This window comes from Bradyrhizobium sp. CCBAU 11386 (assembly GCF_028128955.1).
In the GTDB taxonomy this organism is placed as follows: Bacteria; Pseudomonadota; Alphaproteobacteria; order Rhizobiales; family Xanthobacteraceae; genus Bradyrhizobium.
Map to the genome: position 1 here is coordinate 1 of NZ_LBKA01000252.1, position 164,790 is coordinate 164,790.

150 protein-coding genes, 1 tRNA gene and 1 pseudogene are annotated in these 164,790 nt (G+C 65.0%); 84 read left to right on the plus strand and 68 right to left on the minus strand.

Features of this window, described 5'->3' with window-relative positions:
• From XI09_RS33705 to XI09_RS33720, 4 genes are all read left to right on the plus strand, one after another.
• The coding region (locus XI09_RS33705) for a chemotaxis protein CheW (RefSeq protein WP_271570712.1) at positions 1-333 on the plus strand (333 nt) is incomplete at its 5' end.
• 73 nt (positions 334-406) lie between these two features.
• Positions 407-772, plus strand: a complete 366-nt coding sequence (locus XI09_RS33710) for a response regulator (RefSeq protein ID WP_007600538.1) — start codon at positions 407-409, stop codon at positions 770-772.
• Positions 773-847: 75 nt separating this feature from the next.
• Positions 848-2,050 carry a protein-glutamate methylesterase/protein-glutamine glutaminase gene (locus tag XI09_RS33715; RefSeq protein ID WP_271570713.1) on the plus strand — a complete coding sequence of 401 codons (1,203 nt, stop codon included), beginning with the start codon at positions 848-850 and terminating at the stop codon, positions 2,048-2,050.
• The gene (locus XI09_RS33720; protein ID WP_271570714.1) at positions 2,047-2,919 is read left to right on the plus strand and encodes a CheR family methyltransferase; all 873 of its coding nucleotides are present in this window, start codon (positions 2,047-2,049) and stop codon (positions 2,917-2,919) included. Before XI09_RS33715 ends, XI09_RS33720 begins: the two co-directional genes overlap by 4 nt.
• 163 nt (positions 2,920-3,082) lie before the next feature.
• Here XI09_RS33720 and XI09_RS33725 read toward each other — a convergent pair whose 3' ends face one another.
• The 4 genes from XI09_RS33725 to ctrA form a co-directional block, all read right to left on the minus strand.
• Positions 3,083-4,243 (minus strand): glutathionylspermidine synthase family protein, encoded by a 1,161-nt coding sequence (locus XI09_RS33725; RefSeq protein ID WP_271570715.1) that lies wholly within the window; start codon positions 4,241-4,243, stop codon positions 3,083-3,085.
• A 3-nt stretch (positions 4,244-4,246) separates the two neighbouring features.
• Positions 4,247-4,636 (minus strand): hypothetical protein, encoded by a 390-nt coding sequence (locus XI09_RS33730; RefSeq protein ID WP_271570716.1) that lies wholly within the window; start codon positions 4,634-4,636, stop codon positions 4,247-4,249.
• A 1-nt stretch (position 4,637) separates the two neighbouring features.
• Positions 4,638-5,042, minus strand: a complete 405-nt coding sequence (locus XI09_RS33735; RefSeq protein ID WP_271570717.1) for a DUF350 domain-containing protein — start codon at positions 5,040-5,042, stop codon at positions 4,638-4,640.
• Positions 5,043-5,211: 169 nt separating this feature from the next.
• Positions 5,212-5,913, minus strand: coding sequence for a response regulator transcription factor CtrA (ctrA, locus tag XI09_RS33740; RefSeq protein WP_008138878.1), 702 nt, complete (start codon positions 5,911-5,913; stop codon positions 5,212-5,214).
• 449 nt (positions 5,914-6,362) lie between these two features.
• Here ctrA and fliI point away from each other — a divergent pair, with 449 nt between their 5' ends.
• From fliI to XI09_RS33770, 6 genes are all read left to right on the plus strand, one after another.
• Positions 6,363-7,688 (plus strand): flagellar protein export ATPase FliI, encoded by a 1,326-nt coding sequence (fliI, locus tag XI09_RS33745; protein WP_271570718.1) that lies wholly within the window; start codon positions 6,363-6,365, stop codon positions 7,686-7,688.
• A 121-nt stretch (positions 7,689-7,809) separates the two neighbouring features.
• Complete coding sequence (gene fliJ / locus XI09_RS33750; protein ID WP_011084990.1) at positions 7,810-8,229, plus strand: flagellar export protein FliJ; 420 nt, start codon at positions 7,810-7,812, stop codon at positions 8,227-8,229.
• Between the two features lie 318 nt (positions 8,230-8,547).
• Positions 8,548-9,093: a sigma-70 family RNA polymerase sigma factor gene (locus tag XI09_RS33755; RefSeq protein ID WP_027549540.1), complete on the plus strand. Its 546-nt coding sequence runs from the start codon at positions 8,548-8,550 to the stop codon at positions 9,091-9,093.
• Between the two features lie 52 nt (positions 9,094-9,145).
• Positions 9,146-10,213, plus strand: a complete 1,068-nt coding sequence (locus XI09_RS33760; protein ID WP_271570719.1) for an anti-sigma factor — start codon at positions 9,146-9,148, stop codon at positions 10,211-10,213.
• 300 nt (positions 10,214-10,513) lie between these two features.
• Positions 10,514-11,473 carry a helix-turn-helix transcriptional regulator gene (locus XI09_RS33765; protein WP_271570720.1) on the plus strand — a complete coding sequence of 320 codons (960 nt, stop codon included), beginning with the start codon at positions 10,514-10,516 and terminating at the stop codon, positions 11,471-11,473.
• Positions 11,474-11,588: 115 nt separating this feature from the next.
• Positions 11,589-12,809, plus strand: a complete 1,221-nt coding sequence (locus tag XI09_RS33770) for an NAD(P)/FAD-dependent oxidoreductase (protein WP_271570721.1) — start codon at positions 11,589-11,591, stop codon at positions 12,807-12,809.
• A gap of 268 nt (positions 12,810-13,077) precedes the next feature.
• Here XI09_RS33770 and XI09_RS33775 read toward each other — a convergent pair whose 3' ends face one another.
• The 8 genes from XI09_RS33775 to XI09_RS33810 form a co-directional block, all read right to left on the minus strand.
• Positions 13,078-13,278, minus strand: coding sequence for a hypothetical protein (locus tag XI09_RS33775; RefSeq protein WP_092193413.1), 201 nt, complete (start codon positions 13,276-13,278; stop codon positions 13,078-13,080).
• Positions 13,279-13,572: 294 nt separating this feature from the next.
• Positions 13,573-15,714, minus strand: a complete 2,142-nt coding sequence (gene flhA / locus XI09_RS33780) for a flagellar biosynthesis protein FlhA (RefSeq protein ID WP_271570722.1) — start codon at positions 15,712-15,714, stop codon at positions 13,573-13,575.
• 355 nt (positions 15,715-16,069) lie between these two features.
• Positions 16,070-16,372, minus strand: a complete 303-nt coding sequence (locus XI09_RS33785) for a copper-binding protein (RefSeq protein WP_271570723.1) — start codon at positions 16,370-16,372, stop codon at positions 16,070-16,072.
• Positions 16,373-16,388: 16 nt separating this feature from the next.
• The gene (locus XI09_RS33790; protein WP_271570724.1) at positions 16,389-16,844 is read right to left on the minus strand and encodes a cupredoxin domain-containing protein; all 456 of its coding nucleotides are present in this window, start codon (positions 16,842-16,844) and stop codon (positions 16,389-16,391) included.
• Positions 16,845-16,879: 35 nt separating this feature from the next.
• A complete protein-coding gene (locus tag XI09_RS33795; protein ID WP_271570725.1) occupies positions 16,880-18,217 on the minus strand; it encodes a multicopper oxidase family protein in 1,338 nt (445 codons plus the stop codon).
• A gap of 13 nt (positions 18,218-18,230) precedes the next feature.
• The gene (locus XI09_RS33800; RefSeq protein ID WP_271570726.1) at positions 18,231-19,655 is read right to left on the minus strand and encodes a TolC family protein; all 1,425 of its coding nucleotides are present in this window, start codon (positions 19,653-19,655) and stop codon (positions 18,231-18,233) included.
• A 9-nt stretch (positions 19,656-19,664) separates the two neighbouring features.
• A complete protein-coding gene (locus XI09_RS33805) occupies positions 19,665-19,949 on the minus strand; it encodes a hypothetical protein (RefSeq protein ID WP_271570727.1) in 285 nt (94 codons plus the stop codon).
• A 77-nt stretch (positions 19,950-20,026) separates the two neighbouring features.
• Positions 20,027-20,545: a hypothetical protein gene (locus XI09_RS33810; protein WP_271570728.1), complete on the minus strand. Its 519-nt coding sequence runs from the start codon at positions 20,543-20,545 to the stop codon at positions 20,027-20,029.
• Between the two features lie 76 nt (positions 20,546-20,621).
• Here XI09_RS33810 and XI09_RS33815 point away from each other — a divergent pair, with 76 nt between their 5' ends.
• Positions 20,622-21,887, plus strand: coding sequence for an MFS transporter (locus tag XI09_RS33815; protein WP_271570729.1), 1,266 nt, complete (start codon positions 20,622-20,624; stop codon positions 21,885-21,887).
• Here the strand turns inward: XI09_RS33815 and XI09_RS33820 are convergent.
• Positions 21,884-22,291 carry a DUF4864 domain-containing protein gene (locus XI09_RS33820; protein WP_271570730.1) on the minus strand — a complete coding sequence of 136 codons (408 nt, stop codon included), beginning with the start codon at positions 22,289-22,291 and terminating at the stop codon, positions 21,884-21,886. The two genes, XI09_RS33815 and XI09_RS33820, sit on opposite strands and share 4 nt — an antisense overlap.
• A 66-nt stretch (positions 22,292-22,357) precedes the next feature.
• The gene (locus XI09_RS33825; RefSeq protein ID WP_271570835.1) at positions 22,358-22,999 is read right to left on the minus strand and encodes a TetR/AcrR family transcriptional regulator; all 642 of its coding nucleotides are present in this window, start codon (positions 22,997-22,999) and stop codon (positions 22,358-22,360) included.
• A 241-nt stretch (positions 23,000-23,240) separates the two neighbouring features.
• Here XI09_RS33825 and XI09_RS33830 point away from each other — a divergent pair, with 241 nt between their 5' ends.
• The 3 genes from XI09_RS33830 to XI09_RS33840 are packed head-to-tail and all read left to right on the plus strand — an operon-like array spanning position 23,241 to position 27,044.
• Complete coding sequence (locus XI09_RS33830; RefSeq protein ID WP_092193433.1) at positions 23,241-23,738, plus strand: (2Fe-2S)-binding protein; 498 nt, start codon at positions 23,241-23,243, stop codon at positions 23,736-23,738.
• Complete coding sequence (locus tag XI09_RS33835; RefSeq protein WP_271570731.1) at positions 23,735-24,790, plus strand: FAD binding domain-containing protein; 1,056 nt, start codon at positions 23,735-23,737, stop codon at positions 24,788-24,790. Before XI09_RS33830 ends, XI09_RS33835 begins: the two co-directional genes overlap by 4 nt.
• A complete protein-coding gene (locus XI09_RS33840) occupies positions 24,783-27,044 on the plus strand; it encodes a xanthine dehydrogenase family protein molybdopterin-binding subunit (protein WP_271570732.1) in 2,262 nt (753 codons plus the stop codon). Before XI09_RS33835 ends, XI09_RS33840 begins: the two co-directional genes overlap by 8 nt.
• A 42-nt stretch (positions 27,045-27,086) precedes the next feature.
• Here XI09_RS33840 and XI09_RS33845 read toward each other — a convergent pair whose 3' ends face one another.
• Both XI09_RS33845 and XI09_RS33850 read right to left on the minus strand, forming a co-directional pair.
• Positions 27,087-27,239, minus strand: a complete 153-nt coding sequence (locus tag XI09_RS33845; RefSeq protein WP_271570733.1) for a hypothetical protein — start codon at positions 27,237-27,239, stop codon at positions 27,087-27,089.
• A 187-nt stretch (positions 27,240-27,426) separates the two neighbouring features.
• Positions 27,427-27,975 carry a cupin domain-containing protein gene (locus XI09_RS33850; RefSeq protein ID WP_018646206.1) on the minus strand — a complete coding sequence of 183 codons (549 nt, stop codon included), beginning with the start codon at positions 27,973-27,975 and terminating at the stop codon, positions 27,427-27,429.
• Positions 27,976-28,123: 148 nt separating this feature from the next.
• Between XI09_RS33850 and XI09_RS33855 the strand changes: the two genes are divergently transcribed.
• Both XI09_RS33855 and XI09_RS33860 read left to right on the plus strand, forming a co-directional pair.
• Positions 28,124-29,452 carry an aspartate aminotransferase family protein gene (locus XI09_RS33855; RefSeq protein ID WP_271570734.1) on the plus strand — a complete coding sequence of 443 codons (1,329 nt, stop codon included), beginning with the start codon at positions 28,124-28,126 and terminating at the stop codon, positions 29,450-29,452.
• A 70-nt stretch (positions 29,453-29,522) separates the two neighbouring features.
• Entirely contained in the window at positions 29,523-30,788 is a 1,266-nt protein-coding gene (locus XI09_RS33860) for a D-amino acid dehydrogenase (RefSeq protein WP_271570735.1), read from the plus strand.
• A gap of 210 nt (positions 30,789-30,998) precedes the next feature.
• Here the strand turns inward: XI09_RS33860 and XI09_RS33865 are convergent, their stop codons facing one another.
• Positions 30,999-31,658, minus strand: coding sequence for a helix-turn-helix domain-containing protein (locus tag XI09_RS33865; protein ID WP_271570736.1), 660 nt, complete (start codon positions 31,656-31,658; stop codon positions 30,999-31,001).
• 19 nt (positions 31,659-31,677) lie between these two features.
• Positions 31,678-31,815, minus strand: a complete 138-nt coding sequence (locus tag XI09_RS33870) for a hypothetical protein (protein WP_211406611.1) — start codon at positions 31,813-31,815, stop codon at positions 31,678-31,680.
• 24 nt (positions 31,816-31,839) lie between these two features.
• Between XI09_RS33870 and XI09_RS33875 the strand changes: the two genes are divergently transcribed.
• Genes XI09_RS33875 through XI09_RS33890 form a run of 4 tightly spaced genes read left to right on the plus strand, consistent with a single transcriptional unit; the run spans position 31,840 to position 35,313 of the window.
• Positions 31,840-32,604, plus strand: coding sequence for an ABC transporter substrate-binding protein (locus XI09_RS33875; RefSeq protein ID WP_271570737.1), 765 nt, complete (start codon positions 31,840-31,842; stop codon positions 32,602-32,604).
• 28 nt (positions 32,605-32,632) lie between these two features.
• Positions 32,633-33,286: an amino acid ABC transporter permease gene (locus XI09_RS33880; protein WP_271570738.1), complete on the plus strand. Its 654-nt coding sequence runs from the start codon at positions 32,633-32,635 to the stop codon at positions 33,284-33,286.
• The gene (locus tag XI09_RS33885) at positions 33,283-34,014 is read left to right on the plus strand and encodes an amino acid ABC transporter ATP-binding protein (protein ID WP_271570739.1); all 732 of its coding nucleotides are present in this window, start codon (positions 33,283-33,285) and stop codon (positions 34,012-34,014) included. Before XI09_RS33880 ends, XI09_RS33885 begins: the two co-directional genes overlap by 4 nt.
• A 12-nt stretch (positions 34,015-34,026) precedes the next feature.
• Positions 34,027-35,313: an NAD(P)/FAD-dependent oxidoreductase gene (locus XI09_RS33890; protein ID WP_271570740.1), complete on the plus strand. Its 1,287-nt coding sequence runs from the start codon at positions 34,027-34,029 to the stop codon at positions 35,311-35,313.
• A 55-nt stretch (positions 35,314-35,368) separates the two neighbouring features.
• Here the strand turns inward: XI09_RS33890 and XI09_RS33895 are convergent, their stop codons facing one another.
• Positions 35,369-35,590, minus strand: coding sequence for a hypothetical protein (locus tag XI09_RS33895; protein WP_271570741.1), 222 nt, complete (start codon positions 35,588-35,590; stop codon positions 35,369-35,371).
• 87 nt (positions 35,591-35,677) lie between these two features.
• Positions 35,678-37,267, minus strand: a complete 1,590-nt coding sequence (locus XI09_RS33900) for a gamma-glutamyltransferase family protein (RefSeq protein ID WP_271570742.1) — start codon at positions 37,265-37,267, stop codon at positions 35,678-35,680.
• 141 nt (positions 37,268-37,408) lie between these two features.
• On the opposite strand from XI09_RS33900, the gene XI09_RS33905 reads away from it, so the two are divergent.
• Complete coding sequence (locus tag XI09_RS33905) at positions 37,409-38,182, plus strand: enoyl-CoA hydratase-related protein (protein WP_271570743.1); 774 nt, start codon at positions 37,409-37,411, stop codon at positions 38,180-38,182.
• A gap of 186 nt (positions 38,183-38,368) precedes the next feature.
• Here the strand turns inward: XI09_RS33905 and XI09_RS33910 are convergent, their stop codons facing one another.
• Positions 38,369-38,545 (minus strand): hypothetical protein, encoded by a 177-nt coding sequence (locus tag XI09_RS33910; RefSeq protein WP_271570744.1) that lies wholly within the window; start codon positions 38,543-38,545, stop codon positions 38,369-38,371.
• Positions 38,546-38,554: 9 nt separating this feature from the next.
• Positions 38,555-38,788, minus strand: coding sequence for a DUF6894 family protein (locus XI09_RS33915; protein ID WP_028175186.1), 234 nt, complete (start codon positions 38,786-38,788; stop codon positions 38,555-38,557).
• Positions 38,789-38,995: 207 nt separating this feature from the next.
• On the opposite strand from XI09_RS33915, the gene XI09_RS33920 reads away from it, so the two are divergent.
• The 3 genes from XI09_RS33920 to XI09_RS33930 all read left to right on the plus strand — a co-directional run bounded on the left by XI09_RS33920 (position 38,996) and on the right by XI09_RS33930 (position 43,197).
• Positions 38,996-41,065, plus strand: a complete 2,070-nt coding sequence (locus tag XI09_RS33920; RefSeq protein ID WP_442869638.1) for a PQQ-dependent sugar dehydrogenase — start codon at positions 38,996-38,998, stop codon at positions 41,063-41,065.
• Positions 41,022-41,960 (plus strand): SMP-30/gluconolactonase/LRE family protein, encoded by a 939-nt coding sequence (locus XI09_RS33925; protein WP_271570745.1) that lies wholly within the window; start codon positions 41,022-41,024, stop codon positions 41,958-41,960. Before XI09_RS33920 ends, XI09_RS33925 begins: the two co-directional genes overlap by 44 nt.
• Positions 41,961-42,171: 211 nt before the next feature.
• Positions 42,172-43,197, plus strand: coding sequence for a histone deacetylase family protein (locus XI09_RS33930; RefSeq protein WP_271570746.1), 1,026 nt, complete (start codon positions 42,172-42,174; stop codon positions 43,195-43,197).
• 54 nt (positions 43,198-43,251) lie between these two features.
• On the opposite strand, the gene XI09_RS33935 is transcribed toward XI09_RS33930, so the two are convergent.
• Positions 43,252-44,091, minus strand: coding sequence for a Crp/Fnr family transcriptional regulator (locus XI09_RS33935; RefSeq protein ID WP_442869639.1), 840 nt, complete (start codon positions 44,089-44,091; stop codon positions 43,252-43,254).
• Positions 44,092-44,417: 326 nt separating this feature from the next.
• Between XI09_RS33935 and XI09_RS33940 the strand changes: the two genes are divergently transcribed.
• From XI09_RS33940 to XI09_RS33950, 3 genes and pseudogenes are all read left to right on the plus strand, one after another.
• Positions 44,418-45,815 carry an ABC transporter substrate-binding protein gene (locus XI09_RS33940; RefSeq protein ID WP_271570838.1) on the plus strand — a complete coding sequence of 466 codons (1,398 nt, stop codon included), beginning with the start codon at positions 44,418-44,420 and terminating at the stop codon, positions 45,813-45,815.
• A gap of 4 nt (positions 45,816-45,819) precedes the next feature.
• Positions 45,820-46,620 carry an ABC transporter permease gene (locus tag XI09_RS33945; protein WP_271570747.1) on the plus strand — a complete coding sequence of 267 codons (801 nt, stop codon included), beginning with the start codon at positions 45,820-45,822 and terminating at the stop codon, positions 46,618-46,620.
• 13 nt (positions 46,621-46,633) lie between these two features.
• Positions 46,634-47,469: pseudogene (locus XI09_RS33950) on the plus strand (ABC transporter ATP-binding protein).
• A 2-nt stretch (positions 47,470-47,471) separates the two neighbouring features.
• Here XI09_RS33950 and XI09_RS33955 read toward each other — a convergent pair.
• From XI09_RS33955 to XI09_RS33970, 4 genes are all read right to left on the minus strand, one after another.
• Positions 47,472-48,452: an LLM class flavin-dependent oxidoreductase gene (locus XI09_RS33955; RefSeq protein WP_271570748.1), complete on the minus strand. Its 981-nt coding sequence runs from the start codon at positions 48,450-48,452 to the stop codon at positions 47,472-47,474.
• Complete coding sequence (locus tag XI09_RS33960) at positions 48,449-49,180, minus strand: 4'-phosphopantetheinyl transferase family protein (protein ID WP_027549505.1); 732 nt, start codon at positions 49,178-49,180, stop codon at positions 48,449-48,451. Before XI09_RS33960 ends, XI09_RS33955 begins: the two co-directional genes overlap by 4 nt.
• 221 nt (positions 49,181-49,401) lie before the next feature.
• Complete coding sequence (locus XI09_RS33965; protein WP_271570749.1) at positions 49,402-49,569, minus strand: hypothetical protein; 168 nt, start codon at positions 49,567-49,569, stop codon at positions 49,402-49,404.
• Positions 49,570-49,709: 140 nt separating this feature from the next.
• Positions 49,710-56,153 (minus strand): non-ribosomal peptide synthetase, encoded by a 6,444-nt coding sequence (locus tag XI09_RS33970; protein ID WP_271570750.1) that lies wholly within the window; start codon positions 56,151-56,153, stop codon positions 49,710-49,712.
• Between the two features lie 135 nt (positions 56,154-56,288).
• Here XI09_RS33970 and XI09_RS33975 point away from each other — a divergent pair, with 135 nt between their 5' ends.
• The 5 genes from XI09_RS33975 (at position 56,289) to XI09_RS33995 (ending at position 62,459) form a co-directional block, all read left to right on the plus strand.
• Positions 56,289-59,756, plus strand: coding sequence for an ATP-binding protein (locus tag XI09_RS33975; RefSeq protein ID WP_271570839.1), 3,468 nt, complete (start codon positions 56,289-56,291; stop codon positions 59,754-59,756).
• A 1-nt stretch (position 59,757) separates the two neighbouring features.
• Entirely contained in the window at positions 59,758-60,552 is a 795-nt protein-coding gene (locus tag XI09_RS33980) for a protein-L-isoaspartate O-methyltransferase family protein (RefSeq protein WP_271570751.1), read from the plus strand.
• A gap of 108 nt (positions 60,553-60,660) precedes the next feature.
• Positions 60,661-60,927, plus strand: coding sequence for a type II toxin-antitoxin system Phd/YefM family antitoxin (locus tag XI09_RS33985; protein ID WP_271570752.1), 267 nt, complete (start codon positions 60,661-60,663; stop codon positions 60,925-60,927).
• 8 nt (positions 60,928-60,935) lie between these two features.
• Positions 60,936-61,406, plus strand: coding sequence for a hypothetical protein (locus XI09_RS33990; protein ID WP_271570753.1), 471 nt, complete (start codon positions 60,936-60,938; stop codon positions 61,404-61,406).
• A gap of 102 nt (positions 61,407-61,508) precedes the next feature.
• Positions 61,509-62,459 (plus strand): DUF6492 family protein, encoded by a 951-nt coding sequence (locus XI09_RS33995; RefSeq protein ID WP_271570754.1) that lies wholly within the window; start codon positions 61,509-61,511, stop codon positions 62,457-62,459.
• Between the two features lie 12 nt (positions 62,460-62,471).
• Here XI09_RS33995 and XI09_RS34000 read toward each other — a convergent pair whose 3' ends face one another.
• The gene (locus tag XI09_RS34000) at positions 62,472-63,539 is read right to left on the minus strand and encodes an endo-1,4-beta-xylanase (RefSeq protein ID WP_271570755.1); all 1,068 of its coding nucleotides are present in this window, start codon (positions 63,537-63,539) and stop codon (positions 62,472-62,474) included.
• A gap of 384 nt (positions 63,540-63,923) precedes the next feature.
• On the opposite strand from XI09_RS34000, the gene XI09_RS34005 reads away from it, so the two are divergent.
• The 3 genes from XI09_RS34005 (at position 63,924) to XI09_RS34015 (ending at position 66,322) form a co-directional block, all read left to right on the plus strand.
• On the plus strand, positions 63,924-65,357 hold the full coding sequence (locus XI09_RS34005) for a lipopolysaccharide biosynthesis protein (RefSeq protein WP_271570756.1): 1,434 nt from the start codon (positions 63,924-63,926) through the stop codon (positions 65,355-65,357).
• Positions 65,358-65,790: 433 nt separating this feature from the next.
• Positions 65,791-65,937 carry a hypothetical protein gene (locus XI09_RS34010; RefSeq protein ID WP_271570757.1) on the plus strand — a complete coding sequence of 49 codons (147 nt, stop codon included), beginning with the start codon at positions 65,791-65,793 and terminating at the stop codon, positions 65,935-65,937.
• Positions 65,938-65,980: 43 nt separating this feature from the next.
• Positions 65,981-66,322, plus strand: coding sequence for a 4-fold beta flower protein (locus XI09_RS34015; RefSeq protein ID WP_271570758.1), 342 nt, complete (start codon positions 65,981-65,983; stop codon positions 66,320-66,322).
• A gap of 82 nt (positions 66,323-66,404) precedes the next feature.
• On the opposite strand, the gene XI09_RS34020 is transcribed toward XI09_RS34015, so the two are convergent.
• The 3 genes from XI09_RS34020 to XI09_RS34030 all read right to left on the minus strand — a co-directional run bounded on the left by XI09_RS34020 (position 66,405) and on the right by XI09_RS34030 (position 67,798).
• On the minus strand, positions 66,405-66,632 hold the full coding sequence (locus XI09_RS34020; protein ID WP_271570759.1) for a hypothetical protein: 228 nt from the start codon (positions 66,630-66,632) through the stop codon (positions 66,405-66,407).
• Between the two features lie 56 nt (positions 66,633-66,688).
• Positions 66,689-67,366 (minus strand): Crp/Fnr family transcriptional regulator, encoded by a 678-nt coding sequence (locus tag XI09_RS34025; protein WP_271570760.1) that lies wholly within the window; start codon positions 67,364-67,366, stop codon positions 66,689-66,691.
• A 156-nt stretch (positions 67,367-67,522) separates the two neighbouring features.
• A complete protein-coding gene (locus XI09_RS34030; protein ID WP_027549496.1) occupies positions 67,523-67,798 on the minus strand; it encodes a hypothetical protein in 276 nt (91 codons plus the stop codon).
• Positions 67,799-68,080: 282 nt separating this feature from the next.
• Here XI09_RS34030 and XI09_RS34035 point away from each other — a divergent pair, with 282 nt between their 5' ends.
• The 3 genes from XI09_RS34035 to XI09_RS34045 all read left to right on the plus strand — a co-directional run bounded on the left by XI09_RS34035 (position 68,081) and on the right by XI09_RS34045 (position 72,153).
• On the plus strand, positions 68,081-68,386 hold the full coding sequence (locus XI09_RS34035; RefSeq protein WP_271570840.1) for a GlsB/YeaQ/YmgE family stress response membrane protein: 306 nt from the start codon (positions 68,081-68,083) through the stop codon (positions 68,384-68,386).
• Positions 68,387-69,114: 728 nt separating this feature from the next.
• Positions 69,115-70,164 carry a fatty acid desaturase gene (locus tag XI09_RS34040; protein WP_271570841.1) on the plus strand — a complete coding sequence of 350 codons (1,050 nt, stop codon included), beginning with the start codon at positions 69,115-69,117 and terminating at the stop codon, positions 70,162-70,164.
• Between the two features lie 432 nt (positions 70,165-70,596).
• Positions 70,597-72,153, plus strand: a complete 1,557-nt coding sequence (locus XI09_RS34045; RefSeq protein ID WP_271570761.1) for a L,D-transpeptidase — start codon at positions 70,597-70,599, stop codon at positions 72,151-72,153.
• Between the two features lie 31 nt (positions 72,154-72,184).
• On the opposite strand, the gene XI09_RS34050 is transcribed toward XI09_RS34045, so the two are convergent.
• The 4 genes from XI09_RS34050 to XI09_RS34070 form a co-directional block, all read right to left on the minus strand.
• Positions 72,185-72,997, minus strand: coding sequence for a class I SAM-dependent methyltransferase (locus XI09_RS34050; RefSeq protein ID WP_271570762.1), 813 nt, complete (start codon positions 72,995-72,997; stop codon positions 72,185-72,187).
• A 52-nt stretch (positions 72,998-73,049) separates the two neighbouring features.
• Entirely contained in the window at positions 73,050-75,359 is a 2,310-nt protein-coding gene (locus XI09_RS45835) for a caspase family protein (protein WP_333939154.1), read from the minus strand.
• A 285-nt stretch (positions 75,360-75,644) separates the two neighbouring features.
• Positions 75,645-76,181 (minus strand): VOC family protein, encoded by a 537-nt coding sequence (locus XI09_RS34065; RefSeq protein ID WP_271570763.1) that lies wholly within the window; start codon positions 76,179-76,181, stop codon positions 75,645-75,647.
• A 25-nt stretch (positions 76,182-76,206) separates the two neighbouring features.
• Complete coding sequence (locus XI09_RS34070; RefSeq protein WP_271570764.1) at positions 76,207-77,214, minus strand: Bug family tripartite tricarboxylate transporter substrate binding protein; 1,008 nt, start codon at positions 77,212-77,214, stop codon at positions 76,207-76,209.
• Between the two features lie 164 nt (positions 77,215-77,378).
• Between XI09_RS34070 and XI09_RS34075 the strand changes: the two genes are divergently transcribed.
• The 3 genes from XI09_RS34075 to XI09_RS34085 are packed head-to-tail and all read left to right on the plus strand — an operon-like array spanning position 77,379 to position 79,461.
• Positions 77,379-78,074, plus strand: coding sequence for a TetR/AcrR family transcriptional regulator (locus XI09_RS34075; protein ID WP_271570765.1), 696 nt, complete (start codon positions 77,379-77,381; stop codon positions 78,072-78,074).
• Positions 78,052-78,603: a carboxymuconolactone decarboxylase family protein gene (locus tag XI09_RS34080; protein WP_271570766.1), complete on the plus strand. Its 552-nt coding sequence runs from the start codon at positions 78,052-78,054 to the stop codon at positions 78,601-78,603. Before XI09_RS34075 ends, XI09_RS34080 begins: the two co-directional genes overlap by 23 nt.
• Positions 78,604-78,612: 9 nt before the next feature.
• Positions 78,613-79,461, plus strand: a complete 849-nt coding sequence (locus XI09_RS34085) for an SDR family NAD(P)-dependent oxidoreductase (RefSeq protein ID WP_271570767.1) — start codon at positions 78,613-78,615, stop codon at positions 79,459-79,461.
• 125 nt (positions 79,462-79,586) lie between these two features.
• Here XI09_RS34085 and XI09_RS34090 read toward each other — a convergent pair whose 3' ends face one another.
• The 4 genes from XI09_RS34090 to XI09_RS34105 are packed head-to-tail and all read right to left on the minus strand — an operon-like array spanning position 79,587 to position 82,128.
• Complete coding sequence (locus XI09_RS34090; RefSeq protein WP_271570768.1) at positions 79,587-80,096, minus strand: DoxX family protein; 510 nt, start codon at positions 80,094-80,096, stop codon at positions 79,587-79,589.
• Positions 80,093-80,875, minus strand: a complete 783-nt coding sequence (locus tag XI09_RS34095) for an HvfC/BufC N-terminal domain-containing protein (RefSeq protein WP_271570769.1) — start codon at positions 80,873-80,875, stop codon at positions 80,093-80,095. The genes XI09_RS34090 and XI09_RS34095 overlap by 4 nt, the downstream gene beginning before the upstream one ends.
• Positions 80,865-81,773, minus strand: a complete 909-nt coding sequence (bufB, locus tag XI09_RS34100; RefSeq protein ID WP_271570770.1) for an MNIO family bufferin maturase — start codon at positions 81,771-81,773, stop codon at positions 80,865-80,867. The genes XI09_RS34095 and bufB overlap by 11 nt, the downstream gene beginning before the upstream one ends.
• A 49-nt stretch (positions 81,774-81,822) precedes the next feature.
• The gene (locus tag XI09_RS34105) at positions 81,823-82,128 is read right to left on the minus strand and encodes a BufA1 family periplasmic bufferin-type metallophore (RefSeq protein ID WP_271570771.1); all 306 of its coding nucleotides are present in this window, start codon (positions 82,126-82,128) and stop codon (positions 81,823-81,825) included.
• A 312-nt stretch (positions 82,129-82,440) separates the two neighbouring features.
• Here XI09_RS34105 and XI09_RS34110 point away from each other — a divergent pair, with 312 nt between their 5' ends.
• From XI09_RS34110 to XI09_RS34130, 5 genes are all read left to right on the plus strand, one after another.
• The gene (locus tag XI09_RS34110) at positions 82,441-84,528 is read left to right on the plus strand and encodes an adenylate/guanylate cyclase domain-containing protein (protein ID WP_271570772.1); all 2,088 of its coding nucleotides are present in this window, start codon (positions 82,441-82,443) and stop codon (positions 84,526-84,528) included.
• Positions 84,495-84,662, plus strand: coding sequence for a hypothetical protein (locus XI09_RS34115; protein WP_271570773.1), 168 nt, complete (start codon positions 84,495-84,497; stop codon positions 84,660-84,662). Before XI09_RS34110 ends, XI09_RS34115 begins: the two co-directional genes overlap by 34 nt.
• A gap of 227 nt (positions 84,663-84,889) precedes the next feature.
• Entirely contained in the window at positions 84,890-85,474 is a 585-nt protein-coding gene (locus tag XI09_RS34120; RefSeq protein WP_271570774.1) for a HutD/Ves family protein, read from the plus strand.
• 109 nt (positions 85,475-85,583) lie between these two features.
• Entirely contained in the window at positions 85,584-86,789 is a 1,206-nt protein-coding gene (locus XI09_RS34125) for an adenylate/guanylate cyclase domain-containing protein (RefSeq protein ID WP_271570775.1), read from the plus strand.
• Between the two features lie 123 nt (positions 86,790-86,912).
• On the plus strand, positions 86,913-87,710 hold the full coding sequence (locus XI09_RS34130; RefSeq protein ID WP_271570776.1) for an adenylate/guanylate cyclase domain-containing protein: 798 nt from the start codon (positions 86,913-86,915) through the stop codon (positions 87,708-87,710).
• A 172-nt stretch (positions 87,711-87,882) separates the two neighbouring features.
• On the opposite strand, the gene XI09_RS34135 is transcribed toward XI09_RS34130, so the two are convergent.
• The 4 genes from XI09_RS34135 to XI09_RS34150 all read right to left on the minus strand — a co-directional run bounded on the left by XI09_RS34135 (position 87,883) and on the right by XI09_RS34150 (position 92,040).
• Positions 87,883-88,872, minus strand: a complete 990-nt coding sequence (locus XI09_RS34135) for a Bug family tripartite tricarboxylate transporter substrate binding protein (protein ID WP_271570777.1) — start codon at positions 88,870-88,872, stop codon at positions 87,883-87,885.
• A complete protein-coding gene (gene pcaB, locus XI09_RS34140; RefSeq protein WP_271570778.1) occupies positions 88,869-90,275 on the minus strand; it encodes a 3-carboxy-cis,cis-muconate cycloisomerase in 1,407 nt (468 codons plus the stop codon). Before pcaB ends, XI09_RS34135 begins: the two co-directional genes overlap by 4 nt.
• Before the next feature lie 348 nt (positions 90,276-90,623).
• Positions 90,624-91,265 (minus strand): HD domain-containing protein, encoded by a 642-nt coding sequence (locus tag XI09_RS34145; RefSeq protein WP_271570779.1) that lies wholly within the window; start codon positions 91,263-91,265, stop codon positions 90,624-90,626.
• A 61-nt stretch (positions 91,266-91,326) separates the two neighbouring features.
• Positions 91,327-92,040 (minus strand): SDR family oxidoreductase, encoded by a 714-nt coding sequence (locus tag XI09_RS34150; RefSeq protein WP_271570780.1) that lies wholly within the window; start codon positions 92,038-92,040, stop codon positions 91,327-91,329.
• Positions 92,041-92,353: 313 nt separating this feature from the next.
• Between XI09_RS34150 and XI09_RS34155 the strand changes: the two genes are divergently transcribed.
• Positions 92,354-93,256, plus strand: a complete 903-nt coding sequence (locus tag XI09_RS34155; protein WP_271570781.1) for an AraC family transcriptional regulator — start codon at positions 92,354-92,356, stop codon at positions 93,254-93,256.
• Between the two features lie 49 nt (positions 93,257-93,305).
• Here the strand turns inward: XI09_RS34155 and XI09_RS34160 are convergent, their stop codons facing one another.
• From XI09_RS34160 to XI09_RS34170, 3 genes are all read right to left on the minus strand, one after another.
• Positions 93,306-94,181 carry an alpha/beta fold hydrolase gene (locus XI09_RS34160; RefSeq protein ID WP_271570782.1) on the minus strand — a complete coding sequence of 292 codons (876 nt, stop codon included), beginning with the start codon at positions 94,179-94,181 and terminating at the stop codon, positions 93,306-93,308.
• Positions 94,182-94,777: 596 nt separating this feature from the next.
• Entirely contained in the window at positions 94,778-95,443 is a 666-nt protein-coding gene (locus XI09_RS34165; RefSeq protein WP_271570783.1) for an O-methyltransferase, read from the minus strand.
• A gap of 69 nt (positions 95,444-95,512) precedes the next feature.
• On the minus strand, positions 95,513-96,499 hold the full coding sequence (locus XI09_RS34170) for a Bug family tripartite tricarboxylate transporter substrate binding protein (RefSeq protein WP_271570784.1): 987 nt from the start codon (positions 96,497-96,499) through the stop codon (positions 95,513-95,515).
• 116 nt (positions 96,500-96,615) lie between these two features.
• Between XI09_RS34170 and XI09_RS34175 the strand changes: the two genes are divergently transcribed.
• The 3 genes from XI09_RS34175 (at position 96,616) to XI09_RS34185 (ending at position 101,618) form a co-directional block, all read left to right on the plus strand.
• Complete coding sequence (locus XI09_RS34175; RefSeq protein WP_271570785.1) at positions 96,616-97,554, plus strand: LysR family transcriptional regulator; 939 nt, start codon at positions 96,616-96,618, stop codon at positions 97,552-97,554.
• A 700-nt stretch (positions 97,555-98,254) separates the two neighbouring features.
• Positions 98,255-100,045: an adenylate/guanylate cyclase domain-containing protein gene (locus XI09_RS34180; RefSeq protein ID WP_271570786.1), complete on the plus strand. Its 1,791-nt coding sequence runs from the start codon at positions 98,255-98,257 to the stop codon at positions 100,043-100,045.
• Positions 100,046-100,640: 595 nt separating this feature from the next.
• Positions 100,641-101,618, plus strand: a complete 978-nt coding sequence (locus XI09_RS34185) for an ABC transporter substrate-binding protein (protein WP_271570787.1) — start codon at positions 100,641-100,643, stop codon at positions 101,616-101,618.
• A 397-nt stretch (positions 101,619-102,015) separates the two neighbouring features.
• Here XI09_RS34185 and XI09_RS34190 read toward each other — a convergent pair.
• Positions 102,016-102,091: transfer RNA gene (locus XI09_RS34190), tRNA-Ile, on the minus strand.
• A gap of 419 nt (positions 102,092-102,510) precedes the next feature.
• Positions 102,511-103,485 (minus strand): Bug family tripartite tricarboxylate transporter substrate binding protein, encoded by a 975-nt coding sequence (locus XI09_RS34195; protein WP_271570788.1) that lies wholly within the window; start codon positions 103,483-103,485, stop codon positions 102,511-102,513.
• Positions 103,486-103,591: 106 nt separating this feature from the next.
• On the opposite strand from XI09_RS34195, the gene XI09_RS34200 reads away from it, so the two are divergent.
• Positions 103,592-104,554, plus strand: coding sequence for a TAXI family TRAP transporter solute-binding subunit (locus XI09_RS34200; protein WP_271570789.1), 963 nt, complete (start codon positions 103,592-103,594; stop codon positions 104,552-104,554).
• A 71-nt stretch (positions 104,555-104,625) separates the two neighbouring features.
• On the opposite strand, the gene XI09_RS34205 is transcribed toward XI09_RS34200, so the two are convergent.
• The 3 genes from XI09_RS34205 to XI09_RS34215 form a co-directional block, all read right to left on the minus strand.
• Positions 104,626-105,858 (minus strand): ABC transporter substrate-binding protein, encoded by a 1,233-nt coding sequence (locus XI09_RS34205; protein ID WP_271570790.1) that lies wholly within the window; start codon positions 105,856-105,858, stop codon positions 104,626-104,628.
• Positions 105,859-105,956: 98 nt separating this feature from the next.
• Positions 105,957-106,850 carry a helix-turn-helix transcriptional regulator gene (locus XI09_RS34210; RefSeq protein WP_271570791.1) on the minus strand — a complete coding sequence of 298 codons (894 nt, stop codon included), beginning with the start codon at positions 106,848-106,850 and terminating at the stop codon, positions 105,957-105,959.
• Complete coding sequence (locus tag XI09_RS34215) at positions 106,828-107,130, minus strand: hypothetical protein (protein ID WP_271570792.1); 303 nt, start codon at positions 107,128-107,130, stop codon at positions 106,828-106,830. The genes XI09_RS34210 and XI09_RS34215 overlap by 23 nt, the downstream gene beginning before the upstream one ends.
• A 42-nt stretch (positions 107,131-107,172) precedes the next feature.
• On the opposite strand from XI09_RS34215, the gene XI09_RS34220 reads away from it, so the two are divergent.
• Genes XI09_RS34220 through XI09_RS34235 form a run of 4 tightly spaced genes read left to right on the plus strand, consistent with a single transcriptional unit; the run spans position 107,173 to position 112,314 of the window.
• Complete coding sequence (locus tag XI09_RS34220; protein WP_271570793.1) at positions 107,173-108,006, plus strand: substrate-binding domain-containing protein; 834 nt, start codon at positions 107,173-107,175, stop codon at positions 108,004-108,006.
• 54 nt (positions 108,007-108,060) lie between these two features.
• Positions 108,061-109,167, plus strand: a complete 1,107-nt coding sequence (locus XI09_RS34225) for a molybdopterin-binding protein (protein ID WP_271570794.1) — start codon at positions 108,061-108,063, stop codon at positions 109,165-109,167.
• A gap of 1 nt (position 109,168) precedes the next feature.
• The gene (locus XI09_RS34230; RefSeq protein WP_271570795.1) at positions 109,169-111,130 is read left to right on the plus strand and encodes a molybdopterin biosynthesis protein; all 1,962 of its coding nucleotides are present in this window, start codon (positions 109,169-109,171) and stop codon (positions 111,128-111,130) included.
• A 56-nt stretch (positions 111,131-111,186) separates the two neighbouring features.
• A complete protein-coding gene (locus tag XI09_RS34235) occupies positions 111,187-112,314 on the plus strand; it encodes an FAD-dependent monooxygenase (RefSeq protein ID WP_271570796.1) in 1,128 nt (375 codons plus the stop codon).
• 285 nt (positions 112,315-112,599) lie between these two features.
• Here XI09_RS34235 and mobA read toward each other — a convergent pair whose 3' ends face one another.
• Positions 112,600-113,244: a molybdenum cofactor guanylyltransferase MobA gene (gene mobA, locus XI09_RS34240; RefSeq protein WP_271570797.1), complete on the minus strand. Its 645-nt coding sequence runs from the start codon at positions 113,242-113,244 to the stop codon at positions 112,600-112,602.
• Complete coding sequence (gene fdhD, locus XI09_RS34245) at positions 113,225-114,115, minus strand: formate dehydrogenase accessory sulfurtransferase FdhD (RefSeq protein WP_167771373.1); 891 nt, start codon at positions 114,113-114,115, stop codon at positions 113,225-113,227. Before fdhD ends, mobA begins: the two co-directional genes overlap by 20 nt.
• A gap of 208 nt (positions 114,116-114,323) precedes the next feature.
• Between fdhD and mobB the strand changes: the two genes are divergently transcribed.
• From mobB to XI09_RS34290, 9 genes are all read left to right on the plus strand, one after another.
• Complete coding sequence (mobB, locus tag XI09_RS34250; protein ID WP_135177827.1) at positions 114,324-114,851, plus strand: molybdopterin-guanine dinucleotide biosynthesis protein B; 528 nt, start codon at positions 114,324-114,326, stop codon at positions 114,849-114,851.
• A 9-nt stretch (positions 114,852-114,860) separates the two neighbouring features.
• On the plus strand, positions 114,861-116,117 hold the full coding sequence (locus XI09_RS34255; RefSeq protein ID WP_271570798.1) for a molybdopterin molybdotransferase MoeA: 1,257 nt from the start codon (positions 114,861-114,863) through the stop codon (positions 116,115-116,117).
• 44 nt (positions 116,118-116,161) lie between these two features.
• Positions 116,162-116,425: a sulfurtransferase TusA family protein gene (locus tag XI09_RS34260; protein ID WP_271570799.1), complete on the plus strand. Its 264-nt coding sequence runs from the start codon at positions 116,162-116,164 to the stop codon at positions 116,423-116,425.
• 318 nt (positions 116,426-116,743) lie between these two features.
• Entirely contained in the window at positions 116,744-118,399 is a 1,656-nt protein-coding gene (locus tag XI09_RS34265; protein WP_271570800.1) for an OFA family MFS transporter, read from the plus strand.
• Positions 118,400-118,491: 92 nt separating this feature from the next.
• Positions 118,492-118,773 carry a hypothetical protein gene (locus tag XI09_RS34270; protein WP_011085103.1) on the plus strand — a complete coding sequence of 94 codons (282 nt, stop codon included), beginning with the start codon at positions 118,492-118,494 and terminating at the stop codon, positions 118,771-118,773.
• Between the two features lie 154 nt (positions 118,774-118,927).
• On the plus strand, positions 118,928-120,631 hold the full coding sequence (locus XI09_RS34275) for an NADH-ubiquinone oxidoreductase-F iron-sulfur binding region domain-containing protein (protein WP_271570801.1): 1,704 nt from the start codon (positions 118,928-118,930) through the stop codon (positions 120,629-120,631).
• The gene (gene fdhF, locus XI09_RS34280) at positions 120,628-123,396 is read left to right on the plus strand and encodes a formate dehydrogenase subunit alpha (protein WP_271570802.1); all 2,769 of its coding nucleotides are present in this window, start codon (positions 120,628-120,630) and stop codon (positions 123,394-123,396) included. Before XI09_RS34275 ends, fdhF begins: the two co-directional genes overlap by 4 nt.
• A 274-nt stretch (positions 123,397-123,670) precedes the next feature.
• Positions 123,671-124,144, plus strand: a complete 474-nt coding sequence (gene ybaK / locus XI09_RS34285; RefSeq protein WP_092187870.1) for a Cys-tRNA(Pro) deacylase — start codon at positions 123,671-123,673, stop codon at positions 124,142-124,144.
• An 18-nt stretch (positions 124,145-124,162) separates the two neighbouring features.
• The gene (locus tag XI09_RS34290) at positions 124,163-125,248 is read left to right on the plus strand and encodes a HupE/UreJ family protein (RefSeq protein WP_271570803.1); all 1,086 of its coding nucleotides are present in this window, start codon (positions 124,163-124,165) and stop codon (positions 125,246-125,248) included.
• Between the two features lie 17 nt (positions 125,249-125,265).
• On the opposite strand, the gene XI09_RS34295 is transcribed toward XI09_RS34290, so the two are convergent.
• Positions 125,266-125,946: a GntR family transcriptional regulator gene (locus tag XI09_RS34295; protein ID WP_271570804.1), complete on the minus strand. Its 681-nt coding sequence runs from the start codon at positions 125,944-125,946 to the stop codon at positions 125,266-125,268.
• A gap of 156 nt (positions 125,947-126,102) precedes the next feature.
• Here XI09_RS34295 and tcuA point away from each other — a divergent pair, with 156 nt between their 5' ends.
• From tcuA to tcuB, 3 genes are read left to right on the plus strand one after another with little or no spacing between them, the layout of a single operon-like run.
• Entirely contained in the window at positions 126,103-127,494 is a 1,392-nt protein-coding gene (gene tcuA / locus XI09_RS34300; RefSeq protein WP_271570805.1) for an FAD-dependent tricarballylate dehydrogenase TcuA, read from the plus strand.
• 27 nt (positions 127,495-127,521) lie between these two features.
• Positions 127,522-128,550, plus strand: a complete 1,029-nt coding sequence (locus XI09_RS34305) for an esterase (protein ID WP_271570806.1) — start codon at positions 127,522-127,524, stop codon at positions 128,548-128,550.
• A 4-nt stretch (positions 128,551-128,554) separates the two neighbouring features.
• Entirely contained in the window at positions 128,555-129,655 is a 1,101-nt protein-coding gene (gene tcuB, locus XI09_RS34310; RefSeq protein WP_271570807.1) for a tricarballylate utilization 4Fe-4S protein TcuB, read from the plus strand.
• Positions 129,656-129,659: 4 nt separating this feature from the next.
• Here tcuB and XI09_RS34315 read toward each other — a convergent pair whose 3' ends face one another.
• The 3 genes from XI09_RS34315 to XI09_RS34325 all read right to left on the minus strand — a co-directional run bounded on the left by XI09_RS34315 (position 129,660) and on the right by XI09_RS34325 (position 134,361).
• Positions 129,660-130,328 carry an alpha/beta fold hydrolase gene (locus XI09_RS34315; protein WP_271570808.1) on the minus strand — a complete coding sequence of 223 codons (669 nt, stop codon included), beginning with the start codon at positions 130,326-130,328 and terminating at the stop codon, positions 129,660-129,662.
• Positions 130,329-130,333: 5 nt separating this feature from the next.
• A complete protein-coding gene (locus tag XI09_RS34320) occupies positions 130,334-133,738 on the minus strand; it encodes an acyl-[ACP]--phospholipid O-acyltransferase (protein ID WP_271570809.1) in 3,405 nt (1,134 codons plus the stop codon).
• Between the two features lie 356 nt (positions 133,739-134,094).
• Entirely contained in the window at positions 134,095-134,361 is a 267-nt protein-coding gene (locus tag XI09_RS34325) for a hypothetical protein (protein ID WP_271570810.1), read from the minus strand.
• A 51-nt stretch (positions 134,362-134,412) separates the two neighbouring features.
• Here XI09_RS34325 and XI09_RS34330 point away from each other — a divergent pair, with 51 nt between their 5' ends.
• A complete protein-coding gene (locus tag XI09_RS34330; protein ID WP_271570843.1) occupies positions 134,413-135,033 on the plus strand; it encodes a TetR/AcrR family transcriptional regulator in 621 nt (206 codons plus the stop codon).
• 14 nt (positions 135,034-135,047) lie between these two features.
• Here XI09_RS34330 and XI09_RS34335 read toward each other — a convergent pair whose 3' ends face one another.
• The 3 genes from XI09_RS34335 to XI09_RS34345 all read right to left on the minus strand — a co-directional run bounded on the left by XI09_RS34335 (position 135,048) and on the right by XI09_RS34345 (position 139,015).
• Positions 135,048-136,355, minus strand: coding sequence for a GGDEF domain-containing protein (locus XI09_RS34335; RefSeq protein WP_271570811.1), 1,308 nt, complete (start codon positions 136,353-136,355; stop codon positions 135,048-135,050).
• A gap of 346 nt (positions 136,356-136,701) precedes the next feature.
• The gene (gene pncB, locus XI09_RS34340) at positions 136,702-138,006 is read right to left on the minus strand and encodes a nicotinate phosphoribosyltransferase (protein WP_271570812.1); all 1,305 of its coding nucleotides are present in this window, start codon (positions 138,004-138,006) and stop codon (positions 136,702-136,704) included.
• Positions 138,007-138,085: 79 nt separating this feature from the next.
• Positions 138,086-139,015, minus strand: coding sequence for a LysR family transcriptional regulator (locus XI09_RS34345; protein ID WP_271570813.1), 930 nt, complete (start codon positions 139,013-139,015; stop codon positions 138,086-138,088).
• Positions 139,016-139,110: 95 nt separating this feature from the next.
• Here XI09_RS34345 and pcaH point away from each other — a divergent pair, with 95 nt between their 5' ends.
• Both pcaH and pcaG read left to right on the plus strand, forming a co-directional pair.
• Complete coding sequence (pcaH, locus tag XI09_RS34350) at positions 139,111-139,899, plus strand: protocatechuate 3,4-dioxygenase subunit beta (RefSeq protein WP_271570814.1); 789 nt, start codon at positions 139,111-139,113, stop codon at positions 139,897-139,899.
• A 4-nt stretch (positions 139,900-139,903) separates the two neighbouring features.
• A complete protein-coding gene (gene pcaG, locus XI09_RS34355) occupies positions 139,904-140,530 on the plus strand; it encodes a protocatechuate 3,4-dioxygenase subunit alpha (protein WP_271570815.1) in 627 nt (208 codons plus the stop codon).
• Positions 140,531-140,553: 23 nt separating this feature from the next.
• On the opposite strand, the gene XI09_RS34360 is transcribed toward pcaG, so the two are convergent.
• Entirely contained in the window at positions 140,554-141,165 is a 612-nt protein-coding gene (locus tag XI09_RS34360) for a LabA-like NYN domain-containing protein (protein WP_271570816.1), read from the minus strand.
• A gap of 360 nt (positions 141,166-141,525) precedes the next feature.
• Complete coding sequence (locus XI09_RS34365; RefSeq protein WP_271570817.1) at positions 141,526-142,431, minus strand: helix-turn-helix domain-containing protein; 906 nt, start codon at positions 142,429-142,431, stop codon at positions 141,526-141,528.
• Positions 142,432-142,481: 50 nt separating this feature from the next.
• On the opposite strand from XI09_RS34365, the gene pobA reads away from it, so the two are divergent.
• Positions 142,482-143,654 (plus strand): 4-hydroxybenzoate 3-monooxygenase, encoded by a 1,173-nt coding sequence (gene pobA, locus XI09_RS34370; protein WP_271570818.1) that lies wholly within the window; start codon positions 142,482-142,484, stop codon positions 143,652-143,654.
• Positions 143,655-143,734: 80 nt separating this feature from the next.
• Here pobA and XI09_RS34375 read toward each other — a convergent pair whose 3' ends face one another.
• From XI09_RS34375 to XI09_RS34385, 3 genes are all read right to left on the minus strand, one after another.
• The gene (locus XI09_RS34375) at positions 143,735-145,885 is read right to left on the minus strand and encodes an adenylate/guanylate cyclase domain-containing protein (RefSeq protein WP_271570819.1); all 2,151 of its coding nucleotides are present in this window, start codon (positions 145,883-145,885) and stop codon (positions 143,735-143,737) included.
• Between the two features lie 18 nt (positions 145,886-145,903).
• The gene (locus XI09_RS34380; RefSeq protein ID WP_271570820.1) at positions 145,904-146,572 is read right to left on the minus strand and encodes a hypothetical protein; all 669 of its coding nucleotides are present in this window, start codon (positions 146,570-146,572) and stop codon (positions 145,904-145,906) included.
• A gap of 188 nt (positions 146,573-146,760) precedes the next feature.
• Positions 146,761-147,900: an HD domain-containing phosphohydrolase gene (locus tag XI09_RS34385; protein ID WP_271570821.1), complete on the minus strand. Its 1,140-nt coding sequence runs from the start codon at positions 147,898-147,900 to the stop codon at positions 146,761-146,763.
• 268 nt (positions 147,901-148,168) lie between these two features.
• Between XI09_RS34385 and XI09_RS34390 the strand changes: the two genes are divergently transcribed.
• From XI09_RS34390 to XI09_RS34445, 12 genes are all read left to right on the plus strand, one after another.
• Entirely contained in the window at positions 148,169-148,492 is a 324-nt protein-coding gene (locus tag XI09_RS34390; RefSeq protein WP_271570822.1) for an STAS domain-containing protein, read from the plus strand.
• The gene (locus XI09_RS34395; RefSeq protein WP_008142319.1) at positions 148,492-148,857 is read left to right on the plus strand and encodes a response regulator; all 366 of its coding nucleotides are present in this window, start codon (positions 148,492-148,494) and stop codon (positions 148,855-148,857) included. The genes XI09_RS34390 and XI09_RS34395 overlap by 1 nt, the downstream gene beginning before the upstream one ends.
• Positions 148,854-150,911: a chemotaxis protein CheA gene (locus XI09_RS34400; RefSeq protein ID WP_271570823.1), complete on the plus strand. Its 2,058-nt coding sequence runs from the start codon at positions 148,854-148,856 to the stop codon at positions 150,909-150,911. The genes XI09_RS34395 and XI09_RS34400 overlap by 4 nt, the downstream gene beginning before the upstream one ends.
• The gene (locus XI09_RS34405) at positions 150,911-151,372 is read left to right on the plus strand and encodes a chemotaxis protein CheW (RefSeq protein ID WP_271570824.1); all 462 of its coding nucleotides are present in this window, start codon (positions 150,911-150,913) and stop codon (positions 151,370-151,372) included. Before XI09_RS34400 ends, XI09_RS34405 begins: the two co-directional genes overlap by 1 nt.
• Before the next feature lie 41 nt (positions 151,373-151,413).
• Complete coding sequence (locus tag XI09_RS34410; protein WP_271570825.1) at positions 151,414-153,111, plus strand: methyl-accepting chemotaxis protein; 1,698 nt, start codon at positions 151,414-151,416, stop codon at positions 153,109-153,111.
• Between the two features lie 65 nt (positions 153,112-153,176).
• Positions 153,177-153,653 carry a chemotaxis protein CheW gene (locus XI09_RS34415; protein WP_271570826.1) on the plus strand — a complete coding sequence of 159 codons (477 nt, stop codon included), beginning with the start codon at positions 153,177-153,179 and terminating at the stop codon, positions 153,651-153,653.
• A gap of 60 nt (positions 153,654-153,713) precedes the next feature.
• Positions 153,714-155,516 carry a methyl-accepting chemotaxis protein gene (locus XI09_RS34420; protein WP_271570827.1) on the plus strand — a complete coding sequence of 601 codons (1,803 nt, stop codon included), beginning with the start codon at positions 153,714-153,716 and terminating at the stop codon, positions 155,514-155,516.
• Between the two features lie 132 nt (positions 155,517-155,648).
• Entirely contained in the window at positions 155,649-156,503 is an 855-nt protein-coding gene (locus tag XI09_RS34425; RefSeq protein ID WP_271570844.1) for a CheR family methyltransferase, read from the plus strand.
• A gap of 16 nt (positions 156,504-156,519) precedes the next feature.
• Positions 156,520-157,611 (plus strand): protein-glutamate methylesterase/protein-glutamine glutaminase, encoded by a 1,092-nt coding sequence (locus XI09_RS34430; protein ID WP_271570828.1) that lies wholly within the window; start codon positions 156,520-156,522, stop codon positions 157,609-157,611.
• A 5-nt stretch (positions 157,612-157,616) separates the two neighbouring features.
• A complete protein-coding gene (locus XI09_RS34435) occupies positions 157,617-159,344 on the plus strand; it encodes a chemotaxis protein (protein ID WP_271570829.1) in 1,728 nt (575 codons plus the stop codon).
• A gap of 153 nt (positions 159,345-159,497) precedes the next feature.
• Complete coding sequence (locus XI09_RS34440) at positions 159,498-159,944, plus strand: hypothetical protein (RefSeq protein ID WP_271570830.1); 447 nt, start codon at positions 159,498-159,500, stop codon at positions 159,942-159,944.
• A 126-nt stretch (positions 159,945-160,070) separates the two neighbouring features.
• Positions 160,071-160,355, plus strand: coding sequence for a hypothetical protein (locus XI09_RS34445; protein WP_271570831.1), 285 nt, complete (start codon positions 160,071-160,073; stop codon positions 160,353-160,355).
• A gap of 456 nt (positions 160,356-160,811) precedes the next feature.
• Here XI09_RS34445 and XI09_RS45840 read toward each other — a convergent pair whose 3' ends face one another.
• The 3 genes from XI09_RS45840 to XI09_RS34455 form a co-directional block, all read right to left on the minus strand.
• A complete protein-coding gene (locus XI09_RS45840) occupies positions 160,812-161,177 on the minus strand; it encodes a VanZ family protein (protein WP_333939155.1) in 366 nt (121 codons plus the stop codon).
• Positions 161,178-162,152: 975 nt separating this feature from the next.
• On the minus strand, positions 162,153-162,392 hold the full coding sequence (locus XI09_RS34450; RefSeq protein ID WP_271570832.1) for a hypothetical protein: 240 nt from the start codon (positions 162,390-162,392) through the stop codon (positions 162,153-162,155).
• Between the two features lie 325 nt (positions 162,393-162,717).
• Positions 162,718-163,350 (minus strand): transglutaminase-like cysteine peptidase, encoded by a 633-nt coding sequence (locus XI09_RS34455; RefSeq protein WP_271570833.1) that lies wholly within the window; start codon positions 163,348-163,350, stop codon positions 162,718-162,720.
• A gap of 826 nt (positions 163,351-164,176) precedes the next feature.
• Between XI09_RS34455 and XI09_RS34460 the strand changes: the two genes are divergently transcribed.
• Positions 164,177-164,458: a hypothetical protein gene (locus XI09_RS34460; protein ID WP_271570834.1), complete on the plus strand. Its 282-nt coding sequence runs from the start codon at positions 164,177-164,179 to the stop codon at positions 164,456-164,458.
• Positions 164,459-164,790 lie beyond the last annotated feature (332 nt).

A 164,790-nucleotide genomic window follows, 5' to 3' on the forward strand; every position in this document is an offset into this window, starting at 1 on the left:
TCCTCGCGCGAGATCGCGGGCGTCCTCAACCTGCGCGGCCGCATCGTCACCGTGGTCGACATGCGCGCCCGTCTCGGCCTGCCCAGGCCCGAGGACGGCAAGGTGCCGATGGCGGTCGGTGTCGACCTGCGCGGCGAATCCTATGGCCTGCTGATCGACCAGATCGGCGAGGTGCTGCGCCTGCCCGAGGACGGCAAGGAAGAGAACCCCGTCAACCTCGACCCCCGCATGGCCAAGCTCGCCGGCGGCGTCCACCGCCTCGACGGCCAGCTCATGGTCGTCCTCGACGTCGATCGCGTCCTCGAGCTCGCGCCCGAGATGATGGCGGCCTGATACGGCGGCATCGCCGCCGACGGACTTGCAATTGGAAGTGTCCCCGCAAAGGGGACAGGAAGCAGAGGTTCACATGCGAACTTGTCTCGTCGTTGATGATTCCAGCGTCATCCGCAAGGTTGCGCGCCGGATCCTGGAGGGCCTCGACTTCCAGATCCTCGAAGCCGAGGACGGTGAGAAGGCGCTGGAGGCCTGCAAGCGCGGCTTGCCCGACGCGGTGTTGCTGGACTGGAACATGCCCGTCATGGACGGCTACGAGTTCCTCGGCCATCTCAGGCGCATGCCCGGCGGCGACCAGCCCAAGGTGGTGTTCTGCACCACCGAGAACGACGTTGCGCACATCGCGCGTGCGCTTCATGCCGGCGCCAACGAGTACATCATGAAGCCCTTCGACAAGGACATCGTGACGGCGAAGTTCCAGGAAGTCGGCCTGATCTGAGCGACCGTCCGGAGGCTGAACGGCTCCTTCGGCGTTTGTTTTCAACTGATCCGTTTCAGTCTGAGTTGGTGAGTAATGAGTGTTGCGTTCGCAGGTAATTCGACCACGGGTTCGTCGCGCGAAGCGGGGCCGCTGCGGGTGATGATCGTCGATGACTCCGTCGTCATCCGCGGTCTGATCTCGCGCTGGGTCGGCGCCGAGCACGACATGGAGGTCGCTGCCTCGCTGCGTACCGGGCTCGAGGCGGTCAACCAGCTCGAACGCATCAATCCCGACGTTGCCGTGCTCGACATCGAAATGCCCGAGCTCGACGGCATCTCGGCGCTGCCGCAATTGCTGGCGAAGAAGCGTGATCTCGTCATCATCATGGCCTCGACGCTGACGCGCCGCAACGCGGAGATCAGCTTCAAGGCGCTGTCGCTCGGCGCGGCCGACTACATTCCGAAACCGGAATCGACGCGCGAGGCATCGGCCGCGGACACCTTCCATCACGACCTGATCCAGAAGATCCGTCACCTCGGAGCACGGCTGCGCCGGAAGTCCGCGGTTGCGAGCCCGCCGCTGGCGCCTGCGAGCCCAAGCGCGAGTGCAAGCCCCGCGCCGGCTGCACGTGCACCGGCTGTCGCGCGGCCCGCCGCGCCCGCACTCGCGCCGTCGTCGGGGGCGTTGTCCACGCGCCCGTTCTCGACCCAGGCACCCAAGGTGCTGCTGATCGGCTCCTCGACCGGCGGTCCGCAGGCGCTGATGGCCCTCGTCACCGAGCTCGGCCCGGTGATCGACCGCTTCCCGGTGCTGATCACCCAGCACATGCCGCCGACCTTCACCACCATTCTTGCCGAGCATCTGGCGCGTTCGAGCCGCCGGCCTGCAGCCGAGGCGGTCGACGGCGAGCCGGTGAAGCCGGGACGGATCTATCTCGCGCCCGGCGGCAAGCACATGCGCGTCGTGCGCAGCGGTGCGGACGTCGCGATCGCGCTCGACGACGGCCCCGCCGTCAATTTCTGCAAGCCCGCGGTCGATCCGCTCTTCACCTCCGCCATCGACATCTGGCACGGCGCCATTCTCTCCGTGATCCTGACGGGCATGGGCTCGGACGGCATGCGCGGCGGCAAGGACATCGTTGCAGCCGGCGGCAGCGTGATCGCGCAGGATGAAGCCTCCAGCGTCGTCTGGGGCATGCCGGGCGCGGCCGCCCATGCCGGCATCTGCGCGGCGATCCTGCCGCTCAACCAGATCGGTGCCAAGGTCAACCGCCTGTTCGCGGGAGATCGCTCGTGACGCCGGTCGACTACGAGTATCTGCGCAAGTTCCTGAAAGAGCGCTCCGGCCTCGATCTCTCCGCCGACAAGCAGTATCTGGTCGAGAGCCGGCTGCTGCCGCTCGCCCGCAAGGCGAGTCTATCAGGCATCCCCGATCTCGTGCTGAAGATCAGGAACGGTGACGGCCGGCTTGCGACCGATGTGGTCGAAGCGATGACCACCAACGAGACCTTCTTCTACCGCGACAAGATCCCGTTTGATCATCTGCGTGAGACCATCCTGCCTGGCCTGATCCAGGCGCGCGCGGCGCGCAAATCGCTGCGCATCTGGTCGGCGGCGTCGTCGACGGGGCAGGAGCCCTATTCGATCGCGATGTGCCTGAAGGAGATGGGCGCGGCCCTGGCCGGCTGGCGCATCGAGATCGTCGCCACCGACCTGTCGCAGGAGGTGCTGGAGAAATCCAGGGCCGGCGTCTACAGCCAGTTCGAGGTGCAGCGCGGCCTGCCGATCCAGCACCTGATGAAGTACTTCACGCAAGTTGGCGAGCTCTGGCAGCTCAATGCCGACATTCGCGCCATGGTGCAGTTCCGCCAGCTCAATCTGTTGCAGGACTTCTCCCATCTCGGCACGTTCGACGTGATCTTCTGCCGCAACGTGCTGATCTATTTCGACCAGGACACCAAGGCGGTGATCTTCGAGCGCATGGCGAAGGGGCTGGAAGCCGACGGCACGCTGCTGCTTGGCGCTGCCGAATCCGTCGTCGGCATCACCGACGCTTTCCGTCCCGTCACCGAACGCCGCGGTCTCTATCAGCTCAACCTGGCGCGCTCCGGCCGCCCCATGGGCGGATTGATGCCGCAGCCGCTGAAGGTCGCTGCGGCAAGGTGAGGCCCATTCTCGTCATTCCGGGGCGGCGCGTGAGCGCCGAGCCCGGAATCCATAACCACAGGCCATCGAAATAGGCAGGTGGTTGGACGTGGGGCCGTTCGATCTGCCTGTGGCTATGGATTCCGGGCTCGCGACTTTGTCGCGCCCCGGAATGACAGAGGCCTCACAAAATCGCATGCGGCAGAAACCGCGAGCCGTTGCCGGTGATCGCACTCTCGTCTTCGCGGATCGACAGGCCGCAGGGTTCGTGGTTCACCAGCCAGCTTCCGATCACCGGATAGAAGCCCGAGAAGTTCGGCAGTGGCGAGAGCGCCTGCCGCACGAAGCCTTCTGCACCATAAGGACCTGCATGCTCGTCGAGCGGCATTCCGCCGGACACCAGCGTGACGTTGGCGCCTTCGCGCGACAGCAGCGGCTTGCGCACATAGGAGCTGCCGAGTTCGGCTGCGCGCGCGTCGTCCTCGAAGAAGGCGGGCAGCAGATTGGGATGGTTCGGAAACATCTCCCAGAGCAGCGGCAGGATGCCCTTGTTGGAGAGCACCGCCTTCCACGGCGGCTCGATCCAGCGCGTCGGCGCGCCGTCAAGCTTTGCGCCGAAGGCGTCGTGAAACATCCATTCCCAGGGATAGAGCTTGAAGGCGAGTGCGATGTCGCTGTTATCGAGATCGACGAAGCCGCCGGCCTCGTCGCGCCAGCCGATCGCTTCAATGTCGAGCAGCGTGGTCGATAGCCCCGCCTGGCGCGCGGTGTCCTCGAGATAGGCCAGCGTGCCCGCGTCCTCCTCGTTGCCGGTGGTACCGGTGAGATGGACATGGCGGCCTGCGGCAATCTCCTTCCAGGCTTCGATCAGCCGCTCGTGGATGGAGTTGAACTGGTCGGCGCGCCCCGGGATGATGCGGCGTTCGATCGCCTGCTCGAGCCAGGTCCATTGGAATACGGCGGCCTCGAAGATCGAGGTCGGCGTGTCCGCGTTGTATTCGAGCAATTTCGCCGGACCATGGCCGTCGAATTTCAGATCGAGCCGGCCGTAGAGGCTGCGGTCGTCGCGCTGCCAGCTCGCTCTGATCAGATCCCAGAACGCTTGCGGAATCTTCAGGCGCCGCAGATGGCGCTCGTCGCCGATGACGCGGCCGGCGAGCTCCAGGCACATCGCGTCGATCTCGCCGGTCGCCGTCTCGATGCCGCGCTCGATCTCGTCGAGCGTGAACGCGTAATAGGCGCGCTCGTCCCAATAGCGGTCGCCGCCGTTGGTGTGGAAGACGAAGCCGCATTGCGCTGCGGTCTCTCGCCAGTCGTCGCGTTCGAGGCAGGTGATGCGCCGCATGGATCAGCCCCCGCCCGAGAAGCCGTGGCCAAACGAGCCGAAGCCACCGCGGCTCACGCTACCCGAGCCTGAGTCAGATGACGTTCCCGACGAGGAGTGGCTCGAGGAGTCGCTGCTGAAGAAACTCGATCGCGACGATGAGCCCGAGCCGCCGCTGCCGCCGGAGGAGCTGCTTCTGCTGCTGCACGTGGTGCTCGTCTGCGCCGCCGCTTCCGTTCCGGCAGGCGGCGGTTCGCAATTCTGCCGCGGCATCAGCGTGTAGGCGGTGGTGCCGACCGCGATCGTGCCCATCACCAGGAGGGCGACATGGCCGGAGCGCTTCACCGGCTCCCGCGGTGGCGGCGGCACCGGCCGGCGCTTGCCGAACTCCTTGCTGGAGGGTTTGTCGGCCATGTCAGTAGATCATGCAGGCGGCGTTCAACAGGCCGGCTGCGAGCGAGGACAGCCCGAGCCAGATCGCCGGGGCAAGCTCGCCGGCGGCGATCCGCGTCGACAGGTTCGGCACCGGGACCTTCACGAGAAAGAACACGATGACCTGGACGATCAGGGCGATCACCGCCCAGATCAGGCAGTCCAGCACGTTGGCCGAATGCGCGATGGCGCTGACCAGCGGTGCCACGAAGCCGAGCAGGCTGAGGCCGAGCGAGATCGCCGCGGCCGGCTCGTTGTCGCGGATGAGCTGGAACTCGTTGTACGGGGTGATGCGGGTGTAGACGAACAGATACGCCACGATCGCGATCAGCCCGGTGCAGAAATAGGCCAGGAAGGCGGGCAGGCCGGCGAGTGATTGCAGGATCATCGTTCCCCCATCGTGCAGCGACCATTCGTCGGCGGGGGAAGGATAGCGGTTCAACGGCAGGAGGGCGATGAAGCCGCGTTCGTGTCCCCCAAAAAACAAAACCCCGCCATTTGCGGCGGGGTCCAGGCTGGGAGGAGCGAGCCCTGCGGCTCGCGACGTAAACCCAGGATCAGGCGGGGATGCGCTCTTCGTGCTCGTGCGGCTCGCGCAGCACGTAGCCGCGGCCCCACACGGTCTCGATGAAGTTGCGGCCTTCGGAGGCGTTGGCGAGCTTCTTGCGGAGCTTGCAGATGAAGACGTCGATGATCTTCAGCTCGGGCTCGTCCATGCCGCCATAGAGGTGGTTGAGGAACATTTCCTTGGTGAGGGTCGTGCCCTTGCGCAAGCTGAGCAGCTCCAGCATCTGGTATTCCTTGCCGGTCAGATGCACGCGCTGGCCGCCGACTTCGACCGTCTTGGTGTCGAGGTTGACGACGAGGTCGCCGGTCTGGATGACCGACTGGGCATGGCCCTTGGAGCGGCGCACGATCGCGTGGATGCGGGCCACCAGCTCGTCCTTGTGGAAGGGCTTGGTCATGTAGTCGTCGGCGCCGACGCCGAGACCCTTGACCTTGTCCTCGATGCCGGCGAGACCGGAGAGGATCAGAATCGGGGTCTTGATCTTGGAGACCCGGAGTTGCTTGAGCACGTCGTAGCCCGACATGTCAGGCAGGTTGAGGTCGAGAAGGATAATGTCGTAATCGTATAATTTACCGAGATCGACGCCTTCTTCCCCCAAATCGGTCGTGTAGACGTTGAAGCTCTCAGACTTCAGCATCAGCTCGATCGACTGCGCGACGGCGCTGTCATCTTCAATCAGCAAAACGCGCATGCCAGTTCCCCATAGTCGCCGCTCCTGGGCGTCAGGTCGGCCGCATTCGCGGCACTCAACAAAACGCCTTTGAACAACTGATTCGGATCCTGACAACAGATGGTTAACAAATCCTGATTCTGGAACGCAAGTCCCCCCGGTGCAATTTTTGTCGAATCGCCCTAAGGTCTTGCGCAGGAAGCAGCTTTCGTTACCCCGATCCGTTCAAGTTCCACTTTAAGAGACGGGCCTAACCGACTCCCGCGACTCAGCCTTCTTCTGAAGGGGAGTCACGCTCAGTCACAAAGACAGTGACGCAATGATTAACGATGCGGGTAAACACCAAGTTAAGCGCCATTCAGAAATATGGCGAAACTTAAGAGTTTCCCCGTGAAGGCCCGGGGATCACGAAGATGACCACCTTATGAAGGCCCTCTTATGAAGGCGCGCCCCCTGATGAAGGCCCTCCTATGAAGGCTCTGGCCGAACAGATCGGCGATATCGACGGCATCAATATCTATGGCCGTGTGGTCGGTGTGCGCGGCCTGATGGTCGAGGTGGCCGGCCCGATCCATGCGATGTCGGTCGGCGCGCGGCTCGTGATCGAGACCGGCGCCAACCGGTCCATCCCCTGCGAGGTGATCGGCTTCTCCGGCAACAATGCTGTCGTGATGCCGTTCGCCGGGCTCGACGGCGTGCGTCGCGGCTGCAAGGCGGTCATCGCCAATGCCGCCAATCAGGTGCGACCCTCGGCGGCCTGGCTCGGCCGCGTCGTCAACGCGCTGGGCGAGCCGATCGACGGCAAGGGGCCGTTGCCGCAGGGGTCCTCGCCGATGCCGTTCCGCAATACGCCGCCGCCGGCGCATTCGCGCAAGCGCGTCGGAGCGCCGCTCGATCTCGGCGTGCGTGCGATGAACACCTTTCTCACCTGCTGCCGCGGCCAGCGCATGGGCATCTTCGCGGGCTCCGGCGTCGGCAAATCGGTGCTGCTGTCGATGCTGGCGCGCAACGTGGACGCGGCCGTCAGCGTCATCGGGCTGATCGGCGAACGCGGCCGCGAGGTTCAGGAATTCTTGCAGGACGATCTCGGCGAGGAGGGCCTGGCGCGCTCCGTCGTGGTGGTCGCCACCTCCGACGAGCCGGCGCTGATGCGCCGCCAGGCGGCGTATCTGACGCTCGCGGTCGCCGAATATTTTCGCGACGAGGACAAGGACGTCCTTTGTCTGATGGACTCCGTGACGCGCTTCGCCATGGCCCAGCGCGAGATCGGTCTGTCCGCCGGCGAGCCGCCGACCGCCAAGGGCTATACGCCGACCGTGTTCACCGAGCTGCCGAAGCTGCTGGAGCGTGCCGGGCCGGGCCTGGGCGAGGGCGCGATCACCGCGATCTTCACGGTGCTGGTCGACGGCGACGACCACAACGAGCCGATCGCTGATGCCGTCCGCGGCATCCTCGACGGACACATCGTGATGCAGCGCTCGATCGCCGAGCGCGGCCGCTACCCCGCTATCAACATCCTCAAATCCGTCTCCCGCACCATGCCGAAATCGGCCGATCCGCAGTTCTGGCCGACCATCCAGAAGGCGCGGGCGGTGATGGCGACCTATGCCGACATGGAGGAATTGATCCGGCTGGGCGCCTACCGGGCCGGCTCCAGCCCCGAGGTCGACGAGGCGATCCGCCTGCACGAGCCCCTGGAAGCCTTCCTGCGCCAGCGCAAGGACGAAAATGCCTCGCTGGCGGACGGCTATCGCCAGTTGGCGCAAATCCTCGGTAATTTGGAAACGGAACGCTAACTTTGTCAGGTCATCATCCGCTCTCACAGAGTAGCAGAGCCGGTCTTGGCCCCAATTGGGCCAGTGGGGAGACCGGTGTTGTCCCACGTGCAGCCAGGGGACTTCTGGGGAGTACGAGTCGATGAAGTCACGTGATACCCTCATCCGCCTGAAGAAGTTTCAGGTCGACGAGAAGCGCCGCCGGGTCACCCAGATCGAGACCATGATCGCCGACTTCCAGCGGATGTCGGTCGATCTCGAACGCGAGATCCAGACCGAGCAGGAGCGTGCCGGGATCAACGATCCCTCGCACTTCGCCTATCCAACCTATGCCAAGGCCGCGATCCAGCGCCGTGAGAACCTGACCCGCTCGGCCGACGAGCTCAAGGGCCAGCTCGACGAGGCCAAGGCCGCGCTGGCCGAGGCCTTCGAGGAGCTGAAGAAGGTCGAGCTCCTCGACGAGCGCGATCAGGCCCGCGAACGCGCCGAGGAAAACGCCCGCGAGCAGGCCGACCTCGACAGCATCGGCCTGATGCGGGCCCGCATCGGCGCCGTCGCCTGAGGCGCTAGCAGCCAGACCGCCGAAAATTTGCAGAACCCGGACCCGCAAGGTCCGGGTTTTCGTATGCGCTGTCCACAGCGCGGCGCCACGCCCCTTGGTGGTGGGCTTTGCTGCGCGCTATGGTAGCGGGATGAAAGCGGTGCCGGCGGCGGAGGTGTCCACCTCTCCCTTTGGGAGAGGTCGGCGCGGAGCGCCGGGTGAGGGGTTACGGTCTCCCGTTAGCCCCGAGCCCCCTCACCCGATTTGCTGCGCAAATCGACCTCTCCCCGTCGGGGAGAGGTGAAGAGAGAAGCGATGGGCCGCGCGTTGGGGGGCTGAATGCTGACGCCAGCAGAGCTGGTCGGGCTGATTGAGGCGGTGGCGAAAGGCGATCAGGCCGCGTTCGAGCGCCTTTACGTCGCCACGCGCGCGAAACTCTATGGCGTCGTGCTGCGTATCTTGCGCCGGCAGGATATCGCAGAGGAAGTCATTCAGGAGACCTACGTCAAGATCTGGAACAACGCCGGCCAGTTCAATCCGGCCCTGTCGTCGCCGATCACGTGGATGGCGTCGATCGCGCGCAACCGTGCGATCGATATCGTGCGCAAGAAGTCGGAAGTCTCCATCGAGGAAGAGCCTCAGGCGATGGAGGTCGCAGCCGACAGTCCCGATCCGCTGGCGCGCCGGGAGATGACCGAGGAGCTGAAGCGGCTCCTGGAATGTATCGGCCGGCTCGAGCCGGACCGTCAGAGGCTCGTGCTTCTCGCCTATTACAACGGCTGGAGCCGCGAGCAATTGGCGGAGAAATTCGCCGCGCCCGTCAACACGGTGAAGACGTGGCTGCGACGCAGTATGTTGGATATCCGCGAGTGCCTCGGACTATGAAGGTTTGGATTATGAGGGTTTATGCTTTGAGGGTGGTTCTGGACTGCAAGTGATGGCCTACACGGAGGACCATATCGCGCTCGCCGCGGAATATGCGCTCGGCACCCTCGACGCCGACGAGCGCGCGCAGGTCGAGACCATGATGGCGGTGGACAAGGCGTTCGCCGAAATCGTGCAGGCCTGGGCCTACCGGCTCGGCGTCCTGAACCAGATGGTCGGCACGATCGAGCCGCGTCCGATCGTGTGGGAGAACATCAGGTCCGAGCTCGCGCGGACGGGTTTCGCGCAGGAGCCCCCCGCGCTGTCCGAAGCCTCGCCGCCGCCGCCATCACCACCTGTACCGGAGACTTCCTCGTTCGAAGCTGTCACGCCGGAAACGTCATCGGACCGCACGGCGCAACCGGAGCCGCAGCTTTCCGAAGCCGCCGAGCCCGAAACCCCGCGACCGCCGTCCGATGCGCTTCCCGATGTCGCGCCGATCTTCATGCCGCAGGTCCACGCGCCCGATCCGGAGGTGGTGCATGCGCCGCCGGCGCCGGTCGTGGACAACACCAATGTGATCCGGCTCGAGCGCCGCGTGAAGCGCTGGCGCTCGATCGCATCTGCCGTCGGCGCGCTTGCGGCAGCGCTGCTGGTGACGCTGTCGCTTCAGATCTTCCTGCCTGATGCGCTGCCCGGCGGCTTGCGTCCCGCACCGCGCATCCAGACGGTCGAGGTGAAGGCACCGGCGCCGCTCGCGGCGTCTTCGCAATATGTCGCGCTGTTGCAGGGCCCGGCCGGCGGCCCGGCCTTCATCCTCACCATCGACGGCGCGACGCGGAATTTCACCGTGCGCAAGGTCGGCGCAACGCCGGAGCCCGGCAAGAGCTTCGAGCTCTGGCTGATCTCCGACAAGCTGCCGCGCCCGCGCTCGCTCGGCGTGATCGGCGGCGGCGACTTCACCGCGCGTCCGCTGCTCGCCTCCTACGATGCCGACGTCGTCAACGGCGCGACCTACGCCGTCACCGTCGAGCAGGCCGGCGGCTCGCCCAGCGGCCAGCCGACCTCGGCGCCGGTCTTTACCGGCAAGCTGATCGAGACCGTGCCGCCGTCCCAGCCGCAAGCGCCCGCGAAGAAGTAGTCTGCGTCCGAGCGCAAGCCGTCATCGCCCGCGAAGGCGGGCGATCCAGTACTCCGTGACGGCTGTGATGAACTGATGAGCCGCGGCGTACTGGATACCCCGCCTGCGCGGGGTATGACCGGGACGGGTTTGGCGCGAGGGCGCGTAACTTTGTCGCCCCGGTCCATCCCGTCGTCGCATTCCGACAATCCCGGCCAAATCCAGCCCCGATTTGAACCTCTCCGCAATTGGCGGCGTCAAATGCCCGGAATTTGCAGTCGGCGCCGCCGATCATGGTGCCGGAGAGGGGCGAGAAATCAAATGGATGCAGCGAAAACGCCGGGCATCTTCGTTCACCAATATGCGGGCCTGCCGCAAGGCGCGGCCTTCGAACATTGGCGCGATCGGGCCTTCGGGGCCTGCGGTCTCGACATCGGGCCGAGCCATGGCGACAGCATCGATTGCCGGCTCCAGATCAGCGTGGTCGACAATATCGCGCTGGCCATTCCCGAAGGCGCTTCCGCGCAATATTCACGTAACCAGAGCCACCTTGCCGACGGCAGCGACGATCTCGTCCTGATCGCGGCACATGCGGGCCTCGTCCGCGTCGGCCAGAACGGCCACACCGTCGAGCTCGCGCCGGCGCAGATGGTGCTCGTCGACATGGGCGTCACCGGCACCGTCGGCCACACCGACGAAAATCGCTTCACCAGCATCCGCATGCCGCGCCGCGCGCTGCTCGACATCAATCCGCGTGCCGAGGAGAAGCTGTCGCAAGTGCTCTGCGACGGTGCGGTCGCCGAAACCATCTTCCGCTACCATGCGCTCGCCGCCAATCACGGCCCGCATCTCGACGCCGTCGGCCAGCGCCTGACCGCGCAGCACGTGGTCGATCTCGTCGGCCTCCTGCTCGGGACCGATGCCGAGCACGCAAGCCTCGCGCGCGGCCGCGGGCAGGCGGCGGCCCGTCTCGATCTCATGCGCGCCGACGTGATGGCCGCACTCGGCCGCAACGATCTCTGCCTGTCGGAAGTTGCGACGCGCTCGGGCCTGAGCCCGCGCCAGGCGCAGCGCCTGTTCGAGCAGGCCGGCACCACCTTCACCGAATTCGTGCTGGAGCAGCGCCTGTTGCTGGCGCGCAAGCTGCTCGGCGATCCCCGCGCGAGGACGCGCAAGATCAGCGACATCGCGCATTCCTCGGGCTTCTCGGACCTGTCCTATTTCAACCGCGCCTTCCGCAAGCGCTTTGGTGCGACGCCGTCGGAACTGCGCGAGGCGTGAGCCGGGATTTTGTGCAGCGGCGCGCGCCGACACGGTTGGTCGGCAGGGGGGATTGAGCTATACCTGCCTGCGCGGGCAGACCGCAGGATTCCGTTGGAAAGTACAGTAGGCGGACATGGCGCGTATCGTCGTGCTCGGCGCCGGGTTTGCAGGCCTGTGGGCGGCCATCGGTGCTGCGCGCAAGCGCGACGAGATCGGCGCTGCCGGCCGCGACATCGAGATCCGCATCGTCGACCGCAATCCCTACCACAACATCCGGGTGCGTAACTACGAGCTCGACCTCAGCGAGGTCGCGCTTCCGCTGGGGCAATTGCTCGATCCGATCGGCGTCACTCACGGCCTCGGCGAGGTTGAAGCCATCGATCCGGCACGGCACGAGATCTCGCTGGTCACGAGCGACGGCGAGGAGACCCTGGGCTACGACCGGCTGGTGCTCGCGCTCGGCAGCGAGGTGATGCGTCCGGACATTCCGGGCCTTGCGGACCACGCCTTCGACGTCGACACCTACATTGCGGCCCTGCGCCTCGAGGATCATCTCGTCTCGCTCGGGCGCAGCGCGCCGTCGCCGGGGCGTTCGACGGTCGTGGTGGTCGGCGCCGGCTTTACCGGCATCGAGGTCGCGGCCGAGATGCCGGACCGGCTGGCGCGTGCCGGGATCACCGGCAGCCGCCGCATCATCCTGGTCGATCCCAATCCGACGGTCGGCGCCACCATCGGCGCGCATGCGCGTCCCGTCATCGAGACGGCGTTGTCGTCGCTCGATATCGAGACGCGCCTCGGTGCGCGTGTCGCATCGGTCGAGGCGGCCGGCATGCACCTGAGCTCGGGCGAATTCATCCCGGCCCAGACGGTGATCTGGTGTGCCGGGCTACGCGCGAGCCGGCTGGCCGCGAGCTTTCCGGGCGCGCGCGATCGCCTCGGGCGCCTTCTGGTCGATCCGTTCATGCGGGTTGCTGATCTGCGTGGCGTGTTCGCGGCCGGCGACGTCGCCTCCAGCGTGGTCGACGGACTGCATCCGACCGTGATGTCCTGCCAGTTCGCCCGCCCCATGGGCCGCTTCGCCGGCCACAATGTCGTGGCCGATCTCCTGCGCCTGCCGATGTTGCCGCTGCGGATCGACTGGTACGTCACCGTGCTCGATCTCGGCAGCTGGGGCGCGCTCTATACGGAGGGGTGGGATCGCGAGGTCCGCGCCGCCGGCGCGGCCGCGAAGGCGACGAAGCAGACCATCAACCGCAAGCGCATCTATCCGCCGCTCAGCGGGAGCAAGGACGAGCTCTTCGCCGCTGCCGCGCCGACCGTGCAGGCGCCGCCGCCGACTTATGGGGTGCGGTAGAATTTGATCGGGGCTGGTTGGAGGATCGCGGCCGTGCCACTTGCTCCGTCATTGCGAGCGCAGCGAAGCAATCCAGAATCTTTCCGCGGCGACAGACTGGATTGCTTCGCTGCGCTCGCAATGACGAAGCCCCAGACGTGAGAAAGCGCCCGTGGGGGGCGGGCGCTTTCTGTAGTCGACTTGGGGTTGGGGTCGTCTACATATCCACGTGGCGACTTTGGGGGGCTGGTAAAGAGCCGCGTGAATTCACAAAACTCGTCAGATCTCCTTAGCGAACGAGGGACGCGTTCGAACTGGTGATAACGACCGGCTTGCCGGCCTTGATGACGCGAGCCGTCTGGGTCAGACCTTCATCCGAACCCGAGCGTGCGGTGATGCCGAAGCCCGCCACCGCGATCCCTGCGACGAGCGCAACGACCACGATCTTCAGATGGGTCGAGCGATCTGCGCTGTAGATCGAGTGGTTCATGGAAGCCTCCTGCCGCCATCTACCCGAAGTAGTCGCCCGCCCGTTCAGGCAGGTTCATGCTTCCGGTGCCCAACAACCTAGTATTGGGGGGATTCGTTCCCAAGGGGCGATCACAAGAGCGTGAAACTACGTGATAGATCGCGATCAAAAGTGATCCTCGATCGTGCAATTCTATAATTATTTCAAAGTCGTAATGTGCCTGTCAGGCGTCCTGTCCGCATTTGGTCGACAAGGCGCCAGGAACTCAAAAACCATTTGCCTGTGGCCGAAAAACACACGGCTTCTTAAGGCAAATCAGATGCTTCCGACCGTTTTCAACCTCGCCCTGGGGTGGATTTCAGCCTGCGACAGCACGGTCGTCTGGGCGCGGAACCGCTCGACGAGCGAGCGGACGAAGGGACGAATTGCCGCCGAGGTGACCAGCACCGGCGCCTCGCCTTCGCGCGCGGCGCGCTCGAAGGCCTCGCGTACGGCGGTCATGAACTCCGACAGCTTCGAGGGCTGCATCGCGAGGCTGCGCTCCTCGCCCTGGCCGATGATGGATTCGGCGAAGGCCTGCTCCCAGCGCGCCGACAGCGCGATCAGCGGCAGATAGCCGTTGTAGGAGGTGTTCTGCGCGCAGATCTGCCGCGCCAGGCGGGCACGGACATGCTCGACCATGGTGGCGGGATTGCGCGAGAAGGCGAGCGAGTCGGCGATGCCCTCGAGGATGGTGGAGAGATCGCGGATCGAGATGCGCTCGGCGAGCAGCAGCTGCAGCACGCGCTGGATGCCGGAGACCGTGACCTGTCCGGGGACGATGTCCTTGACCAGCTCGCTCTGCTCCTTCGGCAGCTCCTTGAGCAGCTTCTGCACCTCGCCATAGGAGAGCAGGTCCGACATGTTGGCCTTGAGCAGCTCGGTGAGGTGGGTCGAGAGCACGGTCGCGGCGTCGACCACGGTGTAGCCCTTGAGCGAAGCCTCTTCCTTGAGACTGGCATCGACCCAGGTCGCGGGCAGGCCGAAGGTCGGCTCGGTGGTGTGGATGCCGGGCACCTGAACCTGGCTGCCGCCGGGGTCCATGACCATGAACTGGTTCGGCCAGATCTTGCCGGTGCCGGCGTCGACCTCCTTGATCTTGATGATGTAGGTGTTGGCTTCGAGCTGGACGTTGTCGAGGATGCGCACCGCCGGCATCACAAAGCCCATCTCGATCGCGAGCGAGCGGCGCAGCGCCTTGATCTGTTCGGTAAGGCGGTCGGTGCCATCGGGGCCGTTGACGAGCGGCAGCAGCGCATAGCCGAGCTCGATCTTGAGGTCGTCGATCTTCAGCGCCGCCGAGATCGGCTCTTCGGTTGCAGCCGCGCCCGGCGCACCGGGCGTACCGGCAGCGGGCGCGGCCTTGGCAGCTTCGTCAGCCTTGGCGGTTGCACGGTTGCGGTTGCGCGCGGTCCAGGCCAGCGCGCCGGCGCCGGCGCCGAGCGCGAGGAAGGGGATGGTCGGAATGCCCGGCAGCGCCGCCAGCACCAGCATGACGGCCGAGGACATCGCCAGCGCCTGCGGATAGCCGGAGAACTGCTTCATCAGCGCCTTGTCGGCGGCGCCGGAGACGCCGGCCTTGGAGACGAGCAGGCCGGCCGCGGTCGAGACGATCAGCGCCGGCACCTGGGTGACGAGGCCGTCACCGACGGTCAGCAGCGTGTAGCTGCGCCCGGCGTCGGCGAAGGACAGGCCCTGCTGCGCCACGCCGATGATCATGCCGCCGACGACGTTGATGAAGACGATCAGAAGGCCGGCGATGGCGTCGCCGCGAACGAATTTCGAGGCACCGTCCATAGCGCCGAAGAAGCCGCTCTCGTCCTCCAGCGCCTTGCGGCGCTCCTTGGCGACCTTCTCGTCGATCAGGCCGGCGGAGAGATCGGCGTCGATCGCCATCTGCTTGCCGGGCATGGCGTCGAGGTGGAAGCGCGCGGCGACTTCGGCGATGCGGCCCGAACCCTTGGTGATGACGACGAAGTTGACGATGATCAGGATCGCGAAAACGATGATGCCGATGACGAAATTGCCGCCCATCACGAAGCTGCCGAAGGCTTCGATGACGTGACCGGCGGCATCCGTGCCCTCGTGCCCGTGCGACAGGATCAGGCGGGTCGAGGCCATGTTGAGCGACAGCCGCAGCATGGTCGAGATCAGCAGGATGGTCGGGAAGGCGGAGAATTCCAGCGGCGCCTGGATGAACAGCGACGTCATCAGGATCAGGATCGAGAGCGTGATCGAGATCGCCAGGAACAGGTCGAGCACGATCGCGGGCAGCGGCAGGATCAAGACCACCAGGATGGTGAGGATGCCGAGCGCGAGCGCGATGTCGCCGCGCTTGAGGATGTTGACGATCTCGGCAAGGGTGGGGACGCCGGCGTTTGTGCTCCCTACGCCCTGTCCCGCGGTGACGTCGACCATGGTAGCTGCCTCCCCGCGCGACTGCCGGCCGCGCGCCCCAAACGTCTGCGCGGCGGCCGAAGGGCCGCCGTTCCGAAAGTGAGGCACCGCACTGGCGTCCACGGGGGACCTCCCGTTTTACGCGGCTGACGACACTCGACTTCACCCGGCAATTCTTGCCGGGTGTATGGTTAGCAAAGGGTTAACGAGGGGTGCGGCAGGAGGTCAGACCGGGGTATTTCGGCCTCCAGGGGTGTCATTCCGGGGCGCCCGGAGGGCGAACCCGGAATCCATCGTGCTGCAGGTGTCGTGGGAATTGGATTCCGGTTCGCGCCAAGAGGCGCGCCCCGGAATGACGGCGTGGGAGGGTGCCCGCCTACTTCGCCTTCTCGATTCTGGTCACCGTGTAGCCCGAAGCCGCCTCCTCGGCTTCGAAGGTGACCTTGTCGCCGACCTTCACCTGCTTGAGCAAAGCGGGGTCCTTGACGCGGTAGACCATGGTCATGGGCTCGTCCATGCCGAGGCTCTTGGCCGGCCCGTGCTTGAGCGTGATCTTGCCGGCGCTCTCGTCGATCTTCTTTACCTCGCCGCTGATCGAGGCGCTCTGCGCCGCGGCGGCACCGAAGGTCAGGCCCAGCGTCAGCGCGAGCGCTGTGGTGAAGCGGTTGATCGGTTTCATGGTTTTCTCCTTTGCTTCAATTCACGGTGACGTGGCCGACCATGCCGTAGTCGCGATGGCCGGGGATCAGGCAGGAAAATTCGAACGTGCCGGCCTTGCTGAACTTCCAGAGGATCTCGGCCGTCTTGCTCGGCGCGAGCCTGACACCGTTGGGATCGTCGTGCTCCATGTGCGGATGCTTCTTCATCACCTCCGCATGCGCGAGATTCTCCTTGGGTGTGGCGAGCAGGAATTCATGGTCCTCCTTGCCGACATTGCGCAGCACGAAGCGAATCTGCTCGCCGCGTTTGACCTCGATCCTGGAGGGGGCGTAGTCCATCTCGTTCATCAATATCTCGATGGTGCGCGCGGGCTTCCTGGGATCGCCGGGCTCGCCGGCCGAAAAGGTCCCGTGCCCGTGTTGATCGTGGGCGAAAGCCGGCGCGGTCGACAGCGCCGCCAGCACGAGGCCGAGCTTGATGGTCTTCTTCATTGCAGTCTCCAGTTGGTGGTGGTTGATCGAAACGCTCACATCTTCATGTTCTTCATCGGCGCGGCGCCGGGTTTTTGCCGCGCCGGTTCGCCGGCCGGCGGCGTGACCTCGTAGGCGACCGTGCCTTGCGGGAATTTGTACGGGCCGGGATCGCGGTAATCGTCGCGCGCGAGGTCCTCGCGGATCTTCATCACCGTGAACATGCCGCCCATCTCGATCGGACCGAACTGGCCGGTGCCGGTCATCATCGGCAGCGTGTTGTCGGGCGTGGGCATCTCCATGTTGCCCATCGCCATGCCGGTCGAGCCCATCGCCATGCTGTCAGGCGCCAGCTTGCCGACGGCCTTGGCGAGATCCTTGCGCGACACGCCGATCAGATTGCGCACCTCGTGCCCCATCGCGTTCATGGTGTGGTGCGACTTGTGACAGTGGAACGCCCAGTCGCCGGGATTGTCGGCGAGCACGTCGAACACCCGCACCGCGCCGACCGGCACGTCGGTGGTCGTCTCCGGATATTGCGCGCTCTCAGGAATCCAGCCGCCGTCGGTGCAGGTCACCGCAAAGCTGTGGCCGTGCAGATGGATCGGATGGTTGGTCATGCTGAGATTGCCGATGCGCACGCGCACCTTGTCGCCGAGCCGCACCGGCATCGGATCGATGCCGGGAAACACCCGCGAATTCCAGGTCCACATGTTGAAGTCGGTCATCTCGTTGACCTGCGGCAAGTAGGTGCCGGGGTCGACCCGATAGGTGCTCATCACGAAGACGAAGTCGCGGTCGACGGGGCGGAAGTGCGGATCGCGCGGATGCACGACGACCATGCCCATCATGCCCATCGCCATCTGCACCATCTCGTCGGAATGCGGGTGGTACATGAAGGTCCCGCTCTTCTTCATCTCGAACTCGTAGACGAAGGTCTTGCCGGGCTCGATGTGCGGCTGATTGAGTCCGCCGACGCCGTCCATGCCGCTCGGCACGATCATGCCGTGCCAGTGCACGGTGGTGTATTCGGGCAGTTTGTTGGTGACGAAGATGCGGACCTTGTCGCCCTCGACCGCCTCGATGGTCGGTCCCGGCGACTGGCCGTTATAGCCCCACAGGTTCACCTTCATGCCTTCGGCGAACTCGCGCACCACGGGCTCGGCGACGAGGTGGAATTCCTTCCAGTCGCCGTTCATGCGGAACGGCAGCGACCAGCCGTTCAGCGTGACCACGGGACGATAGTCGGGGCCGCTGGTCGGATGCAGCGGCGGCTGCATCACCACCTTGTCCATGTGAGGTGCTTCCGGAATCGACGCGGCCTGGACGCGGCCGCTGATGGCCGACGCGCTGGCAAGCGCGGCGGTGCCCAAAAATCCTCGGCGGGAATACATGCTGGCCTCCGTCTCAGTGGCCGCCATCGGCAGGCGCTGCCGCGGCGATGGTGGTTGAATTGTCGCCGCCGGCCGCAGGTGCACCGCCGCCGTTGATGGCGGTCTGCAGGTCGGACTGGGCGAGGAAGAATTTTTGCCGGGCGTCGATGGCGCCGCGCAGTGCCGCCAGGCGCTGTCGCGCCTCGGTGAGCAGCGCAAAGATGTCGACCTGCATGCTGGAGAAGCGAAGCTGCATCTCCTCGGTGATGATCTTGCGCAGTGGCAGGATCTCGCGCTGGTAGTGGCTGGCGATATCGTAAGTCGACCGGTAGGCGCGATAGGCGTCGCGTGCCTCCGAGCGCACGTTCACGGCGCGCTCGGTCAGGCGGTTGAAGGCGAGGTTGTAGGTCTCGGCTGCCTGCCGCATGCGGACCTCGCCGCCGTCGAAGATCGGGATCTGGAACTGCACGTCGAAGCCGCGTTCGCGGAACGGCGCGCCTTCCGGATCCTGGGTGCGGCGGGAGATGCCGGCGAGATCGAGCAGCGTCACGAAGCGCGTCGCTTCCGTGAGGTTCAACGACTTCGCCAGCGCCGTCAGCTCCAGCCGCGCGATCTGCAGGTCGATGCGATGGGCGACCGCGTCGACCTCGATCGACGGCAATGCCTGCGGCCGGCGCGGCAGCGGCGGCAGCTGGTTGGGCAGGCGGAAATCGAGGCCGCCGTCCCACAGCCCCATCAGGCGTGCGAGCCTTTCGCGTGCGCTGGTTGCCGACTGCCGCGCGGTCGCGAGGTCGGCGGTGGTCTCGGCGTAGAACACCTGTTCGCGGGCCTGGTCGAGCTTGTTGATCGAGCCGGTCTCGCCGAGCTTGACCGCAAGCTGTGCGGTCGATTCCGCCGTGGCCTTCGCGTCCGTCAGCAGCACCACCATCTCGTTGCCGGCGACTGCGCGGACATAAGCGCGCCGCACGTCCGCGGCGAGCCGCAGCGTCGCCAGCGCCGCACGCAACTGGGCCTGGCGGAAGCGGTCGCGGGCGATGTCGGAGCGGAACGGCAGGGTGGCCAGCGCCAGGATGTCGCCGACCACCTGGCGCTCGATTTCGCTCGCGCCATTGCCCGATATCCGCGAGATCGAGAAGACGGGATTGGGCGGCAGGCTCTGCTCCACCAGTTCGGTCTCGGCCAGCGCCAGCTCATTATACGCCGCTTGCAGCCCCTTGTTGTTGAGCAGCGCGATCTGCACGGCGGTCTCGGCGCTCAGCGTCCGCGAGAGCAGCCGGCGAACGCGCGCGTCGACAACGTCGGCTCCCTCGGCCGTCCGCACGAAGGCGATGTCCTTGTTGATGGTCTGGCCGGTCAGGTCTGAAACCGCCGTCATGCCGCTGTCGGGCGAGAACGCGGCGCAGCCGGAAACGCTGAGCGCAATGAGGACGAGCAGGCCCCGCGCAAAATGGTGTGTCATGGCGGGTTCCTACCGGTCTTGTTTCGGCTGCGGCGCGACGGCGTCGTTGCGGTCGCGCCATGGCGCCGGCGTCGCAGGCCGCAGGCTGCTATAGGGCGCGATGGTGGACCGATAGCCGGCCGGCGCGACCTTCGCCGCCGGATCGGCAGGATCGGCGCCTGCGACCTGCGTGGCTGCCGGCATGCAGCCGGACAGTGCCAGCGCAATCGCAGCCAGCAGCGGCCAATGACATCGAAAGTGTCGTCCACGCGCCGCGGATGCGGCAGCGGACTTCGCCCCGGAAAGCGTAAGCATGATTCATCCCTGATCTGTCCTGAGACCACAGGTTCCCGCGCGCAGACGCGCGCTGGCCCTGACGTCGTCGCGTCAGATCAGGCGATGGGGGGACGGTAGAGCCGGGGCGGCGCCGCGCTGTGCAGGCTGACCACGATCTCGGGCGCGCAGGTGGAGACGGGCTGCAGCGGCTTGGCGACGATGGGCAGATCGGCCGGCAGCGCGCTCACGCACATCATCGCGCAGCACGGGCCGACTGTCCCCTTGCCGTCGTGATGATGCGAAGCGGGGGCGTCCTGTGCGGCGGTGTGGTGATGCGCGTGTGGCCCGGCGTGATCATGCGAGGCGCCGTCATGCATATGGCTTGACGGCGTTTGATGATGGGCCGGGACGAGATCGGCGAGCAATGTTTCGTCGAGACACGGCGCCGGGCCATGTCCCCAGGCGAGGCTTGCTGCCGGCGCGAGCACGCAGAACAGATAGGTGAGGGCAATGATTCGCCCCACCCTGATCCGCATCGATCGCGTCAATCGCAGCAACATTCCGCCGATATGCTCCTCGCGCGGCAATGTTGCACACGCTGATTGCAAACTAATGGCAAAACGCGCATCCGCCAAGCTCCTTCTTACCGCAGTGCACCGCGCATGCCCAATATCACGCCACGAAGCTTGACCCTGTTCCGATCCGCGGGCCATGGTCCGGCCCGTGCACGCGCCAAATCATTCCGGACAAACCTCAGACTCATTCAGCCCTGATTCCCGTCAGGCCTGGGTGCGGCTTGTCATTGCGCTCCTGATCGGCTCGATCGGAGGCGTCGGCATGTGGGCGATCGTGGTGATGATTCCCGCAGTCCAGGCCGAATTCGCCGCCACGCGCGGCGCGGTGTCGCTGGCTTTCACCCTCATGATGTTCGGCTTCGGGCTTGGCGGCGTGATCGCCGGCAAGATCACGGACCGGTTCGGCATCGTGCCGGCGATGGCGATCAGCATCGCCTTCCTCGGCGTCGCCAATGTGCTCGCGGGCCTGTCTGGTCAGCTCTGGCAGTTCGTGGCGGCGTACTTCCTGATCGGGCTCGGCACCTCGGCGACCTTCGCACCGCTGATGGCGGAGGCCTCGCACTGGTTCGAGCGCTATCGTGGCCTCGCCGTGACCATCGTCGCCAGCGGCAATTATTTCGCCGGCACGATGTGGCCTCCGATCGTGAGCTGGGGGATGCAGACGATCGGCTGGCGCCATACCCATATCGGGATCGGCCTCGTCTGCGTGGGCCTGATGACCATCCTGGTGCTGGTCCTTCGCACGAGGATGGGCGACGACAAGGTTCGTGATCACGCCAATGCGCCGCCGCCGCAGGTCGATCTCAAGCTCTCGACCAACACGCTGACGGTGCTGCTCTCGATCGCCAGCATCTCGTGCTGCGTCGCCATGGCGATGCCGCAGGTCCATATCGTCGCCTATTGCGGCGATCTCGGCTATGGCGTGGCGAGGGGCGCCGAGATGCTGTCGTTGATGATGGCCTGCGGCATCGTCAGCCGGATCGGCTCGGGCTTTCTCGCCGACAAGATCGGCGGCATCCGCACGCTGCTGGTCGGGTCGCTGGCGCAGGGCTTTGCGCTGGTGTTCTACCTGTTCTTCGACAGCCTCGCCTCGCTCTACCTGATCTCCGCGATGTTCGGCCTGTTCCAGGGCGGCATCGTGCCGAGTTACGCCATCATCGTGCGCGAGGCGATGCCGGCAGGCGAGGCAGCGACCCGCGTCGGCATCGTGATCTTCGCCTCGGTGTTCGGCATGTCCTTCGGCGGCTGGGTGTCGGGCGTCATCTTCGATGCCACCGGCTCGTATGCCGCGGCATTCGCGAACGGCGTGGCCTGGAACGCCGTCAATTTCGCCATCGTCCTGACCTTGCTGATCCGCTCGCGGATGAATTCGGTCAAGGCAGGACCGGGTTTTGCGACCTAGACGGCCTGTCCCGCCTTCAACAGCGAGCAGCCGGTGATCTTGTAGCTGCCGTCCGCCTGTTGCTCGAGCGTGTACAGAGCTTCCCAGGCTTCGCCATTGGCATCGACGATGTGGACGCGCTGCGCGATCCAGTTACCCTCGCTCTTGCTCTCGCCAAATTCAAAACTCTTGTGACGATAGACAGGGGCGTAGCCGTTCTGCACCATGGACATGAAGATGTCGGGGGCGGGGAAAATCTCCTTGATCGCCGGTGCGGCATAGGAATAGGCGGCCGTGGCATCGTCGCGGACGAACGCCTGCTCCTGGGCGCGGATGATGCCTTGTGCCGCGGCGACGTCGTCGGCAAGTGCGCAGAGCGGGCTGAAGGCGACGCTGAGAAAGACAAGCAAGGCGGCAATGCGCATGACAGGCTCCGCGCTGATATCCCGGCGGCCTCGATCCTAGCACGATCTTGGAGAGCGCGGGACGCGCTATCGCTTTCGCTTCGGCGCCGGCCTCGCGGGCTTGGCGCCGGCGCGCGCCTTGGCCTTGGCGCCGGGCTGCACGCGCAGTCCGTCGACGAACACGTCGAGCATGCGCAGCACCGAGGATTGCCAGCCGGGCTGGTCGTGCATGTAGCACATGCCGATCAGAGCCCTGAGCAGGTCTTCCGGGCTGACATCGGCACGCATTTCGCCGGCCGCGACGGCGCGGTCGAGCAGCGAGCCGATCGCCTTGGTCAGCCGGTCCATCGAGAAGGCCGCGAGTTCCGACGAGCTCTGGAACGTCAGCGCCAGCGCCGCCGACATGCCTTTTTTGGTGGCCACGAATTCGACGCCGGAACGTAGCCAGCGGCGCAGCGCGTCGACCGGGTCCTTCGCAATCTTCAATTGCTCGGCGAGCTCGCTGAGCTGCTCGACCTCGCGCCGATACACCGCCTCGAACAGATCCTCGCGTGTCGGGAAATGCCGATAGAGCGTGCCGATGCCGACGCCGGCACGCTTTGCCACCGCCTCCAGGCTCGCTTCCGGACCTCCCGCGTTGAACACGGCCTTGGCCGCTTCGAGCACGCGCTCGCGATTGCGCACGGCATCGGCGCGGGGCTTTCGGGTCTGGTCGGTGTGGTCGTCCATGCCGGCAATGTAGATCACGAATTGGTTAGATTGAACCCTTGCCGGGCTGCATCGCGTTGGTGGCGCATGGGCTTTTGACGATTTCCAAATATTTTTCGGCAACCCTTGTTAAGCGGAGGGTGCCTCCGTATCTTCACCGGGATGTTGGCCCGGCTCCGCCTGGTCAACGCTGGAATCGACGGCGGCCACGGCGGTGGCGCGCTGCGCGATCACTCATGTCCATATCTGATCGGAGCCTTGTATGAACCACTCCATCAGCCTCACCGTGAACGGTGCGCGGCGCGACTTCGTCCTCGACGATCCGCGCGTCACGCTGCTCGATCTCTTGCGTGAGCGCCTCCATCTGACCGGAACCAAGAAGGGATGCGACCGCGGCCAGTGCGGCGCCTGCACCATTCTCGTCGACGGCAAGCGCATCAATTCCTGCCTCGCGCTCGCTATCAGCCATGACGGCGCCGACATCCTCACCATCGAAGGCGTCGCGCGCGGCGACCAGCTTCACCCCGTGCAGGCCGCCTTCATCGCCCATGACGGATTTCAGTGCGGCTTCTGCACGCCGGGCCAGATCATGAGCGCGATCGGCATGATGCGCGAGGCCCAGGCCGGCGACGATCCCGAACGCATCCGCGAATGCATGAGCGGCAATCTGTGCCGCTGCGGCGCCTATGCCGGCATCGTCGATGCCGTGCGCGAGGCGCAGGCCGGCATGGACGAATCCAATCAGAGGCGCTCCGCATGAAACCGTTCGATTATGTCAGGCCGGCCACGGTTGCCGAGGCCGTTGCCGCCGCCGCCCAGCCGGGCGCGACCTATCTCGCCGCCGGCACCAACCTGCTCGATCTGATGAAGGGCGGCGTCAGCCGTCCGGATCGCCTGGTCGATGTCACGCATCTCGAGGGGCTCGACGGAATAGAACATCTCGCCGATGGGTCGTTGCGCATCGGCGCGCTGATGAGCAACGCCGATCTCGCGCACGATGCCGACTTCGCAAGGTCCTGTCCGGCGGTCGCCGAAGCGCTGCTCTCCGGCGCGTCGGCGCAACTGCGCAATGCCGCGACCGTCGGCGGCAATCTGCTGCAACGGACGCGCTGTGCGTATTTCTATGACACCGCCAGCCGCTGCAACAAGCGCGAGGCGGGCAGTGGCTGCGACGCCCGCGACGGCGAGAACCGCGCCCATGCCGTGCTCGGCTGGAGCGAGAGCTGCATCGCCACGCATCCCTCGGACTTCTGCGTTCCCCTGGTCGCACTTGACGCCATGGTCGAGATCGAGGGCAGGAACGGCCGTCGCGAGATCGGGCTGGACGAACTGCATCGCCTGCCCGGTGATACGCCTCAGCGCGAGTCCGTGCTCGAAGCCGGCGACCTGATCACGGCGGTGCGTCTGCCACCTGCGGCACGCGACTTTGCGGCGCATGCGCGCTATCTCAAGGTTCGCGAGCGTACCTCTTACGCCTTTGCCGTCGTCTCGGCCGCCGCTGCGTTGCAGATCGAGAACGGCAAGATCAAGGAGGCGCGGATAGCGCTCGGCGGCGTTGCCGCAAAGCCCTGGCGTGCTCGCGCCTCGGAAGACGTTCTCAAGGGTGTCACGCCGACGGCCGACGCCTTCCAGGAAGCCGCCTGGCGCGCGCTCACCGACGCAAAGCCGTCCGGCGACAACGCCTTCAAGATCGAGCTCGCCCGCCGCATCGTCGTGCGCGCGCTGACCCTCGCCGCCGCCGGTACGCCGGCGCGCCTGCCGGCGCTGCCGGCTTCTCCCTTTGCCTCGACCTCCGGAGCCATCCATGCCTGAGCTCAATCTCACCAGCGCTCCCGCCAATCTGCGCCACGGCTCGAACATCGGCCAGCCGCTGACCCGGCGCGACGGCATCCTCAAGGTCAAGGGTCAGGCGACCTATGCCGCCGACAACCATCCGCCCGGCATGCTGTTTGCGGTGATGGCGGTCTCGAGCATTTCGCGCGGCCGCGTGGTCTCGCTCGATGTCACGGCTGCCAAGCGCCATCCCGGCGTCGTCGACGTCATGACATCAGATCACAAGCCGCAGCTTGCAGTCGACCCGGAGATCAAGACCAACCCGTTCGTGTTCCGGATGGAGGTGCTACAGAGCAACGAGGTCCGCTACGCCAACCAGCCGATCGCCGTCGTGATCGCCGAAACGCTGGAGGCCGCGACGGAAGGCGCGGTGCTGCTGGCGCCGCGCTATGAGGCGCTGCCTGCGCTCGTCGGCCTCGACGCCGGCGAAAGCTTCGTGCCGCCGGTCGTCGGCGTCGGCAACCCCACGGAAAATCACCACGGCGATGTCGAGGCGGGGCTTGCCTCGGCCGAGAAGCAGATCGACGCGACGTACGAAACGCCGCCGCAATATCACAACGCCATGGAGCCGCATGCGATCGTCGCGTCGTGGGACGGCGACAGCCTGTCGGTCGACATGCCGACCCAGGGCCTGATGCTGTCGCTCGGCCGCATCGCCGAGCTGTTCGGCATTGCGCCTGACAAGATCCACATCCGCAGCCCGTTCCTCGGCGGCGGTTTCGGCTCCAAGGGGCTGATGTCCGGCCCGCCGACCCTCGGCATCATGGCCGCCAAGCTCGTCGGCCGGCCGGTGAAGCTCGTGTTGCGCCGTGAGCAGATGTATGGCCCCGTCGGCCATCGTGCGCCGACGCGCCAGCGGCTGCGCATCGGCGCCGACGGCGAGGGGCGCCTGACCGCGCTCGATCATCATGCGAGGACCGTGTCGAGCACGTTCGACGACTTCTACGAGCCCGCTGCCGATGCCTCGCACACGCTCTATGCGAGCCCTGCGATCCGCACCTCGCACGATGCCGTGCGCGTCAACACCGGCACGCCGCTGTTCATGCGCGCCCCCGGCGAGGCGACCGGCTCGATCGCGCTGGAAAGCGCGATCGACGAGATGGCCTGGGCCTGCGGCATCGATCCGCTCGCCTTCCGTCTGAAGAACTATGCCGAGGTCGAGCCGATCACGGGAAAGCCGTTCTCATCCAAGGCGCTGCGTGCCTGCTACGAGCAGGGCGCCGCGCGCTTCGGCTGGGCCAAGCGGTCGCTCCAGCCGCGGCAGATGCGCGACGATGCCGGTCTTCTGGTCGGCTGGGGCATGGGCACCGCGACCTTCCCGGCGCTGATGTTCCAAGCGGAAGCGCGCGCGGCGATCCGCCGGGACGGCACCGGTGCGATGGAGATCGGTGCGCACGACATGGGGCAGGGCGCCTGGACGGCACTCGCCCAGATCGCAGCCGACGGTCTCGGTCTCGATATCGACCGCGTCGAATTCAAAGCCGGCACGTCGGACCTGCCCGACGCCGGCATTGCCGGCGGCTCGGCACACACGGCGACCGCGGGCGCCGCGATCCACAGCGCCGGCGCGGCCGTGATCGCAAAGCTCGCCGATCTCGCCACCAATGACGAGCGCTCGCCGCTGTTCGGAGCTGGCAATGCGGGCGTGGTCGCGCGTGACGGAAAGCTGTTCCGGCGCGACGACGAGAGTCGCGGCGAGAGCTATGCCGAGATCCTCACGCGTGCCGGCGTCGCGGAGGTCGAAGCGCGCGGCACCGGCGCGCCGAATCCTGCGGCGATGGAGGAGTATGCGATGCACGCCCATGGCGCGGTGTTCGCGGAGGTGAAGGTTGATCCCGAGCTCGGCCAGGTTCGCGTCACGCGCATGGTCGGCGCCTTCGCGGCAGGGCGCATCGTCAATCCGCATCTGGTGAAGAGCCAGCTGTTCGGCGGCATGATCTGGGGCATGTCCTTTGCGCTGCACGAGGAGGCCATCACCGACCGCCGCAGCGGCCGGATCATGAACGCCAATCTCGGCGAGTACCACATCCCCGTGAATGCCGACGTGCCGCCGCTCGATGTGATCACGGTCGAGGAGCACGACCCGCATGTGAATGCGCTCGGCATCAAGGGCGTCGGCGAGATCGGCATCACCGGCAGCGCCGGCGCGGTCGCCAACGCCGTCTGGCACGCGACCGGCGTGCGGGTGCGCCGCTTTCCGATCCGGATCGAGGAGCTGCTGACGCAGCGCTGAGGCAAAAGGTGGGGCGAGATCTTCTCGCTCCGCCGCTTCTCGCTAATGCAGCTTCTTGCGGAGGGCCTTGATCGCCTCTCGCTGCGTCTCGATGTATTGGGCGATGGCCTCGCGCAGCTCGCGCGAGTGGAGCTTGTCGGCATCGCGCCGAACTTCGTCGAGCGCGGCTTCTGCATTGGCGAGGGTGATCTTCATGCGCGAGCTCCGTTACGAAGCGGCCCCGGAGAGCCTAGGAGTCCGGGCCATAACCTCAGCACCTTTGTGCCAGGCTGCTCGGCTACGTTTCCCAATATAGAGCGGTTGGGCCAATAGAAATTGAGATGGCTCAAGCCTCGCCAGATAAAAGCCGGTTCCGTAGCCTTCCGGGTGCGGCTGATCGCACTCAGAAGGTCGGCGGCGTGCAGGCCGAGATCACTTCGCACGGCTTGCCGCCGACGCAGCGGAAGCGATGCGGGCGGCGGCTCTCGAAATAATAGGCATCGCCGGGATTGAGGATGCGGCGTTCGTCCTCGACGGTGACTTCGAGCTTGCCCGAGATCACGATGCCGCCTTCCTCGCCGTCATGGACAAGGTGAACGCGCCCGGTGTCGCTGCCGGGCTCGTAGCGCTCCTTCAAAATCTGCAAGCTGCGGCCGAACAGATTGTCGCCGACCTGCCGATACGAGATCGGCTTCTTGCCGACCTCGGTCAGCTCTTCGGCGCGATAGAAGATCTTGCGCCGGCTCTCCGGCTCCAGCGCGAAGAACTCGGCGAGCCCCATCGGGATGCCGTCGAGGATGCGCTTGAGCGCGCCGACCGACGGGTTCATCTGGTTGGATTCGATCAGCGAAATCGTCGAATTGGTGACGCCGGCGCGCTTGGCAAGCTCGCGCTGCGACAGCTTGTGGCGCGCCCGGATGAATCGCAGCCGTCCACCGATGTCGACGCTCATGCCCCTGGTCCCTGTTGCAGGTGTTGCGGATCGCGCAAATATGGACCAGTGGCCCCAGTGAAATCAATGGCTTGCAGGTCACCAGAAAAGGACTTGTTGCGCCTTGGAAGCCGTGCCTCTGCTAGCAGGTCAGCAAAGGAGCGCGGCCGTGACCCTTCATCAGATTCCGAACACTATCAAGACCGACTCGTTCTGGATGCCGTTCACGGCCAACCGGCAGTTCAAGAAGGCGCCGCGCCTGTTCTCCTCGGCCGAGGGCATGCACTACACCACCGTCGACGGCCGCAAGGTGATCGACGGTTCCGCCGGCCTCTGGTGCGTCAATGCCGGCCACGGCCGCAAGCAGATCGCCGCCGCGGTCGAGCGGCAGCTCATGACGCTGGACTTCGCGCCCTCGTTCCAGATGGGCCATCCGCTGGCGTTCGACTTCGCCGAGCGGCTCGCCGAGATCGCGCCGAAGGGCCTCGACCGGATCTTCTTCACCAACTCCGGCTCCGAGTCGGTCGATACCGCGCTCAAGATCGCGCTCGCCTATCATCGCGCCAACGGCCAGGCGAGCCGCACCCGCCTGATCGGCCGCGAGCGCGGTTATCACGGCGTCGGCTTCGGCGGCACGTCGGTCGGCGGCTTGGTCGCCAACCGTCGCGCCTTCACGACCCTGCTGCCGGGCGTCGACCACATCCGCCACACCCACGATCTCACCCGCAATGCCTTCGCCAAGGATCAGCCCGAGCATGGTGCCGAGCTCGCCGACGATCTCGAGCGCCTGGTGGCCCTGCACGGCGCCGAGACGATCGCCGCCGTCATCGTCGAGCCGGTGCCGGGTTCGACCGCGGTGCTGCCGCCGCCGAAGGGCTATCTCCAGCGCCTGCGCGAGATCTGCGACAAGCACGGCATTCTCCTGATCTTCGACGAGGTCATCACCGGTTTCGGCCGTCTCGGCACGCCGTTCGCCGCCAACTTCTTCGGTGTCACGCCGGACCTGATGACGACGGCCAAGGGCATCACCAACGGCACCATTCCCTGCGGCGCGGTGTTCGCAAGCCGCAAGGTTCACGACGGCCTGATGGTCGGCCCCGAGAACCAGATGGAGCTGTTCCACGGCTACACCTATTCGGCGCATCCGACGGCCTGCGCCGCCGGCATCGCGACGCTCGACATCTACAAGGACGAAGGCCTGCTCACGCGCGGTGCCTCGATCGCCGAATATTGGCGCGATGCGCTGCATTCGCTGAAGGGCCTGCCGAACGTCGTCGACATCCGCAATTGCGGCCTGATGGGCGCGGTCGAGCTGGCGCCGCGTGACGGCGTGGTCGGCGCGCGCGGCTACGACGTGATGGTCGACTGCTTCAACACCGGCCTTTACCTGCGCATGAGCGGCGATAGCTTCGCGATGTCGCCTCCGCTCATCGTCGAGAAGAGCCACATCGACCAGATGGTCTCGATCCTCGGCGACGCCATCAAGAAGGTGGCCTGATAATTGCTCTCGCCGTTGCGAGTAGTTTCCTTGCAGCGGCGAGCGTGATGCCGCGGGAGTTTGACGAAGCGTGAAAGTTCTGATCCTCGGCAGCGGTGTCATCGGTGTCACCTCTGCCTACTACCTTGCACGTGCAGGCCACGAGGTGACGGTCGTCGACCGTCAGCCGGAACCGGCACTGGAGACATCCTTCGCCAATGCCGGCGAGGTGTCGCCCGGCTATTCCTCGCCCTGGGCCGGCCCCGGCGTGCCGGTGAAGGCGGTCAAGTGGCTCTTGATGAAGCACGGCCCGCTGGTGATCCGGCCGAAGCTCGATCCCGTGATGTGGGTCTGGCTACTCAAGATGCTGCGCAACTGCACCAGCGAACGCTACGCGGTCAACAAGAGCCGGATGATCCCGATCGCGGAATACAGCCGCGACTGCCTGCGCGACCTGCGCCGCGACATCGGCATTCAATATGACGAGCGCTCGCAAGGCACGCTCCAGCTGTTCCGCTACCAGGCGCAGCTCGACGGCACCGGCGAAGACATCGCCGTGCTCAAGCAATATGGCGTGCCCTTTGAGGTGCTGAGCCGCGAGGGTTGCATCGCGGTCGAGCCGGCGCTCGCCGGCGTGAAGGAGAAGTTCGCCGGCGGACTTCGCCTGCCGCAGGACGAGACCGGCGACTGCCACATGTTTACGCAGGCGCTGGCCAAGCATGCCGAGGCGCTCGGCGTGCGCTTCATGTTCAACACCGGCATCGACAGCATCGTCACGGACGGGGCGCGCGTCAGCGGCGTCGCGACCAGCGCCGGCCTGTTGCAGGCCGACGCCTACGTCCTCGCGCTCGGAAGCTGGTCGTCGCGGCTCGCTGCGCCGCTCGGCATCTCGCTGCCGGTCTATCCGGTGAAGGGCTATTCGATCACGGTGCCGATCAAGGACGCCGCGGGCGCGCCGGAATCGACCGTGATGGACGAGAGCTACAAGGTCGCGATCACGCGGCTCGGCAATCGCATCCGTGTCGGCGGCACCGCCGAAATCTCGGGCTATTCGAGCAAGCTCTATGATGCGCGCCGCGCCACCCTCGATCACTCCCTGACCGATCTGTTCCCGCGCGGCGGCGATCTCGCCAAGGCGACGTTCTGGAGCGGCCTGCGCCCGATGACGCCGGACGGCCCGCCCGTGATCGGCCCGACCCAATACGCCAACCTCCACCTCAACACCGGCCACGGCACGCTCGGCTGGACCATGTCCTGCGGTTCGGGACGGGTGCTCGCGGACATGCTGTCGGGCAAGAAGCCGGACATCGACGTCAGCGCGCTGACGGTGGATCGGTACGCTCACCGGTTCGGGTAAGCGGTTTCTCCGCGCACAGAACCCTGTCACCGTCACCCTGAGGCGCGAGCTGCGCGGCGCAACAGCGCCGTGCGGTGAGCCTCGAAGGGCGACGGCCCGGCTGTATCGAGGCCGTGCATTCTTCGAGGCTCCCCTTGCGATGCGATCGCATCGCAAGCCTCGCACCTCAGGATGACGGGGCTGGCGCTGTGTTCGCTGAGGACGAGAAGCTTACCCCGCCCCCGTCACGCAATTCACCCACAGCACCACAGCCTTGGCAACCTGCGCCGGATTTGAAAACCGGTGCGGCCTGCGGCTCGCAAACCGAAAGCCGTCGCCCGTCTTCAGCGACCACGTCTCGCTGTCCACCGTCAGCATCATCTCGCCTTCGAGCACGAGGCCGGCCTCTTCGCCGTCATGGGTGTAGAGCTCGTCCCCGGTGGAGCCGCCGGGCTCCAGATGCACCAGGAACAGGTTGAGCCGGTTGTCGGCGCTGGCCGGGCTCAGCAATTGCTTGGAGACGCCGGTGCGCCACAGCTTCAGCTCGGGCCGCTGAAGTCCGCGCGTCACCACCTGGTCGGAGGCTCCGTCGGCGCTCGGGCTTGCGCCGAACAGCGCGGCGATGCCGACGCCGAGCACGTCGGCGAGTGTTGCCAGCACGCGGAGCGACGGCGACGACAGGCCGCGCTCGATCTGGCTGAGGAAACCGATCGACAGGTCCGTGCGCGCGGCGACTGTTTCCAGCGAGAATTGCCTGACGCGCCTGATATCGCGGATGCGGCGGCCGACCGCGACATCCATCGCGGGCTCGGCCGGCTTGGCGACGGTCTTGGCCGGCACCTTCTTGGCCCTCACCTTCCTGGCCGGCTTTGCGGCGGCCGGTTTGCGCATTCTTTTGCCACCGCTCACGTCAAACCGCTTCCTTCATGTGCATGAAAACCGCTTGCATCACCCGCGAAAGTGTGACCAAATTTTCATATTGGTGAAAATAGGCCGAAACGGCTTGGCCCGCAACGTCTGCGATCAAGACATCTGCGAGCGCCGCCATCGGCCGGACCCAAAGGGGGATGCGATGGCGTTGAAGCGTTTTGTCCAGGCCGCAGTCGCGGCGCTCGCGATTGCCGCGGTCGTGCCGGCCTCCGCGCAGCAGGTGCTGAAGGTCGGCTCGACGCCGACAGGCATTCCCTTCACCTTCCTCGACACCAAGACCAACACCATTCAGGGCATCATGGTCGATCTCATCACCGAGATCGGCAAGGACGCCGGCCTCAATGTACAGATCGAGCCGATGGCGTTCTCGGCGCTGATCCCGTCGCTGACCTCGAGCAAGATCGACATCATCGCCGCTGCGATGTTCATCACGGCGCCGCGCAAGGAGGTCGTCGACTTCTCCGACCCGATCTACACCTATGGTGAAGGCCTCGTCGTACCGAAGAGCGATACCAAGGCCTATGCCACGCAGGACGACCTGAAGGGCGAGACCGTCGGCGCCCAGGTCGGCACCGCCTTCGTCGACGCGCTGAAGAAGACCGGCCTGTTTGCAGACGTGAAAGCGTACGACACCATTCCCGACATCCTGCGCGACGTGAACACCGGCCGCCTCAAGGCCGGCTACGCCGACTATCCGATCCTCGCCTATAATCTGAAGCAGGGCGGCTTCCCCGAGGTGCGCCTCGTCGATGGCTACAAGCCGGTCACCGTCGGCTCGGTCGGCATCGGCGTGCGCAAGGGCGAGAGCGCGCTGCTCGGCAAGATCAACGCCTCGCTGGCAAAGCTGAAGGCCAACGGCACCATCGACAAGATCCTCGAAAAATGGGGCCAGAAGGCTCAGGGCTGATCTTTAGAGGCTGATCGAAGGCTGCCCGATGAAAGGCTTCTGGCACGACGCTGCCGAGTTCTTCCCGATCCTGATGAACGGCGTCGCGCTGACGATCGTCGTCACCATCGGCTCGCTGCTGCTCTCGACGGTGCTTGGCCTCGCCTGGGCGATGATGCGGGTCTCCGGCATCAAGGCGCTGTCGATGCTCAGCGCCAGCCTGATCAACGTGATCCGGGGTATCCCGATCATCGTGCTCTTGTTCTACCTCTATTTCGTGATGCCCGATCTCGGCGTCACGCTGTCCGCGTTGCAGGCCGCGATCCTCGGGCTCGGCATCGCCTATTCGGCCTACCAGGCGGAGAATTTCCGGGCCGGCATCGAGGCGATCGACAAGGGCCAGATCGAGGCGGCGCAGTCGATCGGCATGGGTTGGTGGCTGACGATGCGCCGCGTGGTGCTGCCGCAGGCGGTGCGCATCGTGCTGCCTCCTTACGGCAACGTCATGATCATGATGCTGAAGGATTCCTCGCAAGCCTCCACGATCACGGTCGCGGAGCTCGCCCTTCAGGGCAAGCTGATTGCGTCCTCGACCTTCAAGAACACCAATGTGTTCACGCTGGTCGCGCTGATGTACCTCACCATGAGCATTCCGCTGATCCTGCTGGTCCGTCACTTCGAAAAGCGGGCGGGCAAGAAATGATCGAGCTCACCGACGTTCACAAAAGCTTCGGCGAGAACGAGGTGCTCAAGGGCATCACGGCCTCCGTGCAGAAGGGCGAGGTGGTCTGCATCGTCGGCCCCTCCGGTTCCGGCAAGTCGACCATTTTGCGTTGTATCAACGGGCTGGAAAGCTACGACCGCGGCGAGATCAGTGTCGAGGGACTGAAGGTCGACCGCGATGCGCCGTCGATCGTGAAAGTCCGCACCCAGGTCTCGATGGTGTTCCAGCGCTTCAACCTGTTTCCGCATCGCACGGTGCTGGAGAACGTGGTCGAGGGGCCGCTTTATGTGAAGAAGGAGCCGCGTGCGCAGGTGCTCGAGCGCGGCCGCGTGTTGCTTGCGCAAGTGGGCCTCGCCGAGAAAGCCGACGCGCACCCGCCGCAGCTGTCCGGCGGCCAGCAGCAGCGCGTCGCCATCGCCCGCGCGCTCGCGATGCAGCCCAAGGCCATCCTGTTCGACGAGCCGACCTCGGCGCTCGATCCCGAGCTCGTCGGCGACGTCCTCGGCGTGATGCGCAAGCTCGCCGACGACGGCATGACCATGGTCGTCGTCACCCACGAGATGGGTTTTGCGCGCGACGTCGCCGACCGCGTGCTGTTCATCGACGGCGGCGTCATCGTCGAGCAGGGGCCGGCCAAATCGGTGCTCAACCAACCCCAGCACCCGCGCACGCAGGATTTCCTGCGCCGTGTGCTGCATCCGCTCTGATCGGTCCTCGCCATGACTGCGCGCCTGCCTCTGCCGCCCTCGCTCTATGCCGACACCGCCGTGGCGCCGGTCGCCACGCCGCCGCTCGACGTCGACAAGACCGTCTCCGTTGCGATCGTCGGTGGCGGCTATACCGGCCTGTCCACCGCGCTGCATCTGGCGGAGCAGGGCGTCGAGGCCTTGGTGCTGGAGGCGCAGGAGCCGGGCTGGGGCGCGTCCGGCAACAATGGCGGCCACACCAATCCCGGCTTGAAGCACGACCCCGATCAGATCGAGGCTGATTTCGGCACTGAACTCGGCCGCCGCATGATCGAGTTCTCGTACGGCACCACCAATTTCACCCACGAGCTGATCCGTCGCTACCAGATCCCGTGCGAGGCGCGGCAGAACGGCACGCTGCGCGCGGCCTATAACGAGGCCAGCGCTGCCGCGATCGAAAAAACCGCGCAGCAATGCATCCGCCGCGGCATGCCGGTGACATATCTGAATCGCGAACAGTTGCGCGAGATGACCGGCACCGACCGCTATATCGGCGCCATGCTGGACACGCGCGGCGGCGATCTGCATCCCCTCAGCTACGCCCGCGGTCTCGCGCGCGCGGCGATTTCGGCGGGCGCGAAGGTGCATGGCGGGACGCCGGCGCTGTCGCTCCGCCGCGACGGTGCGCATTGGCGCATCGAGACGCCGCGCGCGGTCGTTCGTGCAGACAAGGTGCTGCTCGCCACCAACGGCTTCACCGATGATCTCTGGCCGGCGCTCCGCCGCACCATTGTGCCGGTGTTTTCCTCGATCGCTGCCTCCGCGCCGCTCTCCGACGAGGTCGCCCGTTCGATCATGCCGACGCGCCCCGTGCTCTACGAGAGCGGCCACATCACGGTCTATTACCGCATCGACCAGCAAAATCGCCTCTTGATGGGCGGCCGCGGTCCGATGCGCTGGATCAGCTCGCCGTCGGATGTCGCCTATCTCATCCGCTACGCCGAGCGGCTATGGCCGCAGCTCAAGGGCGTCGCCTGGACCCATGGCTGGAATAGCCGGCTCGCTATCACCAAGGACCACTATCCGCATGTGCATGAGCCCGCCGAAAGCATCCTGATCTCGCTCGGCTGCAACGGCCGCGGCGTCGCGCTCTCGACCGCGATGGGCGCGCAGCTTGCCCGCCGTCTGATCGGCGGCGCCAAGGCCGATATCGACATGCCCGTCACCGGCATCAAGCCGATCCCGATGCATGCATTCTGGCCGGTGGGGGTGACGACCGCGGTCATCACAGGGCGGGTGCGGGACCGCTTGGGGATCTAAAAGTATTGCGCCGCCCCTTTGAGGGACGGCGTACCGTCGTGCCGATCCGGGCTTCTTAGCAGCGGCCCTGCTTCCACAGTCCGGGCGGGCACCCGTAACCGCGCCAGCCGACCTTGCGTCCATGCGACCATCCGGGCGGTGTGCCATGGTGATGATGGCCCATCGCGTGGCCATGACCGTGTCCGCCGCCATGGCCGCCCTTGGCCAGCACGGGACTGGTGAGTGTGAGGCCGGCTGCAACGATCAGCGATGCGGCGAGCGCAAGTTTCTTCATCATGTCCTCCAGTGGGCGAGCGCACTTGTCCATTCAATGAACGGACTGTGCGCAGGTAAGTTCCCTGCAAATGTGGAGGAGTCGTGACGCTCAGGATTCGGCGACGGCGTCAGCCCACGGCTGGAAGATCTCGACCGCGCCCGAATTCGTGTCGCCGTCGCGCATCACCACGCTCGGGCAGGCGAACTTCATCGGCACGGCCTGCACCTGCGTCTCCTCATAGTCGAAGCGGGCCGCGAGCGCCTTGCGAGCGTCCGCCGGCAGCCTGATATCGCCGATCACGACCGCGCCCTCGCTGGCGTCGATGCGCGGCTGATGGATCGCCGCGTCGAGGTCCATGCCGAAATCCATCGCAAAGGATGCGAGCTGCATCACCGCCGGCAGGATGCGGCGGCCGCCGGAGGCGCCGATGGCGAGACGCTTGCCGTCTTTGGTCTCGGCAATGACGGGCGTGTAGTTGGTGAGGCAGCGCTTGCTAGGTGCGAGCGAGTTGGTGGTGCCCGGCGTCGGATCGAACCACATGATGCCGTTGTTCATGGCGATGCCGGTGTGCGGCGTCACGTATTTCGAGCCGAAGGACGAGAGCAGCGTCTGCGTCACCGCGGCGATATTGCCGTGGCGGTCGACGACGGAGAAATGCGTGGTGCAGGCCGGTGCCAGATATTCGGCGCCGAGCGAGCGCTTGCCGTCGGCATCGCCCATGTCCTTGAGCCGCTCGCGATAGGCCGCTTGCAGGGCGAGCGCATATTCGGCGTAGGTGGCGGCATCGGGCGCACCCGCCGGTTTCAGATTTTGCTGCAACAGGCGCAGCGCGTGCGCCAGCGTCGGTCCGGCCGTGAGCTCCGGCGTCGCAAACACCTTGCCGCCGCGATAGGGAATTGCCAGCGGCTCGCGCGGATGGGCGCGGAAGGCAGCGAGATCCTCCACCGACAGCGAGCCGCCGTCGGCCTTGATGTCGGATGCGATGCTCCTGGCGAGATCGCCCTCGTAGAAGTCGCGCGGTCCGGCTTCGGCGAGGTGCGACAGCGTCGCCTTCAACTTGTCCTGCGGCAGCCGCGTCTCGGACTTGATGCCCCAGGGCGCGCTCGGCGGCAGGCCGTCCTTCAGGAAGGCTGCCGCACTCGCGGGATAGCGCCGGAGATCGGCCGCCGAGCTTGCGATCGTCAGTGTGGTCCACCAGTCGGCCAGCAGGCCTTCGCCGGCGAGTGCGGCGGCCGGCGCGACCAGGTCTTTCCACGGCAGTTTGGCGTGGCGGCGATGCGCTTCCTCCATGCCGGCGACGACGCCGGGCACGGCGATCGCGCCGGGGCCATGGACGTTGCGGTCGTCCTTCACCCGCGGCCAGGGAAAGAGATCGGAGGCTGCGCCTTCGCCGCTGAGCGGATAGTCCGCGACGCGCAAGCTCTGCGGCGCGCACATGCCGTAGTCGATCACCTCGGTGCGATTTTCCCTGGCGCGGTAGAGCACCATCGCGCCGCCGCCGCCGATGCCGCTGTTCCAGGGCTCCAGCACGTTCAGCGCCATGGTGGTCGCGACGATCGCGTCGACGCAATCGCCGCCCGCAGCCAGCACTTGCGCCCCCACTTCGGCGGCCCGGCGCGACTGCGCGGCGACGATGCCGCCCTTGGTCTTGACGGCAGGCTTGCGGACGGTTTGGGCGAGGCTGAACTGGTGAGGCATGATGCGGTCTTGTGTCTGTCTTCGGTGGTCTTGTCTTCGTGGACTTGGCTTCATGGCGCCGACTTGAAAGCTCCGCAATTGGCGAAGCGCGCGGACAATGGCACATTGCGGCCAACGAGAACATCCAAAGGGAGAAGCGGCATGGCTGGTGTGAAACAGGCGCGGGATGGCGCGGTCGGGATCCTGACGCTGGACGAGCCGGCGAGCCTGAACGCGATGACGCCGGACCTGCTCGGCGCGCTGGCGGCCGCCGTCGGCGAGATGACACAGGACGAGGGTGTTCGTGCGCTGATCCTCACCGGCGCCGGGCGCGGTTTCTGCTCGGGACAGAATTTGAAGGCCTCCGAAGCGCTCGGCGAGGACATCGCGGCCGGCGTGATGCGCTTCTACTGGCCGGCCTTCAGGGCGTTGCGCGAATGCCGCGTGCCTGTCGTCGTCGCCGTCAACGGGGTGGCGGCCGGCGGCGGCTTCAGCCTCGCGATGGCCGGCGACATGATCGTTGCGGCGCGGTCGGCGAGCTTCATCCAGGTGTTCAGCCGCATTGCGCTGGTGCCCGATCTCGGCTCGACCTGGCTGTTGCCGCGGCTGATCGGCCGCCAGCGCGCGCTCGAGCTGATGCTCCTGAACGAGCCGCTGACGGCCGAACGCGCCCAGGAGATCGGCCTGGTGCGGCAGGTCGTCGACGATGACAAGCTGATGGGGGAGGCATTGACGCTGGCGCACCGTCTCGCAGAGGGCCCGACGCGCGCTCTGGTCGCCACGCGCGCGCTGGTCGAGGAGAGCGAGCACGCGACCTACGAGGCCCAGTTCCGCCGCGAGATCGAGCTTCAGGCCACGATCCGCAAGAGCCCCGACGCGGTCGAGGGCCGCAGCGCTTTCGTCGAGAAGCGCAAGGCGAGATTTACGGGGAGGTGAGGACCCTGCCGCCACGTCGTCGTGGCCGGGCATAGCCGTCCGAAGGACGGCGTCGCTTCCGCTCGCCTATGTCCCGGCCATCCACGTTCTTCTGACGGGAGGCCCGAGACGTGGATGCCCGGGACAGGCCCGGGCATGACGAGTTGGGTGAAGTGATGAGCTAGGAAGGAAGCGAAGCCCGAGCGCTCAGAGCGTGCGGTTCAGCCGGCTGGCCTGATACTTGGCGCGCCATTTCGGGCCGGGCCCGCGCATGTAGTGCAATTCGGGGCGGTAGGGGTCGCCGGCGATTCTCACCAGCGTCTGCCATCTGGTGGCAACGAAGCTCAGGGGCTGGCGGAGCAGGCACAGTGAGGCGAGCAGCATGGCATCACCTCAATGCGGCTTGCCGAGCATGGCGGTGAAGGGGAGGTCGAAGATCTCCTCGCCGTCGTCGCCGCTGACATGGATCACCCAGTCGCGCCAGTCTTCCGCACCGGGCGTCAGGATCATCGAGCGCATGATCTGGGCGGCGCGGTCGCGTGCCTCGGTCAGATTGGCTACCGCCGTGCCGTACCGATCGATCAGCGTGCCTTCGGTATTGGAGCAGTGGAAATACATCTGGACCATACACGCCTCCTGTAGAAAGCGATTGGGACGGCAAACCGATACCACCCCAGGCATTCGCGAAACATTCGGGTCGAGCCCGGTAAGGGAATCTACGGAGATTGGTCGGCACGAAGGTCGTTACAGGTTTAATCACAGGCGGGTGATGGGCAACTGGACTGCGCTGAGGCAGCATGGAACAACCCTGGACGATACGTCCGGGAGGCTGTTGTGAACGACTTCACATTCTGCTGTGAACGCCCAGGCCTGCGCTTGTTCGCGGCGGCCGTCGGAGTGCTGCTCGGCCTGGCCCCGGCCTCGTCCGAGTCGCTCAGGAGGAGCGGCTATGCGATCGGCACGGAAAGCTGCGGCAGCGGCGATCTCGCTTTTCCAAGACTCCAGATCGATCTGAAGGCCGGATTTTGCGCCGGCCTCGTCGCCAGCGAGGAGGATCACCTCAAATTTCCGCGCTCGATCGTCCAGGTGCCCGGCCGCGACCTGTTTGTGGTCGCCGACATGGGCGGCTGGGGCCACACCGATGGACGGCTGCTGCTGCTCGATCCGCATGCACCCCTGGGCCAGCGGTTCAAGGAACTGCTGACCGGCCTCGAATACCCGTTCGGCCTCGTGATCGGCCCGGACAGGAAGCTCTATGCCTCGACCGCGGAGGCGATCTTCCGGTTCGATCCGCTCGCAGACACTCCGCGCGGCACGGTCGAGACCATCATCCGTCACCTGCCCGGCCGCCGGATCACGCTGCCCGATGGCATCAGGCTCGACGAGAGCGCGCATCCGCTCAAGCAGTTCGTGTTCGATCGCGACGGCCGGCTGTTCGTCAATGTCGGCTCGCACAGCGACGACTGCATCACGCGTGCGCCGATCACAAGACCCTGTGCGGCGGCCGAGGGCGCCTCCGCGATGGCCGCGATCTGGCTGTTCACGCCGCCGTCAGGCGGCGTCTTCCCGGCATTGAGGCCGAACGATCCTGACCCGCCGCACACCGTTTATGCGCGCGGCCTGCGCAATTCGATGGCGCTGGCACTGCATCCGAACTTCCCGGATGCCGGCTACGCCTTCCTGCAAGGCGAGAATGGCCGCGACCTGCCCGACATCTTCAAGCCGAACGAGGAGATCAACGCGATCGAGCAGGGCAGGCATTATGGCTGGCCCTATTGCTACGACCTGTCGACGCCGAGCCCCGAATTCAGGATCGTGCTGCAATCCGGGACCTACAAATCGCTCTGCACGGCCAATGCGCTCTACAAGCCGCCGTTCTCGCTGCTGCCGCCGCACGGCGCGCCGCTCGCGATGCTCTATTATCACGGCGCGAAATTCCCGGAGCTCGAGGGCAAGCTGCTGGTCGGCCTGCATGGCTATCGCCCGACCGGCAGCCGCGTCCTCGTCTACGATGTCGACGACCACGGCTTCCCCAGGCCGAGCCCGGCGCCGGTGCGCTACCACGTCAGCTGCGCGGCTGATCCGACCCACAGCTTCCAGACCGACGCCGGCGAGGTCGCCGCCGCGCCGTTCGAGGAGCTGATTGCAGGCTGGCACCGCGTCAACGGGGCGCGGCCGCAGGGCGCGCCGGTCGGCATGACGGTCGCCGAGGACGGCGCGATCTGGCTGGTCGAAGACAAGAACCAGACCGTGATCCGCATTGACCGTGCTGCGGGCGATGCGCCGACGCCGCTGTCTTGCGACACGCGCAGCCAGGCAATGATCGACCAGCTCGCGGCCTTCGTCGCCAGGGACGCGCAGAACAGCGTTCGCCTCACCACGCTGCGCAAGGGCCTCGTCGAGAAGCATTGCCTCGGCTGCCATTCGGATTTCGGCCTGAAGGCAGGACAGTCGGATGCGGAGAAGGACGCAACCGTGCTCCGCTTCATGCTGGCGCAGGACGGCTGGATCTATCCGGGTGACCCTGATGCCGGCAGGCTGCGTACGCGCCTTCGCGGTCTCGGCGCGGAGAAACTGATGCCGCCGGGTGGCGAAAGCCTGCCGAGGACCGAGCCCGGCTATGCGCGTCTGCTCGACACCGCCGACCTGCTCGTTGCCAGGATGGTTCCGGGAACGCGGATGCGGATCAAGGCCGGTCCGCCGCAACGCAAGTTCTTTGGCAAGACCAACAAGGAATGCGGCGAAATACCGGCTGCCAAGGTCGTTGTCGTGACACAAAGGAGCGCTGTAGACAAACCCGGCTTCAGCCGATTCTTCCGGCCGGCCGATCCCTATCTGAACGGCGAGTGCACCGACGACGATGGCTATTACATCCGGCAGGAATTTCTGGTGCCTGTGCAGTAGCATCTTGCTCATCGCGACGCCGCCGGCTGCTGCCGAAACCAGGCTGTTCGACAGCGTGCAGGTGACGCCCTCCAGCGAATACACTTTCGGCATCGAAGGACCCGCCGCCGATCTCGATGGCAATTTGTTCGCCGTCAATCTCGGCAAGCCCGGCACCATCGGCAGGCTGCCTGCGGGCGGTGCGGCTTCGGAGCTGTTCACGACACTCCCCGAAGGCAGCGTCGGCAACGCGATCCGTTTCGATCGGAGCGGCGCGATGTTCATTGCCGACTACAAGAAGCACAACGTCTTCACCATCCCGAAGGGAAGCACCGAGCCTGCCGTCTGGTTTCACTCCGACGAGATGAACCAGCCCAACGACATCACGCTCGCGCGCGACGGCACGATCTATGCGAGCGATCCGAACTGGAAGGGCCGCGAGGGCCACATCTGGCGCATCGCGAAAGCCGCCGACGGAACGGTGCAGGGGCAGGTGATGCCGGCGCCGCGCGCGATGGGCACCACCAACGGCATCGACCTCAGCCCCGATGGCAAGACGCTCTATGTCGGCGAGTCCAGCAGCGGCCAGATCTGGTCCTACACGATCAGCGGCAACGAGCTCACCGGCGCAAGGCTGGTGAAGTCGTTTCAGCCCGACACCGTCGACGGGCTGCGCACCGACATTGCCGGTCGCCTCTTTGTCGCGCGCATTCTCAAGGGCACGATCGCGCTGGTGAAGCCCAATGGCGCGGTCGAGCGCGAGATCGCGTTGAAAGGCAAGGAGCCGACCAACCTCGCCTTCGGCGGCAATGACGGCAAGACCGTCTTCGTCACGCAGCGCCAGGGCGGCTTCATCGAGGCCTTCCGCACCGACCAGCCGGGGCGCGAGCACTGCCTCCAGCGTGGGCGCTGCTAGAGCATGATCCGGAAAAGTGTGTAGCGGTTTTCCCTCGCGACAAACGCGGAACGCGGAGATCATGCTCAAATAAGTAAGCGCTTCAAAGGCGATCTGCCTCTGGCGCAGAGCAGCGCGACGGGGGGCGGCATTCTTCTTGCTTGCATCTTGCCGCCGCCGGCATCAAGACATCTGCCGCGGCCTAGAGAGCATGCGACCACGGAGTGTTTGAGTGAAAGCCGTCCATACCGAACTGCACCGCAGTCATGATCCGCAATTCTTCCTGGTTCGCGGTGTCGTCAAGCGCACCACCGAGCAGCCCGAGCGCGCCGACCGCCTGCTCAAGGGGTTGAAGGACGGCAAGCATCAACTGGTCGAGCCGACGACATTCGGGCAGGGGCCCCGCGCGCGCATTCACAGCCCGGAATACCTGTCGTTCCTGAGCGAGGCCTGGGACGCCTGGACCGCGCTCGGCGATTCCGGCCCCGAGATGATCGGCAACATCCATCCCGTGCGCCACGCCGCGACCTATCCGACCCACATCGTCGGCAAGCTCGGCTGGCACACCGCCGACACCGCGGCGCCGATCGGCCCGGGCACCTGGGCCGCGGCCTGCGCTGCGACTGATGTCGCGGTCACCGCGGCGCAGATGGTGATGGACGGCGAGGATGCGACCTACGCGCTCTGCCGCCCGCCCGGCCATCACGCCTATCGCGACATGGCCGGCGGCTTCTGCTTTCTCAACAACAGCGCGATCGCCGCGGCGCATCTGCGGCTCAAGCACGAGCGCGTCGTGATCCTCGACGTCGACGTCCATCACGGCAACGGCACGCAAGGAATCTTCTACGCGCGGCCGGACGTGTACACGATCTCGATCCATGCCGATCCGACCGCGTACTACCCGTTCGTGTGGGGCTATGCGCATGAGCGCGGCGAAGGTCCCGGCCTAGGGACCAATCTCAACATCCCCCTGGCGATCGGCACCGGCGACGACGGCTACATCCAGGCGATGGACGTTGCGCGCAAGGCGATCGAGTCCTTTGCTCCCGGCGCCCTCGTCATCGCCCTCGGCCTCGATGCTTCCGAGCACGATCCGCTGAAGGGCCTTGCCGTCACCACGCCGGGCTTCCGCCGTATCGGCCAGGCCATCGCCAAGATGGGCCTGCCGACCGTATTCGTGCAGGAGGGTGGCTATCTCTCCGACATCCTGGGTGCGAACCTGACCTCGGTGCTGGCAGGATTCGAGGAGGCGCGGTGAGGCGTTTTCTTGCCTCTCCTCGTGAAAGCGGGGAGAGGGCAAAGCAAACGGCCCCTAATCCTTGAACAGAATCTGCTCCAGCAGGTCGATCCGCCTGATCCGGATGGTGCTGCCGTCGATGGCGATGATGCGGCGGTTCTGGAAGCGCTTCAGCATCATCGTCACCCATTGCCGGGTCGAGCCAACCATGGCCGCGATCTGGTCATGGGTGATCTTGCGGTTGATGATGACGGTGTCGCCGTCGGCAATGCCATGCAGCTCCGACAGCGTGAGCAGGAACTGCGCCAACCGTTCGATCACCGACCGCGTGCCGAGGATCTGCGCCATCGAAGAGTAGCATTTGCCCTTGGCGATGAGGCCGTCGATCAGCGCCAGCGCGAACGTTGGCATGGCGGTCAGCAGCTTCTCGAGCGCCGGGCCTGAGAGCGCCGAGATCTCGCAGGCCTCGATCGCGATGCCGGACCACATGTGAATGCCGCCGCCCGAGATCTCCGGACCTCCGATGAAGTGCCCCGGCGTCCAATAGGCGAGCGTGATCTCGCGCCCCGACGGCGCCGTATAGTAGACCCGCACCTGACCGCGCCGGATGATGAAGATGCCGTCATGGCGGTCGCCCTGGCTGAACACCATCTCGCCTTGCGGAACGGTGATCGTGCGTCCGGCTGCATGCACGCGCGCCCGCTCCGGCGACGACAGGCGATCGAGGAAATGCGCGCCGGCATTCAGTCCGTCGATCGTCTCGCTCATGAACAGCGCCGAGCTTGCGGTCTCCGCGCGTGCGCTGGGGGCGCGCCGCGTCTTCGCGCGGTCTGCCCAGTCGAACTGAACCCCTGCGTGGCGCCCGTCAGCGAAAGCAGCAGGCTCGGTCGCGGCAGCTTCCTTGAGTATGGTCATCGCAATCCGTCAGCTCTCGGAGGTCTTGCGAATAGGTAAGGGCGGCAATGGCGCGATGTCTATCTCTTTGCGGTCGTTACAAATCACTTAGCAAAGCTTGATACGTGCGGCGATCGCCTGCGAAACGATTCTCCTGTCGATCATGTCGTCTTGAGAAAATCCTTTGCGCCGTTCGCGACTGAATCGCGAAGCGGGCGGACCGCGACAGCGATGCAAGTAATTGCTTCAACCGCTACGTGGCGCCTTCGATAGTGCCGGCTCGCACCGCTGCCGGCATGAGCCCGGCCTCCGAGGACAGCTCGATGATCGATTTCAGCATTTTGAGAATGAGCGCGGCCGCCGTGGCCATGACCATTGCCACGTTCGGACCGTCGCAGGCGGAGACGATCCGCGTCGCGGTGGGAACGCAAGATACGACCATCAATTGCGCGACCGGCGGGCTGCTCATTCGCGAGCTCAAGCTGTTGGAGAAGTTCCTGCCCCATGACGGCAAGTACAGGGATGTCAGCTACGACATCCAGTGGAAGAATTTTACGAGCGGCGCGCCGCTGACCAACGAGATGGTCGCGGGCAAGCTCGATTTCGGCGCGATGGCGGATTTTCCGGGCTCGCTCAACGGCGTGGCGTTCCAGAAGGCGGGACGCCGCAGCCTCTTCATCAGCGTGCTGTCCGGCAGCACCAAGGGCAGCGGCAACGGCATCGTTGTGCCGTCGAACTCGCCAGTGCAATCGCTCGACGAGCTCAAGGGCAAGACCATCTCGGTTCCCTTTGCCTCGACCTCGCACGGCATGCTGCTCCGCGCCATCGAAGCCAAGGGCTGGAATCCCGAGACCGATGTCAACATCATCACGCAGGCGCCAGAGGTTGCGGGGCCTGCCTTGCAGGCGGGCAAGATAGAGGCGCATGCCGATTTCGTCCCGTTCGCCGAGCTGTTCCCGTGGCGCGGCTTTGCGCGCAAGATTTTTGACGGCGCCCAGGCGAGTGCTCCGACGTTCCACGGCGCACTGGTCGATTCCGAGTACGCCGAAAAATACCCTGAGATCGTCGTCGCTTATCTACGCGCGGCGATCGAGGCGGACCGCCTGATCGCGGAGGAGCCGGAGAAATACAGCGAGCTGATCGCTAAGGTGACCGGCATCGAGGTCGAGGTCGACTATCTCTTCCACGGCCCGCTCGGACTTCAGACTCGCGACGTCACCTGGAAGCCGGAGTACCGCCAGGCGGTCGCGACCTCGATCAAGACGCTGAAGCTGCTCAAGCGCGCGGACAGCGATCTCGACGTCAACCAGTTCGTCACGGACAAGTACATCCGCATCGCAGCCGCGCAGGCGGGGCGCGACTACGATGCGGAGCTGAAGAACTATGCCCAGCTTCCGTTGAAAGCCATGGACGCGGCAACGGGTGCCGAGATCAGCGACTTCACGCGTGTCGCGCAGATCTGGGTCAAGGACGAACCCCATGTGCGGCACTACGCGTCGCCCGAGAATGCGCTGAAGGCACTGGCCGGCCTCGACAAAGACGGCAAGACCATCCGCGTCGTCTATGCCCAGGATCGCGAGAGCGGCATCAAGCTGTTCGCAAACCAGGCCTGGTTCGTGCGGTCGGCCACAGGCGAGCTGAGCGCGTTCCTGCTCAAGCAGGCGGCCGAACGCTGGTCGAAACAGCATGGCGGCGAGGTGCTCGACTTCGGTGCCGCGCGCGAGTCCCTCGTCGCGGGCCGGTGACGCCATGGCGACCGCTCTACGGGTGCGGCCCGCGGGCATCCGATGGGTGGTCCGCGCCCTTTCCATCCTGGCCTGCGTCGCACTGTGGCAGGTCGCTTCGGCGACACACGCCAATCTTGGGATCGTCACCTTCCGCAATGTGCCGCCGCCGGTCGAGGTCGTCCAATCCGCCGTCGCGCTGTTCCGTTCACCGAAGCTCGCGGCGCATATCAGCAGTAGCCTCTGGCGTGTGTTCGCGGGCTACGGGGCGGCGGTCGTGATCGGCGTGATCCTCGGCTTCGCGATCGGCAGGTCGCGCGCGGCGAGTGATCTGTTGCTGCCGCCGCTCGAATTGCTGCGGCCGATTCCGGCGGTGGCGTGGATACCGTTGTCGATCCTGATCTTTCCGTCGTCCGAACTCTCGATGATCTACATCACCTTCATCGGCGCCCTGTTTCCGATTGTGCTGAACACGGTCCACGGCGTTGCGAATGTCGATCGCCGGCTGGTCGCCTCCGCACGTAGCCTGGGCGCGGGAGAGTTGGCGATCCTGAAGGAGGTGGTGCTGCCGGATGCCGCGCCGAGCATCGTCACCGGGCTTGCGATCGGCATGGGCACCTCGTGGTTCTGCCTCGTCACCGCGGAGATGATCTCCGGTCAGTTCGGCATCGGCTACTACACCTGGGAGGCGTACACGCTCCAGAACTATGCCGACATCATCGTCGGCATGCTGGTCATCGGCCTGCTCGGCATGGGTTCGAGCTGGCTGCTGACCACGGCCGGGCGGCTTCTGATGCCCTGGCGCGGTCCGAAGGTGGCGCGATGAGAGGTGTGGTGCGATGAACATCCGGGTCGCAGATATCGGCACGAAGAGCGTCGGTTGCATCGACATCGCCGATGTCTCGATTTCGCTGGGCGCGGGCAGCGATGTGTTCGAGGCAGTGAGCGGTCTCGACTTTGCCATCGCGCCGGGCGAACTCGTCTGCATCCTCGGTCCCTCCGGCTGCGGCAAGTCCACGCTGCTCGGCGCGATTGCCGGACATCTGCCGATCACGGCCGGTCGACTCACGGTCGACGGACAGGAGGTTCAGCGTCCGAGCCCCGATCGCGGCATGGTGTTTCAGCAGCACACGCTGTTTCCCTGGAAGCGGGTGCGCGACAATGTGGCGTTCGGCCCGAAGATGCGCGGTCTTGCGCGGAAGGAGCGCGACCGCGCCGCTGATGCCATCCTCAACCTGGTCGGTCTGTCCGGCTTCGAGGCGTTTTACCCCGCGCAATTGTCGGGCGGAATGCAGCAGCGGGTCGAGATCGCGCGGGTCCTGATCAACCAGCCGCGGGTGCTGCTGATGGACGAGCCCTTCAGCGCGCTCGATGCGCAGACGCGCGGCATGATGCAGGAGGTCCTGCTCGATATCTGGAGCAAGATCCCGATCACCACGGTCTTCGTGACCCACGACATCGACGAGGCGTTGTTCCTCGCCGATCGCATCGTCGTCATGAGCGCAAGGGACCCGGCCGGGTGATCGAGGATGTCGCGCTGCCCTTCGCGCGGCCGCGAAGCCACGACCTTGTCACCGAGCCCGAGTTCGTGCGCCTGAAGCGGCATGTCATGCAGCTCTTGCGGCGGCCGGGGGGCACTGAGCCGCTGGCGCGGCTCAGCCCGCTCGGCGTCTGATCTCAAAACATCCCGCTCGCCGCAAGCGCCTTGCAGACGTGCTGCATCTCGGCCTCGTCCGCGACCATGTCGAGCATGACCGTGGTCAGGCCCTTCGCCGCGAAATCCTTCAGCTTCGCGCCGATCTCGGCGTAGCTGCCGACGAGGTAGGGACAGTCGGCCTGGAAGGTCAGGAACGGCAGCAGCCAATAGCCATTGTCCGCGAGCTCGCCGCTTTGCCCTTCGTACAGCCGCCGCTTCCACACGGAGTCGCTGTTCTCCACGGTGAGCGCGAGCAGCTCGCGATCATCGGGGTTGTCGCGGAAGCGCGCCTTGGCCGCCTGCCGCGCCTCGTCGCGGCTCTCGCGCGCGAAGATGCCGAAATTCATGCCTGATACGTCGAGCCCGCGATCGAGGTCCGGCGGCAGCATCTGCATCTTGATGCAGCCGGTCTCCTTCGCCACGCGCTGTGCTGCTTCGGACTGGCCTGCGATCAGGAATTCCGGCATCAGCTCCGCCGGCAGGCGGGGGCGCAGTTGCAGATTGCTCGCGCGGTAGAACCGGCCCTCGACATTCACCGGCCGCGGGCTTGAGAGCAATTGCCGCATCAGCGCGACGAATTCGCCGAGCCGGTCGTAGCGGTCGGCATGGGACTGGTCGTCGCCGAGGCCCTGCAAGTCGCTGACCGCGGTCCCCGTGATCATGTTGAGATAGACCTTGCGGCCGTAGAGCTGCGCGAAGGACGAGACGAATTTCGCTGCCGTGAACGGGTGCATGTAGACCGGATTGACGGCGATCAGCGGCGAAGATCGCGTCGTCCCCGCCATGATGTGCTGGGCCATGGCCCAGGGCTCGACGAACACGTCGTTACCTTCGAACAGCAGAATGCCTTCGAAGCCGTTGCGGTCGGCGAACTGCGCCACCCGCATCAGCTCGCCGACATATTTCTTGGGGTCGCGGTTGCGCGAGATCGCGGGGAAGACGCGCAGCCGCGAGGTCGTCATTCAGCCGCTTCCTGGAGCGGCCAGGCATTGCGGCTGATGGGAAGGCCGCCGTCCGCACGGGAGCCGTCGGCGATCGCGAGGCGATGCGAGGGGGAGGGCGAGCACAGCGAGAAGCGCCATCCCTGCGGATCGTCGGCGATGTCGGGCTTGAAGCTGATCTCGATGGCCTCGCGGGACACCTGCATCGCGAAGGCGTCGAGCGGCAAATTGAGCCCAAAGCCCCTGGCCTTCAGATAGGCCTCCTTGAGCGTCCAATAGTCGAAGAAGCGCTCGATCGCCGCCGGCTCCGGCAGGCTGCGCAGCGTTTCGACCTCCTCCGGCGCAAAGAAGCGATTCGCGGTGGAGAGCGGGGCGACACGCCGTGACACGGTTTCGACGTCGACGCCGACGGCCTCATGCCTGGACACGACGCAGGCGACGCAGCCGTCGGCATGCGACAGGCTGAAATGCAGCGCGGTCGAGGTCGCGGGCGCAGCGACAAACGGCCGCCCGTAGCGGCCGGCCCCAAAGGACCAGTCGGAGGGAGCGACGTTGGGCGCGACCTGCGATAGCGCCAGGCGCAGCATGGCATGGGCGAAAATATATTGCCGCCGATGCCGCTCGAACATGAAGCGGTCGGCGCGGACCCGTTCGTCGACCGAGAGCAGGCGCCGGCACGCATCGGCTGCGCCCGGCGCGTCAATAGTCTCGATCAGTCCGACAAACAGTTCAATTCTGTCGTCTGCCATCAATCAGGCCCATGGCGTCAGGCGGAGGCCAAATCCCCCGGTCCTGACGGAAGAATCAATTGAGCAAGAACCAACTGAGCGGACCGTTGTTATCGGTCCACCCGGGCGAATTCTTGTCGATTTGCAGGCCGGTTTACGAGCTCAAGCTTGTGCGAGACCCCAACTCGCAGGCGAGCGGCCCGTTATCCGAAAGATTCGTGCGGCGTCCCGGCCGACTAATCTTACTTTTTCTTCTTGGCCTTCTTCGAACTGCCCAGCATGGAAAGGCTGGCGTCGACGTCCTTCAGCGCGGACTGGAGCTTCTTCTTCTCGTCGGTCAGCAACCTTTGCAGGGCCTTGCGGTCCTTGTCACTCAACGAGGTGCCCTTGGTAAATTTGATGAAACCCATAACACTCCCCCGGTTGAAAATTTTCGTCCAAATCAAAACGCGAGAATAATCTTGCGCGCTGGCGCCAAATAATCAAGATGCAACTTGGTCATTCACAGCTTTGGCGAGTGAACCAGTATTCGCCCGTCCTGTTCAGCCGGTCAAGCCGCCCTGCGATCGAGCAACCGGCCGAGGGGCGTGTTGGGTTGGGCGGCGGCGGCCCCCAGCAGCGCGACGAGATCCTCCATCCACTCGCCGACCATACGGCCGTCGAGCAGTTCGCCCTTGTAGTTGCATGAACCGGTGATTCCGGTCGGGCGCTCCTTGAGCATCAGCGACAGCCAGGTCTGGTCGATCGGCAGCACCGGCTGCCCCTCGCGCGCGACGTTTCCGATCGATTGCACCGCAATCTCCGGCAGATCGAGCGGCTGGCGCAGCGGATTTTGCAGCGTGAAATAGACCTGGAGCAGCGCGGCCGGGTCGATCCCCTCCTGCTCCAGATGGTCGGCCAGCATGTTGAACGGTAGCTCCTGCCGCGCATGCGCATCGAGCACGCTCTGGCGCACCCGGACCAGGGCCTGCGCGAACGACAGATCCGGCGTGATTTTCGTGCGGACGATCACCGTATTCTCGAACGGGCCGACGATTCGCTCGGTGTCCGGCTGGGCGCGATTGGCCATGGCGGTCGCGACCGAGATGTCGGTGCGGCCGGTCCGTGCCAGCAGCAAGGCCTTCAGGCCGGTGAGCAGGCACATGAACAGCGTGGCGTTCTGCTGGCCGGCGAACGCCGTGAGCCGCGCGATCAGATCGGGCTCGAGCCTGAGCGGATGGTAACCGGTGGATGCGCCCGGGCTTGCGTCGCCGTCAAAGACTGGGGCCGCGCCGCGCAGATTCTCCGTCCAGTCGGCGGCCTGGCGGCGGGCGGCGTCGGTGCCGCACCACCAGCGCTGCCAGCGCGCGACGTCCGAAAAGGCCGGCGGCAGTTTCGGCAGCGGCGCCGAGGGACGTCCGGCCAGCGCTGCATAGCGGCTCGACAATTCCTCGAACAGAACGCCGATCGACCAGCCGTCGGCAACGGCATGATGCAGCGTCAGCAGCAGCACGTGGTCGTCGGCATGGAGCCGCAACAGCCGTGCCCGCAACAGCGGCGGCCGCGCGGTGTCGAACGGGGTGTAGGTCTCCTGCTCGATCAGGAGATCGATCTTCCTGAGTTCGAGGGCTTGGCGCCGCTTGTTGTTGTGCGGCCGTCCGTCGCCGATGACCTCGACGGTGAGGACGGGCCCGAGTTCGCCGGGGGTGGCGAGGCGGCTGATAGGCTCCCCGCCGTTCCAGCCGAAAGCGGTCCGCAGCGATTCGTGGCGGCGCACGATGTCGCCGAACGCCTGGGCGAGGGTGGCCGGATCGAGCGGGCCCTGGAGGCGGAGGGCAAAGGGCAGGTTGAACAGCGGCAGGCCCGGCAGGTTCTGCTCGATGCGAATCATCTGGTCCTGCGCGATCGAGAGCGTTGGAGGGCCGCTTTCGATCAGCCGCGATACGCTTGCGGCAGCCTTGTGCGGCTTCGCCGCCACGGCCTCGTCGACCCGACGGGCGAGCTCCTCGATCGTCGGCGCCTCGAAGATGGTCTTGATCGGCAGCGACACGCCGAGCGCACGGGCGACGCGCGCCATCGCCTGGCCCGCCAGCAGCGAATGGCCGCCGAGATCGAAGAAATTGTCGGTGACACCGAGGCTCTCGACCTTCAGCAGATCGATCCAGATGTCGGAGAGCACCTTTTCGGTGAAACGCCGCGCCGGCACGGCCGCATCCGGCCCGGAGGTTTCCTGCTGCGCGGGCGCCAGCAGCGCGGACCGGTCGATCTTGCCATGGGCGTTGAGCGGCACCTGATCCAGGAACAGGAATGCGGACGGGATGGCGTGGCCGGGCAGCCGGCCCTTCAGGAATTCGCGCAACTCGCTGGCGCTGACCCGACTGCCGGGCCGTGCGACGATATGGGCGATCAGCCTGACATCGCCGCTGGCCTCGCGGCGCGGCTCGACGATGCCGGCGCGCACGCTCGGATGGTCGGCCAGCGCGTTCTCGATCTCCTTGAGCTCGATGCGGTAGCCGCGAACCTTGACCTGATGATCGGCGCGGCCGAGGCACTCGATTGTGCCGTCGGCGCGGCGGCGGGCGAGGTCGCCGGTCCGGTACAGCCGGCTGGCAGCCTGGCGCGAGAACGGATCGGGCAGGAAGCGTTGCTTGTTCTGCGCGGGATCGTTGATATAGCCGCGTCCGACGCCGGCGCCGCCAATGCAGAGCTCGCCGGTCACGCCGACCGGCTGCGGCTCAAGGTTGGCGTCGAGCACATAGAGCTGGGTGTTCGGCAGCGGCGCGCCGACCGGAACGTTGCCCGTCGCGGCCGCCGGCGGCTTTGTCAGGCGATGCAGGGAGACGTCGTCGGAACATTCCGACGCACCATAGGCATTGATCAGCGGCACCTTCGGGCAGCGGGCGAACCAGGCGCGGCAGAGATCGACCGGCAGCGGTTCGCCGGTCGAGATCAGGAGACGGAGCTTTGCAAAGGCGCGCTGGATCTGTGCCTCGTCCATGCGATCGAGAATCACCCGCAGCAGCGACGGGACGATCTCGAGCACGGTGATGTGCTCGCGCTCGATCTCCCGCGCGAGCAGGATCGGGTCCTGCACGATCACGCTGCGGCAAATGTGCACGCGGGCGCCGACCATCGGCCCGGCGAGGAACTGCCAGACCGAGATGACGAAGCTCTGCGGCGCGGTCTGCGCGATCACATCCCTGGCCGAGAAGTTCAGCCCTGATATCAGCGACGCCAGATGGTTCGACAGCCCGCGCTGCTCGATCATGACGCCCTTCGGCGCGCCGGAGGAGCCGGACGTATAGATGAGATAGGCGAGGCTGGATGCTGCGCGCCGCGCGGCGCGGGCCGGCTTGGTCGCCCCTGGCGCGATCGCGTCTTCGAGCTCGGCCACCTGGATGCGCTCGACCAGCGGCTCGAGCAGCGCCTCGACCATGGCCGATTGGGCGCGCCCGGTCAGCAGCACACGGGCGCAGCTCGATCCGAGAATGGTCGCAAGCCGCGCCGGCGGCTGGTCGGGATCGAGGTTCAGGAAGGCCGCGCCCACGCGCTGCACCGCGATCATTGCGGCGAGCAGATCGGGTCCGCGCTCCGCGAGCAAGGCGACCACGCTCTCGGCACCGACGCCTTCGCGGGCCAGCCAGCGCGCAGCCGCCTGGCTGCGCCGGGCCAGCTCGCGATAGCTCAGGGACGTGTGTCCATCCGACACCGCAACAGCGTTCGGCGTCGTCCTGGCCTGACGGTCGAAGCGTTCGCTTAAGTTGCCGCGCGTGGTGAAATTGGCCGGCACGCCGTGGCCTTTCGCCAGCAATTGCCGGCGTTCGGCTTCGGTCAGCAGCGGCAGGCGCGAGATGCGCTGTTCCGGATTGGCGATGACGGCCTTGAGCAGGGTCTTGAATTGAGCAGCCATGTCTTCGATCGTGACCGCGTCGAACAGATCGGTGGCGTACTCGAAGAACCCGGTGAATCGCCCGTCGGCCTCGACCAGCTCGAGCGTGATGTCGAAGCGCGCCACTTCTGGATCGACCTCCAGCCGCCGCGTCGACAGGCCGGGGAAACGTGCCGCCTCGATCGAGGCGTTCTGGAGGATGAACATGATGCGGAACAGCGGATTGCCGTCGCTCCGGCGTGCGATCTGGAGCGCGCGCAGCACCTCCTCGATCGGGAGGTCCTGATTGCGGTAGGCATCCAGCGTGACCTGTCGCATCCGCCGCAACATTTCGCCGAAGCTCGGATCGCCGCCAAAATCGTTGCGCAGGATCAGGGTGTTGGCGAACAGCCCGATCAGGCGCTCGCTCTCGATCTGGTTGCGGTTGGCGATCAGCGATCCAGTCGCGACATCCTCATGCGAGGTGTGACGGAAGAGCAGGCACTGAAACACCGCGAGCAGGGTCATGAAGGGCGTGACGCCCTGGTCCTGGCTCAGCGCGCGGACATCGCCCGAGAGGGTCCTGGAGAATTCGAAATAGTGACGGGCGCCGTGACCGCTCCAGATCTCCGGCCGTGGCCGGTCGGTCCGCAGCGGCAGCGTGGTGACGCCGTCGAGTTGCGCCCGCCAGTAATCGAGCTGCTCCTTTGCTGCCGGCGTTCGCGCCCAGCTCTGCTGCCACAGCGCAAAGTCGCGATACTGGAAAGTGGGCGAGGGCAGCGCCGCAACGCTGCTCTTGCGTGCCGCGGCATAATGAGCGGCGAGCTCTTCCCAGAACAGCCGCTGCGACCAGCCATCGGTGACGAGGTGATGAAAATTGACCACCAGCGCGTGGCTGGATTTGTCGAACGACAGCAGCGTGACCTTCAGTGGCGGCTCGTGCGCCAGGTCGAACTTATATTGCGCGAGCTTGAGCGCCTCGCGCCGGATCACCGCGGCCTGCTTGTCCGCAGGGCAGGGCTTGAGCTTGATCCGCTCGAATTTTGGCGGCGATCGCAGCACAAGCTGCGCCGGCTCGCCTTGCCGTTCGATGAAGACCGAGCGCAGCGCCTCATGGCGGGCACAGATCGCGGTGAGGCTCGCAGAAAGCGCGGCGACGTCGACCAGGCCTTTGAGAAGCGCGACTTCGACGACATTATAGTTGTAGCCCGTTGGATCGAGCCGCGAGAGTACGTACATCCGCTGCTGCTGGAACGACAGCGGCGCGTCTGCTGTCGCAGCTAGGGCCCGGCGCCAGGCCGGCAGCGCCGCTTCGCGATGGGTTGCGGCGGTCTCCAGCCGGGCCGCAAGCGCGGCGACCGTGGCGCAATCGAAAATGTCCTCGAACGAGAAGTCGACGTTGAAGCGTTCGCGCAGGCGCGAGCGCATCTGCGTCACCGCGAGCGAATCCGCACCGAGCGCGAAGACGTCCTGATCGATGCCGACCTGCGGCAGCTCCAGCAGACCGGCCCAGATCTCCGCGAGCTGCGTTTCCAGTGTGGTGCGCGGCAGGCGCGCCGCGTCGGCGTCCTCTGCCGTCGCGATCAGATCGGCCAGTGCATTGCGCTTGACCTTGCCGCTGGCGCCCTTCGGCAGCGCCGCCACGCCGCGGATCAGGCTCGGCACCTTGTAGGCCGCGAGACGCTTTCGCGCGAACTGGCGCAACTGGTCCGAGGTCGCCTCGGAATTCGCGCGCAATACCACAACGGCGGCGACGTTCTCGCCGAGCTTTGGGTGCGGAACGGCAAAGACGCCGGCCTCCAGCACTGCCGGATGGCTGAGCAGGATCTCTTCCACCTCCAGCGGCGAGATCTTCTGCCCGCCGCGATTGATGACGTCCTTGATGCGGCCGACGATGAAGAGATAACCGTCGGCATCGAGATAGCCGAGATCGCCGGTCCGGAACCAGCCGTTGCGGAATGCGGCCTGCGTCGCCGCCTCGTCATTGCAATAGCCACGCGTCATGTTCGCTCCGCGCAGCATGATCTCGCCGTGCTCGCCGCTCGCAAGCGCGCGGCCCATCTCGTCCATGATCGCGATCTCGGGCCCTGCGGCACGGCCGACCGATCCGACCTTGCGCAGCTCGAACGGATTGGCCGCGATCTGCGAGGCCGCTTCCGTCATGCCGTAGGTCTCGAGCACGGGAACGCCGAACGTCGCCTCCAGTCCGCCGAGGATCGCGGGCGCGAGCGAGGCAGAGGCCGAGCGGATCACGCGCAGCGACGAGGCCCGGGCGCGGTCCGGATTCGCTTCGGCCGCCGTCAGCAGCGCGCGATGAATGGTCGGCACCGCCGTGTACCAGGTCGGTTGCAGCTCCCGCATCCAGCCGAAGAAGGACAAGGCGTCGAAACCGTCGGTGCAGATCACGCTGGAGCCCGCGGCCAGCGCCGTCAGGAGGCCCGAGATCAGACCATGGGCGTGAAACAGCGGCAGGACGTTGAGCAGGCGATCATGGGATGTGAGCGACAGCACGCGGCCGGCATTGGTGGCGGACAGGCACACATTGCGATGCGTGAGCGGCACCATTTTCGGCCGCGCCGCCGTGCCCGACGTCAACAGGATGAACGCATCATCGTCGCCGCGCGAGGCGCCGCTCGTGCGCGCCGGACCGATCGTGGGGCCCACGAACGTGCAGCCGCCGAGATCGTCTGTCGGCCCCGGCACGAAATCGATCACCGCGATATCGAGCGCCCTGGCGACGTCGCGACTGGACGAGTTCATGTCGGCCCGGGTGACGAGTGCCGTCAGCTTCAATTCGCTGAAATAGCGTTGCAGCTCGTCCGCGGTCAGATCGGGATTGACGGGGACGCAGGCGCCGGCCGAGGCGACCGCGATCAGTGCAAGCGCGCTGTCGGCGCCGCGCGGCAGCGCAACCGCAATCCGGTCAGCCGGAGCGATGCCGAGCCCGCGCAGCGTGCGAACCAGATCCTGCGTCCGCTCGCCAAGCGCGCCGTAGGTGAGGGCCGGCCGGCCAGGGGCGAGGAGGGCGGGCGCCGCGGGCGTCCTGCGGGCGTAGAAGTCGAGAAGGCTGCCGATATGGGAAAAGATCTTCGTTTCGCCGCTCGCGCCGACCGATCCCGCTCCGGATGCAATGTCCGACAATGCCATTCCTTTTTGATCTGATTGAGCTATTCTTCCTAGAAGTTAGGGAACGCGTCCAGTCTGAGGTGAAGTTCGGGCCCCAAAATCTGTGGTTGAGGGGCCTAAAGCCCTTCGACGGAGTGATGGTTGGGCAGAATCACCATGCTGGAGAATGAGCCGGGCACGGGAGCGGAAGGCGGGCTGAAGCGCTGGCTCGAAGGTATCGGCCTTGCGCACTACTCCGATCTCTTCGCGCAGCACCGTCTCGATCTCGATGTCATGGGGGATCTTACCGAATCCGACCTGGTCGAGCTCGGATTGCCGCTTGGCGATCGCAAGCGGCTCCAGCGGGCGATGGCGGCGCTGTTCCGGGCTGAAACGGCGGAGGCGCCCGCCGCAGCGGCGGCGCGTCCGCCGACCCGGGTGGAGGTCGGAGCCGAACGGCGCCAGCTCACCACCATGTTCTGCGACATGGTGGATTCCACCTCGCTCTCGGCGCAGTTCGATCCGGAAGACGTGCGCGACATGATCGCGAGCTTCCGCGAGACCTGCGTCCGCGTGGTCAAGCATTACGAGGGGTTTGCCGCCCGGTTCGTCGGCGACGGTATTTTGGTCTATTTCGGCTATCCGACCGCACATGAGGACGACGCCGAGCGCGCGGTGCGTGCGGGGCTCGAGATCGTGCGGGTGCTGTCGACCGCACGCGCGATCGAGCCGCGTGGCGCGCTCAGCCACTCGCCCGCCGTCCGCATCGGGATCGCGACCGGTCTCGTCGTGGTCGGCGACCTCGTGGGACAGGGCACCGAAGAGCGCGACTCCGCGGTCGGAGAAACCGTCAATCTCGCCGCGCGCCTGCAAGGCCTGGCGCCGCCCAACGGCGTGGTGATTTCCGCTTCGACCCAGTCGCTGCTGAAGGGGAAGTTCGACTACCGCAATCTCGGCGTCCATGCGCTGAAGGGCATCTCGGAGAAAGCGCAGGCCTGGCACGTGGTGCGCGCCTCGCGGGTGGAGACCCGCTTCGCCGCCGCGATGGGCACGCGGCTGACCCCGCTCGTCAACCGCGAGGAGGAGATCGCGCTGCTGATGGGGCGCTGGCAGCAGGCCAAGGACGGCGACGGCCAGGTCGTGGTCAAGTTCGGCGAGCCCGGCATCGGCAAGTCGCGCGTCATCCAGGAAATTTTCGAGCGGATCGCGGGCGACCGCCACGGACAGGTCTCGTTCCAGTGCTCGCCCTACTACACGTCCACCGCGTTCTATCCGTTCGCCGAGCAACTCAAATTCTCGCTCGGCCTCGACCGCGAGGATGCGTCCGCGCTGTCGCTGGCGAGCCTGGAGACCGCGATCGCCGCCGCGCATGGTGACATCGAGCAGGTCACGCCGCTGTTTGCCGCGCTGTTGTCCATACCGACCGGAGACCGCTATCCGCCGCTCGAGCTGTCGCCGCAGCAGCAGAAGGATGCGACGGTCGCGGCGCTGGTTAATCACTTCCTCGGCCTCGCGCGCGAGATGCCGCTGGTGATCGCGTTCGAGGACCTGCACTGGATCGATCCGACCTCCCGCGAGGTCATCGATCTCCTCGTCGACCGGGTGCAGAACCGGCCGATCCTGGTCGTCATCACCGCCCGCTCCGAATTCCAGCCCAGCTGGAACGCGCATTCGCACATCACCACCCTGGTGCTGAACCGCCTGAGCCGGCAGCTGCGCGCGACGCTGGTCGAGCGCGTCGCCGGACGGGAGCTGCCCAAGGAGGTCGTCGAGGAGATCATCGTCAAGACCGACGGCGTGCCGTTATTCCTGGAAGAGCTGACCAAGACCGTTCTCGAATCCAACCTCCTGACCGAGCGGCACGGGCGCTACGTGCTGTCGGGCCCGTGGCGGCAGCTCGCGATCCCGGCAACCCTGACGGATTCGCTGATGGCGCGGCTCGACCGCATGGGCCCGTTCAAGCGGATCGCTCAGATCGGCGCCACCATCGGCCGCGAGTTCTCCTACGAGACGCTTCAGGCCGTCGCCGACACGTCGGCGGAGCAGATCGAGGCCGCGCTCAACCATCTGGAGGAAGCCGGGCTGATCATGCGCCGCGGCCATCCGCCGGATGCGCTCTACTCGTTCAAGCACGTGATGATCCAGAACGCCGCGCATGCGAGCCTGCTGCACAGCGAGCGGCGCAAGCTTCATGCCCGCATCGCGCAGGTGCTTGCCGAGATGTATCCGGAGAAGACCGAGCGCGAGCCGGAGCTGCTCGCCCATCATCTGACCGAATCCGGCCAGAGCGAGGGGGCCGCGAGCTTCTGGCTCAAGGCCGGCAAGCAGGCAGCCAAGAGCGGCGCCAATCTCGAGGCGATCGGCCATCTGCGCCGCGGCCTCAGCGTCGTGCAGGCCAATGCGCGCATGCAGGGCGCCGACGAGATGGAGCTCGAGCTGCGCATCGCGCTCGGCAACGCGCTGATCGCCGCCAAGGGCTATGCCGTGCAGGAGGTCGAGGAGAATTACATCCGCGCGCTCGAGCTCGGCCAGCAGCTCGACGACGACGAAAAAGCCTTTGCCGCCACGCGCGGCCTCTGGGTCTGCCATTTCATCCGCGCCGATCTTACCCGCGCGCACGATCTCAGCGTCGAGCTGTTGAAGTTCGCCAAGCGCCAGCGGCTGAACGAACGGACGCAGCCGGCACAGCAGACCGGCTATCTGATCGAGGCGCATCGCTCGATCGCGATGACCATGCTCTATCGCGGCCGCTTCGCCGCCTCGCAGCATCATCTGCACCGCTGCATCAACCTCTACAGCCCCGATCTGCACTCCGATCTGATGGAGCGCCACGGCACCGATCCCGGCGTGGTCTCGCTGTCCTATCTCGGCTATCTCCTGTGGTTCCTCGGCCGGCCCGACGCGGCGCGCCAGCACAGCGAGCAGGCGATCGCGAACGCCGAGAAGATCCGCCATCCCTTCACGCTCGCCTTCGCGCTCGTGTTCGGCGCCTATCTCTGCCAGCATTTGCGCGACGTCGAGGGCACGCGCGACCACGCCAACCGCGCCATGATCATCGCCACCGAGCACAATTTCCTGCACTGGAAGCAGCAGGCGGCGATCCTGCGCGGCTGGGCGCTGACCCAGCTCGGCGAAGCCGACGAAGGCCTCAGCCAGATGCGCTTCGGCCTCGACGAGTATGAGGCGATGGATTCCTGGCTCGCCGGCTGCTGGTTCCGCTGCCTGCTCGCGGAAGCCTACGCCAAGGTCGGGATGCGGGATGCCGCCTTGCGCGCGCTGGACGGTGCGCTCGCGACCGCCAGAAGGACCGGCGATCACTCCTATCTCGCCGAGGTCTATCGCCTGCAAGGCGAGATCACGCTGTCGGACGGCGACCCGGCCTCGGTGCAGGAGGCCGAGGATCTGTTCGGCCTGTCGCTGGAGATCGCGCGCAAGCAGGGCGCGCTGTCCTGGGAGCTTCGCACCGCCGTCAGCCTTGCGCGCCTGTCGCTCGAGGCCGGCAAGCGCGAGCACGCAAGTCTCCTGCTCGTGCCGATCGTCGGCAAGTTCAGCGAGGGGTTCTACACGCCGGACCTGAAGCAGGCGATGCAGCTGGTCAACGAGCTCGGGGTGGACGCGCCCGTTCGTGAACGGGCCGATCCCTGACATGAGCGATCTCGCCGCCGCGCGTGCGCGTTACGTCGAAAGAATCGCAAAGCGCGAGCGGATTTCCTCGAAGCGCCTGCTCGAAGCGCTCGCCGCCGTGCCGCGCGAGGATTTTCTGGCGAAAGGACCCTGGCGCATCAAGAGCGAGGCGGCGCGCAGCTACCGGCTGACACCCGACGCCGATCCCGTCCATCTCCAGGACAATGTGCTGGTCGCGATCGACGCGCGCCGCAAGCTCGACACCGGTCTGCCGAGCCTGTGGGCGCATTTCATCGATTTGCTCGACGTCGGGGAGAAGGACCGGGTGGTCCAGATCGGCTGCGGGCTCGGCTATTTCTCGGCGGTGCTGTCCAGGATCGTCGGTCCGAAGGGCAGGGTGCGTGCAATCGAATGCGACGAGCGGCTTGCGGTTCGTGCCGCGAACTATCTTCGCGCCTATCGCAATGTCGAGGTCGTCCACGGCGACGGGTGCGAGGATATCGGCGCGCCCGCCGATGTGATCATCGTGCATGCCGGCTTCTCGCATCCGCATCCGCTCTGGCTCCAGTCGCTCCGTCCGCGCGGCCGCCTTCTGGTGCCGCTGACCCAGCGGGACCGCGAAGGCGCGGTCATCAGGATCACGCGCAAGGGCAAGGGGTTCGAGGCCGAGCCGGTCCAGCAGATCCGGATCTTTCCCGGCCGGGGCCGCGGCACGACCGCGCTCGACGACCGCGTCGCCGACTGGTGGCAGCGCGCCTCCGCCCTGGCGCCGCTGCGGTTTCGCGCCATCGAGCAGGGACTGCCGTCGGATGGCTAGAGTTAAGTGCCTCATATCTTGAGACTTTTTGGCACTTGCGACGTCGCCATTGTATACATGAACGGCATGAATTACATATTCCGCGGTTTTGATGTCTTTCGGTGACAAATGCGAAATCTGAAGGAATTCAGTGCGCAAGACCTCCAAAGGCGGTTAGGCGAGGTTCAGGACGCGGCTCTCGTTGCGCCGATTGCGATCACCCACCGCGGTCGGCGGCGGCACGTCATGATGTCTATCGACGAGTTCAACCGCCTCGAACAAGCCGCCAGCGCGAGGGTCTACAGGATCGGTGAGTTGCCGGCCGACTTGGCCGAGGATTTGGCAAGCGTCGAGATGGATTCCCGGCATGACCATCTCGACAAGCTGCTCGACTAGGTGACCGCTTGAGCGAGCAACTGCCGGCACCTGAACCGGGCATGGTTGTTCGCTTCGATTACCAGTGGGCTGATCGCAAGCAGCCTCGGAAGGATCGGCCTGTCTGCATCGTCCTCGTCAAAGTCCGGCCGGATCCCCGGCCGCAACAGGCAGCCGACGAACCGGCGCTTCTCAGCGAGGTCATCTATCTGCCAGTCAGCACCAAGCCGCCCCGTGCGGATCAGACCGCGGTCAAGATTCCCGATCAGGTTCGCCGGCATCTCGATCTCTCCGGGGATTCGTGGATCGTCATCTCCGAGTGCAACGTTCAGTTCTGGCCGAACGATTTGTCGCGCGTGCCGGCGTCTGGAAGATGGTTGGATGGATTTCTGCCGCCGCGCTTCTTTCGCAGCGTCCGCGACCGGCTCGTCGAAGAGTTGAAGAGCCAGCGGCTGAAGATGGAGAATGTGCGCTATCTGCCGCCGCGCTCCAGATCGTAGGCGGTTATCCTCTGTTTCACTTTACCTTGATTCAGGTTGTGAGTTTCCCCCGCCTCCCGGTGCGGCTATGACTGTGGCTTGATGGCCATTTGAGCACGCTCCATGCATTCCGTTGCACTGCTGACTGCCAGCTATGCCAAGGATATCGAACGCTTTTCGCTGCTCAGCGAGAGCATCGACACCTGGCTGACGGGATATACGCGGCATTATGTTCTCGTTAACGATGAGGACGTGCCGCTGTTCGAGCGGTTCGCTTCCGACAAGCGCGTCATCGTTCCGGCCTCGCGCTACTTGCCGAAATGGCTGTTCGCGCTGCCGCCGGCGCTCCAGTTCATCAGCAAACGACGCGTCTGGCTGTCGCTGCTGTCGTCGCCCGTGCACGGCTGGCACATCCAGCAGATCCTGAAGATCGCCGGCGTCCTCAATGCGTCCGAGCAGCGCGTCTGCATCCTGGATTCGGACAATCTGTTCTTCCGCGAATTCGACGTCGGCCAATATGCCGGCGGCGAGAAGACGCCGCTGTTCGTCACGCGCAAGGGGATCGACGCCGACCATCCGTTGCATGTGCTGTGGCTGCGCACCGTCGACCAGCTTCTCGGTGTCAAGGAGCGCGCGTTCCCGGCCGACGACTATGTCGGCAACGCGCTGGTCTGGGACAAGGACACAGCGCGTGCGATGACTGACGCCATCAAGGCGGCGACGGGCCTCGGCTGGGCTCTGGCACTGTGCCGCAAGAAGAAGTTCTCCGAATATCTGCTTTACGGCCACTTCGTCGCCAATTCGCCGAAGCATCTGGCCGCGCATCGGGTGACGGAAGAGAGTATCGCGGTCTCGCATTGGGATGACACGCGCCTCGACCGTCCGGCCATCGAGGCGATGATGCACGCCGCCGCGCCCGAGCAGGTCGCGCTCTGCATCCAGTCCTATTCGTCGACATCGATCGACGACATCCGCGACGTGTTCCGTCTCAGCTCGCGCGACCGTCGCGGACCGAGCCTGTCTCCCGATCATATGGGAGATGAGGCCGAGTTCGAGGCGCCGAAGACGCGCTAGAACAAGCTGCCCTCAAACGTCCCTTGTGAACTTGCTGATGACGTCCATGAACGGCTTCGGCTTGAACTCGCCGTCGAGCGGAAGTGGACGGTTCGGCTGCTTGTCCGCGCGGGCGAAGGTGCCGTTGATCCAGCTGTAGCGATCCGAGAGGCCCCAGGTCAGGATCGAGCGCACCGGACCACTGGCCGAAATGGCCGTCAGCAGATCGTCGACGCGCTTGGCGACGATGGCGTCGCGCTCGGCCGGATTGCCCGTCAGCTTCTGATCGTCGACGTCGAGCTCGGTGACGAGAACGTCCAGTCCCCACGAGCGTAGCTCGGTGACGAATTCGGCCAGCCCATGCGTGTCGATCTCGAGCTCGGCATGCAGATGCGATTGCAATCCCACGGCGTGCAGTGGCACGCCCTGGTCGAGCAGCTCCATGATCAGGTTGCGGTAGGCTGCACGCTTGGCGATGAAGGAATCCTTCGCCGATTCGATGTCGTATTCGTTGATCGCGAGCTTGACGAAGGGATCGGCCGCGGCCGCCGTGCGGAAGGCGAGCGGGATCCAGCTGTTGCCGAGATGCTGCGTCCAGAACGTGTCGCGCCGGTCTTTCGGGCCGCGCGGATTGTCCGGGATCGGCTCGTTGACGACGTCCCACGACGTCAGCTTGTCCTTGTAGTAGGAGACGACGGTGCCGATGTGATCGACGAAGGCGCGTTCGACGCCCTTGGTGTCCTTGATCTGCTTGGTCCAGTCCGGAATGTCGTGATACCAGGCGAGCGCGTGGCCGCGCATCGTCAGATCGTTCGCCTGCGCAAAATCCAGGATCGCGTCGGCGCGTTCGAACGCAAACGTGTGTGCGTTCGGCCGCAGCATCGGCCATTTCAGCTCGAGCACCGGCACGACCTGCGTGCAATAGGTGCTGATGGCTTCGCCGAGCCGCGGATCGGCCTGCAGGTCCCAGAGCGTTGCCGCAGCGCCAAAGCCGGGACGGCGCCGGGCAAGTTTCGACGCCGGCAAGGCCGACGCGGATGCGCCCGCCGCAAGCGTTGCGGCGGTGCCGAGAAGGAATTCGCGTCTGTCGATCCTGGCCACGGCATTCCTTTGGGAACCAACGCGCCATCGTACCAAGCGGCGCCGTGCGACGCCGGGGTTTCGTCGTGTTGGGTTAACCTTTGCCGGACATCCGGGGCGTCAACGCCCGGGTCGCTGCATCGCTGTTCCGGCGCGGTCATGCGCTGGAAAAGGTCGCAAGACGCCTGGATCATGGTTTCTTTTCCGTGATCGCAGCAGCCGGTTCGGGGAAAGGGCAAATTTAACGCTAACGCGCGAAACCCGCCGCGTGGCTCCATTCGCGGCCCGATTTGCAGACTTATGTGACACTCTTCGGGGATGCTGCGGCGCAGTCGATCGCCACGCCAAGGTCCGACTGATTAACGGCCGCCAAACTCGCATGACCGCTTCCGGTCCCGTGCCCGCATGCTGAACCGCCATTTCTCCATCTACCTGGTCGCCTACATCCTGCCTGCGGCGGTGGGCTTCTTCGCGGTCACCGCCTACACGAGGCTGCTGACGCCCGCAGAGTACGGCGTCTATGTCGTCGGCATCAGCCTTGCCGGCATTCTGGGCGCGATCTTCTTCGCCTGGATCAAGCTGTCGGTGTCCCGCTATCAGGCGATGTCGGCGGAGGTGGACTTTCGCGGCACGGCGATGGTCGCCTTCGGGCTCACGGTCGCGGTGCTCTGTGCCACGACCCCGCTGGTCTTCCTGTTCCGCAGCGACGTCAGCGTCGAGCTGCTGCTCGCCAGCATGTTCGTCGCGATCATGGCCAATGCGGTCGATGTCGGCCAGGAGTTCGAGCGCGCCAAGTTGCGCCCCTACCGGTTCGCGGCGATTTCGATCGTGCGCAGCGTATCGAGCGTCGGCTTCGGTCTCTTCGGGATCTGGCTCGGCTGGGGTGGCATGGGCCTGCTCGCGGCGTTCGGGCTAGGCTCGCTGGCCGGCATCATCCTCAATCTCGTCGGCGACCGCACCAGGATCGCATTCCAGCGTAGCCAGTTCATGCAGCTGGCGCGCTATGGCCTGCCGCTGACGCTGGCCGGTCTCTCGGTCGCGCTGTACTCGACCTGCGACCGTCTCATCGTCGCTTATCTCCTCGGCAAGGACGCCGCCGGCATCTTTGGCGTCGCCGCCGATCTGCCGCGCCAGTTCATGGTGATGATCGCCTCCAGCGTCGCCGCGGCGACCGTGCCGCTCGTGTTCCGATCGCTGTCGGAGAAGAACAATGAGACCACGCGCGAGCGGCTGAGCGAGAGTCTCGAGCTGCTGCTCGTCGTCGTCGCACCCGTCGCGATCTGGCTGGCGCTCGCCGCGGATCAGGTCGCAGGCACGCTGGTCGGCGTCGATTTCCGCGCCGGCGTGTCGGCGCTGCTGCCGACCCTGGTGCTCGCCCGCTTCTTCGGCATTGCCAATCAGTTCTACGTCCAGATCAGTTTTCAGCTCGCCGAACGGCCCTTCATGCTGGCGGCGCAGTCGTTCCTCACGCTGGTGGTGAGCGTCGCGCTGATGTTTGTACTGGTCGCAGGCTACGGTCTCAACGGCGCCGCGCTGGCGACGCTTGCGACCGAGGCGATCGGCTTCGTCGTCGCCGTCATGCTGATGCACCGCGCCCATCCCGTGCCGTTCGACGTCAACCGTCTCGCCGGCGTTGCCGCCTCCGCCGCAGCGATGGCGGCTGCGATCCTGATCGCGCGATCGCAGGTCGACGGCACCGGCCTCGTCGCGCTGATCATCGTGAGCCTTGCGGGCGGTTTCGCTTACGCCGCCGCGGCGTGGCTTCTCAATGTCGCGAATGTGCGAACGCTGTCGCTGCGCCTCCTGCGGACCTTCAACCGGAAGGCGCTGGGCGTCTAGCCGCGATGTCTGCCGAGGCGGCCGGGTTCCAGTCGGGCGGGAACTTTGCTCGAGCGAGCTATATTGACCAGTAACTTTGGACCCGGCGGCCCATGCTGGCTTCATCACCGCCCCTTATCGGCATCTATCGGTGACTGAGAGTGCTGTAACGCTCCCGCCTGATCCCGAGGGTGCATCGCATGCATTTGCAACATTCCCACTCATTCGGTCCGTCCCTCGTACCAAACCGGCGGCCGCGCTGTCCCAGGTGCGGCGAACATATGAGCTTGGCGAGGATTCCCGGCTCATCCGCTTTTGACATCGGAACGTTCGCGTGTGCCGCCTGCCATCACCTTCGTGCTGCCGCGGTCGAAACCGATCCGATGACATCGGCCGCGGTCCGCTGGCTCGCCAGTCACGATCTGAGGCCACCAACCTGAGCGAGTGCCCCCGAATGGAGGACCTGGAAGAATTCATCCACCTCGAAAACCTCAAAATCTTCAGACGGCAGATCGATCTGGCCAAAGACGAGGTCCGGCGGCAATGGCTCATGATGCGTCTGGCCGAGGAAGAGGCGAAAGGCCGGGTTGCGACCCGATAGGCGGTCGCCGGCGTACCGCCAAAGGGCTGTCGATGGGAGATGTGTGGTGAGCGGATACATATTCAACAACAGGGGAATCCGCGCCGGCGTTCTGAACGGCACATCGATCTTCGACCTCACCGGCAAGAAGGTCTACGATCTCCGGGGGAACAATATCTATCGTCTCTCGGGCGAGTTGGTCGGCCATACGCTCGACGCGTCGGGTTCTGACAAACGCCTGGACCGCGACAGCGAAGCGCTGCTCTCCGTCCAGGGATCGCCGGAGCCCGACGAGCCCGAGAACCGTCCTGCACCGCAAAGGCAGCCATCCGACAGCTTTGCTGAAGCAATACGCCTGCGCCGCATCATCTCCGACACCCCGTCCGATCGTCCCAAGAAAGGATGATCGTGCATTCCCGGGGCCTCACGAACGCTTCGCGCAGGGGCTCGCAACGACACCCGATGCGGGGCCTGGTCGCCCCGGAAATCTATTGCAGCGGCGACCGCACCCCGGTCGCAGCATCGTAGACCAGGATTTGCAACATCGGGAACCTGCCGAGCAGCTCGGCGCCGGCTTCTCGGGCAGCCGTTTCGCTGTCGTAACGGGTCTTGAAGTGGCCGTCGACCACAAGCGAGAAGCCATCGGTCGGTGCGACGTCAGCCCTTTGAATGATTCTCGGCGCGATCTCTTCGACTTGCGTGGTCGGCTTTTTCATGGGGTACCTTCAATCGTTGCAGGAGACGGCTTGAGGCGCTCTTGCCTCCAACTGTCTCAGTCCTCCCTCACGATCTCAGGCTTGTCATACAAGACCGCGTTCAGGAGGGAACTGTGAACCTCGATCTTGCCGTTGTAGGTGATAAAGCCGAGCTTGCGAAATTTGTTCATGAAAAAGCTGACGCGGGATCGGGTCGTCCCGATCATCTCTGCGAGCGTTTCCTGGCTGACCTGCGCCGAGATGGGCTGAGTGGCGCCATCCTTGCCAAAATTCGCCAGGAGCAGGAGAAGACGCGCAAGCCGCTTCTCGCTCGAATTGAACAACTGGTCGATCAGGTCTTCTTCGATGCGGCTGTTTCGACTGAGCAGATACTCCATGAACAACTCGGAGAACTTTGGTTCGTCCTTGAGGGCGGCGAGCATCGCTGATTTCGCGATGGACGTGATCACGCACTGCTCCATCGCCACCGTTGTCGAAATCCGCAAGGGATGGCCGTTCAGGCAGCCCTCGCCGAAGAATTGTCCGGGCTCCATGATCCCGACCACGGCTTCCTTGCCCTGCTCGGAGACGACGAGAACCTTGATCCTCCCCTTCTGGATGTAGAAAACGGTATCCGCGGCGTCGCCTTGCGAGAACACGACCTGGTTCTTGTCGAAATTCAATATGGCTTTGCCGTCGCCGACCTTGGCGAGAAAGAGTTTTGGGTCGAACACGCTTTTCGCCGCTTTTGGCATGACGCCGTCAAAAACCTGGTGGAAGGACCTTCAGTTTAGCAGGGCCGGGGCCGGGCGCGTTAGGCAAATCTTGCTCCCACCCCCGGGCCTGCCGGTGATCCCGACCAGGCAATTGTGGCGGCGGCTTCGGCCGGCTCGCCATGCGCCCGCCTGCGCTCAATGCCGTACGACCGTCTGATGCCGGTCCTTCATGAGTGCGGCATCCAGCTCCGTTTGGCTGATCGCGTAAGACTGGATCAGCAGTTGGGAGGCAGACCTCGCGGGCGTCTGAAACAGCGTCGCCACGCGCCGATAGGCGATCCGCGACAACCCTTCGATCTGCTCGTCGTCAGTGAGGACGACATATTCACCGGCGGGCTGAGCGCCCTCCAGGCCCTGAAGGACGAAGGGATTGGCGAACGAAACGGTGGTCCGCGTTGTTCTGATGGTCAAGATGAGATCTCCTGGACGAACCTGCAGAGGCATAGCCGGTCACTTGCCGACGAGGCTCGTCGTGCCGGTCGGAGGACGGCCGTTAGAGACTCTATCGGTTGGCTCGCTCTGCCGCAGAGCAGAATTGCTCAGCTTTGAAGGAATGGTCCGCAATCGATCGTGAGCCGCGCACCGATCACGCGATCGGCATCTGAGCAGTTTTGCACATCATCCGCCCTTGCTCAGGTCTAGTCTGACCGGTGACGGAACACCGCTTGGTCGTCCGTTGGTGAGGATGTGAAAATGAACATATCTGGTGAAAGCCTCTTCGTCATATTGGCTGTGGGCATCGCGGCCGGTTGGCTTGCGGGCCAGGTCGTCATGGGCACGGGCTTGGGCCTGGTCGGCGATCTCGTCGTGGGAATAGCGGGGGCTTTCATTGCGAGCTGGATATTCCCACAACTGGGAATTCATCTCGGTTCGGGGATCGTCTCGCAGATCATCGACGCTGCGGTCGGCGCAGTCTTGCTGCTGATGGTCATCGGGCTCGTCCGCGGACGAAGTGGGTGGGGCGGAAGCTGGGGCGGCGTTTGGCGCAAACGCTGGTAGGCGTGCGTCGTGAGAGTCTGCCTGGAACGAACGTCGCCGGGGCTACTTGATGATGGCGACCGGATGTGATGCCCACTCATCATATCCGATGAATGGCGGCCCTGGTTCGCACCCCCGTGCTGGGGCCGCTTCCTCGCGCGTTTCCCTTCAGCTGCTACCTGGCTGATCTCATCGGATCGTCCATGGATATTTTGTGGACGTTCCCACACTTTGAGCATTCGAAGATTCGCAGATTGGGACCGTCGCAACCTGCCCCGACGTGGATCAGCGTCATGCGGCTCCGACACGCCGGGCAGAGTGGCCGGGGTATCGGAATCAGCGTCGGTTCTGGACGAGCATAGACCTCGGACATATGAAGCTCCTGCCCATATGGCGGGGTATGCTGGACCCGAAGCCGCCGCCGACGACAGCCGATTCGCCGGCTGCGTCGCGATGAGCATGCCGCGCTCGCGTGTCAGCCTCTGTTCAATATTGCTCACATTCCCGGAAAATCGCCGGCCGACCGGCGAATGCGTCCGACCTGCCCCTTCCCATCTCAGTCGCGGTGTGTCATGGGGGCAGGCAAATTCGGCGACAACGCCGGCTCCCGGCGTGAGCAATATTGCTCAGCAGGACATCCTGGCACGGATCAATATGAGCGCGTGCGGGGCACGACCTCAGAACTGCTGCCGGAGGCGTCCGTGGGCGATAACAGTACTTCTTCGGTGGACATCGGGAGCAGACCAGAAATGACTCAAGGAACGCCGGAGATCCGCGCGTCGGCGCAGTTGCTCGCCCGCTATCGCGAGCCCGACAGTGCGCGCGGTGTTCTCGAACTGGCGATCACGGCGGTGCCGCTCTGCGTCATCTGGGCTCTGATCTGGGCCGCTCTTGACCACGGCTATTGGTTTGCTCTGCTGCTCGAGGTGCCCGCGGCGGGTTTGCTGGTCCGTCTGTTCATGATCCAGCATGATTGCGGACATGGCTCGTTCTTCCGCGGCCGCGTTGCGAACGACTGGGTCGGCCGAGCTATCGGCGTGATGACACTGACGCCATACGATTACTGGCGGCAAAACCATGCCCGCCATCATGCGAACTCCGGCAATCTCGATCACAGGGGCTCGGGCGACATCGATACGTTGACCGTGCGCGAGTTTCGCGACCAATCGCGATGGCGCCGGATGCTGTATCGTTTGTATCGGCATCCCGTCGTGATGTTTGGCGTAGGTCCCACGTATTTGTTCATCTTGAAGCATCGATTGCCGGTCGGGCTGATGCGCGGCGGCTGGAAGCCCTGGCTGAGTACAATGGGCACGAACGTCGCGATCGCGATTCTCGTCGCCGCGATGATTTGGCTGGTCGGCTATGGGCCATTCCTGCTGGTACACCTGCCGATCGTCGTTCTGGCGGCGTCGATCGGTGTCTGGCTGTTCTACGTCCAGCACCAGTTCGAGCACACCTACTGGTCCCACGACGAGACCTGGAATTTTCACGACGCTGCGCTGCACGGCAGCTCGCACTACCAATTGCCGGGTGTCCTGCGATGGTTCACGGCAAATATCGGCGTCCACCACATCCATCATTTGTGCAGTCGAATTCCCTGCTATCGCCTGCCGGACGTGTTGCGGGACCATCCGCAGCTCGCCGGCGTCGGGCGGATTACGCTGCTCCAGAGCTTGCGGACCGTGCGGCTGACCTTATGGGATGAGGAGAGGCTGCAACTCGTCTCCTTTGGAGAGGCAGCCTTGACGTCAACCGCTTCGCCGACGCCGGCGGTTGCCTCGCGGCGAGGCCGCTGACGGTCGTGAATGTGCGCGCCCTGCAGTTGCGCTTACGGCTGAGGTTCGGCCGGAAGGTGCTGGGGGTCTAGCCACCTTTCTCAATCCAAGCCTGCCGGTCCAGAGAATATATGCCGGTTTCGGGCCGCATCGCGTGACCAGGATTATGATCGCCGGGGCGCTCCATGTCCGCAATGGGGACAAAAACCGGCGGATCCGCCCCCTCCAGGGCGGACATTCTGCCGCAGCGATAGACCACCAGCCTCAGGCCAGCCTTGGCCGCGAGCCACCCTTCCGCCCGTGCGAGCCGTCGTATATGAGAGATTTGTCGCCGGAACGTGCCGAATATCGCCACAGACGGAACGTATGGCGGCTGCGATTTCTTAATCCATAGATCGCAATCTAAGACGTAATCGACATGAGCGCGGACTGGCATTTCGACCGGGGCATGGCATGAAAAACCGACTGACGACGGCGCAATCCACCCTGGCGATGCGGCGTTGGGCCTCTCCCTGCACGATAGCGCTTGCGACGCTGGCCGTACTTGCGCTGGTGAATCCGGCGACCGCGGCCAAGCAGGCGCGCCAGCCGGCCGAGGCGGTGGCGCCGCGGGAGGCCGGCGAGCCGATCATGGCGATCGTGTCGATCAAGAGCCAGCAGGTCACTTTCTACGACGCCGACGGCTGGATCCTGCGCGCGCCGGTCTCGACCGGCACCGCCGGGCGCGAGACGCCGGCCGGCGTCTTCGCCGTCGTCGAGAAGGACAAGGACCACCACTCGACCATGTATGACGATGCCTGGATGCCGAACATGCAGCGCATCACCTGGAACGGCATCGCGCTGCATGGCGGGCCGCTGCCGGGCTATGCCGCCTCGCACGGCTGCGTGCGGATGCCCTTCGGCTTTGCGGAGGGGCTGTTCGACAAGACGAACATCGGCATGCGCGTGATCATCTCGCCGAACGACGCGGCCCCGATCGATTTCACCCATCCCTCGCTGTTCGTGCCGAAGCGCGAAGCCATCGCGGCGGCGCCGAACCGGGCCGACAAGCTCTCCGCCGAGGCCGAGGAGGCGACCCGGGCCGCCGACGAGGCCAAGAAGGCCGCGGCAATGGCGGCGAAAGAGGCCGCATCGCTTCCCGCCTCGCTGCGCAAGCTGGAACAGCAGAAGGCCCGCGCCGATGCCGAGCTCGCCTTCGCCGACAAGTCGCTGGCTGCGGCAAAGACCGATCAGGCCCGCGCCAAGGCCGAGGAGCTGAAGCAGAAGGCCGCCACCAGGGCTGCTGATGCGGCAACGCAGCTGGACACCGCCAAGGCCGCCGCGCAGCCGAAGCGCGACGCGGTGGCTGCCACGAAGGAGGCCGCGAAGGCGACTGCGACCAAAAAGGCCGATGCGGTCAAGGCGGCGACCGACGCCAAGCTCGCGCTCGAGCCGGTCTCGGTCTATATCAGCCGCGCGACGCAGAAGCTCTATGTGCGGCGGAACACGCACAAGCCGGCGCCGGATGGCGGCGGCGAGGTGTTCGACACCAGCATCGAGGTTCCGGTCACGATCCGCAATCCCGACCAGCCGCTCGGCACGCATATCTTCACGGCGATGGCCAAGAACGATGCCGGCCTGCGCTGGAGCGTCGTGACGATCGAAAGCGGCGCCGACGCCAGGGACGCGCTCGACCGCATCACCATTCCGCAGGACGTGTGGGATCGCATCGCGCCGACCGCATTGCCGCGCTCGTCGATCATCATCTCGGATGAGCCGCTGAGCAGCGAGACCAACTACCGCACCGAATTCGTTGCGGTGCTGAGCAACCAGCCCCAGGGCGGGTTCATCACGCGCAAGCCGACCGCGCCGATGGACATTGCGAGCGACGACAGCTGGGACAACGGCGGCAACGGCTTCGGCTTCTTCTTCCAGCGCGATCCGAACCCGCAACCGGTCAACCCGCGTCGCCAGCGCGGTGGCCAGTACCAGTACTATCAGCCGCAGCCGATGCCGCGGAGCTTCTGGTAGGACGCGGGACGCAAGCTGAAGCGTCCCGCAACTACGGCTGTGCCGTGATCACCAGCGCCTGGATCTTGCCCTCGACCGGTCCTGATCCATGACGCGTTCGGATCGCCTCGGCAACGGCGTCCGTCGCAGCCTGAAGCTTGCTCGCATCCCTTGCCTCGATCTCGTTGCGTAGCGGCGTGCCCTGGCAGTATGCGAACGCCACATATTCGGGTGTCGGCGCGCGGCTCACCGCGGGAAGTGTTTCAATCGAGATGTGACGAAAGCCCGCCTGCTCCAGATCGGCCTTGATGACGGCCTTGTCGTGATAGCCGTGCGGCGTCCGCACCATGAAGCGCGGCGGATCGTCGGGAAAGATCTTTCCGAGCACGGCCGTCGCCTCGTCGGCGAACAAATTCTCCTCGATGCGGTCCCAGACGTTGAACATGAACGTGCCCTGCGGCCGCAAGACCCGCTTCGCCTCGGCGTAACCCCTGATGCGATCCGGAAAGAACATGGTGCCGAACTGGCAGCAGACCACGTCGAACGTGGCATCGTCGAAAGGCAGCGCGGTGGCATCCGCCTGGCGCCAGGACATGCGCTCGTCTTCGCCCTGGCGCTGCGCGGCGATCGCGAGCATCGGCTCGTTGAGGTCGGTCGCGACGTAGCGGATGCCGGCAGGCAGCGCCGCCGTCACGGCCCGCGTCACGGCGCCAGTGCCTGCGGCGGTTTCTAGCAGCGTTGACGGGGCGAGCGCGGCGACACGCCTGGCGATGTCGGCGGCGTAGTGGGAGAAGATCAGCGGGACGAGATACTCGTCGTAGATTTTCGGGATCGAGCCGGCGAAGACCTTGTCGGTGGAGGACATGTTTGCCTCGCTGAAGGTTCGGACACGGGATCACGCTAGCATGGAACGCCAGCTACCGCGCCAGCAGCGATGTGAACCCCGCGGGTTCCTGCATCGCCTTGCGCGCTTCGAGCGACATCGGCTCGTAGCGGTTGCCGCTAGAGATGCTGAGTTGGCTCTCGACGCCGCTTGAACCGGCATAGCAGCCCTCGGGCGTGTAGCTGACATAGCCGTCGTCGCCGAAGCCGATGGCGGTCAGGAGCACCCGCCGCTCGGCGATGTCCCAGACCTTGATGGTCTTGTCCTCGCTCGCCGAGACCAGCCGCGTGCCGCCCGGGAAGAACGCGACCGCTTCGACATCCTCCTGATGGCCCGCAAGGCTTGCGAGCAGCCGGCCGCTGTCGGCGTCCCACAGGTTCACCGACTTGTCGCGTCCGCCGTCGCCGGTGACGATACGGCGGCTGTCCCGCGACCAGCTTGCCGACACGACATAGTCCTTGTGCCCGACCAAGACGCGTGATGTCCCGCTCTTGACGTCCCACACCTTCGCCGAGCCGAGCTCCGCATCGGAGCCGGCGGTGACGACGCGCGTCCCGTCGGGCGAATAGGCCACGCGCAGCGCCTTGCGGCCATAGGCGTCCTTTGCCTCGATCGCCCCGGTGAGACGGTAGAACCTGATCTTGCCGTCGAAGCCGGCCGAGACGAACTCGCCGGAGCCGGACGGCGCGTAGCTGAGGGAGCGCACCGCCGCGCGCGCGGGATCGGGGTTCTGGTGATCGAGCTTGCTCCTGGCGAGCTCGCGGGTCCCGAGATTCCAGATCCGCACGACGCCGTCCTCGCCGGCCGAGGCCAGATATTTGAGCGACGGCTCCGGCGCGAAGGCGACCGCGAATTGCTTGGCGCCCGCATCGAAGGTCAGGCTCTGGCCGTCGCTCCTGAGGTCCCACACCTTCACCTTGCCGTCCCATCCCGCGGACGCGAGCTGCGTTCCGTCGGTCCAGTAGTCGAGCGCGTAGACCGCGCCAGCGTGTCCCCGCAGCACGCGCGACTGCCGGAACGAGGATGCATCCCAGAGCCGGATCACGCCGTCGTCGCCGGCGGTCGCGATCTCCCGGCCATTGGGAGAGACCGCGATCGCGCGGACGCTTGCGCCCTCGACATTCGGTTTGATCGAGACCGGAATGAAGGGACCGCCGACGGCATCGTTGCCGTGCCGCGCCGCTCGCGTGGTGCAGGTCGAGGCCGGCACGGCGGCGACGCTCTTGGTTTCGGTTGCCGGCGTGCCTGTGAGGGCGAGCGGGGCGACGGTGGCCGGAGCGGCCGCCAGCTTCGGCGCGACGACGGGCTTTGCGGCGTCCGGCTGTGGCGGCAGGACGGGCGCGACCTGAATCTTCTTCGGCTCGATCTCGGCCGCGGCCGGCGCGGTGCGAGGCGTCGCCGCGGCAAGCCTGTTGCGCTGAACCCTGGCAAGATCGGTATAGAAGCCGCTCGGATGCGCGGCGATGTAGAGGTCCCAGGCCTCCACCGTTCCGACGCGTTCGGCGAACTCGTAGTCGCGCGAGGCGCTCGTGTCGGTGGATGCGGCGGGCGCGGGCGGTGGAGCAGGAGGCGCTGCCGCCGGCGCCAGCACGACGTCGTCGCCGCCGAGCGAGCCGTAGATGAATGGCTCCTGCCTGTTGGTCGTGGCCTGCAGCACCTCGTCGCGGACGTAGCCGAACGCCTTGCGCAGATCGAGGCCCGGGGTCGCCAGATGATGCGCCAGCGCGGTCGCGAACGGGCTGTTCTTGCCGTCGCCATCGAGTGCGGTGAGGCCCGCCTTGGCGGCGAAGGCGACCAGCGTGTTCGGGCTCGACGGCTCGACCTTGGCCAATCCCCGCGCAACCGCGCGCGAGGCCATCGTGCGCTTCATGTTCTTGGCGAACGGATTGTCGCGGCAGGCATCGAGGATGACGAGGCGCAGCCGCTTCGCCGGCTCGATGGCGACGAGCACGCGGTCGAGCCCGATGGTCTCGTCATAGACGTCGGTGTCGTTCTCGAGCTGGGCGTCGACGGGGACGAGATAGTTGTTGCCGTCGATCTCGATGCCGTGACCGGCATAGTAGATCACGGCGATGTCGGCGCTGCGCGCCTTGGCGCCGAAATCGCGCAAGGTTCGCCGCATGTCCTGGGCCGAGAGGTCGTTGCGGGCATCGACGACGGTGAAGCCGGCCTTCTTGAAGGTCTCGACCAGAAGGTTCGCGTCGTTGGTGGCATTCGAGAGCTTGGGCGCGCGCTGATAGGCCGAATTGCCCATCACCAGCGCCATGCGCTGGTCAGCCAATGCTCCGGTCGACGGGAAGGCGAGCGCCAGGGCGCTGAGAAGAAATAGACAAAATAACTTCATCACGGCCCCCAAAGCCGGGATTGCAATGTCCGCGAGAATATCCGACCGGGGCCGCAATACAATTTCTATTTGGTTTCGTCCGGCGCTTCCTGCCAGCGGTCCAAGGCAATCGTATTTGACGATTTACACGACGTCGTCATGCCCGGGCTTGTCCCGGGCATCCACGTTCTTCGTTCCGCTTGGCTGGCACGTGGATGGCCGGGACAAGCCCGGCCATGACGCTGCGGAAGCTTCAGCGCACAGAACGCCCACCTCATATGCCGACGCGGTGGCCAGTGACCGGTCCTACGATTTCGCGACAACCTCCCGGATCGGCCGTGATCCATCCCAGTTCATCGCCGCCTGCCGGACCTTCTCGAAGAACGGCCCCTTGGTGCCGCTGATGTCGGAGATCTCGATCACGGTGCCCGGATGCGCCTGGGTGTCGAAATAGGCAAAGCGTCCCTTGTCGCCGCCGATCTGGCCCTCGTGGCCCACTTTGTAACCGAGCGCGAGCGCCTTGTCGTAGAGCACTTGGTAGTCGTGGCTCCAGTACGACATGTGCTGGAGTCCTTCGTGGCCGGCGTCGAGGAATTCCTTGTACAGCGAGGGCGCATCGTTGCGCTGCTGGATCAGCTCGATCTGGAGGTCGCCGGAATTGGCGAGCGCAATGCTCATCTCGACGGCGGAGTCCTGGCCGCGATGGCGGAACCAGTCGGTCCGGACGCGGTCCATGTAGTACCAGGGGCCGACGCCCATCACCTCGATCCAGTGCTTCATCGCGGCATGGATGTCCCGCACCACATATCCGTTCTGGCGCACCGCGCCGAAGATGCGGCTCATGCCCGCGCTCCCTTTATCGCCTGGTTCACTTGACTTCGATGCCGGCGTCCTTGGCAACCTGCTTCCAGGCCGCGATGTCGCGCGCGTTGATGTCGCGCTGCTCCTCGCCGGGGACGAATTGCGGCGTGATGCCGAGCGCCAAGAGCTTCTGCTTCACCTCGGCATCGCCGAGCGCGTCCTTCAGTGACGCGGAAAGCTTCTTCGCAACCGGCTCGGCAAGGCCCGCAGGGGCATACATCGTCCAGGACAGGCTGCGGTCGAACGCCACGCCCTGTTCCTTGTAGGTCGCGACGTCAGGCAGGCTCGGCGAGCGCTCGCCGCAGGCGGCCAGCGCCTTGATCGAGCCGTCCTTCACCAGCGGCGTCGCGGTCGCCATGTCGAGCGTGGCGAGCGAGATATGGCCGCCGAGCAGGTCGCCGGCGAGTTTTGCGATGCCGTTGAAGGGGACGTGATCCATCTTGATGCCGGTCTGCTGCATCAAGATCTCCGCACAGAATTGCCCGGTCGAGCCGACGCCCCAGCTGCCGTACTGGATCGGCTCGCCCTTCTTGGCGAGCGCAATCAGGCCCTTGATGTCATCGGCGGCAAAATCCTTGGTCGCCACCAGCATGATCGAGGAGGTGCCGACGCGGCCGATCGTCGTGAAATCCTTGATCGGATCGTAAGCCAGCTTTGGATAGATCGCGGGCGCCAGCACATGCGTGGTCATGCCGCCGATGGTGATGGTGTAGCCGTCGTTGGCCGCCACCGCCACCATCTGCGTGCCCAGCGTGCCGGCCGCGCCCGTGTGGTTCTCGATATAGACGCTCTGTCCGAGCGTCTTGCCCATCTTGTCCGCGAGCAGCCGGCCGATCACGTCGCCGCCGCCGCCGGCCGCATAGGGCAGCAGCATCCTGATCTTGTGGGTGGGGTAGGCGGCGGGGTCCTCGGCGTGCGCAGTGAGCGCCGCCGACAAGGGAAGCAACGACAATATGATGATGCGCAGCTTCGTGATGGTTTGCCGCGCGGGCAAAAGGCGAGCGAAGCGCGCCATGACGTCGTCCCCCAAATTGCTCTCCGCTTATCGAGGCAGCGGAGTTGAATGCGACCGCTCTGGCGGAGTTGTTGCTGAGCCGTGGCCGGCGATCCTCGTACAGGAAGCCAGGGAACGATCGTTGGTCCGGTTGACTAGCGAACGATCGTTCGTTAGTCAAGCGCATGGCTGTCCACACCTCCAGCGCGGCGGAAGCGGCCGCGCCCACCACCCGCGAGCGCATCCTCATCGAAGCGCTCAATCTGTTCGCGCAGAGCGGTTATGGCGGCGCCTCGATGCGCGAGCTCGCGCGCCGCGTCGGCATCCGCGAGAGCAGCCTCTACAATCATTTCGCCGGCAAGGCCGCGATCCTCGAAGCCATCGTTGCCGAGCACGGTCCGGCCAGCTCGGCGAGCCGGCTGGAGGAGCCGCGCTACAAGCAGCTCGCGCGCCAGCCCGCCGCGTTCTGCCGGCAGTTTGCGCTTGATCTCGTCGAGCAATGGTCCGATCCGCGCGAGCATCAGTTCCAGAAGGTGATCACCGCCGAGCGCAACCGCGTGCCCGGCATCCGTGCCAAGTTCGCCGACCATTTCTACGCGCGCGAGCAGAGCCTGATGACGGATTACTTCCGCGGCTTTGCGCTCGCTGGCCTCGTCGCGACGCCGGATCCGCGCGAGACCGCGCGGCTGTTCGCGGCGGGCCTCATCTATATCCGCCTCGAACATTACGTGATGGGCGCGACGCCGTCCTCGCGGCCGAAGGTGATCGAGGCGATCGACCGCTATCTCGCCTTCTTCCTGTCGCTGATCGCGGCAGGCGACGGCGACAACAAGAAACGAAAACCCAAGGGAGAAACGCGTGGCAAGGCTGCCCCTGATTGATCCGGACACGACGAGCGGCGACATCCGCGCCTCGTTCGACCGCATGCCGGTCAAGCTCAACATCTTTCGCATGGTGGCGCACGCCGAGGCCAACATGATCCCGGCGATGCGGCTCGGCAATTCGATCCTGCACAAGCAGAAACTCAGCGCCGTCAACCGCGAGCTCTTGATCCTCCAGGCCGCGCAGCTCGAAGGCGGCGCCTATGAGTGGCGCCAGCACGTGCCGATCGCGCTCGGCGTCGGCTGCACCCAAGGACAGATCGATGCGGTGGAACGCAGTGACTACGATTCCGCCGGCTTAAGCGATGCCGAGCGCACGCTGCTGAAATTCGGCCGCGAGGTCGTCGAGAACGTCCGCGTTGCGGAAGCGACCTTTGCCGCTATGCGCCGCCATTTCAGCGACCAGGAGATCGTGGAATCCATCGTCGCGCTCGGCTTCTACATGATGATGGCGCGCCTCACCGAGGCGACCGAAACCGATCTCGATCCCGCGGCGGGCATGAAGGTCTATGACGGCGGCAAGAAATAGGCGGGGCGCATGGCTGAGAATTCCGAGATCAAGCGGGAGCGTTATGTCCGTCCGCCGAGCGCCGAGTCGCTCGGCGAGGCACCGGGCAGGGGGCGCCTGAGGGGACGCCGCATCCTGATCGTCGGCGGCGGCCAGCGCGTGTTCGACGCCGCCACCGATCCGATCGGCAATGGCCGCGCCATGAGCATTCTGTGTGCGCGCGAGGGCGCGAAGGTCGCGGTCGCCGATCTCAACCGCACCTCCGCCGAACAGACGGTGCAGCGCATCACCGACGAAGGCGGCGAAGCCTTTGCCATCGCGGCCGACGTCACGAGCGAAGCCGACGTCGTCCGCATGGTCGACGAAGCGCACCGCGCGCTGGGCGGGATCGACGGCATGGTTTTGAACATCGGTACCTTCGGCAAGGTCGGTCTCGATGCCGTCAGCCCCGAGGAGTGGAACAGGATCTACGACGTCAACGTCCGCGGCCCCATGCTGTGCTGCCGCGCCGCCCTGCCGAAGTTCGACAATGGCGGCGCCATCGTCTTCATCTCCTCGATCGCCGCGCTGAAGGCCGGATCGCAGATGGCGGTGTATGACTCCTCCAAGGCCGCGCTCGGCGGCCTGATGCGCAACATCGTCCATCTCGGCGCGCGCCGCGGCATCCGCGCCAACCTCGTCTATCCCGGCCTCGTCGACACCCCCAACGGCCGCGAAGCCGGCGCCGGCCGCCCCTCGCGCGGCAAGGGCCACGTCCCCTTCGGCCGCCAGGCGACGGCATGGGAGATCGCCTATGCCGTGCTGTTCTTCCTCTCGGACGAGAGCGTCTACGTCACCGCGCAAACGCTCGCGGTGGATAGCGGCCTGAGCGGGATGTAGGATCTGATCCCGTAGCCCGGATGGAGCGAAAGCGTAATCCGGGAGCGCTGCCTCATCGCCCGAGCTGCCCCGGATTGCGCTGCGCTCCATCCGGGCTACGGACGCTTCGGATGAGCCCTGCGCGCTCACCGCCCGTGCGATCGTGCACGACAGATGAGATGGTCGAGCGAGAGGCTCCCCGGCCCATAAGCCATGATGCCGAGCGCCATGGCCGCCCAGGTGAGATGGATCGGCCAGCCGTCGGGCACCGTGAGCTCGACGATCACTGTCATGAACAACAGTCCGAGTCCCGCAAACCGCGTGCCTAGTCCGAGCACCAGCAGGATCGGGAACATGATCTCGCCCGAGCCCGACAGGAAGGCCATCACCGCCGGTGCCGGAAAATGATACGGCCCTCCCGGCAGATGCAGCATGAACTCGTCGCTGAACAGCGTCACGGCGGTGTCGTTGAGCCGGAGGAAGCCGCCCCATTTGAGCATGCCCGAGCGCCAGAACGGCACTGCCAGAGCGATGCGCAGCACGAGCTGAATCACCGACGGTGCCGCAATGGTCTGCACCAGTTGATTGGCCTTGTCGACGAGCAGCCCGAGGGGTGGAAGGCTGCCGCTTGCGGGCATGCGCTGGTCCGTAATCATGCTGGATCTCCAAAGGCAATTGAGGTGAATGCGCCGGATTCGATCAGGCCGGCGATATTCGCGGCGATGTCGAAGTCGGCTGACGCGTCGAACGCCGCCATTGCGGCCGCGCCGAGCGGCTGGCCGGACATCAGGCTGGCGGCAAAGACGGCGCCGCCGGGCGGAAGGTGGCGCACCGCGACGTCGAATGCGGGCCGGGTGATCAGGGCGTCCTCCGGCGTGGACGCGTCGATGCGTGCCATGGGCGAGCTGTCGCGGTTGGCGGCAAAGATCGTCACGGCCGCATATTGCGAGCGTACGATCCGTGTGGCCGGATGCGGCGTGAGGACGAGACCGCCAAGCCGCTCCAGCGCAATGGTGGACAGAAGCGCAGGCGCCAGCGGCAATGCGTCGGCGGCATGATAGGCATCGAGCCAGGCGCGCTCGATGCGGGCGACATCGGCCAGCCAGGGCATGTCTTGCGCATGCGCGTAATTCGCGACGAAGTCCGGGAAGTCGCGGCCGTAGTCGAACAGCAGCGGCGAGGTCGGTGGGGTATTGCGGACGTGGAAGCGCGCCATGGCGCGGAAGAAATCGGTGCCGGTGATGCGCTGCACGGCCGGATAGATCGCAGCCAGCGCATCGATCAGGCTGACCGTGACGTTGTTGCGGTAGACGTCATAGCGCCGGCCTGCCGGCTTGCCGTTTCGGCCGATCACGGCTGTCGGCGCGTTACGCACGGGGTCGAGTAGCGGCGGCGCGAAGGCCGCGGCAAATCCGAGGTCAGCTTCAGGCCGCACGGCGATCCTCCGCCGCTGTGGCCGTTTGGCTGCGGTCGAGGATCGCCTGCGCGGCGACAGCCTCGGCGCGCAGGATCGGCCAGTCCGGGATATTGCTGTCCCATTCGATCAGCGTTGGCACGGGACCGCGCCGCGCCACGATGATCTCGAACAGCTTCCACACGGCATCCGCGACCGGGCCGTCATGACTGTCGATGAGGAGGAGATTGCCGTCGTCGTCGGTCTGCTCGGCATGGCCGGCAAGATGAATCTCCTCGACGTGAGCAAGCGGAAAACCGGCGAGATAGTCGAGCGCGGAGAAACCGTGATTGGTCGCGGACACGAACACATTGTTGATGTCGAGCAGCAGGCCGCAGCCGGTGCGCTCGACGATGCCGCGAATGAAATCGGTTTCGCTGATCGACGACTCGCGGAAGGTCACGTAAGTCGACGGGTTCTCCAGCAGCAGCGGACGGCGGATCGCCTCCTGCACCTCGTCGATGTGATTGCAGACGCAAGCCAGCGTCGCTTCGGTATAGGGCAGCGGCAGCAGATCGTTGAAGAAGCTGGTCTCATGCGTCGACCAGGCGAGATGCTCGGAGACCATCGCCGGCTGATAGCGCGCGACGAGGCTGCGGAAGCGCGCCAGATGCGCCTTGTCGAGCGGCTGCGGCCCACCGATCGACATGCAGACGCCGTGCAGGGACAGCGGATGGTCGCGGCGGATCGCTTCCAGCGCGCGATGCGGAGGACCGCCCGCGCCCATGTAGTTCTCGGCATGCACCTCGAAGAAGCCGGCTTGCGGGCCGGCTTCCAGAATCGCCGCAAGGTGTTCTGGCTTGAAGCTGGTTCCGGCGATGCCGCCGATTGGCAGCGAAAAGCGGAGCGGCACGGAGGCTGGCTTGAGGGCCGTGATCATGGTGCTTCTCCGCTTTGTCCTGTTGACGGGATGTGTTGGCTGGCCGGCGTCAGACCGGCTTCAGCGAGCCCTTCTTGCCGCCCGGCAGGTCGATGCTGGCGCAGGTGCCGCCCTGGACGAATTTCCAGGCGTTGCCCTGGAAGTCGACGGTCGAGGTGCCCTGGCAGGTCGTACCCGGTCCCGCCGCGCAATCGTTCTGGCCCTTCAGCGCGACGCCGAAGCACTTTTCCTTCTTGGCGGCGACGGCGGCATCGGCTTCGGCCTTGGTCAGCGGGCCGGCTGCGGCGAGGGTCGCGAGCGCGGTCGACATGGCGCCGGCGAGCGCGAGCGTGGTGATGGCGTGTTTGGCAGACATCAGAGTTCTCCTGTTCGAGGTGCATCGCCTGGCGGGCGACAAGCGCATGATCTAGTTCGCTTCGTACGCAGGTGGCGTTACCGCCGGGCTGCTCACGAGTCCGTGAGACCGATTGAATGGGGCGCACGGCCGGTGCGCTTGGGCCGGCATTAGCGGGCAATCGCCGGCGCAAATCCAATGCCTTGGCGCTATCGAGACGTTAGCCGCAGGGCATTGGCGAGGACGGCTCGCACCTGCCAGACGTAACGAATGACGGCCGGCGGCGTAGAGCGATGTCAGAGGATGCGCAGGTCCGCGAGGGCGAAAACGGCGATGAATGTTGATCCCGGACGGCGGCTTCAGGCGATCGCAAGGCTGACGGTCAGCATCCGTCTCGCCGTATCCGCACTGGTGCTCGCGGCGATCCTTCTGACGGCTGCCTTTTCCAGCTTGTTGTGGTGGCGCACCGCGGAGGCGACCAGCCGGCAGCTCGCTTCGACCATCAACGAGCAGATCGTGGCGGCGGTGCGCAAGGAGGTCTCGGCGATCGTCGATGAGGCGCGCGCCGCGCACACCGCGATCCGCACCCTGTTCCTCCAGAACGTGCTCGATACTCGTGAAGCCGACAAGCGCGAGTTCGTCTTTCTGTCGCAGTTGCAGTCTCAGGCGACGATCTCCTGGGTCGCTTTCGGCTGGCCCGACGGCTCATTTTTCGCTGCGCACAAGCTCGGCGATCGCCGCCTCGAGATGATGGAGATCTCGCTGACCGATCATCCCGGTCAGCGCCGCGTCGACGAATATGACGTCGTGCCCGGCGATATCGAATTTGCCAATCGCCGCTTCGAGCCGACTGATTTCCGTGTCGCCGATCAGGCCTGGTTCAAGGTCGGGCTCACCGGGGACGAGCCGCAATGGTTCAGGGTCATGGGCCATCCGACCGGCGAGCGGCCGTCGATTGCCTTTGCGGGCCCGATTGACGTCTATCAGGAGCGGCAAGGCGTTCTGGCTGTCATCATCGAATATACAAGGCTTGCGCGCTTCCTGTCGCAGCTTGAGGTCGGTCGCACGGGAACGGCCTTCATCGTCGATGGCAGCGGCGAGCTCGTCGCCGCGCCGGACAAGGACGCCGACGAGCTGCATCCGGCACGCGGCGACACCACGCTGCTCCCGCTCGCGCGCGCAGCGCTCGAAAAGGCGGGTGAGGCCGGCCGCAATGAGGCCTGGCGTAGCCGGCTCACGTCAGGCGGCGCGGCCTACGAGGTTGCGCTGACGCCGCTGCCGTTTCCCGGCTGGTCGCTCGCGACCGTGATCCCCGAGGCCGAATTTCTCGGCCCGGTCGAGACGACGCTGCGGCGCCTGATTCTCGGTCTTGCCGTCGGCGCTGTGTTCGCGGCGCTGGCCTCGGCAATGCTGGCGCGTTCGGTCATCGCCGCGCCGTTGTCCCGCGTCGTCGGCGAGCTTCGCCATGTCGAGGCGTTCGCGCTGGAGCAGGTCCGCCGCCATCCGTCGCGGCTCAAGGAAATCGCGAGCCTGTCGGGCGCGATTGCCGAGATGGCGTCCGGTCTCTCCGCGTTCCGCAAGTTCATCCCTGCCGATCTCGTCCGTGCGCTGCTGCGCCAGGGCGTCGAGGCAAGGCCCGGCGGCAGCATCCAGGAGCTCAGCGTCATGTTCATCGACATCGCCGGCTTCACCGGACTGTCCGAGCGGCTGGGCGACCGCGTGGTGCCGCTGCTGTCGCGCTATCTTGACCTCACCTCGGAAATTATCGTCGCCAACGGCGGAACGATCGACAAATTCATCGGCGACGCCGTCATGGCGTTCTGGGGCGCGCCGCAGCCGCAAGAGGACCACGCTGTGCGATGCTGCCGCGCGGCGCTGGCCTGCCGCAGGGCGATCGAGGAGTCTGGCGTCGCCGACGATCTCGGCCAGCCGCTCCAGATCCGCATCGGCATCAATTCCGGCCGCATGCTGGTCGGCAATATCGGCTCGGAGCTGCGGCTGAACTACACCGTGATCGGTGATGCCGTGAATGTCGCCAGCCGGCTGGAGAGCGCCAACAAATCCTACGGAACGCAAATCCTGATCGGCGAGGCGACCGAACGTCTGGCGCGCGGAGCCATCGTCTCGCGTGAGATCGACAGCATTGCGGTTTACGGACGAGAGGAGGGGCTCTCCGTCCACGAGCTCATCGGAATCGCGGATGAAGGCCCGGACGCGGCGGGATGGATCGAGGACTACGAACGCGGTCTTGCCAATTACCGCTCGCGCCGGTTTGCCGACGCGCTCGCCGATTTCGAAGCCGTTCTGAGCGAGCGCGGCGCCGATCGCCCGGCCGAACTCATGCGCGACCGCTGCCGGCAGCTTGCTGCCGCCGCGCCCGATGCGGCGTGGCGCCCGATCGCGGCGCTGAGGACAAAATAGTCGCGGAGGCGAGGACCGGGCGTCCTGCATCAACGCGGGCCATCGACCGCGCCAGTTTCCTCGCCGAGATCATCGACGGCAAGCAGAAGATCGTCGAGACGCTGCCGAAGCTGAAGGGCGGCAAGGGCGAGTGAGGGACGCGTAGAGATCTGTAGAGATCTGTAGCCCGGATCAGCGAAGCGACATCCGGGACAGGCGTTCCCGCATGTCGCTACGCTCATGCGGGCTACGAAACTACGCGGCATCTCCCCAACGTCGTCCCGGCTTTCGCCAGGACGACATCGCGATTTTCTGTTCCAGGATCGCAAGCCTTGGGCCATTGTGATATCGGGCCACTGCCTTTCCGGACGGACTCCAGGACATGAAAACCACGCTGCTGAAATCCGAGGACTACACCCGCTCGCCCTCGAAGAACGGCGGCGGCATCTTCACCGATATCGCGGACGCCCATCGTGCAGGTAGCCCAGCGAAGGATTGGGACAGCCTGCTGTGGCGCTTTGCGTCCACGCCGATCGTGGCGCCCGGTCCGTTCTCATACATGCCCGGCATCGACCGCTTGCAGATGGTCGTCGCGGGGCGCGGGCTGGTGCTGAAAGCGCCGGGGCAGGAATTCGACGAGCGCGAGCCGTTCACGACCGTGCGATTCACCGGCGAGCTCGCGATCGTGACCGAGCTCGAGGCCGGTCCCGTTGAGGTCGTGAACCTGATGGCCCGGCGCGGTGCAGCGGAGATCGAGCTTCTGGCGCTCCGGGAGCCCGGCGCTCGGCCATTGTCTGCCGGCACGCATCTGGTTTACGCGGTTTCCGGCAATTGCAGCATTCGTCTCAATAGCGAGGATTTTGTCATCCCCCACGGCAGCACGCTGAAGGTCGAGCTGACCGAAACATCGCAGCTCGCGCTCGTTTCGGGGCTGGCGGTGCTGGGATCGATCCGGCTCGCCGGCTAGGCGGCAACCGCGCGGCCGATGTGCACAATCCGGGCAACTGGCTAGGTTGACGCGGTCGCGCCGGAGCACGATATCTGCTCACGTGCAGACCGCCGCGAAGGGGCAGGATATGAACGCGCCAGACAAGAATCCGCCCGCCACGCTGTCCGACGGCGTCGTCGACTGGCTGACCAACGGCACCCGCGACGAGCGCTTCATCGACAATATCTTTGCCGAGATGTGTATCCGCCTCCAGCAGGCCGGCATTCCGCTGAAGCGGTCGACGCTTCACGTCCTGATCCATCATCCGCAATGGCTGGGGGCCCGCTTCATGTGGTCCGACGGCATGCGCGAGGCCGAGATCGCGCGGGTCGATTATGACGTGCGCGGGCGGTCCGAATTCATCGGCAGTCCTGCCAACGAAATGTTCGAGGGGGCGACCGAGGTGCGCGAGAACCTCGAACGCGATCCGGCGCTCGGCCGCAAGCACGCGCTTTATGACGAGATGCGGACCAAGGGCCTGACCGACTATGTGGCCTGGCCGCTCTACCACACCCTCGGCAAGCGTCATCTCATCACCTTCGCGACCGACCGCCCCGGCGGGTTCAATGATGCGCATATCGCCGCCCTGAAGAACCTGTTGCCGGTGCTGGCGCTGGTCAGCGAAATCCGCATCAAGAACCGCCTGGCGCGAACGCTGCTCGAGACCTATGTCGGCTCTCATGCCGGTGAGCTGATCCTGGCCGGCGCCACCAGGCGCGGCACCGGCACTACGGTGCGCGCCGCGATCATGATCTGCGACCTCAGGGATTTCACGAAAATCTCCGACAACTGGCCGCGCGACGACGTCATCGACCTCCTCAACGACTATTTCGACGCGATGTCCGAGCCGATCGCGCGGCACGGCGGCGAGATCCTCAAATTCATCGGCGACGGCCTGCTCGCCATCTTCCCGCTCAGCCAGCCCAATGCCTGCGCAAACCTGCTGCATGCCGTCACCGAGGCCCGAGCGGCGATGGTAGCTCTGAACGAGCGGAACAGTGGCACCGGCCGCGCGCCGCTGAACTACGGCATCGGCGTCCATGTCGGCGACGTCATGTACGGCAATATTGGTTCGACCACCCGGCTCGATTTCACCGTGATTGGCCCCGCCGTCAACATGGCCTCGCGTCTCGAGGCGCTCACCAAGCAGCTGGGCAAAAAGGTGCTGCTGTCCCGCGCGTTCGCCGAGCTGGCGGAGCGGGAGTTCGAGCTGGAGCGGGTGGGCAAACACGAGGTGCGGGGATTCAGCGAACCGATCGAGCTGTTTGCGTTTGAGCCGCGCTCCACGACGTGATCGCGAGCTGACGCGAGCGCCATCGGCAAATCCTGGATCGGGGAGTCTTGTTGCCAACGCGGGAATGTCCGACTACGCTTTACCCTGGGTAGCCCAAACGTTCCCACGATTGGCCGCGCGTTCATGCCAAAATTTCTTCGCATCGGAGTCCATCAGTCCAACGTCTCCGGATACACGTCGAAGGCCTGGTGTGTCAGGCGCGTTGGCTCGGCGGTTTTCCTGAAGTGGGGCGCCGTGGAGGTCCATGGCGCCGGAGACGGGCGCAAGGTCTACTGGTCGCGTCTGCCGCAGGAGAAGACCATTCGTTGCGGCACGGCGCAGCGTGCCCAGGACTATGCCAAGGCCGCGATCGCGCGGCGCCGCAACCATCGCTACGAGCCGCTGACCGGGCCGATTGCGAACCGGCGCCGGTCGGCCGGCGGCAGCGCCGAGCCCAAGCAGGCACTCGCCACCATCCTGATCGTCGATATCGTCGGCTCCACCGCAAAGGCCGCGAAGCTCGGCGATGCGCGCTGGACGAAGATCATGGGCCACTATTACGCCGCCGTCCGCAAGGAGCTGAAGACCTCGCGCGGCAAGGAAGTCACGACGACGGGCGACGGCGTGCTGGCGACGTTCAAGGCGCCGGCGGCCGGCATCAGTTGCGCGACTGCGATCCAGAAAGCCGTGCGCACGCTGGGCCTCGACATCAGGGTCGGCCTGCACGCCGGCGAATACACCATCAGCGGCGGTGAAATGGTCGGTCTCGCCTTCCACATCGGCACCCGCGTCGCCGCCAAGGCGCGCGCCGGCGAAGTTCTGGTGTCGAGCGCGGTCAAGGATTTGCTGAAGACGCAGTCAACGATCAGCTTCAGGGATCACGGGGTGCATCAGCTCAAGGGCGTGCCGGAGCGGTGGCGGTTGTATAGGGTGGAGGGGTGAGGGGGGCCGGACCGGGACAGCCCGCATCAGTCGCACGATGCCTCCGATCGCAAGGCGGGTGGTCCACCTGAGCTTGCCCGTGAATTCAGGGTGTCCTGCCGGCCTCAACTCTCGAAAGGCGCGGCGTGATGATGTCACACACATTCGGAATCTCGAGAGCGATCGGCCGCCTCTATTGATCGAGCCGAATCTGCGCGGTTTTGACGATGTCCTGCCAGCGCGCGATCTCTTCGGTCATCCGCTGCCTGAGCGGTGCGGGGCCCCGCCGATCCGGCGGCGGCAGAATCAATCCTGCCTGTTCGAGCCTTCTGCGCACGCCATCGTCGTCGAGCGCCGCGCGAAGCGCATCGGTGAACCGGTCGCGAATGGCGTCCGGCACGCCTTTCGGCAGGTAGAATGCGAACCAGCTCGACGCGACGAACCTTGCGAGCCCCGCTTCCGTCGCCGTCGGCGTGTCCGGCAATTGCGGAACGCGTGCCGGCGCCGAGACGGCCAGAAACCGCAAATGGCTGTCAGCCAGGAAGGGAAGAACGTCACCCAGCAATGCACAGCTGAAGTCGCTGCGGCCTGCGATCAGGTCGGTCATCGCCAGCGCCGATCCGCGATAGGGTACCCCGACCGGCTTGAACCCGACCACGCCGGTGAACAGCAGGCAACTGATGTGGCTGATCGAACCGACACCGGCATGGGCCAGGGTGAGGTCCGGGCCGCGCGCCTTGGCGATCGCAATGAACGACGCCATGCTGTCCGCACCGAGGTCCTGGCGGGCGACGACGAGGATCGGCGTTTCCGCGACCAGGCCAATCGGCGTGAAATCAACCAGCGGATCGTAGCGCAGGTTCGGATACAGCGCGACCGATGCCGCATGCGTGCCGACGTGACCGCTGACCAGCGTATAACCGTCGGGCGCGCTTTTGGCGACGCGCGTCGAGCCGGTCGTGCCGCCCGCCCCAGCGACATTCTCGACAATGATCGGCTGCCCGAATTGTCGCGACATGTGCTCGGATACGATCCGGCTCATCACGTCATTCGGGCCACCCGCCGCGAACGGGACCACCAGTGTGATCGGCCGTGACGGAAACGGAGCCTCGGCCTGTGCCGCATTCAGCATTGTCAGCACCGCAGCTGCGGCAACGAACGGGCGAATGCGTTGCAGCCTCATGGGGTCCCGCTCCGTTTCGGCTCTGGCAATGCGCGGCCCGGCCGATCGGCGGATGCCGCGAGGACGCGGTCGACCTCGCGGCCGGACAGGCCGACGTACCGGGCCGGGTCCGCGGCCGCTTCGATCTCGTGCGGCGCGAGGTGGGCCGTCACGGCCGGATCGCGCGCAAGGCTCTGGGCCAAGGTGAGGCCCGAAGCGATGGCGTGCGTGCAGGCCGCGCCCACCATCTCGTGCGCATGATGGCGCCCGACGTGCGGAGCGAGCACCATCATGACGGCCTCGGCTGCGATCAGTCCCTGTGTCCGGCCGAGATTGGCCTGCATCGCATCGGGTCTGACGACGAGTCCGGTACAGAGCCGGATGGCGTTTCCCAAGGCCCGGGCGATCAGCATGAAGGCTTCCGGCAGCAGCAACCATTCGGCCTGCCACGGTCCCGTCGCCCGTTCATGGTCGTGGACCGAGGCATCGAGCATGGCGCTTGCGAGACGGCGCAACGCCGATCCGGTGCTGAGAATCTGCTCGCAGATGATGGGATTTCGCTTGTGCGGCATGGTGCTGGAGCCACCATGGCCCTGGCCGCCCGGCTCCAGCACTTCGCCGACCTCGGTCTGTGCCATCAGCACGACATCGGTTGCGATCTTGCTCAGGCTCGTGGAGATCAGTCCGAGCAGGCAAACCGTCTCGGCCAAGGCGTCGCGCGCGGCGTGCCATGCCACAAGCGGCTCGGCGAGCCCGAGTTCGCGGGCCAGCCCGGCGCGGACGCGATCGCCGTCGTCACCGAGCGAGGCGAAGGTGCCGACGGCGCCGCCGAACTGAACCTGCAGGACTCTTGGTCTGAGTTCGGCGAGACGTTCCCTGTGGCGGAGCAGGCCCGACAGCCAGATGGAAACCTTGAAGCCGAAGGTGATCGGAATTGCGTGTTGAAGCTTGGTCCTGCCGACCATCGGTGTGTCGCGGTGGGTTCGTGCCAGCTCCGTGATCGCCGATATCAGGCTCTCCAGATCGCGCTCGACGAGTTCGAGCGCGTCGTGAATCTGCATCACGAGCGCGGTGTCCATGATGTCCTGGCTCGTGGCGCCCCAATGGACGAATTCGCCATGGGGGTTGCCGGTGAGCCGGATCAGCTGCTCGACCAGATTCACGACCGGCAGGCCGGCGCGCAACGTGCCCGCGGCCAGTTCGTCGAGATCGAGCCGCTCGGCACGTGCCGCGGACGTGATGGCCGCCGCAGCCTCGGCTGGAATCACTCCGAGCTGCCCTTGAACCCTGGCCAGCGCAGTCTCGACCAGGAGCATCGAGGCCAGTGAGTTGCTCTCGCCGAAAATGGCGCGCATCGGCGCGGTGCTGAAAATGTCGGCAAGGTGGCGGCTGCTGAAGACCGTCGCGGGCTCGAAACTCAGCATGGCGATGCCACGATCGTCGATCGCCGAGCGGTCGTATCGCTCTCTGTCACGAGCGTCCCGTCGTCGCGAACGTGGTCTGATAATCTGGAGAGCAATCGCCGCTTAAAAATTAGCCGCATCGGTCGGTATCCGTGCCTCCGCCGTCACGCCCCATTGCGCAACCGTATGGCTCAGTATCGATCGAGCCTAGGTCACCTCTTCATCTCTCAAAAATGCATTGTTGAGATATGTGCGTTCTGAATCGAAGAACGCGGCTTTGGAGCGATCAATGGCCGAGGCGTCGGCCGCAGACTTGTCGTTCCGCCATCGCCGGGCTTGCCGCTGAATTCAGGGCGTCGTGTCCCGGCCTCAACTTTCGAAAGGCGCGGCGTGGATGATGTCGCACACGTTCGGAATCTCGAGGCCATGCACGAGGCGGCGGCCGATGTCAGCCAGACCCGTGCCGATCGCGGTATGCGGTTTCTTTCTGGCGACCTCGGCCAGAGCTTCCGTGAATGCCGCCTTCATGCCGATCCGCGGATAGAGAGCCAGGGTGTCGTCGATCAGCGATGGTGGAATTTCGTCCATCCGGAGTCCCATGACGTCGACATGGGCGCCGAAATGGACGAGGGCCACTTCCGGCTGTCTGCGGTCTGCGATGTCGGCGAGCGAGTGAAGGGCAATTGCATCCCACACGATTTCGGCTTTCGACTTCGGATATTTGTTCTCGGCCAGGAAGCGACTGGCGGCATCGGCGCCATCGACTTCGAACCGCTTGTCGGCGGCGTGCGATGGCGAAAGGCCGAGGTCGTGGAGCAGCGAGGCGATGTAGACGAGCTCGCGATCGTATTTCGTCTCCCTCTTCCTGCCGATGAACTCGGCGAACCACCACGTCCGGTGCACGTGGTTGAGCAGCACCCGGGAATGGGCCTGCTCGGCGAGCGCAGCGGTTTTGCGCGCGAGATCTGAATCCGGAGCAGCAATTCCTCCAATGCTGGCAACCGTGCTCATGTGTCCTCCTCGGAATCCGGGCTCGGGAGTTTCAGGTCGGGCGCCGCTTCATCCGTCACCTTCAAAGCCCTGCCGGCGGGGTGATGTAGCCGGGCATTTCAGCCGCAAGCGTAGCCTTCAGCATCGCCGTTCCCTTGTCGGCCATCACCTCGCTCTTGCCGGCGGCCAGCGCGTCATAGGTCTGGCGCACCACGTCCTCCGGGCTGGCTTTCGGCACGTCGATGCCATTGGTCAGGTCGGTATCGACGAAACCGACATGCAGGCCGAGGACCTGGACGCCGCGTTCGCGCAGGTGGAAGCGCAGCTGGTTGGTGAAGTTCCATGCCGCCGCCTTTGATGCGGCATAGGGCGTCAGATAGGGCCGCGGAAGCCAGACGATGTCGGAAAGCACGTTGATGATGGCGGCATGTGGCTTGGCCAGCAAGACCTGCTCGAAGGCCTGCGTCACGCGCACGACGCCGAAATAATTGGTGTCGAGCATCCGCGCCGATTGGGCTTCGACGTCCGGCGCCAGAGGCCCGTCGATCAGGGCGGCGATGCCGGCGTTGTTGACCAGCAGAGTCGTATCCGCCGCCAGCTCGGCGGCGGTTGCAATCGACGCCTTGTCTGTGACGTCGACCCTGACCGGGACAACACCGGCTTCCTCGAAGCCGCTGGTGTTGCGCATGCCCGCGTAGACCTTCGCGGCTCCACGGCGACGTGCCTCCCGTGCAAAGGCGAGGCCCAGGCCGCGATTGGCGCCCGTGATGAAGACGGTTGCGTTCTTGATGTCCATGACAGGCTACCTTTCCGAGGTCCCGCGTTCAGGCGAATGCGGCGCAACTCCGGCCGATGAATTGCTGGACCGAAAGCGGCGGCGTTCCGACGACGCCCCTTCGGAACCGAAGGCGCACCTTTGTCAAAAGGCACGTGTATTGGGCTGAACCATAGGGTTACGCGGCGATGGGTTCTGGTAGGAAACCATCTCCGTTGGTACCATCCGCCCGGCCTCGTCTAACGTTCTCGTGAAGATTTAACCGTCGGCCGGTCGCGGTGCTCCCTGATGAGCAGCTCGTGGACGGCCCGACAGAGAACAAGGGATTGTTTGCGTGCTCGCCGACCGCATTTCCGCGGCGATTGGCCGGGGATTCAAGATCCCGCCGCCGCCGACGCTCGCTGCGCGAATCGTGGGCTCGTCGCAAATCGCCTTCTCGCGCTTCAGGAGTTTTGAATCCAGGCCCGGGCTCTCGACCCCGTCGGCTCGAGAGGAGGCCTTTGTACTCAACATCCCCCTGATCTCTGCGAGATATTCGCTCGTCTCAATCGACGGCCGGCGTCAGTCGGTCGTGCAGTCGCCGGGAAAGGCCTATCTGTTCGACCTGACGTCCAGGAACGAGGTGAGCCTGGACGCGATCTATGACAGCATACGTTTTCACATTCCGCAGGCGTCCATCGACGACGCTGCGTATGAAAGGGGCCTGCCTCGTGTCGGCGGACTCCATGCAAAGTATCTCGGACAGGATGATCCGATCCTCTACGGTTTGGCTCTTGCGGTATCGCCGGCCATTGCAGATCCCGCGCGAACGACGACGGCGTTCTTGGAATATATCGCGTTGGCTCTGCATGACCACGTGGTCCATACCTATGGCGGTCTTCCCAGGGGCGCCCGTGCGACAGGCGGGTTGGCGCCGTGGCAGATCCGCCGGGCCTGTGACTTCATTGAAACCAATCTGGCAGGCGATCCATCCATCGTGGCGCTCAGCCGGGAATGCGGCATTTCAGCCAGCCATTTCGCGCGCGCCTTTCGCACGTCGTTCGGCATGACGCCTCATCAATGGATCACGAAACGGCGCGTGGCGCGCGCGAAGTCATTGATGAGTCAATCTCCTGAAAATCTGGCCGAGATTTCGCTTGCATGCGGATTTTTCGATCAGAGTCATCTCGGCCGGCATTTCCTCAGGGAGGAAGGCCTCAGCCCGGCTCAGTGGCGCCGGAGGCAAGGCTTCCGGTAGATCTTCGTGTTTCGGCTCGCTCGGGCGTCAAGCCGGGGCGACCGCGAAACTAGCCCGATATGAGCAGGAGCTGCGCCACCTCGGCCGGCTTGTCGATCATCAGCCAATGGCCGGCGTCGACCGGCTTGACCTCGCTGCGGGGATAGTTCGCGGCGATCGCGGCGGCCGTGGCGGCGGTCAAATACGGATCCATCACGCCCCAGATGAGGTTGACCTTCGGGGCGAAGCGGCGGACGTCCGGGAGCCGCGACGTATTATAGGCCACGCTTTCACGCACCTGAGAGGTCATTTGCGCAAAGGCCGGGCCGGCTCCGGCGGCGAAGTTGCCGTTGACGATCGGTCGCACGATGCCGACGAAGCGCTCCCTCAAATTCGGCGGCATGTTGACCTGAAAATGGTTGTCCTGGAACGTGATCAGCCAGTCCATCTTGTCGGGGCTGGACAGAAATGCCTGGGCAAGCTCCTTGAGCCAGGGGTCGCCAAACACTTCGATGATTTCCGGCAGTCGCCATGTCGGCGAGTCCGAATAGTAGCAGTTCAGCAGGCAAAGCCAGGCCACCCGATCGGGATTCTCGAGGGCGTAGTTGGCGGCGCACGGGCCGCCGGAATCGTGGCCGACCGGAACGAACTTGTCGATCTTCAGCGTATCGACGACGGCCGCCACGTCTCCGACCTGCTGCGTGAACGTGTACTGAAAGCCTTCCGCCGCGACCTTCTCCGACTGGCCGAACCCGAGGAAGTCGAACACGACCACCCGCCTGCCGGCGCGCGTCAGATGCGGCACGAGATAATCGTAGATGTGAAGATTGTCCGGGAAGCCATGCATCATGACGAAAGCCGGCTCCCGGCCGGGATAGTCGCGCGCGTAAATGATGTGGCCGCCGTGAGATATCCGATGCTCGACATAGGGAACGGGCGACGTCATCGGCGCCTCAACGCTCACCTTGTCTTGAGCTGCACGGGCCGGACGGGCCAAAGCAAGCGCCAGGCCTCCGGCGGTCGCAAGCAGCAATTCGCGGCGGGAAGCAGGATTTCCATCGGTGAAAGAGTCCATCTCGCGATCCCTTCCGAGGTTGTTCTGGTTGAGTTTGCGGCTGGCGACCTGGCGGGAGTGGCTTCAGTTCGGCTGACGCGCGCCGCTTATCAAGTTCGGTGGCGATGGCCGGAACAGGCGCACTTCCATTCGCCCGGCGCGACAGATCTAGCCGCTACCCGGTGACGGTTTCTCGTACGAACCGAGCCCGATTTGGATATTTCGATCTTAATCCGCGCGACCTGCTGTGGCGGCGCCACGCGTAGCAGGGCGAAGCGTGGTAGGCCCGGCAGGACTCGAACCTGCAACCAGACCGTTATGAGCGCAGGACTCTATCGGGAAGTTCGAGCAAAATCAGCGTTTCCCGATCAAGATCATTCACGTTTGTTCGGGTTTGTTCACGGGGTTTCTGGCGGATAACTGGTGGCATAGAGAGCCGCCACGCATAGTTGCGACGGGCGGCGATAAGGCCTCGAACTGCGGGCTATTCATTGCCGGCGGCGCGCCAGCGTCATTCCGCTGGCGATGGGGAGAAGGACGTGGTCGACACGGTCGTCGCTGGCAATCTTCGCATTGAGTTCCCGCAGTGCGACTGTGTCGGCATCGGTTTCATTTGGATCGGCAACGCGCCCACGCCGCAACATATTGTCCAAAACGATCAAGCCGCCTGGTCTAACGAGCCGCAGCGCGCCTTCATAGTAGGCATCGTAGCCTGTCTTGTCGGCATCGATGAACGCAAGGTCGAATTGGTCCATTCCGCGTTCGCATTCGAGCCGCGCCAGCGTATCGAGAGCCGGCGCGATCCTCAGTTCGATCTTTTCCACCACTTCGGCGCGTTGCCAATATTGACGGCCGATGCTCGTCCACTCTTCATTGGTGTCGCAGGCCACGATGTGCCCGTCCGAAGGCAGCGCCAGCGCCACTGCCAATGTGCTGTAGCCGGTGAAGGTGCCGATTTCGAGGATACGGCGAGCAGCCATCAGCCGCACCAATAACCCAAGCAGGTGACCTTGTTCGGGAGTGATCTGCATGCGGCCGTCGGGCATTTTCTGTGTCTGCTGCCGCAATGCCCGCAGCTGCTCATGTTCTGGCGGTTCATGCGCTAGCAGGTACGCGTAGAGGTGCTGATCCATGCGTGTGAACTTCTCAACCATCTGCAACCTCGACTGCCTGTTTGCGCGGATCGTCACTGCATTCAAAGAACAATGGCGGCATTCCGTCCCTCAATCTATCGGCTTGAACCCGGAAGACTTCACGATCTCGCCCCAACGATCGGTATCGGATCTAATAAGCTGGGCAAAGTCGCTCGGTGACGAGCCCGCGATGTCCAAAGACTGTTTCGCCAAGCCGGATATGATTGCGTCACTCTTGAGCGCGTGATGGATAGCGCCGTTGAGCGCCGTCACGATCTCCGGTGGCGTAGCTGCCGGCACGAAGACGCCGAACCATTCGACGGCTTCCAACGCCGGGTATCCTGCCTCCCTCATCGTCGGCACCTGGGGAAGCAACGAACTGCGTTGCGGCGCAGTCGTCGCAAGCGCTCGAAGACTTCCCGACTGGACATGAGGAAGTGCGTTAGAAATCACATTGATAGCGGCTGGAATCTGCCCCCCAAGGACGTCCTGTATCGCGGGTGCCCCGCCCTTGTAGGGCACGTGAACAAACTCAAAGCCGCCAGCACGCGCCAGCGCGACGCCGAGAAAATGTGGTCGCGACCCTGTACCCGGCGTGCCGTAGGCGACGAGTTTCGGATTCGCTCGGCACCACTCGACGAAATCGGCGAGGGTCCTGACTTGAACCGGAACCAACGGGCCGATGGTAAGCAGGAACTGCAGGGTGCAGACAGTCGTGACCGGAGCGAAATCCCGGATCGGGTCATAGCCGAGCTTCTTGTACACGTGCGGGAAGAGAGTGATTTGGTCGCCTGGCGTCAAGACCAGGACCGAACCGTCCGAGGCGCCGGCTTTCAAAGCATCCAGTGCCGTCCGGCCACCTGCGCCAGGTCTGTTGTCGACGATCATGGAAGAGGCATAAGCCGTGATCTGATCCCCAAGCAGCCTCGCGACAACATCGGCAGATCCGCCTGCCGGGAAACCGACGAGCATGCGAGCGGTTCTCGCGATGATTTGCGCGCGCGCCTGCGGTGCAAGGCCCACAAGTGCGCAGGCGAGGCTTGCTGATGCTGTGACAAAACGACGACGGGAAATCATGGTGCACCGCGCCTTGTTCGTTCATTGCAAATTGGGATTGAAACCTTGTTCATTTTCGCAGTAGCTACAAGTTCGATTTTTCGTCACCAAGTTAGCCTTTTAGGTACGAGGACAACATGCAATGGTCGGACCGCATCGGTCGTCGCCTCAAGCCGCGCGACCTGCACGTATTTCTGGCTGTGGCCGAGCAGGGCAACATGGCGAAAGCCGCCGAGCGGCTCGCCATCTCGCGCCCGGTGGTGTCGAAAACGATCGCCGACCTCGAACACGTGCTCGGGGTGCGGCTGCTCGATCGGACCTCGCACGGCGTCGAGCCGACACTCTATGGTCGCGCGCTGCTCAAGCGCAGTGTCGCGGTCTTCGATGAGCTGAAACAGAGCGTAGAGGAGATCAAGTTTCTTGCCGACCCTGGCGCCGGTGAATTGCGCGTCGGGTGCAACGAGGTCATGGCGGCAGGCCTAGTGTCAGCCGTTGTTGATCGGCTTTCCCAGCAATACCCACGGCTCGTGTTCCAAATGGAGCTGGTCGACGCAGCCGCTCCTAGTATTCGTTTCGTTCGCGAACGCAAATGCGAGCTTCTCATCGCGCGGTTGTTGGAGCCCGATCCGGACCTTGAGGCAGAGCCTCTGTTTTGCGAGCAGCTTCTCGTCGTGGCAGGGCCGCGCAGCAAGTGGGCTGGCCGCCGCAAGATTGCACTTGCGCAGCTCGTCGACGAGCCCTGGATTCAGGCGCATCACGAAGTGGAACCCGGCGCGCCTACGTTTGAGGCGTTCCGCAGCTGCGGATTGGAGCTTCCGCGCGTGAGGATATTCAGCCACTCGCTCAACTTGCGGTACAGTCTGCTGGCAACCGGCCGGTTTCTCACCATGGTTCCGGCGTCGGTGCTGCGGTTCAGCCCTGGGCGCACGCTGCTCAAGGTGCTTCCTGTCCAGATACCGCGCTGGCGGCTCCCTTACGCGATTATTACTTTGAAGAACCGAACGCTGAGCCCGGCGGCGCAGTTCTTTGTCGACTGCGTCCGCGAAGTCGCAAAGCCGTTGGCGAAGGGCCGGTAGCACCAACGCAAACGGCAAGCTCGATCTTTCATTTGCGCTCCGGCCGATCTGCACTGGAAACCTGCAAGCGCACCGTCACGAACGGCCAAACGATTTACGGCCTGTTCGAGCAAACTCGTACAAATTCGACAACGTTCATTGACGTTGGTCTCAGAATTTCTGGTGGTGTAAAGGACAACGAAGCGAAAATTCGATGTAATAAGTCGTTGATTTCATTATGGTAGGCCGGCAGGACTCGAACCTGCAACCAGACCGTTATGAGCGCAGCACTCTACCGGGAAGTTCGGGCAAAATCAGCGCTTCCCGATCAAGATCATTCACATTTGTACGGGTTTGTTCACGGGGTTTCTGGCGGATAATTGGTGGCATATGAGACCGCCGCGAACCGCCAACAGGCCTCGACCGGACGGGTCCGCGTTTCGTTCGTTCAAGCCGCTGTGGGGGTAAAAGCGGACTCGGCGAGGACAAGCCATTTCGGTAGCGATTGACGCAACTCGGAAAATGGCTGTGCACGCGGCGTCAGGATCCAACGCCAGGCCCTGGGGGATTAGTGGGCATGAATTTTCGTGAAGGCCGTCGTCGTAGCAGCCTTCAGGATGTAGTCGGCTCGCATTTCAGTTGGAGCAGAGCTGATCTGCCGTCCACTATGTCGGACATGGCTTTGTGGTAGACTGCAGTCGCTACCCCTGGGAACCGAGCCGTGGTGGAGCAGCGCGTTGACAGAAAACTTGTTGCAATCCTGGCCGCCGATGTGGCCGGGTACAGCCGATTGATCGGCGCTGACGAGGAAGGCACCCTGGCGCGGCTCGGGATGCTGCGTCACGAGCTAATCGATCCCGCGATCGACAATCATCACGGCCGCATCGTGAAGACAACCGGCGACGGTATATTGGTGGAATTCGCGAGCCCGGTAAACGCGGTGCGCTGCGCGATCGCGGTGCAGCGCGGTATCGCTCCCCTGAACGCCAAACTGACGCCAGAGAATTGGATGAACTTCCGCATCGGAATCAATGTCAGCGATGTCGTAGTCGAGGGAGATGATTTGCTCGGCGACGGTGTCAATATCGCCGCTCGCCTCGAAGGCATCGCCGAGCCCGGAGGAATCTGCCTCTCCGAGGACGTCTATCGTCAAGTTCGGGGTAAAGTCGCTGCGGAGTTCGTCGATCTCGGCGAGCAAGGCCTCAAGAATATCGTGCGCCCGGTACGCGCGTATCGTATCGACATTGGGAATGCGAACGGCCCCGGAGGCGCCCGTTCGTCTGGTGCCGTGCAGGCTGGCGCGCGAAAGCCTGCGCTTGCCCTTCCGGACATGCCCTCGATCGCTGTCTTGCCCTTCACCAACATGAGCGGCGATCCCGAACAGGAGTATTTCGCGGACGGCGTGGTCGAGGACATCGTCACCGGGCTTTCGCGCATCAAGTGGCTGTTCGTCGTCGCCCGCAATTCGAGCTTCGTCTACAAGGGCAAGGCGGTGGACGTGAAGCAGGTCGGGCGCGAGCTCGGCGTGCGCTATGTGCTCGAGGGCGGCGTGCGCCGGGCAGGGAGCCATGTTCGTATTACCGGACAGCTCATCGAGGCCGAGACCGGAGTTCAACTCTGGGCCGAGCGCTATGACCGATCGCTCGACGACATCTTCGCCCTGCAGGACGAGATCACTATGAGCGTTGTCGGCTCCATCGAGCCAAACCTCAGGAGAGCCGAGATCGAGCGCGTCAAGCGCCAGCGGCCCGACAGCCTCGATGCTTATGATCTCTTCCTGCGGGCTCTGCCGAACATTTATACCCCGATGCCGCAGGACGCGGCGGGAGCGATTCCGCTGCTGGAGAAAGCGCTCGAGCTCGAGCCCGGCTACGCAACCGCGCAGGCCGCTCTGGCCTGGTGCTTCCACCATCGCTTCGCTCGCGGAGGGTTGCGCGAGGAGGATCGCAGGGCCGCCATTCACCATGCTCGCGCGGCGACATCGCATGGCTGCGACGATGCGACAACGCTTGCGATGGCCGGGTTCGTCATCTGGATGGACGAACGTGACGACGTGGCGGCGCTTAAGCTCTTTGACCGCGCCTTGGCGCTCAGCAACTCCAACATCTTTGCGCTTGCTTGCAGCTCCGTGCCCCTCGCCTGGATGGGAAAGACCGAGGTAGCAACCGAACGGGCGCAGCGGGCGCTGCGGCTCAGTCCGTTCGATCCCTTGAATTTTCTGCCGAACTGCGCTCTTGCGATCGCATACTTCTATTCCGAGCGGTACGCGGAGGCAGCCGATGCGGCGCGGAGCGCAATCGAATCCACGCCGCGTTTCAGCTTTCCTCATGCCTATCTGGCGGCCGCGCTTGTTCGGCTGGGACGCGGCGAGGAGGCGAAAGCTGCAGCGCAGCAGGTGCTCGCGCTCCAACCGACCTTCACCGTCCGCGGCGTGTCCGCCATCGTGGGACATGAACCCGCGGTGTTCTCTGCCTTTGCCGAAGCATGGCGCGAAGCAGGGCTGCCAGAGTGAGGGCGCGCCGACACCGGGATGCAGAGTCAGCAAATGGCACTTTTGAGACACGCTAACTGTATCGAGCAATGTCCGAGTTCGAGTGGAAAGCGGGCGTCGCGCCGACGTTCCGCACCTTACCACCAACCTGAAAGCGCACCGCTTTAGAGGCAGTGTTTCTGGTGGGCATACGCCGCTAAGGAAATGCGCCGTTGTAAGTTGTTGATTTTATTGGTGGGCCCGGCAGGACTCGAACCTGCAACCAGACCGTTATGAGCGCGGGACTCTGCCGGAAAATTCGAGCAAAATCAGCGTTTCTCGATCAAGATCATTCACGTTCGTGCGCGTTTGTTCACGGGGTTTCTGCCGGATAACTGGTGGCATAGAAGACCGCCGCGAACCTCCAACAGGCCTCGACCGGACGGGTCCGCGTTTCGTCTGTTCAGGCTGCTATTGGGGTAAAAGCGGACTCGGCGAGGACGAGCCATTTCGGTAGCGATTGACCCCAATGTGAAATGGCTTTCGTCTCTAATCGGATGCTGCTCCAACCCAGCTCCGCCCTGTCAGGGTGCGCAGCTATCGGGTAAGCTGCCTTGGGCGCGGGCTTGGGGTGGGCATGAGACGACGAAATTTCATTCAGATAATCGCCGGTTTGGCAGCCGGATGGCCGTTCGCAGCGTACGGGCAGCAGGCCATGCCGGTGATCGGGTATCTCGGCAGCGGGTTGCCGAGCAAAAATTCAGAGACGATCCAGGCATTCCGCCGCGGACTGAGCCAGGCCGGCTACGATGAGGGCCGCAACGTCGCCATCGAGTACCGCTGGAGCAATGGTTACGCTGGATTGTCCGAGATGGCATCCGATCTTGTCAGGTTGAACGTCGCAGCGATCGTCGCAGGCGGCGGCGTGCCAGCGGCGCAGGCTGCAAAGGCGGCGACAACTACCATCCCGATCGTCTTCGCGGTCGGCGCTGACCCGGTGGCGTATGGAATCGTCCCCAGCCTCAATCGGCCCGCGGGCAACATGACAGGGGTCACGAATTTCAACCTCGAACTGGGGCAGAAGCGGTTGGAATTACTCCACGAGATCATGCCGGGCGCGAAGCGGGTCGGACTGCTCGTCAATCCGGAGACGGTGCTGGCGAATCCTTTGTCTGAGGAAGCGCGTGCGGCGGCGCAGATGATGGGACTGGAGATTCACGTCCTCCGCGCAGCGAATGAGCAGGATATCGACCGGGCCTTCGCAGAATTGGCAAAACTCCGGGGCGATGCGCTCATCATCGGCGCCGATGCATATCTCGCCGCGCGGAGCGAACAGATTGCCGCGCTTGCTGCGCGCAATGCGTTGGCTGTCGTTGGGTCATTCCGGGTCTTTCCCCGCCTTGGCGGGCTGATGAGCTACGGCGCCAGCGTCGTCGAACATTTTCATTCGTTGGGCATCTATACCGGTCGGGTTCTTGCAGGCGCAAAGCCTGCCGACCTGCCGGTTCAGCAATCCACAAAGGTGGAGCTCATTGTCAATCTCAGGACCGCCAAGGCGCTTGGCATAACCGTCCCTGTCTCGCTGCTCGCCCGCGCCGACGAGGTAGTCGAATGAGGCGGCGGACGTTTATTGCGGGGGTCGGCGCGGCCGTGGCGTGGCTGATCGCGGTGTCCGCCGCCGCCACCGCTGCCGAGGCTGATCGCCCGCGCTGACGAGTTGATCGAATAAGTACTCTCTTTGCTGTGCATGCTCACAGTCGATTTTGGCCAATTTCGGAACTACGGACGTCACCAACGAATGTCCGATCATAGAACAGAAGCAGACATCGTGCGTGCTGACTTTGCGTTGTCGGCAAGACCTGCAAGCAGGCCGTCGCGCACGGTCAACTCACTAAACCGATCTTTGAAAGGACTTGAATATTATCGACAAGATCATCCGTGATCTCCGCAATCCTGTAGGAATTTCTGGTGGCGCAAAAAAATCAAAATCGACAAGTCACCACTGATTTCATTGGTGGGCCCGGCAGGACTCGAACCTGCAACCAGACCGTTATGAGCGGCCGGCTCTAACCATTGAGCTACAGGCCCCGCCGCGAGACGGCCGCTTTGGCAGCGGCCGGCAACGGTGCGCGGTTCGTTTACAAGGCTGGAGGCGAGGGTGCAATCCTCAAGCGTTTTCAAGCGAAGTGGCCGCCGGTCCGCGTCGGGGAAAACGCGTCAAACAAAGGGCCCTGATCGAGGCGGAACGCCGGGGCTGCGCGGCAAGCGTTGCGCATCGGCTGATTGCTGGATTCGGAATAGTCGCATTTTGCCACTGTTTTGCCCGACGAGTCAAATGGCCCCGCGATCATCCAGCCGATGCCTGTCTTTTCGCTTCCCTAACCCGCTGTGATTGCTCACGTCTTCTACTGTGCATGGGGTTGTTTTCGCAACTTTTGTTGCAAGAGGGCCTGTCGGCCCCCTCAAACGTCCTGCCGGCGGGCGACGGCCCCTCGCGGGGCCGCTGCCTAGTCCACCGAGACCCCGGCGAACTCCACCACCTTGCGCCACTTCTCGGTCTCGTCCGCGACCAGCTTGCCGAACTCGACGGGCGTCATCGGCTTGGGGATGCCGCCGGTCTCGGCGAGGCGGGCCACCAGCTTCGGGTCCTTCAGCGCTTCGCCGACGGCCTTGTTGAGGATCTCGACCACCTCGCCCGGCGTGCCCTTCGGCGCGGAGATGCCGTAGAAGCCGACTGACTCGAAGCCCGGCACGGTCTCGGCGATCGCGGGCACGTCGGGCACGATCGGCCAGCGCTGCGGCGAGGTCACGCCGAGCGCGCGGACATTGCCGCCCTTCGCCTGCTCCAGCGCGGACGGCAGGTTGTCGAAGATCAGCTGCACCTTGTTGGAGATGATGTCGGGGAAGGCGATCGCCGAGCCGCGATAGGGCACGTGCACCATGTCGCACTTGGTCATCACCTTGAACAACTCCGCCGACATGTGCACCGAGGTGCCGTTGCCGGACGAGGCAAAGGAGACCTTTCCGGGATTGGCCTTGCAGTAGTCGATGAACTCCTGAACCGTCTTCACCGGCATCGCGTTGGAGACGACCAGCATGTTGGTGAGCTGCATGATGCTCGCGACCGGCACGGTGTCGCGCAGGAAGTCGAACGGCAGCTTCTTGTAGAGCGAAGTCGAGATCGCGTTGTTGGGCGCGACGAACAGCAGCGTGTATCCGTCGGGGGCTGCGTTGATCGCGGCGGCGGCCGCGATGTTGCCGCCGGAGCCGGTTCGGTTCTCGACGATGAATTGCTGGCCGAGACGGTCCGACAGCCACTGCGCCATGATCCGCGCCACGATGTCGACCGGGCCGCCGGCGGCAAAGCCGATCATCCAGTGCACGGGGCGGTCGGGATAGGCGGCGGAGGCGGGAGGTGTGGCGCTGAAAAGACCTAAAAGAACTGCGAGCCCGAAAACACTGTTACGCAAAATTCGCAACATGACGCCTCCCATTGCATTATTGTCGTTGTGCCCATGCTTTCACAAAATCGGGCCGCTGCCTACATCGTCGCAAGTCGGTGTTGACGCAGGTCCGCCGGGAACGACCATGAGATTCGCGATCATCCTTCTCGCCGCGGCGCTGCTCTTAAGCCCCGCCGCTGCTCAAACCGGAGGCACGGCCATTCCGACCACGACACTCAGCCTGGGCACCGCGACGCCCGGCGGCGGCTTCCCGCTCTATGGCAACGCCTTCGCGGAGGTGATGAACGCGGCCGATCCGCAAATCACCATCGCCCCGCGCAACACCAAGGGCAGCAACGAGAACATCCCGCTGCTGGAGAAGGGCGAGCTCGATCTCGCTTTGGTCGCGGGCGAGCCGGCCTATGAGGCCTTCGCCGGCATCGGCCGTGCGCCAGTGCGCTTGAAGATCCTCACCGCGATCTATTCCAATCCTGGCATGTTCGTGGTGCGCGCGGACAGTCCGTACAAGATGATTCGCGATCTCGTTGGCCAGCCGGTGGCGTTCGGCGCCAAGGGCTCGGGCCTGCCGATCCTGGCGCGCTATGTGCTCGATGGCCTCGGGTTGAGGCAGGACGAGGACTTCAAGGCCGTCTATCTCGACCGCGCCGGCGATGGTCCCGCGATGGTCGAGGACGGACGCGTCGCGGCGCTGTGGGGCGCCGGCATCGGCTGGCCCGGCTTTGCCGCGGTCGCATCGAGCGCGTCAGGCGCGCGCTTCATCGCGCCGAGCCCGGAAGAGATCACGCGCATTCGCGCCAAGCATTCGTTCCTGAAGCCGCTGACCGTGCCGGCCGGCTCCTACCCGAAGCAGACGGAGTCGATCGCCTCGCTCGGTTCGTGGAGCTTTGTGCTCACACGCGAAGACCTGCCCGATGATGTCGCCTACCGGCTGGCAAAGACGCTGCACGGTGCCGAGGCGACGTTCTGCAAGAAGCTCGCGCAGGCCTGCGAGACGACCGCGGCGAACACCGTCGCGGCGGCACCGAAGCCGGAGCTGATTCATCCGGGGGTGATGAGGTACTTTCGCGAGGTTGGGGTAGTTAAGTAGCGAATGGCGAGTGGCGAATAGCGAATGGAGTTGTTCTCGATTCGCCACTCCCTATTCGCCACTCGCCAATCTCACTTCTTCGCCATCGCACACGCCGGGTCCGGCGGCCCGAAGGCCTTGTCGCCCGAGATGGTCGTGAGGATCTTGTAATAGTCCCACGGATATTTGCTTTCCTCCGGCGTCTTCACCTGCACCAGCCAGAGGTCGTGCACCATCAGATTGTCCTCGCGCAGTCTGCCGTTGCGGGCGAAAAAATCCTCGATCGGCTTTTCCCGCATCTTCGCCGCGACCTTCAGCGGATCGTCGGTGCCGGTCTCCTTGATGGCGTTGAGATAGTGCATCACGCTCGAATAGACGCCGGCCTGCCACATCGACGGCATCTTCTTCATCTTGGCGAAATAGCGCTTCGACCATTCGCGCGTCTTGTCGTCCATGTCCCAGTAGAACGAGGTGGTCAGCAGCAGGCCTTGGGCGGCCTGCAGGCCGAGGCCGTGGATGTCGGTGATCAGCGCCAGCAGCGCCGCCATCTGCTGTCCGCCCTTGAACACGCCGAACTCCGAGCCGGTCTTGATCTCGTTCATGTTGTTCGGCGGACCTGCCGCAATGCCGATGATCTTGGCCTTGGAAGCCTGCGCCTGGAGCACGAAGGATGAGAGATCGGGCGTTGCCAGCGGCGGCTTCACCGAGCCGAGCACCTTGCCGCCATTGGCGGTGACGACGCTGGAGGCATCGCGCTCCAGCGAATGGCCGAAGGCGTAGTCGTCGGTGATGAAGAACCAGCTGTCGCCGCCGCGCTTGACCACCGCATCCGCCGTGCCGACCGCGAGCGCGCGGGTGTCGAACACCCACTGGATCGCGTAAGGCGAGCAGAACTTGCCGTGGAAATCGGCGGTGCCGGTGGAGTGGGTGATGAACAGCCGCTTCTTCTCGTTGGCGATGTTCTGCACCGCGAGCCCGACCGCCGAGACCGGCACGTCGACGATCAAATCGACCTGGTCGACGTCGTACCAGCGCCGCGCGATGGCGCCGCCGATGTCGGCCTTGAGCTGGTGGTCGCCGATCACGATGCTGATCGGCTTGCCGAGCACGGTGCCGCCGAAATCGTCGATCGCCATCTGCGCCGCCGTCACCGAGCCCTGGCCGGTTGGCGCGGAGGCGGGACCGTTCATGTCGGTGAGCACGCCGATCTTGACGACGTTGTCGGAAACCTGCGCCGACGCCGCGCTCGGCAGCAACGCCGCTGCCGCCAAGAGCATCGCTACAAAGACGGCCGCGACCGGCAGTCCAAATCTTGCTGGATTCACGCTTGTCCTCCCCTGATCCGGCTCGTTGGCCGGTGTTGCCCCGGGTATGCCCGGCTGAATTGGTTTCTTTTGCAACTATTTGGGGGCGGGCGTCAACGTCAGGCCGCGAAGCGGATCTGCCCCGCCGGCGAGGGGTCGTAGCCGGTCAGCTCCTCGGCGCGCTGGCGCAGCCGCCGTTCGCTCAGGAACCGGATCAGGGCCTGCATGGTGGGGCGGAAATAGCTGCGCTGCCGCATCGCGAGGTCGAAATTCTCCCAGACCAGCGGCACGAAATCGAGGCCGGCCGAGCGCGCCGCCGCGCGTGTCGCCACGCCGCAATCGGCCTGGCCGGCGCGGACCATTTCGGCGAGATCCGGCCCGGTCAGGGCCGGCGTCTCCACCCGGCGTAAGTCGCGGGTGGTGGCGTCCGCGCGCTTCAGGAGCACGTCGAGCAGCATCTGCGCGCCTGTGCCCTGTTGTCGCATCGCCATCCTGACGCCGAGCGCGAGCACGTCGGCGAGACCGCGCAATCGCTTCGGATTGCCCGGCGGCAGCACGAGACCCTGCTCGCGGCGCGCGAATGCGACCAGCAGCGCGTCATGCAGGTCCGGCGCGTCCCGCAGCGCCGTCACATTGGCGTCGGAGGCAAGGTTGCCGGCGGCGTCCAGGCTGTGGAAGTGCACGGCGACAGCCGTCACCTCGTCGCGCTGGAGGCGCTCGAGCCCGCGCGCGCTTCCCTCGCTCATCGACCCCAAACCGGAGCCGGATTCGCGCAGGCTCCAATCCAGCAATTCGTCCTGGCTGCCGCCCATGACGGGCGGCGGCTCCGTGGCCAGCATGCCCGCAGGGCGCGCCAGTCCGGACAGCACCCAGAGATCGAGCTCGTGCCGCGGGAAGAGCCACTTCCCGGTCACCTTGCTACAGGGGATCGCGCCGGTGGTGACGAGTTCGTAGAGCTTGCGTTCGCCAAGTCGGAGATAGTCGGCGGCTTCACTGGTCGTCAGGAATTCCATCCTGCATTCCTATGCAAATTCTTGCTTCTTTTTGGACTTTCGTCGCAGGTGGAATTCTGCAGTTCATTTTGGGTCCGCGGGAACCATGCCCGATCATCTCGTTGCTTTGCAACACGTCCGCCGTCGCGTCTTCCGCTTTGGTGAACGATCCTGATGCGCTCACGTGGTGCGGGGCCTTGCGGCTGTCGCGCTCGCGATTGCAATCGGCGCCGCTCGGTGCATTGCCGAAATTTCCCGAATGGGAGCGCGCGGGGGCAATTGCGTCACGAGTGCGGCGCAATCGATCCTCATGATCATGGCCGTATCCAATGGGAACCAGCTCATGGCCTTTCGCCGCCTGTCCGTTGCACTCGCGCTTCTCTGCGGCCTGACCGCGGGCATCGCAGCGTCGTTCGCGGAGGACCGCGCGATCGTCCTGGCCTCGACCACAGCGACGCAGGATTCGGGCCTGCTCGATCATCTGCTGCCGATCTTCCGCGAGAAGACCGGCATCGAGGTGACGGTGATCGCGCGGCGTGCCGATGAAGTGCTCGACGGCGCGCGAAGGGGCGAAGTCGACGTCGTGCTGATGCACGCACGGCCGCAGGAGGAAAAGTTCGTCGCCGACGGTTTTGCCGTGAAGCGCTTTGACGTGATGTACAACGACTACGTGCTGATCGGGCCGAAGAGCGATCCTGCCGGCGTGAAGGGCAAGGACATCGCGACCGCGCTCAAGGCGATCGAGGCCAAGGGCGCGCCGTTCGTGACGCGCGGCGATCGCTCCGGCACGCACGCCGCGGAGCTCGCGCTCTGGATCGTCGCCGGCATCGACATCGCCGCCGCCAAGGGCGCCTGGTATCGCGAGGCCAAAGAGGGCGTGGGCGCGGCGTTCGAAGCTGCGCGTGTCGCAAATGCCTATGTGCTGTCGGATCGCGGCAGCTGGATCGCTTTCAGGGAGCGCGGCGATCTCGACGTCATCGTCGAAGGCGACAAGCGGCTGCTCAACCAATACGGCGTGATGCTGGTCAACCCCGAGAAGTTTCCGGGCGTGAAGAAGGAGCTGGGGCAGACCTTCATCGACTGGCTGATCTCGCCGGACGGGCAGGCGGCGATCGCCGGCTACAGGGTCGACGGGCAGCAGCTGTTCTTTCCGAATGCGGACAAGTCGGCCGGCTGACATCCGCATCTGCGGCGGTTGCCAAACCGAGCGATGCATGGTCCATCATGGCGCATGACCCAGCGCCTGCCGCCATCGCTGACGCCGCTCGATACCGCGCTTGCCGCGTTGCTGCGAGGCGTTGGACCGATCGCACCTGTCGCGTTGCCGCTGACTGAAGCGATCGGCTGTATCGCGGCGGACGCCCCGCTGCTTGCGGCCTATCCGCCGCACGACATTGCCGGCACAGACGGGTGGGCGTTGCGCGCCAATGATCTCGTCGGCGCGTCCGCCTACTCGCCATCGCCTCTGGCGACGGCGCCGGCCTGGGTCGAGGCCGGCGACGCGATGCCGGCCGGATGCGACTGTGTGCTCGATGCCGACGCCGTCGAGATATCTGGTCCGCTTGCGCAGGTGCTGGCGGAGGGCGTGCCGGGGCAGGGCGTCCGCCGCGCCGGAAGCGACATCGCCGTTCGCACGCTCGCCGGCGCAGAAGGATATCCGGTCGGTCCGGCCGCGTTGATGCTCGCAGGGGTCGCTGCGGTGGACAGGCTGAGCGTGCGGCGGCCGCGGCTGCGGATCGTCAATGTACCGGACGCGACGACGACAGCGCATATGATTGCCGGGATCGCGCGCGCCGCGGGACTGGATGTGAAGGCGCTTGAGGCCGCCGCGCGCGATGACGCATCGATTGCCGAAGTGCTCGATGCTTCCTCCTGCGACCTGCTGCTGATTGTCGGCGGCAGCGGCGTCGGCCGCCGCGATGCCGCCGTCATGGCGCTGGCCCGGCGTGGTGTCATGATCGCCCATGGCATTGCGCTTGAGCCCGGCCGCACCGCCGCGATCGGGCGGCTTGGCAAAGTTCCCGTCGTCGCCTTGCCCGGCTCGCCGGACCATGCGCTCGCAGCCTGGTTCGCGATGGTGCTTCCACTCGTCGATCGTTTGTCGGCGCGCCGGCCCCGCCGACAGGTAGCCCTGCCGCTCGCGCGAAAAATCGCATCCAGTGTCGGCATTGCCGAAATCGCACTGCTGGCCGAGGAACATCATGCCTGGATGCCGCTTGCGGTGGGAGAGTGGCCGTTCCAGGCCATTGCCGGTGCGGATGCATGGCTGATCATTCCTGCCAGCCACGAGGGATTTGCAGCGGGCGCACCCGTCGATGCCTATCTGATGCGGGAGTGATATGGGTTCCGGCATGACGATGATCCCGCAATCGCAAGACCGCAGCGCGCTCGAACAGGAGCAGTTCCTCAAGATCCTCTCGCGCGAGGAGGCGATGGCACGTTTCGAGGCGGCGCTGTTTCCCCGCGCGATTCCGAGCGAAATGCGCAAGCTTGCCGATACGCTCGGCACAGCGCTCGCCGAAGATGTCACGGCACCGATCGACGTCCCGCCGTTCGACCGTTCCAACGTCGACGGCTTTGCCGTCCGCTCGGCGGACCTCGCTGCGGCGGGCGAAGGTGCTCCTGTTCGCCTTGCGTTGAACGGCGAGACCATCCATTGCGGCACCGTGCCGAGGCTGCACGTCGCCACGGGCACCGCAACGCCGATCGCCACCGGCGGCCCGCTGCCGCGCGGCGCCGACGCCGTCGTCATGGTCGAGCACACCCAGCCGGCCGGCCCGGATGCGATCGATGTCCGCCGTGCCGCATCTCCCGGGCAGTTCGTCTCCTATGCGGGCTCCGACATCGCGCGCGGCGAAGCGCTGCTGCGCGCCGGCACGACCATCGGCTCACGCGAGATCGGCATGCTGGCGGCCTGCGGCATCGCCGAGGTGGCCGTCGCGCGCAAGCCGCGGGTCGCGGTGATCTCGACCGGCGACGAGCTGGTTCAGCCCGGCGGAATGCTCGCGCCCGCCGAGATCTACGACACCAACGGCGCGATCGTCGCGGCTGCGATCGACGAGAATGGCGGCGAGGCAATCTTCCTTGGCGCCATTCCCGACGACGAAGCGAAGCTCGAATCCGCCATGCGTCGCGCGCTGGCGGACGCCGACATGCTGGTGTTGTCCGGCGGCACGTCGAAAGGCGCGGGCGACCTGTCCCATCGCATCATCAGCCGGCTCGGCCAGCCCGGCATCGTCGCGCATGGCGTTGCGCTCAAGCCCGGCAAGCCGCTGTGCCTCGCGGTCTGCGACGGCAAGCCGGTGGTGATCCTGCCGGGTTTTCCGACCTCGGCGATGTTCACCTTCCATGACATGATCGTGCCGGTGCTGCGCAGGATGGCCGGCCTGCCGCCGCGCTCCGATGCCAAGGTCAGCGCGACCGTGCCGGTGCGCATCGCCTCGGAGCTCGGCCGCACCGAATTCGTCATGGTCTCGCTGGTCGAGGGCAGGGACGGCTTGATCGCCTATCCCTCCGGCAAGGGCTCCGGTGCGATCACTTCCTTCGCGCAGGCCGACGGCTTTTTGCGCATCGATGCGCTCGCCGACCAGATGCCCGCGGGGACCGAGGCCGAGGTGACGCTGTTCACGCCGCATGTGCGGGTGCCCGATCTCGTCATCGTCGGCAGTCATTGCACCGGCCTCGACCTCGTCACCGCACAGCTCGCGCATGCGGGCCTCACCGTGCGCTCGATCGCGGTCGGCAGCCTCGGCGGGCTTGCGGCGGCGAAACGGGGCGAGTGCGATCTCGCGCCGATCCATCTGTTCGACGACAGAACCGAGACTTACAATACGCCTTACCTGGTCGGAGGGCTCGAACTCGTGACGGGCTGGCGGCGGATGCAGGGCATCGTGTTTCGCAAGGGCGACAAGCGCTTCGAGGGCCTCAGCGCAAAGCACGCCGTTGCGGCCGCGCTCACGGACCCCGCCTGCATCATGGTCAACCGCAACCAGGGCGCCGGCACGCGTATCCTGATCGACCGGCTGCTCGGCGGTGCGCGCCCGGAAGGCTATTGGAACCAGCCGCGCTCGCACAACGCCGTTGCCGCCGCCGTCGCGCAGCACCGCGCCGACTGGGGCATGACCATTGCGCCGGTCGCCCACGCGGTCGGCCTCGGTTTCATTCCGCTCGCGGAAGAGCATTATGACTTCGCATTGGTGACGGCGCGCAAGCAGCGACCGGCGGTGCAGGCCTTTCTCGACGCCCTCGGCTCGAACGAGGCACGTGCGGCACTGGAGCGAGCGGGCTTTAGGCCCGCCTAGACGATAGACGACGACGCGGCGTTTCAAGCTGCGCGACGGACAGGGTGGGGGGCGCCATGGCAAGGCCGCTTTCAGTTGCGATCGTCGGTGCCGGCATGGGCGGGCTTGCGACCGCTGCGGCGCTGCGGCGCGTCGGCATCGATGTCATGTTCTACGAGCAGGCCTCCCAATTCGCCCGCATTGGCGCGGGCATCCAGATCGGCTGCAACGCCATGAAGGTGTTACGCGCGCTGGGGCTGGAGGCGCGGATGCGCGAGCACGCGTTCTATCCGCGCTCCTGGAACAACCGCGACTGGAAGAGCGGCGACATCAAGTTCGACATGATCTTCGGCGAGAGCGCGGAAGAGAAGTTCGGCGCGCCTTATCTGCTCGCGCATCGCGGCGATCTGCATGCGGCGCTGGCGAGCGTGGTGCCGAACCAGTTCGTGAAGCTCAACCAAAAGCTGGTCGGTCTCGACGAGGCCGGCGAGGGGGGCCGGCTAACTTTTGCGAATGGCACCAGCGCCGTTGCCGATGCCGTGGTCGGCGCGGACGGCGTTCATTCGGCAGTGCGCGACATCCTGTTCGACACCGCACCGGTCGAGTTCACCGGCCGCATCGCCTACCGCACCACCTATCCGGCCGCGCTGCTCGGCGCTGAGACGATCGACGACTGCACCAAATGGTGGGGCGAGGACCGCCACATCGTGATCTATTACGTCAAGCCTGATCGCAGCGAAGTCTATCTCGTCACCAGCCAGCCCGAGCCGGACTTTCGCATCGAGTCCTGGTCGGCGAAGGGCGACGTGCGCGATCTGCGCGCCTCGTTCGAAGGCTTTCGTCCGCAGGTCGGGCAGGTGCTCGCGGCGTGCCCCGAGCACAAATGGGCGATCATGGATCGCGAGGCGCTCGAGCGCTGGGCCGACGGCAAGGTGACGCTGCTCGGCGATGCCTGCCATCCGATGACGCCCTACATGGCGCAGGGCGCGGCGATGGCGATCGAGGACGCCGCCGTGCTCTCGCGCTGCCTCGATGGCGTCGACCGCGACGGTGTTGCAGGCGCATTCCGCCGCTTCGAGGCGACGCGCAAGGAGCGCACGACGCGCGTGCAGGAGACCTCGCGCGCCAACATCTGGCTGAGGGAGAGGACCGATACGAGCTGGGTCTACGGCTACGACGCCTGGTCGGTGCCGCTGGCGGCCTGAGCCGCCTGCTCGCAGCGAGTGCATGCTGCGCGGCGAAGCTGCGCTCCCTCGCCCCGCTTGCGGGGAGAGGGCTGGGGTGAGGGGGACTCTCCGCGGGGGCGGTGAGAGTTGGACTCGCGGAGAGTCCCCCTCACCCGGATTGCATCTTCGATGCAATCCGACCTCTCCCCGCAAGCGGGGCGAGGTAAGACTGCCGCGATTTACCACCCTCGTCGGTCTCTGCGGCCTCATCGCCTTCGCGATTATCTGGGCGCAGCTCCTGAACGAATTTCCAAGATCGCAGCTTTACTGAGACGCCTCATCCAGCGCCGCGAGCCGCTCGGCCTCGGCGATGTCCTCGACCGTGTTGGCGTTGAAGAACGGATCGAGCGGCTCGGCCGGCCACGTCACCGTCGCGAGCGGATAGCGTGCGGTCCAGCGGTCGATCTTGCGCAGGTCCTCGACGACCAGCGCGTGGCGCAGTTCGTCGCGCAAGGCAACGCGCCACAGCCCGATCACCGGATGCGACTGGTCGCTTGATGCGGCGACCGCGAGCTGCGCGCTCTCCCGCTCACGGGCTTCATGCAGGCGCGCGACGAGATCGCGCGGCAGGAATGGGCAGTCACCGGCGGCGCTGAGCACCCATGCAATCTCCGGCCGGTTCGCCGCGGTCCAGTCGAGCGCGGCGAGGATGCCGGCGAGCGGGCCGGGAAAGCCGGGTACGTCGTCGGCGATCACCTGCAAACCGAATGCGGCGAAACGCGCGGGATCGCCGTTGGCGTTGAGGACCAGACCGCTGCACTGGGGCGAAAGGCGTGCGATCACGCGCTCCAGGATGGTGCGTCCGCCGATGGTGCGCATCGGCTTGTCGCCGCCGCCCATGCGTCGCGCGAGACCGCCGGCGAGCAGCACGCCTTGCGTTGCCGGAATTTCAGTCGTCACCACCTTCACCCTTGCGCTTGTGCTTGGCCGACTCTTCCTCGACGTAAGCGAGGTTCTGGTCGTAGACGATGCGTTCCTCGCCCGCGAGCGCGATGAAGCGTTTGCCGCGGGTGCGGCCGACCAGCGTCAGGCCCACCTGTCTTGCGAGATCGACGCCCCAGGCGGTGAAGCCGGAGCGCGACACCAGGATCGGAATGCCCATGCGCACCGTCTTGATCACCATCTCCGAGGTGAGACGGCCCGTGGTGTAGAGGATCTTGTCGCCGGCATCGACGCCGTGGCGGTACATCCAGCCCGCGATCTTGTCGACGGCGTTGTGGCGGCCGACGTCCTCGGTGTAGCAGAGCGGCTCGCCCTCCTTGCAGAGCACGCAGCCATGGATCGCACCCGCCTCCAGATACAGCGACGGCATGGTGTTGATGGTCTGCGTCATCTGGTAGAGCCAGGAGGTGCGCAGCTCCGCCTTCGGCAGCGCGACGCTCTCGACCGCTTCCAGCAGATCGCCGAAGGCGGTGCCCTGCGCGCAGCCCGAGGTCTGCGTGCGCTTCTTCAGCTTGGCCTCGAAATTGGTGTTGTGCTCGGTGCGTACGACGACCACCTGGAGATCGTCGTCGTATTCGACCTCGGTGACCGCGTCATTATATTTCAGCATGTTCTGGTTGAGCAGATAGCCCAGCGCCAGATACTCCGGATAGTCGCCGATCGTCATCATGGTGACGATCTCCTGGGAGTTCAGGTAGAGCGTCAGCGGCCGCTCCATCGGCACCTTGATCTCGACTTTGGCGCCGGTCTGGTCGGTCCCGGTCACGCTCTGGGTCAGGCGCGGGTCATCCGGGTTGGGGACGATCAGGGGCACCGGGGCTTTGTCGATCTTCATCATGGCCACGACGTTAGCATGACATTCGGGTCAAGCCGATATAAGCATGCTGGCGGAAAGCGAAAATGCCGCCTCGTCGTCATTGCGGGTGCAGCGAAGCAATTCAGGAATGCCCCCGCGGAGACAGTCTGGATTGCTTCGCCACGCTCGCAATGACGGTGGAGAGAGCGGTTCCACCAAAGACCCAGTCGCTCGCGGAGACGGATCGGTTATGAAAGTCATCGGCCTTGCAGGCTGGAGCGGTGCGGGCAAGACCACGCTGTTGACGCGGCTGATCCCGCATTTCAGCGCGCAAGGCCTGCGCGTCTCCGTCATCAAGCATGCGCATCACCAGTTCGACGTCGACGTGCCCGGCAAGGATTCCTGGCGCCATCGCGAGGCGGGTGCCGCCGAGGTGCTGGTTGCCTCGTCAAGCCGCTGGGCCCTGATGCACGAACTGCGCGGGGCCGCGGAGCCGCGGCTGCCGGAACTCCTGAGCAAGCTGTCTGCGGTCGATCTCGTCGTGGTGGAGGGTTTCAAGCGCGAGCCGCACCGCAAGATCGAGGTCTATCGTGCCGGCAATGGCAAGCCGTTGCTGTTTCCCGACGATCCCGGAATTGCCGGGATCGCGACCGATGCCCCGATTGACACCCGGCTGCCGACCGTCCATCTCGACGATATCCCGGCCGCGGCGGCGCTGCTGTTGCGTGCGGCGATGCCGGTCGAGGAAGCGGTCGCGAAAAGCGTTGCGATGCGCTGACGAGGCACCATGGCGCAACTGTCTGACGATTGCTTTGCCTTTGGCGGACCGATGATGTCGGTCGACGAGGCCGTTGGCCTGATCACGACGCGCGTCAACGCGATTGCCGATCTCGAAACCGTGGCGCTGGTCGATGCGGACGGGCGCGTGCTGGCCCGAGACATCGCCGCGCCGCTGCCGTTGCCACCCTTCACCAATTCCGCCGTCGACGGCTATGCCGTGCGCAATGCCGATCTTCCGGACAGCGCGGAACGGGCGTTCCCGCTCGATGGCCGCATCCAGGCCGGCGGCCCTGTTCAGGCGCCGATCAAGCCCGGCCACACCGCGCGCATCTTTACGGGCGCGCCGATGCCGCCGGATGCCGGGACCGTCTTCATGCAGGAGGATGTCCGCATCGATGACGCCGGCAAGGTCGTGCTGCCGCCGGGGCTGAAGCCAGGCGCCAATGTCCGCCCTGCCGGCGAGGACATTCCCGAAGGGCACGTCGCGCTGCGCGCCGGCCAGCGGCTGCGGCCACAGCATGTCGCGCTTGCCGCGGCGTTCGGCCTTATCAGGCTCGACGTCGTCAGGCGCATCCGCGTTGCGGTGTTCTCGACCGGCGACGAGCTGGCGTCGCCGGGCGAGCCGCGCGCCGCCTCGCAGCTGTTCGACTCCAACCGCTTCATGCTGATGGCGATGCTGCGCCGGCTCGGCTGCGAGGTCAGCGATCTCGGCATCTTGCGTGACGAGCGGACCTCGCTTGCCGATGGCCTGAAGCAGGTTGCAGGCAGCCACGACCTGATCCTCACCACCGGCGGCGTCTCGACCGGCGAGGAGGATCACGTCAAGGCGGCCGTCGAGAGCATCGGCTCGCTGGTGCTGTGGCGGATGGCGATCAAGCCCGGCCGTCCGGTGGCGATGGGCATCATCGGCGGCACGCCGCTGATCGGCCTGCCCGGCAATCCCGTCGCGAGTTTCGTCACCTTCGTCCATGTGGTGCGGCCGACGGCGCTGGCGCTGATGGGTGGTTTGCCGGAACCGCTGTTGCCGATCCCGGTGCGCGCGGCGTTCGTTTACAAGAAGAAGATCGGCCGCCGCGAATATCTTCGTGCCTCGTTGCGGCGCGGAGAGGACGGCGCGCTGGAGGCAATCAAGTTCCCGCGCGAAGGCGCCGGGCTGTTGTCGTCGCTGGTCGAGACCGACGGCCTCGTCGAGCTTGGCGAGGACATCACGCGTGTCGAGCCAGGGCAGGACGTGGGTTTCCTGTCCTACGCCGATCTGCTCTGACGGGTTGCGTTGACGGCACGGACCGGCCCCGCCATGTTGCGCCCATGACCAGAACCACGCTCGATCTCACCGGGCTGAAATGCCCGCTGCCCGCCCTGAAGACGCGCAAGGCGCTCAAACCGTTACAGCCGGGCGATCAGCTCGAGGTGTACTGCACCGATCCCCTGTCGGTGATCGACATTCCGAACCTGATTCGCGAGACCGGCGACAAGGTGGAGATCACCGAGCGCAACGACGCGCGCATCGTGTTTCTGATAGAAAAGACGAATGGCTCGATAGCAAACGCAAATGATGCGCTGCGTTCTTGAGAGCGTTACCGCGCTGATACCAACCATTTGTCTATCGACATAGATCATGGCTTCTGCCCAAATTGACTTTCTCCGTGCAGGCGCGGAGGTTGAGTCTTGTCTGTGATACGCGGATCAACGGGCCGCAGACGAAGCTTGCACGTCGTATCGGGCATAGGGCCCCGCTCGAGGGGTTAACGTTTCGGACGCGCGTGACGATCCTGGCGCGCGTTGGATGATTGTGCGGAGCAGCTGGGACAATTGGCTGCATCCCACCGGGCTGAGGATTGGGATCGTAGTGGCAGGCCGCTCAGAAGGGTGGCTTTAGGGGAGGAATGTATGTCTACTATTGAGAGCGCTGGGACACTTTCGGGCGCCGGCGCTGGTTTTCTTGATCGTGAGCGGACCATCGCGACCGCCGGCTTCAATCGCTGGCTGGTGCCGCCTGCGGCGCTGTGCATCCATTTGTGCATCGGCATGGCCTACGGCTTCTCGGTGTTCTGGCTGCCGCTGTCGCGCGCGATCGGGTTGAACGCGCCGAAGGCGTGCCCCGATATCTCGCTGTTCCAGGAGTTGTTCTCCACCACCTGCGACTGGAAAGTCGCGAGCCTGGGCTGGATGTACACGCTGTTCTTCGTGCTGCTCGGCGTTTCGGCCGCGATCTGGGGCGGCTGGCTCGAGCGGGTCGGTCCGCGCAAGGCCGGCTTCGTTGCCGCGTTGTGCTGGTGCGGCGGCCTGTTTCTCGGCGCGATCGGCATCTACACCCACCAACTCTGGTTGATGTGGCTGGGCTCGGGCGTGATCGGGGGCATCGGCCTTGGCCTTGGCTATATCTCACCAGTGTCGACGCTGGTGAAGTGGTTTCCGGACCGCCGCGGCATGGCGACCGGCATGGCCATCATGGGCTTCGGTGGCGGCGCCATGATCGGCGCGCCGCTGGCGAACCTCTTGATGAACTACTTCAAGACCCCGACCTCGGTCGGCGTTTGGGAGACCTTCGTCGCGATGGGCGTCATCTACTTCGTGTTCATGATGATCGGCGCGTTCCGCTATCGCTTGCCGCCGCCCGGCTGGCAGCCCGAGGGCTGGACCCCGCCGTCCAAGGCCAACGCGATGATCTCGAAGAACAACGTTCATCTCAACGACGCACACAAGACGCCGCAGTTCTGGCTGATCTGGTGGGTGCTCTGCCTGAACGTGTCGGCGGGTATCGGCGTGATCGGCATGGCTTCGCCGATGCTCCAGGAGATCTTCGCCGGTAAGCTGATCGGCCTGCCGGACATCGGCTTCAACGCGCTCGATGCCGGGCAGAAGGCGCAGATCGCCGCAATCGCCGCGGGCTTCGCCGGATTGCTGTCGCTGTTCAACATCGGCGGCCGCTTCTTCTGGGCGTCGCTGTCGGACAAGATCGGGCGCAAGAACACCTACTACACCTTCTTCATCCTCGGCATCGTGCTCTATGCGCTGGCGCCGACCTTTGCGGCGATGGGCTCGAAGCTGCTCTTCGTGCTCGGCTTCGGCATCATTCTGTCGATGTATGGCGGCGGCTTCGCGACCGTGCCGGCCTATCTCGCCGACATGTTCGGCACGCAGTTCGTCGGCGCCATCCACGGCCGGCTGCTGACGGCATGGTCCACCGCGGGCATCATCGGCCCCGTCGTGGTCAATTACATCCGCGAGTTCCAGCTCGCGGCGGGCGTGCCGCGCGACCAGCTCTACAACACCACCATGTACATCCTGTGCGCGATGCTGATCGCGGGCCTGATCTGCAACTACCTGATCAAGCCGGTCGATTCGAAGTGGCACATGAAGGAGGCCGATGTCGCCAAGTTGCAGGCGGCGAGCGCCAGCGCCGCCGCGGCGGGGCCGCACGGCTCCTACGGCATCGGGTTTGGCGGGCTTGACGCCAAGGCGGCGCTGTTCTGGGCCTTCGTCGGCATTCCCTTAGCTTGGGGTGTCTGGAAGACGCTGGAGAGCGCGATCAAGATATTCTGATCGCCATCAAGATAGCCGCGGGATGCTCATCATCGCGTCCCGCGGCGTTCGCCCTTCAGACATCATCGAGACTGGGACTTAAGGGGATTTAAATGCTTCGCACCCGAATTTGCCTTGCGGCCGTGTTGCTGGTCGCCGGCCTTCATGCCGCGTCCGCGCAAACCGCGGCGGCGCCTGCCACCACAGCACCGGCCGCGACGACGGAGGCCAAGCCGGGCAAGATCAAGCTCACCATGCAGAAGCTGAAGGACATGAAGGCGAAGTGGTCCGCCAACAAGCCGAAGCTTAAGGCCTGCCGCGCCGACGTGAAGTCCAAGGGCCTCGCCGGCGACGACCGCTGGTTCTACATCGAGGAGTGCATGAACAAGACCTGAGGTCGGGTTCCACGAACAGTTCGAGGTGAGGGGCGTGGGGCTTGTTGGCCGCATGCCCCTTAAATGCTTATCGGAACGGATGAATTCTCTTGGCATCTGGTATGCCAAGAGCTAGACTTGGACGTGTTCTAAAGAAGGTTGACGAGACTCATCGATGAGCCACGACGTGCACGAGGTCCGCTCGTTCGAACATCCGGGCGAGGGACGGAAGCGAGCCAAGGCCACGCCCAAGGGGCGGCAGGTCGATCCCACCGCCGCGCACGAGATCGAGCAGTTGCTCGGCGATCGCCCGCGGCGGCGCGACCTCCTGATCGAATATCTCCACCTGATCCAGGACAAATATCACCAGATCTCGGCGGCGCATCTCGCCGCGCTTGCCGACGAGATGAAGCTCGCATTCGCCGAGGTGTTCGAGACCGCGACTTTCTACGCGCATTTCGACATCGTGAAGGAAGGTGAGCCTGATATCGCGCCGCTGACGATCCGCGTCTGCGATTCACTGACCTGCGCGATGCTCGGGGCCGAGAAGCTGCTCGCGGATTTGCAGAGCGCGTCGGGTCCCGGCATCCGCGTCGTGCGCGCGCCCTGCGTCGGCCGCTGCGACACCGCACCGGCCGCGGAAGTCGGACACAACTTCGTCGATCATGCGACCGTCGCCAATGTGATGGCGGCCGCGAAGGCCGGCGACACCCACTCGCATCTGCCCGAATATGTCGGCTACGACGCCTATGTCGCGGGCGGCGGCTACAAGCTGCTCAACCGCCTGCGCTCGGGCGAATTGCCGAAGGATGATCTGCTGAAGGCGCTCGACGACGCCTCGCTGCGCGGCCTCGGTGGCGCCGGCTTCCCGACGGGCCGCAAATGGCGCGCGGTGTTGGGCGAGCCCGGCCCGCGGCTGATGGCGATCAACGGCGACGAGGGCGAGCCCGGCACGTTCAAGGATCGCGTCTATCTCGAAAGCGATCCGCATCGCTTCATCGAGGGCATGCTGATCGGCGCGCATGTGGTGCAGGCCTCCGACGTCTACATCTATCTGCGCGACGAATATCCGGCCTCGCGCGAGATCCTGGAGCGCGAGATCGCAAAGCTGCCCGCGGGCGGCCCGACGCTGCACATGCGCCGCGGCGCCGGCGCCTATATCTGCGGCGAGGAATCTTCGCTGCTCGAGAGCATCGAGGGCAAGCGCGGCCTGCCCCGGCACAAGCCGCCTTATCCGTTCCAGGTCGGCCTGTTCGGCCTGCCGACGCTGATCAACAACATCGAGACGCTGTGGTGGGTGCGCGACATCGTCGAGAAGGGCGCCGATTGGTGGAAGGGCCACGGCCGCCACGAGCGTCATGGCCTGCGCAGCTTCTCGGTCTCTGGCCGTGTGAAAAATCCCGGCATGAAGCTCGCGCCATCAGGCATCACCGTGCGCGAGCTGATCGACGAATATTGCGGCGGCATGGCTGACGGCCACACCTTCTACGCCTACCTGCCGGGCGGCGCGTCCGGCGGCATCCTGCCGGCGTCGATGGACGACATCCCGCTCGATTTCGGCACGCTGGAGAAATACGGCTGCTTCATCGGCTCGGCCGCGATCGTGATCCTGTCGCAGAAGGACAGCGTGCGAGCAGCGGCTCTGAACCTGATGAAGTTCTTCGAGGACGAGAGCTGCGGCCAGTGCACGCCGTGCCGCGTCGGAACCCAGAAGGCGGCGCTGCTGATGCAGAAGCCGGTCTGGAACCGCGCCTTGCTGGAAGAATTGAGCCAGGCGATGCGCGATGCCTCGATCTGCGGGCTCGGACAGGCGGCATCGAATCCGCTTACCACCGTGATCAAATATTTCCCTGACGAGTTCAAGGAAGCGGCCGAATGACCAAAATCACGTTCGAGCTCGACGGCAAGCAGGTCGAGGCCAGTCCCGGCGAGACGATCTGGCAGGTCGCAAAACGCCATGGCCGCGACATCCCGCATCTGTGCTATTCGCCCGCACCCGACTATCGCCCCGACGGCAATTGCCGCGCCTGCATGGTCGAGATCGAGGGCGAGCGCGTGCTCGCCGCGTCCTGCAAGCGCACGCCGTCGGTCGGCATGAAGGTGAAGACCGAAAGCGCGCGCGCGGTTTCGGCGCAGAAGATGGTGATGGAGCTGCTCGTCGCCGACCAGCCGGCGCGCGAGACCTCGCACGATCCGGATTCGAAGTTCTGGCACTGGGCCGAGACCATCGGCGTCACCGAGAGCCGCTTTCCCGCCGCCGAGCGCTGGGCGACCGACGCCAGCCATCCGGCGATGCGCGTCAATCTCGATGCCTGCATCCAGTGCGGCCTGTGTGTGCGCGCCTGCCGCGAGGTCCAGGTCAACGACGTCATCGGCATGGCCTACCGCAATCATGGCTCGAAGATCGTGTTCGACTTCGACGATCCCATGGGCGAGTCCACCTGCGTCGCCTGCGGCGAATGCGTGCAGGCCTGCCCGACCGGCGCGTTGATGCCGGCCGTGATGCTCGACGAGAAACAGACCCGCGTCACCTATGCCGACAGGAAGGTGGACTCGCTCTGCCCGTTCTGCGGCGTCGGCTGCCAGGTCACCTATGAGGTCAAGGACGAGAAGGTGATCTATGCGGAGGGCCGCGACGGTCCCGCCAACCGCAACCGTCTCTGCGTCAAGGGCCGCTTCGGCTTCGACTACATCCACCATCCGCATCGCCTGACCAAGCCGCTGGTGCGGCTGCCCAATGCGAAGAAGGATGCCAACGACCAGGTCGATCCGGCCAATCCCTTCACCCATTTCCGCGAAGCGAGCTGGGATGAAGCGCTCGACATCGCCGCCAACGGTCTCGTCAAGATCCGCGATACCAACGGCGTGAAGGCGCTGGCCGGCTTCGGTTCGGCCAAGGGCTCGAACGAAGAGGCCTATCTGTTCCAGAAGCTGGTGCGCACCGGTTTCGGCTCCAACAATGTCGACCACTGCACCCGGCTCTGCCACGCCTCGTCGGTGGCGGCGCTGTTCGAAGGTCTCAGCTCGGGCGCCGTGTCGGCGCCGTTCTCCGCGGCGATGGACGCCGAGGTGATCATCGTGATCGGGGCGAACCCGACCGTGAACCATCCGGTCGCCGCGACCTTCATCAAGAACGCGGTCAAGCAGAATGGCGCCAAGCTGTTCGTGATGGACCCGCGCCGGCAGGCGCTGTCGCGCCATGCGACAAAGCATCTGCAGTTCAAGCCCGGCTCCGACGTCGCCATGCTGAACGCGATGATCAACACGATCATCACGGAAGGCCTGACCGACGACCAGTACATCGCCGGCTACACCGAGGGCTTTGAGGACCTCAAGGAGAAGATCAAGGAATTCACGCCGGAGAAGATGGAAGCGATATGCGGCATCCCGGCGCAAACGCTGCGCGAGGTTGCGCGCACCTATGCGCGGGCAAAGTCGTCGATCATCTTCTGGGGCATGGGCATCAGCCAGCATGTCCACGGCACCGACAATGCGCGCTGCCTGATTGCGCTCGCGCTGATCACCGGCCAGGTCGGCCGCCCCGGCACCGGCCTGCATCCGCTGCGCGGCCAGAACAACGTGCAGGGCGCCTCCGACGCCGGCCTGATCCCGATGTTCCTGCCGGACTACCAGCCGGTCGGCCGCGACGACTTGCGCGGCGCCTTCGAGAAGCTGTGGCAGCAGGATCTCGATCCCGTGCGCGGCCTCACCGTGGTCGAGATCATGAACGCGATCCATGCCGGCGAGATCAAGGGCATGTATATCGAGGGCGAGAACCCCGCGATGTCGGACCCCGATCTCCAGCATGCGCGCCACGCGCTCGCCATGCTCGACCATCTCGTGGTGCAGGATCTCTTCGTCACCGAGACCGCGTTCCACGCCGACGTCATCCTGCCGGCCTCGGCCTTCGCCGAGAAGGAGGGCTCCTTCACCAACACCGATCGCCGCGTTCAGCTCGCGCGCCAGGTGATCAAGCCGCCGGGCGATGCGCGGCAGGACCTCTGGATCATCCAGGAGATCGGCAAGCGCATGGGCCTGCCGTGGAATTATGCCGGGCCCGGCGATGTCTACACCGAGATGGCAGAGCTCATGCCGTCGCTCAAGAACATCAGCTGGGAACGGCTGGTGCGCGAAGGTGCCGTCACCTATCCGGCGGACGATCCGAACAAGCCGGGCAACGAGATCATCTTCACCACCGGCTTCCCGACCGCGAGCGGGCGCGGCAAGATCGTGCCGGCCCACATCATCCCGCCGGACGAGCTTCCCGACGCCGAATATCCGATGGTGCTCTCGACCGGCCGCGTGCTTGAGCATTGGCACACCGGCTCGATGACCCGCCGCGCGCAGGTGCTCGACCAGATCGAGCCGGAGGCGGTCGCCTTCATGAGCCCGAAGGACATGCGCAAGAAGCAGATCGCGCCGGGTGACTTCATTCGCCTGGAGACCCGCCGCGGCGCCGTCGAGGTCAAGGTCCGCTCGGACCGCGACGTGCCGGAGAACATGGTGTTCATGCCGTTCTGCTACGCGGAAGCGGCCGCGAACCTCCTGACCAACCCGGCGCTCGATCCGTTCGGCAAGATCCCGGAATTCAAGTTCTGCGCGGTCAGAGCCGAGCGCGCCGAGATGCGGGACGCGGCGGAGTAGGAGCGGCGGGCTCGCCGGTCTTTTGGCGGCACAATGCCTCCAAATATGCGGTGTCGTCCCGGCGAAGGCGGGGCCCATACCGCGAGGTGTCTCGTTAGCGGATGGTGAGCGTACCGAACGACGGGTCTTCGCCAAACTCCTGCCTGTGGTTATGGGTCCCGGCCCCCCGTGCGCAATTGCGCACTAGGCCGGGACGACGCCGAGGTTGTGGTGCATGCGTGCACCCACGTCGCCGACGTTTCGCTCCCCGCAATGACAGTGCTAAATTTCGCCCATGTCCAAAGTCACTCCCGCCACACGTGCGCTCGCGGCCGCCGGTGTTGCCTTCACCGTGCACGCTTACGACTATGATCCCGATGCCGAGAGCATCGGGCTCCAGGCCGCCGCCGCGCTTGGCGAGAATCCCGCGCGCGTCTTGAAGACGCTGATGGCGCTCGTCGACGGCAAGCCGGTCTGCGTGATCGTTCCATCCGACCAGGAAGTCTCGATGAAAAAGCTCGCCGCGGCGGCGAGCGGCAAGTCGGCGCAGATGATGAAGCCGCCGGAAGCCGAGCGCGTCACCGGCTTCAAGGTCGGCGGCATCAGCCCGTTCGGGCAGCGCAAGCCCGTGCGCACCGTGATCGAGCAGAGTGCGCTCGCGCATGACTACGTCTATCTCAATGGCGGCCAGCGCGGCTTGCAGGTGCGGCTCAAGCCCGCCGACGTCCGGGATGTCTCGAAAGCGGTCGTTGCGGATGTGCTGGCGTGAAGGCGACGGAGCGGGATCATGAGGTGGGCCCGGCTGCTGTGGCTCGCGGCTCTGCTCGGCGCCTGCTTTCCGGCTGAGGCGCATCAGGTCAACCTTGCGACGGCGCGCGTGGCGCTGACCGGCGATCGCACGGTGACCGTCGAGCTGGGACTGAAGGGCAGCGACGTCGATCGCCTGATCGGCACGAAGATTTATGATGCGAGGCAGGATGCGGTCGATCCGGCCGCGGTCGAAGCGGCCAGGACCGCCATCCTTGTCTATCTCGACGGGCATCTGGCCGTGGCAGGCGGCGGCACGGCTTGCGCTCCAGCTGCTGCGGCGCTCCTCCCGGACGGCGATGGCGTCGTCTATCGCAACAGTTTCGCCTGCGCGACCACGGCCGGCGATATCGTCTATCGCTCCACCGTGCTGACCGAGAAGGACAAGGCTGCGCGCCAGATCGTGCTGATCGCGGAGGGCAGGTCCGAGGCGCAGGCCCTGCTCGACGCCGGCAACACGACGGTCGCGCTCTCGACGGCGCCGCCATCGCAGTCCTCGACCATGCAGCGCTATCTCGTCGCCGGCATCGAGCATATCTTCCTCGGCTACGATCATGTCGCGTTTCTGGTCGCAGTCATGCTCTGGGCGCGCCGGCTCGTTCCGGTCATCAAGATCGTTACCGCCTTCACCATCGCTCACTCCATGACGTTGTCGCTGGCGGCGTTGAATGTCCTCGTCATCCCGGGCCGCATTGTCGAGCCTGCGATCGCGGCCTCGATCGTGTTCGTGGCGGTGGAGAATCTTGTCTCGCGCGATATCGACAAGCGCTGGCGCGTGGCCTTTCTGTTCGGCCTGATCCACGGCTTCGGCTTTGCCGGCGCGCTTCGGCAGATCGGCTTGCCGCCGGATGCCATCGTCCCGGCGCTGGCCGCCTTCAACGTCGGCGTCGAGATCGGGCAGATTGCGATCGTTGCGGTGATGCTGCCGATGCTCGGCCTGTTGGACCGGCTGACCAGTGCCGGCCGGACCGAGCCGGTGCGAACCGCGAAGCTCGTCTACACGGTGTCCGCAATCATCAGCCTGCTCGGGGGCTATTGGCTGCTGACGCGCGTGTTCGAGGCGTGATCGGGCGGACGATCGGCCTATTGCTTCTGCAACAATTTCAGCCGGCAGCGCAGCGCCTCGCGGATGTGCGCGCGCGCGAGCTGTTCGGCCCTGTCGCCGTCGCGCGCGGCGATGGCGTCGATGATGGCCTGGTGCTCGCCGTGGCTGGTCGTGGGACGTCCCGTCACCGTGAAGGTGGTCGGGCCGAGCAGGGCGATCCAGTCCTGCAGTTCGCGGGAGGCGTTGTCGAGATAACGGTTGCGCGCGGCGCGGCAGATTGCCTCGTGGAAGGTGCGGTTGAGCCTTGCCATCTCGGTGGCGTCGGTCTCGGACGCCTCGACAAAGGTCTGCTCGATGTCCCTGAGCGCGTCGATCTCCGTCGCCGAGGCGTGCTCGGCGGCAAGCCGCGCGGCGGCGCCTTCCATGATCTCGCGCATGGCGTAGAGCTCGAGCACCTCGGAGATGTCGAGGTTGCGGACGATCAGGCCGCGGCCGCCGGCGGGCTCGACGAAGCCGCGTGCCGCGAGGCGGCCCAGTGCTTCGCGAACCGGCGTGCGACTGACCTTCAGCCGCTGCGCCACCTCCTCCTCCCGCAGGCGATCGCCCGCGCGGTAGCTGCCGGCCTGGAGCGCTTCGCACAGTGAGCGGAACACGGCTTCGCCCAGCGCGACGCCCGCGCCGCGCGCGATGGATCCTGCCTTTGCCGGGCGTCTGGTCATGCATCCTCGAAGCGCCAAGCGCATCCTGCCCATGCAGAGATGCCGCTTGCGCAGCCTCTGTATATCTTTGTATACAAAAGTACGCAATGGCGGACTGATTGACCAAGGCCGCCGGCGGGCAGAATGTTTCCAACTTCGTCGCATCGGACAGACGGCATGAGCAGCAAATACGACGTGCTGGTGATCGGCGGCGGCAATGCGGCACTGTGCGCGGCGATTGCGGCGCGTCGTGGCGGCGCCTCGGTGCTGGTGCTCGAAGGCGCGCCAAAATTCTATCGTGGCGGCAACACCCGCCACACCCGCAACATGCGCTGCGCCCATGACGCGGCCACCGAAATCCTGACCGGCCCTTACACCGAAGAGGAGTTCTGGGAGGACCTGCTGCGCGTGACCGGCGGGCAGACCGACGAAGTGCTGGCTCGCCACATGATCCGCGAATCCAAGGACATCCTGAACTGGATCGTGGAGCAGGGCGTGCGCTGGCAGCCCTCGCTCGGCGGCACGCTGAGCCTCGGCCGTACCAACTCCTTCTTCCTCGGCGGCGGCCGCGCGATGCTGAATGCGCTCTACCTCACCGCCGAGCGGCTCGGCGTCGATGTCGAATACGATGCCGAGGTCATCGACCTCGTGATCGAGGACGGCATGTTCCTGGCCGCGCGCCTCAAACGGCCGATCAGGGGCGAGACCGAGATCCGCGCGACGTCGCTGGTCGCCGCGGCCGGCGGGTTCGAGGCCAACATCGAATGGCTGAAGCAATATTGGGGCGAAGCGGCCGACAATTTCCTGATCCGCGGCACGCCCTATAACCGCGGCTCGATCCTGAAGATGCTGCTCGACAGCGGCGTGCAGGAGGTCGGCGATCCCACCCAGTGCCATGCGGTGGCGATCGACGCCCGCGCGCCGAAATTCGACGGCGGCATCATCACCCGTCACGACTCCGTTGTGTTCGGCATCGTCGTCAACAAGCACGCCCAGCGCTTCTACGACGAGGGCGAGGACATCTGGCCGAAGCGCTATGCGATCTGGGGCCGGCTGGTCGCGGCACAGCCCGACCAGATCGCCTACATCATCTTCGATTCGACTGTCGTCACGAGCTTCATGCCGACGCTGTTCCCGCCGATCGCCGGGCAGACGGTGGCCGAGCTCGCCGGCAAACTCGAGCTCGATCCGGCCGCGCTGGAAAAGACCGTCACCGAGTTCAATGCCGCGGTGCGGCCCGGCACCTTCGATCACACCATCCTGGACGACTGCCGCACCGCGGGCATCACGCCGCCGAAGACGCATTGGGCGCGGCGGATCGAGACACCGCCCTATCTCGCCTATCCGGTGCGGCCCGGCATCACCTTCACCTATCTCGGCACGCGTGTGACCAGGGAGGCGCGGATGCTGATGGCTGACGGCAAGCCGTCGGCGAACATGTTCGCGGCCGGCGAGATCATGGCCGGCAATGTGCTCGGCAAGGGCTATGCGGCGGGCATGGGCATGACCATCGGCAGCGTGTTCGGGCGGATCGCAGGACGGGAAGCGGCACGCCATGCGAAGAACTAGAATGAAGAAAAGACACAGGGAGGAACCATGTCACGCATTGCCATTGCGTCGATCACGGCACTGCTGATCGTCGGCCACGCCCACGCCGCCGAGCCGATCACCCTGCGCGACATGGGTTCGTTCCATGTCGGTGGGCGTCTTGTCGAAATCTCCGGCAAGCCGGTGAAGGAGGTCGTGTTCGCGCCTGGCGGCGTACCGGCCAAGGTCGATCCCAACGGCACTTATCAGGTCGAGCAGATGTACGTGCAGTATTTCCTGCCGGCGAACGAGAACGGTGCCTATCCGCTGCTGATGTGGCATGGCGGCGGACTGACCGGCGTCACCTACGAGACCACGCCTGACGGACGCGAAGGCTGGCTGAATTATTTTCTGCGCAAGGGATGGGCGGTCTACAATTCCGACGCGGTGGAGCGCGGACGCGCAGGCTGGGCGCAATACCCCGACATCTTCAAGAGCGAGCCGGTCTTCCTCACCACAGCCAATCCGTTCGAGCGTTTCCGCATCGGCGATGGGCCAAATTCCTACGATCCCGATCCCGCCAAGCGAAAGGTGCTGCCGGGCAACCAGTTTCCCGTCGAGGGCTACGAGAATTTCGTCAAGCAGAACGTGCCGCGCTGGACCACGACTGATGATGCGACCATCGCCGCCTATATCGCCGAGATCGATCGCGTCGGCCCCTCGGTGATCCTGTTCCACAGCCAGGCTGGCAGCTTCGGCTTCAAGGTCGCGCAGGCCCGGCCTGACAAGGTCAAGGCGCTGATTGCGATCGAACCGGCCGGCATCGGTGATCCCGCCAGGGCGGATGTGCTGAAGAACATTCCGACCCTCATCATCTACGGCGACTATATCGAGCGCGACTCGCGCTGGCCCAAGATCCGCGCCAACGGCATCGCCTTTGCGGACGCCATCAAGGCGGCCGGGGGCAGCGTCGACATCGTCGATCTCCCGCAGGCCGGCATCAAGGGCAATTCGCATATGGTGATGATGGACAAGAACAATCTCGAGGTCGCAGCCCTGATCCAGAAATGGCTCGAGGGAAAGGGCCTGACGAAGTAAAGCCATGCACGGAACCCAAATTTTGGACGAAGCCGATCGCCTGATGACGGTCTGCAATTCCTGTCGCTATTGCGAGGGATTGTGCGCGGTGTTCCCGGCGATGGAGATGCGCCGTGCGTTCTCCGACGGCGACCTCAACTATCTCGCCAATCTCTGCCATGCCTGCGGCGCCTGCTACGTCGATTGCCAGTTCTCGCCGCCGCACGAATTCAACGTCAACGTCCCGAAGACGCTCGCGGTCGCGCGGGCGGAGTCTTATGCGGCCTATGCCTGGCCACAGGCGCTGTCCGGCGCCTTCGCGCGCAATGGCCTCGTCATCAGCATCGTCGCTGCGCTCAGCATGGCAGCCTTCATCCTCGGTTTCGCCGCCCTGAACGACCGTAGCGTGCTGTTCGGCGTTCATACCGGGCCGGGTGCGTTCTACAAACTGATGCCGCACAACGCGATGGCCGCGCTGTTCAGCGCCGCGTTCCTCTATGCCATCCTCGCGCTGGTCATGAGCGTGCGCGCCTTCTGGCGCGATATTGGCACGCCGATCGGCGGCCGCGCCGACGGCGGCTCGATTGTCCAGGCGATCCGCGATGCCGGTGAGCTGCGCTATCTCCATGGCGGCGGCGTCGGCTGCTACAACGAGGACGACAAGCCGACCGACCGGCGCAAGCTTTTCCATCACCTGACGTTCTACGGTTTCCTGCTGTGCTTTGCCGCGACGTCTGTCGCGACGCTGTATCACTATCTCCTCGGACGCGAGGCGCCGTATCCGTGGTGGGATCTACCCGTCGTGCTCGGCGCGCTCGGCGGCATCGGCCTCATCGTCGGGCCGATCGGCCTGTTCGTCGCGAGATTGCGCAGGGCGCCGGAGCTGCTCGACGAGCAGCGCTACGGCATGGATGTCGGCTTCATCGCCATGCTGTTCCTGACGGGTCTCACCGGCATGCTGCTTCTGATCCTGCGCGAGACGGCCGCCATGGGGCCGCTGCTGGCGCTGCATCTCGGCGCGGTGTTCGCGCTGTTCATCACCATGCCCTACGGCAAGTTCGTGCACGGCATCTATCGCTTCGCGGCGCTGGTGCGCTATGCACAGGAACGGCGGACGGCGCCGTGACCCGCTACGCCGACTGAAAACGGCCTTCGCGCAGGAAGGCGATCGTCTGTGCGATCGCGGCGGCGTGACGCGGCAGCCCGGTGTGGGATGCCTTCACCACGACGTGGTCGGCCATGCCGGCCAGCATCGCGCTTTGCACCGAGACCCGGCCGTCGTTCGGCTTCGGCAGGACGAAGAGGCCGGCGACGGGATCGATGAAGCGGCTTCCCGCGATCACGCCGACGGGATAGTCCACGGCGGGCAGGGCGTCCGGCCGGGCCACAGTGGTGAGCTCGAGTCCGGCGGGGCCGTAGAATGCGCGGTAGAGGCGATATCCGCTCAGGAGATCGGCGACTTCGCTGCCGCCGTTCGGCGTGCCCAGCATCACGATTCCGGCAAGCCGGGCCGGCCGGTATTTTGCGATGTAGGTGCGCGCCACGAGGCCGCCCATCGAATGCGCGACGAAATGCAGCGGCGCGTCACGTTCGGCCAAGCCGATGATGGCCGGATGGATGTCGTCCGCAAGCGCTGCGATCGGCTTGCTGCGGCTGGCATAGTCGACGTTGAGCGTCGCGAACCCGTTCGCCTGAAGGGCTCGTTCGAGCCTGGTCAGGGATGCCGAGGTGCGCGCGATGCCGTGGAGCAAAACCACTCCCGGGCATCGCGCGCTGTCTGTTCCAGGCGCCTCGTGCATCCGGCTTACGCCACCTCGCGCTCCGGTGCGGACGCCTGCTCACGGGCCATCGTCGTTGCCGTGACATAGTCGGTCTTGCCGGTGCCGAGCAGCGGCACCTTGTCGACCACCATGATCGCGGCGGGAACGGTCAGCTCGGAGGCGCCGATCGCCTTGGCCTGGCCTTGCATCGCGCTGCGCTCGGCGTTCTTTTCCGTCGTCAGCAGCACGATGCGCTCGCCCTTGCGCGGGTCGGGGATCGACACGGCGACCGAGCCGGCCTGCGGCCACAGCGTCGCTGCGATGCTTTCGACCGCCGACAGCGAGACCATTTCGCCTGCGATCTTGGCAAAGCGCTTGGCGCGGCCCTTGATGGTGATGAAGCCGGCCGCGTCGATTGCCACGATGTCGCCGGTGTCGTGCCAGCCCTCCGCGAGCACTTCGAGCACGCCGGGATTTTCGGCCCGCAAGTAGCCGAGCATCACGTTCGGTCCGCGCACCGAGAGGCGGCCGCCTTCCTCGATGCCGGGGACCGGATCGAGGCGGCTTTCCATCAGCGGCGACAGGCGGCCGACGGTGCCGGGGCGGTTGGCCATCGGCGTGTTCATCGCCAGCACCGGCGCCGTCTCGGTGACGCCATAGCCTTCGAGGATACGGATGCCGTAGCGCTCCATGAACACCTGCCGCGTGCGATCCTTGACCGCTTCGGCGCCGGCGATCACGAGACGCAGGGTGCGGAAGTCGTAGGCATGCGCCGAGCGGGCATAGCCGGTGAGGAACGTATCGGTGCCGAACAGGATCGTGGCGCCGGTCTGGTAGATCAGCTCCGGCACGATCCGGTAGTGCAGCGGCGAGGGGTACATGTAGATCGGAATGCCCGCGAGCAGCGGCATCATCATTCCGCCTGTCAGCCCGAAGGAATGGAACACCGGCAGCACGTTGAACACCTTGTCGTTGGCGTTGGCATCGACGCGCGCCAGCGCCTGTGCGGCGTTGGCAAGGATGTTGCGGTGGGACAGCACCACGCCCTTGGGCGTGCCTTCCGAGCCCGACGTGAACAGCACGACGGCCGGATCGTTGGCTTGGCGGGTGACCCGCGGCGTGGTGCCCGCGAGCAGGCCCTTGATCTTGTCGGCCAAACCGATGGAGGCGCGGACGTCCTCAAGATAGACGATTCGGGCCTCCGCGGAGATCGCGGCCATCAGCTTGTCGAGCTTGCCCTTCTCGATGAAGGCCTTCGACGTCAGCACGGTCTTGACCTGCGCGGCCTTCATGGCGGCAAGCACGTTGACCGGGCCGGCCGAAAAGTTGAGCATCGCCGGCACCCGGCCGATGTTTTGCAGCGCCATGAAGACGACGGCGACGCCCGCGGAATTCGGCAGCAGCACGCCGACATTCTCGCCGACGGAAGTGCCGTTCTCCAGCTTCCGGCTCAAGACCTGCGCGCCCAGGATCAGCTTGCGATAGGTCAGCTTGGTGCCGAGTGCGTCCTCGATGATGACCTTGCCGGTGTCGCGGTCGCGATAGGCGTGTCCGAGCGCTTCGAACAGCGTGTGATCGAGCATGGCGTTCTTGACGAGAGCGTCGATCATCACGTCCTGGAGCGCGGCGCCGGCGGCATTGCGGCGCGCCTTGCCCTTCAGCGACGGATCGACCGGCAGCTTGACCGGCGGCAGGATCGTGACCGTCACCCGCGGAAACCACGAGCGCTTGATCTGGCTGCTGTCGAGGTAGCTGAGATGCGAGCGCTGCGCGCCTTCGATGCGCACCGGCACGACCACCGCGTCGGCCTTGTCGGCGATCATCGCGGTGCCGTCATAGACCTTCATCAGCGAGCCGGAGACGGTGATGCGTCCCTCCGGGAAGATGACCACCGGCTCACCGGCGGCAACCAGCTTGATCAGGTCGCGCGCGGCGAGCGGCTTGGTCGGGTCCATGGTGTAGTGCTTGACCACCCGCAGGAACGGCTTGGCCCACCAGGCCTTGGAGATGCCGGTATCGACCGCGAAGCTCGCGTCGATCGGCAGCACGGCGTGCAGGAGCGGGCCGTCGATCAGGCTGACATGGTTCGGCGCGATCAGCATGCGCGTGCCTGATGGCGGCAGGTTCTCGAGCCCGCGAACCTCGGTGCGGAACAGCGCGCGGAACAAGAGCCTGCCGAAGTCGCGCACGCCTTCCTTGCCCCACTTGGTCAGCACGAACCACACCGCGCCGAAACTGGCGACGCCGAGGCCGAAGAAGATCCAGCCAATATGGAGACCAGCCGCCTGCAACAGCGCGACGAACAGCGAGCCGACCACCATGAAGGCGGCTTGCAACACGTTGCCGGCGGCGATGATGCGGGCGCGCTCGGACGGTGCCGACCAGGCCTGCACGGCAGCGAAGGAGGGAACGACGAACAAGCCGCCGCCGAATGCAAAGGCGACGAAGTCGATCAGCATGCGCAGGCCCGCGAACGAGGTTGCGAAATCGAGCGCGGTGATCTCGTGTCCCTTGCTGGTCACGCCGATGGCCCAGGCGAGGTCGAGGCCGGCAAATCCCATGATGATGGCGCCGATCGGCACCAGCGCGAGGTTCGGGCGAACGTGGCTCAGTTGCGCCGCGAACAGCGAGCCGATGGCGATGCCGATCGCGAAGATGGCCAGACACAGCGTCACCACGCCTTCGGTGCCGCCAACGACCTCCTTGACCAGCGCCGGCAGCAGCGACAGCACGATGGCGCCGACCAGCCAGAACCAGGAGACGATCACGGTGCCGTCCCACAGCCGGTGGTCGGCGTGCAGCGTCTTGAGGAGGCTGAGCGTCGAGGTCCAGGGATTGGCGTTGACGGGCAGGTCGGGTGCGGAGGGCGTTGTCTGCGGAATGCGGGAAGCGAAAGCCCAGGACAGCAGGGCCAGCACGACCACGGCCGAGGCGACCCAGCCCATATGGGCGGAGCCGGCCACGAACTGGCCGCCGGCAACGGTGCCGAGCAGGATGGCCATGAAGGTCGCGCCTTCCACCAGCGCGTTGCCGGTCGCGAGCTCGCCGAGCTCGAGCTGGTCCGGCAGCATGGAATATTTCACGGGGCCGAACAGGGCGGCGATGATGCCGAACAGCGCGAGCGCTGCGAACAACAGCGGCACCGAGTGCAGGAAGAAGCCGGCGGCGGCAAAGCCCGCGGCGAAGATCTCGGCGAATTTGAGCCGCCTTGCGACGACGGATTTGACGTATTTGTCGGCGAGCTGTCCGCCGAGCCCGGACAGGATGAAATAGGGGAAGATGAAGACGGCGCCTGCCACCGTCACCAGGGCATCGCCATGGCCGGTCGCGGCGCTGTAGAGCAAGATGATGACGAGTGCGTTCTTGAGCACGTTGTCATTGAGCGCCGAGAAGAATTGCGCCCAGAACAGCGGCGCGAAGCGGCGTGACGACATCAATTCCCTGATCATGACTAGTCCTGTTTTGGAAAGGCAGCCTGAGGTTGTTTCGGTGGCGGTAAAAGCGTCACGACCGGAAGGGCATGGGACGAACGATTGCAGAGTGACGATTGTCGTCGGCCTGCCTCTGTCCCCTCGATCCCTCCGATCCTGTTGGTCTCCAAATGGTCTCGTTAGGTTCGCAAATTTCCGGTTGCGGCCGCGTCGGCTTTGGGTGGAAGGGCCGCGCTGACCCGGATATGCGACCGGCCGTGAGCAAAAACTGAACCGTACCGGTAAGGCCCGCGACATCGGCTGCGAATGTCGGCAAATGGTAAGTCCTTCATTGCAGCCTTTTCTTGCATTCGAACCGCTGCGCGGCGCGCACCTCAGGTGAGATGGGCGAGGTGGCGAAAGGGTGAGAAGCGACCAAGCAGGCTGGACCTGCGGCCTTCGCGGCGGGCGCGGCTACGGTTGGCGCGCCACATCCGGAACGTCGCGCGACGCTCAGCGAGCACGCCGGCAATGTCGCAGGCATTGGCGATGCGATCGATCGGCGCCATCGCGAGCTTGAGGGCGGCCCGGCCAAGGCCGGTCACGAGGGCGGCGGCGTCATCGATGAAGGTAGCGGCGATATCAACAGCGAGGGTTTGCATTTTGCAGGTCTCCGGGTTAATTTGAACAATGTTCACATGAGTAGCCTGAAAATGAACAATGTTCAAGAAGAATCGTTGCGGGACCAGAAAAAAAATCGGCGGCGGCTCCTGATCCTGGAGATCGCTCGCGCGATAATTTCATCTAAGGGATTGAAATCACTGAAGGTTCGGGACGTCGCCGAAGCCGCCGGCTGCTCGGTCGGCAGCGTCTATAACGAGTTCGGCGACTTCGACGGGGTGATCCTGACCGTCAATCGGGAGACGGTTCAGACGCTCACGGCACGGCTTGCCGGGGTTCCGGCCGAGGATCCGGTTCGCCAGCTCTACGGGCTTGCCGAGACCTATCTCGAATTCTTCGCGGAGCACGCCAATTTGCTGCGTTCGCTGTTCGAGCATCGGATGGAGGACGATCGTCCCTATCCGGACGACATCCTTCAGATGGTGATGGACGCGTTCGCGCTGATGCACCCGCCTCTGGTGCGGCTGCTACCGGATGCGGATGACGTGAAGATCGCGCTGCTGTCGCGCACGCTGTTTTCCGCGGTGCACGGCATCATCGCGCTCGGTCTCGAGGAGCGCATGGTGGCCGTGCCGCCCCAATTGCTGCGCCAGCAGGTTGAGCAGTTCCTCGACGCGCACCTCGCGGGCCTCGGGATTCTGCCTTTGCGATGACAGGGCGAGCAGCCTCAGGCGCGTGCAGCTTCGCGTGGCCGTGCTGCAATGAGGACGACGTCGGGCCGCACTCCGTCGACCTGAACCCGGTTGCGTCCCTTTTCCTTGGCGCGATAGCAGGCGGCATCCGCGCGCCGCATCGCGTCCTCGAGCGTGGTGTCTCGCTCGGTGATGCAGGTGACGCCGATGCCGGCGGTCACTGCAAAGCAGCGATCGTCCCAGGCGAAGCTGAACAGCTCGAGCGATCGCCGCAGCCGTTCGGCGATGTCGGTTGCGTCGAACGGCGAGCACTGCGGCAGGATCAGGCCGAATTCGTCGCCGCCGAGCCGGGCCACCAGATCATGCGGCCGCCGCTCCTGTTGCAGGAGGCGCGAGACCTGGCAGAGCAGGCGGTCGCCCGCAAGATGGCCGCAGCTGTCGTTGACGTTCTTGAACTGGTCGAGGTCGAGCAGGATCAGGCCCAGCGAGCCTGCCGCAACATTGTCCAGCTCGCCTTGCAGGCGCGCCTCGAAGGCGCGGCGGTTGGCAAGGCCTGTCAGCCAGTCGTGCGACGCCTGCCAGGCCAGGCGCTCCTTCTCGGCATGCAGGGCATCCTCGAACGCCTGTCGTTGCAGCACCAATCGCCGCGTATGCCAGATCAGCAGCAGGATCAGCGTCACGGCGGTGACGATGTTGATGCAGGTCAGCGTCAACTTGATCGCGCGGGAGCCTTCGCCCAGGACCGTGGAGAAGCGGTTCGCATGCACCGTGAACTGGGTGTTGAGCTCCGAGAGCCGCGACGACAGGAATTGCAGGCGGCTGCCGTCCCGAACGGGGCCGTTCTCCAGCTCCGACCGGATGACCTCGCCGAACACGCTCAGCTCCAGCAGCATGGGATCGGTGGCGGCCCACTCGCGGATGGCTTCCTGGAGGAAGCTGACGCGGTTGAAATAGCGAAACAGCCAGATCAATCCCGGAACGTCATCGGGATGGTTGCCGCCCTGCAGGAAGCCGATGCGGGCGGCCTCGACGTCGACCGGGTCGCGCTCGAGCGCCCAGCGCGCGAACTCGTCGCCGATGGGAACGGCGAGCGAGGCCTGGTATTGCGCGAACTGGCTCTTGTCGCCCGAATGCAGATAGCGATTGAGGAAATAGACGGCGTTCTTCTGCGAGCGCGACCATAGCGCTTCGCCCGCGACATAGGCGCGGACCGATGACATCACCTCAAGGCTGAATCCCGCGATCGCCGCCTGAAGCACGACGACCATCACGAAAGGCGAGACGAGCTTGATGACGTGAAGGAAGCTGTGTCCCTTCGTCGACGTCGATGTCCTGCGAAACACCCTTAGTTCCCCAAATCGATCAACGACCCCAGAGGCGTTGCGCCTGCAACGCCAAGTAGAGGAGATGGTTGCTTAACTCGACCTGAAAGAGACGAGGGACTGCATCGCAGGGTGAAGGCGTCGTGAAGTGGATGCGTGCAGATCGTTGCAAATGCCGACAAACCGGAACCTGTGCGGTATCGGCGAACCAATGCCTCGCATTCGTCCTGCACGGTTTACTTGATCGAGAGAGTTGGGGCCGGTGTTACAGCGTTTTCGAGCGAAGTGGATACCGGTTCGCGTGAAGAAAACGCGTCCAAACAAGAATCTAGAGCCCCGTTCCGATTCCATCGGAACGGAAACGGCTCTAGACCAGCACCGGCTTGCGCACGCGGCCGACGTCGCCGAACACCCGCAGGTAACGCTCGATCTCCGAGGGGAGGCCGGTCGCCTTCTCCGGATTGTCGGAGAGCTTGACGGCCGGATGGCCGTCGGCCGACGACACCTTGCAGACCAGCGAGATCGGATCGAGATTGAACGAGCCGTCCGGGGTGCAACCCACGAAGTCGTTGGTGAGGTTGGTGCCCCAGCCGAAGGAGAGCCGCACGCGGCCGGTGAAGTGGTGATAGGTCTCCTCGATCGAGCCGACGTCCATCGCGTCGGAAAAGACGAGCAGCTTGTCCCTGGGGTTGCGGCCCTTCTTCTCCCACCAGGCGATGATCTCCTCGCCGGCCTGGATTGGCGGCGCGCTGTCGGGGCGGAAGCCGGTCCAGTCGGCGACCCATTCCGGCGCATCGCGCAGGAAAGCTTTGGTGCCGAAGGCGTCGGGCAGCGCGATCAGCAAATTGCCGCCATAGGTCTGACGCCACTGGTCGAGGATACGATAGGGCGCCCAGCGCAACTCCTCGTCGTCCTTGGCGAGCGCGGCCGCGACCATCGGCAGCTCGTGGGCGTTGGTGCCGATGGCTTCGAGATCGTTGTCCATCGCGAGCAGCACGTTGGAGGTGCCGATGAAGGAGGAGCCCAGGCCTTCCTTCACCGCCTCGACGCACCAGCGCTGCCAGAGAAAGCCGTGACGCCGGCGGGTGCCGAAGTCGGAGAGCCTCAGGTTCTCCAGCTTGCGCAGCCGCTCGACCTTGGTCCACAGCTTGGCCTTGGCGCGGGCGTAGAGCACGTCCAGCTCGAAGCGGCCGCGGCCCTTGATCGCCGCGCGCGAGCGCAGCTCGTTGAGGATCGCGAGCGCTGGAATCTCCCACATCGTGGTGTGGGTCCACGGCCCGTGGAAATGTATTTCGTACTGGCCTTCGCCCTTGCGCAGCTCGTATTCGGGCAGGCGGAATTCGGCGAGCCAGCGGATGAAATCCGCCGAGAACATGTGGGTCTTGCCGTAGAAGGTGTTACCGGCAAGCCAGATCAGCTCTTTCTTGGTGAAGCGGATGGTGCGGGCGTGGTCGAGCTGGGCGCGCAGCTCGCCCTCGTCGATGATCTCGGCGAGCCGCACATGGCGCGAGCGGTTGATGACCGAGAAGGTCACCTGCCGATCCGGGTAATCTTCCCGAATCATCTGCAACATCAATAGCTTGTAAAAGTCGGTATCCAGCAGGCTGCGGATGATGGGATCCAGCCGCCAGCTGTGATTGTAGGTCCGGCTCGCAATATCGGTCACTGTCATGGGGCAACTCTAGCGTGGCTGCCGCAGGGCAACCAGTGGGTTCGGCGGAGGGCAGGCTTCCGCGAACCGTGACCGAGGCTCAGTCTCCGGCGGCTGTCGCCGCCACGGTCTCGAGCTGGTTCCTGATCCAGCGATGGGCCGGGTCCTTCTGGTAGCGCTGGTGCCAGACCATGAACATCGGCAGCTCGGCCAGCGTCCGGGTGCGCGAGGCCAGCGGAATTCGCGTTTGCGCGAAGCCCTGCATGACGCCGGAAGCGAGCAGGCTCGGCATGCTCGCGAGCATCTGCGAGCCGCGCAGGAACGACGGCACGCCGGAGAAGCTCGGCACGGAGATGGCGATGTCGCGATGGAAGCCGTTCGCCGCCAGCCGGCGGTCGAAGTCGAGCCGCTCATTGTCGGTATAGACCACGGTGATGTGGCGTGCTGCGAGATAGGCGCTGCGGCCGGCTGGCGCAGTGCGCGCCTTGGGATCGAAATAGCAGACGTAGTGGTCGCTGAGCAGGCGCTTCTGCACGATGTCGACGCCGGATGGCGGCAGCGGCGTGATCAGGAGATCGCAGCGGTTCTCGCGCAGCATCGCGGGCGAGGGCGATTGCGAGGGGATCACGCGCAGGTTCAGGCTCTTCACCTGGCCGGCGACATGGCCGAAGAAGCGCGGCAGCAAGAGGTCGCGCTGGAAGTCGTTGGCGGCGATCGTCAGCGAGAGCTGGGCCTGCGCCGGCTCGAAGCTGACGCCGCCGGCAAAGCTGCGCATCTCGTCGATCAGCGCGCGCGCCTTCGCGGCCAATGCCTGCGCATGTGCGGTGGCGACGATGCCGCGGCCGGACTTGGCGAACAGCGGATCGCCCGCGATCCGCCGCAGCTTGTTCAGGGCGTGGCTGACCGCGGATTGCGTCAAGCCGAGACGTGTGGCGGCTGCCGTCACCGAGCCTTCCTCCAGCACGGCCAGGAACAGTTCAAGGGCATGGCCATCGAGGGCCAAATGATCGATTTCCTTCATGGAATTCATTATAATCGATCTATTTATCTTGAGAATAGACCGTCCCATGATCTCCCGATAAGCCGTGCGCCGGGACCGGCGCGCCCAAGGGAGAGACAACGCCTATGAATGCCCAGGCGCCAGCCTTGCGGGATCCCCGCCTCAACCGCCCCGAGCCGTTCACGCCGCCACTCGGCGATGGTGGCTTCTTCCAGCGCGATCGCTCCATCCATCCGCCGGCACATGCACCCGGCTACAAATCCTCGGTGCTGCGTTCGCCGCGCCAGGCGCTGCTGTCGCTGGAGAACTCGGTCTCGGAGATCACGGGGCCGGTGTTCGGCCACAACGATCTCGGCCCGCTCGACAACGACCTGATCCGCAACTACGCCAAGGACGGCGACCCCGTCGGCGAGCGCATCATCGTCCACGGCCGCGTGCTGGACGAGACCGGCCGCGGCGTGCCGAACACGCTGGTCGAATTCTGGCAGGCCAATGCCGGCGGCCGCTACCGGCATAAGAAGGACACGTATCTGGCGCCGATCGATCCGAATTTCGGCGGCTGCGGCCGCGCGCTGACCGACGACACCGGCTATTACTATTTCCGCACCGTGAAGCCGGGCCCCTATCCCTGGCGCAACTACGTCAACAGCTGGCGTCCCGCCCACATTCATTTCTCGGTGTTCGGCTCGGGCTTCGCGCAGCGGCTGATCACGCAGATGTACTTCGAGGGCGATCCCCTGATCCCGGTCTGCCCGATCCTGACGACGATTCCGGACAAGGATGCGCTCGACCGCCTGGTCGCGCCGCTCGACCTCAACGCCTCGACGCCGTTCGATTCGCTCGCCTACCGCTTCGACATCGTCCTGCGCGGCCAGCGCTCCACCTATTTTGAAAATCGCACCGAGGGGAACTGAGCCAATGCCGCAGCCGCTCAACTATCTCAAGGAAACCGCATCGCAGACCGCTGGCCCCTACGTCCACATCGGCCTGATCCCGGCCATGGCCGGCTTCGATATCTTCGAGAAGAACTTTTCGAACGTGCTGGTGACGCCGAACACCAGGGGCGAACGCATCACGCTGGAAGGCAAGGTGCTCGATGGCACCGGCACGCCGCTGCGCGACGTGCTGCTGGAAATCTGGCAGGCCAATGCGGCCGGCCGCTACAATCATCCGGCCGACCGCTCGGCCGGCGCGTTGGAGCAGGAGTTTCGCGGCTGGGGCCGCGCCGGCTCCGACTTCGACAGCGGGCTCGTGACCTTCGAGACCATCAAGCCCGGCGCCATCACCGACAAGGCGGGGCGCAAATGCGCGCCACACGTCAATGTCTGGATCGTCGCGCGCGGCATCAATATCGGTCTCAACACGCGGCTCTATTTCTCGGATGAAGAGGCCGCCAACGCTGGCGACCCCGTGCTCAACCTGATCGAGCAGCCGGCCCGGCGCAAGACATTGATCGCAACGCGAAGCGAGCGCGCCGGCAAGATCGTGTATTCCTTCACGATCAATTTGCAGGGGCCGGAGGAGACCGTGTTCTTCGACGTCTGAGAGTCGGACGGCCTCCCGCAGGATCACTCCACCTGGTCGCCGCGATCGATCGCTACGCGCGCGAGGAATTGCGGCGACTGACGCGTCTCGCGCGATCCCGGCCGATTGGCCGGATCGCGTCCCACTTTTGGTTTCAGTTCTGCCAAATCGATGAATACGTCCGCCTGTCGGCGCAGGTCGTCGGCGACCATGGCTGGCTGAGTGGAGAGCGTGGAGACGACCGTCACGCGGACACCGCGGCGTTGCAGGGCTTCCACCAGCGAACGAAAATTCCCATCGCCCGAGAACAGCACGATCTGATCGACGTGCTCGGCGAGCTCCATCGCATTTACGGCGAGGTCGACATCCATGTTGCCCTTCACCTTGCGGCGGCCGGTGATGGCGTCGACGAATTCCTTCGTGAGCTTGGTGACGACGGTGTATCCGTTATAGTCGAGCCAATCGATCAACGGGCGGACTGACGAATACTCCTGATCCTCGACGACGGTCGTGTAGTAGAAGGCCCGCAACAGCGCACCTCGGCTTTGGAATTCGCCGAGCAGACGCCTGTAATCGATGTCGAAGCCGAGCGCCTTGGAGGTGGCATGGAGATTGGAGCCATCGATAAAGAGTGCAATCTTCTCAATCGAAGGCATTATGCAAAAATCTCCAGTTGCACGCGAAAGGCGGCCGGTCCAACCGCGAGGTCGCGGTGTGTCGGCCGGAAAAACACTGAAGGCACCGATGGCATGCTGAAAAAGCAGCGCAGACGACCGGACAGGGGCGGCCGTCTTGCGCCTAGGTTAGGGAGGTTCCAATGCCACCAGCGCCAGGGCACCGAATGCAGCCAGGGTAAGGCGCGCGCATTCCCTGCTCAATTGTACTGAGGTAAAGGGCCTCTATCCAAAGGATAGGACCCCATATACGAAGGTAAGTGGCTGCGCCGGCAACAAAGGCCGTTGCGGTTCGCAGCGTGGCCTTCGACCATAGGTGCGGCTGTTCGATCGGCCGATGTGTCAGCCTTCATCGCCATGCAGCTGGCTGCGAAAGGCGCGCGGCGAGAGCCCCGTGGCGGCAGCATAAACGCGGCTGAAATAGGCGGGGTCCTCGAAGCCGAGCGCATAGGCGATCGTCGAGACCGGCAGGTTGGTGTAGACGAGGTTACGCCGCGCCTCGCGGATCAGGCGGTTGAGGATCAGGTGCGAGGCGGTGTCGCCAGTCGCGGCCCGCGTCACCCGGTTGAGATGGGTCGGCGTGATCGACAGCGCGCCTGCGTAGTCCGCAACGCTCCAGCGTTCCAGATGGTGCTGCTCGAGCAGCGACTCGAAGCGGCGGAACAGGCCGGATTCGGCCGTGCCATTGCCGCCGCTCTCGCTCGTGAGCGCGCGGGCCACCAGCCCGATCATGGCCGCCGACAAGGCGCGCAGCACATGCGCGCGGCCGAAATCGCGGGCGGCGTGTTCGGCGAAGATCTGCTTCATGGTGGCGCGGATCTGCGGCGTGCTGCGCACCACGCCGGATCGTGACAGGGCGCCGCGCAGGCCTTCGGCGGCGAGCAGCGCCTCGTCCAGGATCTCCGCCGCGATGGTCAGCACCCAGCCTTGGGTCTCTGGCACGAAGCGGAACCCGTGGACGTGTCCGACGGGTACGTTGACGATCTGCATCGGCCTCAACGGCACCACGCGTCCGTCGAGCGTCGCCTCGCCGCCGCCGCGCTCGATCAGCAGCACCTGGTGCAGCCGGGCATGGCGGTGCACGGCCAGGGTCCAGTCGTGAAGCACCGAGCGGGACGCGATCGTCTCGCAATGCACGACGTCCGGCAGGTCGCCGGACTCGCCGAACAGATTGTAGACCCGGATCGCGGGAGCAGGGGCGGCGCTTCTCATGTTCGAATAGTACAAGACAAAGACGAAACCCTCCATCGGTTTGCGCAGTTGAATCTGCAAAAAAGTGCCGACGGGAGGACGCAAAAATGAAAGTTCAGGTCTGCATCATCGGCGGCGGGCCGTCCGGGCTGCTCTTGTCCCAGCTTCTGCATCTGAAGGGCATCGACACGGTCGTCCTGGAGAAATACAGCCGTGAGCACGTGCTGGCCCGGATCCGCGCCGGCGTGCTCGAGCACGGTTTCGCAAAACTGATGCGCGAGGCGCAATGCGGCGAGCGGATGGACCGCGAAGGCGAGATCCACCGGGGATTCGAGATCGCCCATGACGGGGTGCTCTCCCACATCGATCTGCACAAGCACTCCGGCGGCAATTCGGTGCTGGTCTACGGCCAGACCGAGCTGACGCGCGACCTCTACGAGGCGCGCGACCGCCTCGGCGGCAAGGTCGTGCATAATGCGCAGGACGTGACGCCGCATGATCTGGCGTCGGACCGCCCCTACGTGACGTACCGCTCGAACGACGAGATCGTTCGCGTCGATTGCGACTACATCGTCGGCGCCGACGGCTTCCACGGCGTCAGCCGCAAGTCGATCCCGAAGGACGTGCTGCGCGAATACGAGAAGGTCTATCCGTTTGGCTGGCTCGGGGTGCTGTCGCGCACCAAGCCGGTCTCGCCCGAGCTGATCTATGTGAAGCATGAGCGCGGCTTTGCGCTGTGTTCCCTGCGCTCGCAAGTATTGAGCCGCTACTACATCCAGGTGCCGCTCACCGACAAGGTCGAGGACTGGTCGGACGACGCGTTCTGGGCCGAGCTGAAGCGCCGCCTGCCTGAGCAGGTCGCTGGCCGCTTGATCACGGGGCCCTCGATCGAAAAAAGCATCGCGCCGTTGCGCAGCTTCGTCGCCGAACCGATGAGCTATGGTCGCCTGTTCCTCGCCGGCGATGCCGCCCACATCGTGCCGCCGACCGGCGCGCGCGGGCTGAACAGCGCCGCCTCCGACATCTACTATCTCTATCATGCCATGCTCGCACATTATCAGAGCGGCGATGATTCCGGCCTCGAAGGCTATTCCGCCAAGGCACTGGCGCGGATCTGGAAGGCGCAGCGTTTCTCCTGGTGGATGACGATGCTGCTGCATCGTTTCCCCGATCGTCTCGACTATGAGGATCGTCTTCAGCAGACGGAGCTGGAATATCTGTTCTCGTCCGAAACGGCGCAGCGCCTGCTTGCTGAGAATTATGTCGGGCTGCCGTTCTAAGGGGGGATCTTACTGCACGGACGCTGCCTTCCCCTCTCCCACAAGGGGAGTGGGGAAGGCAGTGCCCTTGGCTAGCTACGCTACTTCCCTTCGAGCGTATTGACCGGCGTCCATTCCGGCGGCGGTGGATTTGCGACGAGCGCTCTCGCGCGCTTTGCAAACATGGACGATGGCGGATCGAGCTTCGCCACTCCGTCGAACGCATCGGCCGCTTTGGTAAACTCGCGTGCGCGCCAGCAGGCCAGCCCTTCCGCATATGCCGCGGTGACCTTCGTCTGCTCGCCGCTCTCCGCGCCTTTCTCCGCCAGCGGCTCGAACACCTTGATCGTCTCGCCGCGGCCCAGCACCCTGATTGCGTCGAGCTCGCGCCAGGCGAAGGCGTCACCTGTCTGCGCCACTGTCGCCTCCGAGGCCATGATCGCGGTGCCGTAATATTTGTTCGCACCCTCGAGCCGCGAGGCGACGTTCACGGTGTCGCTCATCACGGTGTAGTTGAAGCGGCGGCGGGAGCCGATATTGCCGACCACGGCTTCGCCGCTGTTGAGCCCGATGCGGTGCGACAGGCCGTGACCGGCGAAGGCGGCGTTGTTGGCGTTGAGGTCCGCCAGTTTTTCGTGGCACTTCAGCGCCGCGCGGACGGCGTTGCGCGCGTGGGCGGGATCGTCGGCGGGCGCGCCGAACATGGCGACGATGGAATCGCCGATATATTTGTCGACATAGCCGCCATGGCCTTCGATGATGTCGGTCATGGCGGAGAGATATTCGTTCATCAGCGTGACCAGCTCGCCCGGCGTCATGGTCTCTGCGATCGAGGAGAATCCGCTAAGGTCGGAGAAGAACATGGTGACGTTGCGCATCTCGCCGCCGAGTGCCGGCATCTTGCCGGAGGCAACCATCGTCTCGATCACCTCTGGCGCGAGGTAGAATGCAAAGCTCCGGCGGAGGAAGCGCTCGTCGCGATCGGCCAGCATGAAGCGGTAGCCGATCATCATTGCGAGTGCGGCCAGGCTCGCGAGCGCGGGCTCCGTCAAGGGCAGCGCCAGCGCATGCACGAACGCGCCGACGGCCACGGCGGCGTAAACGGCGGTGAGGGCGAGCCAGGCGATCACCGCGCCGCCAGGTGCGAGCATGCAGGCCGCGCAGGCGATGACCGCCGCGAACGCAATCGTGAGGATGGTCCGCGCCGGAAAGCCGAGCTCGGTCACAGCATCGCGTTCGATCAGGTTTCGGACCGCGGTGGCGTGCACGAAGACGCCGGCGATGTCGCTGCGGGCCTTCTGCGTGGTACCGGCCGGCGCGGGCAGGGCGCATCGTGCGGCCGGCGTCCCGTCATATCCGCGGGACAGGCGCATCGAGGTGAGCTTGCGGTCCTCGAAATTGAGGACGGTGCCGAGCAGGACGACCTTGCCCTCGAAGGCGCGGCGGAAGAAATCGCGGTCGCCCTTCTCGACGCAGGCGCGCAGGTCGGCGAAGGAGAAGGTCGGGACGTCGCGTCCCAGCCCTCGAAAGTTGAGCGTCATTGTATTCGGCATCGCGCTCGGGATCGCATAGCCGGCCAACTCGGTCGCGCCGGACGGCGCAATTTCAGGCTTTCCGCCAAGCGCACGCGCAGCGAGCTCCACCGCCATCGCGGGGATCGACCTGCCCTCGATGGCAAAGCTCAACGGCATTCGTCGGATCACGTCGTCGTGGTCGGTGTGGACATTGAGCGCGCGGATGGTGTTGCGCACTGCCACTTGCTGCGCACGATAGGGCACTTCCGGATGGTCATTGCTCAGGATCTCGCCGAGCACCAGCTTGCCGCTGTCGGAGAGTTGCCGGAGCGCGATGAGGTAGTCCCGGTCAAATCCTCTTATGCGACTGCCGAACGACGTATCGCCGAACGGAATCTCCGACTGCTCGATTGAGTTCTTGAAGATGACGTCGAAGCCGATGACCTTGGCGCCGCCTTCGGTGATGCTCCCGAGCACCCGGCCGATCTCGCGTGTCCAGGTCTGCGTCGGCGATCCCTTGAAGGGCGGGGTGTCGTAGGTCTCACCGTCGATGGCTACGACGACGACCGGCGACGTCGCGGGATCGCGGCGGTCGCCGTCCAGCATGCCGCGCATCGCGGTGAGGATGTCGAGCGACAGGCCTTGCAGCGTCTGAAGCGGCGGAGACGTGAAGACGGCGCCCGCGAGGAGCGCAATCAGGATCGTCGCAACGATGTCCCGCCTTCCGATCCGCCGCATCGCCCCGTCGCAAGCCGCCTATTCGAGCCGCAGCAGGCGGCCGACGATCGGCGTCGGCGATGACGTGGCGCTGGCATCGACCTGGAAGGCATAGCGCTTGGCGCCGAGGATGGCGAGATAGCTGCCGCCGGGGGTCAGCGACTTCCCGGCTTTGGCAAAGTCGTAGAACTTGCCGCCGATCATGGTTTCGTTCCTGAGCGGCACGCTGATCGTGGGTTCCTTGCCGTCGGTGCGCTCGATCACCAGCGTGCTGCCGCTCTTGGCCTGCACCAGCGGTGCGACGCCGTAGATCGTCGGCAGCTTGGCCGGCGCGCCCTTGGCGTCCGAGCGCACGGTGCGGAAGGTGGTCGCGGCGCTCTGGTTGGCCTCTCGCTCGGACAGCTGCGCCGCGTTGGTGTCGCAGGGCACCTTGTCCCGCTTGACCTCGCCGAGCTGCACAGTGCTCTGCTCGGCGCCGACCAGCACGACGCCTTCGCTGATCGTCTCGCGCACGCAGGATTTGAGGTAGCTGAGCGTGACGGTCGCCTTCGGGCCGAGCTTGATGATCTTGCCCGGCGCCACATAGTCCATGAACGCGATGCCATCGACCTTGCCCTGGACGTCCTCGACGATCGCGGCCGGGGTCTCCGCCAGGGCGGGGGTCGCAACATAGAGCGCGCCGACAACGGCGCCGATCAGGCTTCTCATGGTTACTCTCATCCAATTCGACCGCTGCTCTGCCGGTCCCCCGTCCTGGTCCGATGCTTAGCAGCGGAGCGCCCAGGCAAGTGTGACCAGAATCACTCTTAGATATTGGTGCACTCTATCAGGAACGGGTTCAAACCGGCGACCGGAGAAAACAGAGCCGCGGCAAGCTGTTGGCCGGATGGGCCATGTCAGGCGAACGGAACGGCCTCCGGCGAATGGTCTTCGGCCGGGCGGCCCTCGACGACTCGCTCCACACCAGGAGCGAGCGTGGCCTCCGTCTTCTGAAATGGCGTCGCCCGCTGCCCGGCGGCGATCTCCACGACCTCGTCCCAGCGCGACAGAAAAGCCTCGACGCAGGCCGGGTCGAACTGCCGTCCCTGGTTCTCGACCAGGTAATTGCGCGCCACCTCGAGCGGCATCGGCGCTTTATATGGCCGCCGCGTCGTCAGCGCGTCGAAGACGTCGGCGACCGCGACCACGCGTGCGGCAACCGGGATCTCGTCCGTCTTGAGGCCGTTCGGATAGCCCGCGCCATCCCAGCGCTCGTGATGGCCTGCGGCAATTTGCGCACTGAGCTGGATCAGCTCGCAGCCGGAGTCCGCCAGGATACGCGCGCCGATCATGGCGTGGGTGCGGATCACCGCCATCTCCTCGTCGGTCAGCCGGCCGGGCTTGAGCAGGATATTGTCGGGAATGGCGACCTTGCCGACGTCGTGCAGCGGCGCGGCGAGATAGATGTCGCGGCAGAGACGGGCCGGCAGGCCGAGCTGCTCGGCGATGATGCGGCTGTAGCGGGCGACCCGCAGGGTGTGCTCGCCGGTGTCGTTATCGCGGTATTCGACCGCGAGCGCGAGCCGCAGGATAATCTCTTCCTCGCGCTCGCCGAGCTTGCGTGTCGCGGCCGCGACTTCGCTGGCCAGATGCGCGGCGCGATCGTTGAGCTTGCGTACGGCTGCACCAAACTGAATCAAATTCCGCAGACGCACTGTCATCTCGACGCTCTGCGGCTGCTTGGGCAGGAAATCGGTTGCACCGGCCTGCAGCGCTTCCATCTTCACGTCATCGGTCTGCCGCGACGTGATCATCGCGATCGGAATGTCGGCGCAGCCGGGAAGGGTGCGGAGCGTGCGGATGAAGCTGATGCCGTCCATGTGCGGCATCTCGTAGTCGACCAGCACGAGGTCGAAGACGCGCTCCCGTGCGCAGGCCAGCGCCTGCACGGGATCGAGGAAGGTGGTGGCCTCGACCAGACCTTCGGCCTCGATGTGACGTTTCAGGAAGTTGAGGACGGAGCGGCTGTCGTCAACCAGAAGCGCTTGGGTCAGCATCGGCGGCCGGGGCTCTCTTCGCTGGCAAGGGCACGAACCCACTGCATAACCCGAGCGAATTTAACGCGAAGCAAATGCGCCGTGCGTGCGCACCGCGCCGCGGACATGCGCGCCTCGCATGGGATTTCAGCAGGCTATGCACGGTTGCATGCAGTTGCGCGAAGTCTTTGGGAATGTGACCCGTAGTTGTACGGAGCTCTCCGTTAGGGGTTTGCTCACTTGATTCGCGTCAAACGTGTATCGGAATTTTGCAAGCGCGGGGACAGCGATGGCGCTCAATCCGACGGAGCCGAAGTGGTCGTTGCGGTTACCCGCCGATTGCAGCATCGCGGCCATTCGCAGTGTCTATGATCTCATTCGCGAGGCGTTCGGCCGCCAGGAGCGGCTCGAGATCGACTGCTCGAGCGTCGACAAGGCCGACGTGACCTCGATCCAGCTTCTGCTGTCGACCGCCAAGACGGGCGAGGCCCAGGGCCGCCCGGTGGTGCTCACCTCATTCTCCCAGTCTCTGCGCAACACCCTTCGCCGCGCCGGCTTTGCCAGCGAGGCGATGATCGATCAGCATTTCCCGCAAAAGAAAGATGGCACCTAATGGCCACGATTCTGACCGTCGACGATTCCCCCAGCATTCGGCAAATGATCAAGGTCGTGCTCGAGCCGGCCGGTCATAACGTGATCGAGGCCGGTGACGGCGCGCAAGGGCTCGCCAAGGCGCAGGCCGGCAAGCTCGACCTCGTGATCACCGACCTCAATATGCCCGTGATGAACGGGCTGGAGCTGATCCGGGCGCTACGCAAGCTGCCCAGCGCGGTCGGCATGCCGATCGTGTTCCTGACCACCGAATCCAACGACACGGTGAAGCAGGAGGCCAAGAGCGCCGGCGCCACGGGCTGGATCACCAAGCCCTTCAAGCCGGAGCAGTTGCTCGCCGTCGTCGGCAAGCTGGTGCGCGCATGAGTGCAATGGACCCGACCGAGGTCTTTCGTCAGGAAGCCAGTGAGCTCTTCGAAGTTCTTGAAGGAGCCCTGCTCGATCTCGGCCAGCGTCCCGATGACCGCGAACTCGTCGATTCCGCTTTCCGCGCCCTGCATACGATCAAGGGCTCGGGCGCCATGTTCGGCTTCGACAAGGTCGCCTCCTTCACCCACGAATTCGAGACCGCGTTCGATCGCGTCCGCAAGGGCGAGATCAAGCCGACGCAGGACCTGATCTCGGTCGCGCTCGCCGCCAAGGACTATATCCGCGCGCTGATCGAGGATCCCCAGTCGACCGACGACGTCATCGGCGAAGGCATTCTCGACGACCTCAAGCGCTTTGTCTCGTCCGACCAGCCTGTTGCGCCGGTTGCCGAGATCACGGAGGCGGCGGCGCCCGTCGAGAGCAAGCAAGCCGGCTGGCACCTTTATCTGGAATTCGAATCCCACATCCTTCGCAACGGCTCGAACCCGCTCGACCTGCTGGAAGACCTCTGCAAGCTCGGCCCCTGCTTCGTCGTGCCCGTTACCGACGGCATCCCGTTCCTCGACGAGATGGAGCCGGAAGACTGCTATTTGAAGTGGGACGTCAAGCTGCACGCGGCCTGCGACAAGGACGCGATCGACGACGTCTTCATGTTCGTCCAGGACGAGATGAAGCTGACCCTCTTGCCTTTGGAGCATGTCGAAGCGCCCGCGCCGATGCCGCTATTCCAGCTCCTCGACGAGGAGCCGGCGCCTGTGGCCGAGATGCCTGCGCCGGTGGTCGAGGCTGCTGCCGCGCAGCCCGCTGCAAAAGCGGAACCCAAATCCGAACCGAAGCCGGAGCCGAAGGCCGAGGCCAAGCGCGACGATCGCGGCATCGCCACCGTCCGCGTCCAGGCCGAACGTCTCGACGAACTGATGGACCGGGTCGGCGAGCTCGTCATCGCCCAGGCGCGGCTGACCCAGCTCGCATCGTCCGGCTCCGACCTCTCGATCAAGATGATCGCCGAGGAAATCGAGCGCCTCGCCTCCTCCTTGCGCGACACCACGATGGGCGCGCGCATGGTGCCGATCGGCTCGCTGTTCGGCCGCTTTCGCCGCCTGATCCACGATCTGTCGCGCGATCTGTCGAAGCCGGTCGAATTCGTCACCACGGGCGAGGACACCGAACTCGACAAGACCATGATCGAGTGCCTGGCCGATCCGCTGGTGCACCTGATCCGCAACGCCATCGACCACGGCATCGAGGACACCGCAACGCGTGCCGCCAACGGCAAGACCGAGCAGGGCCGGATCGAGCTCGCCGCCGTTCATTCCGGCGCGCAGGTGCTCGTCACCGTGAAGGACAATGGCGGCGGCCTCAATACCGCGCGCATCCGCGCCAAGGCGGAAGAGCAGGGGCTGATCGCAGCCGGCGCCGTGCTGACCGATCACGAGATCCACCAGTTCCTGTTCCACCCGGGCTTCTCGACCGCGCAGACCATTTCGGCGCTGTCCGGCCGCGGCGTCGGCATGGACGTGGTCAAGCGCACCATCGAGAACATGCGCGGCACGATCGACCTGTCGACCCGGCCGGGCCAGGGCACCACCGTGACGCTGCGCCTGCCGTTGACGCTCGCGATCATCGAAGGCCTCCTGATCCGCGTCGGCGAAGGCCGCTACATCATTCCGCTGTCGGCGGTGGAGGAATGCGTCGAGCTGACGGCCGAGGACGAGCGCTCGCGCGGCCGCAATTTCCTCAACGTCCGCGGCAATCTCGTCCCGTTCCTGCGCTTGCGGGAAATCATGTCGTCGTCGGGTTTGCCCGACCGGCACCAGAAGACGATCATCATCTCGACCGGCGAGAGCCGGGTCGGTCTCGTCGCCGACCAGATCATCGGCAACCACCAGACCGTGATCAAGTCGCTCTCCAAGCTGCATTCGGATGTCACGATCTTCTCGGGCGCGACCATCCTGGGTGACGGCACGGCGGCGCTGATCCTCGACGTCGCGCAGCTCGTCGCGCTGGCGCAGTCGAAGGTCGAGAAGCAGCACATCAGCGAGGCGGCGTGATGAACGAGAGTCTGGCCGGCGAGCATCAGGCGGGCGCGATGCAGGTCGTGATGATCGGCCTCGGCGAGGAGAAGTTCGCGCTCGACGCGGGCCTCGTGCGCGAGATCATCGATCCCGTGCCGGTGACCAAGGTCGCCGGCGCGCGGGCCTTCGTTCCCAGCGTGATCAACGTACGCGGCAACGTCATCCCGCTTGCGGACCTGCGCATCCGCTTCGGCCTGCCGCAACTCGACAACTCGGCCGACACGCGCATCGTCGTCATCGAGCTGGAGCTCGACGGCGAGCCTGTCCTGGTCGGCGTCACCGCCGACAAGGTCTACGAGGTCACGGAGATATCGCAGACCGACGTGCAGCAGACGCCGCGCGTCGGCATGCACTGGAAGCCGGAGTTCATTCGCTTCATCGCCAAATGGCGTGAAGAGTTCGTCATCGTTCCCAACATGGAACGCATTCTGAATTGAAATGGGTCCCAGGGGCGGGACTTGAGGTTGAGGGGCTGGAAATGAGATTTACGGTCAAAGCGAAGCTGGCCAGTGCATTCGGCCTGGTCATCGTCCTGTCCATGGTGGCCGGCGGTGTCGCGTACATGAAGCTTGGCGACATGATGGCCACTGCTGACAGCATGGTCCTGCGCGCGACCCGGATGGAGAAGGCGACGCAAATCGAAAAGGATATCCTGCTTCAGCTGCGGGCGGAGAAGAATTCAATTCTCGGAACGGAAGCCCAGGCCGAACAGTTTGCCGCGGATGCCGCCAAGATTCGTGACCATGCGCTGAAGACCAAAGATGAGGTCTACGCGTTGGCGAGCGAAGCCGGAAGGAAGCTGCTCGACAGCTTCGCTGTGACATACGCCAAGATGAATGCGTATCAGGATGAGACGTTCAGACTGGCCAAGACCGACAAGGCAAAGGCCACCGAACGCTCCATGGGCGACGGCCGCAAGGTCATCGCGGACGCGATGGAAGCCATGGGCGCCTATGTCGGCAACACGAAAAAGCAGATGGCGGAGCAGGCGGTCCAATCCAAGGAGGAAGGCCACCAGGCGCAGTTCGTGCTGATGACGCTGCTCGGCATCTCGCTGGCGGTTGCGATCGGGGCTGCGCTCTGGATTTCCATCTCGATCAGCCGTTCGCTGGGCCGCGCCGTTGGCCTTGCCGGCGCGGTTGCGGAGGGCGATCTCAGCCAGACCATTCCCTCGGCGAGCAACGACGAGATCGGCGACCTCGTCAGGTCCCTGAACGTGATGGTCGAGAAGCTCCGGCAGATCGTCGCGGAGGCGTTGACTGCCGCGCGGAACGTCTCGGCCGGCAGCCAGGAGCTCTCCGCCAGCGCTGAGCAGCTCTCGCAGGGCGCGACCGAGCAGGCCTCGTCTGCCGAGGAAGCCTCCTCCTCGATGGAGGAGATGGCCTCGAACGTGAAGCAGAACGCCGACAACGCCAACCAGACCGAGAAGATTGCCGCGCAGTCGGCCAAGGACGCCGAGGCCAGCGGCGTCGCCGTCGGCCGCGCCGTCAATGCCATGCAGACCATCGCCGAGAAGATCACGATCGTGCAGGAGATCGCCCGCCAGACCGACCTGCTCGCGCTCAATGCGGCGGTCGAGGCTGCGCGCGCCGGCGAGCACGGCAAGGGCTTTGCAGTCGTGGCTTCCGAGGTGCGCAAGCTCGCCGAGCGCAGTCAGGCCGCGGCCGCTGAGATCGGCACACTCTCGACTGAAACTGTCAAGGTCGCGCAGGAAGCCGGCAATATGCTCTCCAAGCTCGTCCCTGATATCAAGAAGACCGCCGAGCTGGTCGAGGAGATCACCGCGGCCTGCCGCGAGCAGGACGTCGGCTCGGCCCAGATCAACCAGGCGATCCAGCAGCTCGACAAGGTCGGCCAGCAGAATGCCAGCGCCTCCGAACAGGTGTCCTCGACCTCCGAGGAGCTCGCCTCGCAGGCCGAGCAGCTCCAGTCGACCATCTCGTTCTTCCGCATCGATCATGCCGGCCGCGGCGGGAGCGCCGCGCCCGCGCCGATCGACCGCGCCGTTACCCAGCTCCGCGCCAAGGCGGCGCACATGGCTGCGGCGGATCGCGGTGCCAAGAAGCCCGCGCCTGTCCGCAAGCCGGCACGTGCAATGAAAGTCGCGGGCGGCGGCGGCTTCGCGTTCGACATGCACGACGGCGAGGACGACCGCGACGCCGAGTTTCAGCGCTGATCAACCGGTCCGGCCTCGCGCCGGACCGTACTCATCTCCAAACCCTCGGACCCCTGGACTGCATCATGGCCGCAACCTCGCAATATCTGACGCTCGGGCTCGCCGGCGAGACGTTCGGCATCAGCATCCGCAACGTCCGTGAAATTCTCGACATGCGGCCGATCTCGCGTCTGCCGCATGCGCCGAACTTCCTGCTCGGCATGATCGACGTGCGCGGCAGCGGCTATCCGATCGTGGACCTCCGGACCAAGCTCGGCCTGCCGAGCGTGGCGGCGACCGAGGCGACCCGCATCATCATCCTCGACGTGCCGATGAAGGACCGTCTGGTCGGCGTCGGCTTCGTCGCCGATTGCGTGTTCGAGGTCACCGACATCGACGAGCAGGCGATCGAGCCCATCCCCGAGGTCGGCGGCCAATGGCAATCCGACTATGCCGCCGGCATCGGCCGCAAGGGCGAAAAGTTCGTGGTCATCTTCGACCTCGCCAAGCTGATGGCGCACGACGAGATCCCGGAAGGGCGCGATGCGCCCCGCGCCGCCTGAGTTTGCAAGAGTGAAGCGTGGTCAAGCGTAAGCACCCCAATTCGAACCAACGAGACTGACATGAGATTCACCGTCAAAGCCAAGCTTGCCAGCGCCTTCGGCGTCGTCATTCTGCTCTCCATGATCGCCGGGGCGGTCGGTTATTTGAAGCTGTCGGACATGGTCGGCACCACCGAGGTCCTCGTCAGTCGGGCGAACCGCATGGAAAAGGCCGCCGAACTCAAGGAAGGCATCCTGTTTCTGGTGCGCGCCGAAAAGAACTCGATCCTTGCCGCGACCGATGCGGATTACGATCAGTTCGTAGCGGACCTTGCCAAGAATCGCGAAGCGCTCATCAAGTCCAAGGACGAGATCCACGCCGCGGCGAGCGAAGGTGGCAAGAGGCTGATGGAGAGTTTCTCCGTGGCGTTCGCCAAGCTGAATGCTTATCAGGACGAGACCGTCAGGCTCGCGAAGACGGACAAGCCGAAGGCCCTGGATCGTTCCATGCACGACGGCCGTAAGGCCGTCGCGGACGCGCTGGAAGCAGCCGACAGCTATATCAAGAACGTCAAGAAGAACATGGCCGAGCAGGCCGAGCAGTCCAAGCAGGACGGCGCCCGCGCCGAGATGCTGCTGATGGGCCTGGTCATTGCTTCGCTCCTGATCGCCGCGATTGCGGCGACCTGGATCGCGCTGAACATCAGCCGCGCTCTGGCACAGGCCGTCGGTCTCGCCGACGCTGTGGCGATCGGCGATCTCAGCCACAAGATCGAGTCCTCCAGCAATGACGAGATCGGCGATCTCATCAAGTCGCTGAACGCGATGACGGTCAATTTGAATGCGACGGCGGCGCTTGCCAATCAGATCGCGCAGGGCGATCTCATGGTCGAAGCCAAGCCGCTGTCGGACAAGGATACGCTCGGGCTCGCGCTTGAGCGCATGGTGGAAAAGCTCAGGCAGATCGTCTCGGAAGCCCTGACCGCGGCGCGGAACGTCTCCGCCGGAAGCCAGGAGCTCTCGGCCAGCGCCGAGCAGCTTTCGCAGGGGGCGACCGAGCAGGCTTCGTCCGCCGAGGAAGCTTCTTCTTCGATGGAGGAGATGGCCTCGAACGTGAAGCAGAACGCCGACAACGCTAACCAGACCGAGAAGATCGCCGCGCAGTCGGCCAAGGATGCGGAAGCCAGCGGCGTCGCCGTCGGCCGCGCCGTCAATGCCATGCAGACCATCGCCGAGAAGATCACGATCGTGCAGGAGATCGCGCGTCAGACCGACCTGCTCGCGCTCAACGCCGCGGTCGAGGCCGCGCGCGCCGGCGAGCACGGCAAGGGCTTTGCAGTCGTCGCGTCCGAAGTGCGCAAGCTTGCCGAGCGCAGCCAGGCTGCGGCGGCCGAGATCGGCACGCTCTCGACTGAAACCGTCAAGGTCGCGCAGGAAGCCGGCAATATGCTCTCCAAGCTCGTCCCTGATATCAAGAAGACCGCCGAGCTGGTCGAGGAGATCACCGCGGCTTGCCGCGAGCAGGACGTCGGCTCGGCCCAGATCAACCAGGCGATCCAGCAGCTCGACAAGGTCGGCCAGCAGAATGCCAGCGCCTCCGAACAGGTGTCCTCGACCTCCGAGGAACTCGCCTCGCAGGCCGAGCAGCTCCAGTCCACCATCGCCTATTTCCGGATCGAGCAAGGCGCAAAGGGCCATGCGGCTGCGCCGATCGACCGGGCGGTGAACCAGCTGCGGGCCAAGGCGGCCACCATGGCGGCGGTCGAGCGTCCGGCGAGGAAGCTCCAAGGCAAGCCTGCGCGCGCCCTGAAGGTTGCGGGCGGCGGCTTCGCCTTCGACATGAATGACGGCGAGGACGATCGGGACGCCGATTTCCAGCGCTAAGGCTCTTTGAGGGATCGGCCCCTCACCGGGCCGATCTGTCGTCAGTGATTGCGTGAAAGTGTGGGATTCAAGATGGCCCGGACGGCCCCGACATTCAGTGCAGGCGGCTTTCTCGGACCAGGGCCGGCGACCATGATGCCCGCCATGCAGGACACGGCCGTCCATCTGTCGGACCGTCACTTCCGGACCATCGCCGAATTGATCGAGGGCAAAGTCGGCATCAAGCTGCCGCAAGGCAAGCGGCTGATGCTGGAGGGGCGGTTGCACAAGCGCGTGCGCGCGCTGAACTTCTCCGGGCTCAACGAATATGTCGACAACCTGTTCGGGACCGAGCATTTCGACACCGAGCTCACCCATCTGATCGATGTGGTGACGACCAACAAGACCGACTTCTTCCGCGAGCCCCAGCACTTCACCTTCATGCGGGACGTCGCGATTCCGGCCCTGCTCAAATTGCATGGACGCAGGAACGCAAACCTGAAGATCTGGAGCTCGGCGAGCTCCACCGGCATGGAAGCCTACACGACCGCGATGGTGCTGGACGACATGACGCGGAACGGCTCGCAGTTTCAGTACCGCATCCTCGGGACCGACATCTCGACCGCGGTGCTCCGCCTCGCCAAGACCGCAATCTACACCCGCGACGTGCTCACGCCGGTGCCGGAGCACTTCGTGAAGCGATACTTCCTGTCGTCGCGGGACAAGTCGCGCGACGAGGTGCGGGTGGTGCCGGAATTGCGGCGCATGACGCATTTCATGCGGATGAACCTCATGGATGCGTCCTATCCCGTCGACCGCGACGTCGACATCATCTTCTGCCGCAACGTCCTGATCTATTTCGAGCGCGAGACGCAGCGCAAGGTGATCGAGCAATTGTGCAGCCATTTGCGACCCGGCGGCTATCTGCTGGTCGGGCATTCGGAATCGATGATTCACAGTGCCGTGCCGGGTCTGAAGCAAGTTCAGCCAACCATTTTCAAGGTCTAGCCGGAGCGCAACCAGAATGCCGAGGGAGAAAGTTCGCGTGCTGATCGTGGACGATTCGGCGTCGGTGCGCCAAATCCTTCAGACGATCCTTTCTGAAGATCCCGACATCGAGGTGATGGCGACCGCCTCCGATCCCTTCGTCGCGGCCCGCCGCCTCGAGAAGGAGCTGCCCAACGTCATCATTCTTGATCTCGAGATGCCGCGCATGGACGGCATGACCTTCCTGCGCAAGATCATGGCGCAACGTCCGATCCCGGTGATCATCTGCTCCTCGCTGACCGAAGAAGGCTCGAACGTGATGTTCGAGGCGTTCGAGGCGGGCGCGGTCGACATCGTGCCGAAGCCGAAGATCGACACGCGGCAGGCGCTGCTCGAATGCTCCACGCGGCTGCGCGAGGCCGTGAAGTCGGCGGCGCGCGCGCGCGTGCGCCCGCGTGCCGAGCGCCGGGTGGTCGAGAAAAAGCTGACGGCCGACGCCATCATCCCGCCGCCGGTGCAGGGCAGGGTCCGGCCCACGACGGAGCGCATCGTGTGCATCGGCGCCTCGACGGGGGGCACCGAAGCGCTCAACGACGTCCTCGAGATGCTGCCGTCGCACTGCCCACCCATCGTCATCGTCCAGCACATGCCGGCGGGTTTCACTGCGGCATTTGCCAGACGTCTCGACAGCGTCTGCCAGATCCGGGTCAAGGAGGCCGAGGACGGCGAGCCGGTGCTGCCGGGCTGCGCCTATATTGCCCCGGGCGCCCGTCACATGCTGCTCCAGCGCATCGGCCTGCGCTACCAGATCGCGATCAAGGACGGCCCGCCGGTGTCGCGGCATCGCCCGTCCGTCGACGTGCTGTTCCGCTCGGCGGCCCAGCACGCCGGCGCCAACGCGCTCGGCGTCATCATGACCGGCATGGGCGACGACGGCGCGCGCGGCATGCTGGAGATGCGCAAGCTCGGCGCCTCGACGCGGGCGCAGGATGAGGAAAGCTGCGTGGTGTTCGGCATGCCCAAGGAGGCCATCGCCCATGGCGGGGTCGAGAAGGTCGTGCCGCTGCACCATATTCCGCGCGAGATCATGCTCTGGTACCAGGCCGGACACGTTGCGGTGGCAGGTTGATTGCAATGTCCGCCATTCCGGCCACCACGCTCACTGAAGCGACTGCGGCGATCGAGGATGTCTCGTCGCGCATCGAGGATGTCTTCGCGCGCGTCGGTCAGGAGCTCGGTCGCGGCCACCTCATCTTCAAGGAGCTGAACCAGGGCCTCGCGACGCTCTCCGAGGAGCTCTCCGGCGCCGAGATCGAGGGCGCTGCGACCGCGTTGCAGGAGATCGCCGCGCGGCTCAGCGAGCTGGCGCAGGCGCTGCCGGCCGAGAGCGCCCTGCTTGCGACGATCGGCACGAGCACGGCAGAGGCGTCCTCGCTGCTCAAGCCGCTGTTCAAGCACATCGGGATGATCACCATCATCGCGCGCAGCGCGCGGATCGAGGCGGCTTCGCTCGATGGCGACCGTGAGGGCTTTCTCGCCTTCACGCAGGAAGCCTACGATCTCGGCAGGGCCGTGCAGCGCTCGATCGAGGGCTGCGCGAGGGACCAGCAACGCCTGTCGGAAGCCGTCGCCACCGCCTCCGGCCGGCAGAAGGAATTCGAGAACCGTTACCGGGATCAACTGGTCTCGGAGAGCGCCGAGCTCGGCGAGGCCTATGGCGGATTGCGCGACCAGCGCAGCAAGGGCAGCCATGTCGCCGACCTCGCCAGCGCCAGCACCAGGAAGATCGCCGAGGCGGTCGGCAGCGCGATCATCTCCTTGCAGGCCGGCGACAGCACGCGCCAGCGTCTCGAGCATGTCTGTCACGGTCTCGGTCTTGCGTCAGGACCTTCTCCAAGCCTCGTTCCCGAACCGGTCACGAGCGATGACGGCGCGCGCGCCATCGGCCTGTTGCAGGCGGCCCAGCTCAGGGACGCCCAGCGCGAGTTCGGCGGCGACATCGGTCAGATCGTTCGCGCGCTGACGGCTATCCTGCATGATGCGGGCAGCGTTGTCGGCCACGGCCGTACGCTGTTCGGGGGTGAGGATGGCGGCTCGTCGTCGTTCCTGGCGCGCATCAAGCAGATACTGGCGCATGCCTCGATCCTGATCGCCACCTGCGAGAGCGCCGGCCGTTCGGTCGATGACGCACTGGCCATTGTCGAGGATACGCTGGCGAAATTTCGCCAGGCGATCGCCGGGCTCGCCGATGCGACCGTCGACATCACCCTGATCGGGATGAATGCCGGCCTCAAGGCAAGCCATCTCGGCAGCCGCGGCAGCGCCTTTGTCGTGATCGCCAACGAGCTCAAGGCGACTGCCGACCAGGTTTCGGCGGGGGCGGGGCGCCTCAGGCCCGTGCTCGACGGCATCGAGCGCTCGGCCAAGGCACTGAAGGAGCTGCGCGTGCAGGGCGATCCCACGCAGCTTGCCAATCTCGAGCCGCAGATCCTCCGGGCGCTGCGCGAGGTCGAGGCCGGCAACGAACGACTCGACAAGCTGATGAGCCGGCTCGTCGACGAAGGCGCGGAATTCGAAGGCCTGATGAATTCGGCACAAGGCCTGATGAACAAGCTCGGCGAAAGCTCCGCGACTTTGCCTGCGGTGGCCGCGCGCCTCGAGACTGCGAGTGCGGTCGCCCGGCGACCGCAACCAATTGCGCAGGACGAGGCCATGCTCGACGACCTCTTCGCGCGCTACACGATGGAGCGCGAGCGGGACGTCCACCGGGAGTTCCTGCAAACGTTCGGGCTAGCGTCGATCCCCGCCACGCGGCGCGTCGAGGCGATCGAGACCGCCGATGACGGCATAGAATTGTTTTGACATCGGCCGCGGCGTCGCCTCGCGCGCCGGCAGCAATTCGATGGATTGGGTTTTCGGGGTGTTAACCCTGCCGAAAGCGCTGATGGTTTGGTCATTGTCGCGCCCCAGAGATGGTCGCAAATAGCTGTCAATTTTCACGTCGAGAAATGTCGCATGTTGAGAGACGGCAAATACGCTGCCTGGTTCAGGACCCCGCGTGGCCAGGGCACCGGCGTCGTGGATCTGACTGGGGGCCGGATCTCGGGCAGCGACAGCTTCTTCACCTATGGGGGCTCTTATCAGCTCGATCAGCAAAGCTTCACCGCCGTTCTGACCGTGAAACGGCATGCCGATGGCCCACCGAGCGTGTTCGGTCCCGACGAGGTCGAGGTCAATCTTTCCGGCGTAAGCAGCGATGCGATGGCGACCTGCTCGGGAACGGCCAGGCAGGCGCCTGATATCAAGTTCGAGGCCACACTGATCTACAGTCAGGAAGATGCGCCGCCAGCCGATGCCAGGTGCGCAATCGTGAAGCTCAATGCCGACAGATTGCCCAAGGGCCTCGACAGCCGGTCGCGGCCGCACCATCCGTTCGCGCCGCCCAGGACGCCTGTGTCTTGAGGCTTGCCGCGTTTTAGCTTTGCATTGACGCTGTTTTCGCGAAAGCACTTGCGACGGTACCGCGGCAACCGTGCTTTTAGATGTGAAATCTAGGTTGAGGCTCATAACAACAGGGCGGACAGGGATATGCCTCAGATCTGGATGACATATGACGAACTCGCGACACTCAGCGGCTGTACGCCCGCAGAAGCCAGATTGCGGGCTATCCATCTGTCGCTTGACCGTCGCAAAAGTCGCGATGGGGCAACACGCGTCAAACTAGATCTGGCGCTGACGGCGAAATTCTTCGCCTCAATTCGCGACGCAGATTTTGACCTCGATTGTGCCATCGAAGCGCTACAGAATACGCACCGGCAGATGGCCGAACTCTTGGCGCCGAGCAAGTTTGGTCCCGGGCACAGGACGGCCTAATTGCCGAACTGCTGCTTTGGCCCGCCAAAGAGGTTGGGGCTGCGCCCTGTGTTTCCAGCGAAAGATGCGCCCCTGAAGGGGTTATTGTTGGCGACCAATCCCCATTTCGCGCTGGAGTTGGGGTGTGAGCCCCATTGCCCCTTCAGTTCGGCCTTGGCCGGTTCCGAGATTTCTCGTTGCGGGTGCGGGATTGGAAGGTGACGCGAGCGAAGTGCTAGTCGAGGTCGTCGAACTCGGTGCGGTGCCGGCATATCCGGTGCGAATACCGTTGGGGTAAGTCCCCTGGGCGTGAGCGGACAGGGATATGCCGAGGAGCGTGGCCCCGGCCAAGAGCACTGCGAAATGATTCATTTGGGTTCTGATCTCGTTACCGCTCCACACCACTCCACTGTGAACCCGGAGCTGCGCATTGCCAACCGCAACTTGGCGCCCATTTGGCATCGGCCAGCATGGCGCCTAAGAGGGCGGCCTGGGCAAGAAAGCCAGGATCGTTTGAGCAAGTAACACTCCGACAGTGCCGCCAGCCCCTTTTTGAAGCACGTCAAGCAGTGACGGATCGCGGTCTGGTGTTAGCCCTTGCAGAACCTCCAAGCCGACTGCAACGGCTACCACAAGCCCACAAGCCAAGCCGAAGCGCCCAGGCAGAAGGAAGGACAATAGGAAGCCCAACAGGCCATATGCGCTGAAGCGTTCGATGACGACGACCCAATAGGCCTCGTGATGACCCACGAGGACGGGCCGCCCCGCTAGCCTCGCCAGGGTGGCGTAGATGATAAGCGCAAGGCAAATCCCCGCGGCGGCAATGAGGTGGTTCCGATACATGCTGGCACAGTATAACAATCGGAATCTAGCAGGCCGAAAAAGCGCTGGTATCGTTAAAGGGTCTGCCATGCCGGTCCGCTGTAGGCTATGCGATGGCATCCTCATGGCCTTATCGGTAGCAAAAGATAGAGCTCAAGGACGGCAGAAACTCGATATTTCATGGCCGGATCGCAGCAAGAAATCCACTTGGAAGGCTTTGACGGCATCAACCGCTACGCCGTCCTCCAGACACAACCCGCTGCATTGGAGAGACGTTACGTTTGTCAGGACGCATCAGAAACTGCGGGGGTTGCGAGGACCGCGAAGGTCGGACGTATGGTTCCCACTTGAGATATTTAGCACGTCGCGTCCGCGAGATGGCCGAACGGGTAGCGTAGCCAGCCGCGAATGAGGTCGCTGCAATTAGAACCAAGAGTACCAAACCGAGCATTTAAGGGAAACCTCGTGCGCGAGCCTGCGACGGCAGTACGCAGTCAGTTCAACCCGGATAGGGCAATTCCGCGGAAACCCTGTGACTGTGATCAACTGAATGTGCGTAGAACAGGGGGAACCGAGTTTGCAGCGGGTCCATGTTTGCAAGCTTGACCCCCAAGGGCGCCGCTTCTTGATGCGACTTGCCTAAATTGGTGGCGTCGTCGTCGCGAAAGGACCTCTCGGGTGAAGTAACCCGCCGCAAATCCAGCACCGAGGATTGCTAGGCTAACATGGCACCAGCGAAGCATTTTGTGTGCCACCCTTCCGCACCTAGATTGCGGGCCAGTCGTATGAGGCGGTTGACCAGTGTGAAGTTCTTTTAGTTCGCCGCCGCCGTTCAATACCGCGACAACAAAGCCTTCCACGGCGCGGCGAAATCGCCCAAGTGAACCATGACGACCTCGTAGCGAACGTTACGAGAGCAGCAAATCGGTTGTCCGGGAATCGCTTCGCTGTTGTGGATGTAATGCCGCTCGCCCGCGGGGAGCGCTTCAATCTCCGTTAGGGTTTCACACTATTGTTTGGCGCTTTCACTGGAATATCCCACGGGCGCTTTCCATTGACGTCGCGGTCCCATGCCCGCGCGGTCGAGCTGGTTTTTTCCTCCGCCGCGTCCCTGGCGCGCGCTGCCTTGATTTGGTCGCGAAATGATATTTCGGGCGTAGCAGCAGGCGGCACTGCCGGCTGTGCGGCAACCGGAGCTGCAAAAAGGGTAATCGCGATCATGAGATATGTTTTCATCAGCCCCGATAACACGTCCGGGGACGCCGGTCCGATTTACTTTGTCCGCAACCTCAGGGTTGGCATCCACTTCTTCTTCAGGGTGCTTGCTAGCGCCCAAGCGACTAGGACCGCTGTCGTGACATTCACCCGTGGGCGGCTGATCCGCTAGGAGCACCCATCCGCCGGATCAGCGAAACTCTACGTTAGTTTGGTGCTCCGTCGGTTTTTACCCACATATTCGCCCCCACCTTGAACTCAAAGTGTTGCATTCTTTCCACGGTGGCTCTGGCGGGTACGTGACGCAGGCCAGTTTTGCGTGTGGTAAAGACCCCGGGTCCGATGCTCACTCCCCACGGTCGGCGATCGTGGTCCATAGCCGAGGCCGACCCGGCATTTGAATTCGAACCCAGCGATAGGGCACACGCGCCCACGGCTTGATCACCGGTGTCAGATTGTCGAGAACCAGATCGCCACTTCGGGTACGCACGACGAGAATGAGGTGATGCTTTCCCCAACGGGTCACGACCTCGCTCAGCAGCAGCGCGCTTGAGGGCAAGCCTCGATGGAGCAATTCGTGGCGCTTGCTCACTGCGTAATCATTGCAATCCCCACGATCCGGATTGATCAACCAGGCTTCGACGCCCGAGCTCAATTCCGCGGCGTCCGGACTAATGCTGCGGTTGACGGTTTGATTGACCTCTTTGAGAATGGCCCAGCGTTCGCCAGTCAGGCGAACCAGACCCCCGCGAAAGAGCGGCTGCGTGCGACAATCGTCCGCGTAGCGCAGGCAAAACATCGTGTAGGCCATTGGTGGAAGCGTCGGCGTTGCGAACCGTATGTGCCGTATTGTTGGCGACTGAGGCCCCGTCGGCATCTCCAGCTGCGCTGCATTGACGGCGTCAGGCCCGACGATTATCCCCACAATCGCCAGCACAGCCGTTGTAAACCAGCACAGCCGTTGTAAAAAAGGGCGCATGTCATGCTTCCCTATCTGTCGGGCGACGCTAGCTGCAACGGTGAGAGTTCCCGTGCCACGCCGACCCCTCACTTCAAAGTCGCTCGAGTTGCGCTTGGTGCCTACAACCTCGTAGCAATGTGAGATTGCATACGTTAGCGTAACACCTCTCGGGGAAATCGGTTCCGGAGGAAGTAGCAGGCCGACTTGCCCCCAACGGTGCGCCAAGTCCCGATACATGTGCAGTTTGTGCCAGCGGCTGAACCTTGAAGTGAGGCCGCAGCGTTCTTTGCAGTGGCCCCTGGTTACCGGTCGGCCCGTCCTGTGGCTCTCCGGATTGCTAGCTTCGATGGTGGCCTTCGGAGCTATAGCTGGAAGGATTGGGGGCCATTTTCGATCCTAACTAGCCCGATGCTGATTGAATTTGTATTCGGGATTGCTCGTCGGGTTGGCTCCGTGCGAGGGAAATCACGCCCGAAATGGTTTGGTGCTTATCGCAGCATCGCTTGCAGTGCCGTTTTGAGCAGAGCAGTATCCTATAGGGTATGGTTCTGGGGCGTCCCGGGCTGCTTGCTGTCGGCGTCGGTGGTCTCTCTCGCACAAGGTGTGCGGTCGCGTCGGATTCGGTCGGTAATTCCCCGAGGTCTTCATCATCGGAAAACCCCTCGCGTAACCGGAGAACGAGGTCCCGCCCACAGCTGACTGTCCCGCGCCACCAGATGTTCGTCGATCCTAAGAGGTACGCTCCCTCAGTGCAGTACTTCGGGCACTGGCGGTGGTCGTTGAATAGCTCACCAACGGTTCCTAAATTTACTTCGATGCCTCAGAAATCAGGGAGAAGTTGTCGATGCGAAAATTTGCCATTGTTGCAGCTGCCCTAATCGTGCCGGCGCTCGCAGCCGCGCAAAACCAGGGCGTGAAAAAAGCGGAACAGAAGCCGGATAATTGCTTTTACACCGTCGGAAGTCAGGCAATTCAAGTGCCGCTCGGCGCGAGTGTTTGCCGCAGACAACCGGCGCCCTACGACGACAAGTATTCGTTGCTTCGCTGCAATCCCCCGCTCGATGAGATCGCCTCGGACATCAAGCGTGGGGACGCTCGCTGCGATCGCTACGAAGAGCGTCAGTAGGGGGCGTGTGCTCCATAGGTGAGGCTTGAGACTATTTGGGCGAGCCATCCGAAACGCTCTGCGTCTTCGGGGGTGGGACAGCTTGGGGCAGGAGGACTTTTGCTAGACCGAAGTCGCCGCTTCAGGCTTGGATGCCGTTCCCAAACAAAATAGTAAACATCTTCCATGGTCGGCATTTTGGACCATGCCGCCTTGTCTCGTCCACTCCCTCAGGAAGAGCGCTCTGCTTCAGTCAGGATACTCGTCCCGGCGTTTCTCTCTCTCAGGCGCCGTAGGCGATCACGAACCGACGTCCGCGACGCGCGACCAAACAGGCGAGCGATCCGGTCGGT

Bases quoted from the DNA above. Each gene is read 5' to 3' on its own strand.
- XI09_RS33710 (WP_007600538.1), top strand. From the start codon at position 407: ATGCGAACTTGTCTCGTCGTTGATGATTCCAGCGTCATCCGCAAGGTT.
- XI09_RS33715 (WP_271570713.1), top strand. From the start codon at position 848: ATGAGTGTTGCGTTCGCAGGTAATTCGACCACGGGTTCGTCGCGCGAA.
- XI09_RS33725 (WP_271570715.1), bottom strand. From the start codon at position 4,243: ATGCGGCGCATCACCTGCCTCGAACGCGACGACTGGCGAGAGACCGCA.
- XI09_RS33730 (WP_271570716.1), bottom strand. From the start codon at position 4,636: ATGGCCGACAAACCCTCCAGCAAGGAGTTCGGCAAGCGCCGGCCGGTG.
- XI09_RS33735 (WP_271570717.1), bottom strand. From the start codon at position 5,042: ATGATCCTGCAATCACTCGCCGGCCTGCCCGCCTTCCTGGCCTATTTC.
- ctrA (WP_008138878.1), bottom strand. From the start codon at position 5,913: ATGCGCGTTTTGCTGATTGAAGATGACAGCGCCGTCGCGCAGTCGATC.
- fliI (WP_271570718.1), top strand. From the start codon at position 6,363: ATGAAGGCTCTGGCCGAACAGATCGGCGATATCGACGGCATCAATATC.
- fliJ (WP_011084990.1), top strand. From the start codon at position 7,810: ATGAAGTCACGTGATACCCTCATCCGCCTGAAGAAGTTTCAGGTCGAC.
- XI09_RS33755 (WP_027549540.1), top strand. From the start codon at position 8,548: ATGCTGACGCCAGCAGAGCTGGTCGGGCTGATTGAGGCGGTGGCGAAA.
- XI09_RS33760 (WP_271570719.1), top strand. From the start codon at position 9,146: ATGGCCTACACGGAGGACCATATCGCGCTCGCCGCGGAATATGCGCTC.
- XI09_RS33765 (WP_271570720.1), top strand. From the start codon at position 10,514: ATGGATGCAGCGAAAACGCCGGGCATCTTCGTTCACCAATATGCGGGC.
- XI09_RS33770 (WP_271570721.1), top strand. From the start codon at position 11,589: ATGGCGCGTATCGTCGTGCTCGGCGCCGGGTTTGCAGGCCTGTGGGCG.
- XI09_RS33775 (WP_092193413.1), bottom strand. From the start codon at position 13,278: ATGAACCACTCGATCTACAGCGCAGATCGCTCGACCCATCTGAAGATC.
- flhA (WP_271570722.1), bottom strand. From the start codon at position 15,714: ATGGTCGACGTCACCGCGGGACAGGGCGTAGGGAGCACAAACGCCGGC.
- XI09_RS33785 (WP_271570723.1), bottom strand. From the start codon at position 16,372: ATGAAACCGATCAACCGCTTCACCACAGCGCTCGCGCTGACGCTGGGC.
- XI09_RS33790 (WP_271570724.1), bottom strand. From the start codon at position 16,844: ATGAAGAAGACCATCAAGCTCGGCCTCGTGCTGGCGGCGCTGTCGACC.
- XI09_RS33795 (WP_271570725.1), bottom strand. From the start codon at position 18,217: ATGTATTCCCGCCGAGGATTTTTGGGCACCGCCGCGCTTGCCAGCGCG.
- XI09_RS33800 (WP_271570726.1), bottom strand. From the start codon at position 19,655: ATGACACACCATTTTGCGCGGGGCCTGCTCGTCCTCATTGCGCTCAGC.
- XI09_RS33805 (WP_271570727.1), bottom strand. From the start codon at position 19,949: ATGCTTACGCTTTCCGGGGCGAAGTCCGCTGCCGCATCCGCGGCGCGT.
- XI09_RS33815 (WP_271570729.1), top strand. From the start codon at position 20,622: ATGGTCCGGCCCGTGCACGCGCCAAATCATTCCGGACAAACCTCAGAC.
- XI09_RS33820 (WP_271570730.1), bottom strand. From the start codon at position 22,291: ATGCGCATTGCCGCCTTGCTTGTCTTTCTCAGCGTCGCCTTCAGCCCG.
- XI09_RS33825 (WP_271570835.1), bottom strand. From the start codon at position 22,999: ATGGACGACCACACCGACCAGACCCGAAAGCCCCGCGCCGATGCCGTG.
- XI09_RS33830 (WP_092193433.1), top strand. From the start codon at position 23,241: ATGAACCACTCCATCAGCCTCACCGTGAACGGTGCGCGGCGCGACTTC.
- XI09_RS33835 (WP_271570731.1), top strand. From the start codon at position 23,735: ATGAAACCGTTCGATTATGTCAGGCCGGCCACGGTTGCCGAGGCCGTT.
- XI09_RS33840 (WP_271570732.1), top strand. From the start codon at position 24,783: ATGCCTGAGCTCAATCTCACCAGCGCTCCCGCCAATCTGCGCCACGGC.
- XI09_RS33845 (WP_271570733.1), bottom strand. From the start codon at position 27,239: ATGAAGATCACCCTCGCCAATGCAGAAGCCGCGCTCGACGAAGTTCGG.
- XI09_RS33850 (WP_018646206.1), bottom strand. From the start codon at position 27,975: ATGAGCGTCGACATCGGTGGACGGCTGCGATTCATCCGGGCGCGCCAC.
- XI09_RS33865 (WP_271570736.1), bottom strand. From the start codon at position 31,658: ATGCGCAAACCGGCCGCCGCAAAGCCGGCCAGGAAGGTGAGGGCCAAG.
- XI09_RS33870 (WP_211406611.1), bottom strand. From the start codon at position 31,815: ATGGCGGCGCTCGCAGATGTCTTGATCGCAGACGTTGCGGGCCAAGCC.
- XI09_RS33875 (WP_271570737.1), top strand. From the start codon at position 31,840: ATGGCGTTGAAGCGTTTTGTCCAGGCCGCAGTCGCGGCGCTCGCGATT.
- XI09_RS33880 (WP_271570738.1), top strand. From the start codon at position 32,633: ATGAAAGGCTTCTGGCACGACGCTGCCGAGTTCTTCCCGATCCTGATG.
- XI09_RS33885 (WP_271570739.1), top strand. From the start codon at position 33,283: ATGATCGAGCTCACCGACGTTCACAAAAGCTTCGGCGAGAACGAGGTG.
- XI09_RS33890 (WP_271570740.1), top strand. From the start codon at position 34,027: ATGACTGCGCGCCTGCCTCTGCCGCCCTCGCTCTATGCCGACACCGCC.
- XI09_RS33895 (WP_271570741.1), bottom strand. From the start codon at position 35,590: ATGATGAAGAAACTTGCGCTCGCCGCATCGCTGATCGTTGCAGCCGGC.
- XI09_RS33900 (WP_271570742.1), bottom strand. From the start codon at position 37,267: ATGCCTCACCAGTTCAGCCTCGCCCAAACCGTCCGCAAGCCTGCCGTC.
- XI09_RS33905 (WP_271570743.1), top strand. From the start codon at position 37,409: ATGGCTGGTGTGAAACAGGCGCGGGATGGCGCGGTCGGGATCCTGACG.
- XI09_RS33910 (WP_271570744.1), bottom strand. From the start codon at position 38,545: ATGCTGCTCGCCTCACTGTGCCTGCTCCGCCAGCCCCTGAGCTTCGTT.
- XI09_RS33915 (WP_028175186.1), bottom strand. From the start codon at position 38,788: ATGGTCCAGATGTATTTCCACTGCTCCAATACCGAAGGCACGCTGATC.
- XI09_RS33925 (WP_271570745.1), top strand. From the start codon at position 41,022: ATGGCTATTACATCCGGCAGGAATTTCTGGTGCCTGTGCAGTAGCATC.
- XI09_RS33935 (WP_442869639.1), bottom strand. From the start codon at position 44,091: ATGACCATACTCAAGGAAGCTGCCGCGACCGAGCCTGCTGCTTTCGCT.
- XI09_RS33940 (WP_271570838.1), top strand. From the start codon at position 44,418: ATGAGCGCGGCCGCCGTGGCCATGACCATTGCCACGTTCGGACCGTCG.
- XI09_RS33945 (WP_271570747.1), top strand. From the start codon at position 45,820: ATGGCGACCGCTCTACGGGTGCGGCCCGCGGGCATCCGATGGGTGGTC.
- XI09_RS33955 (WP_271570748.1), bottom strand. From the start codon at position 48,452: ATGACGACCTCGCGGCTGCGCGTCTTCCCCGCGATCTCGCGCAACCGC.
- XI09_RS33960 (WP_027549505.1), bottom strand. From the start codon at position 49,180: ATGGCAGACGACAGAATTGAACTGTTTGTCGGACTGATCGAGACTATT.
- XI09_RS33965 (WP_271570749.1), bottom strand. From the start codon at position 49,569: ATGGGTTTCATCAAATTTACCAAGGGCACCTCGTTGAGTGACAAGGAC.
- XI09_RS33970 (WP_271570750.1), bottom strand. From the start codon at position 56,153: ATGGCATTGTCGGACATTGCATCCGGAGCGGGATCGGTCGGCGCGAGC.
- XI09_RS33975 (WP_271570839.1), top strand. From the start codon at position 56,289: ATGCTGGAGAATGAGCCGGGCACGGGAGCGGAAGGCGGGCTGAAGCGC.
- XI09_RS33980 (WP_271570751.1), top strand. From the start codon at position 59,758: ATGAGCGATCTCGCCGCCGCGCGTGCGCGTTACGTCGAAAGAATCGCA.
- XI09_RS33985 (WP_271570752.1), top strand. From the start codon at position 60,661: ATGCGAAATCTGAAGGAATTCAGTGCGCAAGACCTCCAAAGGCGGTTA.
- XI09_RS33995 (WP_271570754.1), top strand. From the start codon at position 61,509: ATGCATTCCGTTGCACTGCTGACTGCCAGCTATGCCAAGGATATCGAA.
- XI09_RS34005 (WP_271570756.1), top strand. From the start codon at position 63,924: ATGCTGAACCGCCATTTCTCCATCTACCTGGTCGCCTACATCCTGCCT.
- XI09_RS34010 (WP_271570757.1), top strand. From the start codon at position 65,791: ATGGAGGACCTGGAAGAATTCATCCACCTCGAAAACCTCAAAATCTTC.
- XI09_RS34020 (WP_271570759.1), bottom strand. From the start codon at position 66,632: ATGAAAAAGCCGACCACGCAAGTCGAAGAGATCGCGCCGAGAATCATT.
- XI09_RS34025 (WP_271570760.1), bottom strand. From the start codon at position 67,366: ATGCCAAAAGCGGCGAAAAGCGTGTTCGACCCAAAACTCTTTCTCGCC.
- XI09_RS34035 (WP_271570840.1), top strand. From the start codon at position 68,081: ATGAACATATCTGGTGAAAGCCTCTTCGTCATATTGGCTGTGGGCATC.
- XI09_RS34040 (WP_271570841.1), top strand. From the start codon at position 69,115: ATGACTCAAGGAACGCCGGAGATCCGCGCGTCGGCGCAGTTGCTCGCC.
- XI09_RS34045 (WP_271570761.1), top strand. From the start codon at position 70,597: ATGAAAAACCGACTGACGACGGCGCAATCCACCCTGGCGATGCGGCGT.
- XI09_RS34050 (WP_271570762.1), bottom strand. From the start codon at position 72,997: ATGTCCTCCACCGACAAGGTCTTCGCCGGCTCGATCCCGAAAATCTAC.
- XI09_RS45835 (WP_333939154.1), bottom strand. From the start codon at position 75,359: ATGAAGTTATTTTGTCTATTTCTTCTCAGCGCCCTGGCGCTCGCCTTC.
- XI09_RS34065 (WP_271570763.1), bottom strand. From the start codon at position 76,181: ATGAGCCGCATCTTCGGCGCGGTGCGCCAGAACGGATATGTGGTGCGG.
- XI09_RS34070 (WP_271570764.1), bottom strand. From the start codon at position 77,214: ATGGCGCGCTTCGCTCGCCTTTTGCCCGCGCGGCAAACCATCACGAAG.
- XI09_RS34075 (WP_271570765.1), top strand. From the start codon at position 77,379: ATGGCTGTCCACACCTCCAGCGCGGCGGAAGCGGCCGCGCCCACCACC.
- XI09_RS34085 (WP_271570767.1), top strand. From the start codon at position 78,613: ATGGCTGAGAATTCCGAGATCAAGCGGGAGCGTTATGTCCGTCCGCCG.
- XI09_RS34090 (WP_271570768.1), bottom strand. From the start codon at position 80,096: ATGATTACGGACCAGCGCATGCCCGCAAGCGGCAGCCTTCCACCCCTC.
- bufB (WP_271570770.1), bottom strand. From the start codon at position 81,773: ATGATCACGGCCCTCAAGCCAGCCTCCGTGCCGCTCCGCTTTTCGCTG.
- XI09_RS34105 (WP_271570771.1), bottom strand. From the start codon at position 82,128: ATGTCTGCCAAACACGCCATCACCACGCTCGCGCTCGCCGGCGCCATG.
- XI09_RS34110 (WP_271570772.1), top strand. From the start codon at position 82,441: ATGAATGTTGATCCCGGACGGCGGCTTCAGGCGATCGCAAGGCTGACG.
- XI09_RS34120 (WP_271570774.1), top strand. From the start codon at position 84,890: ATGAAAACCACGCTGCTGAAATCCGAGGACTACACCCGCTCGCCCTCG.
- XI09_RS34125 (WP_271570775.1), top strand. From the start codon at position 85,584: ATGAACGCGCCAGACAAGAATCCGCCCGCCACGCTGTCCGACGGCGTC.
- XI09_RS34130 (WP_271570776.1), top strand. From the start codon at position 86,913: ATGCCAAAATTTCTTCGCATCGGAGTCCATCAGTCCAACGTCTCCGGA.
- XI09_RS34135 (WP_271570777.1), bottom strand. From the start codon at position 88,872: ATGAGGCTGCAACGCATTCGCCCGTTCGTTGCCGCAGCTGCGGTGCTG.
- pcaB (WP_271570778.1), bottom strand. From the start codon at position 90,275: ATGCTGAGTTTCGAGCCCGCGACGGTCTTCAGCAGCCGCCACCTTGCC.
- XI09_RS34145 (WP_271570779.1), bottom strand. From the start codon at position 91,265: ATGAGCACGGTTGCCAGCATTGGAGGAATTGCTGCTCCGGATTCAGAT.
- XI09_RS34150 (WP_271570780.1), bottom strand. From the start codon at position 92,040: ATGGACATCAAGAACGCAACCGTCTTCATCACGGGCGCCAATCGCGGC.
- XI09_RS34160 (WP_271570782.1), bottom strand. From the start codon at position 94,181: ATGACGTCGCCCGTTCCCTATGTCGAGCATCGGATATCTCACGGCGGC.
- XI09_RS34165 (WP_271570783.1), bottom strand. From the start codon at position 95,443: ATGGTTGAGAAGTTCACACGCATGGATCAGCACCTCTACGCGTACCTG.
- XI09_RS34170 (WP_271570784.1), bottom strand. From the start codon at position 96,499: ATGATTTCCCGTCGTCGTTTTGTCACAGCATCAGCAAGCCTCGCCTGC.
- XI09_RS34175 (WP_271570785.1), top strand. From the start codon at position 96,616: ATGCAATGGTCGGACCGCATCGGTCGTCGCCTCAAGCCGCGCGACCTG.
- XI09_RS34185 (WP_271570787.1), top strand. From the start codon at position 100,641: ATGAGACGACGAAATTTCATTCAGATAATCGCCGGTTTGGCAGCCGGA.
- XI09_RS34195 (WP_271570788.1), bottom strand. From the start codon at position 103,485: ATGTTGCGAATTTTGCGTAACAGTGTTTTCGGGCTCGCAGTTCTTTTA.
- XI09_RS34200 (WP_271570789.1), top strand. From the start codon at position 103,592: ATGAGATTCGCGATCATCCTTCTCGCCGCGGCGCTGCTCTTAAGCCCC.
- XI09_RS34210 (WP_271570791.1), bottom strand. From the start codon at position 106,850: ATGGAATTCCTGACGACCAGTGAAGCCGCCGACTATCTCCGACTTGGC.
- XI09_RS34220 (WP_271570793.1), top strand. From the start codon at position 107,173: ATGGCCTTTCGCCGCCTGTCCGTTGCACTCGCGCTTCTCTGCGGCCTG.
- XI09_RS34225 (WP_271570794.1), top strand. From the start codon at position 108,061: ATGACCCAGCGCCTGCCGCCATCGCTGACGCCGCTCGATACCGCGCTT.
- XI09_RS34230 (WP_271570795.1), top strand. From the start codon at position 109,169: ATGGGTTCCGGCATGACGATGATCCCGCAATCGCAAGACCGCAGCGCG.
- XI09_RS34235 (WP_271570796.1), top strand. From the start codon at position 111,187: ATGGCAAGGCCGCTTTCAGTTGCGATCGTCGGTGCCGGCATGGGCGGG.
- fdhD (WP_167771373.1), bottom strand. From the start codon at position 114,115: ATGATGAAGATCGACAAAGCCCCGGTGCCCCTGATCGTCCCCAACCCG.
- mobB (WP_135177827.1), top strand. From the start codon at position 114,324: ATGAAAGTCATCGGCCTTGCAGGCTGGAGCGGTGCGGGCAAGACCACG.
- XI09_RS34255 (WP_271570798.1), top strand. From the start codon at position 114,861: ATGGCGCAACTGTCTGACGATTGCTTTGCCTTTGGCGGACCGATGATG.
- XI09_RS34260 (WP_271570799.1), top strand. From the start codon at position 116,162: ATGACCAGAACCACGCTCGATCTCACCGGGCTGAAATGCCCGCTGCCC.
- XI09_RS34265 (WP_271570800.1), top strand. From the start codon at position 116,744: ATGTCTACTATTGAGAGCGCTGGGACACTTTCGGGCGCCGGCGCTGGT.
- XI09_RS34270 (WP_011085103.1), top strand. From the start codon at position 118,492: ATGCTTCGCACCCGAATTTGCCTTGCGGCCGTGTTGCTGGTCGCCGGC.
- XI09_RS34275 (WP_271570801.1), top strand. From the start codon at position 118,928: ATGAGCCACGACGTGCACGAGGTCCGCTCGTTCGAACATCCGGGCGAG.
- fdhF (WP_271570802.1), top strand. From the start codon at position 120,628: ATGACCAAAATCACGTTCGAGCTCGACGGCAAGCAGGTCGAGGCCAGT.
- ybaK (WP_092187870.1), top strand. From the start codon at position 123,671: ATGTCCAAAGTCACTCCCGCCACACGTGCGCTCGCGGCCGCCGGTGTT.
- XI09_RS34290 (WP_271570803.1), top strand. From the start codon at position 124,163: ATGAGGTGGGCCCGGCTGCTGTGGCTCGCGGCTCTGCTCGGCGCCTGC.
- XI09_RS34295 (WP_271570804.1), bottom strand. From the start codon at position 125,946: ATGACCAGACGCCCGGCAAAGGCAGGATCCATCGCGCGCGGCGCGGGC.
- tcuA (WP_271570805.1), top strand. From the start codon at position 126,103: ATGAGCAGCAAATACGACGTGCTGGTGATCGGCGGCGGCAATGCGGCA.
- XI09_RS34305 (WP_271570806.1), top strand. From the start codon at position 127,522: ATGTCACGCATTGCCATTGCGTCGATCACGGCACTGCTGATCGTCGGC.
- tcuB (WP_271570807.1), top strand. From the start codon at position 128,555: ATGCACGGAACCCAAATTTTGGACGAAGCCGATCGCCTGATGACGGTC.
- XI09_RS34315 (WP_271570808.1), bottom strand. From the start codon at position 130,328: ATGCACGAGGCGCCTGGAACAGACAGCGCGCGATGCCCGGGAGTGGTT.
- XI09_RS34320 (WP_271570809.1), bottom strand. From the start codon at position 133,738: ATGATCAGGGAATTGATGTCGTCACGCCGCTTCGCGCCGCTGTTCTGG.
- XI09_RS34325 (WP_271570810.1), bottom strand. From the start codon at position 134,361: ATGCAAACCCTCGCTGTTGATATCGCCGCTACCTTCATCGATGACGCC.
- XI09_RS34330 (WP_271570843.1), top strand. From the start codon at position 134,413: ATGAACAATGTTCAAGAAGAATCGTTGCGGGACCAGAAAAAAAATCGG.
- pncB (WP_271570812.1), bottom strand. From the start codon at position 138,006: ATGACAGTGACCGATATTGCGAGCCGGACCTACAATCACAGCTGGCGG.
- XI09_RS34345 (WP_271570813.1), bottom strand. From the start codon at position 139,015: ATGAATTCCATGAAGGAAATCGATCATTTGGCCCTCGATGGCCATGCC.
- pcaH (WP_271570814.1), top strand. From the start codon at position 139,111: ATGAATGCCCAGGCGCCAGCCTTGCGGGATCCCCGCCTCAACCGCCCC.
- pcaG (WP_271570815.1), top strand. From the start codon at position 139,904: ATGCCGCAGCCGCTCAACTATCTCAAGGAAACCGCATCGCAGACCGCT.
- XI09_RS34360 (WP_271570816.1), bottom strand. From the start codon at position 141,165: ATGCCTTCGATTGAGAAGATTGCACTCTTTATCGATGGCTCCAATCTC.
- XI09_RS34365 (WP_271570817.1), bottom strand. From the start codon at position 142,431: ATGGAGGGTTTCGTCTTTGTCTTGTACTATTCGAACATGAGAAGCGCC.
- pobA (WP_271570818.1), top strand. From the start codon at position 142,482: ATGAAAGTTCAGGTCTGCATCATCGGCGGCGGGCCGTCCGGGCTGCTC.
- XI09_RS34375 (WP_271570819.1), bottom strand. From the start codon at position 145,885: ATGCGGCGGATCGGAAGGCGGGACATCGTTGCGACGATCCTGATTGCG.
- XI09_RS34380 (WP_271570820.1), bottom strand. From the start codon at position 146,572: ATGAGAAGCCTGATCGGCGCCGTTGTCGGCGCGCTCTATGTTGCGACC.
- XI09_RS34385 (WP_271570821.1), bottom strand. From the start codon at position 147,900: ATGCTGACCCAAGCGCTTCTGGTTGACGACAGCCGCTCCGTCCTCAAC.
- XI09_RS34390 (WP_271570822.1), top strand. From the start codon at position 148,169: ATGGCGCTCAATCCGACGGAGCCGAAGTGGTCGTTGCGGTTACCCGCC.
- XI09_RS34395 (WP_008142319.1), top strand. From the start codon at position 148,492: ATGGCCACGATTCTGACCGTCGACGATTCCCCCAGCATTCGGCAAATG.
- XI09_RS34400 (WP_271570823.1), top strand. From the start codon at position 148,854: ATGAGTGCAATGGACCCGACCGAGGTCTTTCGTCAGGAAGCCAGTGAG.
- XI09_RS34405 (WP_271570824.1), top strand. From the start codon at position 150,911: ATGAACGAGAGTCTGGCCGGCGAGCATCAGGCGGGCGCGATGCAGGTC.
- XI09_RS34410 (WP_271570825.1), top strand. From the start codon at position 151,414: ATGAGATTTACGGTCAAAGCGAAGCTGGCCAGTGCATTCGGCCTGGTC.
- XI09_RS34415 (WP_271570826.1), top strand. From the start codon at position 153,177: ATGGCCGCAACCTCGCAATATCTGACGCTCGGGCTCGCCGGCGAGACG.
- XI09_RS34420 (WP_271570827.1), top strand. From the start codon at position 153,714: ATGAGATTCACCGTCAAAGCCAAGCTTGCCAGCGCCTTCGGCGTCGTC.
- XI09_RS34425 (WP_271570844.1), top strand. From the start codon at position 155,649: ATGATGCCCGCCATGCAGGACACGGCCGTCCATCTGTCGGACCGTCAC.
- XI09_RS34430 (WP_271570828.1), top strand. From the start codon at position 156,520: ATGCCGAGGGAGAAAGTTCGCGTGCTGATCGTGGACGATTCGGCGTCG.
- XI09_RS34435 (WP_271570829.1), top strand. From the start codon at position 157,617: ATGTCCGCCATTCCGGCCACCACGCTCACTGAAGCGACTGCGGCGATC.
- XI09_RS34440 (WP_271570830.1), top strand. From the start codon at position 159,498: ATGTTGAGAGACGGCAAATACGCTGCCTGGTTCAGGACCCCGCGTGGC.
- XI09_RS34445 (WP_271570831.1), top strand. From the start codon at position 160,071: ATGCCTCAGATCTGGATGACATATGACGAACTCGCGACACTCAGCGGC.
- XI09_RS45840 (WP_333939155.1), bottom strand. From the start codon at position 161,177: ATGTATCGGAACCACCTCATTGCCGCCGCGGGGATTTGCCTTGCGCTT.
- XI09_RS34450 (WP_271570832.1), bottom strand. From the start codon at position 162,392: ATGAAAACATATCTCATGATCGCGATTACCCTTTTTGCAGCTCCGGTT.
- XI09_RS34455 (WP_271570833.1), bottom strand. From the start codon at position 163,350: ATGCGCCCTTTTTTACAACGGCTGTGCTGGTTTACAACGGCTGTGCTG.
- XI09_RS34460 (WP_271570834.1), top strand. From the start codon at position 164,177: ATGCGAAAATTTGCCATTGTTGCAGCTGCCCTAATCGTGCCGGCGCTC.